At 43.0% G+C, this 230,686-nt stretch carries 204 protein-coding genes, 15 tRNA genes, 2 rRNA genes, 2 pseudogenes, 2 riboswitches and 5 other annotated features (2 of these 230 only partly in view); of the genes and pseudogenes, 177 read left to right on the forward strand and 46 right to left on the reverse strand.

The annotated features are described in order from the left end of the window. From GFC28_RS15830 to GFC28_RS15905, 16 genes are all read left to right on the forward strand, one after another. A 23S ribosomal RNA gene (locus GFC28_RS15830) occupies positions 1 to 2,200 on the forward strand (it extends 729 nt beyond the left edge of the window). Between the two features lie 380 nt (positions 2,201 to 2,580). Further along, a 5S ribosomal RNA gene (gene rrf / locus GFC28_RS15835) occupies positions 2,581 to 2,697 on the forward strand. 162 nt (positions 2,698 to 2,859) lie between these two features. After that, positions 2,860 to 2,934: transfer RNA gene (locus GFC28_RS15840), tRNA-Asn, on the forward strand. A 4-nt stretch (positions 2,935 to 2,938) separates the two neighbouring features. Beyond that, positions 2,939 to 3,029 (forward strand) — tRNA-Ser (locus GFC28_RS15845). Positions 3,030 to 3,043: 14 nt separating this feature from the next. Next, positions 3,044 to 3,115 (forward strand) — tRNA-Glu (locus GFC28_RS15850). Between the two features lie 6 nt (positions 3,116 to 3,121). Then, a tRNA-Val gene (locus tag GFC28_RS15855) sits at positions 3,122 to 3,197 on the forward strand. A gap of 37 nt (positions 3,198 to 3,234) precedes the next feature. Then, positions 3,235 to 3,311, forward strand: a tRNA-Met gene (locus GFC28_RS15860). Between the two features lie 12 nt (positions 3,312 to 3,323). Next, a tRNA-Asp gene (locus tag GFC28_RS15865) sits at positions 3,324 to 3,399 on the forward strand. A 12-nt stretch (positions 3,400 to 3,411) separates the two neighbouring features. Beyond that, positions 3,412 to 3,487: transfer RNA gene (locus tag GFC28_RS15870), tRNA-Phe, on the forward strand. 167 nt (positions 3,488 to 3,654) lie between these two features. Beyond that, positions 3,655 to 3,727, forward strand: a tRNA-Thr gene (locus tag GFC28_RS15875). A 19-nt stretch (positions 3,728 to 3,746) separates the two neighbouring features. Further along, positions 3,747 to 3,822: transfer RNA gene (locus GFC28_RS15880), tRNA-His, on the forward strand. A gap of 205 nt (positions 3,823 to 4,027) precedes the next feature. Further along, positions 4,028 to 4,098, forward strand: a tRNA-Gly gene (locus GFC28_RS15885). A 7-nt stretch (positions 4,099 to 4,105) separates the two neighbouring features. Next, positions 4,106 to 4,179: transfer RNA gene (locus GFC28_RS15890), tRNA-Ile, on the forward strand. Positions 4,180 to 4,446: 267 nt separating this feature from the next. Further along, positions 4,447 to 4,521 (forward strand) — tRNA-Asn (locus GFC28_RS15895). Between the two features lie 2 nt (positions 4,522 to 4,523). Next, positions 4,524 to 4,616: transfer RNA gene (locus GFC28_RS15900), tRNA-Ser, on the forward strand. Between the two features lie 13 nt (positions 4,617 to 4,629). Further along, positions 4,630 to 4,701 (forward strand) — tRNA-Glu (locus tag GFC28_RS15905). 288 nt (positions 4,702 to 4,989) lie between these two features. Here the strand turns inward: GFC28_RS15905 and GFC28_RS15910 are convergent. Beyond that, positions 4,990 to 5,964, reverse strand: coding sequence for a cation diffusion facilitator family transporter (locus GFC28_RS15910; protein WP_082063802.1), 975 nt, complete (start codon positions 5,962 to 5,964; stop codon positions 4,990 to 4,992). A 703-nt stretch (positions 5,965 to 6,667) separates the two neighbouring features. On the opposite strand from GFC28_RS15910, the gene glgB reads away from it, so the two are divergent. From glgB to GFC28_RS15935, 5 genes are read left to right on the forward strand one after another with little or no spacing between them, the layout of a single operon-like run. After that, a complete protein-coding gene (gene glgB, locus GFC28_RS15915) occupies positions 6,668 to 8,611 on the forward strand; it encodes a 1,4-alpha-glucan branching enzyme (protein WP_044745829.1) in 1,944 nt (647 codons plus the stop codon). Further along, a complete protein-coding gene (locus tag GFC28_RS15920) occupies positions 8,562 to 9,725 on the forward strand; it encodes a glucose-1-phosphate adenylyltransferase (RefSeq protein WP_044745830.1) in 1,164 nt (387 codons plus the stop codon). Before glgB ends, GFC28_RS15920 begins: the two co-directional genes overlap by 50 nt. A gap of 6 nt (positions 9,726 to 9,731) precedes the next feature. Next, entirely contained in the window at positions 9,732 to 10,760 is a 1,029-nt protein-coding gene (locus GFC28_RS15925) for a GlgC family sugar phosphate nucleotidyltransferase (RefSeq protein WP_044745831.1), read from the forward strand. Further along, positions 10,757 to 12,211, forward strand: coding sequence for a glycogen synthase GlgA (gene glgA, locus GFC28_RS15930; protein ID WP_044745832.1), 1,455 nt, complete (start codon positions 10,757 to 10,759; stop codon positions 12,209 to 12,211). The genes GFC28_RS15925 and glgA overlap by 4 nt, the downstream gene beginning before the upstream one ends. After that, positions 12,201 to 14,600, forward strand: a complete 2,400-nt coding sequence (locus GFC28_RS15935) for a glycogen/starch/alpha-glucan phosphorylase (protein ID WP_044745833.1) — start codon at positions 12,201 to 12,203, stop codon at positions 14,598 to 14,600. The genes glgA and GFC28_RS15935 overlap by 11 nt, the downstream gene beginning before the upstream one ends. A gap of 210 nt (positions 14,601 to 14,810) precedes the next feature. Here the strand turns inward: GFC28_RS15935 and GFC28_RS15945 are convergent, their stop codons facing one another. The 3 genes from GFC28_RS15945 to GFC28_RS15955 all read right to left on the reverse strand — a co-directional run bounded on the left by GFC28_RS15945 (position 14,811) and on the right by GFC28_RS15955 (position 17,732). Beyond that, a complete protein-coding gene (locus GFC28_RS15945) occupies positions 14,811 to 15,605 on the reverse strand; it encodes a TIGR00266 family protein (RefSeq protein ID WP_044745835.1) in 795 nt (264 codons plus the stop codon). Positions 15,606 to 15,943: 338 nt separating this feature from the next. Beyond that, a complete protein-coding gene (locus GFC28_RS15950) occupies positions 15,944 to 16,711 on the reverse strand; it encodes a yteA family sporulation protein (protein WP_044745836.1) in 768 nt (255 codons plus the stop codon). A gap of 82 nt (positions 16,712 to 16,793) precedes the next feature. After that, on the reverse strand, positions 16,794 to 17,732 hold the full coding sequence (locus tag GFC28_RS15955; protein WP_044745837.1) for a 1,4-dihydroxy-2-naphthoate polyprenyltransferase: 939 nt from the start codon (positions 17,730 to 17,732) through the stop codon (positions 16,794 to 16,796). Between the two features lie 201 nt (positions 17,733 to 17,933). Between GFC28_RS15955 and GFC28_RS15960 the strand changes: the two genes are divergently transcribed. The 5 genes from GFC28_RS15960 to GFC28_RS15980 all read left to right on the forward strand — a co-directional run bounded on the left by GFC28_RS15960 (position 17,934) and on the right by GFC28_RS15980 (position 24,439). Then, a complete protein-coding gene (locus GFC28_RS15960) occupies positions 17,934 to 19,319 on the forward strand; it encodes an isochorismate synthase (protein WP_044745973.1) in 1,386 nt (461 codons plus the stop codon). Then, complete coding sequence (gene menD, locus GFC28_RS15965) at positions 19,309 to 21,066, forward strand: 2-succinyl-5-enolpyruvyl-6-hydroxy-3-cyclohexene-1-carboxylic-acid synthase (protein ID WP_044745838.1); 1,758 nt, start codon at positions 19,309 to 19,311, stop codon at positions 21,064 to 21,066. Before GFC28_RS15960 ends, menD begins: the two co-directional genes overlap by 11 nt. Further along, a complete protein-coding gene (menH, locus tag GFC28_RS15970) occupies positions 21,063 to 21,887 on the forward strand; it encodes a 2-succinyl-6-hydroxy-2,4-cyclohexadiene-1-carboxylate synthase (protein ID WP_044745839.1) in 825 nt (274 codons plus the stop codon). Before menD ends, menH begins: the two co-directional genes overlap by 4 nt. Continuing rightward, positions 21,877 to 22,695, forward strand: coding sequence for a 1,4-dihydroxy-2-naphthoyl-CoA synthase (gene menB / locus GFC28_RS15975; RefSeq protein WP_044745840.1), 819 nt, complete (start codon positions 21,877 to 21,879; stop codon positions 22,693 to 22,695). Before menH ends, menB begins: the two co-directional genes overlap by 11 nt. A gap of 271 nt (positions 22,696 to 22,966) precedes the next feature. After that, complete coding sequence (locus GFC28_RS15980) at positions 22,967 to 24,439, forward strand: o-succinylbenzoate--CoA ligase (RefSeq protein ID WP_044745841.1); 1,473 nt, start codon at positions 22,967 to 22,969, stop codon at positions 24,437 to 24,439. A gap of 208 nt (positions 24,440 to 24,647) precedes the next feature. On the opposite strand, the gene GFC28_RS19025 is transcribed toward GFC28_RS15980, so the two are convergent. Then, positions 24,648 to 24,809 (reverse strand): DUF1540 domain-containing protein, encoded by a 162-nt coding sequence (locus tag GFC28_RS19025; RefSeq protein WP_080862021.1) that lies wholly within the window; start codon positions 24,807 to 24,809, stop codon positions 24,648 to 24,650. A gap of 163 nt (positions 24,810 to 24,972) precedes the next feature. On the opposite strand from GFC28_RS19025, the gene GFC28_RS15985 reads away from it, so the two are divergent. The 4 genes from GFC28_RS15985 to GFC28_RS16000 all read left to right on the forward strand — a co-directional run bounded on the left by GFC28_RS15985 (position 24,973) and on the right by GFC28_RS16000 (position 30,013). Further along, a complete protein-coding gene (locus GFC28_RS15985; protein WP_044745842.1) occupies positions 24,973 to 25,272 on the forward strand; it encodes a DUF2325 domain-containing protein in 300 nt (99 codons plus the stop codon). A 19-nt stretch (positions 25,273 to 25,291) separates the two neighbouring features. Then, positions 25,292 to 25,816 (forward strand): hypothetical protein, encoded by a 525-nt coding sequence (locus tag GFC28_RS15990; protein WP_044745843.1) that lies wholly within the window; start codon positions 25,292 to 25,294, stop codon positions 25,814 to 25,816. Between the two features lie 63 nt (positions 25,817 to 25,879). After that, positions 25,880 to 27,961 carry a hypothetical protein gene (locus GFC28_RS15995; protein WP_044745844.1) on the forward strand — a complete coding sequence of 694 codons (2,082 nt, stop codon included), beginning with the start codon at positions 25,880 to 25,882 and terminating at the stop codon, positions 27,959 to 27,961. Between the two features lie 96 nt (positions 27,962 to 28,057). Then, positions 28,058 to 30,013 (forward strand): beta-propeller fold lactonase family protein, encoded by a 1,956-nt coding sequence (locus tag GFC28_RS16000; RefSeq protein WP_044745845.1) that lies wholly within the window; start codon positions 28,058 to 28,060, stop codon positions 30,011 to 30,013. A gap of 70 nt (positions 30,014 to 30,083) precedes the next feature. Here the strand turns inward: GFC28_RS16000 and GFC28_RS16005 are convergent, their stop codons facing one another. The 4 genes from GFC28_RS16005 to yidD all read right to left on the reverse strand — a co-directional run bounded on the left by GFC28_RS16005 (position 30,084) and on the right by yidD (position 34,033). Beyond that, a complete protein-coding gene (locus tag GFC28_RS16005) occupies positions 30,084 to 31,124 on the reverse strand; it encodes a cytochrome d ubiquinol oxidase subunit II (protein ID WP_044745846.1) in 1,041 nt (346 codons plus the stop codon). Between the two features lie 13 nt (positions 31,125 to 31,137). Then, complete coding sequence (locus GFC28_RS16010; protein WP_044745847.1) at positions 31,138 to 32,490, reverse strand: cytochrome ubiquinol oxidase subunit I; 1,353 nt, start codon at positions 32,488 to 32,490, stop codon at positions 31,138 to 31,140. A gap of 129 nt (positions 32,491 to 32,619) precedes the next feature. Next, positions 32,620 to 33,600 (reverse strand): metal ABC transporter solute-binding protein, Zn/Mn family, encoded by a 981-nt coding sequence (locus GFC28_RS16015; RefSeq protein ID WP_044745848.1) that lies wholly within the window; start codon positions 33,598 to 33,600, stop codon positions 32,620 to 32,622. Positions 33,601 to 33,799: 199 nt separating this feature from the next. Continuing rightward, positions 33,800 to 34,033 carry a membrane protein insertion efficiency factor YidD gene (yidD, locus tag GFC28_RS16020; protein WP_044745849.1) on the reverse strand — a complete coding sequence of 78 codons (234 nt, stop codon included), beginning with the start codon at positions 34,031 to 34,033 and terminating at the stop codon, positions 33,800 to 33,802. Between the two features lie 150 nt (positions 34,034 to 34,183). Here yidD and GFC28_RS16025 point away from each other — a divergent pair, with 150 nt between their 5' ends. Continuing rightward, the gene (locus GFC28_RS16025) at positions 34,184 to 34,657 is read left to right on the forward strand and encodes an S-ribosylhomocysteine lyase (RefSeq protein WP_027409561.1); all 474 of its coding nucleotides are present in this window, start codon (positions 34,184 to 34,186) and stop codon (positions 34,655 to 34,657) included. 15 nt (positions 34,658 to 34,672) lie between these two features. On the opposite strand, the gene ytzI is transcribed toward GFC28_RS16025, so the two are convergent. Continuing rightward, positions 34,673 to 34,843, reverse strand: a complete 171-nt coding sequence (gene ytzI, locus GFC28_RS19030; RefSeq protein ID WP_080862028.1) for a YtzI protein — start codon at positions 34,841 to 34,843, stop codon at positions 34,673 to 34,675. Positions 34,844 to 35,411: 568 nt separating this feature from the next. Here ytzI and GFC28_RS16030 point away from each other — a divergent pair. The 5 genes from GFC28_RS16030 (at position 35,412) to ytkD (ending at position 38,662) form a co-directional block, all read left to right on the forward strand. Further along, positions 35,412 to 35,849, forward strand: a complete 438-nt coding sequence (locus GFC28_RS16030) for a Dps family protein (protein ID WP_044745850.1) — start codon at positions 35,412 to 35,414, stop codon at positions 35,847 to 35,849. A 412-nt stretch (positions 35,850 to 36,261) separates the two neighbouring features. Continuing rightward, complete coding sequence (locus GFC28_RS16035; RefSeq protein WP_044745851.1) at positions 36,262 to 36,681, forward strand: phage holin family protein; 420 nt, start codon at positions 36,262 to 36,264, stop codon at positions 36,679 to 36,681. Between the two features lie 62 nt (positions 36,682 to 36,743). Then, positions 36,744 to 37,064, forward strand: a complete 321-nt coding sequence (locus GFC28_RS16040) for a hypothetical protein (protein WP_044745852.1) — start codon at positions 36,744 to 36,746, stop codon at positions 37,062 to 37,064. A 258-nt stretch (positions 37,065 to 37,322) separates the two neighbouring features. After that, entirely contained in the window at positions 37,323 to 37,688 is a 366-nt protein-coding gene (locus GFC28_RS16045) for a Na-translocating system protein MpsC family protein (protein ID WP_044745853.1), read from the forward strand. A 512-nt stretch (positions 37,689 to 38,200) separates the two neighbouring features. Then, positions 38,201 to 38,662, forward strand: coding sequence for an RNA deprotection pyrophosphohydrolase (ytkD, locus tag GFC28_RS16050; protein ID WP_044745854.1), 462 nt, complete (start codon positions 38,201 to 38,203; stop codon positions 38,660 to 38,662). 10 nt (positions 38,663 to 38,672) lie between these two features. On the opposite strand, the gene GFC28_RS16055 is transcribed toward ytkD, so the two are convergent. The 3 genes from GFC28_RS16055 to GFC28_RS16065 are packed head-to-tail and all read right to left on the reverse strand — an operon-like array spanning position 38,673 to position 41,262. After that, the gene (locus GFC28_RS16055; protein WP_044745855.1) at positions 38,673 to 39,482 is read right to left on the reverse strand and encodes an ABC transporter permease; all 810 of its coding nucleotides are present in this window, start codon (positions 39,480 to 39,482) and stop codon (positions 38,673 to 38,675) included. Further along, on the reverse strand, positions 39,466 to 40,239 hold the full coding sequence (locus tag GFC28_RS16060) for an ABC transporter ATP-binding protein (protein ID WP_044745856.1): 774 nt from the start codon (positions 40,237 to 40,239) through the stop codon (positions 39,466 to 39,468). Before GFC28_RS16060 ends, GFC28_RS16055 begins: the two co-directional genes overlap by 17 nt. Positions 40,240 to 40,257: 18 nt before the next feature. Further along, positions 40,258 to 41,262 carry an ABC transporter substrate-binding protein gene (locus tag GFC28_RS16065; RefSeq protein ID WP_044745857.1) on the reverse strand — a complete coding sequence of 335 codons (1,005 nt, stop codon included), beginning with the start codon at positions 41,260 to 41,262 and terminating at the stop codon, positions 40,258 to 40,260. 94 nt (positions 41,263 to 41,356) lie between these two features. Between GFC28_RS16065 and GFC28_RS16070 the strand changes: the two genes are divergently transcribed. From GFC28_RS16070 to GFC28_RS16090, 4 genes are all read left to right on the forward strand, one after another. Beyond that, on the forward strand, positions 41,357 to 42,145 hold the full coding sequence (locus tag GFC28_RS16070) for an alpha/beta hydrolase family protein (protein ID WP_044745858.1): 789 nt from the start codon (positions 41,357 to 41,359) through the stop codon (positions 42,143 to 42,145). A gap of 41 nt (positions 42,146 to 42,186) precedes the next feature. Beyond that, entirely contained in the window at positions 42,187 to 42,429 is a 243-nt protein-coding gene (locus tag GFC28_RS16075; RefSeq protein ID WP_044745859.1) for a DUF2584 domain-containing protein, read from the forward strand. Positions 42,430 to 42,935: 506 nt separating this feature from the next. Then, positions 42,936 to 44,432, forward strand: coding sequence for an NADH dehydrogenase subunit 5 (locus tag GFC28_RS16085; RefSeq protein WP_052661019.1), 1,497 nt, complete (start codon positions 42,936 to 42,938; stop codon positions 44,430 to 44,432). Next, positions 44,425 to 47,040 carry a DUF2309 domain-containing protein gene (locus GFC28_RS16090; protein ID WP_044745861.1) on the forward strand — a complete coding sequence of 872 codons (2,616 nt, stop codon included), beginning with the start codon at positions 44,425 to 44,427 and terminating at the stop codon, positions 47,038 to 47,040. The genes GFC28_RS16085 and GFC28_RS16090 overlap by 8 nt, the downstream gene beginning before the upstream one ends. A gap of 211 nt (positions 47,041 to 47,251) precedes the next feature. Here GFC28_RS16090 and pckA read toward each other — a convergent pair whose 3' ends face one another. After that, on the reverse strand, positions 47,252 to 48,838 hold the full coding sequence (gene pckA, locus GFC28_RS16095) for a phosphoenolpyruvate carboxykinase (ATP) (protein WP_044745862.1): 1,587 nt from the start codon (positions 48,836 to 48,838) through the stop codon (positions 47,252 to 47,254). Positions 48,839 to 49,058: 220 nt separating this feature from the next. Continuing rightward, positions 49,059 to 49,174: riboswitch (SAM riboswitch) on the forward strand. 162 nt (positions 49,175 to 49,336) lie between these two features. Here pckA and metK point away from each other — a divergent pair. Further along, positions 49,337 to 50,545: a methionine adenosyltransferase gene (metK, locus tag GFC28_RS16100; protein ID WP_044745863.1), complete on the forward strand. Its 1,209-nt coding sequence runs from the start codon at positions 49,337 to 49,339 to the stop codon at positions 50,543 to 50,545. 185 nt (positions 50,546 to 50,730) lie between these two features. Continuing rightward, the gene (gene asnB, locus GFC28_RS16105; RefSeq protein ID WP_044745864.1) at positions 50,731 to 52,629 is read left to right on the forward strand and encodes an asparagine synthase (glutamine-hydrolyzing); all 1,899 of its coding nucleotides are present in this window, start codon (positions 50,731 to 50,733) and stop codon (positions 52,627 to 52,629) included. Here the strand turns inward: asnB and GFC28_RS16110 are convergent. Both GFC28_RS16110 and GFC28_RS16115 read right to left on the reverse strand, forming a co-directional pair. After that, a complete protein-coding gene (locus GFC28_RS16110) occupies positions 52,626 to 53,477 on the reverse strand; it encodes a C39 family peptidase (RefSeq protein ID WP_044745865.1) in 852 nt (283 codons plus the stop codon). The genes asnB and GFC28_RS16110 overlap by 4 nt on opposite strands. 127 nt (positions 53,478 to 53,604) lie before the next feature. Next, entirely contained in the window at positions 53,605 to 54,138 is a 534-nt protein-coding gene (locus tag GFC28_RS16115; RefSeq protein WP_044745866.1) for a gamma carbonic anhydrase, read from the reverse strand. Between the two features lie 91 nt (positions 54,139 to 54,229). Between GFC28_RS16115 and GFC28_RS16120 the strand changes: the two genes are divergently transcribed. Then, the gene (locus tag GFC28_RS16120; protein ID WP_044745867.1) at positions 54,230 to 55,027 is read left to right on the forward strand and encodes an alpha/beta hydrolase; all 798 of its coding nucleotides are present in this window, start codon (positions 54,230 to 54,232) and stop codon (positions 55,025 to 55,027) included. Between the two features lie 25 nt (positions 55,028 to 55,052). Then, positions 55,053 to 56,120, forward strand: coding sequence for a tetraprenyl-beta-curcumene synthase family protein (locus tag GFC28_RS16125; RefSeq protein ID WP_044745975.1), 1,068 nt, complete (start codon positions 55,053 to 55,055; stop codon positions 56,118 to 56,120). Positions 56,121 to 56,390: 270 nt separating this feature from the next. Here the strand turns inward: GFC28_RS16125 and GFC28_RS16130 are convergent, their stop codons facing one another. Together GFC28_RS16130 and GFC28_RS16135 are read right to left on the reverse strand one after the other, a co-directional pair. Then, positions 56,391 to 56,963 (reverse strand): tRNA 5-(aminomethyl)-2-thiouridylate-methyltransferase MnmM, encoded by a 573-nt coding sequence (locus GFC28_RS16130; protein ID WP_044745868.1) that lies wholly within the window; start codon positions 56,961 to 56,963, stop codon positions 56,391 to 56,393. After that, positions 56,960 to 57,913, reverse strand: coding sequence for a tRNA modification radical SAM protein MnmL/YtqA (locus GFC28_RS16135; protein ID WP_044745869.1), 954 nt, complete (start codon positions 57,911 to 57,913; stop codon positions 56,960 to 56,962). The genes GFC28_RS16130 and GFC28_RS16135 overlap by 4 nt, the downstream gene beginning before the upstream one ends. A 154-nt stretch (positions 57,914 to 58,067) precedes the next feature. Here GFC28_RS16135 and GFC28_RS16140 point away from each other — a divergent pair, with 154 nt between their 5' ends. The 6 genes from GFC28_RS16140 to GFC28_RS16165 all read left to right on the forward strand — a co-directional run bounded on the left by GFC28_RS16140 (position 58,068) and on the right by GFC28_RS16165 (position 63,972). Further along, complete coding sequence (locus GFC28_RS16140) at positions 58,068 to 58,331, forward strand: YtzC family protein (RefSeq protein ID WP_044745870.1); 264 nt, start codon at positions 58,068 to 58,070, stop codon at positions 58,329 to 58,331. A 20-nt stretch (positions 58,332 to 58,351) separates the two neighbouring features. Further along, a complete protein-coding gene (locus tag GFC28_RS16145) occupies positions 58,352 to 58,507 on the forward strand; it encodes a hypothetical protein (protein ID WP_044745871.1) in 156 nt (51 codons plus the stop codon). A gap of 377 nt (positions 58,508 to 58,884) precedes the next feature. Continuing rightward, on the forward strand, positions 58,885 to 60,078 hold the full coding sequence (locus GFC28_RS16150) for an MDR family MFS transporter (RefSeq protein ID WP_044745872.1): 1,194 nt from the start codon (positions 58,885 to 58,887) through the stop codon (positions 60,076 to 60,078). Between the two features lie 122 nt (positions 60,079 to 60,200). Further along, entirely contained in the window at positions 60,201 to 60,776 is a 576-nt protein-coding gene (locus GFC28_RS16155) for a DUF2087 domain-containing protein (RefSeq protein WP_044745873.1), read from the forward strand. 100 nt (positions 60,777 to 60,876) lie between these two features. After that, positions 60,877 to 61,106, forward strand: a binding site (T-box leader). 75 nt (positions 61,107 to 61,181) lie between these two features. Next, positions 61,182 to 63,599 carry a leucine--tRNA ligase gene (gene leuS, locus GFC28_RS16160; protein ID WP_044745874.1) on the forward strand — a complete coding sequence of 806 codons (2,418 nt, stop codon included), beginning with the start codon at positions 61,182 to 61,184 and terminating at the stop codon, positions 63,597 to 63,599. A gap of 67 nt (positions 63,600 to 63,666) precedes the next feature. Further along, complete coding sequence (locus GFC28_RS16165) at positions 63,667 to 63,972, forward strand: rhodanese-like domain-containing protein (protein ID WP_044745875.1); 306 nt, start codon at positions 63,667 to 63,669, stop codon at positions 63,970 to 63,972. A gap of 82 nt (positions 63,973 to 64,054) precedes the next feature. On the opposite strand, the gene GFC28_RS20025 is transcribed toward GFC28_RS16165, so the two are convergent. After that, positions 64,055 to 64,183, reverse strand: a complete 129-nt coding sequence (locus tag GFC28_RS20025) for a hypothetical protein (RefSeq protein ID WP_255363034.1) — start codon at positions 64,181 to 64,183, stop codon at positions 64,055 to 64,057. Positions 64,184 to 64,203: 20 nt separating this feature from the next. Next, positions 64,204 to 65,478, reverse strand: coding sequence for a helix-turn-helix domain-containing protein (locus GFC28_RS16170; RefSeq protein ID WP_044745876.1), 1,275 nt, complete (start codon positions 65,476 to 65,478; stop codon positions 64,204 to 64,206). Between the two features lie 685 nt (positions 65,479 to 66,163). On the opposite strand from GFC28_RS16170, the gene GFC28_RS16175 reads away from it, so the two are divergent. Both GFC28_RS16175 and GFC28_RS16180 read left to right on the forward strand, forming a co-directional pair. Beyond that, positions 66,164 to 66,676, forward strand: a complete 513-nt coding sequence (locus tag GFC28_RS16175; protein WP_044745877.1) for a hypothetical protein — start codon at positions 66,164 to 66,166, stop codon at positions 66,674 to 66,676. Continuing rightward, positions 66,664 to 66,843, forward strand: a complete 180-nt coding sequence (locus GFC28_RS16180; RefSeq protein WP_044745878.1) for a sporulation protein Cse60 — start codon at positions 66,664 to 66,666, stop codon at positions 66,841 to 66,843. The genes GFC28_RS16175 and GFC28_RS16180 overlap by 13 nt, the downstream gene beginning before the upstream one ends. Positions 66,844 to 66,852: 9 nt before the next feature. Here GFC28_RS16180 and GFC28_RS16185 read toward each other — a convergent pair whose 3' ends face one another. Continuing rightward, positions 66,853 to 68,121, reverse strand: coding sequence for a BaiN/RdsA family NAD(P)/FAD-dependent oxidoreductase (locus GFC28_RS16185; protein WP_044745879.1), 1,269 nt, complete (start codon positions 68,119 to 68,121; stop codon positions 66,853 to 66,855). Between the two features lie 117 nt (positions 68,122 to 68,238). Between GFC28_RS16185 and GFC28_RS16190 the strand changes: the two genes are divergently transcribed. Further along, a complete protein-coding gene (locus tag GFC28_RS16190) occupies positions 68,239 to 69,861 on the forward strand; it encodes a putative polysaccharide biosynthesis protein (protein WP_044745880.1) in 1,623 nt (540 codons plus the stop codon). Positions 69,862 to 69,884: 23 nt separating this feature from the next. Here GFC28_RS16190 and GFC28_RS19890 read toward each other — a convergent pair whose 3' ends face one another. After that, the gene (locus GFC28_RS19890; protein WP_082063806.1) at positions 69,885 to 70,190 is read right to left on the reverse strand and encodes a hypothetical protein; all 306 of its coding nucleotides are present in this window, start codon (positions 70,188 to 70,190) and stop codon (positions 69,885 to 69,887) included. Positions 70,191 to 70,306: 116 nt separating this feature from the next. On the opposite strand from GFC28_RS19890, the gene GFC28_RS16200 reads away from it, so the two are divergent. Next, a complete protein-coding gene (locus GFC28_RS16200) occupies positions 70,307 to 71,053 on the forward strand; it encodes a pseudouridine synthase (protein WP_044745977.1) in 747 nt (248 codons plus the stop codon). Positions 71,054 to 71,169: 116 nt separating this feature from the next. Here GFC28_RS16200 and GFC28_RS19035 read toward each other — a convergent pair whose 3' ends face one another. Continuing rightward, positions 71,170 to 71,391 carry a DeoR family transcriptional regulator gene (locus tag GFC28_RS19035; protein ID WP_080862041.1) on the reverse strand — a complete coding sequence of 74 codons (222 nt, stop codon included), beginning with the start codon at positions 71,389 to 71,391 and terminating at the stop codon, positions 71,170 to 71,172. A 427-nt stretch (positions 71,392 to 71,818) separates the two neighbouring features. Between GFC28_RS19035 and pepV the strand changes: the two genes are divergently transcribed. The 8 genes from pepV (at position 71,819) to GFC28_RS16240 (ending at position 80,383) form a co-directional block, all read left to right on the forward strand. After that, positions 71,819 to 73,231: a dipeptidase PepV gene (pepV, locus tag GFC28_RS16205; protein ID WP_044745881.1), complete on the forward strand. Its 1,413-nt coding sequence runs from the start codon at positions 71,819 to 71,821 to the stop codon at positions 73,229 to 73,231. Between the two features lie 89 nt (positions 73,232 to 73,320). Further along, positions 73,321 to 74,505 carry an MFS transporter gene (locus GFC28_RS16210; protein WP_044745882.1) on the forward strand — a complete coding sequence of 395 codons (1,185 nt, stop codon included), beginning with the start codon at positions 73,321 to 73,323 and terminating at the stop codon, positions 74,503 to 74,505. A 78-nt stretch (positions 74,506 to 74,583) separates the two neighbouring features. Continuing rightward, a complete protein-coding gene (gene thpR / locus GFC28_RS16215) occupies positions 74,584 to 75,141 on the forward strand; it encodes an RNA 2',3'-cyclic phosphodiesterase (protein WP_044745883.1) in 558 nt (185 codons plus the stop codon). Positions 75,142 to 75,156: 15 nt separating this feature from the next. Beyond that, the gene (locus tag GFC28_RS16220) at positions 75,157 to 75,558 is read left to right on the forward strand and encodes a CidA/LrgA family protein (RefSeq protein WP_044745884.1); all 402 of its coding nucleotides are present in this window, start codon (positions 75,157 to 75,159) and stop codon (positions 75,556 to 75,558) included. Further along, a complete protein-coding gene (locus GFC28_RS16225; protein WP_044745885.1) occupies positions 75,558 to 76,238 on the forward strand; it encodes an LrgB family protein in 681 nt (226 codons plus the stop codon). The genes GFC28_RS16220 and GFC28_RS16225 overlap by 1 nt, the downstream gene beginning before the upstream one ends. A 41-nt stretch (positions 76,239 to 76,279) precedes the next feature. Beyond that, positions 76,280 to 77,218, forward strand: coding sequence for a nuclease-related domain-containing protein (locus GFC28_RS16230; RefSeq protein WP_044745886.1), 939 nt, complete (start codon positions 76,280 to 76,282; stop codon positions 77,216 to 77,218). 117 nt (positions 77,219 to 77,335) lie between these two features. After that, a complete protein-coding gene (gene pulA / locus GFC28_RS16235; RefSeq protein ID WP_044745887.1) occupies positions 77,336 to 79,519 on the forward strand; it encodes a type I pullulanase in 2,184 nt (727 codons plus the stop codon). Between the two features lie 84 nt (positions 79,520 to 79,603). Continuing rightward, positions 79,604 to 80,383: a phosphotransferase family protein gene (locus GFC28_RS16240; RefSeq protein ID WP_044745888.1), complete on the forward strand. Its 780-nt coding sequence runs from the start codon at positions 79,604 to 79,606 to the stop codon at positions 80,381 to 80,383. Here GFC28_RS16240 and GFC28_RS16245 read toward each other — a convergent pair. Further along, positions 80,376 to 80,645: a YtzH-like family protein gene (locus GFC28_RS16245; RefSeq protein ID WP_044745889.1), complete on the reverse strand. Its 270-nt coding sequence runs from the start codon at positions 80,643 to 80,645 to the stop codon at positions 80,376 to 80,378. The two genes, GFC28_RS16240 and GFC28_RS16245, sit on opposite strands and share 8 nt — an antisense overlap. Before the next feature lie 225 nt (positions 80,646 to 80,870). Here GFC28_RS16245 and trmB point away from each other — a divergent pair, with 225 nt between their 5' ends. From trmB to GFC28_RS19405, 3 genes are all read left to right on the forward strand, one after another. Beyond that, positions 80,871 to 81,515: a tRNA (guanosine(46)-N7)-methyltransferase TrmB gene (gene trmB, locus GFC28_RS16250; protein WP_044745890.1), complete on the forward strand. Its 645-nt coding sequence runs from the start codon at positions 80,871 to 80,873 to the stop codon at positions 81,513 to 81,515. Positions 81,516 to 81,609: 94 nt separating this feature from the next. Continuing rightward, the gene (locus tag GFC28_RS16255; protein WP_044745891.1) at positions 81,610 to 82,473 is read left to right on the forward strand and encodes a YtnP family quorum-quenching lactonase; all 864 of its coding nucleotides are present in this window, start codon (positions 81,610 to 81,612) and stop codon (positions 82,471 to 82,473) included. Between the two features lie 12 nt (positions 82,474 to 82,485). Next, a complete protein-coding gene (locus GFC28_RS19405; protein WP_156487549.1) occupies positions 82,486 to 82,626 on the forward strand; it encodes a hypothetical protein in 141 nt (46 codons plus the stop codon). 54 nt (positions 82,627 to 82,680) lie between these two features. On the opposite strand, the gene GFC28_RS16260 is transcribed toward GFC28_RS19405, so the two are convergent. Further along, positions 82,681 to 82,980 (reverse strand): PepSY domain-containing protein, encoded by a 300-nt coding sequence (locus GFC28_RS16260; RefSeq protein WP_044745892.1) that lies wholly within the window; start codon positions 82,978 to 82,980, stop codon positions 82,681 to 82,683. 129 nt (positions 82,981 to 83,109) lie between these two features. Here GFC28_RS16260 and GFC28_RS16265 point away from each other — a divergent pair, with 129 nt between their 5' ends. The 8 genes from GFC28_RS16265 (at position 83,110) to murC (ending at position 91,937) form a co-directional block, all read left to right on the forward strand. Beyond that, positions 83,110 to 84,183: a M42 family metallopeptidase gene (locus GFC28_RS16265; RefSeq protein WP_044745893.1), complete on the forward strand. Its 1,074-nt coding sequence runs from the start codon at positions 83,110 to 83,112 to the stop codon at positions 84,181 to 84,183. Between the two features lie 48 nt (positions 84,184 to 84,231). Next, positions 84,232 to 84,771 (forward strand): DUF84 family protein, encoded by a 540-nt coding sequence (locus GFC28_RS16270; protein WP_044745894.1) that lies wholly within the window; start codon positions 84,232 to 84,234, stop codon positions 84,769 to 84,771. Continuing rightward, complete coding sequence (locus GFC28_RS16275) at positions 84,768 to 85,082, forward strand: thioredoxin family protein (RefSeq protein ID WP_044745895.1); 315 nt, start codon at positions 84,768 to 84,770, stop codon at positions 85,080 to 85,082. The genes GFC28_RS16270 and GFC28_RS16275 overlap by 4 nt, the downstream gene beginning before the upstream one ends. A gap of 17 nt (positions 85,083 to 85,099) precedes the next feature. Further along, the gene (locus tag GFC28_RS16280) at positions 85,100 to 85,897 is read left to right on the forward strand and encodes a DUF1444 domain-containing protein (protein ID WP_044745978.1); all 798 of its coding nucleotides are present in this window, start codon (positions 85,100 to 85,102) and stop codon (positions 85,895 to 85,897) included. 23 nt (positions 85,898 to 85,920) lie between these two features. Further along, entirely contained in the window at positions 85,921 to 86,526 is a 606-nt protein-coding gene (gene ytpR / locus GFC28_RS16285) for a YtpR family tRNA-binding protein (protein ID WP_044745896.1), read from the forward strand. A gap of 297 nt (positions 86,527 to 86,823) precedes the next feature. Next, the gene (locus tag GFC28_RS16290; protein ID WP_044745897.1) at positions 86,824 to 89,064 is read left to right on the forward strand and encodes a DNA translocase FtsK; all 2,241 of its coding nucleotides are present in this window, start codon (positions 86,824 to 86,826) and stop codon (positions 89,062 to 89,064) included. Positions 89,065 to 89,229: 165 nt separating this feature from the next. Beyond that, on the forward strand, positions 89,230 to 90,327 hold the full coding sequence (locus tag GFC28_RS16295; protein ID WP_044745898.1) for a nicotinate phosphoribosyltransferase: 1,098 nt from the start codon (positions 89,230 to 89,232) through the stop codon (positions 90,325 to 90,327). Positions 90,328 to 90,635: 308 nt separating this feature from the next. Further along, complete coding sequence (gene murC / locus GFC28_RS16300; protein WP_044745899.1) at positions 90,636 to 91,937, forward strand: UDP-N-acetylmuramate--L-alanine ligase; 1,302 nt, start codon at positions 90,636 to 90,638, stop codon at positions 91,935 to 91,937. 86 nt (positions 91,938 to 92,023) lie between these two features. Here murC and GFC28_RS16305 read toward each other — a convergent pair whose 3' ends face one another. Then, the gene (locus GFC28_RS16305) at positions 92,024 to 93,139 is read right to left on the reverse strand and encodes an aminopeptidase (protein WP_044745900.1); all 1,116 of its coding nucleotides are present in this window, start codon (positions 93,137 to 93,139) and stop codon (positions 92,024 to 92,026) included. Positions 93,140 to 93,836: 697 nt separating this feature from the next. Here GFC28_RS16305 and GFC28_RS16310 point away from each other — a divergent pair. Genes GFC28_RS16310 through ytxJ form a run of 3 tightly spaced genes read left to right on the forward strand, consistent with a single transcriptional unit; the run spans position 93,837 to position 94,977 of the window. After that, a complete protein-coding gene (locus tag GFC28_RS16310) occupies positions 93,837 to 94,235 on the forward strand; it encodes a DUF948 domain-containing protein (protein WP_044745901.1) in 399 nt (132 codons plus the stop codon). Between the two features lie 15 nt (positions 94,236 to 94,250). After that, on the forward strand, positions 94,251 to 94,643 hold the full coding sequence (locus tag GFC28_RS16315; protein WP_044745902.1) for a YtxH domain-containing protein: 393 nt from the start codon (positions 94,251 to 94,253) through the stop codon (positions 94,641 to 94,643). A 4-nt stretch (positions 94,644 to 94,647) separates the two neighbouring features. Further along, entirely contained in the window at positions 94,648 to 94,977 is a 330-nt protein-coding gene (gene ytxJ / locus GFC28_RS16320; protein ID WP_044745903.1) for a bacillithiol system redox-active protein YtxJ, read from the forward strand. 22 nt (positions 94,978 to 94,999) lie between these two features. Here ytxJ and GFC28_RS16325 read toward each other — a convergent pair whose 3' ends face one another. After that, positions 95,000 to 97,168, reverse strand: a complete 2,169-nt coding sequence (locus GFC28_RS16325; protein WP_044745904.1) for a cell division protein FtsA — start codon at positions 97,166 to 97,168, stop codon at positions 95,000 to 95,002. Positions 97,169 to 97,336: 168 nt separating this feature from the next. On the opposite strand from GFC28_RS16325, the gene GFC28_RS16330 reads away from it, so the two are divergent. Together GFC28_RS16330 and ccpA are read left to right on the forward strand one after the other, a co-directional pair. After that, positions 97,337 to 98,419 (forward strand): bifunctional 3-deoxy-7-phosphoheptulonate synthase/chorismate mutase, encoded by a 1,083-nt coding sequence (locus tag GFC28_RS16330; RefSeq protein WP_044745905.1) that lies wholly within the window; start codon positions 97,337 to 97,339, stop codon positions 98,417 to 98,419. A 211-nt stretch (positions 98,420 to 98,630) separates the two neighbouring features. Next, positions 98,631 to 99,626, forward strand: a complete 996-nt coding sequence (gene ccpA / locus GFC28_RS16335) for a catabolite control protein A (protein WP_044745906.1) — start codon at positions 98,631 to 98,633, stop codon at positions 99,624 to 99,626. Positions 99,627 to 99,740: 114 nt separating this feature from the next. Here the strand turns inward: ccpA and GFC28_RS16340 are convergent, their stop codons facing one another. The 3 genes from GFC28_RS16340 to GFC28_RS16350 are packed head-to-tail and all read right to left on the reverse strand — an operon-like array spanning position 99,741 to position 102,218. Beyond that, positions 99,741 to 100,919, reverse strand: a complete 1,179-nt coding sequence (locus GFC28_RS16340) for an acetoin utilization protein AcuC (RefSeq protein WP_044745907.1) — start codon at positions 100,917 to 100,919, stop codon at positions 99,741 to 99,743. Continuing rightward, the gene (locus GFC28_RS16345; RefSeq protein ID WP_044745908.1) at positions 100,916 to 101,560 is read right to left on the reverse strand and encodes an acetoin utilization AcuB family protein; all 645 of its coding nucleotides are present in this window, start codon (positions 101,558 to 101,560) and stop codon (positions 100,916 to 100,918) included. The genes GFC28_RS16340 and GFC28_RS16345 overlap by 4 nt, the downstream gene beginning before the upstream one ends. A 25-nt stretch (positions 101,561 to 101,585) precedes the next feature. Further along, complete coding sequence (locus GFC28_RS16350; RefSeq protein ID WP_044745909.1) at positions 101,586 to 102,218, reverse strand: GNAT family N-acetyltransferase; 633 nt, start codon at positions 102,216 to 102,218, stop codon at positions 101,586 to 101,588. A gap of 182 nt (positions 102,219 to 102,400) precedes the next feature. Between GFC28_RS16350 and acsA the strand changes: the two genes are divergently transcribed. Further along, positions 102,401 to 104,116, forward strand: a complete 1,716-nt coding sequence (gene acsA / locus GFC28_RS16355) for an acetate--CoA ligase (protein ID WP_044745910.1) — start codon at positions 102,401 to 102,403, stop codon at positions 104,114 to 104,116. Between the two features lie 69 nt (positions 104,117 to 104,185). Here acsA and GFC28_RS16360 read toward each other — a convergent pair whose 3' ends face one another. Continuing rightward, entirely contained in the window at positions 104,186 to 106,951 is a 2,766-nt protein-coding gene (locus GFC28_RS16360; protein ID WP_044745911.1) for a transglycosylase domain-containing protein, read from the reverse strand. 490 nt (positions 106,952 to 107,441) lie between these two features. Beyond that, positions 107,442 to 107,669 (forward strand) — a binding site (T-box leader). Positions 107,670 to 107,713: 44 nt separating this feature from the next. Between GFC28_RS16360 and tyrS the strand changes: the two genes are divergently transcribed. Beyond that, positions 107,714 to 108,982 (forward strand): tyrosine--tRNA ligase, encoded by a 1,269-nt coding sequence (gene tyrS, locus GFC28_RS16365; protein WP_044745912.1) that lies wholly within the window; start codon positions 107,714 to 107,716, stop codon positions 108,980 to 108,982. A gap of 42 nt (positions 108,983 to 109,024) precedes the next feature. On the opposite strand, the gene rpsD is transcribed toward tyrS, so the two are convergent. Further along, complete coding sequence (gene rpsD / locus GFC28_RS16370) at positions 109,025 to 109,627, reverse strand: 30S ribosomal protein S4 (protein WP_044745913.1); 603 nt, start codon at positions 109,625 to 109,627, stop codon at positions 109,025 to 109,027. A gap of 356 nt (positions 109,628 to 109,983) precedes the next feature. Between rpsD and GFC28_RS16375 the strand changes: the two genes are divergently transcribed. Further along, the gene (locus GFC28_RS16375) at positions 109,984 to 111,846 is read left to right on the forward strand and encodes a sensor domain-containing diguanylate cyclase (protein ID WP_044745914.1); all 1,863 of its coding nucleotides are present in this window, start codon (positions 109,984 to 109,986) and stop codon (positions 111,844 to 111,846) included. A gap of 48 nt (positions 111,847 to 111,894) precedes the next feature. On the opposite strand, the gene GFC28_RS16380 is transcribed toward GFC28_RS16375, so the two are convergent. Both GFC28_RS16380 and hisJ read right to left on the reverse strand, forming a co-directional pair. Continuing rightward, on the reverse strand, positions 111,895 to 112,377 hold the full coding sequence (locus tag GFC28_RS16380) for a GAF domain-containing protein (RefSeq protein ID WP_044745915.1): 483 nt from the start codon (positions 112,375 to 112,377) through the stop codon (positions 111,895 to 111,897). 695 nt (positions 112,378 to 113,072) lie between these two features. Continuing rightward, entirely contained in the window at positions 113,073 to 113,876 is an 804-nt protein-coding gene (gene hisJ, locus GFC28_RS16390) for a histidinol-phosphatase HisJ (protein ID WP_044745917.1), read from the reverse strand. A 194-nt stretch (positions 113,877 to 114,070) separates the two neighbouring features. Here hisJ and ezrA point away from each other — a divergent pair, with 194 nt between their 5' ends. From ezrA to mbcS, 5 genes are all read left to right on the forward strand, one after another. Continuing rightward, on the forward strand, positions 114,071 to 115,780 hold the full coding sequence (gene ezrA / locus GFC28_RS16395; protein ID WP_044745918.1) for a septation ring formation regulator EzrA: 1,710 nt from the start codon (positions 114,071 to 114,073) through the stop codon (positions 115,778 to 115,780). Positions 115,781 to 116,134: 354 nt separating this feature from the next. Next, entirely contained in the window at positions 116,135 to 117,277 is a 1,143-nt protein-coding gene (locus tag GFC28_RS16400) for a cysteine desulfurase family protein (RefSeq protein WP_044745979.1), read from the forward strand. 5 nt (positions 117,278 to 117,282) lie between these two features. Then, a complete protein-coding gene (gene thiI, locus GFC28_RS16405) occupies positions 117,283 to 118,488 on the forward strand; it encodes a tRNA uracil 4-sulfurtransferase ThiI (protein WP_044745919.1) in 1,206 nt (401 codons plus the stop codon). A gap of 166 nt (positions 118,489 to 118,654) precedes the next feature. After that, positions 118,655 to 118,867 carry an alpha/beta-type small acid-soluble spore protein gene (locus GFC28_RS16410; RefSeq protein WP_044745920.1) on the forward strand — a complete coding sequence of 71 codons (213 nt, stop codon included), beginning with the start codon at positions 118,655 to 118,657 and terminating at the stop codon, positions 118,865 to 118,867. 122 nt (positions 118,868 to 118,989) lie between these two features. Continuing rightward, positions 118,990 to 120,582 (forward strand): acyl-CoA synthetase MbcS, encoded by a 1,593-nt coding sequence (mbcS, locus tag GFC28_RS16415; RefSeq protein ID WP_044745921.1) that lies wholly within the window; start codon positions 118,990 to 118,992, stop codon positions 120,580 to 120,582. A 156-nt stretch (positions 120,583 to 120,738) separates the two neighbouring features. Here the strand turns inward: mbcS and GFC28_RS16420 are convergent, their stop codons facing one another. Continuing rightward, positions 120,739 to 121,542 carry an NAD kinase gene (locus GFC28_RS16420; protein ID WP_044745922.1) on the reverse strand — a complete coding sequence of 268 codons (804 nt, stop codon included), beginning with the start codon at positions 121,540 to 121,542 and terminating at the stop codon, positions 120,739 to 120,741. A gap of 122 nt (positions 121,543 to 121,664) precedes the next feature. On the opposite strand from GFC28_RS16420, the gene sppA reads away from it, so the two are divergent. The 8 genes from sppA (at position 121,665) to GFC28_RS16460 (ending at position 128,811) form a co-directional block, all read left to right on the forward strand. Continuing rightward, a complete protein-coding gene (gene sppA / locus GFC28_RS16425; protein WP_044745923.1) occupies positions 121,665 to 122,675 on the forward strand; it encodes a signal peptide peptidase SppA in 1,011 nt (336 codons plus the stop codon). 53 nt (positions 122,676 to 122,728) lie between these two features. Further along, positions 122,729 to 123,157, forward strand: coding sequence for an RDD family protein (locus tag GFC28_RS16430; RefSeq protein ID WP_369818773.1), 429 nt, complete (start codon positions 122,729 to 122,731; stop codon positions 123,155 to 123,157). Between the two features lie 57 nt (positions 123,158 to 123,214). Then, positions 123,215 to 123,901 carry a DUF2953 domain-containing protein gene (locus tag GFC28_RS16435; RefSeq protein WP_231734579.1) on the forward strand — a complete coding sequence of 229 codons (687 nt, stop codon included), beginning with the start codon at positions 123,215 to 123,217 and terminating at the stop codon, positions 123,899 to 123,901. A gap of 16 nt (positions 123,902 to 123,917) precedes the next feature. Beyond that, positions 123,918 to 124,382, forward strand: coding sequence for a GerW family sporulation protein (gene ytfJ / locus GFC28_RS16440; RefSeq protein WP_044745925.1), 465 nt, complete (start codon positions 123,918 to 123,920; stop codon positions 124,380 to 124,382). A gap of 77 nt (positions 124,383 to 124,459) precedes the next feature. Beyond that, the gene (tpx, locus tag GFC28_RS16445; RefSeq protein ID WP_044745926.1) at positions 124,460 to 124,960 is read left to right on the forward strand and encodes a thiol peroxidase; all 501 of its coding nucleotides are present in this window, start codon (positions 124,460 to 124,462) and stop codon (positions 124,958 to 124,960) included. 109 nt (positions 124,961 to 125,069) lie between these two features. After that, positions 125,070 to 126,062, forward strand: coding sequence for a class I SAM-dependent methyltransferase (locus GFC28_RS16450; RefSeq protein ID WP_044745927.1), 993 nt, complete (start codon positions 125,070 to 125,072; stop codon positions 126,060 to 126,062). Between the two features lie 526 nt (positions 126,063 to 126,588). Then, positions 126,589 to 127,788 carry an acetate kinase gene (locus tag GFC28_RS16455; protein ID WP_044745928.1) on the forward strand — a complete coding sequence of 400 codons (1,200 nt, stop codon included), beginning with the start codon at positions 126,589 to 126,591 and terminating at the stop codon, positions 127,786 to 127,788. A gap of 510 nt (positions 127,789 to 128,298) precedes the next feature. Next, positions 128,299 to 128,811 (forward strand): MogA/MoaB family molybdenum cofactor biosynthesis protein, encoded by a 513-nt coding sequence (locus tag GFC28_RS16460; RefSeq protein WP_044745929.1) that lies wholly within the window; start codon positions 128,299 to 128,301, stop codon positions 128,809 to 128,811. A 221-nt stretch (positions 128,812 to 129,032) separates the two neighbouring features. Here GFC28_RS16460 and GFC28_RS16465 read toward each other — a convergent pair whose 3' ends face one another. Further along, positions 129,033 to 130,691, reverse strand: coding sequence for an acetate--CoA ligase (locus GFC28_RS16465; protein ID WP_044745930.1), 1,659 nt, complete (start codon positions 130,689 to 130,691; stop codon positions 129,033 to 129,035). A 137-nt stretch (positions 130,692 to 130,828) separates the two neighbouring features. After that, a complete protein-coding gene (locus GFC28_RS16470; protein ID WP_044745931.1) occupies positions 130,829 to 131,143 on the reverse strand; it encodes a hypothetical protein in 315 nt (104 codons plus the stop codon). A gap of 198 nt (positions 131,144 to 131,341) precedes the next feature. Between GFC28_RS16470 and GFC28_RS16475 the strand changes: the two genes are divergently transcribed. Both GFC28_RS16475 and argH read left to right on the forward strand, forming a co-directional pair. Beyond that, entirely contained in the window at positions 131,342 to 132,550 is a 1,209-nt protein-coding gene (locus tag GFC28_RS16475) for an argininosuccinate synthase (RefSeq protein WP_044745932.1), read from the forward strand. Continuing rightward, on the forward strand, positions 132,547 to 133,929 hold the full coding sequence (argH, locus tag GFC28_RS16480; protein WP_044745933.1) for an argininosuccinate lyase: 1,383 nt from the start codon (positions 132,547 to 132,549) through the stop codon (positions 133,927 to 133,929). The genes GFC28_RS16475 and argH overlap by 4 nt, the downstream gene beginning before the upstream one ends. A gap of 301 nt (positions 133,930 to 134,230) precedes the next feature. Here the strand turns inward: argH and GFC28_RS16485 are convergent, their stop codons facing one another. Further along, positions 134,231 to 134,689 (reverse strand): universal stress protein, encoded by a 459-nt coding sequence (locus tag GFC28_RS16485; protein ID WP_044745934.1) that lies wholly within the window; start codon positions 134,687 to 134,689, stop codon positions 134,231 to 134,233. 113 nt (positions 134,690 to 134,802) lie between these two features. Between GFC28_RS16485 and GFC28_RS19565 the strand changes: the two genes are divergently transcribed. The 3 genes from GFC28_RS19565 (at position 134,803) to ald (ending at position 137,297) form a co-directional block, all read left to right on the forward strand. Continuing rightward, complete coding sequence (locus GFC28_RS19565; RefSeq protein WP_172798662.1) at positions 134,803 to 134,955, forward strand: hypothetical protein; 153 nt, start codon at positions 134,803 to 134,805, stop codon at positions 134,953 to 134,955. Positions 134,956 to 135,295: 340 nt separating this feature from the next. Next, a complete protein-coding gene (locus GFC28_RS16490) occupies positions 135,296 to 136,054 on the forward strand; it encodes an SDR family oxidoreductase (protein WP_044745935.1) in 759 nt (252 codons plus the stop codon). A 121-nt stretch (positions 136,055 to 136,175) separates the two neighbouring features. After that, positions 136,176 to 137,297, forward strand: a complete 1,122-nt coding sequence (gene ald, locus GFC28_RS16495; protein WP_044745981.1) for an alanine dehydrogenase — start codon at positions 136,176 to 136,178, stop codon at positions 137,295 to 137,297. Positions 137,298 to 137,335: 38 nt separating this feature from the next. On the opposite strand, the gene GFC28_RS16500 is transcribed toward ald, so the two are convergent. Beyond that, a complete protein-coding gene (locus tag GFC28_RS16500) occupies positions 137,336 to 138,430 on the reverse strand; it encodes a M24 family metallopeptidase (RefSeq protein WP_044745936.1) in 1,095 nt (364 codons plus the stop codon). A gap of 488 nt (positions 138,431 to 138,918) precedes the next feature. Between GFC28_RS16500 and GFC28_RS16505 the strand changes: the two genes are divergently transcribed. Both GFC28_RS16505 and GFC28_RS16510 read left to right on the forward strand, forming a co-directional pair. Next, on the forward strand, positions 138,919 to 139,599 hold the full coding sequence (locus tag GFC28_RS16505; RefSeq protein ID WP_044745937.1) for a metal-dependent hydrolase: 681 nt from the start codon (positions 138,919 to 138,921) through the stop codon (positions 139,597 to 139,599). Positions 139,600 to 139,722: 123 nt separating this feature from the next. Further along, positions 139,723 to 141,039 carry a CBS domain-containing protein gene (locus GFC28_RS16510; RefSeq protein WP_044745938.1) on the forward strand — a complete coding sequence of 439 codons (1,317 nt, stop codon included), beginning with the start codon at positions 139,723 to 139,725 and terminating at the stop codon, positions 141,037 to 141,039. A 17-nt stretch (positions 141,040 to 141,056) separates the two neighbouring features. On the opposite strand, the gene GFC28_RS16515 is transcribed toward GFC28_RS16510, so the two are convergent. Continuing rightward, entirely contained in the window at positions 141,057 to 141,371 is a 315-nt protein-coding gene (locus tag GFC28_RS16515; RefSeq protein WP_044745939.1) for a YtpI family protein, read from the reverse strand. Between the two features lie 89 nt (positions 141,372 to 141,460). On the opposite strand from GFC28_RS16515, the gene GFC28_RS16520 reads away from it, so the two are divergent. Further along, the gene (locus tag GFC28_RS16520) at positions 141,461 to 142,408 is read left to right on the forward strand and encodes a DHH family phosphoesterase (protein ID WP_044745940.1); all 948 of its coding nucleotides are present in this window, start codon (positions 141,461 to 141,463) and stop codon (positions 142,406 to 142,408) included. Positions 142,409 to 142,877: 469 nt separating this feature from the next. On the opposite strand, the gene ytrI is transcribed toward GFC28_RS16520, so the two are convergent. After that, a complete protein-coding gene (gene ytrI, locus GFC28_RS16525) occupies positions 142,878 to 143,384 on the reverse strand; it encodes a sporulation membrane protein YtrI (RefSeq protein ID WP_044745941.1) in 507 nt (168 codons plus the stop codon). Then, positions 143,381 to 143,722 (reverse strand): sporulation membrane protein YtrH, encoded by a 342-nt coding sequence (locus GFC28_RS16530; RefSeq protein ID WP_044745942.1) that lies wholly within the window; start codon positions 143,720 to 143,722, stop codon positions 143,381 to 143,383. The genes ytrI and GFC28_RS16530 overlap by 4 nt, the downstream gene beginning before the upstream one ends. Before the next feature lie 108 nt (positions 143,723 to 143,830). Here GFC28_RS16530 and dnaE point away from each other — a divergent pair, with 108 nt between their 5' ends. The 8 genes and pseudogenes from dnaE (at position 143,831) to GFC28_RS16570 (ending at position 153,680) form a co-directional block, all read left to right on the forward strand. Further along, entirely contained in the window at positions 143,831 to 147,172 is a 3,342-nt protein-coding gene (dnaE, locus tag GFC28_RS16535; protein WP_044745943.1) for a DNA polymerase III subunit alpha, read from the forward strand. Between the two features lie 158 nt (positions 147,173 to 147,330). Beyond that, a pseudogene (locus GFC28_RS19895) lies at positions 147,331 to 147,735 on the forward strand (malic enzyme-like NAD(P)-binding protein); the annotation flags it as partial. Positions 147,736 to 147,758: 23 nt separating this feature from the next. Then, positions 147,759 to 148,394: a FadR/GntR family transcriptional regulator gene (locus GFC28_RS16545; RefSeq protein WP_044745945.1), complete on the forward strand. Its 636-nt coding sequence runs from the start codon at positions 147,759 to 147,761 to the stop codon at positions 148,392 to 148,394. Next, positions 148,387 to 149,259 carry an acetyl-CoA carboxylase, carboxyltransferase subunit beta gene (gene accD, locus GFC28_RS16550; RefSeq protein WP_044745946.1) on the forward strand — a complete coding sequence of 291 codons (873 nt, stop codon included), beginning with the start codon at positions 148,387 to 148,389 and terminating at the stop codon, positions 149,257 to 149,259. The genes GFC28_RS16545 and accD overlap by 8 nt, the downstream gene beginning before the upstream one ends. Next, positions 149,244 to 150,221, forward strand: a complete 978-nt coding sequence (gene accA / locus GFC28_RS16555; protein WP_044745947.1) for an acetyl-CoA carboxylase carboxyl transferase subunit alpha — start codon at positions 149,244 to 149,246, stop codon at positions 150,219 to 150,221. Before accD ends, accA begins: the two co-directional genes overlap by 16 nt. A gap of 232 nt (positions 150,222 to 150,453) precedes the next feature. Beyond that, the gene (pfkA, locus tag GFC28_RS16560; RefSeq protein WP_044745982.1) at positions 150,454 to 151,413 is read left to right on the forward strand and encodes a 6-phosphofructokinase; all 960 of its coding nucleotides are present in this window, start codon (positions 150,454 to 150,456) and stop codon (positions 151,411 to 151,413) included. A gap of 49 nt (positions 151,414 to 151,462) precedes the next feature. Further along, positions 151,463 to 153,223 carry a pyruvate kinase gene (pyk, locus tag GFC28_RS16565; RefSeq protein WP_044745948.1) on the forward strand — a complete coding sequence of 587 codons (1,761 nt, stop codon included), beginning with the start codon at positions 151,463 to 151,465 and terminating at the stop codon, positions 153,221 to 153,223. Between the two features lie 67 nt (positions 153,224 to 153,290). Further along, positions 153,291 to 153,680, forward strand: coding sequence for an FxsA family protein (locus GFC28_RS16570; protein ID WP_044745949.1), 390 nt, complete (start codon positions 153,291 to 153,293; stop codon positions 153,678 to 153,680). A 124-nt stretch (positions 153,681 to 153,804) separates the two neighbouring features. Here the strand turns inward: GFC28_RS16570 and ytvI are convergent, their stop codons facing one another. After that, entirely contained in the window at positions 153,805 to 154,923 is a 1,119-nt protein-coding gene (gene ytvI, locus GFC28_RS16575) for a sporulation integral membrane protein YtvI (protein WP_044745950.1), read from the reverse strand. Positions 154,924 to 155,203: 280 nt separating this feature from the next. Here ytvI and GFC28_RS16580 point away from each other — a divergent pair, with 280 nt between their 5' ends. The 26 genes from GFC28_RS16580 (at position 155,204) to GFC28_RS16705 (ending at position 181,306) form a co-directional block, all read left to right on the forward strand. Next, complete coding sequence (locus GFC28_RS16580) at positions 155,204 to 155,659, forward strand: DUF441 domain-containing protein (RefSeq protein ID WP_044745983.1); 456 nt, start codon at positions 155,204 to 155,206, stop codon at positions 155,657 to 155,659. A 297-nt stretch (positions 155,660 to 155,956) separates the two neighbouring features. Continuing rightward, positions 155,957 to 157,075 (forward strand): citrate synthase, encoded by a 1,119-nt coding sequence (citZ, locus tag GFC28_RS16585; protein ID WP_044745951.1) that lies wholly within the window; start codon positions 155,957 to 155,959, stop codon positions 157,073 to 157,075. A gap of 75 nt (positions 157,076 to 157,150) precedes the next feature. Further along, positions 157,151 to 158,425: an NADP-dependent isocitrate dehydrogenase gene (gene icd / locus GFC28_RS16590; RefSeq protein ID WP_044745952.1), complete on the forward strand. Its 1,275-nt coding sequence runs from the start codon at positions 157,151 to 157,153 to the stop codon at positions 158,423 to 158,425. Between the two features lie 20 nt (positions 158,426 to 158,445). Next, positions 158,446 to 159,384, forward strand: coding sequence for a malate dehydrogenase (mdh, locus tag GFC28_RS16595; RefSeq protein WP_044745953.1), 939 nt, complete (start codon positions 158,446 to 158,448; stop codon positions 159,382 to 159,384). A gap of 87 nt (positions 159,385 to 159,471) precedes the next feature. Then, positions 159,472 to 159,942, forward strand: a complete 471-nt coding sequence (locus GFC28_RS16600; protein WP_044745954.1) for a MaoC/PaaZ C-terminal domain-containing protein — start codon at positions 159,472 to 159,474, stop codon at positions 159,940 to 159,942. A gap of 248 nt (positions 159,943 to 160,190) precedes the next feature. Further along, complete coding sequence (locus GFC28_RS16605) at positions 160,191 to 160,904, forward strand: response regulator transcription factor (RefSeq protein ID WP_044745984.1); 714 nt, start codon at positions 160,191 to 160,193, stop codon at positions 160,902 to 160,904. Next, entirely contained in the window at positions 160,897 to 162,651 is a 1,755-nt protein-coding gene (pnpS, locus tag GFC28_RS16610) for a two-component system histidine kinase PnpS (RefSeq protein WP_044745955.1), read from the forward strand. Before GFC28_RS16605 ends, pnpS begins: the two co-directional genes overlap by 8 nt. Positions 162,652 to 163,315: 664 nt before the next feature. Then, on the forward strand, positions 163,316 to 165,949 hold the full coding sequence (polA, locus tag GFC28_RS16615; RefSeq protein WP_044745956.1) for a DNA polymerase I: 2,634 nt from the start codon (positions 163,316 to 163,318) through the stop codon (positions 165,947 to 165,949). Positions 165,950 to 165,964: 15 nt separating this feature from the next. Continuing rightward, positions 165,965 to 166,789, forward strand: coding sequence for a DNA-formamidopyrimidine glycosylase (mutM, locus tag GFC28_RS16620; protein WP_044745957.1), 825 nt, complete (start codon positions 165,965 to 165,967; stop codon positions 166,787 to 166,789). 14 nt (positions 166,790 to 166,803) lie between these two features. After that, positions 166,804 to 167,403, forward strand: coding sequence for a dephospho-CoA kinase (coaE, locus tag GFC28_RS16625; RefSeq protein WP_044745958.1), 600 nt, complete (start codon positions 166,804 to 166,806; stop codon positions 167,401 to 167,403). A gap of 121 nt (positions 167,404 to 167,524) precedes the next feature. Continuing rightward, entirely contained in the window at positions 167,525 to 168,553 is a 1,029-nt protein-coding gene (locus GFC28_RS16630; protein WP_044745959.1) for a glyceraldehyde-3-phosphate dehydrogenase, read from the forward strand. 513 nt (positions 168,554 to 169,066) lie between these two features. Further along, entirely contained in the window at positions 169,067 to 169,441 is a 375-nt protein-coding gene (gene speD, locus GFC28_RS16635; protein WP_044745960.1) for an adenosylmethionine decarboxylase, read from the forward strand. Positions 169,442 to 169,554: 113 nt separating this feature from the next. Next, complete coding sequence (locus GFC28_RS16640; protein WP_044745961.1) at positions 169,555 to 169,953, forward strand: hypothetical protein; 399 nt, start codon at positions 169,555 to 169,557, stop codon at positions 169,951 to 169,953. A gap of 36 nt (positions 169,954 to 169,989) precedes the next feature. Continuing rightward, complete coding sequence (nrdR, locus tag GFC28_RS16645; protein ID WP_044745962.1) at positions 169,990 to 170,451, forward strand: transcriptional regulator NrdR; 462 nt, start codon at positions 169,990 to 169,992, stop codon at positions 170,449 to 170,451. Positions 170,452 to 170,510: 59 nt separating this feature from the next. Continuing rightward, positions 170,511 to 171,899, forward strand: a complete 1,389-nt coding sequence (locus tag GFC28_RS16650; RefSeq protein ID WP_044745963.1) for a replication initiation and membrane attachment family protein — start codon at positions 170,511 to 170,513, stop codon at positions 171,897 to 171,899. A gap of 31 nt (positions 171,900 to 171,930) precedes the next feature. Next, positions 171,931 to 172,857 (forward strand): primosomal protein DnaI, encoded by a 927-nt coding sequence (gene dnaI / locus GFC28_RS16655; protein ID WP_221212038.1) that lies wholly within the window; start codon positions 171,931 to 171,933, stop codon positions 172,855 to 172,857. 94 nt (positions 172,858 to 172,951) lie between these two features. Next, positions 172,952 to 173,830 (forward strand): putative sporulation protein YtxC, encoded by an 879-nt coding sequence (gene ytxC, locus GFC28_RS16660; RefSeq protein WP_044745965.1) that lies wholly within the window; start codon positions 172,952 to 172,954, stop codon positions 173,828 to 173,830. A gap of 517 nt (positions 173,831 to 174,347) precedes the next feature. After that, complete coding sequence (gene thrS, locus GFC28_RS16665) at positions 174,348 to 176,279, forward strand: threonine--tRNA ligase (protein WP_044745966.1); 1,932 nt, start codon at positions 174,348 to 174,350, stop codon at positions 176,277 to 176,279. Between the two features lie 123 nt (positions 176,280 to 176,402). Further along, positions 176,403 to 176,534: a sequence feature (ribosomal protein L20 leader region), on the forward strand. Positions 176,535 to 176,674: 140 nt separating this feature from the next. After that, on the forward strand, positions 176,675 to 177,220 hold the full coding sequence (infC, locus tag GFC28_RS16670) for a translation initiation factor IF-3 (protein ID WP_080862150.1): 546 nt from the start codon (positions 176,675 to 176,677) through the stop codon (positions 177,218 to 177,220). Positions 177,221 to 177,242: 22 nt separating this feature from the next. Further along, positions 177,243 to 177,443, forward strand: coding sequence for a 50S ribosomal protein L35 (rpmI, locus tag GFC28_RS16675; protein WP_044745967.1), 201 nt, complete (start codon positions 177,243 to 177,245; stop codon positions 177,441 to 177,443). A 38-nt stretch (positions 177,444 to 177,481) separates the two neighbouring features. Then, positions 177,482 to 177,841 carry a 50S ribosomal protein L20 gene (rplT, locus tag GFC28_RS16680; RefSeq protein ID WP_044745968.1) on the forward strand — a complete coding sequence of 120 codons (360 nt, stop codon included), beginning with the start codon at positions 177,482 to 177,484 and terminating at the stop codon, positions 177,839 to 177,841. A gap of 121 nt (positions 177,842 to 177,962) precedes the next feature. Further along, the gene (locus tag GFC28_RS20135; RefSeq protein WP_312856943.1) at positions 177,963 to 178,382 is read left to right on the forward strand and encodes a DUF1294 domain-containing protein; all 420 of its coding nucleotides are present in this window, start codon (positions 177,963 to 177,965) and stop codon (positions 178,380 to 178,382) included. Between the two features lie 14 nt (positions 178,383 to 178,396). Then, positions 178,397 to 178,882, forward strand: coding sequence for a dUTP diphosphatase (locus tag GFC28_RS16690; RefSeq protein ID WP_044745970.1), 486 nt, complete (start codon positions 178,397 to 178,399; stop codon positions 178,880 to 178,882). A gap of 68 nt (positions 178,883 to 178,950) precedes the next feature. Continuing rightward, positions 178,951 to 180,036 carry a M42 family metallopeptidase gene (locus tag GFC28_RS16695; RefSeq protein ID WP_044745971.1) on the forward strand — a complete coding sequence of 362 codons (1,086 nt, stop codon included), beginning with the start codon at positions 178,951 to 178,953 and terminating at the stop codon, positions 180,034 to 180,036. A 131-nt stretch (positions 180,037 to 180,167) separates the two neighbouring features. After that, positions 180,168 to 180,944, forward strand: coding sequence for a class I SAM-dependent methyltransferase (locus tag GFC28_RS16700; protein ID WP_172798664.1), 777 nt, complete (start codon positions 180,168 to 180,170; stop codon positions 180,942 to 180,944). Between the two features lie 26 nt (positions 180,945 to 180,970). Beyond that, complete coding sequence (locus GFC28_RS16705; RefSeq protein ID WP_052661021.1) at positions 180,971 to 181,306, forward strand: hypothetical protein; 336 nt, start codon at positions 180,971 to 180,973, stop codon at positions 181,304 to 181,306. A gap of 687 nt (positions 181,307 to 181,993) precedes the next feature. Here GFC28_RS16705 and sspI read toward each other — a convergent pair. Further along, positions 181,994 to 182,203 (reverse strand): small acid-soluble spore protein SspI, encoded by a 210-nt coding sequence (gene sspI, locus GFC28_RS16710; RefSeq protein WP_044742995.1) that lies wholly within the window; start codon positions 182,201 to 182,203, stop codon positions 181,994 to 181,996. Positions 182,204 to 182,299: 96 nt separating this feature from the next. Between sspI and GFC28_RS16715 the strand changes: the two genes are divergently transcribed. From GFC28_RS16715 to GFC28_RS16750, 8 genes are all read left to right on the forward strand, one after another. Next, positions 182,300 to 183,055 carry a TrmH family RNA methyltransferase gene (locus tag GFC28_RS16715; RefSeq protein WP_044742994.1) on the forward strand — a complete coding sequence of 252 codons (756 nt, stop codon included), beginning with the start codon at positions 182,300 to 182,302 and terminating at the stop codon, positions 183,053 to 183,055. Between the two features lie 47 nt (positions 183,056 to 183,102). After that, positions 183,103 to 183,423, forward strand: a complete 321-nt coding sequence (locus GFC28_RS16720; protein WP_044742993.1) for a hypothetical protein — start codon at positions 183,103 to 183,105, stop codon at positions 183,421 to 183,423. A gap of 84 nt (positions 183,424 to 183,507) precedes the next feature. Next, positions 183,508 to 183,742, forward strand: a binding site (T-box leader). Positions 183,743 to 183,785: 43 nt separating this feature from the next. Beyond that, positions 183,786 to 184,820 carry a phenylalanine--tRNA ligase subunit alpha gene (gene pheS, locus GFC28_RS16725; protein WP_044742992.1) on the forward strand — a complete coding sequence of 345 codons (1,035 nt, stop codon included), beginning with the start codon at positions 183,786 to 183,788 and terminating at the stop codon, positions 184,818 to 184,820. 15 nt (positions 184,821 to 184,835) lie between these two features. Next, positions 184,836 to 187,250, forward strand: coding sequence for a phenylalanine--tRNA ligase subunit beta (gene pheT, locus GFC28_RS16730; RefSeq protein ID WP_044742991.1), 2,415 nt, complete (start codon positions 184,836 to 184,838; stop codon positions 187,248 to 187,250). Positions 187,251 to 187,857: 607 nt separating this feature from the next. Continuing rightward, entirely contained in the window at positions 187,858 to 188,772 is a 915-nt protein-coding gene (locus tag GFC28_RS16735; RefSeq protein ID WP_044742990.1) for an ABC transporter ATP-binding protein, read from the forward strand. Then, positions 188,765 to 189,712, forward strand: a complete 948-nt coding sequence (locus GFC28_RS16740; RefSeq protein WP_052660954.1) for an ABC transporter permease — start codon at positions 188,765 to 188,767, stop codon at positions 189,710 to 189,712. The genes GFC28_RS16735 and GFC28_RS16740 overlap by 8 nt, the downstream gene beginning before the upstream one ends. Before the next feature lie 491 nt (positions 189,713 to 190,203). Next, entirely contained in the window at positions 190,204 to 190,656 is a 453-nt protein-coding gene (locus GFC28_RS16745; RefSeq protein ID WP_044742989.1) for a MarR family winged helix-turn-helix transcriptional regulator, read from the forward strand. Next, positions 190,653 to 193,778: an MMPL family transporter gene (locus GFC28_RS16750; protein ID WP_044742988.1), complete on the forward strand. Its 3,126-nt coding sequence runs from the start codon at positions 190,653 to 190,655 to the stop codon at positions 193,776 to 193,778. Before GFC28_RS16745 ends, GFC28_RS16750 begins: the two co-directional genes overlap by 4 nt. Before the next feature lie 224 nt (positions 193,779 to 194,002). On the opposite strand, the gene rnhC is transcribed toward GFC28_RS16750, so the two are convergent. After that, positions 194,003 to 194,926, reverse strand: coding sequence for a ribonuclease HIII (gene rnhC / locus GFC28_RS16755; RefSeq protein ID WP_044742987.1), 924 nt, complete (start codon positions 194,924 to 194,926; stop codon positions 194,003 to 194,005). Positions 194,927 to 195,400: 474 nt separating this feature from the next. Between rnhC and zapA the strand changes: the two genes are divergently transcribed. From zapA to GFC28_RS16860, 20 genes and pseudogenes are all read left to right on the forward strand, one after another. Further along, entirely contained in the window at positions 195,401 to 195,667 is a 267-nt protein-coding gene (gene zapA / locus GFC28_RS16760) for a cell division protein ZapA (RefSeq protein WP_044742986.1), read from the forward strand. A 4-nt stretch (positions 195,668 to 195,671) separates the two neighbouring features. Continuing rightward, positions 195,672 to 196,211, forward strand: a complete 540-nt coding sequence (locus GFC28_RS16765; RefSeq protein WP_044742985.1) for a CvpA family protein — start codon at positions 195,672 to 195,674, stop codon at positions 196,209 to 196,211. Positions 196,212 to 196,305: 94 nt separating this feature from the next. Then, positions 196,306 to 198,042, forward strand: coding sequence for a DNA polymerase/3'-5' exonuclease PolX (polX, locus tag GFC28_RS16770; RefSeq protein WP_044742984.1), 1,737 nt, complete (start codon positions 196,306 to 196,308; stop codon positions 198,040 to 198,042). Between the two features lie 5 nt (positions 198,043 to 198,047). Continuing rightward, complete coding sequence (locus tag GFC28_RS16775) at positions 198,048 to 200,402, forward strand: endonuclease MutS2 (protein ID WP_156487551.1); 2,355 nt, start codon at positions 198,048 to 198,050, stop codon at positions 200,400 to 200,402. Between the two features lie 15 nt (positions 200,403 to 200,417). Then, positions 200,418 to 200,825 (forward strand): DUF350 domain-containing protein, encoded by a 408-nt coding sequence (locus tag GFC28_RS16780; RefSeq protein WP_044742983.1) that lies wholly within the window; start codon positions 200,418 to 200,420, stop codon positions 200,823 to 200,825. A gap of 357 nt (positions 200,826 to 201,182) precedes the next feature. Beyond that, the gene (locus GFC28_RS16785; protein ID WP_044742982.1) at positions 201,183 to 202,871 is read left to right on the forward strand and encodes an AMP-binding protein; all 1,689 of its coding nucleotides are present in this window, start codon (positions 201,183 to 201,185) and stop codon (positions 202,869 to 202,871) included. Between the two features lie 87 nt (positions 202,872 to 202,958). Beyond that, on the forward strand, positions 202,959 to 203,543 hold the full coding sequence (locus GFC28_RS16790; RefSeq protein WP_044742981.1) for a fatty acid metabolism transcriptional regulator FadR: 585 nt from the start codon (positions 202,959 to 202,961) through the stop codon (positions 203,541 to 203,543). A 24-nt stretch (positions 203,544 to 203,567) separates the two neighbouring features. Continuing rightward, positions 203,568 to 204,341 (forward strand): enoyl-CoA hydratase, encoded by a 774-nt coding sequence (locus GFC28_RS16795; RefSeq protein ID WP_044742980.1) that lies wholly within the window; start codon positions 203,568 to 203,570, stop codon positions 204,339 to 204,341. 79 nt (positions 204,342 to 204,420) lie between these two features. Beyond that, a complete protein-coding gene (locus GFC28_RS16800) occupies positions 204,421 to 205,194 on the forward strand; it encodes an electron transfer flavoprotein subunit beta/FixA family protein (protein ID WP_044742979.1) in 774 nt (257 codons plus the stop codon). Between the two features lie 305 nt (positions 205,195 to 205,499). Continuing rightward, positions 205,500 to 206,477: an electron transfer flavoprotein subunit alpha/FixB family protein gene (locus tag GFC28_RS16805; RefSeq protein WP_044742978.1), complete on the forward strand. Its 978-nt coding sequence runs from the start codon at positions 205,500 to 205,502 to the stop codon at positions 206,475 to 206,477. A 222-nt stretch (positions 206,478 to 206,699) separates the two neighbouring features. After that, a complete protein-coding gene (trxA, locus tag GFC28_RS16810) occupies positions 206,700 to 207,014 on the forward strand; it encodes a thioredoxin (RefSeq protein WP_044742977.1) in 315 nt (104 codons plus the stop codon). A 118-nt stretch (positions 207,015 to 207,132) separates the two neighbouring features. Beyond that, positions 207,133 to 207,870 (forward strand): annotated as a pseudogene (locus GFC28_RS16815) (LLM class flavin-dependent oxidoreductase); the annotation flags it as partial. A 248-nt stretch (positions 207,871 to 208,118) separates the two neighbouring features. Further along, the gene (locus GFC28_RS16820) at positions 208,119 to 209,063 is read left to right on the forward strand and encodes an NAD-dependent epimerase/dehydratase family protein (RefSeq protein WP_044742976.1); all 945 of its coding nucleotides are present in this window, start codon (positions 208,119 to 208,121) and stop codon (positions 209,061 to 209,063) included. Between the two features lie 204 nt (positions 209,064 to 209,267). After that, a complete protein-coding gene (locus tag GFC28_RS16825; RefSeq protein ID WP_044742975.1) occupies positions 209,268 to 210,764 on the forward strand; it encodes an alkaline phosphatase family protein in 1,497 nt (498 codons plus the stop codon). Next, positions 210,724 to 211,485: a glycosyltransferase family 2 protein gene (locus GFC28_RS16830; protein WP_044742974.1), complete on the forward strand. Its 762-nt coding sequence runs from the start codon at positions 210,724 to 210,726 to the stop codon at positions 211,483 to 211,485. Before GFC28_RS16825 ends, GFC28_RS16830 begins: the two co-directional genes overlap by 41 nt. 439 nt (positions 211,486 to 211,924) lie before the next feature. Continuing rightward, complete coding sequence (locus GFC28_RS16835) at positions 211,925 to 212,686, forward strand: hypothetical protein (protein WP_044742973.1); 762 nt, start codon at positions 211,925 to 211,927, stop codon at positions 212,684 to 212,686. Positions 212,687 to 212,709: 23 nt separating this feature from the next. Further along, positions 212,710 to 213,633 (forward strand): FTR1 family iron permease, encoded by a 924-nt coding sequence (locus GFC28_RS16840; protein WP_044742972.1) that lies wholly within the window; start codon positions 212,710 to 212,712, stop codon positions 213,631 to 213,633. A 52-nt stretch (positions 213,634 to 213,685) separates the two neighbouring features. Then, positions 213,686 to 215,131, forward strand: coding sequence for a nucleoporin-interacting protein (locus tag GFC28_RS16845; protein ID WP_082063623.1), 1,446 nt, complete (start codon positions 213,686 to 213,688; stop codon positions 215,129 to 215,131). A 17-nt stretch (positions 215,132 to 215,148) separates the two neighbouring features. Continuing rightward, positions 215,149 to 216,921 (forward strand): excinuclease ABC subunit UvrC, encoded by a 1,773-nt coding sequence (gene uvrC, locus GFC28_RS16850; protein ID WP_044742971.1) that lies wholly within the window; start codon positions 215,149 to 215,151, stop codon positions 216,919 to 216,921. 68 nt (positions 216,922 to 216,989) lie between these two features. Next, a riboswitch (Lysine riboswitch) is annotated at positions 216,990 to 217,168 on the forward strand. Between the two features lie 133 nt (positions 217,169 to 217,301). Continuing rightward, positions 217,302 to 218,522: an aspartate kinase gene (locus GFC28_RS16860; RefSeq protein WP_044742969.1), complete on the forward strand. Its 1,221-nt coding sequence runs from the start codon at positions 217,302 to 217,304 to the stop codon at positions 218,520 to 218,522. A 405-nt stretch (positions 218,523 to 218,927) separates the two neighbouring features. Here GFC28_RS16860 and GFC28_RS16865 read toward each other — a convergent pair whose 3' ends face one another. After that, positions 218,928 to 219,383 (reverse strand): YslB family protein, encoded by a 456-nt coding sequence (locus tag GFC28_RS16865; RefSeq protein WP_044742968.1) that lies wholly within the window; start codon positions 219,381 to 219,383, stop codon positions 218,928 to 218,930. 274 nt (positions 219,384 to 219,657) lie between these two features. Here GFC28_RS16865 and GFC28_RS16870 point away from each other — a divergent pair, with 274 nt between their 5' ends. From GFC28_RS16870 to ilvB, 13 genes are all read left to right on the forward strand, one after another. Next, a complete protein-coding gene (locus GFC28_RS16870) occupies positions 219,658 to 220,266 on the forward strand; it encodes a succinate dehydrogenase cytochrome b558 subunit (protein ID WP_044742967.1) in 609 nt (202 codons plus the stop codon). Between the two features lie 35 nt (positions 220,267 to 220,301). After that, positions 220,302 to 222,062, forward strand: coding sequence for a succinate dehydrogenase flavoprotein subunit (gene sdhA, locus GFC28_RS16875; RefSeq protein WP_044742966.1), 1,761 nt, complete (start codon positions 220,302 to 220,304; stop codon positions 222,060 to 222,062). Continuing rightward, a complete protein-coding gene (sdhB, locus tag GFC28_RS16880; RefSeq protein ID WP_044742965.1) occupies positions 222,059 to 222,820 on the forward strand; it encodes a succinate dehydrogenase iron-sulfur subunit in 762 nt (253 codons plus the stop codon). The genes sdhA and sdhB overlap by 4 nt, the downstream gene beginning before the upstream one ends. A gap of 426 nt (positions 222,821 to 223,246) precedes the next feature. Further along, complete coding sequence (gene gerE, locus GFC28_RS16885; RefSeq protein ID WP_044742964.1) at positions 223,247 to 223,471, forward strand: spore germination transcription factor GerE; 225 nt, start codon at positions 223,247 to 223,249, stop codon at positions 223,469 to 223,471. Between the two features lie 168 nt (positions 223,472 to 223,639). Next, on the forward strand, positions 223,640 to 224,083 hold the full coding sequence (locus GFC28_RS16890) for a MarR family winged helix-turn-helix transcriptional regulator (RefSeq protein ID WP_044742963.1): 444 nt from the start codon (positions 223,640 to 223,642) through the stop codon (positions 224,081 to 224,083). A 10-nt stretch (positions 224,084 to 224,093) separates the two neighbouring features. Further along, positions 224,094 to 224,888, forward strand: coding sequence for a glutamate racemase (gene racE, locus GFC28_RS16895; protein ID WP_044742962.1), 795 nt, complete (start codon positions 224,094 to 224,096; stop codon positions 224,886 to 224,888). A gap of 99 nt (positions 224,889 to 224,987) precedes the next feature. Next, a complete protein-coding gene (locus GFC28_RS16900; protein ID WP_044742961.1) occupies positions 224,988 to 226,064 on the forward strand; it encodes a GerMN domain-containing protein in 1,077 nt (358 codons plus the stop codon). 84 nt (positions 226,065 to 226,148) lie between these two features. Next, positions 226,149 to 226,913, forward strand: a complete 765-nt coding sequence (gene rph / locus GFC28_RS16905) for a ribonuclease PH (RefSeq protein WP_044742960.1) — start codon at positions 226,149 to 226,151, stop codon at positions 226,911 to 226,913. Then, positions 226,913 to 227,515, forward strand: coding sequence for an XTP/dITP diphosphatase (locus tag GFC28_RS16910; RefSeq protein WP_044742998.1), 603 nt, complete (start codon positions 226,913 to 226,915; stop codon positions 227,513 to 227,515). Before rph ends, GFC28_RS16910 begins: the two co-directional genes overlap by 1 nt. Positions 227,516 to 227,519: 4 nt before the next feature. Next, the gene (locus tag GFC28_RS16915; RefSeq protein WP_044742959.1) at positions 227,520 to 228,029 is read left to right on the forward strand and encodes a metallophosphoesterase family protein; all 510 of its coding nucleotides are present in this window, start codon (positions 227,520 to 227,522) and stop codon (positions 228,027 to 228,029) included. Positions 228,030 to 228,256: 227 nt separating this feature from the next. After that, positions 228,257 to 228,330, forward strand: a tRNA-Arg gene (locus tag GFC28_RS16920). Between the two features lie 525 nt (positions 228,331 to 228,855). Next, entirely contained in the window at positions 228,856 to 229,755 is a 900-nt protein-coding gene (gene ilvE, locus GFC28_RS16925) for a branched-chain-amino-acid transaminase (RefSeq protein ID WP_044742958.1), read from the forward strand. Between the two features lie 29 nt (positions 229,756 to 229,784). After that, positions 229,785 to 230,050: a binding site (T-box leader), on the forward strand. A 78-nt stretch (positions 230,051 to 230,128) separates the two neighbouring features. Next, positions 230,129 to 230,686: the beginning of an acetolactate synthase large subunit gene (ilvB, locus tag GFC28_RS16930; RefSeq protein WP_044742957.1), read on the forward strand. It continues 1,176 nt past the right edge of the window; 558 of the gene's 1,734 nt are visible here — the first part of the coding sequence; its start codon is at positions 230,129 to 230,131; its stop codon lies off the right edge, out of view.

The following is a 230,686-nucleotide window of genomic DNA, read 5'->3' on the forward strand; positions in this document are numbered from 1 at the left end:
GATCTACCCATGTCCAGGGTGAAGGTAGGGTAACACCTACTGGAGGCCCGAACCCACGCACGTTGAAAAGTGCGGGGATGAGGTGTGGGTAGGGGTGAAATGCCAATCGAACTTGGAGATAGCTGGTTCTCCCCGAAATAGCTTTAGGGCTAGCCTCAAGGGAAGAGTCTTGGAGGTAGAGCACTGATTGGGCTAGGGGCCCTCATCGGGTTACCGAACTCAGTCAAACTCCGAATGCCAATGACTTATCCTTGGGAGTCAGACTACGAGTGATAAGATCCGTGGTCAAAAGGGAAACAGCCCAGATCACCAGCTAAGGTCCCAAAGTATACGTTAAGTGGAAAAGGATGTGGAGTTGCTTAGACAACCAGGATGTTGGCTTAGAAGCAGCCACCATTTAAAGAGTGCGTAATAGCTCACTGGTCGAGTGACTCTGCGCCGAAAATGTACCGGGGCTAAACGTATCACCGAAGCTGTGGGATGACTTGCGTCATCGGTAGGGGAGCGTTCTAAGGGCGTCGAAGCCAGACCGGAAGGACGGGTGGAGCGCTTAGAAGTGAGAATGCCGGTATGAGTAGCGAAAACAGAGGTGAGAATCCTCTGCACCGAAAGCCTAAGGTTTCCTGAGGAAGGCTCGTCCGCTCAGGGTTAGTCGGGACCTAAGCCGAGGCCGAAAGGCGTAGGCGATGGACAACAGGTAGAGATTCCTGTACCACCTCCTCACCGTTTGAGCAATGGGGGGACGCAGGAAGGTAGGGTGAGCAGGCTGCTGGAATAGCCTGTCCAAGCGGTTAGGCTGCCAGATAGGCAAATCCGTCTGGCGTCCAGGCTAAGCCGTGATGGCGAGGGAATCCAAGTACCGAAGTCCCTGATCCTCCACTGCCAAGAAAAGCCTCTAGCGAGGTGAGAGGTGCCCGTACCGCAAACCGACACAGGTAGGCGAGGAGAGAATCCTAAGGTGCGCGGGAGAACTCTCGTTAAGGAACTCGGCAAAATGACCCCGTAACTTCGGGAGAAGGGGTGCTCTCTTGGGTGTTGAGCCCGAGAGAGCCGCAGTGAAAAGGCCCAAGCGACTGTTTAACAAAAACACAGGTCTCTGCGAAGCCGAAAGGCGAAGTATAGGGGCTGACACCTGCCCGGTGCTGGAAGGTTAAGGGGAGCGCTTAGCTCAAAGCGAAGGTGCGAACCGAAGCCCCAGTAAACGGCGGCCGTAACTATAACGGTCCTAAGGTAGCGAAATTCCTTGTCGGGTAAGTTCCGACCCGCACGAAAGGTGTAACGACTTGGGCACTGTCTCAACGAGAGACCCGGTGAAATTATAGTACCTGTGAAGATGCAGGTTACCCGCGACAGGACGGAAAGACCCCGTGGAGCTTTACTGCAGCCTGATATTGAATTTTGGTACGTCATGTACAGGATAGGTGGGAGACAGAGAAGCCAGGACGCCAGTCTTGGCGGAGTCGCCCTTGGGATACCACCCTTGTCGTACTGAAGTTCTAACCCGCACCCCTGATCGGGGTGGGAGACCGTGTCAGGTGGGCAGTTTGACTGGGGCGGTCGCCTCCCAAAGAGTAACGGAGGCGCCCAAAGGTTCCCTCAGAATGGTTGGAAATCATTCGTAGAGTGTAAAGGCAGAAGGGAGCTTGACTGCGAGACCTACAAGTCGAGCAGGGACGAAAGTCGGGCTTAGTGATCCGGTGGTTCCGCATGGAAGGGCCATCGCTCAACGGATAAAAGCTACCCCGGGGATAACAGGCTTATCTCCCCCAAGAGTCCACATCGACGGGGAGGTTTGGCACCTCGATGTCGGCTCATCGCATCCTGGGGCTGTAGTCGGTCCCAAGGGTTGGGCTGTTCGCCCATTAAAGCGGTACGCGAGCTGGGTTCAGAACGTCGTGAGACAGTTCGGTCCCTATCCGTCGCGGGCGCAGGAAATTTGAGAGGAGCTGTCCTTAGTACGAGAGGACCGGGATGGACGCACCGCTGGTGTACCAGTTGTCCTGCCAAGGGCACCGCTGGGTAGCTATGTGCGGAAGGGATAAGCGCTGAAAGCATCTAAGCGTGAAGCCCCCCTCAAGATGAGATTTCCCATTGCATAAGCAAGTAAGATCCCTCGAAGATGACGAGGTAGATAGGTCCGAGGTGGAAGCGTGGCGACACGTGCAGCTGACGGATACTAATCGATCGAGGACTTAACCAATACGAAAAGGGGAGCAAGCTCGCTTGCATCCATAGGGCGTTCAAGCTTCTGACGGACAAGTCAGGAGACTTGGACAGAAGAAGCGGAAACGACCGTAGGATGCAGCTTGCGGAACTAGACAATACGAAAAGTGGAAGCGAGCGCTTAGCGCCGGAAGGAAAATGTTCTTCCGACGAGACATGCTTGCATGTCGATGGAGGAAGGTGATTTTCCACGAGGCGCTGCGAGCTGGAACTAGACAATACGAAAAGTGGAGCAAGACATCAAGAAAAGCATCGCCTATCCTTTCTGATCTGTTATCTAGTTTTGAAGGAACCAAAAAGTTCTTGACATGGGCGAAATGCTCGTTATAATAATACTTGTCTGTTTGAAATAACAAGCCTAGTGGCGATGGCGGAGAGGTCACACCCGTTCTCATCCCGAACACGGAAGTTAAGCTCTCCAGCGCCGATGGTAGTTGGGGCTAACGCCCCTGCAAGAGTAGGACGTTGCTAGGCTTTATATTAAACATATTCCGCAATCGCTCAGCGACGAGCATTTCCTCTCTGAGCAAACAGCGAGTTGCCTCGACGCATTGTGCTTCTTCGAATGTCTTGAAGAGGAAGAGGCAGTAGAAAAATACAAATAATGATTCGTTAGTTTTTGTGTTTATCTACTATTCCGCAATAGCTCAGCGGTAGAGCAACCGGCTGTTAACCGGTAGGTCGTAGGTTCGAATCCTACTTGCGGAGCCATTTTGGAGAGCTGTCCGAGTGGTCGAAGGAGCACGATTGGAAATCGTGTAGACGTTAACAGCGTCTCAAGGGTTCGAATCCCTTGCTCTCCGCCACTATTTCATGTAATGGCCCGTTGGTCAAGTGGTTAAGACACCGCCCTTTCACGGCGGTAACACGGGTTCGAATCCCGTACGGGTCACTTTTGGGAGGATTAGCTCAGCTGGGAGAGCACTTGCCTTACAAGCAAGGGGTCGGCGGTTCGATCCCGTCATCCTCCACCATACATACTATTGATTGAAAAAAATATAATTTTGTCATCGCGGGGTGGAGCAGCCTGGTAGCTCGTCGGGCTCATAACCCGAAGGTCGCAGGTTCAAATCCTGCCCCCGCAACCAAATAAAACGGTTGGTCCCGTAGTGTAGTGGTTAACATGCCTGCCTGTCACGCAGGAGATCGCGGGTTCGAGTCCCGTCGGGACCGCCATAGAATATGTATGGCTCGGTAGCTCAGTCGGTAGAGCAAAGGACTGAAAATCCTTGTGTCGGCGGTTCGATTCCGTCCCGAGCCACCATTTATTTTATCCAATGCATCTATGAATGCCGGCTTAGCTCAATTGGTAGAGACGAGCGAAGCATCGGTGAAATGACTGCGAGTTGCCTCGACGCATTGGACATCTTGAAATGTCTTGAAGAGGAAGAGGCACAGAACATGTGTTTTATGGTTAGTTCTATAGATAAAGCCGGCTTAGCTCAATTGGTAGAGCAACTGACTTGTAATCAGTAGGTTGCGGGTTCAAGTCCTGCAGCCGGCATCGATTTATTAAAGTAATGGCGGCTATGGCGAAGTGGTTAACGCACCAGATTGTGGCTCTGGCATTCGTGGGTTCGATTCCCACTAGTCGCCCCATACATATTATCCCAAGACATTTGTGATAAAAGATTTGATAATCGCGCGGATGTAGTTTAATGGTAAAACCTCAGCCACGAGCGATACATCATTGAATAGGCGACGAGTTGCCTCGACGCACAAAGCATCTTAGAATGAACTGGTAGAGGAAGAGGCATGGTATATCGGGACACTAGAAATTTGTAATAAAAAATTTGATAATTATGCGGGTGTAGTTTAGTGGTAAAACCTCAGCCTTCCAAGCTGATGTCGTGGGTTCGATTCCCATCACCCGCTTGTATACGGGCCTATAGCTCAGCTGGTTAGAGCGCACGCCTGATAAGCGTGAGGTCGGTGGTTCAAGTCCACTTAGGCCCATCTTTCTTTTTGTAAAGCGTTTTCTTTGCATAAAGTTTGGTGACATGTGTTGCCCATCTATAGGTGTTCTGTGAATTTCTTCTATAACATTGGTCAGTTAGCTTTTGTTTTCATCTACTATTCCGCAATCGCTCAGCGACGAGCATTTCCTCTCTGAGCAAACAGCGAGTTGCCTCGACGCATTGTACTTCTTCGAATGTCTTGAAGAGGAAGAGGCAGTAGAAAAATACGAATAATGATTCGTTAGTTTTTGTGTTTATCCACTATTCCGCAATAGCTCAGCGGTAGAGCAACCGGCTGTTAACCGGTAGGTCGTAGGTTCGAATCCTACTTGCGGAGCCATTGGAGAAGTACCCAAGTGGCTGAAGGGGACGGTTTGCTAAACCGTTAGGTCGCGTTTTTGCGGCGCGCGGGTTCAAATCCCGCCTTCTCCGCCACTGCTGAATGCAAGGCCCGTTGGTCAAGTGGTTAAGACACCGCCCTTTCACGGCGGTAACACGGGTTCGAATCCCGTACGGGTCATAAGTAAAAACCCTATGCACGAGAGCATAGGGTTTTTACTTTACTATAAAGTTAACATGATAAACTACATCATACGCCTCAAAAATATTCGTCCTTCCAATTATTTTAGAGAAAAAATTTATAAAAAAACTTGATCTATATAATATTGTGCATTTCTGTTTTTGATTATTCCGAATTTTTAACTTGACAAAATGTCAAATGTAAATGAATAATAAATACAAAGAAAGGCCGACCATAAAAACAGATAGGTCGGCATAATTTTTCTACTCATGTTCATATTCCCTAAACTCAAAATGATTGGTTAGGGCTACTCGGCTTTTTTGATGCTTTGTTTTTTTGCCGAAGGAATTTTTCTCCGTACTCTCCATGATCATGAAAGTAAGCATGTTCAATTTGAATCGTGGAATGTTTAATTCCATATTTCCTTTCCAGCATTTCATTAATGGCTAAAATAACACAGAATGGCTGAATGTGTTCATTGATAAATACGTGAGCAGTTAAGGAATAATGGTCGGAAGAAATCGCCCAAATGTGCATGTCATGTACATCTTCTACCCCTTTAATACCGCTAATGTCAGAGCGTATTTGTTCAAGATCAAACTGCGATGGAACAGAATCCATAAGAATAAAGTACGATTCGCGGATGATTTTTGCTCCTCCTGTAAAAATAATTCCTCCTATAATCATACTAATCAATGGATCTATTAAGGCAAATTCCGTGAAATAGATGATAATAGCTGAAGCGATAACTCCGATTGAACTCAAAAGATCGCCGATAAAATGCCATAAAGCGCTTTTCACATTTAAATTTTCCTCTTCTTTTGTGCTTCTGCTAAGGACGATTGTTAAGATAAGATTAACGATCAGCCCAATTGTAGCAATTGTAAGCATCAGCTGAAAATGAACAGGCTCAGGATGAATGAACCGTCGAATTCCTTCGATAAAGATGCCAATAGCAATCATTGCAAGTGTCAATCCGTTTAAAAAGGAAGCAATAATCTCAAATCGCAAATATCCAAACGTAAATGTTTTATTAGGCTGCCGCGATGCGAGATACAGAGCAACCATACTCAAAATGAGCGCCAGCACATCTGAGGCCATATGTGCTGAATCAGAAAGAAGTGCAAGCGAATTAGATAAAACTCCGCCAATGACTTCAACAAGGGCAAAAAACAGCGTGAGGGAAAGGGTAATCCATAATGTTCGTTTTGATTTGTTTTGTTCTTTGACATGAGGCAGGTGATGATAGTCAGAGTAACTCATAGCACACCTCTTTTTTATAATAATTATCATTAGATATTTATTATAAATTATATGCCGTAAACAAGCAATTTGCAAATCATAGCTTTGTACCATTTTTGAAAGCTTCTTATCTTAATCTTTCATAATATAGCCGCTTGTTCTCCGAGAGTGGCAAATGCCTTATTGTGTCCATCCTATAAGAGAGAGGGCATATAGCTGGAAATTGCGCGAGATAAGGGAATGTTTATCAGTCAATCATAATAAATATAGCTTGAAGATTGAGCAAAGCGACTCTAGAAAAGAATATGACGGATGTGTGCACAGAGGTTTGTAGCCTATCTTTCATCACATAAACGCGTGGCAAAGCAACAAATTGTTCGTGAATCTAATGGTTTAGCCTGAAAAATAATATTGTTTGTGCATCCAATGATCGAAAAAGGAAAAGCAGAGGCCAAAGAGAAATTCTTCATCCTCTTTTTGTATGAAATTTCCTGGTGATAATTGTCACAAAATATAAACACATTTTATCAAGGAATTTATAAATCAATGTCGAATCTAATTAAATATGGATAAGCCAATAAATGAAGCAGTGTATGGCGTTGGACAATGGAAAAAAGAAGATGTTGGCTCAGAAGAAAAAAACAAACTGCTTCATATTCCATTTAACATGGAGCAATAGGATCGTAATGAAATATTGGCAAAATAAAAAAATTATAGTGAAAGGATGAGATGCTCGTTGATAGCAACAAATCCGACAGATTTTGAGGTTCATTTGTTTCATGAAGGAAGCTTATATAAAAGCTATAAAATGCTTGGCGCTCATATCGTAAGAAATGAAGGGGTGATTGGAACAAGATTTAGTGTATGGGCTCCTCATGCGCGTGCTGTGCGACTTGTAGGGAGCTTTAACAACTGGAACGGGAAAGATCACCCGCTTACCAAAATAAACGATCAAGGCGTATGGACCATATTTATCCCTGAAAATTTAGAGGGACACTTATATAAATATGAAATTTTTACGGAAAATGAGCAAGTACTCCTTAAAGCTGATCCATATGCATTTTATTCCGAACTTCGTCCTCGTACGGCCTCTATTGTATATTCATTAGATGGATATCATTGGAATGATAAAGCGTGGCAGCGAAAGAAACGCCGCAAACCAGCTTACGATCAACCGTTATTCATTTATGAAGTTCATTTAGGTTCGTGGAAAAAGAAGGAAGATGGAAGCTTTTACTCCTATCAAGAGCTAGCAGAAGAACTAATCCCTTATGTAGTGCAAAATGGGTTTACTCACATTGAACTGCTTCCCTTAATTGAGCATCCGCTCGATCGCTCATGGGGATATCAAGGAACAGGATATTATTCCGCTACAAGCCGCTATGGAACTCCACATGATTTCATGTTTTTTATTGATCAGTGCCATCAAGCTGGAATAGGAGTGATTTTAGACTGGGTCCCTGGTCATTTTTGTAAAGATGCACATGGCCTATACATGTTTGATGGAGCCCCGACATATGAATATGTCAATATACAGGATCGTGAGAATCCGGTGTGGGGGACAGCCAATTTTGATCTAGGGAAGCCTGAGGTTCGAAGCTTTCTCATCTCGAATGCATTATTTTGGATGGAATATTTCCATATTGACGGCTTTCGCGTTGATGCAGTAGCTAATATGCTTTATTGGCCCAACAGTCATGTCCTTCATAAAAACCCCTACGCCGTGGAATTTTTGCAGAAACTAAATGAAGCTGTCTTTTCCTATGATCCTTCATTGTTAATGATTGCTGAAGATTCTACAGATTGGCCGAAGGTGACTGCGCCGACTTATGAAGGAGGCTTAGGGTTTAATTATAAATGGAATATGGGCTGGATGAACGACATTCTGACCTATATGGAGGCGGCTCCCGAACATCGTAAATATCTGCATAATAAAGTTACTTTTTCCTTGGTATACGCATACTCAGAAAATTTTATTTTGCCCTTTTCCCATGATGAGGTAGTGCACGGAAAAAAATCATTATTAAATAAAATGCCTGGCGAATATGAGCAGAAATTTGCGCAACTGCGATTATTATATGGGTATTTAGTTACTCATCCTGGAAAAAAATTATTGTTTATGGGAGGGGAATTCGGCCAATTTGATGAATGGAAAGATTTGGAACAACTTGATTGGATGTTATTTGATTTTGAGATGCATAGAAAAATGAGTGTGTATGTGAAAGACTTAATAAAGTTTTACAAACGTCATAAGCCTCTTTATGAACTGGATCATTCGCCAGAAGGGTTCGAATGGATTGATGTGCATAACGCTGAACAGAGCATCTTTTCGTTTGTTCGAAAAAGCAACAAAGAGAATGATATATTAGTTGTCGTTTGTAACTTTACTGGAACGGCATACCATGATTACAAGGTAGGCGTTCCGCTGCTCGCCACGTATAAGGAAGCTTTTAACAGCGACGCTTCCCTATATGGAGGATGTGGTTATATTAATAAAAAACCGATGACTGCTCTCGAAGAGCCGTTTCATGGAAAGCCATACCACATCGAAATGACTATCCCACCTTTTGGAATTTCTGTGTTGCGCCCAATGAAAAAACGAGGGGAGAGAAGTATAGATGGTGAAGAAAAGATGCGTCGCCATGTTGTTGGCCGGCGGACAAGGTAGTCGATTAAATTCATTGACCAAACAGCTAGCCAAACCAGCCGTTCCGTTTGGAGGAAAATATCGAATCATTGATTTTACGCTAAGCAACTGCTCCAATTCCGGTATTGATACGGTAGGAATATTGACTCAATATCAGCCGCTTCTTCTACACTCATATATTGGTATTGGCAGCGCTTGGGATTTAGATCGAAGAAATGGAGGAGTGACCGTTTTACCCCCGTATTCTGAATCATCTGGGGTAAAATGGTATGAAGGAACAGCGCACGCCATTTATCAAAACATGAACTATATTGAGCAGTATGATCCGGAATATGTATTGATTCTTTCAGGTGACCACATTTATAAGATGAATTACGCCAAAATGCTGGATTATCATATCGCCAAAAATGCGGATGTGACGATTTCTGTTATTGAAGTGCCTTGGGCCGAAGCGAGTCGATTTGGTATCATGAACACAGACAAAGAAATGCGGATTGTAGAGTTTGAAGAAAAACCGTCTGCCCCAAAAAACAACCTCGCTTCTATGGGAATTTATATTTTTAATTGGAGTGTTTTAAAGGAATACTTGCAAATCGACAATGAAAATCCGAGTTCAAGTCATGACTTTGGTAAAGATGTGATTCCGCTATTATTGAAAGAAAAGAAACAGCTTATGGCTTATCCATTTAAAGGATATTGGAAGGATGTCGGAACAGTGAAAAGCCTGTGGGAGGCAAATATGGATTTATTAGATCCAGAATGTGAATTAAATTTGTTTGATCAATCATGGAAGATCTATTCCGTTAATCCAAATCAACCTCCTCAGTATATCTCTCCAGATGCAATAGTGATTAACTCGCTGGTGAATGAAGGATGCATTATTGAGGGAACCATTGACCATTCCGTTGTTTTTCAGGGAGTTTATGTTCAAAAGGGAGCGATTGTGAGAGACTGTGTCATTATGCCGGATGTAGTGATTGGTGAAAATGCCTATATTGAAAGAGCTATTGTACCGTCAGAGCTCGAGATCCCGCCGGGAATGGTCATTCGCCCGTCTGCATTTGATGATGAGATTTTTCTTGTTACACAAGAATGGTTGCAGGCACAGAGCGCAGAAATCGTTGAGAAAGGATGAACAGCGATGAATAAAACGATGTTAGGGGTAATAGATGACACAAGGTATATGGAGTCGCTATATGAGCTGACGCTGCATCGTTCCATTGCAGCAATTCCATTTGCAGGAAGATACCGCTTAATAGATTTTGTCCTATCAAACATGGTGAACTCAGGTATGCAAAGCATCGCTATTTTCCCAAAGTATCACTATCGATCATTGATGGATCATTTAGGTTCAGGGAAAAATTGGGATTTGAGTCGAAAACGAGATGGGCTCTTTTTCTTTCCTTCCTCAGATTTAAATATTCCGGCTCATCATTTAGGGGCTTTTCAACATTTTGAACAGCATATTGACTACTTTTTACGCAGCAAACAAAAGTATGCGCTCATTTGCAATAGCTATACCGTTTGCAATATTGACTATGAGGCTGTGTTAAAGCGTCATATCGATAATCAGTGCGATATTACAGAAATACGTCATCAAGGCCGTTCGCTTGGAATGTTCGTGTTAGAAACCTCTCTCCTTCTGGATTTAATTGCGAACCGAATTCATACAGGCTACAATAGCATCATCGATGTTGTCCACGATCATCTTCATCAATTGAAAATATGTGATTATGAGCATTATGGATATGTGGCTGTCATTGACTCTATCGAAAGCTATTTTCGTCATAGCTTAGAGCTGCTTAATCCAACCATTTGGAATCAGCTATTTGTTAAATCGCGTCCTATTTATACAAAAGTGAAGGATGCGCCGCCTACTAAATATACAGAAAATGCTGTTGTCAAAAATTCAATAGTGGCTAATGGATGCATGATCGAAGGACATGTTGAAAACAGCATTATTTTTCGAGCAGTAAAAATAGAAAAGGGGACGGTTGTTAAAAACAGTATTATTATGCAAAAAAGCCATATAGGTGAACAATGCGAGCTGAATTCTGTTATTGTGGATAAAGATGTGAAGGTTGAAAATGGCGTTAAGATCGTAGGTTCGGAGCAGCATCCATTTGTTGTTCGTAAAGGAACTGTACAAGGAGAGTTGATGAATCAGTGAAAATTTTGTTTGTTGTGTCAGAATGCGTACCCTTTGTGAAGTCGGGCGGTTTGGCAGATGTAGCTGGCGCGTTGCCGAAAGAACTCAAACGATTAGGCACAGATATCCGTGTGATGCTTCCTAAATATGGAATGATTTCGGAAGAATTTAAAAAGCAAATGAAAAAGGTCGCGGAGCTGGTTGTTCGAGTCGGCTGGCGCCGTCAATATTGCGGAGTTGAAATGCTGGAATACGAAGGAGTTGTCTATTATTTTATCGACAACGAATACTATTTTAAACGTGATAGTTTATATGGCCATTATGACGACGGAGAACGATTTTCCTATTTCTGTCGAGCTGTTTTAGATGCACTTCCTGCTATTTCCTTCCAGCCGCAAATTATTCATTGCCATGATTGGCATACAGGGATGATTCCATTTTTATTGCGGGAAGAGTATAAAAACAATTCGTTTTATGGAAATATCCGCACGGTATTTACGATTCATAATTTACAGTTTCAAGGGGTTTTCCCTCGCAGCATTTTAGAGGATTTGCTTAATTTGAGCAGTGAGCGCTATTTTACGATTGATTATTTAGAGTTTTATGGGAACGTCAGCTTTATGAAAGCAGCTCTTGTGTCTGCAGATATGATTACGACTGTTAGTCCCACCTACAAAGAAGAAATTCAAACGGAATATTACGGAGAAAAGCTCGATGGGCTTCTGCGAGCTCGCCGACGTGATCTTTTCGGCATATTAAACGGAATTGATGATGAAATATACAATCCAAAAAAAGACCAGCACATTGCGATTCCATATGATCAGTTCACGATTGCGCGCAAAGAAATTAATAAGCAAGCGCTCAGGCAAAAATTCGGTTTGCGCAGCGAAGAAGATACGCCGATTATCGCCATGGTGACCCGTCTAACGAAGCAAAAAGGACTTGATTTAGTGAAATGTGTATTTCATGAAATCATTGCAGAAAATGTCCAGTTTATTGTTCTGGGAACGGGAGATCGGGAGTTCGAACATTTCTTTCATGAAATGGCGATGACATATCCTCATCAAGTAAAAGTATATATTGGATTTAACGAAGAGCTGGCTCATCAAATCTATGCAGGCACCGATTTATTTTTAATGCCATCCCAGTTTGAGCCGTGCGGCTTGGCGCAATTAATTGCATTGCGATATGGCGCGATTCCAATTGTGCGAGAAACAGGCGGATTAAACGATACTGTCCAATCGTTTAATGAGTTTACGGGTGAAGGCAATGGATTTAGTTTTAAAAATTTTAATGCGCATGATATGCTGTATACCATTCGTCGAGCGCTTGAATTTTATAAGCAAAAAGAAATATGGGAAAAGCTTGTGAAAGAAGCGATGAGCCGAGATTACAGCTGGGCGCAGTCGGCGTTTAAGTATAATCAGCTTTATGACGAATTAATGGCTGGGAGTGGAAGTCATGTTCTCTAACAAAGAAGAGTTTAAAATGGTTTTTTTAAGAAGACTTGAGATGATGTATGGAAAGCGGTTTGAGGAATCGACCGTGCGCGATCAATATCATACGTTAGGGAATATGGTTCGCGAATATATAAGCCAGGATTGGATTCGGACAAATGAGCGGAGTCGCGCGAAAAGCAGCAAGCAGGTGTATTATCTATCCATTGAATTTCTGCTTGGCCGTCTTTTGGGAAGTAACTTATTAAATCTTGGAATCCGTGATGTAGTCGAAGAAGGATTAAAAGAGCTGGGCATTGATTTAGAAGAAATTGAGGAAAGCGAGGCGGATGCGGGACTAGGAAATGGCGGTCTTGGCCGCCTTGCCGCTTGTTTTTTGGATTCTCTTGCTTCGTTAAATTTGCCCGGACATGGCTGTGGAATACGATATAAGCATGGGCTGTTTGATCAAAAAATTGTCGATGGCTATCAAGTGGAGCTTCCAGAGCAATGGTTGAGACATGGGAATGTTTGGGAGGTGAGAAAGGAAGATTTAGCAATTGAAGTGAACTTCTGGGGAAGAGTAGAGGTATCAAATGAAGGAGGAAGGCTGGTATTCCGTCATACAGATAGCGAAAAAGTAACAGCTGTTCCCTACGATATGCCTGTGATTGGCTATGGAACCAAAACGGTTAATACTCTTCGCCTTTGGAGCGCCGAACCTTCTAAAACCTTTCCTAAACATAAAAGTATCATGCAGTATAAGCGGGAAACGGAAGCTATTTCAGAATTTCTATATCCAGATGATACGCACGATGAGGGGAAAATTTTACGCCTTAAACAGCAATATTTTCTTGTAGCGGCGAGTGTCGGAAGCATTGTTCGCGCTCATCGTCGTCAGTACGGGAATTTATCTAACTTGCATAAGCATGTAGCCATTCATGTGAATGATACGCATCCAGTTTTAGCGATTCCAGAGTTAATGAGGGTGTTGTTGGACGAAGAAGGAATGAGCTGGGAAGATGCATGGGAGATTACGACGAACACAGTGTCTTATACGAATCACACAACATTATCAGAAGCGTTAGAGAAATGGCCCATTCATATTTTTCAGCCATTGCTTCCACGCATTTACATGATTGTCGAAGAAATTAATGAGCGCTTTTGTCGTGGTTTATGGAATAAGTATCCAGGTGAATGGAAACGAATTGAGGATATGGCGATTATTGCTCATGGACTTGTTAAAATGGCCCACTTAGCAGTGGTCGGAAGTTATCGTGTAAACGGAGTGGCAAAGCTTCATTCGGAAATCTTAAAAAAACGTGAAATGAAGCAATTTTATGAAGTATTTCCGCAAAAATTTAATAATAAAACCAATGGCATTACGCATCGCCGCTGGTTGCTAAAAGCAAATCCGCAGCTTGCTTCGTTAATTACGGAAGCGATTGGAGCACGGTGGATTCAGCGGCCAGAAACGCTGCTCGATTTAACGTCCTATGCATCAGACCGCTCTTTTCAACGAGCATTGGCTAAAGTAAAGCAGCAGCGAAAGGCGATTTTAGCTAAACGCATTTACGAGCAAACTGGCATCGCCGTTGACGAGTCTTCGATTTTTGATGTGCAGGTTAAACGACTTCATGCTTATAAACGCCAGCTTTTGAACGTTTTGCACATTATGTACCTTTACAATCGATTGAAAGAGGATTCGAGCTTTTCGATTTATCCTCGTACCTTTATTTTCGGGGCAAAGGCTTCGCCAGGCTATTATTATGCGAAGCGAATTATTAAGCTGATTAATTCTCTTGCGGAAAAAGTAAATCATGATCCCCAAACAAATGAACAGCTGAAAGTGATTTTTTTAGAGAACTATCGCGTATCTTTAGCAGAGGATATTTTTCCGGCAGCCGATATTAGCGAGCAGATTTCCACAGCTAGCAAGGAAGCTTCGGGAACAGGGAATATGAAATTTATGATGAACGGTGCCATTACCATTGGCACGATGGATGGAGCCAATATTGAAATTTTTGAGGAAGTAGGCAAGGAGAATATTTTCATCTTCGGATTAACGGCTGAGGAAGTTTTGAATTATTATCAGAATGGTGGTTATCGTTCTCATGAATATTATCACCATGATCGAAGAATCAAGCAAGTCGTTGATCAGTTAGTCAATGGATTTTTTCCAGACGCGCACGATCATTTTGAACCGATTTACGATTCGCTTTTAATGCAAAATGATGAATATTTTGTGCTGCGCGATTTTGCTGATTATGCCGAAACGCAAGAAAAAATCTCCGAAGTGTACCAGGATAGGGAAAAATGGATGGAAATGAGCGTGATCAATATTGCTCATTCGGGCCATTTCTCAAGCGACCGAACCATTCAAGAATATGCAAATGAAATATGGGACATTCATCCTCTTATCTAATGAACAAGAAGAACACAGGGCCATCTGTGCTCTCTAGGTTGTCGACAACGTCCATCTTGATTGTGTCTACAATCATTTGACGCATCATCCGTTCAACTACATCAGTCGGGATTGAAAATAAACGCTTGGTAAACAAGGAATAGAGCCAATGACGCAGGATGAAGTATAGAGGGTACAGAACCATCTGTGCCCTCTTTTATACATAAGAGATTAATCGTCTCCATTGAGCAAATCTCCAATGCCTCCAAGAATGCTTCCCTCGCCTACAGATCGGCCACCTGAGCTTGGAGCGGAAGCGATAATGCGATCAGCGAGACGGCTGAACGGCAGCGATTGCACCCAAACGGTTCCCGGACCGCTTAACGTAGCAAAAAATAACCCCTCTCCGCTGAAAAAGGCTGTTTTGATTTTGCCGACATACTCGATATCGTAGTTCACTTCTTTTGTCATAGCGACTAAGCAGCCAGTATCGATTCGCAGTTTTTCCCCAGGCTGAAGCTCACGCTTGTAAATGGTTCCCCCAGCATGCAAAAAGGCAAGTCCATCTCCTTCCAGCTTTTGCATGATAAACCCTTCACCGCCAAAGAAGCCGGTACCGAGCTTTCGCTGAAAGTCGATGCCGACGGAGACTCCTTTAGCAGCGCAAAGGAACGAATCCTTTTGACAAATGATTTTACCGCCTAGCTCGCTTAAATCAACAGGGATAATCTTTCCGGGATAAGGAGCGGCAAAGGCGACGCGTCTTTTATCTGTTCCGTTATTCGTAAAGACGGTCATGAACAAACTTTCTCCGGTCAAGAGACGTTTTCCGGCACCAACAAGCTTGCTAAGAAATCCTTTGCCGGTGCTTGCTCCATCACCAAAAATCGTTTCCATTTCAATTCCATCTTCCATCATCATCATGCCGCCTGCCTCAGCAATAACACTTTCTTGTGGATCTAATTCGATTTCTACGAACTGCATGTCATCTCCATGCAGGGTGTAGTCAATGTCGTGTGCATTCATTTTTTTCACCTCTAAATGACTTTTTATGATGAATCTATTCTTTATACGGAAGGAAATCCCTTTTAGTTTCACTAACAAACCAATGTTTTTTCCATCAATATAACTTAAAAATCGAACCAATCCTTGACGAAATGTTGCTAGTCGGAGGCGAGCGGGCGGCTTGCCTTCGTTAGGGGGAGGCGTTGCAAAATCCCACATGTTAAGGTGTTTTTTATATCGGTTAGGATGTTTGAAAATGCTACTTTTCTGTTTTGCTTTAGGATGATGGAGAGCTGAGTGTGCGAATAAAAAGGCCAGTGCTGCTTATAACAGGATGCAGATCCATGGCCTTTTTCATCTTAAGATCTTTTTGGTTTAGTTTCGTCTAGCGTATAAGGCTCCTTTTCATATGCTGGTAAATCGCCGATATTTGACATGATCTGTTCTTCATCTAATACACGTTCAAAGCTTTGATGTTTCTGCGTAGGGTAAACGGCCATCTGCTGACCATATAAATCAACAGCAGCAAAGTTTTCGAAATCCTCGACATATCCTACGTTTTCTGTTGCTTCTGCGTATGCTTCGTTATAATGGTCCACATCCTGCCAAAGATCGGATGGTGTATCGGATGTTCCGTATTGTGCTACATCTTGCCAGGCATCTTCGGCATCATACGCTACAACATCGCGATGATCAAAATCAAATTTTCCAAATGGGGGCATCAGCACGCCTTCTTCAAGAGGACGCTGGTGTGAAACGGATTGATCTGCACTATGCTCCTTGCAAAATGTAGTCGTTGGCAATGCCTCCAGACGTTCATATGGAATCGGCTTTCCGCATGTTTCACAAATGCCATAGGTTCCGTCATCGATAGCCGCCAACGCATGATGAATGTCAGCTAATTCTCTTTCAGCATGCTCATTAAGTGCCAAATCTTTTTCTCGCTCATACAATTCTGTTGCCTCATCAGCTGGATGATTGTCGTAGCTTGCTAACTCGCCGACTGAATCGTGGGCATGGCTTCTTTCCAAGCCGAAATGATCATTATGATGAAGGCGATTCTCTAGCTCTTGTTTTGCCTTTAGAAGCTGTGCCTGTAAGGCAGATATTTGTTGATTGGTTAACATTAGGAAATACCCCTTCCTCAAAATTCGCTTTTATGATGTAGTATGAACGAAAAATAAAAAAAAACACGGTTATGCAACCGTGTTATAGCCAGTGACCGATGAGCAGCCCAATCGCCAACAAAAAGCCAAACTGTGTATTGGCTTGTGCCGTCGCTTTCATCGCAGGCATCATTTCAATCGGTTTGGTTTTTCCAATGAATCCTTTTGTAGCTGCCACAGCTTTCGGCACGCTTAGGAAAACAAGCAGCGTCCAAGGAGAAACGACATGTAAAGCTATTAATCCAATCATCCAAGCGAAGGAGACGATAAACATCCCTCCTAATAGACGGATCGCGTTGGTTCTGCCGATTAAAATTGCAAGGGTTTTCCGTCCGTGCTGCTGATCCCCGTCAAGGTCGCGAATATTGTTAGCAAGCAAAATGGCCCCAACTAAAATGGCAATTGGAATAGAAACAACAATTGGAACGAATGTAATGGTTCCTGTTTGAATGAAAAAGGAAATTAAAATGATGATAAGTCCCATAAAAAATCCTGCCGCAAGCTCTCCGAATGGAGTATAAGCAATCGGAATCGGTCCGCCTGTGTAAAAATATCCTGCTGCTACACAAATTGTGCCGACGACAGCAATCCACCAGCTGCTGTTCATACAAATATATACACCAATTAGAATAGAGATTGCGATGAAGGAAAACGCTAACAACAATACGGTTTTAGGTGCAATTCCTTCCCGAACAATGGCTCCGCCAATACCAACAGACTCGGAGGAATCTAAGCCGCGCTTGTAATCATAATACTCATTAAACATATTGGTCGCTGCTTGAATTAATAATGAAGCAATAAGCATAGCCAAAAATAATGTAAGATGAACAGCTGTTTCCCGAAAAGCTAAAGCGGTTCCAATCGAAACAGGCACGAAAGCAGCCGTCAAAGTATGGGGACGTGTCAGGTTCCACCATACACGCCAGCTTCGATTGTATTTCAACGAAGGTGTTGGTTGATGTTTAGGTAATGGTGATTGCATAAATCATACCCCTCATATTAGGATAAAATCAAAGCATAGCTCAAAAAATATTCAAAATAAGTGTAGGTAAACCCTTCACAGGTGTCAACCCCTTAGGAATAGATAAATTATTTCCTGTTATATATAATGGGAAGTGATAATAACTTTTCAGGAATCTAGTTTCATCAAAAAGTTTAGTAATAACAAGAAAGCGGGATGGCAGTGGCGACTTTATATCAGCATCAAATTCGAAAAAAACTAGAGATGATAACAAAATCCGCGTGTCAGCCGTTTGTAAGCTGGAGCGGAATCGTACCGTCTATTGCCCCAGTTTATTTGTTTAAGCTGGGAGAAACGAGCTCGTTTTCTGAGCGTTTTTATTGGTCTGATCGTTCAAACGAGGTTGTTTACGCTGGGATAGGCTGTACATATGTCATCGCTGAGGAGGGAGATGGCCCGCGTTTTTCCATCGTTGAAGAAAAATGGCACGATTTTTTAAATATGACAGAAGTGCATGGTGAGGAAGAGAAAGCAACCCCTGTTTTATTTGGAGGCTTTTCATTTGATCCTTTAAAAAGGAAAACAGATAAATGGACGCATTTTTCAAATGCAAAATTTATTGTTCCGACGGTTCTATTATCTCTAAAAAAAGACTGTGCAATGATTACGATTACGGTTCCTTCAAAAAATAACCAGAGCATGCTTGAAGAAATTGATCGCCTGCTTGGATTGTTATATACCAAATCATTCCATCCAACTCCCTCTCTTCCGCGTTGTGTGACATACGAAGAGATCCGAACGGATGAATGGATCCATGCTGTGCGGCAAATCATTGACGGAATACAACAAGGAAGTTTTGATAAAGTGGTGTTAGCGCGAGAGGTACGCCTTCAATTTGATGGACAGCTCACGCCAAGCGCCGTGCTGGAGCACTTGTGTGAGCAGCAGCCGTTTAGCTATCTGTTTGCATTTGAACAAGCCGGCAGCTGTTTTATCGGTGCTTCCCCTGAACAGCTTGTAAAAAAAGAAGAACATACATTTTATTCAACGTGTTTAGCTGGCTCGATTCGTCGCGGACGTACAAGCAGTGAGGATGAATCCCTTGGCCAAGTGCTTTTACAGGATGAAAAAAATTTACACGAACATCTGTTCGTTGTCGAAATGATTAGACAAGCGATGCAGGATGTGTGTGAGGATGTCAAAATTTCCCCGGAACCACAGCTGCTAAAAATGAGAGATATTCAACACTTATATACTCCTGTGATCGGTAAAAGCGACAGCCGTGTTTCCTTGCTTTCGGTTGTGGAACGGCTTCATCCGACCCCTGCCCTTGGAGGAGCTCCAAAAGAGAAGGCGCTTGAAATGATTCGAGAAGCTGAGCCGCTAGACCGAGGATGGTATGCTGCTCCCATTGGTTGGATGAATGCAATGGGAGATGGAGAGTTTGCCGTTGCCATTCGCTCCGGTTTGCTGCAAGGAAATGAAGCTTTCCTTTTTGCGGGATGCGGTGTTGTGGGCGATTCAGAGCCGTTTAGCGAATATGAAGAAACAAACGTGAAATTGAAACCAATGTTATCCGCATTAGGAGTGAAGCAAGATGAGCGATGATTTAACACTGTATGTCTCTGCGTTTGTAGATGAGCTGGCCAAGACCGGGATAGAAGATGTGGTCGTAAGTCCGGGATCGCGCTCTACCCCTTTTGCCATGGTGATGGCAGAGCATCCAAAAATGCGCGTACATATGAATATTGATGAGCGCTCTGCCGCTTTTTTTGCATTGGGGATGGCAAAAGCCAAACGAAAACCTGTCGCTCTTCTTTGTACATCGGGAACGGCTGCGGCAAACTATGTACCTGCTGTAGTAGAGGCCTATTATTCAAGGGTTCCTCTCGTCGTTCTTACAGCTGATCGTCCTCATGAACTCCGCGATGTCGGAGCGCCGCAGGCAATCGATCAAATTCATTTGTATGGAAAGCATGCCAAATGGTTTGTCGATATGGCGCTTCCAGAAAGCTCAAATGAAATGCTGCGCTATGCTCGAATGATGGCCGCGAGAGCGGCAGCCGTGGCGATGAGTGCGCCGCGAGGTCCTGTCCACTTAAATTTTCCGCTCCGTGAACCGCTTGTGCCAGCTGTTACAGATCAAACATGGGAGCAAATTAACGAAAAGGAAGCATCTTATATTCAAATTGCTATCGGTAAAAAAACACTAGATGATGCGCAGTTTCATCAATTATATAAGCAGCTTTCATGTATTGAAAAAGGCCTTATTGTTTGCGGAAATATGGATGAGCCGGAATTTGCGGAAGCGGTCAATGAACTTGCCGAAGCGCTACAATACCCGATTTTGGCTGATCCACTTTCTCAGTTGCGCAGTGGAACTCATACGAAAGACTATATTATTGAAAGCTATGATGCTATTTTTAAAGACGCAGCAATAGCGGAAGCGCTGCTTCCAGACGTTGTTATTCGATTTGGTGCCATGCCGATTTCAAAACCGCTTTTACTTATGCTAAAGCGGCATCCGTCCATTACCCAAATTGTGGTGGACGGGGAAGGCGGATGGCGTGAGCCAACTTTTACTGCTTCGCAAATGATTTATTGTGACGAAATTGAATTTTGCCGACGCTTAGCGGAACTTGGGTCCGCTGATCGCCGTGTGCCAAACGAATGGATGCAACTATGGCAGGACATCAATAAGCTGGCTAAAGAAGAGCTTTTGGAAGCAGGAAAAGAAGAAGAAATGTTTGAAGGAAAAGTATTTATCGAGCTGACGGAGCTTTTACCAGAGAAGTCTACGCTATTTGTCGGCAACAGCATGCCGGTTCGCGATGCCGACACGTTTTTTATGACGAACGATAAGCAAATCCGCTTAATGGCGAATCGTGGCGCCAATGGCATTGATGGGGTTGTTTCAAGCGCTTTAGGAGCTAGCCTTGAAGCCGATCCGCTTGTGCTTGTGATTGGCGATCTTTCCTTTTATCATGATTTAAATGGCTTGCTAGCAGCGAAGCTTTATCAGCTGCATGCGACCATTATTGTTATTAATAATAATGGAGGCGGCATTTTTTCATTTTTGCCGCAAGCAAGGCAAGAAAAGCATTTTGAAGCATTGTTTGGCACTCCGACCGATTTGCGGTTTGAGCATATTATCCGCATGTATGATGGCTATTATCAAAAGGTGGATACATGGGACGAGTTCCGTTATTACGTAAAGCATTCTATCCAATCTCAAGGGCTGCATGTCATCGAGCTGTGTACATCGAGGAAAGAAAATGTAACCAAACATCAATGGCTTTGGAAAAATGTCACAGAGAGAATAACAGAGTTTCTTCAAAAAAGGGGAAGATTATGAAAAAACGGATTCGCGGTGTTTCCTATCATGTAGAAGTTTATGGGGAAGGTCCGCCGCTTTTATTGCTACACGGCTTTACAGGGAGTACAGAAACATGGTATCCGCTTATTCCGTATTGGAAAAATTGGCAGCTCGTTATGGTTGATATTATAGGACATGGTTTAACAGAGTGTCCGGATGAACTCGACCGCTATCATATCGAAAGCGTAGCGGCTGATTTGCATGAATTGTTGCAGCAGCTGGAAATTCATCGTGCTCACGTTCTTGGCTATTCGATGGGGGGAAGGCTCGCGCTTACTTTTGCCATTCGTTATCCGCACCGAGCAGAAACATTGTTGCTAGAAAGCAGCTCGCCTGGACTAAAGACCGAAGAGGAACGCCAATTGCGCATTCAGAACGATGAGGCGCTGGCGATGGAAATTGAGCAATATGGAGTGCAAGCATTTATTGACAAATGGGAGCAACAGCCGCTTTTTGCTACGCAAAGACAGCTGCCTGAGACGGCCAGAAGGCGAATTCGTACAGAACGATTAAGGCATCAAGCCAAAGGGCTAGCGAATAGCTTGCGCGGCATGGGAACAGGAAGACAGCCCTCTTGGTGGGAACACTTGTCGCAAATAAAAGCCCCAACACTGCTTCTTTGCGGGGAACTTGATCAGAAATTTTGCCAAATAGCGTCAAAGATGGTTGAACTGCTGCCCAATTCGTACATGTCGAAAATTTCCGATGCGGGACATGCAATTCATGTGGAACAACCAGAAATTTTTGTTAAAATAATAAATGAGTTTATTGAAAGAGGAGGATGCGTGAATGGCGATTGAATGGGTAGCTGAGCGCAAGTACGAAGATATTCTATACGAAACGTACAATGGCATTGCTAAAATCACGATCAACCGTCCAGAAGTACATAATGCCTTTCGTCCAAAGACGGTTCAAGAGTTAATTGATGCGTTTTCATACGCTCGTGATGATGCCAATATCGGCGTCATTATTTTAACGGGTGCAGGCGGAAAAGCGTTTTGCTCTGGCGGGGACCAAAAAGTGAGAGGCCATGGTGGCTATGTAGGCGAGGATCAAATCCCACGCTTGAACGTATTGGATTTACAGCGTCTGATTCGCGTGATCCCTAAACCGGTCATCGCAATGGTAGCCGGTTATGCGATCGGCGGTGGACATGTATTGCATGTTGTTTGCGATTTAACGATTGCAGCAGATAACGCTATTTTTGGACAAACAGGTCCGAAGGTAGGAAGCTTTGACGGAGGCTATGGAGCCGGTTATTTAGCTCGTATCGTTGGCCACAAAAAGGCTCGTGAAATTTGGTACTTATGCCGCCAATATAACGCTCAAGAAGCATTAGAAATGGGACTTGTCAACAAAGTGGTTCCGTTGGAGCAACTAGAGGAAGAGACGGTAAAATGGGCGGAAGAAATTTTAGAAAAAAGCCCAACAGCGATTCGTTTCCTAAAAGCGGCATTCAATGCTGACTCTGATGGCTTAGCAGGCATTCAGCAGCTTGCTGGCGATGCTACATTACTTTACTATACGACAGAAGAGGCAAAAGAAGGAAGAGATGCGTTCAAAGAAAAACGCAAACCGGATTTCAAACAGTTCCCGCGTTTTCCATAATGCAAAAACGTAGCAGCTTGAATGTGATGGATCAAGCTGTAGAACGGTAGACAAAGTCCATTTAGACTTTGTCTACCGTTATTTTAAGGGTCTTTTCATTTAGACTGTCTTGAAAACGCTGGATGGACAGGGAACGCAGCAAACGAAGATGAGCGAATCAAACCGAGATGCTCATGCTCATGAGCGGATGAGTGATGCGATTAACTTAGGATGAAAACGTTCGTTAACAGTCTGAAGCTGCTTCTTTGTATCAAGCAAAGGAGGGGACTTTATGTATACATCAACACCAAACTGGCTTATGCAGCGTGCGTTTTTGACTCCAGAACGCATTGCTGTTTACGAGGGAAGTGGGCAAAAAACATTTGCTGAGCTTCATACAGCAGCGGTAAGAACGGCGGGAAGGCTAGCTTATCTTGGCGTCCAACGCGGTGATATTGTCGCTATATTGATGAAAAATAGCACGGCGATGGTGGAAATCATTCATGGACTTCATTATATTGGAGCCGTTGTATTGTTGCAAAATATAAGATTAACAGCCTCAGAATTGAATTGGCAAATTGAAGATAGCGGAGCGAAATGGTGGATTGTCGATGAACAATGGCGCGATGATGCCAACAGCAGCTCAGTTCCTGTTGTAACGGCAACAGAGCTTGCTTCATTGCCAGAGCAAGAGGTGCCGCTTCAGCAAGAATATGATTTTGACGAAGTAGCGACGATTATGTATACATCGGGCACAACAGGAAAGCCAAAGGGAGTATTACAAACTTATGGAAATCATTGGTGGAGCGCGATTGGCTCAGCTTTAAATTTAGGCTTATTGGAAAGGGATTGTTGGCTTGCCGCTGTTCCGTTCTTTCATATAAGTGGGTTGTCGATCTTGATGAGAAGTGTGATTTATGGAATGAGCGTTTATGTGATGCAGCACTTTGATGCGAAAAAAGCCAATGAGGTCATTCTAGGAGAAAAAGCCACGATTATGTCTGTTGTCAGCACCATGCTACAGCAAATGATTTCCGAATTGGGAAGCTTGACATATCCCCATACATTCCGGTGTATGCTGCTTGGGGGAGGACCCGCGCCAAAGCCGCTGCTGGAAGCGTGCCGCGATAAAGGAATTCCTGTGTATCAAACGTATGGAATGACAGAAACGGCATCACAAATTGTTACATTAGCGCCAGAGTATAGTTTTTCTAAGCTAGGGTCAGCAGGAAAACCGCTTTTTCCCGCTCAGCTTCGCGTCGAAACGGATGGGCGAACAGCTAGGCCGTATGAACCTGGAGAAATTGTTGTGAAGGGGCCAAATGTAGCGAAAGGATATTTGCATCGGCCAGAAGCAACTAAAAAAGCGTTACGGAATGGCTGGTTTTATACAGGGGATATGGGCTATATAGATGAAGAAGGGTTTCTTTATGTTCTTGATCGCCGATCCGATTTGATTATTTCTGGCGGTGAAAATATTTATCCGGCAGAGATTGAAGCGATACTGCTTTCGCATGAAGCGGTCGAAGAAGCGGGAGTGACGGGAGTGGAAGATGAGCGCTGGGGACAGGTGCCTTATGCTTTTGTGAAACTGAGAAATGGCGTATCGGTTACACCGCCACAGCTTTTAGAATTTTGTCGGGAGCGCTTGGCAAAGTACAAGGTGCCAAAACGTATATATATAGTAGATGAGCTGCCGCGCAATGCGGCCAAAAAGCTGTTGCGGCGCCAATTAATTCATTTAATTCCAAAACATGAACAATAAAAAAAGAGGGAATCCGTCTATATAAACGGATGAACCTCTTTTTATTTTTATGGCTTAACTATTCATATAAAGGAATTGATACAAATTGAAACGATAGACAACTGCTAACCTATTTCGTTTTCTTCTGCACAGCCTGTGTCCCGCTTTTTCTATGACATAACAGGGACAATTCCAAATCATAGTAAAATGCGGATAAAGATAAGCTCTTTTATAGCTCGTCGTTTGGTACGAACGTTTTACAGTCCGTCTCGCCAGAGTTAGAAGCTTCTGTTCCGGTGTGACTGACTACATAAATGGCTTCTGCACTGCAGCGATTTCCTTCTGCCCAGTAATGACAGTTTTTCACTTCACAAAGCACATCTTTTGCCATCGTGATTCCCTCCATAAGGTTAGTAAATTTAATACATTTTTATTTTTGACTGATTAAAAAAAAGATATAACGGAAATAATAAGAAATTTTATATCTATTGACATAGAGAATCATTCTCAATTAGAATGAAAATAAAGTTGAAAGCAATGGAGGGAAAGAAAATATGTCATCGTTGCTTGTAGTAGGTGCTGATCATCTCGGAAATATTACCGATAAATTGATAAATTCAGGATTTAAGGAAATTATTCATTTGGATGGCCGCAAAGTGAATATGGTTAAGCGGGATATTCCTGAACATATCGATCTTGTTCTGGTGATGACCGACTATGTTAATCATAATTTAGCCAAAGTAATTAAGCAAAAAGCGAAAAACCAAGAAAAACCGATTTATTTTGTAAAGCGTTCATGGAGTTCTATTCATCTTGTGCTGCAAAAAGCGAAAGTAACGAAACAAGCGAATTGAGAGGTGGAGGGATACATAAATGAGTGCCGTCAAGCTATGTATGCCTCAAAATTGGCGTCAGCTAGTAGGTGAAGCGATGAAAAAAATCATTACAGAATATTATCAGGCTCCTTCTTCGTCGCGATCCGCTTCACTTGTATTAAAGCTTGTAGAAAAACATTGGCGCCACGTAGATCAAGAAGTGTTTCATTCCAATATCCATTATTATACAGTACTAGCGAAAACGACGGACTATTTACTTCGTTTTTTAGATCCGACGATTGACTGGTTTCTTTTATTTGAGAGAATTGAATATGGGGCGAAACATGTCGATGTTGATATTGCATACAAACAAGATGAAATATGCATCATCCGCAAATTTATCCTCCAAGAGGATGAAGCGTTTTATTCTTATTATATGAATAGGATAGCAGCGGCATTTGAGAGCGAAAGAAGAGAGAGCTCTAAAACAGTAGCAGTAGAATTTTGTTCGCTTCTTACTGGACAACGCCAAATACAGGCTGTCGTTGCGCAAAATCGTTTAAAACAGTTGAAAACAAAATAAATTAAGATAAAATAAACATAGATGATAATGAAAATCGTTTTAAAGTTGCTGGGGGATGTAGCTATGGGAAAAAAACCGTGTAAGGTTATGACGACAACGGCCGTGATTTCATCACTCTTGCTGGCTTCAGCGTGTTCACCAACCAATGAAGCGAGCGAGAAAAAACAGAAAGGTGAGACATCAGCCAATATTTCTGTGCCGGTGACCGATTATTCTTTTGATACAGCCGGCAACATGTTTGCGTATTCAGAATTTGAGCTGTCAGGGGAGCCTTTGGCCGAGGGGCTTGGACTTGATTTGGATGTATTGGATGCGCGCAAAATGGATAAACCGACAAAATTTGATTATATTGCAGGGATTGAATCGTACGAATACTCAGAAGAAGCAATGTACGAGGTCACGGAGAAGTCGGGACTTGGGCTGCATTTGATTTATGGCCCAATGACAGAGCAGCAGGCGCAAAAAGCGCAGAAGTCAAACGATGAGGTGTTGGCAGAGCGATTTTACCAATTGGCTGACAGTGTAGGGTATGCGCATGAAGAAATTTTCCGCAATATGTTTCCGACAATGATTGAATATGCAGGCGGTGATCCGCATTATGCCCAAAAAGTCGATACAGACGTGTATGCGGAAAATAATGACAAAACCTATGTTCCGGTTTATCAAGTCGATTTTCAATCGCTTCGTTGGGATCGGAGCAAAATGGAGAAACGATTAACTCCTTCTGCCTATGGCGGCACATTTTTAAAACAGGCATTATGGGCTGGAGATTTTTTAGGTGGCTTACATACCGTTGATAAAGATGAAGAGATTGAAGCGAAAACCAAAAATGACGATCAAGATCCTAACATTGCGCTTGGAGTAAGCTCCGCAGATGGCATGCAAGGCATGATTTTAACTGAAGAAATTTGGAACAAGCTTAATTTTGTCCGCGACCATTTATTTTACAGTGCGAAACAGCAAGGGCTAACAAAAGCAGCAGGAAGCCAATATAATCCTCAAAGCGGCTGGGTATATTTGCCTCATGAAATTGAAGTGATAGAAGATGGGAATGAATTGGCGCCAAAGGTAAAACAGCTCATTGTGAAGGATAAAAGAAGCTTGTTGCAAGATCAATGGCTGATGCTTTGGCCTGCATCAGAATTCTATGGTGTGACAGATCAGCGGCCGGATAATAAAAATCAAAATCCTGCTTTTCTAGCTGTATTTGACGGATCGCCATATCCAAGTGCGCCGAAAGAAAATCTCGATCAAAATCCAACGAATGATGTTGTTTCGAATGATCCATATTCAGTGAATCGCGATGTGGTATTGCAGGTGTTTAAAAATATTGATGCCATGCACTTTAATCAAGAAGTAGGCGCTTTTGTTGAAGAGAATGACGGAAGTGCACAAGGAAAACGAGTAGATACGTTCCAGGCAGGCTATACGATGGAAGCGCTGCGCATTTTTGAGCGCGCGATTGATGGATTGCCTGTAGGTTACGCAAGCGGAGAAGATGCCCAAGGTCTGGGCACTCCTGAAGGAAAACGTGCACTTGAACTGATCAAAAAACAAGCTGATTTTATCATGAATGAATTAATAAGGGAAGATGGCCTTGTAGCAAATGGCTGGATCATTGGTCAAGGTCCTGAAACAGACGAACCTACTCTTCTTGCCCAACTCGGTGCGATTCGCGGTCTCACAGCGGCATTTTTAGCGACGAAAGACGAGCAATACCGGGAGGCAGCACGTAAAATTTATGAAGCGATGGACAAGCATTTTTGGGATCAAAAACTCCGTGTTTATAAGACGGGAAAAAATGAAATGAAATATACTCCATTTGTAGCTGGAGCGTTATCAGGTGTGCTGCGCATTGCCCTTAACAATCTCAATAACACGGACTCTGATCAGCCTGTCAAAGTACTGGAAAGAGAGACCATCATTTCGCGCTATGTTGATTTTTATGATCGGATTATTGATGGTCCAAGCATCAAGGAAGGAATGCAGGCCAGTGAATTTTGGGATACCGGAGATGTGTATATAAAAGGCGACAAATCAGGCAATACAGATGGGGACAATGTGCCACAAGTGCAAGCAGGACACGGAAAATATGGAATTGCGCCAATTTTATTGAATGTGGAAGTAAAACCAAAAAAAGAATAAATAATGGATAAAAGCGGCAAGCATTGAGATTTGCCGCTTTTTCATATAAAATGATAATGGTTTTCATTTTCGTGAATCAAAATGGGGGAAACGCTGATGAAAAGAGGGGTCTTACTTATTTTTTTTCTGATTCTAACGAGTTGTCAGGCAAGTCCAGTGTTTCATTCAGACCAAAAAACCATTCGCCACTATGCCGTCCACAGCGACAATATGGCCATTAACAAAAAAGGAACTATGCTGTATATCGCCAATATTGATGTTCCTTCTGTCACGCTAATCGATGCAAAGACGAAGCAGAAAAAAGCAGAGATTGCTGTCGGAAAGGAGCCTAGACAGCTTGCATTAAGTCCGGACGAACAATTTTTATACGTGTCCTGTATGCATGATGACCGAGTAGATATTATTTCGCTTAAAGAGAAAAAAGTGATGGGTCATTTAAAAACAGGAATTGAACCATTTGGAGTTGTGACAAGCCAGGACGGAAGAACGCTTTACGTAGCTAATTATCGTTCAGGAACGGTATCAGTATTTGATTTGGAAAAGCAAAAAGAAACGAAAGAAATTCCAGTTGGTGATCGACCGCGTACGCTGGCGCTAACGGCTGATGGCCGAAAGTTGTATGTACCTCATTATCTAGATGGAAAAATAAGTGTGATTGATACGAAAAAAAATCAAGTCATCAAAGAAATTACGTTAGCGCCATCACCGGATCAGGAGGATCGGAAAAAGAGCCAAGGTATTCCGAACACGCTTGAGCAGTTTGTCATTGCACCAGATGGAAAAAAAGCCTACATTCCTCATTTACTGACGAATATTGATACGCCGATTCAGTTTGAAGAAACGGTTTTTCCGGCCATTTCTGTCATTGATCTTGCATCCGATCGAGAATTGGTGGATGAGAGAAAGGAATTATTCGCGGAAATCAATGTCCAAGATGTGAAAAATGAAACGATCATTGTTTCGAATCCATATGATATTGCGTTTCAGCCAGATGGAAGCAAAATGTACGCAGTGATGTCAGGAAGCGAAGATTTAGTCGTATTTGATTTAAAACGCGGCGGAAACGCAACCCAAATTTTGCGGCGCATTGAAGGGAATAATCCGAGAGGGATTGTAATTTCACCGGATGGAAAGCAATTATTTGTCCACAATGCAATGAGCCATGATCTTGCCGTCATTCATACAGGAGGCAAAGCGCCTTATGCGAAAGCAAAATCAGTAAAAGGAACGATACGCTTAATTGCCAAAGATTCTTTATCACCGCTTGTCCGTGAAGGAAAGACGATTTTTTATAGTGCGAACAGCGACGAATTTGCGACCGATATTACGGGAAATAACTGGATGAGCTGTGCTTCCTGCCACAGTGATGGGGAAATAAACGGGCTGACACTTTTGACGCCCAAAGGGCCGCGCAACGTGCCAAGCAATGTGCTAACGACCAAGACGGGATTGTTTATGTGGGATGGCTCTCGCGATGATTTTAGCGATTACATTCATACGGTACAAAATGAAATGGGCGGGATGATGGCCCTTGATCCAGGAAAGCCGCTGCCATCGGATGTGCAGCATATGTATGATGCGATTCTGGCGTATTTAGATGATCCTTATTCGTTTCCTGTACCGAAAAGCCCGTATCGAAATAAAGATGGAAGCTTGATAGCAAAAGCGCAAGAAGGCGAAAAGCTGTTTAATGGTAAAGGAAACTGTCTCAGCTGTCATGGAGGAGAGTATTTTACAGATAGTACAAAAGCAGTGGATGATCAAGGAGTATTGACGATAGCGAATACCGCTTATTTACATGATATTGGCACAGCGAATCCACAGGATAAAGCTTCAAATGGAGACGCGAGAGCCCATTTTGCCAACCCTCGCACACCAAAGCAATGGGATACGCCGACATTGCGGGGAGTTTGGGCAACGGCCCCTTATTTGCATGATGGCAGCGCCAAAACGATCGAAGAGGCCATTCAGCGCCATCAGACAAAAGAGGTGCCAAGCTTAACAAAAGGAGAAATAGCCGCTATTGCGGAATATGTGCGTTCACTTGAATAAAGTCACCGAGAAGCCGTTTTGGCCATGGCCAAAACGGCTTTTTTATGACGATCTCAATAACTGCCAAACGTTATGATGGATCATTTTTTTGAAGATAGCGTTTATCTTTCATAAATAATCGCCAAAAATAGATGAATCCCGGAAAGAGAATAACAAACCCGATGATGTATGACATAAACAGCGCGCGAAAAGTATTCGGATGAGTGAAACCTGACTGAATCGTGACATCCGGATAGATCATATATGGCAAGTGGGCCTTTCCATAAGCGTAGCTCGCTAAAAAGTATTGAATGACAATGGCGACGACCGCTAATCGAGGTTTTCCCCGTATGGACTGATGCTTGGCAGACGGCAAGAATAGAGCGGCCCCCGCTACAAAAAACATGGCCACGGAACCGATGAGCCATGGCAAATAGTCCATCATTCGCTCATACAGCCAAGGTGCTTCATCCTGCATCGTCAGCATAATAAAAAGCGCCATTAATAAGGAAATAGGTCCGAGAATGAGAGCATCTCTGCGATAGGTTTGATATGCCTCCAGCTCATTCGCTTCATTGGAGTAGTCGGCAAGCAGCAAGGAAGAAAGAAACAATGTGCTGGAGATGGCGAAGCCAATGAACGCATATTCATGCGGGCTTGTAAACAGCTTATCCATTCTTAGTTTTGCGACCCCGTCAACCGTTTCAATAAATTCGCCATGTGTGATTGGCAAGACGCTAATCAGTAGAGCTGGGATGATCATGCCGCTGATTCCTGAAATGTAGGTCAACACTTTTTCATATTCCTTAGCGATATGGGCAAATACTAAAAAAGCGCTGCGAATCGCGAGAAGCAGTAAAATAATGCTCCCGGGAATTAATAAAACAGTTCCCAACAAAAAGGTCGCTCCAGGAAAAAAGCTGACAAGCGCGACAACGATTGCCACAATAAACACATTGGTCACTTCCCATGTAGGGGAAAGATAGCGATTGGCAATATTGGTTGCGGCTGTTTTTTCCCGATTCATATAAATCATCGACCAAAAACCAGCTCCAAAATCCATGGTTGCCATGACCGCATAGATAAAAATAAATCCCCATAGCACAGTGATGGCAATGAGTTCATTTGTCATGTTCCTCGCCTCCTTATTGCGTAAAATGATTTGAATGTCCGGTTTCCTGTGAATCTAGTTCGTTGATGACAGGATGACGCCGAAAATAGTATTTTAATACGAGAACGACGGCGATGCTTAATACAATATAGATGGCTGCGAACAAGATAAACAGCAGTGCCAAATTCTCCGATTGTGTCACAGCGTCCTCTGTTTTCATCATCCTGTATATCACCCACGGCTGTCTGCCTGTACAGGCAAAGATCCAGCCAAATTCAATAGCCAGCATGGAAAGAGGTCCGGAAGCGATAATGGCCCACATCAGCGGACGAGGAAACGCAGGGCGTTTCATCACTTTGTTCCAAACCAATCCGATCAAGGAGAGCAGGATAAGGAATGAGCCGATGCCTACCATCGCATTGAATAGCGTATGGATAAATAATGGCGGCCACCATTCTTTAGGAAAATCGTTTAATCCTTGTACAACGGTATCAAAGCTATTGCCGGCAAGAAAGCTGAGGAGCCATGGAATTTCGATTGCCCATTTCACCGATTGCGTGTCAGGATCTGTAAAACCGCCAATGGCAAGAGGAGCGTGCGATTGCGTTTCGAACAATCCTTCAGCTGCTGCCAGCTTTTCCGGCTGATATTCATGCAAAAGCTGTGCGGCTTCATGGCCATTCAGCGCGGTTAAAATAGAAAAAATCCCGCCAACAACAAGCGAAAGCATCAGTGCTTTACGATAAAATTCAAGAACGCGTTTATTTTTTTCCCGCAACATTTTGTAAGCAGAAATTGAAGCAAGGACAAATGCTCCTGTCATAAAGGCTGAAACTGTTACATGTCCAGCGGTGACAAAAAAGCTGGGATTAAAAAATGCAGCCCAAGGATCTACGTCAACGACTTGGCCATTTTCGATGCGAAAACCGTCGGGAGTGCCTTCAAAAGCATGAACATTTGTAATTAAAATAGCGGAAGCGCTTGCGCCAAGGGCAACAAGAGTAACGCTCAAAATTCTCATGGCCGGCGAAATACGATCAGCGGCATATACGTAGATAGACATGAATAATGCCTCAACAAAAAAAGCATAGATTTCAATTTGGAAAGGCAGCGCCATCACTTTGCCGATCACTTCCATAAATCCAGGCCATAGCAATGAAAGCTGGACGCCAGCAATGGTTCCAGAAGGAATGGCAACTCCCAGCAGTACTGCTATCCCTTTTGTCCATCTTTTAGCCATAACTGCATAGTCGCGATTTTTCGTTTTTTGATAGAGCAGTTCGGCGCATAAAATCATTAGCGGAATTCCCACACCGAGAGACGCAAAAATAATATGAAACGCCATAGTAGTGCCAAATAGAGAGCGGGCAATGACCAAATCATCCATAAAAAAGACCGTCCTTCCATTCATGATTAGCTGCTGTTATTATCCACATATTTCTAAAAAATATGCAGAGAAGAAATCATAGGAAAAAACGAAACCACACTGTCAAGTCGACAGTGTGGTTTCGTTTCTTTATTGCAACGCTTGTTTTAATACGTTGATATTTTGATGCATGATTGTGAAGTAGTCTTTATTTTCTTTTATATCTTCGCTTGTAAGTGTTTCTAAATTATGAAGGCGAAGAACGTCAGCGCCGATTTCGTTTTTGACAACTTCAGCCACCTTTGGTGTGACATTTTGTTCAAAGATGACATAATGAATTTGTTTCTTTTTCGCGAGTTGAATCATTTGAGCCAGCTCTTTTTGTGAAGGTTCATTAGTCGGTGAAAGACCCGCGATGCTTAATTGCTCAATGCCATATCTTTTTTCCCAATAGCCGTAGGCTGCATGAGAAACAAGAAGTTCTTTTTTAGGAGCGTCTTTTACTACAGCTTGCAATTGTTGATCTATATCAAGCAACTGCTGTTTTAAAGCGGCAAAATTGTTTTCAAATGTTTCCTTCGCATCTGGCTTTAGCTCAATCAAAGCATTTTTTATGTTTTCGGCAATCGGAATGCATAAAATAGGATCTAACCAAACGTGGGGATCTTTATCACCATGATGATGACCGTCGTCATCGTGCCCTTCCGCTTCTTCATGCCCTTCGTGTTCTTCCCCTTCTTCATCGTGATGGACAGAATCAAGCAATTGAATTCCTTTAGAAGCTTCCACGAGCTTTACATGCTCGTTTTTTAGTGCTTGTTTCGTTTGATCGACGAATCCTTCCATTCCTTGGCCGATATAAATAAATGCATCAGCATCTGCTAAATTTTTCATCGTTTGCGTTGTCGGTTCAAATGTATGTGCCTCAACGCCAGGAGGATAAATGCTTTCTGCTTTTATGTAGCGTCCACCAATTTTTTGCGCAAAATCTTGCAACGGATAAACAGTCGTATAAATAGTAAGTGTGTTTTTTGGCTTGTTTGTATCGGTTGCTTCTTCACGTTTATTGCAGCCAAACAGCATGATTGATCCAACAAGAAGAATGATGGCTAACAGTGTTTTTCGTCTCATGAATGCTCTCCTTTCTCATTTTTACCAAGCAGAGATGAATGGTCTCATTCATTATATCGTAATCATTACGATTTGAATAGTATTTTTTTCTTTTTATTCACCCATGCAGTTAGTTGGTTAATCATTACGTGTAGCTATAAGAAAGACGGACTTGCTGCCATTACATGAAAATGCACGATAATAAGCCGCAAGCCCATGCTTATTTGGCATCTTCCCATTTTTCTGGGACTGGATCGAAGCCTCCAGGATGAAAGGGATGACACTTGACAATGCGTTTGATCGTCAGCCAGCCTCCTTTGATTGCGCCAAAGCGCTTAACTGCTTCAAGACCGTAATGGGAGCATGTCGGATAAAAACGGCATGTCGGCGGCTTTAACGGAGAAATCACCATTTGATAAAAACGAATGAGAGCGATCAATAAGCGTTTCAACATTTGCATCACACCCAGTGAATAAAATATACTATCATCAATGTATCATAAATCGCACAAGTCATCATCTTTGAATAATCCGGATAAAGTAGATGAAAAAAATCGGATTTATGTGTATGATAGTATTTAGAAAATAACGATAGGAGTGATACAATGCCTTCAGTAGAAAGCTTTGAACTCGACCATTGCGCTGTGAAAGCGCCGTATGTGAGACATTGCGGCGTGCATAAAGTGGGAAGCGATGGCGTTGTGAATAAATTTGACATTCGTTTTTGCCAGCCAAATAAGCAAGCGATGAAGCCCGATGCTATTCATACGCTTGAGCATTTGCTTGCATTCAATATTCGCAAGCATGCGGAAAAATACGATCATTTTGATATCATTGATATCTCACCAATGGGATGTCAAACGGGCTACTATTTAGTTGTCAGCGGTTCTCCTACTGTGGAGGAAATTATCGATCTGCTTGAAGATACAATGAAGGATGCGGTAAATGCGACAGAAGTCCCAGCTGCAACGGAACAGCAATGCGGGCAGGCGAAGCTTCATGATTTAGAGGGAGCTAAGCGTCTAATGCGTTTTTGGCTGGAACAAGATAAGGAAGAACTGAAGAAAGTATTTGGATAATCGTAAGGCGGCCATTTAAACATGGCCGCCTTCGTTTTTTTCTTTCTGCTTGTGTTCTGGTAAATGCGGATTGTTATCAATAGGATCGACGGTATGCTTGTATTGATAGGCTTTTGATGTGGTGGCGACAGCCAGAATAAGAACGACTAAAATAATGATGATGGAAATGATAAGGATTGTAAACATTGGCTCCCCACTTTCTATGTTTGATTCCTCTCTTTATTTTAACATACTCCACCGAGAAGTCTCCCATCTCTTAACGGAATGTAGATGGGAGCGGTTCATCATAAGCGCTGAGAAAGGGAACGAATAAGATTGTATCCATTTAAATGGAAATAGTGACATAAGATAAAGAGGCAAAAAACGAACTGCTTTGAAGCGTGATGCCTGGGGTTGAAAGCGACGGTGTTCCCATGCACCAGCATGCCGCAAAAACAATCGACCCATTTACTTTCTGATCGGATTTATACATATGTTCGTTTCTATCTTATATGGCACAAGTAAAAGGAGTGAAGCAATGGTAGTTAAGTAGGTGGATGATCGAACAAAACCAATGGGAGTAAGTTTGAGCATATTCTTCTTGAGCAACGAATGCTTTGCGGGTAAATAGATTAAAATAATGGATCGTCCACCTTGTATTTATAATTGAAAAGAGAGAAGAATTTTTCCGTTTTTTGCAAGATGGGCATGAAATCGGTTATAATTAGAAATGTAAGTTTATTTTGTAAAAAATATGGTGAAGGAGAGGATCGAGATGAAAAATCTAACGGACATTGTCAATAAACAGATTGCCAATTGGAGTGTATTATACATCAAACTCCATAATTATCATTGGTTTGTCAAAGGACAGCAATTTTTTACATTGCATACAAAATTCGAAGAATTATACAATGAAGCAGCCCTCCATATTGACGAGTTAGCAGAGCGGCTGCTTGCGCTAGGAGGAGCGCCTGTCGCTACAATGAAAGAGTGTCTCGAAAGTGCGTCTGTTAAAGAAGCAAAAGGCAATGAAACAGCTGAAGAGATGGTTGGCGCGCTTGTCAGCGACTTTGAGACGATGATTCAAGAGCTAAAAGATGGAATGCAGCTAGCTGATGAGGTAGGGGATGAAACAACGGGAGATATGCTTTTAGGAATCCACCAAAGCCTTGAAAAGCACGTGTGGATGTTAAAATCGTTTCTTGGCAAATAAGCAAAAAAGATCGCTTCCATATCGGGAGCGATCTTTTTTGCTGTTTGGGCAGTTGTTTACACTCTTTTTTTCTATTTTCATAAAATAGAGTAACTACGTGTTGATCATCGATGGTTTTATCACTTTACCACATAACGAGGCTTTTCAGCCATTTTCGTATTTTGGATCAATCGATTGTGGCATCAGAAAAGCTATCTGCCTGTCCATGATCCCTCCATTAGGCGTGTTGATGATTATGTTCTATGCCTGTTCCTTTTTAACAGGGGGTAGTACGGAAAAGATCCCCCCTTTGTCTCCTTGATTCAGGAAATAAGGAAGAAAGACTTCTTTTCGGTCTAGCTCTTCCGCATTTCTTGCATGAAATCATAGATCATCAACAGATGTGATATTGTTGAATCAACACTTTTGACCTATGAAACATGAAAGGCGGGAAACCGTGGTCAAACATTCATTTTTTTTCGGAATTTCGCTCATTGGTTCATTTGTTTCATCTGTATTTGGAGGATTGGACATATTAGTGGTGATTTTAGTTTGCTTCGTCGTGATTGACTATATAACTGGTATTGTTGCAGGGGCTCTTGAAGGAAAGCTGTCAAGCGAGATCGGTTTTCGGGGGATTGTGCGGAAATTATTGATTTTTGTATTAGTAGCAGTGGCACATCTAATCGATCTTGCCTTAGGACAGAACAATCATTTTATTCGTGATGCAACGACCTTCTTTTATATGGCGAATGAAGTCATTTCAATTGTTGAAAATGTAGGAAGGACAGGATTACCTATTCCGGGCTTTCTGATAAAAGCAATTGAATTATTAAAAGATCGGGCTAAATAAGCATAATTTTTATTTGTTCATCCACACTACGAATAGGACAGATTGTAAAGGAGTTGAAGGGTGTGAAAGAGCAAAATAAAAAAACGTATTATGTGTCGATTGCTCACGGTGAAATCTCTCAAGTAAAGACAGCGTCTCCATGGGATTTTCAAATCGAGGCAACGGACGAAGAAATTATTCAATTAAGGGAATATTTTGACCAAAACTATTCCTCTGATTGGCAGGCGTTTTGGAGAGCGCATGTTCCATATATACAGTATCATTATGATCGCGAAAACGATGCATACGATGATACGATGAAAAAAATTTATCAGCTTATTTATAAATTAGGAAATGAAGAAGCAAGGCAGCATATTCGCTCAATGGGATGGGTTCAAGAATAAGGATGGGCTGCTGCGCTTCATGTCATACCTTTGTTTTTCTTGACAGTCCAAATCGATTCGCTATAATAAAAAATAAATTGAGACAAGGACTTGATAACTAAATGACATGGACAGCTTTCGCGCTTTTGTGAAGGAGACGAGCAAAAGGAAGAAGCGAACGAATGGATTAAGTGATGTGATGTGAACCGAGATGGATCGGTATGTTTCACTTTTTATAGTGGAGCATGCCGTTTTTGTTTCGAAGGGGGAGAAATACGAATGAAATCTAAAGGAGAGATGGAAGATCAAATTAGCCGGGCTCTGACGCAATGGGAGAAAGAGTATTTGGGGAGGGGCCCCATATCCGTTAAAACGGATATTATCCGCAATATGATTATTGTGCAAATGCGCGGACTTTTAACACCTGCTGAACAAAAATTGGCAGAGACAAAAGAAGGGCTGTTAGCCGTTAAAAGAATTCGCTCAGATTTAATTGAATCAGGCAGCGAGCAGCTAAGAGAGATCATCGTAACGATGACAGGAAAACAAGTAATGAGTGTTCATACAGATATAAGCACCCGTACAGGAGAACGGATTATTGTGTTTTCGCTAGCCGACAACTTTGAAGAAGAATTTCAAAAATAACGGGGTGCAGTTCACCTAGTTCTGTTCATTTTCTTTATCGTTTTTTGTATTTCTTATGAAGAAGGCTGCCTAATCAGTCGATTTTTCGGCTGCAGGCTGCCTCTCTTTATTTTTGCGAGAAGTTAGTACGGCGAATGTTTGAGGTTTCTATAATATAAATGCCACTTGAAGCTGGACATGCCAAGTGGCTTCTTGGTATAAGCAAGTAAACAGGTGTTGATGCTCCATTGTTTTTAATAAAAAACCACAGAATGATTGGATGACACACAAGCTTTTCCGCTTTTCTCCTCGAAACAAACGCATTTGCCCGTAAATTCAAAAAAGCATGCTGAAACATTCCAGTCGGCAAACAAACGGTGTGCGACTACGGCAGAAAAGCGAGGAATGAAGCGATGCCAATCGGCTTTTATTGGCTGGCCGACACATTATATAGCGCTTAAGCTTAACTAGCACTGCGAGTAAAGTGCGAAGTATAATAGGAATAAAGATCATGACAATGGAGTTTGATAAGGATGTTTGTTTTTTGGGACTATTATGGAAATCAAGTGCAGTTATCATTTGCTGACCATCCGTTTTCCAAAACGCCAGATCATGTTTGGGTCGTCTGCCGTTACCACCAGCAGTGGTTGCTGACCCATCATCGTGAACGTGGTTTAGAGTTTCCTGGAGGAAAGAGGGAAGGAAAGGAAACACCTGAACAAGCAGCGATTCGCGAAGTGAGAGAAGAGACCGGGGGAGTCATCGAACAGCTGGAATATATCGGGCAGTACAAAATTGGAAATGAGATGATTAAAAATATTTATTTTGCTGAAATTGAAGCGCTCCAGCCACAGTCCACCTATTTGGAAACAGATGGCCCAGTTCTGTTAAAGGAACTGCCTGAGCATGTAAGAACGGATGAACGCTTCAGTTTTATTATGAAAGACGATGTGCTTATGTATACGCTTGAAGAAATAAAGAGACGTTCTCTGTAATTGAACGTCTCTATCGGTTTTTGATCAGCGATTTTTCGATTAAAGCCACTATTTGGTACATCAAAGTGGCTAAAACAGCAATAATAAGCAGACTTAGCAGAACGAGGGTGAAATTAAATACTTGGAATCCATAAATAATCATGTACCCAAGCCCTTGCTTGGAAACAAGGAACTCACCGACGATCACTCCAACCCAAGATAAGCCGACATTCACTTTTAAAGTGGAGATAATGGCTGGGAATGAAGCGGGCAGAACGGCTTCTTTAAAGCATTGAAAACGGCTGGCTCCGAAAGTTTTGAGCACCTTGATATAATTCGCGTCCACTTCGCGAAACGAGGTATAGACGACGATGGTGGTAATGATCACAGAGATAACGGTTCCCATCGCGATAATCGAAGAAAAATTAGGTCCAAATGCGACGATTAAAATCGGACCGAGCGCTACTTTGGGCATGGCGTTTAAAATGACTAAATACGGATCAGCGATTTTAGAAAAGCGCGGAAACCACCAAAGCAATGCGGCTAAGCATGTGCCAAGAAGCGTACCAAGAATAAATCCAAGCACGGTTTCAAATAAGGTAACACCAATGTGTGAAAAAAGCGATCCATCTTCTATCTTTTCCATCAACAATGACCAGATTTTTGACGGGGAGCTGAACAAAAGCGGATCAATCCATTGATAGCGGCTAGCAGCCTCCCAAAGCATGAAAAAACCAACGAAAATGATGAGCTGATAAAAACGAACCCACCGTTTCTCTTTTCGAAGCGATGCAAGATACTGATCATGCAAGGATGGCTTGTGATTAGTAAGTGGTTTCAAGTGAATCCAGCTCCTTCCAAAGAAATTGGAACAGCTCGGAAAAGGACGGATGCTGCCGGGCGGCAAATGGCGGCAACTGCCGAAGCTCGCTAGGTACGAGGAACGTTCGTACAAGGCGTCCGGGTTTAGCTGCGAATAAGAAAATTCGATCGCTCATGGCAATGGCTTCACCAATATCATGAGTGACAAGCAAGGCGGTTTTGCTGTATTCTTTCAAGGTTTGCCAAACGAGTTCCTCTAATCTGAGTTTGGTTTGATAATCTAAAGCGGAAAATGGCTCATCAAGCAGCAAAATTTTCGGATCCGTTGCCAACGTCCGGGCGAGAGCCGCTCGCTGGCGCATGCCTCCTGATAATTGATTCGGGTAATGCTTTTCCGTTCCCTTTAGATCCATGCGTTCAAGCAATGAAAGAGCGCTGGCTCGCATTTCTGGGGTATCAATCTCCATAATCTTTAAACCGAGAAATAGATTTTCTTCGATTGTTTTCCAAGGGAATAGATAGTCCTGCTGCAGCATATAGCCGACAGCTGGATGAATGGCCTGCATTTTTTTCCCTTCCAGCGTGACGGTTCCTTCTGTCGGCTGAATAAGAGAGGCAATGATAGAAAGCAAGGTGGTTTTTCCGCAGCCGCTAGGACCAATAAAAGAAACGAATTCTCCTTGATCGATGGACAAGGATATATGCTCTAAGGCTGTAGTAGCTGTTTTTTCGGTAAAATACGTGTGGCTGATGTCATGAACAACTAAAAAACTCATCTTGTTCACCTGCCGTTCTTATTTTTCGATTGTTTTTTTCGCAAAGGAGTTGTCGACAAGCGCGGAATAGTCTGAGTGTGGCGGCAATTCCCCTGCTTCTTTCATAATGGCTTGCAGGTTGTTCCATTCTTCTTCGTCAAGAACGGGGTCAGTTGCATAACTGCCTTGTTTTTTGTAGCGGTCGACGACTTTTTCGATAATGGAAAGATCTGTATCTTTAAAGTATGGTTGGATGGCTTTTGCAATTTCCGCAGCGGTATGGGTTTCGACCCATTGCTGCGCTTGATAAAGAGCGCGAGTAAACTTTTGGATCGTTGCTTGATTCTTTTTGATAAAGCTTCGTTTGGCCATGAAGGAGGTATATGGAACATGCCCGGATTCTGTTCCAAAGGAAGCGACAATGTATCCTTTTCCTTCCTGTTCAAAAATACTGGCAGTTGGCTCAAATAATTGAACATAGTCTCCTGTACCGCTGGCAAATGCACTAGGAATATTGGCAAAATCAATATTTTGAATGAGCTTTAAGTCTTGTTTCGGATCAATTCCGTGTTTTTTGAGGACAAATTCCCCGACCATTTGCGGCATGCCGCCTTTTCTTTGACCGAGAAAGGTGCTTCCGTTTAGTGAATCCCAAGAGAAATGATCGATTTTTTTGCGAGCAACGAGAAACGTCCCATCTGTTTGAGTTAATTGGGCAAAATTAATAACAGGATCTTTCGTTGCTTGGCTATAGACATAGATCGATGTTTCGGAACCGACTAAGGCAATATCCGAGCCGCCGGAGAGCAGGGATGTCATCGTTTTGTCTCCGCCCCATGCGGTTGATAATTCGACATCAAGCCCTTCCTTCTTAAAAAATCCTTTAGAAATGGCAACATATTGAGGAGCGTAAAAAATGGAACGGGTGACTTCTGCCACGCGAACTTTTTGTACAGAAGGCTGATCCTGCTTTTCGCAGGCTGCCGAGATGACGAAGCCAATGGTGAAAAATGAAATCAGCGCGGTGCGCAGCCATTTTTTCATTGTGATAAACCTCCTTAGCAATAGATGTTAAATATGTACCTTATCGTATGCTGTCGGAAAAAATGTGTGAATGCCTATGGAAAGGAAGAAAGACATGGATGGACAGATCATAGAGAAACAGCGATTTCCATCACCTAATCCGCATATCGATGTATTCTTAATTACCTATTTATCGCAAGGATTGCAGGTAAAAGGATTTTTAGCGATACCGAAAGCTAAAGGGACTTATGATGGCTTCCTTTATCTTCGCGGCGGAATGAAAAATGTTGGGAAGGTGCGTCTTTCCCGAATTACGCAATTTGCAGCTGAGGGATTTGTCGTCATGGCTCCTTTTTATCGCGGCAATCAGGGTGGGGAAGGAAATGAAGATTTTGTTGGAGAAGATCGCTACGATGCGTTAAGTGCTTTTCGGGTGTTACAAAACCTCCCGCAGGTAGATAGCAGACGCATTCATGTGTTCGGTTTTTCTCGCGGAGGAGCTATGGCGCTCCATACAGCTATCTTAGAAAATCAAGTTTGTTCAGTTGTTGTTTGGGGAGGAGTTTCCGATGTGATGTTGACGTATTGGGAACGGCTTGACTTGCGAAAAATGATGAAGCGGGTCATTGGCGGAACGCCGACAAAATATCCGGAGCGCTATCGTTGGCGAACACCGCTTTATAGCATTGATCGCATCAAAGCGCCTGTGCTGATTATTCATGGCGAAAAAGATCACAACGTCTCGATAGAACATGCTTATCGGCTTGAAAAGCGGCTAAAAGAACTAGAAAAGCCTGTGACGACTTGGTATTTCCCTGACTTCACACATTATTTTCCGCCAAAGGACAATCGGGAAACGGTTCATCGTTTAGCGGAATGGATGAAACAGCAGGGGCGGTCATGATACTATAAATAAAGAACGAAGAGGAAAGGATGTAGATATAAATGGGGATGCCATTAGAATTGCAAACATTGATTGTGACAAAGGGAAAAGAACAGCGAATTGAAGATAATTTGTTTGTGCTTGAAAAGGAAGGATACCGCCTTTATCCAATCGATATCCCCCTTGAAGTAAAGCGGACGTTGCAAAGCGAAGCAAGCGGACAAGCAGTAGTTAAAAAGCTAGAACTGGCGAATAACCGAACGATTATCACATATGAACTCATCTCGCTTCATTCGATCAACTAGCATTTTCTAGATGGATCTGGAGCCCTCTGCCTCCCAATGAAATCGCGAATGGATCAAAAACGATTTTGCCTCGGAGCAAAATCGTTTTTGTTGATAAGCGCTTGGCTTGCATCTTTTCGTTGTATTTATTACGATCATGAGTCATATAAAAAATAAAGGATGCAAAGTTGACAAAATTGTTGTATAATAATAATAACTTTTTTATAGTAAATATCATAATATTTGTATATTCTTCCATGCAGGGAGTTCTTCAAAAAGCAGGGTGGCGTTCACCTCGGCTTGTTGGAGGAAACCCAACCATGGAAAAGCAGGGACGGGAGATCTTCTACGATCTGGAAATCGCATAGATGGAATGAAGATAAACCGGCTATGATTCATTGATAGACAGAAGGGCAGCCTTTTGCGAAAAAAGGCGCCTCTGTCCAATGGCATAGCCGGTTTTTTCTTTTCTTTCCAATGTCATCAATAAGCACCATGCACGGAGGAGAAGGAGAGGGGGAAACGGATTGTTATTTATATGGAGTTGGTTTATTTCAGTAGGAATCGTATTTGTCAGCGGTGCCCTATGTCTATATTCGCGTATTCCGGAGCGTTACGTATACATCCATACCCGTTTATTGCTGCTGCCGGCGGCCGCGGCGCTTATCGGATGGATCGGAGCGGGATCAGGGACGGAAGTTGGAGCATGGAGATTCGATGGAATTAGTTGGCTTATGGCCTTCTATATTTCTTTACTCAGTTGGATCATTCAAACGTTTTCGCTGCGCTATTTGCATGGCGATCGCGCATACCGGCATTATTTTTGGCTGTTAACATGGACTGCTGGAGCGGCATCGGTCATATGGAGCAGCAATGATTTGCGCGTAATGGCCATTTGTTGGGGACTGCCATTCGTTGGTCTTGCCGCGTTGACATGGTTAAAAAGGGAATGGGCGCCGTCACGCGCGGCTGCGATGCAAATGGGAATCATGTTTTTGGCAAGTTGGCTGGCAGTGGCGGTGTTGGCTGTATGGATATGGACTGTGACGGGGAAATGGAGCATGTCGGCCGCTTTATTAGCGGATCAATTGGCAGAGATAAGCTTTTGGGGAAGAATAGCAATGAACGGATTATTGCTATTGGCTGCGCTGATTCCGGCGGGACAATGGCCGTTTCATCGCTGGTTGCTTGAATCTGCAGTGACTCCGACTCCTGTATCAGCGGTGATGCATGCAGGACTCGTTAATGCTGGCGGCCTGCTGTTGGCGCGCTTTTCCCCACTATTTAACATGCCAGCGGCGCATGAGGCGCTATTTATCATCGCCTTTCTATCTATTTTGCTCGGTACAGGTATTAGCTTTGTCCACGTCGATTATAAGAGGCAGTTAGTCGCTTCAACGATGGCGCAAATGGGAGTGATGTTCGTTCAATGTGCTTTAGGCGCTTACGGGGCAGCTGTGGTTCATCTGATTTTACATGGATTGTTCAAAGCGACATTGTTCTTGCAATCAGGATCTGTTGTACCGCGTCCTGAACGCATTGTGCGTGTGAAAGGAGGCGGATCCTGGTGGGGAGGTGCTTTAATAGGATTAGCAGTGGGGATGGCGTTTTGGATTGCTTCTCCTTCAGAGCCGACTCGGCTTTTCAGCGCATTGCTTCTTGGAGCATCGATGATGATAGCCTGGGGACGTCTTGCCGATTTTCGTGAAGGGCGCTGGCTTGGGTTGGTGACGGTGGTCATGCTAGCATTAGCTTCTGAAGAAGTAAGACATTTCTTGACGGAGTTTGTGCAAGCTGCGTTACCATCTGGAAGCGCACCGCCGTCTGCGCTCGAATGGCTGGCATTTGTATTGTTTGCTTCTGCTGCTATCGTTGCTTTCTGGATTGTTCGGCATCGTTCATCTCTATTGTTTGTCCGATTCTATATGTGGCTTGTTCATTTTGGAGAGCCGCGTCTATCAACTGTTGAACCACACCCGCACTATTTGAGCATTTATGTGAAGGAGGGAGCTCGTGATGAGTAAACAGGCCATTTCGCTTGAACGTCCCCGCAAGCAGGCAACACGAAAAGCGGTGTCTGGCATAGAGCGCCCAATCGCTAAGATAGTCGAGAAGGCAAGCGAAGTCATTGCTCCGCTTTGGCCTATCTCTACTTTCATTGCCCGTCATCCGTGGATGGAACTTGAACATTTACCATTTTCAGAAGTGGCCGAACGATTTCAACGCATGCCTGGCATCCATCTATATCCGACGATGGCATCCTTTCGTGCAGCGCTTGAAAAAGGCGAAATTGATCTCTCATTTTTGGAGAGAAAGCTGCATCGCTGGCTTGATGGACAGAATCTTTCAGTGCCTCGCCATGAAGCAGAACGATTATGCCGCGCCTTTCTTTGGAATGATGAGGTACCAGCGGAATGGTTGGCTTCCTCTGAATGGAATCAGTTGCCGACAGCTACTTCTTGGCGGAACGCGGTTATTCAGCCGTTAAGTGTGCATAATAGCAAGCAAAAACAACGTCTTGATCAGCAAATGATAAAATGGTGCAAATTGTTTTTAGATGAAGGACAGGCGGCGTGGGAGCTGCCATTTCGAGAGCTTGGATTGTTTGGCGCCTGGCGCCAGCTGGTCGGGCATGATCCGGCGTTGACGAAAGATGAACGACAACGGCTTTTTGACTGGCCGAATGCTCCAGAGCTGGCGTTGCAGCGCGTCTTGTCTGAATTGAACGTAGATGAAGAGACAGCGGTCAACTATCTTGAAGCCCACCTTCTGGCTTTGCCGGGATGGGCTGGCATGTTGCTCTGGCGTTCTAAACAAGCGGGTCAAGATACCGCCTTACTCGTCGATTATTTGGCCATTCGTCTTTCGCTAGAATGGGCATTGATGGCTCCGGATTTGCCATTGGATCCTAGCATGGACGATGATGTTGCTGATGATTGGCGTCAGCTATTGGCTGCGTGGCTACATTGGGGAGGTATGACAGCAGCTAAATGGCAGCAACTGAAAGCGGAGGAACAATGCGCCCGCCTAGCGTTTGCCGACCGCTTTTGGCGCTTGGAGCGATACCGCCTTTGGCTTGAGGCATGGGAAGAAACGTATGAAGAACAGTTAAAGACAACGATTCGATCTTCTTGTTCTGCAGATGAGCAGAAACCTGCTGCTCAGTTTCTTTTTTGCATTGACGTTCGTTCAGAAGTGTTTCGCCGTCATCTTGAAGAAGCTGGACCATTTGAAACGTATGGATGTGCTGGATTTTTTGGCATTCCGATCAAGACGCGCGAACTGGATAGCCATCATACTCATCCATCATGTCCGGCCATCGTCCAACCGCAGCAGGAGATTTGCGAAGTGGCTGCTGTACCGGAAAGCGTGACGGATTATCGACGCCGTCGCAATATGTTCCGGTTTGCCGGACAAATATTTAAGAAAGTGAAGCAAAATTTGCTAGCGAGTTTATTATTGCCCGAAATGAGCGGATCTTGGCTTGGATTGCATACTCTTATGCGCAGCGCCGCTCCTAAGAAGGCAGGTCATTTGTTCCGAAAGCTAGAAGAGACGATGGAGAAAAAGCCGTCAACAGCGCTGGTGCTCGAGCGGCAAGAGAGATCAGAAACATCAGATCTGCCCATCGGATTTTCAAAGGAGGAGAAGATTCAATACGTTCAGCAGCTGCTTCACAGTATAGGACTGACTTCATCGTTTGCGCCATTGGTGATCGTATGTGGCCATGAAAGCGCAACAGTGAATAATCCGTATGCTTCTTCGCTCGATTGCGGCGCATGTGGCGGAGCAGCGGGAGCATTTAATGCCCGAGTGTTTGCCGCTCTTGGCAATTTGCCAGAAGTACGCGAGGGACTTGCGCAACGCGGTATCGTCATTCCAGATGAAACCGTATTTGTGGCTGCAGAGCATGTGACAACGATCGATGAACTTCGCTGGATTGACATTCCGGTGTTATCAGAATCAGCACAGCAGGCGTTCCACTTAGTAGAAAGCGTGCTTCCTAAAGTAAGCCGGAAAACAAATGAGGAGCGGTGCGCAAAATTGCCATGCATTGGAAAAAGACCGAATGATGCGGTAGCGGAGGTACAGCGTCGGGCTGTTGACTGGAGTGAAATTCGCCCGGAATGGGGGCTTGCGGGAAATGCCGCGTTTGTAATTGGCAGCCGTAGCCGAACAAAGCATTGCCATCTCGATGGAAGAGTATTTTTACACAGCTACGATTGGCGACAAGATCCTACTGGTGAGCTTCTCTCGGGCATTATCAGCGGACCGGCTACAGTAGGACAATGGATTAATTTGCAATATTACGCATCGACCGTTGCCCCTCACTATTACGGAAGCGGCAGCAAAACGACGCAGACGGTCACTTCCGGGATTGGAGTGATGCAAGGCAACGCCAGCGATTTGCTTACTGGGCTGCCTTGGCAGTCCGTAGCCGCTTCGGATCAGGAGTTATTTCATTCGCCGCTTCGATTGCTTGTTGTCATTGAAGCGCCGCGTTACTATATTGAGCGTTTGCTCACCGAGCACTTGCCTTTTTCTCAAAAAGTGAAAAACGGCTGGCTCCGTCTCGCATCGATTGATCCCGATAGCGGGGAATGGGTGTCGTGGGGACGCTCCCTATTTTAAAAGATATGGAAAAGCCGCTTGGTCCAAGTTATTGGTAAGCGGCTTTCCATATCATCAGGACCAAAATGGGTGAAGAGGAATTTTAACACATGTACCGAGAGTCTTCTCCCTCTTAACGAAGTGGAGGTGGGAGAGGTTTATGCTAGTTTTAGGGTTGCTACATGTACAAAAAAAAGGGGGGATCTACACGACGGAAGATACCCCCTAAATATTAAGCAATTGGTCCGCCAAGCTTTTCAATGCTTGGATCGACATTCGTAAATTTTTTGAAGTTTTCGCGGAATTTTGCGGCAAGATCTTTTGCTTTTTGCTCGTATGCTTCTTGATCAGCCCACGTATTTTTTGGAAGCAATACTTCATCAGGCACTCCAGGAACATGCGCCGGAATTTGCAAACCAAAAATTGGATCTTGTACCGTTTCGACGTTGTTCAGCTCGCCTTCAAGGGCTGCTTGCACCATTGCTCGCGTATATTGCAGTTTCATGCGGCTGCCGACTCCGTATTCCCCACCGGTCCAGCCTGTATTCACTAAAAACACTTGTACTTGATGCTCGTCGATTTTTTTGCCGAGCATTTCTGCATAACGTGTTGCTGGAAGCGGTAGGAACGGAGCTCCAAAGCAAGTCGAGAACGTTGCTTGCGGTGACGTAATGCCGCGTTCTGTGCCAGCCAATTTGCTTGTATAGCCGCTCAAGAAATGATACATCGCTTGTTCTTTTGTAAGCTTGCTGATTGGCGGTAAAACGCCGAATGCGTCAGCTGTCAAGAACACGATAGTTGCCGGATGGCCAGCGACGCTTGGATCAACAATATTGTCGATCGATTGAATCGGATACGCTGCGCGCGTATTTTCGGTCAACGTTGCGTTGTCGTAGTCAGGAATGCGTGTGTTTTCATCTAGAACGACGTTTTCCAGTACAGCGCCAAAGCGGATCGCATCAAAGATTTGCGGCTCTTTTTCACGTGAAAGATTGATGCATTTTGCATAGCAGCCGCCCTCAATGTTAAACACTCCGCTATTGGACCAGCCATGTTCATCGTCTCCAATTAAACGGCGCTTCGGATCGGCAGAAAGCGTCGTTTTTCCGGTTCCTGATAATCCGAAAAATAGTGCGACATCTCCTTCTGGACCGACGTTTGCCGAGCAGTGCATTGGTAAAATGTTTTGCTCTGGAAGAAGGAAATTCATCACAGAGAAAATGGATTTTTTAATTTCTCCCGCATATTCAGTACCGCCAATGAGCACGATGCGGCGTTCAAACGAAATGATAATAAACGTTTCTGATTTTGTTCCATCAACAGCTGGATCCGCTTTGAAGTTTGGTGCGGAAATGACTGTGAACTGTGCATCGTGTGTTTCCAGCTCTTCCTGTGTCGGACGGATAAAAAGCTGATGTGCGAATAAATTGTGCCAAGCAAATTCATTGATAACCTGAATAGGCAGGCGATAGGCCGGATCAGCTCCAGCGAAGCCTTTGAATACGAATATCTCATCTTTTTGCATTAAATAGTCGATGACTTTATGATATAATTGATCAAAGACTTCTTCGGAAATCGGTTGATTAACTGTGCCCCAATCGATTTTTTCTTTTGTGAAGGCTTCCGCTACAATATATTTATCTTTTGGTGAACGTCCCGTATATTTTCCAGTTGTAGTGGCAACCGCGCCAGTCGCTGTCAACATTCCTTCTTTGCGCTCAAGAACTTTTTCTACTAGTTGAGAAACAGACAAATTTTGCTGTATGTTTTGCCGTTGGAGCAGTATATTCAACTTATTGGTAACATCAACAATGCTCATCTACAAAACCTACCTTTTTGTAAAGTTATAAACCTGAAATTAGTATAACACATTTAAATAATTAGTCCATACTATTTAACGTAATTTTTCACGTTTATTTTTTGTCTATTTTGTTGCAAATACATATGGAGAAAATTACCCTGTGCAACATGAAAAAATTTTGCCGAATCATGTTGACTTTTTTTTGTTGATTAAGCTATGATAACATATTGAACGGTTACTCTTATCCCGAGTTGGTGGAGGGACAGGCCCAATGAAACCCAGCAACCGTCACAACAATTATACATGTGAAATGGTGCTAACCTGTGGCAAGGCATAGCCCTTGAACGATAAGAGTGAAAGGCGCGATATGAAAGCAAATCACCTTTCCTCGATATCGAAGGAAAGGTTTTTTCGTTTATATAAGCGGGGGAATGAGTGCCGTATCAATTTTTCAGTGATCAGAGGCGCAAAAGGCGGCGTCTCTTAAACATGAACATAAGAGGAGGAAAACAACGAATGTCAGCCAAACGCCGTTTATTCACTTCTGAATCTGTTACAGAAGGCCATCCTGATAAAATTTGCGACCAAATTTCCGACGCGATTTTAGATGCGATTTTAGCAAAAGATCCAAATGCCCGCGTAGCATGCGAAACAAGCGTAACAACGGGTCTTGTATTAGTGAGCGGAGAAATTACGACATCCACCTATGTGGATATTCCGAAAATCGTTCGCGATACGGTTCGCGAAATTGGTTATACTCGTGCGAAATTTGGCTTTGATGCTGATACATGCGCAGTATTGACATCGATCGACGAGCAATCACCTGATATTGCCATGGGTGTTGACCAGGCATTAGAGGCGCGTGAAGGTCAGATGACTGACGAAGAAATCGAAGCGATTGGCGCGGGCGACCAAGGATTGATGTTTGGATTTGCTTGCAATGAAACAAAAGAGCTTATGCCTCTGCCGATTTCGCTGGCGCACAAATTAGCTCGCCGTCTCTCAGAAGTGCGCAAAGAAGATATTTTGCCGTATTTGCGTCCAGATGGCAAAACGCAAGTAACAGTGGAATACGATGAAAATGGCAAGCCGGTACGCATCGACACGATTGTTGTTTCGACACAGCATCATCCAGAAATTACGCAGGAGCAAATCGTGCGCAATATTAAAGAACATGTGATTCAACCAGTTGTTCCAGCGGAATTAATCGACGAAAATACAAAATACTTTATCAATCCAACAGGTCGTTTTGTGATCGGCGGTCCACAGGGAGACGCTGGATTAACAGGCCGTAAAATCATTGTTGACACATATGGAGGCTATGCTCGCCACGGCGGTGGTGCGTTTTCAGGAAAAGATCCGACAAAGGTTGACCGTTCGGCAGCCTATGCTGCGCGTTATGTGGCTAAAAATATTGTCGCTGCTGGCCTTGCTGAAAAATGCGAAGTGCAGCTAGCCTATGCAATCGGCGTGGCAAAACCAGTGTCCATCGCCATTGATACATTTGGCACAGGAAAGGTATCTGAAGACATTTTAATTGAAGTGGTGCGCAATAACTTTGATCTTCGTCCTGCTGGCATTATTAAAATGCTTGATTTGCGCCGTCCGATTTACAAACAAACGGCGGCCTATGGTCACTTTGGCCGCGCGGATGTGGATCTTCCATGGGAGCGCACAGACAAAGCGGAAGCGTTAAAAGAGCAGGCTCTTGCATTGGCGAAGTGATAAGGCATCAAAAGAGAGTTACATGAATATGTAGCTCTCTTTCTCTTTTCTGTTTGATTTGCAACGAATGTTGATAAGGTTCGACTAATTTATTGTAATCAATGGTTAAAATAAATGTAACGTTCCAAATGTCCAAATCTGTGGTATAATTTTCGAGTTGAATATAAAGAAGTAGGTGAAACGGCATGTGCGGTTTTATAGGTTGTGTCCATGATCATCCAAAAACACTTGATGAACAATGGAAAAAAACGTTTGAAGAAATGAATGACATGATTACTCATCGCGGTCCTGACGATGATGGATATTTTTTTGATGAACATGTTCATTTCGGCTTTAGACGTCTCAGCATTATCGATTTAGAAGCTGGTCATCAGCCGTTATCGTATGAAAACGAAAAATATTGGATTATTTTTAATGGTGAAATTTACAACTATATTGAACTGCGTGATGAATTATTGCAAAAAGGATATCCATTTGCGACCCACTCCGATACAGAAGTCATTATTGCTTTATATAGCCATGAAAAAGAAAAAGCGGTCGAAAAGCTGCGCGGCATGTTTGCCTTTGTCATTTGGGACAAGGAAGAAAAATCGGTTTTTGCCGCTCGGGATCCTTTTGGAATCAAGCCATTCTTCTATATGGAAGAGGAAGACCGCACCTTTTTTGCATCGGAGAAAAAAAGCATTTTGCATGCGATAGAAAATGATTTACTTGACTATGAAGCATTGCAGCACTACTTAACATTTCAATATGTCCCTGAACCGATGACGATGTCTGCTGGAATCCGCAAGCTGGAGCCTGGCCACTATATCCAAAAGAAAATTGGTGAACCATTGACGATCCATCGCTACTGGAAAGCGAACTTTCAGCCCGTTGTTCAATCTGAAGATGAGCTTGTAAAAGAAATTCGCGAAGTATTATTTGATTCGGTGAAGGTGCATATGCGCAGCGATGTGCCTGTCGGATCATTTTTATCAGGAGGAATTGATTCATCGCTTATTGCTTCGATTGCCAAGCAATTTCATCCTGACATTAAGACGTTTTCTGTTGGCTTTGAGCGTGAAGGATTCAGCGAGATTGACGTAGCGAAGGAAACGGCGGAAAAACTGGGAGTCGAAAATATTAGCTATGTCATCTCTCCTCAAGAATATATGGATGAACTCCCAAAAATTATGTGGCATATGGACGATCCGCTTGCTGATCCGGCGGCTGTTCCGCTTTATTTCGTTGCTCGCGAGGCAAGAAAGCACGTAACCGTTGTCCTTTCAGGAGAAGGGGCTGACGAGTTATTTGGCGGCTACAATATTTACCGTGAGCCGCAATCGCTGGAGGTTTTTGAACGAATGCCTCAGGCGGCGAAGTCAGCATTGCGAATGATTGCCCGCATTCTTCCTGATGGAGTAAAAGGGAAAAGCTTTATTGAACGCGGTTTAACACCGATGGAGGAACGATATATCGGCAATGCGAAAATGTACAGTGAAGCAGAAAAGCAAAGCTTGCTGAAAAGTTATCGTAGTGGACTGGAGTATACGAATATTACGGCTTCTCTTTATCAGGAAACGCCGGATTATCCGCCTGTCAATCGGATGCAGTATGTCGATATCCATACATGGCTTCGCGGAGACATTTTATTAAAAGCGGATAAAATGACAATGGCGCATTCGCTGGAGCTGCGTGTTCCATTTTTAGATAAAGCGGTGTTTGCGGTAGCAGCCAAAATCGCTCCTGAATGGAAAACGGCGCAGCAGACAACGAAGTATATTTTGCGAAAAGCAGCAGAAGGTATTGTTCCTGACCACGTTTTACACCGTAAAAAACTTGGGTTCCCAGTTCCGATTCGCCATTGGTTGAAAAATGAAATGCATGATTGGGCGAAAAATTTAATTAAAGAAAGCGATACGGATTATTTATTCCATAAAAATCAGCTGTATCGTCTTCTTGATGAGCACTGTGCAGGAAAAGCAGACAATAGCCGAAAGCTTTGGACTGTGTTTGCCTTTTTAATTTGGCATCAGGTTTATGTTGAAAAAAAGTATGATTTTTCCTATTTATATAAAAAAGACAAACAACCATTATCAATCTAATCCGATTGATAAGTGATTGCTTGTCTTCCCATTTGCACCCAAGCATCTAAAAACTCGGCTTTGGGTGCTTTTTGATTTTTTGTCTTTTTCAGCGGGTCGTTAAAATAAATATAGTCCTTATCATATCCAGTAATCACAACAGAATGCTCGTAGTAGGTGATTTGAATAGGGCCGCTTGGAGTATCCCACTCGCGGAAGGCGGAGGCTGGGAGCTTTTTGAATGTGCTGTTTGTAATGATCCAAATGGGCGAGCCTTGAGAAAGATATTTTTGCAGCTCGCTAAAATCGCTGCCGGTTAAATTGACAATTCGATGCGGCAAATATTTCTTGGCAAGCTGTTCAATTGGTTCGTGATATACCCCCAGTCCCGGAGTAGTTAGAGAATACATATCGCCGACAAATCCATCATGCGGATTTCCAAAGTATACTTTGCCATTTCGCCGTTGAAACGGAGTCGGGTCCTTTTTTACTTGCTTTGCCAAGGTGATCTTGTCGACTTTCACTCCAGCGTCTTGCAGAAGCATGGCGAGACTAGTGACTTCACAGCCGCGCGGCAGCTCAGGAAGCTGAGAGATCAGCGGGGCATCGAGCAAAACGAAAGGTTTGATGTCCTCTTCAATAAACGTGGAAACGACCCGGCGCAAGCTCGCTTCCTCTTTCATGAAATCCAGTTGTTTCCAACGATTAATCGCCGCTTTAAATTCATGCTGACGAAGCATCACCAATGCTAGCATGGCCAGGCAAAAGGCGACAACAATCATTTTCCAGCCCGTTCTTAGCAAATAAATCGTAATGGCTCCAAGTAAAAGAACGATGAGCGCAAGCAATAAAATAAGACTAGACGACATGCTGTTTTCTCCCTTGTTTTCAAAATTCATACCCTATCATATCATATTCTCAGTGAAAAAAAGGAGAATTTTTAAGCGAAGCGAAAAGATGATGATCGGGTCTTTTGAAAATAGTGAATCATCCCTATCAGTCAGAAGATTCTTTCGCGCGAAGCTGCAGCGATTTGTAGTATTGGCCTTTTTCCACATATTCGCGGCGGATGCGGCTCATTTCTTTTTCATCCTCTTCTGTCAGCTCGCGAATCACTTTAGCAGGACGCCCAAACGCCAACGTTCGCGGCGGAATTTTTTTGCCTTGCGGGACAAGGCTGCCTGCACCGATAAATGCCCCTTCACCAATTTCGGCTCCATCCAAAATAATAGAGCCCATGCCAATTAACGCATTTTTACGAATGATCGCGCTATGCAAAATGACTTGATGTCCGACGGTGACGTCATCTTCAATAATGAGCGGATTATTTGGACTTTGATGCAAAATCGAGTTATCTTGAATATTGACGCGATTGCCGATTTTTGTCGGAGCGACATCGCCTCGGATGACCGTATTAAACCAGATGCTTGTTTCTTCACCGATGATCACATCGCCGGTAATCGTTACATAATCGGCGATAAACGCTGATTCTGCAATTTGTGGATGCTTATCTTTATACGGATAAATCATGGACTTCTTCCTTTCTTCTGATGAAGGTATGTATTTACTATAAGTGTACAAACTTTTTTTATATTCGTAAATGCGAAAGGGGGATTTTGGCATGTGGAAATGGGAAGCAGAGCAGGCAAAAGCGGTGGTGGTTATCGTTCACGGTGCGGCTGAGCATCATGGCCGCTATAAATGGCTGATCGAGATGTTCCGTTTACATGGCTTTCACGTAGTGATGGGTGACCTCCCAGGACAGGGAACCACGACGAGAAGGAAAAGAGGGCATATTGGATCATTTGATGAGTATATCAATGAAGTCGCAGACTGGATTAAGGCGGCCCAAGCTTTTCAGTTGCCGATTTTTTTGCTTGGGCATAGCATGGGGGGACTTGTGGTCATCCGTGCTTTGCAGGAGAAACGCTTGCCTGTCAAAGGCGCGATTTTATCTTCACCTTGCTTAGGGTTAGTCACTTATCCGTCTAAAGGCTTGGATCTATTATCGAAGGTATTAAACCATATCGCTCCTTCCATGCTGTTTGACTCAGGACTGTCAGTAGAAGCAGCGACAAGAAATGAAGAAGTACGCGAGATGGATAAAAATGATTCCCTCTATGTCACGAAGGTATCTGTTCGCTGGTATCGTGAATTAGTGAAAGCGATGCAAATAGCCTCTCGCAAAATTCATAAAATTTCCGATATTCCATTGTTGCTCATGCAGGGCGGAAACGATAAAATTGTGGATAAAGTAGTTGTAAAAGAATGGTTTGACAAATTGCCAGTATCAGAAAAGGTGTATAAGGAATGGAATTTACTATACCATGAAATTTTTAATGAACCGGAGCGTGAAGCGGTCTTTTTATACGCAAAGGCATTTTTAGAAACGCAGCTGCAGCTGCAAAAAACATTGTAAACGGCATGAGGTTGGGGTGAGCTTGTTGAGTATTCCGAAGCATCCAGTTTCTTTAATGAGGAGAGTTTATCGCGATGTATTTCCTGTCGTACACCGCGAATTAGCATATTGGAAGCGAAAAGCCGAGGCAATTCCTGATCCGGAGCTGCGAAGGCAAGCGCTGGCCAGTATTGAAACGAAAACCTTTCATTGTGAGGGAGGTTCTATTTTAGCGTTATTGGCTGAAGAGGATATAGCGCCCTGTATCCGTTTTATTGTAGCTTACCAAACCATTAGCGATTATCTTGATAATTTATGTGACCGCAGCACATCGCTTGACCCGCTTGATTTTCAAACATTGCATGCTTCGATGCCAGATGCGCTGCGGACTGACGCGATTCCTTTCAATTATTATCGCCATCGCAATGAACAAAATGATGGCGGCTACCTTTGGGAACTTGTTCATACCTGCCAAAATGTGCTGAAACAAGTGAAGCATTATCACATTATTGCTCCATTTTTGCAGGAGCTGGCAGGCTATTATTGCAATTTGCAAGTACATAAGCATGTGAAGCAAGAAGAACGGGTACCGCGCCTTGAACGGTGGTTTGAAGAGCATAAACATCATCTTCCACCGATGGAGTGGTATGAATTTTCCGCTTGTTCCGGTTCGACTCTTGGAATTTTTTGCCTAGTTGCCTACGCATTTACCGATTCGTTTAACGATGAGATGGCTTTGCGCGTTCGTAACGGTTATTTTCCTTATATTCAGGGACTGCACATTTTGCTTGATTATTTTATTGATCAAGAAGAGGACCGTAACGGCGGAGATCTGAATTTTTGCTTTTATTATCCGAATGACGCGGCTTTATTTGAACGGCTTTGTCATTTTATCGAGGAGGCGGATCGCCATGTGGAGGAGCTGCCGCATGGAGCTTTTCATCGGCTGATCCATCGCGGGTTACTAGGGCTGTATTTATCAGATGGAAAGGTGAATGAACAGCGTGAAGTACAAAGATTGGCCAAGCGTTTGATCCGTTGCGGCGGAGCTATTTCTCACTTTTTTTACTGGAATGGGCGCATGTATCGAGCATGGCAGAAATGGGCAAAGTAAAGGGCTGTCCATAGCTTGGACAGCCCTTTTTATGGTAGACGAAGTCCATTTTGAGTTGGTCTCCTATTTATTTTGAACTTCATCCATTCCGCATCCAACTTTGAACAGACAAAGAATGAAGCCGAGCTAGATGTGTGGATCAATCAATAAAACGAATCGGTGTTGCTGGATTCCGCGCTTTTTTTCGCAGTCGCCCAGCCTTAAAGAACGCTTTGCGGGCAACTGGATGGGGCGGTTGCCGTTCTTGGATGATCAACGCTTGTGGGGCTTTTATCTTTTTTCAATGGCTACAATAAATGGCGGGCTGTTGATTTGATTGATAAACTCATATCGCAATACATGGGCCTGCTTTTGATCTAATGTTTGCACATACTTAAGCAGTGCATCCCGTTCAATCGCTCCTTCGGGATGCCCATGATAAATAACCAAAACGATGATGCCTTCCGGTGCCATGATTTGTAATAGCTGTTCGAGCGCTCGAATGGTGGAATGCGGCTTTGTTACGATTTGTTTATCGCCGCCAGGCAAGTAGCCGAGATTGAAAATGGCGGCGGTGATCTGCCCGTGATGGCGCTGCGGAATCTTTTCAATTAATTGGTCATGGCTCGCTTGAAACAATGTTACTTGCTCCATTACCCCATGCTCTTGTAGGCGTTCCATTGTGTTTTGAATGGCTTGTGCTTGAATATCGAAGCCAAACACATGACCCTCTTTTCCGACACGTTCTGCCAAATATAGAGTATCGTGGCCGTTTCCGACCGTTGCATCGACGGCGATGTCTCCCTTTTTAACCGCTAAGTCAATCAGCGAACGGGCAAACGGGAGAATGCGTGCAAGCTTCATATCGTTGTCCCTTCCTTTGTGCAGTATTTCCCTTGATAACTATTGCGTTTTGTCAGTTCGGCGTCAATAGCATTTAAAACCCCCCATTTATGAACGCTCCACATCGGCCCGATCATTAAATCAATGGGACCGTCTCCGGTAATGCGATGGACGATCATTTCAGGAGGCAAAATTTCGAGCTGGTCGCAAACAAGCTGGATATATTCATCAAAAGATAAAAACTTCAGCAATCCTTTTTCATATTGCTTCACCATTGGCGTTCCTTTTAGCAAATGCAGCAAGTGAATCTTAATTCCTTGGACATCTAACTCAGCCACTGTTTTAGCTGTTTCCATCATCATATCATAATTCTCGAGCGGCAATCCGTTGATAATATGAGTACAAACGCGAATCCCATGCTTGCGAAGCTTCTTGACTCCTTCTACATAGCAAGAAAAATCGTGAGCCCGGTTAATAAGCAGCGCTGTTCGTTCATGGACGGTTTGCAGGCCAAGCTCGACCCATAAATACGTTCGTTCATTTAATTCTGCCAAATATTCGACGACATCATCTGGCAAACAATCGGGGCGGGTGGCAATCGATAGACCGACGACCCCGTCTAGGCCTAGCACGGTTTCATATTTTTGGCGCAGCACTTCAACAGGAGCATGTGTATTGGTGAAAGCTTGGAAGTAGGCTAAATATTTCCCTTCCTTCCATTTAGCATGCATTTTTTCTTTAATATGATGGAATTGAGTCACTAAATCATCCGAACGATTTCCCGCGAAATCGCCAGAACCGGCTGCACTGCAAAAGGTACATCCGCCATAAGCCACTGTGCCATCGCGATTAGGGCAATCAAAGCCTCCATCAAGTGAAACTTTGAACACTTTATGACCAAATGTTTGTCGCAGGTGATAGTTCCATGTATGATAGCGTTTATGGTCTGTCGTATATGGAAATGGGTTCATGAGCATCCCCCTTTTGTTTGCATCATGTCATTTCAGCATTGTAGCATGATTTTTATGAAAAATCGACCGTTGCCAATCATTAACGTCATAATGGAAACAAGAATCGCGCACATTAAAAGTGGAAAATGATTATTTTTCAGTTGGAGGGGACAGAATGGCAACGCGGCAATCAGTTGAACAATTTTTACAGCATTGCGAGGATGTCGTTCGCTATGCGAAGGATCAATATCATCAAGCGCAAAAGCAGGAGCATTATAACGATACGGAATACACGAATGCCCAGCAAATGCTTGAAAATACAGTAAACGATTTAGCTCATTTGGCTTTAAGCTGTAATGCCCAGCAGCGTGAACAGCTGCATCGTATGCGATTGCAATTGGAGCAGCTGCAAAATGACATGATTTTGCTGGATCACTAAATAAAGGAGGAACCGGTAACATGAAAAAACGCTCCAAGCAAAACAATCCTGAGCAAACCACGAGACATAACGATCTCGAATTAGGAAAAGAGTTTGACCCCGTCAAACAGTCTAAAAAAGCGTATGAGCAAACGGGCGGACAGCCGCAAAAATCGAAACAGCATATCGAATCATAAGAGTTCGAGGAGCTTCCTATTTTTATGTATAGGCAAGCTCTTTTTTTGTGGAAAGGAAGCGGTGTAAAAGCTTGAACAGAAAGGAGAAAAAATCGAGCTCCATTTTTTTAGGCATTGCCTGCACCGATGAGATGAGCGATAGAACTTGGGTGCTTCTATATTTTGTTCCCTATGTAAGCAGCCGATCGTCCGCTTTCGGCGTTTTGGCGTGGCTGAGGTAAGCACCGCTTGCCTCCTGACCATGAGTTTTGGGCCCACGAGTTTATTTCTATATCGCCGCCATGTGTATCAAAGCCGCTATTGCTTTTTGATTGCGTTGATTTTGAAAAACGAATACAATGAATTTGGAAATGGAAATCATTTTAGGAGGAACTTGTATGCCCCGTGAGCTTTGGATGCTGCTGATTGGGATGGTTTTTTACGTAACAGGGGCTTCTTTTTTATGGCCCTTAAATGCGATTTATGTTCATGAAGAGCTGCATAAATCTTTGGCGGTAGCTGGGGTTGTGCTCATGCTGAATTCTGCTGCGACGATCGTTGGCAATCTGCTCGGTGGGATTTTATTTGATAAATGGGGCGGCTTTCGGTCATTAATGCTAGGAGCGGTGACGACTTTAGCGGCTATTGTTTTTCTCATCTTTTTCCATGGATGGCCTGCTTATCCTATCTTACTTGCCGTGATCGGATTGGGATCTGGCATTGTTTTTCCGGTTGTGAATGCTTATGCAGGCGCAATTTGGCCAGAAGGAGGAAGAAGGGCGTTCAATGCAGTCTACGTGGCGATCAACATTGGGGTAGCCGCTGGCTCATCCTTCGGTGGCTGGATTGCTTCTTATTCGTTTGAGTGGATTTTCATCACAAATACTCTTATGTACCTTTTGTTTTTGGTTGTTGTTCTTTTTGGATTAAAGCCTGTTCAATGGAAGAGTGGGCAAAAACCATCCATTAAAAATGCTGCTTCTGTCTCTATACATTCACGAACGGCGTGGCGCGCGTTTTTGATTTTATGCACCGGTTATTTTTTATGCTGGCTAAGCTATGTTCAATGGTCTACGACTGTTGCGGCTTACACCCAACAGCTTGGCCTTTCATTAAGGCAATATAGCCTGCTTTGGACCATAAACGGAGTGCTGATTGTGCTGGCGCAACCGCTGCTTGGAAAACTGTTAAGCCGTTGGTCCAATCAACTGAAGCCGCAAATGATCGTTGGCTTTTTTATTTTTGCCCTTTCCTTTTTGATTTTATGGCAGGCGAGTGCATTTTGGCACTTTGTTGCCGCGATGGTTGTGTTGACAATCGCTGAAATCATGGTTTGGCCCGCGATTCCAACCGTGGCCAGCCAGCTGGCATCACAGGAAAAGGAAGGATTTTATCAAGGAATTGTGAACAGCACGGCAACGGCAGGACGAATGATCGGTCCAGTTCTTGGCGGTTTGGTTGTGGATCATGCTGGAATGAAGCCACTGCTTGCGATCCTATTTGTTTTTGTTCTTATTGCCATTTTGACGACAGCGATTTATGACCGCAAGCTTAAGCAAGAAAGTCCAATCGAAACAAAAGCTGCTGTCTAAAACATCCGGAGTTCTTCCGAATGTTTTTTATTTTTTATTGACAATGCGCCATTAATTCGATATATATCTAATTAGATTTATATCGAATTTTAAGGGTGACAGATGAAAAGGAGGCGTAACCGATGCAATTAAGCCGGTTAGTGAGCTTTTTTAAAACGATGGGTGACCCGACGCGCTTGCGCATGATAAAGCTGCTTGCTGAGGGGCCATTGCATGGACAGGCAATCGCAGGAAAACTTGGCTTGACTCCCCCGACCATTACCCATCATCTGCATAAACTAAGAGAAGTGAATGTCGTTTATCAACGGCGCGACGGCAATACCATTTATTTTTATTTAAATAAGCCAGTGATTGATCATTACGCAGCAGCGTTAACGGATTTAACGGAGCAAGCGGAGAAGGAAAAAGATAGAAAAGAAGCGGCAGAACGGCAAAAGGTTATTGACCATTTCTTCACGTGCGAAGGACGGCTGAAGCATCTTCCAGCTCAACGTAAAAAGAAACTGATCGTACTGGAGCACATGCTAAAAGGCCTGAAAAAAGGAGAGAAATATGAAGAAAAGCAGTTAAATGAGTATATTAAAAAATTTCATGATGACTATGCGACGATTCGCCGCGAATTTATTATTCACAACTATATGTATCGCGAAAATGGCATTTATGAGCTAAATCCGGAAGAAATGTGGGCAAAGGAATAACAGGAAAAAGAGGAGTAGAGGATGGGCCTCATTTATTTTTTTCCTTTACTTGCAACAAACTGATAAATTTCTTAAAATAATGATTATAATAAAATATTGTCAAATAACAGTGAAAAGGATTAGTAGTGAGCAATACGGAATGCAGAGAGTTGACGGATGGTGCAAGTCAACCGAAGTTTGTTCATGAACTCGCCTTTGAGTTGCGAATATGAACGGCTGTTTTGCCTAATAATGTTCGCCGTGAATCTGCGTTAAGGAATCGAGTGAGCGCACGTTTTTTGTGCGCTAAACAGGGTGGTACCGCGGGAAGTTCAATCTCTCGTCCCTTGTGAAGGGCGAGGGGTTTTTTATTTTCTTTTTTGTTAACACTGTGGAAATAGAAGCAGAAAGATGGGAGGACGTGACATGAGCTTTAATCATCTTGATATTGAGAAAAAATGGCAAAAATATTGGGAAGAAAACAAAACATTTAAGACGAGCGAAGAGGAAGGAAAGAAAAAATTTTATGCGCTTGATATGTTTCCTTACCCTTCGGGAGCCGGCCTTCATGTCGGGCATCCAGAAGGATACACAGCGACTGACATTTTAGCGCGAATGAAGCGCATGCAAGGATATAACGTGCTTCATCCAATGGGGTGGGATGCGTTTGGCTTGCCAGCTGAGCAATATGCGTTAGATACTGGAAACGATCCGGCCAAGTTTACGGAACAAAATATTAATAACTTCCGCCGGCAAATTAAATCGCTAGGATTTTCTTATGATTGGGATCGCGAAGTCAATACAACTGATCCAAATTACTACAAATGGACACAATGGATTTTTTTAAAGCTTTATGAAAAAGGCTTAGCTTACATTGATGAAGTGCCTGTCAATTGGTGCCCGGCGCTTGGAACGGTTTTGGCGAATGAAGAGGTTATTGATGGAAAAAGCGAACGTGGTGGGCATCCGGTAATCCGCAAGCCGATGAAGCAATGGATGCTTCGCATTACAGCTTATGCAGATCGCTTGCTTGAGGATTTGGAGGAACTGGATTGGCCAGAAAGCATTAAAGAAATGCAGCGCAACTGGATTGGCCGTTCAGAAGGAGCCAATGTCCATTTTGCCGTCGACGGACATGACGAGACATTTACCGTATTTACCACGCGTCCGGATACATTGTTTGGCGCAACGTATGCGGTGCTTGCTCCTGAGCATCCGCTCGTAGCCCAAATTACGACACCTGAGCAAAAAGAAGCAGTAGAAGCCTATTTGCAGCAAATTCAAAGCAAAAGCGATCTTGAGCGAACGGATTTAGCGAAAGAAAAAACAGGTGTATTTACAGGCGCTTATGCGGTCAATCCAGTAAATGGAGAAAAATTGCCAATCTGGATTGCTGATTATGTGTTAATGAGCTACGGCACAGGCGCGATTATGGCGGTGCCAGCACATGATGAACGCGACTATGAATTTGCGAAAAAATTCAACTTACCGATTAAGGAAGTCGTCGCGGGCGGCGATGTGACAAAAGAAGCGTATACAGGCGATGGTGAGCATATGAACTCCGGCTTTTTAAACGGTTTAAATAAAGAAGAAGCCATTAAGAAAATGATTGAATGGCTTGAAGAAAACGGAAAAGGCGAGAAGAAAGTATCCTATCGCCTTCGCGACTGGCTTTTTAGTCGCCAGCGTTATTGGGGCGAACCCATTCCGATCATCCATTGGGAAGATGGTACGATGACGCCAGTGCCAGAGGAAGAGCTTCCGCTGATGCTTCCGAAAACAACTGAAATTAAACCGTCAGGAACAGGCGAATCGCCGCTGGCGAATATCGAGGATTGGGTCAATGTCGTTGATCCGCAAACAGGCAAAAAAGGTCGCCGAGAAACGAATACAATGCCGCAATGGGCGGGAAGCTGCTGGTATTACCTGCGCTATATTGATCCGCACAACAGCGAGCAGCTGGCTGATCCTGAAAAATTGCAAAAATGGCTGCCGGTCGACATTTATATCGGCGGAGCTGAGCATGCGGTGCTGCACTTACTATATGCGCGCTTTTGGCATAAATTTTTATATGATATCGGCGTGGTGCCGACAAAAGAGCCATTCCAAAAGCTCTTTAACCAAGGAATGATTCTTGGCGAAAATAACGAAAAAATGAGTAAATCAAAAGGAAATGTCGTCAATCCAGACGATATTATCGAAAGCCACGGGGCCGATACATTGCGTTTATATGAAATGTTTATGGGGCCGCTCGAAGCATCGATCGCTTGGTCGACAAAAGGCTTGGATGGTGCCCGCCGTTTCTTGGATCGTGTATGGCGATTATTTGTTGAGGAAAATGGCGAGCTCAATCCGAAAATCGTCGATCAGGCAGAAGAGGATACGCTTGAGCGAGTATACCATCAGACGGTGAAGAAAGTCACTGAGGACTACGAAGCCATTCGTTTCAATACAGCGATTTCCCAATTAATGGTCTTTATTAACGAAGCGTATAAAGCTCCTGTTCTACCAAAGGCGTATATGGAAGGGTTTGTGAAATTGTTATCTCCGGTTTGTCCGCATATTGCCGAAGAACTATGGGAAAAGCTTGGCCATACAAATACGATTGCATATGAAGCGTGGCCTGTATATGATGAAACCAAATTAGTCGAAGATGAGATAGAAATCGTCGTACAGGTGAACGGCAAAGTGCGCGCGAAGCTCCGTGTTCCAGCGGATGCTTCAAAAGAACAAATGGAGCAAATAGCCTTAGAGGACGCAAAAGTGAAAGAACAGCTCGACGGAAAAACGATACGTAAGGTGATTGCCGTTCCAGGTAAGCTAGTCAATATTGTGGCCAATTAATCAAAAGCAAGTCCCTCACTCTTTCAGGCTGTGAGGGACTTGCTTTAAAAAGAAAGGAGAAAAAGAAATGGAAGAAATGAAAGAAATAACAGCAGAGGAACTTAAACAAAGGCTGGAAAAAGGGGAAAAATTAAATTTAATCGATGTGCGTGAAGACGAAGAAGTAGCGTATGGCATGATTCCGGGAGCGAAACATATCAAAATGGGCGAGATTCCACATCGTCTAGAAGAATTCAATAAGGAAGAGGAATACATTTTTATTTGCCGCTCTGGGGTGCGCAGCGAAAATGTTTGCCGCTACCTTCAGGAGCTGGGCTACAGCGTTTGCAATATGGTCGGCGGCATGCTGGCATGGGAGGGAGAAGTAGAATAAAATGCCGCAACCAAAAAAGAGGCTGATGTCATCAACTGACATCAGCCTAAAAAATGTCGCTGAAAGTTTTAAAAGGTTTAGATCAATAGTTAGGATAAACGATGTTTGGTTGCACTGGAGTGCCTTTGGATTGACCGTCATTTGATACAGTCAATCCTACTCCCAATACGGTTACAAGGGCAAGAATTGAAGCGAAAATCTTTCTTTTCATATGATTTCCTCCTTTAACTTTTAAATAATATATTGTTTTCTTTTTTTATTAGCTAATTGATAGTAATGACTGCTTTTTTTATAGAAAAACTGCTTGGCGTACATATCCGCCAATTTTTCATAGCAGTCGGTCAAATACATCCAGTCATAGTTTTTTTCGAAAAAAGGAATAACAGTTTGTTCAAGATATATTTTTAGTTCTTCCTCTTTTCCTGATATTTCTAGATGCAAGCAATAAAATTTGTGCAACAAATGTTCAGCAATAGGAGATTGTTCTAACCTTTCGAGTGCATCGGCAATCCATTTTGTTGCTGAAGCGATATCATTAATTAGAACATATTCTTTAGCTAAGTAGTAAGTAGTCGTTAAGTAATCAAGCTCATCTTTCTCATAGTTCAAACTTTTTAAATAATAATCAATCGCTTTAGATGAATCCCCTTTTGTTGTATATAAATAGCCAAGATTGTGCAATGCTTTTCCGATAATATCAGGTAATTTTAGCTTTCTTGAAATATTTAAAATATTATCAAAGTAATATTTTGCTTGATGAAATTGCTGGATAATTACATAGCTGATACCAATCATCATTTGGCAGTCAATACTTCTTAAATAATATGAAGAAGAATCGAATAATTCCAGTGCCTGATGTCCATATATTAATGTTAATGAAGGGCGATATAAATGACAGTAAGTCAACGCTAAATAATAGATTAGTTCAGGCTCAGTATAGCGCATTTTATCGCTAATGCTTTTGGCCATTTCGAATTTTTGGATTCCTTCTTCATATTGCTGATTCATGCATAAATAAATGCCGTAAAAGCAATAGAAATAAAGCAACTGCCCGTTTGTCAGCTTTCCTTTAATCTTGGTGAAATAATCGATCAATTCTAAGGCGGAGGATAGCTGGTTTTTATAAAGATGGTAACGCAATAACGTGAGCTTGTAATGAATAACGAGATTGATATTTTCGATAAATTCGATTTTTTCAGACAAAGAATGGGCATATTGATCTGCTTGGCTTGTGTCGCGATCGATAATCGCCTGGTACCACGCCAAAATATCCTCGTTTAATTGCTTTTGCTCAGAAACGATGTTGTCGTAGCTGAGACCTAATCTCGACAATAACAGCACAATAATTTCTTCATTGGCAGTGATTTTGTTGTTTTCAATTTTGCTTAAATACGGAACGGAACATATCCCTTTGGATAGTTCTTCTTGTGTCATGCCTTTTTGTTGACGATTAATCGCGATAATCATCCCGATGTCTATATCTATATTATCTCCCAAAATGTACATAAATCAATGCCTACCCCCCTTTTTTTATATTGAGAAAATAAAGCCCTCTTCTTTTAATAGCTAGGTCTTTTCGACAGCATTTTCTCAACATGGTCATATAACGTACATTTCATGTTTATGTCCTAAAAAATAAGATGATAGTCATAGATGTTGCCGCTTTTAGTCGAAAAAGAACAGATCTTCTAGATTATAAAAATAGGTCCTTTCAATGGTGTTTATACATGGAGTGGATTAGCTATATTGAGAAAATGTTAGGTTGTTAAGCAATTTCAAAAAATGAAAAAACTCCTTCGCTTAGTCACCATTATATTCCTAATCATATTAATATTCAAATCAAACTAAAAAATGCAGTCCGCTATTTTTTCATTTGGTCTTGAATCGGAAAAATAGCAGTTAAATAGCAGTTTCATGGATTGTTAATAATCGTGGAAAATAAATTCGTCTATTCGATTTACGGATGTTCGTGGTTTGTTCGATATTAAAAAAAGATGAAAAATGAGTGAAAAAAACTTGTTAAGAAAATATTTTATCAATATTTTAATTCAGTAGTGAAAAAAAGCAAAATATTGTCGTTTGATTCTTCCGAAGCAAAAAGAGGAAAATCGATATCTTTAAGGAAATAAACAATACATTTGCAGTGATCGCGTGTAAGAAGCAAGTTGATTCAATAGAAAGGAGAATGAAAATGGGCCTAGAACGTAGCTTGCCACTATTTCTGCATATTTCGCTTCATCGAATGTGCGATCATTATTTGCCGAAGCTGCTGGCGGCTATTCAATGCTTGGACGAAAACGAAATATGGTGTTGCGAAACGGAAGAAAGCCATTCGATTGGCGGAATCATTTTGCATATTTGTGAGCATATTCACAGAAACGCGTTGCAACTTTCGAAGCCAACGGTCCAATTTTCTAATGGAATAGAAGAATATTTTCCAAATGGTCACTGGACTTCCGGGGAATTATGCGAATATGTGCAAGAAATATTCAATGAATGGCGAGCGGAGGTGGAAAAACGGCTGGAATGGGATCAGGGAGTCGATATGCATCGGATGTACCATGTAGTGGAACACACCTCCTATCATCTTGGCCAGATCATTGACCGCACAAAGCGGTTGAAACGGATTTCCTTTCAATTTTGCCAGAAAGGGCTAAATGAAAAAGGACTAAGGGAGATGATCGAAGCAAAATGTACAAAGTAAAATTATTTGATGAAGAGCATGAAAAAGATTTAGAAATATCCGTCAATCAATTTTTATCAGGATTAAAAGAAGGGCAGCTTATCGACATTAAATATGATGTGGCTCTAATGGAGTCAGAGGGAGAGCAGATTTACTGCTTTTCAGCGATGGTCATTTATCGGGCCTAGCGAAAATGGCTAAGCCCGATGTAGTAAAGCCTGTTTTGCCGCGTTCATTCCCGCAAGCCGTCCGGTGACAAGGGCGGCTGTAATGTTATATCCACCCGTGTAGCCGTGAATATCTAAAATTTCGCCGCAAAAATAAAGTCCCTCCATTAGCTTGGATGCCATTTCTTTTGGATGGATCTCCTTTACCGATACACCTCCGCCCGTCACAAACGCTTTTTCGATTGGCAAAGTGCCGTGGACATGGAACATAAAATGCTTGCAGCTTGAGATGAAGGCGCGAATCTTTTCATGAGCGAGCGTGCTTGCCGATGCTTGCGGATCTATATGGTTTTTTTCTAATAAAAATAATAAATAGCGTTCGGGAAGGAGTCCTTTTAAGAGATTTTTGATCGCTTTTTTTGGCTCATTTTTGATGGTAGCAACCACGCGCTGAAACAGCATTTCTTCGTTTTCGTCAGGAAGCGCATCGATACTCATCGTTACCGCATTTGCTTTTTTTCGCTCTTTCACGACAAATTGGCTGCAGCGGAGCGCAGCCGGACCGGAGATACCAAAATGGGTAAAAATCATATCCATTCGATGGGTCACAACCGTTTTTCCTTTTTGATTCAGAACGCTCAATGCGATATCGCGCAGGGAGAGTCCTTGCAATATGCGCTCTTGAATAAATGATTCATTGGAGATGATCGGCACCTCTGTCGGAAATAGTTCTGTTACGGTATGCCCGGCTTTTTTCGCCCATGCATAGCCGTCTCCTGTCGATCCCGTATGAGGAACGGATTTTCCGCCAACGGCGACGACGACGCTGTTGGCGGCAATAAATTCTCCATTTTTTAACGTAACGCCGACCGCTTTTCCATTTTCATATTCCACATCAGCAACTGGTGTATTCAGGCGAATATGTACGTTAAGATTGTCCAGTTCATTGATTAGCGCTTGGACAACAGATTGTGCATGATCTGATACAGGAAACATTCGGCCATGGTCTTCTTCTTTCAGCAAAACGCCAAGCCGCTCAAAAAATTGAATAATGTCTTCATTGTTAAAGATCGAAAACGCGCTATACAGAAAACGTCCATTTCCTGGAATATGCTTGATGATTTCCTCAACAGGTAGCCGATTGGTCACATTGCAGCGTCCGCCTCCAGAAATCGCAAGCTTGCGCCCCAGCTTGTCCCCTTTATCTATAAGAAGGACGTTCGCTTTTTGCTCACCGGCCGCAATCGCTGCCATTAATCCCGATGGTCCGCCTCCGATCACAATGACATCATACTTCACTTGCTTCACCAACCTTTCTTTTTCTATTATAGTCGAGAGATGAAAATTTCTCGACTTGCCCGCAAATGTGATAAAATACAGTAGTTGTGAAAAGATGCACTCTAGGGAAGGGATGTTATGTCAGCTTCAAAATTGCTGCGTGGAACATTTATTTTGACAGCGGGTGTGATGCTGTCGCGCATTCTTGGTTTAGTGTATGTCATTCCGTTTTATCCGCTTGTCGGAGAACGGGGTGGAGCGCTTTATTCGTATGGATATGTGCCCTACCAAATTTTTATCAGCCTTGCTACAGCAGGAGTGCCGCTTGCGGTTTCGAAATTTGTTTCAAAATACAATGCGCTAGGGGAATACGGCACGGGCTATCGGCTGTTTCGCTCTGGGCTATTGCTAATGACGATCACCGGCATTGCCGCCTGTGCGACTCTTTATACGATCGCACCTTGGATCGCTCCATTTGTGATTGATAAACAAGTAGAGGGAAATTCCGTTGCTGATGTTGTTACCGTCATTCGCGCTGTCAGCTTCGCTTTAATGATCGTGCCAGTGATGAGTTTAATCCGCGGATTTTTCCAAGGGCACGAGTCAATGGGACCGACCGCTGCCTCACAGGTAGTAGAACAGCTGATCCGCATTATTTTTCTGTTGGCCAGCTGTTACATCGTGCTGCGTGTTTTGCATGGGTCGCTTGTCACAGCGATTAGCTTGGCAACATTTGCGGCATTTATTGGCGCTCTAGGCGGACTTGCCATATTAATTTGGTATTGGTGGAAACGTAAAGAGCATTTGGCCGAATTGCTCACACAAGACCGGGGGCAGCTTCATCCTTCTTTAAAAGATATGTATAAAGAATTAATTATGTATGCCGCTCCGTTTGTGTTTGTTGGGCTCGCGACACCGCTCTATCAGCTGATTGACCAATTTACCTTTAACCGAGCGATGGCCAGCATCGGGCTTGCGAAAATTTCCGAAGAAGCGTATTCCATTTTTAATGTATGGGCGCAAAAGCTTGTCATTATTCCTGTGACGCTGGCGACATCATTTGGTTTGACGTTGATTCCAACGATTACGAAAGCTTATATCTCCGGTGACCGGAAATCGTTTCGCAAATATTTAAATCAGACGTTTCAAGTGGTGATGTTTTTAACGGTTCCGGCGGTCGTCGGGATGGCCATTTTGGCAGAGCCGATGTATGCGGCGTTTTACAACTACGATCCGCTCGGCGAGCAAGTGCTTCGCTGGTATGCGCCGGCGGCGATTTTATTCGCGATGTTTTCTGTTACCGCTGCCGTATTGCAGGGTATCAACCAGCAGCGCTTTACAGTCATAAGTTTGACGCTTGGATTATTAGTCAAGCTTTCACTAAATACTTTCTTCATTACAAAGTTCGCTACCATTGGAGCGATTTTAGCTACTACGTTTGGATATTTTCTTTCGGTCGTGTTTAATTTATTTATTATCCAAAAATACACAAAATACCGTTACAATTTTGTTATTCGGCGCACAATTTTAGTCATGATTTTGACAGCGATTATGTCGATCGGAGCGGTTGTTATGCTTCATTTATGTCAATGGCTGTTCCATTATAACGGCGGAAAAGTCGAATCAGTGGTCATTGTGATCATTTGTGCGGCGGTTGGTGCTGGGATCTATTTCTGGCTAAGCGAGCGGCTCGGGCTTATTTCCTCTTTATTTGGCAATCGTTTTGCCTTTTTACAACGGAAAAAGAAGGCGGTTTCGTGACCCGCCTTCTTTTGTCTCCGTTTTTAAAATTGACCTGTAGGAGGAATGCCAAGACGACGCTCGACGCGTTGAAGACGGCGATTAAGTCGGTTAATTTGCTCGCCCTGTCGCTCAATGGTTCGTTCCATTCGATTTAAGCGTTGTTCCAGCGTTCCCGAAGGTCCAGGATGACCGCCTGGAAAGCCGCCTGGAAAACCGCCTGGAAAACCGCTTGGAGCTGGGCTAGTAGGGAATCGGTTGTCGTATCCGGTGTCCGCCTCCGCTGGATAGTCTGGAAATCCTCCTGTATATGGCTGTTGCTGGTAGTAATATTGATAGTAATTGCTCATAGGCAAATTCCCCTTTCTTTATTATTCTTAAGTATTGTATGTAAGGATGGGAGGATGCGGAATAGGCAAATGTCTAAATTCATACTTTTGATAAAATTAGGAAAGGAGCGTTTATGTTGAGTTTACGGATTGATAAAATGTTAGCGAATATGGGATATGGAACGCGCAAAGAAGTAAAAAAACTGCTGAAGTCCGGCGTAGTAAAAATGGATGGTGTCATCGTGAAAGATCCGAAAACACAGGTGAATCCAGAGACGCAAATCGTTACGGTTTGGGGGGAAGAGGTAGAGTATAAAGAATTTGTTTATTTGATGATGAATAAGCCGCCTGGAGTAATTTCAGCAACGGAAGACGACATGGAAGAAACGGTGGTCGATTTGCTTGAAGAAGAAGATCAAATCTTTGCGCCATTTCCAGTAGGACGGCTCGATAAAGATACAGAAGGGTTGCTTTTATTAACAAATGACGGACAGCTTGCTCATCAGCTGTTGTCTCCGAAAAAGCATGTGCCAAAAACCTATTTTGCGGTTATTGACGGTGAAGTCAATGAGGAGGATATTGCCGCATTTCGTCGCGGTGTTATTTTGGATGATGGGTATGAAACCAAGCCGGCTGAATTGGTGATTTTAAAAGCTGGGACTCGTTCGGATGTCGAAGTGACCATTACGGAGGGAAAATTTCATCAAGTGAAACGCATGTTTCAAGCAGTCGGCAAGCGCGTTGTTTATCTGAAACGCATTCAAATGGGGCCGCTTGCGCTTGATCCGTCGCTGGCGCTTGGGGAGTATCGAGAATTAACAGAAGAGGAAATAGAGATGCTGAAAAATGTTTCAGCACATGAAATAAAAAAAGGGAACCTTTAAATCTTGAATAAGGTTCCTTTTCTATATTCATGATCTTTCATTCATGGTTACGGCATGTTGAGGCTAATGACCGTTTTGTTTTTTTATAACCTCTCACCTTTTTTCTAATGACCGACTTAAGAGGACATCCTCACCTTCTTATTGGTTGTCGTCCATTTGCCCTTGCTTGGGCTGCGAACTAGGTCATTATATGCTAACACGTTCAAATCACGCTGAATTGTCCTTGGAGTGATGCCGAATTCATCAACGAGCTCTTGCGTTGTTACAGTTCCTCTCTCGCTGATAAACATGTAAACAGACTTAATCCGCGTTAGCATCCGATGAGTAGAAGGTTTCAAAAGACCACTCCCTATCCTTACATAATTCGCATGGCACAACATCATCGCTGCTTCTAAGATGAGAGATTATATCTAGTTGTTTTTCTTTTACTACTATTTTACACGAAATAGACCAAAACATGCTACACATTTATTGTGATTTACAAAATATTTCAACATTTTTCATTTGTTTGTAACAAATATGTTTGTTTTTACTTGATTGTGTTATGATTGAAAAAAACATGGTTTTATGAACCAAAATAAGCTTTTTCTGCTACATACAATGAGGAAATAGAACTTAGAGCGCTGATGAAAAAGAAGTCGCTCCATTTTTTCTGCTGTCGGGGCAAGCTACTATATACAAGATATAATGTGACACAAATGTTTATTATTCCTTGTTTTTACTTATTTTTGTTAGCAAAAGAGACCATGAAATGAGGTGGCAGATATGCAAATCAATTGGCTGGAAGAAGTGCTTAAAAGAAAAGATGAACTGATTCGTGATACACAAGAATTTTTAAGAATACCGAGCGTGTTGGATGAAAAAAGCGCGACTGCCTCGCAGCCTTTTGGAAAGGAGGTCGATGAAGCGCTGCAATTTTTGCTTAAAAAGGGACAAAAGGAAGGATTTCTTGTTAAGAATGTGAACGGATTTGCCGGTCATTTAGAAATGGGAGAGGGGGATGAATTAATCGGCATTTTATGCCATGTTGATGTAGTTCCGCCTGGCGACGGTTGGACAAGTGATCCGTTTGCTGCGGACATTCGCGACGGAAAAATATATGCGCGCGGGGCGATTGATGATAAAGGGCCGACGATGGCAGCATTTTACGCGATGAAGATTGTGAAGGAGCTTGGCTTGCCGCTTCATAAGCGCGTGCGCATGATTATTGGGACAGATGAGGAGAGCGAATGGCGCTGCGTAGATCATTATTTTCAGCACGAAGAAATGCCGACAATGGGATTTGCGCCGGATGCAGACTTTCCGATTATTTACGCTGAAAAAGGAATTGTTGATTTGAATTTGGAGCAAATCACAGCGGCCGACAATGAGAATGGAAGCATTCGGCTTGAATCGTTAGAAGCAGGAAGACGTTATAATATGGTTCCTGATTTGGCTGTAGCGGAATTGCGCGCGGAAACAAAGCTGCTTCTTGAGATGGAACAGCGTTTTCAGCAATTTCTAACAGACTTTCATGTAAAGGGAAAAGCGATCAATCATGAGCACGGAATAACGTTGCAGGTGGAAGGAGTTTCAGCCCATGCGATGGAACCGGATCAAGGAAAGAATGCGGGAGTGTTGCTTGCTGCTTTTTTAGCGAATATGCCGCTTGATGCTCAAGCAAAAGCATTTGTCCAATTTCTTGATCGTTACTTTCGTGATGATTCTCGCGGGAAAAAGCTCGGGATTGCTTATTCTGACGATATGACCGGCGATCTTACGGTGAATGTCGGCATTCTTTCCTACCATGAGGGCAAGGGAGGTAGGATCGGAATCAATTTGCGCTATCCGGTAACGAACGATTTGGAACAAACAAAGCAAGTGATTGAGCAAACAGCAAAACCATACGGGTTTTCTCTTACCCATTTTAGCGACTCCAAACCGCATTATGTCGATCGCCGTCATATGCTTGTTCAAACGCTGCAGCGTGTATATGAAGAGCAAACTGGAGAACGTGCGGCGCTTCTTTCGATTGGCGGTGGAACGTATGCCCGTTCTCTAGAAGCGGGAGTAGCGTTTGGACCGCTTTTTCCGGGAAGACCGGATGTCGCTCATCAAAAGGATGAGTACATGATCATTGACGATTTGCTGAAGGCAACAGCGATTTATGCTCAGGCCATTTATGAACTTGCGAAATGAAAAGCTTTTCAAAACGCATTACAATAGAAAGAAACCATAACCGCTCCGTGCTGGGCGGTGTTTTTTCTGAATGAAAGGACGTGGGGAGTATGGAGGTCTCGGCAAGGCGCGAGATATTGCCATTGAAAATCGTATTTTTACTTGTTTATTTTTGTACATTTTTTGGTTTTGGGGCATTCTTTCCTTTGTTATCTGTTTATTTAAAAAATGAAATGAAGCTTTCAGGAACGGAAATCGGGATGATTATGTCGATAAGTCCGATTGTGACCATTTTTATTCAACCGCTTTGGGGAATGATTTGCGATTATACGAAAAAGCCAGTGACCGTGCTCACGACAGCGTTTGTGCTTACAGCTTTATTTAGCGTTATGTACTCTTCGGTGCATCAATATACGTGGATTGTGGTTATGGCTGTTCTGTTAGCTTTTACCCAAAGCGCGATTGTACCGATTTCTGATAGCATTACATTAAATTATGTGCAAAAAACATCAGGAAATTATGGATCGATACGTTTATGGGGATCCATCGGCTTTGCTTTTGCAGGGCTTGTCGGCGGCTGGCTTTCGGAAACGTTCTCCCTTGTTGCTATTTTTTATATACTCGCTTTTATGTTGTTATTGTCAGCTGGTCTTGCTTGGAAGCTGCCGCGTGAAGGTCATTCCATGAATACAGCCGTTGTACGCGGAATGGCGCAATTGTTTAAGATTCCAAAGTTTGTTTTGTTTTTAGCGGCGGCCTTTCTCGTATTCGGTCCGATTTATGCAAACAACTTTTATTTCGGGGTGTTTGTGGAAGAAATGGGAGGGACGCTGACAGGAGTCGGTTTTGCCTTTTTATTGGCTGCTGGAAGTGAAGCCCCGTTTATGAAAATGACAGACAAACTGACCCGCCGGTATGGCATGATCACGATTTTAGCCTTTGCTGCGACTGTTTCAGCGTTGCGTTGGTTCTTTTATTTCTTTGAGCCGCCGCTTTGGCTCATTTATGTGACCACCGTTGCTCAAGGCTTTTCTGTCGGTTTGTTTATTCCAGTAGCTTTGCAATACGTACGGGAAACGGCACCGGAGAGCGTTCGAGTGACGGCTGTTTCGCTATATTCAGCAGTCAGCAATGGACTGGGCAGCTGGTTTTGTACAGTGATCGGCGGCTACATTTTAGACAAGAGCCATGCCAGTGATATTTATTGGTTTTTTAGCCTATTAACAGTGGCTGGTTTAGCCATTTTAGCCATCATCGCATTATGGGACAGAAAAAGGATGAAGGATATCTCTTAAGGGATGTCCTTTTTTTATCCAATAGAATTTGATAAAATCTAGAAAATCAAATGTTATTGTAGATGGGAGTAAAAGCTGATGATCAAGACGCATTATTTTATCGCCGTTACATTAGAAGAAAAGATAAAGGAGCAGCTGGCAAAATGGAGTGAAAGCGTGAAATCGCATTTCCCGTTTCGCACATGGGTGCATCAGCAGGATTACCATATAACTTTGGCATTTTTAGGAGAGACGCCCACGGAAAAGGGGGAAGCGGTCTGCGAAAAATTACACGAAATCGGGCAACAGCATGAACGCTTTTCGTTAACGCTTGCGGAAATTGGAATTTTCGGTCAGCCTCGGGCACCGCGCATTCTGTGGCAGACGGTGGAACAAGAACAGGCTCTTATTGCTCTGCGAAATGATGTATATGGGGCATGTGAACATATTGGTTTTACGCTAGATGCACGCCCATTTGCTCCGCATATTACGATTGCCCGCAAATGGCAGGGGGAGGAAGAGTTTTCATTAGAGAAGTTAAAAAGCTTTGAGCGTGTTCAAGGCTGTTTTACCGTGAAAGAAGTGATTTTGTATCGAACGCATCTTGACCGAGTGCCCAAATATGAAGCCATTGCTTTATTTCCGCTCAGCCATTAGAAAGGGAGGAACAGCATGAAACGAGCCTTGATTATAGCAGTACAAGTGGCTGGTTTATATGGGCTGTATGGGATCGGCGTGTGGCTGCAGCATTGGTTTCATTTGCCGATTCCAGGCAGCATCATCGGGATGCTGTTGTTGTTTTTCCTGTTGATGTCAGGCGTCGTCAAAGAGCGCTGGCTTGGTGACGGAGCCCAGTTTCTGTTGTCGTATTTACCGCTTTTATTTGTTCCGTCCACTGTTGGAATTATTGATTACCTCTCCCTTTTTCAGGGAAGAGGCTTGCTGTCGATCGCGGTTGTGATGATCAGCACGGTAATGGTCATGACAGCAAGCGGTGCGATCGGGCAATGGCGAGCGAAAAAAGCTGAAAAAGAAACAGAAATTCATCAGGAGACAAAGGGGATGCATGGATAATGGAAAGAGCTGTCGGCTTTATTTTATTAACCCTTGTTGTTTATGAAGTCATGAAAAAATTATATGTTCGCTTTTATACACCGCTTCTTTTGCCGATTGTGACGACTACAGGGACCCTCGTTGCGGCTTTGTTGTGGTTTCATCTTCCATATCAAACCTATATGGAAGGAGGACAATGGATTGGGCGATTGCTTGGTCCTGCTGTAGTTGCTCTTGCCTTTCCCCTTTACCATCATCGTCAGACGCTGAAACGTCAATTTTGGCCTATTTTTCAGGCGGTTTGTGCAGGCGCCATGATCGCGATTGTAAGCGGAGCGTGTTTTTCGGTTTTGTTTCATCTGAATAAAAAGGTGTTGTTCTCTTTGCTTCCCAAATCCGTCACTTCGCCAATCGCCATGGATATTGCAAAGGAAATTGGCGGCATTCCGGCTTTAGCCGCTGTTTATGTGATGATTGCCGGGATTTTCGGAGCGGTATTTGGACCGCCGTTATTGCGGGCTTTGCAAATTACGCATCCATTTGGTGTTGGAATTGCGCTTGGCTCCGCTTCTCATGGTGTTGGAACGGCTAAAGCGTTGGAAATCGGAAAGGAAGCAGCCGCGATCAGCTCGATTGCGATGACATTAAGTGCTATTTTAGCTGCTTTCCTTTGTCCATTATTTGTTTCTGTTTTATTATAGAAAGATAGAAAAAGAAACTGATGAGTTCGGGGGTTGCTTGTGTGGGACAATTAATCAAGCTTCAAGATTATATTTCAAGATATGAAAACGATGTATACCGCTATGCGAGTGAATTCATCCGTCTCAAGAAAAAGCAATGGGAGAATGTGAAGGAACAATGGGAAAGTGGAGAAGCAAGCCAAAATGTCTCAGACAATGATTCGTGGGAATGGCTCGAGGAGAAGCGCTCAATTTTCCAAACAGTCAAAGGATGGTTCCAGGGTTCGGAATGGAAGCAGGAAGAGGAAGTAAAAACAAGCCCTTCTTCTGAGGACGATTTTATTTCCTCAGTCTTTATCACAGAGCCTAAAACTATTGATGATCTAAAATTGCTATTTCTCGATACATTATTCCAATTGCAAATGAAATGGGCAAGCTCAACGTTGAAATACGAATCAGTGATTGAGAAAAAATTTTATTATGAAGAGCCGCTTAAATATTTTCTACAACGCTTTCCTGATACGTATTTATGTTTATATAAGCCCGTAGTTTTAGTGAAAAACGCTCCTGTCGAATTAGATGTGATTTTATTGAGCCCGACTGCCACATGGTGTATTACGTTGGCGGAAGGAGAAATCATGGTTGGCTCGGCGGAACGATTTTGGAAAGAAATTGCCGGAGAAAATGAAAAAAAGCTGTTGAATCCGCTTCTTTCTCTGCGGAGAATGGAAAAAATTATTTCGGATTTATATAAGCGTTATCAAATCGAATTGCCCATTAAAAAGGTGGTTTTAAACCGCTCCGGTTATATTGACTACCGTTACGCACCGAGCGATGTGCAGTTCATTGATAAACGACGCTATGAACAGTGGTTTGCTTCATTGCGAGGATTGACCACTCCTCTTAAGCACGTTCAGTTGAAAGCGGCCGCTCATTTATTGCAGCACTGCTATAGCCATTATTACGAGCGAGAGTGGGAAAAAGAAGACGAGCAGCTTTAAGGGAATGTTGGAGTTTTCAGCGGCGAAAGGAAAAAATAGAGCGTGTACGAGGTCTTTTCCTCCTTGATCCTCAAAACAAATGAAAAAATGGGTTTATTCATATCGGGAGGTGCCAATTTGTTAACTGTTCATCGAACGTTTGAAGCGTATTTAGATGCGATGACGGTGATTACGATTTTAGTCCCGAAGTCGTATCATTCTGGAATGGTCGGAAATTTTATTATCGAAAAGCCAAATGGGGAACGATGTCAGCTTCAAGTGGCAAAGCGAGAAGATTTATGGACGAGTATTAAGTATGAATGTGTGATCGACTTTGCTGTCGAGATCGGGCAGAGGTATCTTATTTATGATGATCACGGTGCTTTTACCGATTTGCAAATCGGAGCAGTCATTCGCACCGCAGAATTTGATGAACAGTTTTATTACGAAGGGAATGACCTTGGTATCACCTATACTCCAGAAGCAACCACTTTTAAGCTTTGGGCTCCTACGGCGACAGAGGTGAAGGTGAAATTGCTTGATGAGGCGGAGGGAAAGCAGGAGCAAATTCCGTTGCAGCGCATGGAAAAGGGAGTATGGATGACTACAGTTTCCGGAGACCTTGAAGGAAGATATTATACGTTTTTAGTATGTGTGAACCTTGTTTGGCGGGAGGCTGTTGATCCATACGCAATAGCTGTTTCAGTCAATGGAGAGTACGGGGTTGTCGTCGATTTGGCGAAAACAAATGTGCCGAAGCCAACGCTGCCGCCGCTATCGTCCCCGACGGATGCGATTATTTATGAAGTGCATATTCGCGATTTTACCATTCATGGCGATAGCGGGGTGGCTCACAAAGGGTTATATTTAGGTCTTACTGAGCTCGGAACAAGCGGGCCAAATAATACAACTACAGGCCTTTCCTATTTAGCGCAGCTAGGAGTAACGCATGTAGAGCTGCTTCCATTTAACGATTTTGCTGGAGTAGATGAAAAAGACCCGCTGAAGGAATACAACTGGGGCTATAACCCGCTGCATTATAACGCTCCTGAAGGGAGCTATGCCACTAATCCGTTTGATCCATATGCGCGGATTCAGGAGCTGAAACAAGCGATCCGTGCGTTGCAGGCACAGGGAATTCGCGTGATTATGGATGCTGTTTATAATCATGTCTATATTCGCGAGCAGTCATCATTTGAAAAAATTGTCCCTGGTTATTATTTTCGACATGATCTATATGGAATGCCGTCCAATGGAACAGGAGTGGGGAATGACATAGCATCGGAACGGCGGATGGTGCGAAAATTTATTGTTGACTCTGTGCGTTTTTGGCTGACTGAGTATGGGGTGGACGGATTTCGTTTTGACTTAATGGGAGTGTTAGATATAGAGACGATGAGAGAAGTGGAGGCCGTCGTCCATGCGCTCGATCCGTCCGCACTTTTGCTTGGCGAGGGATGGGATTTGCCGACCCCTCTTCCTGCCGAGCAAAAAGCTACGATGAACAACGCTGACAAGCTGCCTTGTATTGCGTATTTTAATGACAGATTTCGCGATCATGTCAAAGGAAGTACCTTTGCTATTCATGAAAAGGGGTTTGCATTAGGAAATATGGCTTTCCGTGAGCAAGCGATGCGAGCGATCCAAGGCAATGTGCGAATTAAAAAAGAAGCAGGGATGTTTCTGAACCCGACGCAAGCGGTCAATTATGTTGAATCACATGATAATCACACGTTCTGGGATAAAATGAGCGTGTCCAATGCGGATGAAAGTGAAGAGATTCGGCAGAAACGGCAAAAGCTGGCCACCGCTTTTGTTATTCTCTCGCAAGGCATTCCGTTTTTGCATAGCGGCCAAGAATTTTATCGGACGAAGCAAGGGATAGAAAACAGCTATAATGCTCCGGATGCCATTAACCAGCTTGATTGGAGGCAAAAAAGCCTGTATGAGAAGGATGTGCGGTATGTTGCAGGATTGATTCAACTGCGCAAGCTTCATCGGGCTTTCCGCTTTTCAACGTCTGCCGAAATCGAAAAACATCTTCGATTGGTTGAAGCGACTCCGCCATCTGTCATTGCTTATCATCTTCAATCCGTGCAAGAATATGGGCCATGGAGCGATATTTTGGTCATTCATCATAATCAAGAAGCAACAGAGCGCTTACCCCTTCCGGATGAGGAGGAATGGCATGTCGTGTGCGATCACACCGCGAGCGGAACGACTCCTTTATACATCGTGAAACAAGAGATTGAGGTCCAGGGAATCAGTACGTTTGTTCTTACGAAAATGACTGACTTGACGAAAAAAGCAAATCACATATAAAATCTAGTAAGACAGCTATTGTCTGAAAATAAAACATCAGGTGATTGCTGTCTCTTATTTTTTATGAGTTGAAGGTGAACTTCGTTGGAACAGTTACTGGGAAAGGAGTGGGATATCACTCCGGCTGGTGGGGCTACTGGAGATGCATATGTTGCTGAACATAATGGAAAAAAATTATTTTTGAAGCGTAATTCTTCTCCCTTTCTTGCTGTTTTGTCCGCAGAAGGAATCGTTCCGAAGCTTGTCTGGACAAAGCGAATGGAAAACGGAGATGTAATTACAGCCCAGCAATGGCTAGACGGGAGAGAGCTTAAACCGCATGATATGGGAAGCGAGCAAGTCGCGAATTTATTGCGGAAAATTCATCGCTCTCAAGATTTGCTGGAAATGTTAAAACGATTAGGAAAAAAACCGCTGTCGCCGCAAATGATGATGGAACAGCTGCGATCCATGTTAACCGGATGGAGCGACGAACCTCTTATCAAGCAAGCGTTTGCGTGGCTCGAGGAGAAGCTTCCTTCGATTCGATGTAATGAATGGGCGGTTTGCCATTGCGATATGAACCATAATAATTGGCTGCTTGCTGATGATGGCCAGCTTTATTTAATCGATTGGGACGAGGCGATGATCGCCGATCCAGCCATCGATATTGGAATGCTTTTATATTGGTATATTCCGGAGGAAAAATGGGAAGAATGGCTTCATTTTTATGGAGTGGAGCTGACCGATGATTTAGGTGTGCGCATGAAATGGTATGCAGTTGTACAGACGTTGCAGACGCTTAGTTGGCAAAAAGAAAAATGCGCAGAAAAAGAAATGCAGCAATCCCTGCATTTCCTTCAAACGATATTAATTTCTAAGTAAGCTGGTCCACCCATTCCGATAACTGCTGTTGATACGAAGAAATGTGAGAATCAAGATTGGGGCTGTTCTTTCCTGCTTGTCCATAATGGTAAATGGAAGGCAAAACATTTTTTACATGTGACCTGACTTGTTTATTTCCCATTAAGGATTTGACAAGCCTTTCAATTTGTTCGCATTCTGCTATCGTACCGCAGCAATCGGTTTGGTGATTGGATAAAATATCTTTTAATACGGTCATTTGATCGTTATGGTTTAAAGGCATACGCACTCATCCTTTTTTTCTTACTATGTGCGGACCATTTCGGTTTTATACAATTCTCAAGCAGTCGTTGCCGCGACTGTTTTTCTTTATGATTTCAGAATTTAGAAAAAGCAAGGCGCCATCTAGCTTCAAGCGCCATCGGCGGACTCTTTCTTTTTGATCTTGCACACCGGTCGGTATTCATGATATTGTTGACAACGATGATAAAAAAACAGAGGTGTTGGCATGCGTTTACGTAACAAACCTTGGGCGAAGGAGAAAATTTCTGCTTATCCGCAATATGTCGTTCCAAACCCAGAGCAATACAAAGGAAAATGGCACGAATTATTTGGAAATCATCATCCCATCCATATTGAAATTGGAACGGGAAAAGGTCAGTTTATTACAGGAATGGCTAAGGAGAACCCAGAGATTAATTACATTGGGATTGAGCTGTATGAAAGTGTGATTGTATCTGCTCTCGATAAATTAATCGAAAACGATCTGCCAAATTTGCGTCTGTTGAATGTCAATGCCAAAGATTTGGCTAGTTTTTTTGAAAATGGCGAGGTAGAACGAATTTATTTAAACTTTTCTGATCCTTGGCCGAAAAAACGCCATGAAAAAAGAAGGTTAACTCATCATTCCTTTCTTGAATTATATGAACAAATCTTAGTATCTGAAGGGGAAATCCATTTCAAGACAGACAACCAAGGGTTGTTCGAGTATTCCCTTGTGAGCTTCTCACAATATGGCTTGCTCCTGACATATGTCAGTTTGGACCTTCATCATAGCGATTTTTCCGGAAATATGATGACAGAATACGAAGAAAAGTTTGCGGCCAAGGGCAATCGAATTTATCGCTGTGAAGTAAAGTATCGGGCAAAATAATGATAAGGCTGTCTTTCGAAAGATCGAGGCAGCCTTATTTTTTATTTTCGAAAAATTCACCGAAATGTTACACTATAAATGGAGGTGATGGGAAATGGAAAGATTAAAGGTGGGAAATGTGCAAATTACATGGTTAAACGGAGGGGTGACTCATTTAGATGGAGGAGCGATGTTTGGGGTTGTTCCGAAGCCGCTCTGGTCAAAAAAGTATCCATGCAATGACAACAATCAAATTGAATTGCGGACCGATCCGCTTCTTTTGCAAGTGGCTAACAAAAATATTTTAATCGACTCTGGCGTCGGCAATGGAAAGCTTACGGATAAGCAGAAGCGCAACTTTGGCGTGACGGAAGAGTCAAGCATTGAGAAGTCGCTTCATGAATTGGGATTGACCCCAAATGATGTCGATTTTGTTTTGATGACACATATGCATTTTGATCATGCTTGCGGGCTAACGAAACGGCAAGGAAATCAGTTTGCTTCCGTTTTTCCAAACGCTCAAATTGTGACATCACAAGTGGAATGGAACGAAATGAGGGAGCCCAATATTCGTTCACGCAATACATATTGGAAAGAAAATTGGGAAGCGATCGCTGAACAAGTGGTCACGTTTGCCGAGGAAATAGAAATTGTTCCAGAAATTAAAATGATCCATACAGGAGGCCATAGTGACGGCCATTCGATCATTCACATCGAATCTGAAGGAGAACAGCTCGTTCACTTAGCGGATTTAATGCCGACACATGCTCATCAAAACGTACTATGGGTGTTAGCGTACGATGACTATCCGATGACATCCATTGCTCAAAAGCAAAAATGGATTCCATATGCGGTGGATCAACAAGCGTGGCTGAGTTTTTATCATGACGCTTACTATCGAGCCATCAAATGGAATGAAGCAGGTGAAATGGTCGCGAGCGTTGCGCGAGAACGTGAAAAAGAGAAGGCATCTCGCTAGGAGAGATTCGCTGTGGTAGACAAAGTTCATGTTTCCTTTGTCTACCACTATTTTAACTGTCATCAATGGATGGCAACTTTTCCGTATCAGAATGGCTTGAAGATGCTTGACAGACAAGGAACGAAGCCGAGCGAGGCCAGCGACACAGCATAAAAGCATTTGTTAACAGTCTGAGACATCTCGAAAGGAGATGTCCTTCATTTCTTTTCATGAAAGTCTGTATGTGTCAATAATGGTTCCTGTGTAGGCGTCGATGAAAACCTCATACTGTTCATTCTCACGGCAAATGCCGCCTTTATATACTTTATAAACAAGCCCGTTTTTTTCGTATGTCTCTGGTTCGCTCTGAATCCACGAACCACTAATGGGAGCAGAGCGTTGAAAAGCGTCTTTCGCCAACGAGAGAGCCTTTTCTGAGGAAATGAATGTGCGTGCGCGCATGGCTTGGACAGCATAAGCAGCTGCGAATCCGGCAGCGGCGCCTGCGAAAAATGTTTTCCATCTCATTTTTTCCCCTCCTCAATCATGGTCTTTTATTTAGTATACCTGATTTTTCAAAAAAATGTGGGAAAAGTGGAAAGTATATGAGTTGTTCGCTAAAATAAAAAGGACATAAGAAAAAGGGGTTAGGAACATATGAATGTAGAAACGCTTCAGCTGTTCAAAACATTAACAGAACTGCCGGGAGCACCGGGGAATGAGCGTTTTGTTCGGCAATTTATGAAAAAGGAACTACAGAAATACGCAGATGAAGTCGTACAAGATCGGCTTGGCGGTATTTTTGGTGTCAAACGCGGCGATGTAAACGGGCCTATTGTCATGGTTGCTGGTCATATGGACGAAGTGGGATTTATGGTAACGGCTATTACTGCTAATGGAATGATCCGTTTTCAGCCGTTGGGCGGATGGTGGAACCAAGTACTGCTGGCACAACGGGTACAAATTATCACAGAGCATGGGCCAGTGATTGGCGTTATTGGATCTGTTCCGCCGCATTTGCTTGGAGAGGAACAGCGAAATAAACCAATGGATATCAAAAATATGCTTATTGATATCGGGGCGGATGATCGGAAGGATGCGGAACGCATGGGGATACGGCCGGGCCAGCAAATTGTGCCGATTTGTCCATTTACCCCAATGGAAAATCCGAAGAAAATTTTGGCGAAGGCTTGGGATAATCGATACGGCTGCGGGCTGGCCATTGAGCTGTTAAAAGAATTAAACAATGAGGAATTGCCTAACGTTTTGTACTCTGGGGCAACCGTGCAAGAAGAGGTAGGAATGCGCGGTGCACAAACAGCAGCCCAAATGATTCAGCCGCATATCTTTTTCGCATTGGATGCCAGCCCGGCCAATGACATGACAGGAGATCGAAAGGAATTTGGGCATCTCGGAAAAGGGGCGCTTGTCCGCATCTATGATCGTTCGATGATTATGAGTCCGAGAATGCGCGAATTTGTTCTCGATACAGCTGAAACGCATCGCATTCCGTATCAGTTTTTTATTTCTCCGGGAGCTACAGATGCTGGGAGAGTACATATTGCCAACAGCGGCATTCCTTCAGCTGTTATTGGCATTTGTTCTCGTTATATTCATTCCCATGCTTCCATTATTCATGTCGATGATTATGCAGCAGCTAAACAGCTATTAATAGAGTTAGTGAAACAATGTGATCAGTCGACAGTGGAGTCCATTCGTCAAGCAAACTGAGGGGGGAGTCTTCATGAGGCTTCTCTTTTTCCGTGAAAGGGGGATGACATGATGAGAATTGCCGTCGGTACAACGAATCAAGCAAAGGTAGCCGCTGTCGAAGCTATTTTTTTCAATGAGCGCCATGTAATTGTACCAACAAAGGTTGATTCTGCTGTAGCTGCCCAACCTTTTTCTGATGAAGAAACAAGAGCAGGGGCGATCAATCGGGCGAAGCATGCGCTTGAGAAAGAGAAGGCAGATATCGCCATTGGTCTTGAAGGAGGCGTTGTTGAGGCGGATAGCCAATTGTGGGTGTGCAACTGGGGGGCTTTAGTTGATCGGAATGGCATGGTTGTTTCCGCTGGGGGAGCACGCATTCCTTTGCCGCTGGAGGTGGCAGAAGGAGTATGGAGCGGCCGTGAGCTTGGTGAGGTGATGGAAGCCTATACTGGTCAGCAAAATATCCGCCAAAAAGAAGGGGCCATCGGTATTTTTACACATGGCTACGTGAATCGGACCGAAATGTTTAGCCATATTGTTAAATTGTTGAGAGGACAGTATGAGTTTTGGACGAAAAATGGAGTAATAAAGGAGGAGAAATCATGAATACGGTTAAAACAGCTAAAGAATACCAAGCAATCAAACAGGAAAAGAAGGCTATTTTCGTTTTTTCAGCAGAATGGTGCCCTGATTGCCGATTTATCGAACCGTTTTTGCCGGAAATTGAACAACAGTTTTCTGACTACGAATTTTATTATATTGATCGTGACCAGCTTTTAGATGTGTGTACCGATGAAAATATTTTTGGCATTCCAAGCTTTGTCGCTTACGATCGTGGAAAGGAACTTGGACGGTTTGTCAGCAAGGATAGAAAGACAAAAGAGGAAATTGAGCAATTCATTCAAGGATTGCAGTGAAGGAGCCCTAAATGCAAATGGATAGTAAAAAAATGGCGAAAGAAATTGAAAAACGGCTAGCGCGTGAAGATTGGACATTTCAGTTTGACAGCAAAAAGGATACGCTTCGCATTGAAGACTCGCAAACCAAGAAAGGTGTCACCGTTTCGTTGCCAGGCATTATTGCGAAATGGCAGGAAAAGCAGGAGGAAGCGCTTCAGGAGGTTGTCTATTATATTGAACAAGCGCTCCATACAATGCATGAAGCCCATACGCTGTCGGGGAAAGAAAAGGACATTTATCCGGTAATCCGTTCTACCTCGTTTCCTACAGAAACAAAAGACGGGATTCCGCTGATTTACGAGGAGCATACAGCTGAAACACGGATCTACTACGCGCTCGATTTAGGAAACACGTATCGTCTGATTGACAAAACGCTGATTGAGCAGGAAAATTGGGATGTCCATCAAATCAAGGAGATTGCCCGCTTTAACATCCGGTCTTTAGAGACTCCTGTCAAAGAAGATGAAGTGGCAGGAAATCGTTTTTATTTTGTGAACACAAACGATGGCTATGATGCGAGCCGAATTTTAAACGATCGTTTTTTAGAAGAAATGGCCCAAAAAATCACCGGAACGATGGTGCTGGCTGTGCCTCATCAGGACGTTTTGGTGGTTGCCGACATCCAAAACGAAACAGGATATGATGTGCTTGCCCAGCTGACAATGAGCTTTTTTGCAAGCGGCCATGTGCCGGTAACCGCTCTATCATTTTTATATGAAAATGGCGAATTGGAACCAGTTTTTATATTAGGAAAAAATAAGGGAAAACAGTAGTCGGAAAGAAAGGAAGAGGTGCAATGAACGTATTTTATAATCGAGAAGGCATTGGCGATGTGTTGCTTATTTCTTTAAGGACGATGAACCCAGAAAGCCGCGCATTTGAAAAAAAGGGCGATATTGTTCGCATTTTTGACGAAACGACGAACGAAACAGTAGGATACAATATTTTTAACGTTTCTCACCATTACTCTTTTGAAGAAAATGCAGCGGTGGAGGTAGACGAGCAGTTAATTGAGGCCATCAATGAGCTTTTAGAGAAAAATGGCTTTACGGAATTCATTGAAGCTGATTTTTCACCCAAATTTGTTGTCGGATATGTGAAAGAAAAACAAAAACATCCTAATGCGGATAAATTAAGCGTATGCCAAGTGGATGTTGGCTCAGAAGTGCTACAAATTGTTTGCGGAGCACCGAATGTGGATGCTGGGCAAAAGGTGGTAGTAGCTAAAATTGGCGCGGTTATGCCGAGCGGCCTTGTCATTAAAGAAGCTGAATTGCGCGGTGTCCCTTCTTACGGAATGATTTGTTCCGCCCGCGAGCTTGAATTGCCAAACGCTCCGCAAGAAAAAGGGATTTTAGTTTTGTCTGATGATTATCAAGTTGGACAAGCTTTTACAAAATAATGTTATTTAACATTTATCTGAAAGAAGTTTTCCACTTCAAAGTTTTGCGAAGCTGAACGACAATGGGAGATGAATTTCGGTTGGCGATCGCCAACGGATAGGATCCTCTATCGTTCAAACGGACCCCCTTCGGAACGAAGGAAAGCAAACACGCACAAGTCGCTTGAAGTTCCCACCTTTAAGCGAAGCATCGGTGGAGGGCAGTTTATTTCAGTCACTAGGCATCCTTCTAGTGACTTTTTTTTTATAATTGGTAAAATAGAGAGTTGAAAAGAGAATAGAAAGAGTGAATTCTAGATGAAATGGTTAAAACGGCTTGTTCGTTATTTGTTGCAGGAAGAGGATAGGCAGCCGCCGATTGAGCGGAAAGAACAGCCCATCGAGAAAACAGCTGCTGAACTCGATGTGAAAGTGACTTATCAGTATCCAACTGGAAAGTTTCGGTTTCCGTTGATTCCTGATGAAGCGTCAACGCGTCGTAAAAGAAGCAGCAAAACGTATGATGAAGCAGAAGAAAGACAAGAAAGAAGGGAAAAGCCGAGAAGGGAACCTGAAAGTCCTGCGATGGAAAAGCGTCCTTTCCGACCTTCAGAAGTACCTTCGCCGATTTACGGTTATAAAGGACGGCCGCAGCCAATGCAGCCGGAAAAGCGGGATAGTGAGACGGAACTCCCTGAGGAGAAGCAGGATTCGCTTTTGAGCCATCATCTGGACCTCCCTATTACATACATCATGGATCTACCTGATGAAAAAGAGCATGGAAGCGAGAAAGAAGAGGAGCCGATCGGACATCAGCCGTCGCTTGGGGAATCATTAGCTTTAAGCGATGAAGAGGAGGCGCAGCCCTCTGCTATTGAAGAAGTGGCGGATAGTGAGGAGGAACAGCTTCTTGATGTTCGCCCATCAGAGGAGCAAGACGGGAGACCGTCAGAAGAGGAGAAGAAAGCGAAGACAGAGGAGCAAAATGCGGAAGCGTCTTTATCGAACGAACCACAAGAAACACAAGCGCCGACACAGCGCCCGTCTTCTCGCATTCCGTATAATGTCATGATGCTCAAGCAAGATCGGGAAAAATGGGAGGCGCGAAAAAAAGAGAAAAAACAAGGGGAACCCGCTTACCGTTTTCCACAGCTTGAATTGCTGCAGCCCCCGTTGGAGCAAAAAGAGAATGATAAAGAATGGATGGATCATCAATGTGCCCAGCTTAATGAGACGTTTGCCAATTTCAATGTGGGAGCCAAAGTGGTTCATGTAGCTCAAGGGCCGACCGTAACAAGATTTGAAGTGCAGCCGGCACCGGGGGTGAAGGTGAACAAAATTACAAGCTTATCCGATGATATTAAACTAAGTCTAGCAGCAAAAGATATTCGCATCGAAGCGCCGATTCCTGGAAAAAGCACGATTGGGATTGAAGTGCCGAACGCTCAAAGCCGTCCAGTATTGATCCGTGAAATTTTGCAAAGTGAAGCTTTTAGAGCAAGTTCTTCGCCACTGACGGTTGCGCTCGGCCTGGATTTATCGGGGATGCCAATGGTGACAGACTTAAAGAAAATGCCGCATGGGTTAATTGCCGGGGCAACGGGTTCAGGAAAAAGCGTCTGCATCAATGCCATGCTTGTCAGTTTGCTTTATAAAGCGGCGCCTCATGAAGTAAAATTATTATTAATTGATCCAAAAATGGTGGAGCTCGCTCCATATAATGACATCCCGCATCTTGTCAGTCCGGTGGTGACCGATGTCAAAGCAGCGACAGGGGCATTAAAGTGGGCAGTTGAAGAAATGGAGCGGCGGTACAGCTTGTTTGCTCACACTGGAGTAAGGGATATTCAAAAATATAACGAGCTGGTGAGAAGAGAGCAGACACCAGAGCATCATCTTCCGTATATCGTCATTATCATTGATGAGCTAGCGGATTTAATGATGGTTGCCCCAACAGATGTCGAGGAAGCCATTTGCCGGATTGCCCAAAAAGCGAGAGCATGCGGAATCCATTTAATCGTGGCGACACAGCGCCCATCTGTTGATGTCATTACAGGCTTAATTAAAGCAAACATTCCGACAAGAATCGCCTTTTCTGTTTCTTCTCAAGTCGATTCCCGGACCATCATTGATACAAACGGGGCCGAAAAGCTGCTTGGACGTGGCGATATGCTGTTTTTAGAGAATGGAACATCGAAAACGGTGCGCATACAAGGAAATTTTGTGTCCGATGAGGAGATCGAGCGAGTGGTGTCCCATGTGAAGCAGCAAATGTCCCCAGCTTATTTATTCGAACAGGATGACTTTTTAAAACAGGCGTCTTTATCAAACGAAGAGGATGAACTGTTTTATGAAGCATGTGAATTTGTTGTGCAGCAAGGAGGAGCGTCCACCTCAAGCTTGCAGCGCCGTTTCCGCATCGGTTATAACCGCGCGGCGCGACTGATGGAGATGATGGAGGAGCAGGGAATCATTTCGGAGGCGCGAGGCAGTAAGCCGCGTGATGTATTGATTACGGAAGAAGAGTTGGCTCATTTGCAAGAAGGTCATATGATATGATTGACTATATAACAGATAGATTTTCTGACAGCGTCCATGCGAAGCAGTAAGGAAAGGGGGATTCTCCCTTTTCCTTATGGAGTGTCAGTTTTTCTATTGGTGTTCGTATCATGGTGTGATAATCCATATCGGCTATATAAATTAGAGCAGGCGAGGGAGCAGAATATGAAGGAAATTGAATTAAAATTACAGGGAAAAATTAAGAGATTAACCAACCAGACATTCAAGTTTGATGAGCGTATTCGCGATGGCTGGTTTTCCGCTGTCTATTTTTTGAAAACGAGGGAAATCGTGCGCGAATTTTGCCCAGATAACATCGTCACCATGCAATTTTTCCAAAAAGAGCATGCGGTGCTGTGCGGCACGGATGAAGTGATTGCACTCGTTAAAACTTTTGCCGATGAGCCGGAAAAATTAGAAATTTACTCGCTAAAAGACGGAGACAAAATAAGTCCGTTTGAAACGGTGCTCACCATTACGGGGCCTTATCAAAATTTTGGCTATCTGGAAGGGATTATTGACGGTATTTTGGCGCGCCGCACATCGGTAGCGACAAACGTATATAACGTTGTAAAAGCGGCTGCGCTTTCTGGAGTGCAAAAACCGATTATTTTTATGGGGGATCGTGATGACCATTATACGCAACAAGCTGGCGATGGTTATGCCGCTTTTATCGGCGGTTCTACGGCCCAAGCGACTCATGCGATGAATGAATGGTGGGGCAAGCAAGGGATGGGAACGATGCCTCATGCGCTGATTCAATTGTTTGATGGGGATGTCGTAGCGGCCGCGAAGGCGTATTATGCGAAGTATCCAGAGGACGATTTAGTTGTTCTTGTCGATTATAATAATGACTGTATTACAGATGCGCTTCGTGTAGCTAGGGAATTTGGCGATAAATTAAAAGGAGTGCGTGTCGATACATCACGTACGATGATCGATCAATATTTTATCCGTCATCCGGAAGTGCTGGGGACGTTCGATCCGCGCGGGGTGAATCCTCCGCTTGTTTTTGCGCTGCGGGAAGCATTGGACCGCGAAGGATTTGAACATGTTAAAATTGTGGTAAGCGGCGGATTTAATGAACAGCGCATTATCGAATTTGAACAACAGGGGGTTCCTGTTGATATGTATGGAGTAGGGAGCAGCCTGTTAAAAATTCATATTGGCTTTACAGGAGATAACGTACTGTTAAACGGCAAGCATCAAGCTAAGGCAGGGCGGCGATATCGCCCTAATCCTCGTTTAGAAAAAGTAGAGTAAAGGCAATACAATATAGGAAAGCGGGGAAAACTGATAGAGAGAGGACTACTATCAGTTTTCCTTTTTCATCATAGTCTTTGACGAAAAACAGTGATATAATGATGAAATGTGAGAATACATATAGCAGGCAAATGACAAATCTATAGGAGCATCATATACTGTGTTACAGAGGAAAGTGTCGCTTGATTCTGCAAAGGAGATGAGCAGAATCAAACAGCGATCATGCTCGAACCAGACCAATCGGTTCCGTATTGAGCCGATTTTTATGGCGTAAAGGTTCAGACAGACGATTGTTGGAGGTCTTCGATATGACTGTTTACCATTTCGTGGGCATTAAAGGAACAGGAATGAGCGCGTTAGCACAAATTCTTCATGATATGAAGTATATTGTTCAAGGATCAGATGTTGAAAAGCGTTTTTTTACACAAAGAGCGCTAGAAGAGCGGGGAATTCCCATTTTTCCGTTTAGCAGGGAGAACATTCGCCCTGGCTGTACAGTGATTGCTGGAAATGCATTTGCGGATACGCATGAAGAAATTCAAGCGGCACATGAATTAGGGGTTCCTGTTATTCGTTATCATCGATTTTTGGGCGATTTTTTGCAAAAATTCACAAGTGTTGCCGTGACAGGAGCACATGGGAAAACATCGACGACAGGGCTGTTGGCTCATGTGATGCAAGGAGCGAAACCGACCTCGTATTTAATTGGAGATGGAACTGGAAAAGGAGTAGAAGGAAGCCAATATTTTGTGTTTGAAGCTTGCGAATATCGGCGTCACTTTTTATCGTATTTCCCTGATTATGCGATTATGACGAACATTGACTTTGATCATCCAGATTATTTTGCAAATATTGATGATGTATTTGCCGCTTTTCAGGAGATGGCGATGCAAGTGAAAAAGGGGATTATTGCATGCGGGGATGACGAGTATTTGCAAAAAATTCAAGCGAAGGTCCCGGTTTTGTTTTATGGCTTTGGCGATGACAACGATTTTCAGGCGCGCAATATCGTGAAAACGACAGAAGGAACTTCGTTTGATGTATTTGTTCGCAATACGTTTTTTGCTTCATTTGAAATCCCGCGTTTTGGCGATCATAATGTGCTCAATGCGTTGGCGGTCATTGCCCTTTGCCATTATGAAGAAATTGATGTGCGCATTATTCAAGAACGTTTAAAAACGTTCCAAGGAGTGAAGCGGCGGTTTAGTGAAAAAGAGATCGGCGATCAAATTTTGATTGACGACTATGCTCATCATCCGCGAGAAATTGTGGCAACGCTTGATGCGGCAAGACAAAAATATCCGAATCGCGAAATTGTTGCGATCTTTCAGCCACACACCTATACAAGAACGCAAACCTTTTTGCAAGAGTTTGCTGAGAGCCTTCAGCAAGCGGATCAGGTGTATTTGTGCGATATTTTTGGCTCTGCCCGTGAGCATCAGGGACAGCTGTCGATTTATGATTTGCAAGCGAAAATTCCACATGCTCGCCTAATTACAGAAGACGATACATCGGTATTAAAGCAGCATGCGCATGCGGTGCTGGTCTTTATGGGAGCCGGAGATATTCAAAAGTTTCAAGAGGCATATGAGCAAACCGTTCATTCATAGCACCGAGAGCTCATTCTTGGTGCTTTTCTTCTGATGAAGAAGAGGGGAGCCGATTCATTCAATGAATCGGCTCTTTGTATTACACCTTATTTGAGATTTTCCGGATTTAGCGCTTCAAGCTCCGGTATGACGAAGCGCCCGTCTTTGCGGATTAACACTCCATCAAAATAAATTTCACCGCCGCCGTATTCCGGACGTTGAATCATCACCATGTCCCAGTGAATGGCGGAATGATTGCCGTTGTATGCATCATCATAGCACTGTCCCGGAGTGAAATGAAAGCTTCCGTCAATTTTTTCGTCAAATAAAATATCCTGCATCGGGTGCTGGATGTATGGATTGACGCCGATGGCAAACTCACCGATATAGCGTGCGCCTTCATCTGTATCGAAAATTTGATTAATTCGTTCTGTATCGTTAGCCGTTGCTTCCGTGATTTGGCCATCTTTAAACGTTAGCTTGACGTTTTCAAATGTAAAGCCATGGTAAGGAGACGGCGTATTGAACGAAATAGTGCCATTGACAGAATCACGAACAGGAGCCGTGTATACTTCACCATCTGGAATGTTCATCTGTCCAGAGCATTTAATGGCTGGAATATCCTTAATAGAGAAGGACAAGTTAGTTCCTGGTCCTGTAATGCGCACTTGATCGGTTTTGTTCATTAAATCGACGAGTGCATCCATTGCTCGATCCATTTTGCTATAGTCAAGATTGCACACATTAAAATAAAAATCTTCAAATGCTTCGGTGCTCATTTTTGCCAACTGAGCCATCGATGGGCTTGGATAACGGAGCACCACCCATTTTGTTTTGGGAACACGAATATCGCGATGCACTTTTTGCATGACGGTTTTGCCATGAAGCCGCATTTTATCATCAGGAATATCAGTAAATTCGTTAATATTGTCACCGGCCCGAAGCCCGATATAAGCGTCCATTTGCGCCATGATGCTTGCTTCAAAGTCGGCCATCATTTGAAATTGCTCCTCTTGTGCACCGAGTAAAAGGGCTCGATCAATTTGCTGATCCTTTAACAATACAAACGGATATCCTCCAGCAGCATAGGCTTCCCGGACGAGAGCGATGACAAATTCGCGCTGAAGCCCGAAGTTTTCAATTAATACTTTTTCTCCCTTTTGCAGGCGAACCGAGTATTGAATTAGAGTTTTGGCTAATTGCTCAATGCGTGGATCTTTCATTTACGCTTCCTCCCATTGAATCGATTGATTTTGGCATTGGTGATCATGACGTTGCTTGAGAAATGCAGAATTGCCAAGGATAAACCTGAGCGTCTTCTATCTTATGGCCAGCATAGCACGGAACCTGCCGCTTGCCGCAATCAGACAAACATAGGGGAACATGGGCGTCCCGTTTGTCTTTTTTGATTCATCAACAAGCTTTACCTACTATGTATATAAAATGATTGTATCCTATTTTGCCCAATTTGTTGAATAGAATAACTGTCACTTGATATGTTACCAGTTGTATGATAGAGTGAGGGCTGTTTTAGGTGGGCGAAGCTGCTGTACAGAACCATAAATGGATCAAACGTCTTGACTCCAACCTTCGTCACGCGAATGCGTGCGGAAAGGCAAATCACAAAACTTTTTCGATTGTGGATGTTTCCTGATCCTATTTGTTTCATCTTTAATGGAGCAGTCTAGGGATTTGTGCTATTTTTCGACAGTTGTTTGTTCGAATGCAGAGCCGCGTTACCGATGTGTCGAGAAATGTCCATTCGTTTCTTTGGAGCGTATGCTTGCAGGAGCCTTGGCGCTTGTCTTTGTCGACTGTTTGTTCAAATTTCAAATTATATAGAATGTTAGAGAAGGAATTTGTCGATAAGAGGTCGAATAGTTCCTTATGTAAGAAAGGTTGCATTGAGGAGGAAAAAATGTGAAAATCATTTTATATTTAAGCGTAGCACTCATTGCGATTGCCTTTTTCATTTTGGTTGTGTACTTAGTTAAAACATTGAAAAGAGTGCAAGATACATTGCAAAGCTTGACGAAAACAATCGAAGGAATGGAAAAGCAAGTGAATGAAATCGGGACGGAAACCTCTCAACTATTGCATAAAACGAATGCGGTAGCTGATGATGTACAGAAAAAAATGGAGATCTTAAATGGATTATTTGACAACGTCAAGCAGGTAGGAGCGACGATTCAAACGTTTAACAATTCTTTAGCTAAACAGCTGTCGAGCAATGAGCAAAAAGTCATTCAAGCGGTACAATGGGGAAATGCTTTTTTAGAAATATGGGGAAAATGGAAAAGAAGAAAAAAAACAAACTAAAAAGGAGGATGCAAGATGGGAAAAAATAACGGGAGCTTTTTGTTAGGTGCGATTGTTGGCGGGGTGGTTGGGGCTGCGACGGCCCTATTTTTCACAAGCGATAAGGGGAAAAAGTGGGTAGCAGAAATAAATGTGACAGGGAATTTGGAGCCAATGAAAACAAAGGCTACAGAATGGCTGGAAATTGCGAAAGAGAAAACAAAAAAGGTAGCTAAGCGAGTACCAGCAGCCAAAGACACGGAAAGCAACATGAATGAGCAGGAAAATGAAGGAATTGAACTGGAGACAGAAGCGATCCGGATTCCAGTGGACAACAATAAAGAAGCAATTGACAGATTATTGAAAGAAACAGAACAGGCATTGAGTGATGCGGAACAGAAAAAACAGCATCCGAATGAAGCGGAGTGAAAATGTGGGAAAACAAAAGCTTGAAACAGTAGAACAATTTGAACCAATCGTTCAAGAAGTCAAACATTTTTTGTTATTGAAACATAGCCTCACGTGCCCGATAAGCCGAGCGGCTTTCGAGGAGTACGAGAAGTTTGTAGAGGATCATCCGGAAGTGGCCACGTATTATTTATATGTGCAAGAAGCACGGCCGCTTTCCAATTACATTGCTGAGACATTCAGCGTAAAGCATGAATCGCCTCAAGCGTTGCTGTTTACAAACGGCTCTGTTAAATGGCACACCTCGCATTGGAGCATTACGTACGATGAACTGAAGCGGCAAATTATAGGCTGATCCCTTATCACTTGGGATCAGCCTATGATTTTTTGTTTATATGGATGGGCTCCCAAGTCATTTCTAATTCATCCCCCGGAGCCAAAGGTTCATAAAATGTCACTCGCTCCCCGTTTTTTAGCAACGTGAAAGTCGCTGAAGCAGACGAAGGGATATCGATTGGAACATAGTTAAAAATATCTTGAAAAATAAATGGCTCCATTTTCCTTTCGACTAGCTCCAGAGTCGATCCGTTTTCAACTTGATCCTCTTCATGAAGCAGCTGTCCGTTACGATAAACTTGCACCAAAGGTTTGGAAAGAGTAATCCACTCTCCATTAAAACGGACAGGGACGGAGTAGGTTAAACGGATTTGCTGAACGTCAGCCAGCTCGCGAAGCGTTGGTGCCGCTTGGTCTGTAAGTTCAATGATGTCGCCATCCTCAAAGCTTGATGATAACCGCGCTTCCAGCTGATTTTTATAAATAGTCCCAGCCCATGCTTTGATTTCAATAGGAGAATGATTGAGATAGACGATAAATGGTTTGAGCTTTGTCAGCCATTGAGAGAGGCTGAGATCATGCAGCAATTCCTCAATGGTTTCTGGCATTTTCAGGGTAATGATGTCGCGATCATGGACATATGTATCTAAAGAAACAGCCTGTCCGTTTTGATAGACCGCTGCTTTGATTTCATACGTGTCTCCGTTTATGGTGACGGTTTTGCGCGGCAGCTCATCGATTAATTCTCTTAATGAAATGGACACAGCTTCCCCGTCTTTCCCTTTTTCGACGAAAATATCGTCTCCATCATGAATGGAGGTGTCTAAAGCAGCTGGAATGCCGTTTTTCGTAATGAGCGGAGGTTGCCCATGTGTGCCTGGAATGGTGATCATTTGTCCGTTGACAGTGACAACAAGAGCCATTCCTGGTTTTCCGTATAGCTTATGAATGGAAATGCCGCTGGCCAGCAAACAGTCGCCAATGGTCAGCTGCTTCATGTCAAATAAGCGAACAAGCTGTCCGTTGACAGAGACGCTAACATACTTCACCGGATTTTGCTGGGATGCAATGGCAATGCCGATGGGGGTGACAAGCTCTGGCCCATGCAGATGGATGTCTGGACTGATTGTTAATTTTGGAATGGCTTCTACTCCTCGGATCGCCACGCGATGATCCGGCAATTCAAGCATTTTAGCCAGTCGTTTTGGCAATTGAGGAGTCAAGCTGCCGCCGCCAACCAACATAACGGCTTTTGGAGGCTTTCCGTTATTCAAAAGCAAGATTTCATCACTGATGGCTTGGGCAAGCCGATCAATCGCCTCGGAAATGGAGGCAACGATTTCTTCACAGTTCACTTCTGTTTCAAAACCTAAAATATCGGTGATGGTGACGGTCGTGTTTTTGGAAAGCTCGCGTTTTGTTTGTTCAGCCAATGGAAAATCTAATAAATATTGGTCTGAAATCGCTTCCGTAATCTCATCTCCGGCAACCGGAACCATTCCATAAGCCACTACGGTGCCGAGATCAGTGATAGCGATATCAGAAGTTCCGGCGCCAATATCGACGAGCGCGACGTTTAAACGGCGCATCGTAGGCGGTATCAGCACATTAATAGCTGCGATTGGCTCAAGGGTCAGCGCCTCCATTTCAAGGTTGGCGCGTTGTAAAGCCGCTAGAAGAGAATCGACCACAATTTTGGGCAAAAATGTGGCGATCACTTCAACGGCTGCTTCTGTCCCTTGCTGATCAATTAAACTGCCGATTTCTTGTCCGTCAATTTTGTAGTTCACTACAGAATAGCCTACACAATAGTAATGATGGCTTTGTTCTTGCTGCTGTGCCGCCAATTTTGCTTGTGCCTGCTGCACAGCGCTTAATTCTAAATGCGTCACATCTTCTTTGGTGATCATCGTCTTTCCGGATACCCACAACGTCGCTTCAGCCCGTTCGGTTTTTAAGGCTCTTCCAGCGGCAGCAACAGAAACGCGTCGCAACGGTCCATATTTTTTTTCCAATGCCTCTTTAATTTCTATAATGGTTTTCGAGACTGCCGGGATGTCATGAATTTGTCCGTCAAGCATGGCCCGTTCATCATGTTCTTTTGCTATCACATCGAATACTTGATAAGCACCGTTTATTTCTTGTAAAATAACCCCAATAACAGAGCGCGTTCCAATATCTAATGCAAAAATGGCTGTCTCATTGTTCACGGACAATTCACCTTCTTTTAAAATTTGTCATATGCTGCTTTATTACTTAAATGCGTTTAATTGCTAAAGTTTTTTAGTGACAATTGTATCCATTTAGATTATAATGTCTAATTAATAGAAATGTATCATATTTTTTTACTTTTATAAACCACGAAAGGATGAGAAAGCATGAGCAACGACAGATTAGACGAGTTAAGGGCAAGGGTCGACGAAGTGAACTTGCAAATCTTAAAATTGATTAATGAACGAGGCCGTCTTGTCCAAGAAATTGGGAAAATTAAAGAAACACAGGGCACTTATCGCTATGATCCAGTTCGTGAGCGAAAGATGCTCGATTTGATTCTTGAATATAACGACGGACCGTTTGAAACGGCGACGTTGAAACATATTTTTAAAGAAATTTTTAAAGCAGGCTTAGAGCTGCAAGAAGACGATCATCGCAAAGCGCTGCTTGTTTCACGGAAGAAAAAGCCAGAAAATACGATTGTCAACATCAAAGGTGAAAAAATTGGTGACGGCAATCAATATTTTGTGATGGGGCCTTGCGCAGTAGAAAGCTACGAACAGGTGGCTGAAGTAGCTAAGGCGGTAAAACAGCACGGATTAAAATTATTGCGCGGGGGAGCGTACAAGCCAAGAACATCTCCATATGACTTCCAAGGACTTGGAGTGGAAGGGCTGAAAATTTTGAAAAGAATTGCTGACGAATACGATTTAGCAGTCATTAGTGAAATCGTGACTCCTGCCGATATTGAAACAGCCCTTGATTACATCGACGTCATTCAAATCGGTGCGCGCAATATGCAAAACTTTGAGCTGTTAAAGGCGGCCGGCCAAGTAAATAAACCGGTATTGCTAAAGCGCGGACTGGCTGCAACGATCGAAGAGTTTATCAACGCTGCAGAATACATTATGTCGCAAGGAAATGATCAAATTATTCTTTGCGAGCGTGGAATCCGCACATATGAACGGGCAACGCGGAATACGCTTGACATTTCTGCTGTGCCAATCTTAAAGAAAGAAACTCATTTGCCGGTATTTGTCGATGTGACTCACTCGACTGGAAGACGCGATCTATTGCTTCCTTGCGCCAAGGCGGCATTGGCAATCGGTGCCGACGGAGTGATGGCCGAGGTGCATCCTGATCCAGCCGTTGCTTTATCAGATTCAGCTCAGCAAATGGATATTGCTCAATTTAACGAATTTATGGAAGAATTAAAATCGTTTCAGCGGCAAATGGTGAAGGCGTAAATCATGAGATCCTTCCCTTTCATCGGGGCGAATACGCGCTGGTGAAAGGGATTTTTTATTTTGGTCTTAGCTGAATAAAATACGAAAACATTTACAAATTATTTGTCAAGACGTTGCCATTGTTCCATAATGTATCGTATGATATTGCTAATATAATAAGTAGACAAGATGACGATTGTCATAAAATAGAGGTATAAGAGGAGTGGGATAAATGAATGTAACCATTTATGATGTTGCTCGAGAAGCAAATGTGTCGATGGCAACGGTATCACGAGTAGTTAATGGGAATCCAAATGTTAAGCCGTCGACAAGAAAAAAGGTATTGGAGGCCATTGAACGACTCGGCTATCGGCCAAACGCTGTTGCACGCGGGCTCGCCAGCAAAAAAACGACAACGGTCGGCGTGATTATCCCTGATATTTCGAGCATCTTTTTTGCCGAATTAGCACGAGGAATCGAAGATATTGCTACGATGTATAAATATAATATCATTTTGAGCAACTCCGATCAAAATAAAGAGAAAGAGCTGCATTTGCTCAATACGATGCTGGCAAAGCAAGTAGATGGAATCGTGTTCATGGGGGGCAATATGACGGATGAACATGTAAGCGAATTTCAGAAATCATCCGTTCCGATTGTGCTGGCGGCGACCATTGAGCAAAATCATGCGATTCCATCAGTAAACATTGACTACGAGCAAGCCGCATTTGAAGCTGTGACCTATCTTCTTGATAAAGGAAATACACGCATAGCGTATGTGACCGGACCGGCTGATGATCCAATTAATCAGAAAAAGCTGTCAGGTTATCGGCGTGCGCTTGAGGAGAGAGGAATTGCATATGATGAGGGGCTGATTATTGAAGGAGACTATTCATACGATTCGGGTATCGAAGCGTATGAAAAAATGATGGAATTGCATGATAGACCAACAGCCGTATTTGCTGGTACAGATGAGATGGCGCTTGGAGTGATTCATAGCGCGCAGGACCATGGTATTCATGTGCCAAACCAATTGGAGGTAGTTGGGTTTGATAATACCCGGCTTGCGACAATGGTGCGCCCGCGCTTAACTACGGTTGTCCAGCCAATGTATGATATCGGCGCAGTGGCTATGCGGCTGCTCACAAAATATATGAATAAAGAGCATGTCGAAAACCATATTGTTGTGCTGCCGCATCGCATTGAATATCGAGAATCAACAAAATAAACAAAGATTTTGGTGGTAGACAAAGTGAATTTTCACTTTGTCTACCATTATTTTTCTGCTTCAGAATATCTTGAAAACGGTTGGCAGACAAGGAATGTCGCCAAATATGAAATTTCATAGGCTTTGCTTCATGTTGGGACGTTGGTTGCGAATGGGATAAAGCGCTTTCTCGACAGTCAGAGCGTTTTTTTCAGTAATTTCTCCCTTGCGTGGAATGGGCGGATACAATCCTTCTGGATCGTCCCATGCTTCAGGAAGCGGAACAGGAGAGTACGGCTGCCATTTTTCAAGCCATGCTTGCGGGAGATTTCCTGAAATGTTTGATTGTTCAGTCATTTCAAGCCAAATGAATGACCATGCTCTTGGTACGACGCGCCAAATATCGTAGCCGCCTCCACCGACGGCAATCCAGCGGCCGTCACAATATTGATGAGCGATTTCATGAGCCAGCCTTGGGATCTCACGATAAGTTTTCGTTGTGACAGATAGATGAGTAAGCGGATCGTAGTAGTGGGCATCGGCCCCATTTTGTGTCAAAATGACATCTGGCTTAAAAAAATCAGCGATTTCTCGCAATGCTTGCGTGTAAGCATCAAGCCATGATTCATCCTCGGTAAACGCATCGACGGGAATATTAAATGAGAACCCATATCCCTTTCCGTGCCCCCGCTCTGTAATGTTTCCTGTTCCAGGGAACAAATATCTTCCCGTTTCATGAATGGAAAACGTACAGACATTCGGATCGTCGTAAAAGGCCCATTGTACTCCGTCGCCATGATGGGCATCCGTATCCACATAAAGAACGCGAAGCCCATAGCGTTCTTGAATATATTTAATCGCTACCGCACTATCATTATAAATGCAAAATCCCGATGCTTTACCGCGAAACCCATGGTGGAGTCCTCCGCCTAGGCTTAAGGCGTGGACAGCTTTTCCTGATAATACATAATCCACAGCTGTTAACGTCGCTCCTACTAGCAAAGCACTTGCTTCATGCATATTAGGAAAAATAGGGGTATCCTCTGTCCCCAGTCCGTAATTCAGGGCGATCTCATCTGTTAATTTTCCTTGTCCAGCCGCTTTAACGGCTTCAATGTAAGCACGGTCATGAATCAATTCCAGTTCCTCATCTGTGGCGATGCGAGGTGAAATAATTTGTTCGTCTTCTAAAGCATCGATAGCTTGGAGCAAATCATAAGTGAGTTTAACGCGCAATTGATTAAATGGATGGTCATCGTTGAATTTGTAAGTTTGAAATGCATCTGAGTATACGAACACACAATCCTTCTTCATGATGAAACCCCCGGTAGGTTTGGCCATAGAACCGTGTAGCCTGCGTTTTTTAAATCAGCAATAATTCCGGTAGGATTCATGGTTTGAATGCGGAATACAAGAATTTTGTAGCGTTCATCGCTATCTGGATAGACAAGGACGCTGGAAATATTCATATTTCTTTTCGCAAAGACCGCTGCTACTTCGCTTAGTATTCCGCTATAATTAGGTACCTTGACTTCGATCTGTGATCCAGGCTGATGCGCTCCTGTCAGTTGTACAAGCGTGTACAGCAAATCCGTTTCAGTCACCATTCCTACTAATTTTCCATCTGTTTCAATCGGTAAACAGCTAATTCGGTGCTCATAAAATAACGCCGCAATTTCTTCTACAAAATCAAGAGGGTGGCCTGTAATCACATCTGTTTTCATCAGCGTGCTAATCGGTTTTTCAAAGTCTTCTAAATGTTCATGGGCATGGAAAATAGAAGGGCTTGCATCACGAATATCACGGTCTGTCACAATGCCCAAGATGCGCTGTTCTTCATCGACGATCGGAATATGGCGAATGCGCTTCTGCTTGACTAGGTTGATCGCATCTGTGATCGTACTGTTTGGATGAAGTGTGAAGATGTTTGTTTTCATAATTTGTTCAACAATCATACCTTCTCCCCCTTTGTTTGCTGATTTAATACATAAAACGGTTCATAAACCGAAGGCGATCGAACTTTTGAATGGATTCCTGATCGACTCGTTTTCCAATGCGGGCCATAAGGCAGTTAGCCGGATGCGAGCAGATTTCAGGATCATCAGTCGCATACCAGACAAGTCCTCCAGCATTCATCATTTTCTCCATGATTTTACGATATTCCCACACATTCAGTCCGGTTCTTTTTAAATCCCAATGCCAATAATATTCTGTCGTGATGATAATATAATCTTCCATTGCATCATCCATCATCGAAACAATAAGCAAGTTTTTGCCCACTTGATAGCCGCGGAATTCAGGAATGACCTCGATGGCCCCCAGTTCGATCAAATTGCTCATGTTACCCTCAGACCAGCGCTCAAGCGGATCAGGATAAAGAAATGTGACGTAGCCGATAATGGTGTGATGATGGCGGGCGATGATAATCCTTCCTTCAGGAAGGCAAGCAATCTCGATCAGTGCTTTATGCTGTTGCTCTGGCTGTCGGAATGCGGTTAAGTCATGGTGAAATTCATAGGCTGCTAGCTTTTCGGGCGGCACCGGCCCTTCGATGATCAGCGTGCCTCTTGGAGTTTTTAGTTCTTTGGCATTATATGTTTTTTTATGTTCCATTCAGTCACCACCTGGTTATCTTTTCTCACAGTTCCATTATACATGAAAAAAAGAAAGATAAAGCGTTTTCAAAAAAACTTCAAAAAACTTTGTTTTTAAAGTTAATTTTTTAAAAATTGAGAATTTATATGAGTTATACTATAATGGAAATGTAATCATTTACATAAGGGGGAAATAGGGGAATGAAAGTGGAAACGCTATCAGTCATACAAGGGGAGCACAATTTAGCCAATTATGAGGAAACCTATCGAAATTTTGATTGGTCAGAGGCTGAAAAAAATTTTTCATGGTCGGAAACAGGCCGTGTAAATATGGCTTATGAGGCGATTGACCGCCACGTAGAGACATTCCGGAAAAATAAAGTCGCACTTTATTATCGAGATGCTTCGCGCGAGGAAAAATATACGTTCAAAGAAATGAAAGAATGGTCGAATAAGGCAGCCAATGTATTCAAACAAGTCGCTGAAGTAGAAAAAGGAGATCGCGTCTTCGTTTTTATGCCGCGTTCGCCAGAGTTGTATTTTGCTGTTCTTGGAGCAATCAAAACAGGAGCGATTGTTGGGCCGTTATTTGAAGCGTTTATGGAAGGGGCTGTTCGCGATCGCCTGGAAGACAGCGAAGCGAAGGTCATTGTCACCACTCCGGAATTGCTGCCGCGCGTTCCTGTCAATGAGCTTCCGGCCTTAAAATATGTTCTGTTAGTGGGAGATCAAATTAAAGAGGAAGGTCCATATATCGACTTCAAAAAGCGCATGAATGAAGCAAGCAAGCATTTTGACGTTGAATGGGTGGATCGGCAGGATGGATTGATTTTGCACTATACATCTGGCTCTACCGGAAAACCGAAGGGCGTCTTGCATGTTCACAATGCGATGATCCAGCATTATCAAACAGCGAAATGGGTGCTTGATTTACAAGAGGATGATGTATATTGGTGCACGGCGGATCCGGGATGGGTAACAGGAACCTCTTACGGAATTTTCGGCCCGTGGCTCTGCGGTGCTTCCAACGTGATTATCGGCGGACGCTTCAGCCCGGAAATATGGTATCAAACAATCGAGGATTACGGCGTGACGGTTTGGTACAGCGCTCCGACGGCTTTTCGAATGCTGATGGGAGCAGGAGATGAAATTATTAAAAAATTTGATTTGAGCTCACTTCGTCATATCTTAAGCGTAGGAGAACCGCTTAATCCGGAAGTAGTTCGCTGGGGATTAAAGGTATTTCATCGCCGCATTCATGATACGTGGTGGATGACAGAAACGGGTGCACAGCTCATTTGCAATTATCCGTGTATGGAAATCAAGCCTGGATCAATGGGTAAGCCGATTCCTGGAGTAACAGCGGCGATCATTGATGATCAAGGGAACGAATTGCCTCCTTATCGCATGGGGAACCTGGCAATCCGCAAAGGTTGGCCGTCCATGATGAAGGAAATTTGGAACAATCCGCAAAAATATGAATCCTATTTTATCGGGGATTGGTATGTGTCAGGCGATTCGGCATATATGGATGAGGACGGTTATTTCTGGTTCCAAGGACGGATTGATGATGTGATTATGACATCAGGAGAGCGCGTAGGGCCGTTTGAGGTAGAAAGTAAGCTTGTTGAACATCCGGCTGTTGCTGAAGCAGGCGTCATTGGAAAGCCTGATCCAGTGCGAGGAGAAATTATTAAAGCTTTTATTTCGTTGCGCGATGGCTATGAGCCGTCTGAGGAATTGATTGAAGATATTCGTCTTTTTGTCAAGAAAGGATTAGCGGCTCATGCGGCTCCGCGGGAAATTGAGTTTCGTGATAAATTGCCGAAAACACGAAGCGGCAAAATCATGCGCCGCGTGTTAAAAGCATGGGAATTGAACTTGCCGACAGGAGATTTGTCGACGATGGAAGATTAATGATGATAGCAAAAACGGCTGACGCGAATATTCGGTCAGCCGTTTTTCGTTATTACGTATAAAATGTATCTATGGTGCATCCTCTGAGGCAGGAGCCGAGGAGGATGGTTTGGTTGTTGTTGGTGTTTCTGCCGGCTTCATCTGTTTGACAGCCATATTGGAAGGAGAGGATTCCTTTCCAGCAATATCAACGGCCGTGACATAATAAACACCAGAGCCTAATCCATCGTTAAAGGATAGCGGCTGGCCGGCTCTAATAGCTGCGACCATTTGGAACGGAGCACCTTCATGAACCGCTCGGTATATTCGATACCCGATGACATCAGGTTCACGGAGGGCAGACCATATCAATGTTTGATTGGACCAGCGTGCTGTAGGGGAATCCGGCCGTTTGCCATTCTCTTTTAATTCTCCAGCTGCTGTATAAGAATCTGGAAACAGCTTTGCAGCATCTGCTTCCTTAATACCGAGCTTGTCGAGCATCTGCTTGCTTAATATAATTCCATCTTTTGTGAATTCTTGTGGCGTTGTAGCAAGTGCTACATAACGCTTTCCATTGATTTCAACAAAGCGTCCGTTTGTTAAGGAGCGATCCTCTTCTCTTGGTGTAAACTTGGTGTTATATAAATCATAGCGTACTAATCCAGCTTTTTGGCAGCTGTCTGATGGAACAAGTCCGGATACCGAGCAATAGGCACGGCGGACAATTCCACCTGGCATATTGAACCGTTGCTTTGGAGCAATCAAGCTTGGCTTGACATCGTAAGCTGCATTCATTAGCTGTGCCCAGAGCAACAAGTTTCGTTTACTGTAAGAAAGCCCTTTATATGTTTGTTCCAATGGAGCAGGTGTGTCATAGCCCATCCAAACGCCAAACGTGACGTTAGGGTTAGTAGCGACAAACCACGCATCCTTATTGTCTTGTCCCGTCCCTGTTTTTCCCGCCCAGTCAGCTTGAAATTTTAAAAATGACGGAAGGGATGCCGCTGTACCTTGGCGAATAACATCGCGCATCATATCGATCATTAAATAGGAAGTTTGCGGCGAGAAGACGGGAACAGGAGTGCTATGATGTTGATAGACGATTTCCCCGTTTTTAGCGACGATTTTTTCAATTAAATAAGCATCGACAAACGCTCCAGAGTTGCCGAAGGTCGCATATGCATTCACGTTCTCTTCGACCGTTACCCCTTTTGTTAAAGCTCCGAGAGCTAACGAGAGGTTGGAGGCATCCGATTGGGTCAGGCTGGTAAATCCCATTTTTTCTAAATAGGCGATCGGCCGTTGATGAATTGTTCTCATGTAGGTTCTGACAGCCGGAATATTGTAGGAATACTGCAAAGATTGTCGCACGGATACAAGCCCGTGCGTACGGCGATCGGCGTTTTTCGGACGATATGGGCCGCTCGGTGTCGAAACGTACAGCTCTACATCGGGAATGACAGAACCAGGCTGAACAACCCCCATTTCCATAGCTGGCGCATAAACTAAAAGCGGTTTCATTGTTGAGCCATTTGAACGATAGGCTTGCGTCGCATGATTTAATTGCTGGCGGTGGTAGTCTCGACCGCCGACAAAACTGATGATTCTTCCTGTTTTATTTTCAATGAGCATGGCTCCAACTTCCACCGGTTCGGTCTTCTGAACGGTTTGCCCCGCTTGATTGGTTTCTGTTCTGATCACGTCATGACCGAAATACGGATACTTGGCGACGATCGATTGCATGCGATCGTAAATATCTTTATCAACGGTCGTATAAATATCGTATCCATTTTGCCGCAGTTGCTTTTCTGCTTTCGCTATATATTCCTGATAAAGGGGAGCATTGTTTTGTAAATCTTTTTTCTCATAACCATCTTTTTGCGCTAAAACAGCTGCTAAAATATCTTTTGATCGCTGTTCGATCTCCATTGTAAGCCATGGATATTTTTCAAATGGCGATGGCTGCGGCGGTGCAAAATGTTGTGCAATCTTATATTTCAAAGCCTCTTCGTATTGGCTTTGAGAAATATAGCCTAATCTTTTCATTCGCTTTAATACAAATTTCATTCGTTCCAGAGCTGGAGAAAGATCCTTTTTTACTTGCCCATCGCTCGTAAACGGAGTGTAACCGAATGGGCTTTGTGGAAGACCTGCCAAAAAAGCGGCCTGCGCCAAGTTTAAATCTTTTGCGTCAATGCCAAAAATCCCTTTTGCCGCTGCTTGAATGCCGGCAACATTGCGACCGGATGAATTTCTCCCGAATGGAACCACATTTAAATACGCTTCTAAAATCTCTTCTTTTTTGAAAAAGTGTTCAAGTCGGAGGGCAAGCAAAATTTCTTTGGCTTTGCGTTCAAAAGATACCTCGTTTGTCAAAATTTGATTTTTGACAAGCTGTTGTGTCAGCGTGCTGCCGCCTGTGCGCATGGAGGAATTCGTTGCTTCTTGAAACAAAGCGCGCGCAATTGCTTTTGGAACTACGCCGCGATGCGTATAAAAGTATTCATCCTCTGTAGCGATAATCGCTTGAATAACATAGGGGGACACCTCTTTTAACGACACTTCCTCTCTCTCTAAATCGGAACGGAAGCTGCCTAAGTATACCTGATTAGCAAAATAAATATGGGTCGTTTCTTCATAGTTGTAAATATCCTTTTTCATTTCTTTATACGATGGAACCGGCATATTTTTTACTAAAGAGGCAAAGTAACCAGCACCGACTCCGAAAGCAAAGCAGGCAGCGCAAATAAGCAAAATAATGAACACAAGAAAAACATTCCACACAATTTCATACGTGATATATAGGTTTCGCAACGCTTTTTGCAGGGAAAACGGTTGTCTTGGCTGTTCCATGTTTGCCTCCATAAAAATCAAGTATGTCTTAAAAAATATGTGAATGTTCCAGTATAAGTTGAGCATGTCGCAATATGGACGCTTCAACATTTATCCTTGTGTGAGCAGGTGATGACCGGCTTGCCTTTCGACCGTGAGTTTTTGGTTTCGTGCAGCACAAGGACAACGGGTGAGCCGATTTGACCTTACGCCACAAGCATGCTAATGAATCCATCTTTCCCGGTTCATGAAGTTCATCCTTCACGAATAGATGGAGCGAATCGTTCCCTGTAAAGGCTTTTACACAATCATGCAGCAAAAGGCGTTCGGTTTTTTTGAGAAAAAGCCAAATCCATTCGGTTGGAAAGCTAACGGCAAATGTAAGAGAATAAAAATTAGTTTTATTATATCATATAAAATGTCAAATATTATGACTTTTTGTCCTTTTTTGCGATCATATTTGACAATTCAAATGGATTGTGGTAAAAACATGTATATCCTAAAATGAATGATTTAAGCGATGACAGGAATGAGTAGTGTTTATCTCCCTGTTTCAGAGAGCTGGTGGTTGGTGTGAACCAGTGCAAAGGTAGACGCGAATTACCTCCTGGAGCTTCTTTTGCGAACGGCTCTGCGAATGCTCAGTAGCAAAAGACGGTGAGAGGCCGTTATCCAAACAAGCGAGGGAGCAGAATGCTCTCTAAGTAGGGTGGTACCGCGATCAACACTCGTCCCTTCAATATGGAGGGACGAGTTTTTAATTTTTATGGAGAGGTGAAGCGCATGAATTTACTTCATGAATTAGAGTGGCGTGGGCTTATCAATCAAGTCACAGATCACGAAGGACTAGAAAAATTATTATCTGAAGAGAAAATCAGCTTATATTGCGGATTTGATCCGACAGCTGATAGCCTGCATATCGGCCATTTATTACCGATTTTGACTTTAAGAAGATTTCAGCAGGCAGGACATTTTCCTATTGCGCTCGTTGGTGGAGCAACCGGCCTCATTGGTGATCCAAGCGGAAGGAAAAGCGAGCGCTCATTGAACGAAAAAGAGATTGTACAGCAATGGAGCGAAAAAATCAAAGAACAGCTATCTCGCTTTTTAGATTTTGATACGGCGGAAAATCCAGCGAAAATTGCGAACAACTATGACTGGACTCGTTCTTTGGATGTTATTTCGTTTTTGCGGGATGTCGGAAAAAACTTTGGCTTAAACTACATGCTTGCGAAGGAATCTGTTCAATCGAGAATTGAAACGGGCATTTCCTTTACAGAATTCAGCTATATGATTTTGCAATCCTTTGATTTCCTAAAGCTATATCAAAATGAAAATTGCAGGCTGCAAATTGGCGGAAGCGACCAATGGGGGAATATTACAGCAGGATTAGAATTAATCCGCAAGACGGAAGAAGAAGCGAAGGCATTTGGCTTGACGCTTCCTTTAGTCACGAAGGCGGATGGAACAAAGTTTGGTAAAACGGAAAGCGGCGCTGTCTGGCTTGATAAAGAAAAGACGTCTCCATATGAGTTTTACCAGTTCTGGATTAACACAGATGATCGGGATGTGATCAAATACTTGAAATATTTCACATTCTTAACAAAAGAGGAAATTGAACAGCTAGAGAAGGAATTACAGGAAGCGCCAGAAAAACGCACAGCGCAAAAAGCATTGGCGGAGGAAGTGACAAAGCTTGTACATGGAGAAGAGGCGCTGCGGCAAGCCATTAAAATTTCCGAGGCCTTATTTAGCGGCAGCATTTCTGAGTTGACAGCAGATGAGATTAGACAAGGATTCCATGATGTTCCATCATTCGAGTATACAGGAGAAGCAGAGGAAGTGTCTCTTCTTGAACTTCTTGTCACGAGCGGAATTGTTTCATCGAAACGACAGGCGCGTGAGGATTTAACAAATGGCGCGATTTATGTGAATGGCGAAAGGGTCCAGGATGTGAATAAAGTCTTGACAAAAGAGGACCGTGTGGAAGGACAGTTTACCGTAATCCGACGCGGTAAGAAAAAGTACCATTTGATCCAATATAAATCATAGTAAACAAAATCCCTCTGGAATACTCCAGAGGGATTTTTCACATTAACGAGAGTAGAACTCAACGATCAATGCCTCGTTAATTTCAGCTGGCAGCTCAGAGCGTTCAGGGAAACGAGTGTATGTTCCTTCTAATTTTTCAGCATCTAATGTTAAGTAATCAGGAACGAAGTTGTTAACCTCTAACGCTTCTTTAATGATTTGAAGGTTGCGAGATTTTTCGCGAACAGAAATAGTTTGTCCTGGTTTCACGCGATACGATGGAATATCTACACGGCCTCCATTTACTAGAATGTGGCCATGGTTCACTAATTGGCGAGCTTGACGACGTGTACGCGCAAGGCCTAAACGGTAAACAAGGTTGTCAAGGCGAGATTCAAGAAGAATCATGAAGTTTTCACCGTGTTTACCAGCCATTTTTCCAGCTTCGTCAAATGTTTTGCGGAATTGGCGTTCATTTACACCGTACATATGACGGAGCTTTTGTTTTTCTTGCAATTGCAAGCCGTACTCAGATAGTTTTTTACGTTGACCTGGACCATGTTGGCCTGGTGGGTAAGGACGCTTTTGCAATTCTTTACCTGTACCGCTTAATGAGATGCCAAGACGGCGAGAAATTTTCCATGTTGGACCTGTATAACGAGCCATAATGCTCCTCCTTTTGCTTTTATTTTAGGTAAAATAAAAGCAGACGTGAATCAACAATTAAGGCCATTTTGTTTTCATGTATCCTCGCTCTAGCAGCTAAGAGTTACACGATACACCTCTTGACGAAGAGGAACAAAATGAACCAATAAAGGTGACCACATAGGCTGCTATATTTTACACAAACGATATTATATGATTTTTATAAAATAAAGTCAACCTCAACATTTTATTTCTTTATAGTCCGTTCGTATGGTATAATAAAAGATGTAATTTTTTGAAAAAAACTTTCACTCTTTTCAATAAATGGCGGTGTTTTTGTTACAGAGACAAGACTATAGATGCAGGTGAATGGAATGATGAAAATAGAGGAGAAAGAGGCGTATACAGCTTTTAAAGAAAAGTTTTTTGATTGGATGCTGTCGTATGAGGAGTACGACCATTTTTCAAAAGTTATGATGCACTTGCTTCTATTGCTGAAGCAGGAGTTTATGCTAGAGGAAGCCACGCTGTTTTTATTTGATCCTTTTAAAAAAGTCTTTTATCCCGAAGTTACGACAAAAGAAGGAGAACCTTTTTACGACTTTTTACCTAATATCAAATTTCACGAAGATAGCTCGATGAAAAAAGTCCATGTTTATGAGCGCGATAAACAATATACAGCTGCACAAATTGTTCTTTGGCATTCTGAAGAGTTTTTAGGGGTTTTGCAGCTTATCTATATAAAGCGGCAATGGAGCCTTTCGTTTCTCGAACAAATTGAAGCGGACTTTTCTCGGTTGTTTAGCAAAATGAAGAAATTTTCGCGAGGATTGGGAGAGGAAAGAAGATATGAGCTCCTTCACCATTTCACAACTAAAATTCATGCATCAATGAAAATTGAAGATGTTTTGGAAGAAATTATCGAAACATTGCAAGAAGTCTATCCTTCGTTTACATACTATTTGTTTTTGTCCCACGATCATCAATATCATGACCGCTTGCCAATCAAAACAATTATGTTTGAAGATGCCGATGAAAACATGGGAGCCATGCAGGCATTTTTAACCGGAAAGGTTCAAATTGAGGATTCTATTGCTCTTCAGCGATCTATTTTGTATGCACCGATCAAAGGTGCGCAAGGTGTTTATGGAGTTATTGAAATTATTGCACCACATATTATGGAGTTCCCGAAAAGTGAAATTAATTTCATTTCATTGTTGGCAAATACTGCGGGAAGCGCGCTTGAGAACGCGAAGTTGTACGAGCAGTCACGCAGGCTTGTTGCCGATTTGCAGTTGATTAACGAAACGATGCATTGTTTGAATGCTAATTTGCGCTTACAGGACGCTTTGGAATTTATGGTCAAACAGATTAAGCTTTCATTTGGTGCCGAAGAAGTCGGTTTCTTTTTGTTTGATTCTGATAAAAAAAAGCTACAGCCTGGAAGTACACCCTTTTTCCGCACGCGTCAAGGGAAAAAGTATGTTGAATTTGTTTCAAAACGAATTCGGACAGAACGGGACATGGTGTTTTTAGGAGAGGCTAAAATAGACGCATCGTCATCCGCCCCTGTTTTTCGTTCGCTAATGGCTGTTCCAATGGTGCAAAACAGAGTATTAAAAGGAGTCGTCATCGTTTTGCATCGTCAGCCTTATTATTTTACATTTGAAATGTTTAAGCTGCTTCAATCATTGATTCATCATTCCACGTTGGCTTTCGCCAATGCTATGCTGCGGGAGGAATTGGAAAGCCTCGTAGTGACCGATTATTTGACCAAATTGTATTCCCGTCATTATCTAGATGAACAGCTCCAAAAATCGATGGAAAGAGATGCGTTCGGTACGTTTATTTTAGTGGATATCGATAATTTTAAAGAAATCAATGACACATACGGACATCAAACGGGAGATGCTGTCATCATCCAAGTAGCAGATATTATTAAGCAAAACATTCGCGAAAGCGATATTGGCGCTCGCTGGGGAGGAGAAGAGCTGGCTATTTATTTGCCAAAAGTCGGTCTTACAAAAGGCATTTCTGTTGCCAATCGCCTTGCGATTAAGGTGAGAGAGGAAACCCATCCTTCCGTCACTGTTTCCTGTGGTGTTTCTTATTGGAAAAAAAATCGTCATGAAGAAGCGACCGAATTGTTTAAACGGGCTGATGAAGCCCTTTATATGGCCAAACGGTCAGGAAAAAATTGCGTGTTTGTTAAAGATTATCATCATCAGTATAAGGCATAAAAGGAATCCTAATTGATACATGGATTCCTTTTATGTGCTTGGTGGGGATCATGACAAAGAATCGGCTAACGTCTCTACAAATTTCTCTAAAAAGTGCTGATCGATTTCGTCAAAACGATTTTTGATTGGACTGTCGATATCGAGAACGCCGATTAATTTTCCATTCTTTATGATAGGAATGACGATCTCCGATTGAGAGGCGGCATCGCAGGCGATATGTCCTGGAAATTGATGAACGTCAGGAACGCGCTCTGTTTGCTGATTTTTTGCTGCTGTTCCGCACACTCCCTTGCCAAATGGAATACGTACGCATGCTGGAAGCCCTTGAAATGGACCTAATACTAGCTCTTCTTCTTCTGCTAGATAAAAGCCGACCCAATTCACTTCATCTAAAAATTGATACAACAAAGCTGAAGCGTTGGCTAGATTAGCAATGACATTGCTTTCTCCTTCCATTAGCGAGCGCAGCTGCTTAATCACTAAATGGTAATTTTCTTCTTTAGTTCCGTTATAAGTGATGGCATGAAACAATAAGATCGCTCCCTTCGTTGTTGTAATATTTAGGGGGATATAGCCGTCATTTGATGCATTAACATGGATCCCCCAATGAGCAGATGATGCTCTTGTTTTGCTGCGGTGATCACGGCAAGCCATTGACTGTTTTTTTACCTGAAAAGCGTTTATACGCATGATTGCCCTACTAGCAGGCGACAAAAAAGAGAAGGGAGGGCCAACCTTGTTTAATGGATGACGTTTCTTCCTATGTTCGATAGTATGAATAAAAAATCATACTGATGTCGGATTGATTACAATCAATTTTTCTGCTGAAATATGAAATCAGTTTTTATAGTATCCATGCATCTTGAGGATTTAATGGTAGTCTTAGAAAAAAAGACGGTCGAAGCTAGGCTCACTGACTTTCTAAACACGCGACAAAAGTTCATGCCACCCGTCTTCAGACCTATACGAAATGGTTTCGCTGCCGGCCATCTAGTGGCTAAAAAACAATCCGAACCCGTGATGCTAGTTATGACATGCAACGATGATCGATAACGCTTGATCCCTCAACATATGCTCTTATGTGAGCAGTCGATGATCGGGTGAACGAAGCAAGTTACCAACTTGTCTCCCGACCGTGCGTTTTTGCAGGCACCGATTGTTTAATCTTTAAGTTGCATGAATAGAAATTGGATATGCGCTTATTTTATGACGATAGAAAAAGAATTTCAAATAAAAAGCGCTTGAGCCATCATCATGTCTCTTCCTTGATGAAGATCGCCGGCACAATGAGCATCCGAACCGTAAATCAGTGGAATGTTTCGCTTGATGGCTTCAGCAACAACCCAATGAGGCGGATAAGGTTCTTGACAGAGCGGCTTTTTCACTCCTGCTCCATTGTAGTCTATTTCATAACGTCGGCGTTGAATTTCGTCAAGAACAGACAGGATGTGCTCCTTCAGTGAAACGGAACAAGGAAATTGTTTTTGAAACTTTTGAATTAATGTCATATGGCCAATTCGTCTTGGTTTATACGGGCCAAGATCAGCAGCAATAGATTGCAACAGTACTTGGTAATAGGCTTCGTATACGCGGTCAATCGAGCCGAAAGCTTGAATGATCTTAGAAAACATATCAGCGCTATAATCAATGCAAACATATTGATCATCAAGCGGGAGAAAGTGTACAGATAAAATGCTATCATCCAGTTCAGGACCGATTGTTTCAAGGAAACGGGCTGTTTCTTCTTCATAACCAGCAATAAAATCAACTTCAAGTCCCACCCGAATCGTAATGTCGCTTTTATAGCGATACTTTAAATTTTGCAATGTGACCAAATAGCTTTCGAGCTGTGATAATGGCATTGCACTGTCTTGAGCGGGAACAGGATCGACAAACGTTGCTGGTAATGGAGCATGCTCGGTAAATGAAATATCTTTATATCCGAGTTGGATCGCTCGTTCGATATATTGCTCAAATGAATCGCGGCTGCCATGCGGACAAAACGGCGTATGAATGTGCCCATCGCGCAAAATAGACTCCCCCTGTTCGCTTTTATAGTGAAAAAAATGAAGATTTCTGTAAAAAAAATTAAAAATTTTGGTCAAAAAGTGTCGTTAACATGGTATCATAAAAACATTAAAAAAACATTATTTCAATGCTTTTGCCTTCTCGATAAACCACTCTTTATTTTGAATCGACTAACTCGGGTGCAAGGGGGCTCTTTATGGAAATTGTAATTGTGATTTTACTCCTCAGTAGCGGGGGGATGATATATAACTATATTTACAAAAAGAAAATCTATCGTGAGATTGATCGATTGGAAGCATGGAAAATCGCCATTATGAATCGTCCTGTCACGGATGAGCTTTCGAAAGTAAAGCAGCTGAATATGACAGGGGAGACAGAGCAGCTATTTGAAAAATGGCGTCAGCAATGGGATGACATTGCAGCCGTTCAGCTTCCTGCAGTGGAAGAAAGGCTGTTTGATGCGGAAGAATTTCTTGAAAAATATCGCTATACGAAAGCGAAAGGTGTGCTGCGCGAGATTGAACAAACGCTCCGAAAAGTAGAAGAGGATATCCAGATCATCCTCTCCGAACTGAACGATCTTATTGGCAGCGAAGAACAGAATCGAGCAGAGATCGAGCAGCTTAAAGCGGCTTATCGAGAAACGAAAAAAACGCTGCTTGCTTATCGTCATACATTTGGAGCGGCTGAGGAAAAGCTAACGGAAAAAATGGAAAGCGCCCATGCTGAATTTCAAAAATTTGAGGAGCTGACCAGCTCAGGAAATTATTTAGCGGCGAGAGAAGTAGTAATTGGCTTAAAAAACGAGCTGAGTGAGTTGGCGCAAATGCTTCAGGATATTCCTGTGCTGTTAAATGAATGCGAGACAGCGATTCCGGCACAGCTGACTGAACTTCTAGATGGGTATAGAGAAATGAAGGAAACGGGCTATATTCTTGAACATCTTCAAATTGAGCAGGAAGCCGCTGAGAAGCAAGAAAAATTAAAGCAATATATCAGCTATATTCACGATCTTCGCATTGAAGAAGCGAAGCAAGGAATTGAAGAAATAAAAGAAGAAATTGATACTCTTTACGATCTGCTCGAAAAAGAAGTGTTTGCACATCAATATGTGCAAACAGAAATCCCTCATATTGAAGAGCAACTGCATCATTTAAGCGAAGAATCAAAACAGACGGAAGCAGAAACGTTATTTGTTCAGCAAAGCTACCATTTGTCTGCTCAAGATCTTGAAAAGCATCGCAGCATTGAAAAACAAATTCAGCACCTTGTCAAACGCTTTGCGTTAATTCAAGATCGAATGGCGGGAGAACAAACCGCGCATTCCGTCATTAAAGAGGAGTTAGAGCAGCTTTTTGCCCAAATCCAAACAATGAAAGAAGAGCATGAACAGTTCCGGGAAATGCTTCAAGCTTTGCGCAAGGATGAGCTGGCTGCACGCGAACAGCTTGAGTCGATGAGAAAAAAGCTATCGGAAGCGGTTCGTTTGGTAAGAAAAAGCCGGTTGCCGGGACTTCCAGAAGCTTATAAATTGCAGCTCGATGAAGCAAAGGCGCTTTTGACGAAGGTGGCTTTGCGTCTGAACGACAAGCCCCTGAATATGGAGGCTGTCAATCAAACGCTTGCAGAAGCGTCAATTTTAGTAGAACGCGTATGTGAACGCACATTTGTCATGCTCGAGCAGGCGGATCTGGTGGAAAAAGTCATTCAATATGGAAACCGTTACCGCCGTCGGCATCCATCCGTAAAAGAGGGCTTAGAAGAAGCTGAAATGCTATTTCGAAATTATGATTATGAGCAAGCGCTTGAACAAGCGGTAGCGACGGTTGAAAAAATCGAACCCGGCGCATTGGAACGTGTCCGCCAGCTTCTTACAGAAAAAGAAGAGCTGAAGCAAAAAATATGACAAGAGAAATCGATAAATGATATGGTAGACAAAGTTTATATTGGCTTTGTCTACCACTGTTTTCATTCCATTTTGTCTTTAGGTTATTTTAAAAACGTTGGACAGATAAGGAACGCCCGTCGGGCGAAGAGGCGAATCAAAACAAGTCGTTTATGAGAGCGGACAAGCAAGGCGAGTAATGCGGGATGAAAACGTTTGTCAGCAGGGGGCCGATAAATATCTTTACCTGAGATATTTATCGGTTTTTTCGTGAATAATGTAATTGCAGTTCAACGATTTTATTTTTATTATTAAAGACGGATTATTTTTAGGAACATGCATCGGCATCATGATTTTAAAGGAGGAATGGCCGCCGTGATTTATTTGGACAATAGCGCTACAACAAAGCCATTTCCTGAAGCAATCGATTCATTTATGACGGTTGCTACAAAATACTTTGGCAACCCTTCTTCACTTCATGAGCTTGGAATGAAAGCGGAAAGGCTGCTTGAGCAATCAAGGGAACAGACGGCTTTTTTGTTAGGAGTTAAACCGAATGAAATCATTTTTACGTCTGGAGGAACAGAAGCCAATAATTTTGCTATTAAAGGTGCTGCGATCCAGTATCGCCAGCGTGGGAACCATATTATTACAACAATGATTGAACATCCATCAGTGACTGAGCCATGCAGACAGCTTGAACAAATGGGATTTGAAGTAACATATTTACCGGTGAATGAAAAAGGGATCATAGACATAGACGAGCTGGCTCGCGCGATTCGCGAGGAGACGATTCTCGTTTCCGTCATGCATGTTAATAATGAAGTGGGAGCGATCCAGCCGATTGAGCAAATTGGTCAGCTGCTTAAGCAACATCCGAAAATCATTTTTCATGTTGATCATGTACAAGGAGTGACAAAAGTTCCTCTTGATTTAAAAAAGGCGCATATCGATCTATGTACGATGTCCGCCCATAAATTTCATGGTTTACGTGGAGCAGGAATTTTATACCTTCGCAACGGCATTCGTCTATCTCCTCTTTTAGCAGGGGGAGGTCAAGAACTACAAATGCGGTCAGGCACTGAAAATGTCGCAGCGATTGTGGCGATGACAAAAGCGCTACGTTTGTCATTTGCTGCCTTTGAACAAAAAGCCGCTTATTTGTTCGCTCTAAAAGAACGCTGGATACAAGAATTAGCAAAAATAGCAGATATTCAGCTGAATACGCCTGCTGATCATTCCGCTCCTCATATTATTAATTTTTCACTTAATGGCTTGAAGTCTGAGGTTTTTGTGCACGAATTGGAAAAACAACATATTTTTGTTTCTACAACATCGGCTTGTTCCTCAAAAAAGCGCACACCGAGCAAAACGTTGATGGCCATGGGAGTGGATCAACAAAAAGCCGAAAGCGCTGTAAGAATTAGCCTATCATATGAAAATAAGCTGGAAGAAATTCCTGTGGCGATTCACGCCATTCAACAAGCCATTCAAAAATTAAAAGAAGTGACGAGGTAGAGAACATGAAATATGATCGTATTTTAATCCGCTACGGAGAAATGTCGACAAAAGGGAAAAACCGCAATCGTTTCGTTGTCCGTTTGAAGCAAAATATTGCGAAAAAATTAGCCTCATTTTCAAACATAAAAATTGAATACATGAGAGACCGGATGTACATTTTATTGAATGGTGAACCGCATGAAAAGGTTATGGAACAGTTAAAAACGGTATTTGGAATTCAATCCTTCAGTTTAGCCATCAAATGCGAAAATGATATCCAGCAGATTCGAGAAGCAGCATTAACAGCTGTTCAACAAAATGAATATGAAGGAAAAACGTTTAAGGTAAGTGCTAGACGAGTGGATAAACAGTTTCCCATCGGAAGCAACGAGCTTAACTATGAAATTGGCAGCCACATTTTGCGAAATACGCAAAATTTGACGGTGAACGTTCATCAGCCAGACATTCATGTTCGTGTAGAAGTACGAAAGGATGGAACGTATGTAACATGTCATGATGTTCCGGGAGCGGGCGGTCTTCCAGTGGGGACGAGCGGAAAAGCCATGCTCATGTTATCAGGAGGAATTGACAGTCCAGTTGCCGGGTACTTAGCGATGAAGAGGGGGCTAGAAATTGAAGCCGTTCATTTTTTCAGCCCGCCGTTTACAAGTGAACGAGCTAAGCAAAAAGTGATTGATTTAGTTAAAAAGCTCACGAAGTTTGGCGGCAAAATCAAGCTGCATATCGTTCCGTTTACAGATATCCAGCAGACCATCCATCGCCAAGTACCAGACGGTTATTCGCTTATTTCATCAAGAAGAATGATGCTAAAAATCACCGATTTATTGCGAAAAAAACATAATGGCTTAGCGATTGTGACGGGGGAAAGCCTTGGTCAAGTAGCAAGCCAAACGCTTGAAAGCATGTTTGTCATCAATGATATGACAACAACGCCTGTGCTTCGACCGCTCGTTTCGATGGATAAAACGGAAATTATTGAATTAGCGAGAAAAATTGATACACATGATATTTCTATTTTGCCGTATGAGGATTGCTGCACCATTTTTACTCCAAGCTCACCAAAAACAAGACCGAAGCGAGAAAAAGTGGCTTACTATGAAAGCTTTATCGATTTAGAGCCACTTATTGAAACGGCGGTCGCCAACACAGAAACATTGGTCATTGATGAGGCATTTACGTCAGCTGATGAGTTTGAGAACTTATTTTAACATACTCCTCCAAGAAGCCTTCCATCTCTAAACCAAGCGTAGGTGGGGGAGGTTCATATATAACATGTGCATATCATAGGATTTGTATATAAAAATTACCAAAAATCTAAACGCATGATTCGCTGTGTTTTCACACACTCTATAGATACAAGGGAGGTGAAAACACATGGCACGCAATAACAACTCTAATCAATTGTTAGTGGCTGGAGCTCAACAAGCTCTTGATCAAATGAAATATGAAATCGCTCAAGAATTTGGCGTAAATCTTGGTGCTGACACAACTTCTCGTGCTAACGGTTCTGTTGGTGGAGAAATTACAAAACGTCTTGTTGCTATGGCGCAACAACAATTAAGTGGAGCACACCCTACTCAATTTTAATTAAATATTATGGCTATGAAGGCGGGAATTTTTCCCGCCTTTATTATTTCAAAAAATTATTCAAAAAATTCTAATTGTTTTGTATAATTTACTTTGAGAAAAGAAGTGGGGGGATGAGGAGAATGAACCGTGAAGATTTAATTGCGCCTAAGCAATATAATTTAACTTCTGAAATTGAGGCACACGCCAAGCGAGCTCCTGAGAGAATCGCGTTAAAATGGGAGAATGAAGAAGGGCATAAAAAGGAAATTACGTATGAGGAGCTTCTCAAAAGAACGAATCAAATTGGAAACGCTTTACTTTCTGCGGGTCTTCATCAAGGAGATAAGGTTTTGATTATGGTACCGCGCTTAATTGAAGCGTATGAAGCTTATTTAGCAGCATTAAAAATTGGGGCCGTCGTTATTCCAAGTTCAGAAATGCTGCGCACAAAAGATTTGCAGTATCGTATGTCACATGGAGAGGTTAAGGCTGTGATCGTTTATGAACCATATGTCCAACAGTTTGGGCCCATTCAACATATGGACGGCATTTTGAAATTTGTCATTGGCGATCGCGAAGAGGAAGGCTGGATTCATTTGATGAAATTAAGCGAATCGCAAAGCGGTGAATTATTCGCAGCCAATACGTCTCGTGACGATATGGCATTTTTATCGTATACGTCGGGGACAACAGGAAATCCAAAAGGGGTTGTCCATACGCACGGCTGGGCTTATGCCCATTTACGTACGGCAGCAAAGAACTGGCTATGTATTGAAGAGAATGATGTTGTTTGGGCGACGGCAGGACCTGGATGGCAAAAATGGATTTGGAGCCCGTTTTTATCGGTGCTCGGTTCAGGAGCAACGGGATTTGTCTATTACGGACGATTTGAGCCAGAAAAGTATTTGCAGCTTTTAAGCAAATATGAAGTCAATGTTCTTTGCTGTACACCAACGGAATATCGCTTAATGGCAAAAGTGCCGACAATCGGCCAGTATCAGTTGCCGCACTTGCATAGTGCCGTATCTGCTGGAGAACCGTTAAATCGGGAAGTGATTGATACATTTGCCAAGCATTTTAACATACAAGTACGCGACGGATATGGACAAACAGAGAATACGCTGCTTGTTGGTGTGATGAAGGGAATGGAAATAAAGCCAGGTTCCATGGGAAAACCGACACCGGGGAATCGTGTCGAGATTGTTAATGAAAATGGGGAGCCTTGTCAAGTTGGAGAAGTAGGAGATATTGCGGTTCATATTGAAACACCGGCTCTGTTTAAGCATTATTATAAAGATCCTGAACGGACAGCCATGCAGTTTCGCGGCGATTATTACATTACGGGAGATAAAGCGAAAAAGGATGAGGACGGTTACTTTTGGTTTGAAGGTCGCGGTGACGATATTATTATCAGCTCGGGCTATACGATTGGACCTTTTGAAGTGGAAGACGCGCTTGTTAAGCATCCAGCTGTCAAAGAGTGCGCTGTTGTTGCCAGCCCAGACGAGATACGCGGACATGTCGTGAAGGCGTTTATTGTGCTGCGTGAAGGCGTGGATGCGAGCGATCCGTCGCTTATTCCAGCTTTGCAGGAGCATGTTAAGCAACTAACCGCACCATATAAGTATCCTCGCAAAATTGAGTTTATTGAAGAATTGCCGAAAACGACATCCGGAAAAATTCGCCGTGTTGAACTGCGGGAGCGGGAAATGAAGCTAGCACAGCAAAAATAGCGAAGCAGCGCGACACCAACAGATCGATCTTTTGAAGAAAGATAAAGCATTTTCAATAACAAGGCTGATCTCAAAAATGAGATCAGCCTTTTCAGACTGCTGAAAAACGATTTTGTCAACGACAAAAACGTTTTTTACAGCAGGGTGATTTTATGCTTAAAGAAATGTTCGTTTCACTTTTTCCCAGAATGAATTATCTTTTAAACGAACCGTTTTCACGATGCGGCTGCTTAAAGAAATTTCAATCTTTTCAATATGTTGAATGCTTAACGCTTCATTATCCATGCCAATGATAGGATAATGGTTTCCATCTGGAGAGATTTTTAATGTTAATTTTCGTTGACCGCTTAAAATAAAAGAAGAACCTAGCGTGCGGTAGCGATTATTATTCAATGAAGCAAGTTCGCTGACTTGAATGCACGGCAGAAGAGGATCAACGACCGCTCCATTGACGGACTTATTGTAAGCAGTACTTCCTGTCGGAGTCGCGACAATGATTCCATCGCCCCGAAACGTTTCAAAATGCAAATCGTCAATAAATACATCCATCACAAATGTTTTAATAATTCCGGAACGGATAGAGCATTCATTTAAGCAAAAAAAGGATGCTGTATCATCAATGGTTACTTGAATAATAGGATATTTACGCACCTCAATTTGCTCATGCGTCATCGCTTCCACCATATGGTCTGTATCGTCGATATGAAAATCGCAATAAAACCCACGTGATGGCAGAGTAGAAATGCCGGCATATAAACAGTCATCCCGAAATCCGCTTTGTCGTACCGCTTGAAGAAACGAGCCGTCATCCCCAATACTGACAATGATATTTGCTTTTCGATGGTCATCCACTACAACGAAATGATTTTGTTCTGCAATTTTGATCAGAGGTTCAACTTGCTTCTTCAGTTGTTCATCGTGTTTATAGAAAAAGTACAAGTGATTTCGCCTTTGTTCCATCATCCATCCTCCAGTTTGCCATATTTTAGTTCATCGATAATTATGGTAAAATAAATAAATCGTACATATAGTTTACCACTTATTTCTTTATGAAAAAAATGATTTGTAAAGGGGGAATGAAGATGAACCGCAAGCGATGGATCGCTTTGGCGATCGCTGTTGTTCTATTTGTTATTTCATCGCTAGTCAGCGTAATTACATCATTTATGACTAAGGATGTAGGGAAATGGTCAGAAGAATGGCTGGCTTTAAGCAATCAAAACTTTGAGGAAGAAGTGCTGGAGGAAGGAAATACGGCGAAGAAAATTGTGGTACTGGAAGTAAATGGGGTTATTGAAGAAGGAGATACAGCAAGCTCTTTATTTTCTTCAGCAGGCTACGATCATCGCAGTTTTTTGCAAATGATTGAGCAGGCTAAAGAGGATGAGACAGTGAAAGCCATTGTGCTGCGTGTCAACTCACCAGGCGGCGGAGTAGTAGAAAGCGCAGAAATTCATGACCAGCTTCTGAAATTAAGGAAAGAAACGAAAAAACCGGTTTATGTATCGATGGGAGCGATGGCTGCTTCAGGAGGATACTATATCTCTACGGCAGCGGATAAAATTTTCGCAAGTCCTGAAACCATGACAGGTTCGCTCGGGGTTATTATGCAAAATGTGAATTATGAAGAGTTGGCCAAAAAATATGGAGTGGAGTTTGTAACGATCAAAAGCGGACCTTACAAAGATATTATGAGCCCGTCTCGGAAAATGACAGAAGAAGAACAGAAAATTTTACAGTCGCTTATTAACAATTCTTATGACGGATTTGTCAAAGTCATCTCCGAAGGCAGACATCTTTCGGAAGATGAGGTGCGTAAAATTGCAGATGGCCGCATTTACGATGGTCGCCAAGCTAAACAGTTAAAGCTGATTGATGAATTTGGGTACTTAGATGACACAATTGCAGCCATGAAAAGGGATTACCATTTACAAGGAGCACAAGTTATAAAATATACAAATAATGCTGGCCTCGCATCGCTATTTCACATGCTGGCACCGGCCTTCACATCCAATCATGTTGAAGAGCTTGAACTTGTCCAATTGTTTTCAAAACCGAAATCGCCGCGCCTGATGTATTTATATGTGGAGTAGGAGGAGGGAAAGTGATGGTAGAAGAAAATGCCCACCTTGAAGAAGAAGCGGTCATGGCAACTGTTCCGATCATCCGCTATGCTGGATTTTGGATGCGTTTTTGGGCTTATTTATTTGATTTGCTTATTATAGGAAGCATTAATCGTTTGATTGTGTACCCTTTTTTTCAATGGCTTCATCTTTCATCAGAGGAAACAAGTATGTTTTCTCCGATCGCTGTAGCTACAGCTGTGACGTTTTATGCTTATTTTGTGCTCATGACGAAATATTTTCAACAAACATTGGGAAAGATGGTTTTCGGCTTGAAAGTGGTGAATTTAAACGATCGGCCTTTAACATGGCTAACGGTCTTATTTCGTGAAGTTGTCGGCAAGTTTATTTCTAAGTTTATTTTATTTATCGGCTTTCTTTTTGTGGCGTTCTCTAAGAAAAAACAAGGTTTGCATGATCAAATTGCTGATACGACCGTTATTCATGAGTAACCTGCGCAAGCAGGTTTATTTTTTTGCAATATGGTGACAATGATAGGATGAAAGGGAGTGCGAATCGTGATAGCTATCATCATCATCTCTATCATTATCCTTTTTTTGCTGATTCTTCTGTTTATGAAGCTGTCCATAACGATTCTGTTTCAACATGCGCAAGATAATGATGAATGCCGGATTATATTCAAAACATTTTTTGGACTTATTCGCTATACCATTCTTATTCCTTTAATTAAAGTGGATGAGTCATCCCCGGGAATCGTTTTTTTGCATAAAGAGAAGCTGAACCATCGTTCCGAAAGCCCGGCAAAAAGAAAAAAATATGATCCGCGCGAAATTATTCATAGTTTTAAAGAAACAAGAGATTTTGCCCGGCACGTCATCCATTTGCATGTCATTATTCGAAAATTTATGGCCCGTGTGTCGGTGACGAAGCTGGAATGGAGTACAAACATCGGGACAGGTGATGCCGCGCAAACGGGAATCGCTGTCGGAATCGGCTGGACGTTGAAATATGGAGTTGTTGCACTTGTTAGCAAATTTATGAAATTAAAAACAAAGCCGCTTCTCTCCATTACTCCTTCATTCCAAAAAGCTGTTTCAGAGACAAAAATCACATGTATGATTCATTTTCGAATCGGGTATGCTATGTTAGCAGGAATACGAATTTTGAAATATTGGCGCGGTAATCGTTTAAAACTAAAATCATTCGTCAGCCGTCAGGCAAATGAAAGCTACTAGTAGGAGGAGTTTGTATATGAGCAACCATCCAATCCAAGGATTAATGACAACAGCAATGGAAAACTTAAAGCAAATGATTGATGTGAATACGATCATTGGCGATCCTGTAGAAACGCCAGACGGAAGCGTTATTTTGACCGTTTCAAAAGTAGGATTTGGATTTGCCGCTGGCGGAAGCGAATTTATGCTTGAAGGGAAGCAAAACGGCACAAATACAGCTGTTTCGTCTGCTAACGGAAAGCCAAACGAAGAGCATCCGTTTGGAGGAGGAAGTGGCGGTGGAGTCTCCATTACTCCGATCGCGTTTTTAGTTGTTAACTCTTCTGGGGTGAAGCTGCTTCATCTTGATGAAAATACACATTTGTATGAAAAAATTCTCGATTTCGCTCCACAGGTTATTGAAAAAATTCAGCATATGCTGCGAAGAAATAAGGAAGAAGAGGAAAGACATGAAGTACGGAAAAACGATTTAGGGATTTAATTGAAATAAAAATTGTTGAAAAATTTTCTCATTCCCGGTATGATTACGCTATACATACTTTTACGGGAGGAATTTTTATGGCCAACATCACATTTAAAGGAAATCCGGTTACGCTTATCGGGAATGAAGTGAAAGTGGGCGACAAAGCTCCAGATTTTAAAGTTTTGGCAAATGATTTATCTGAAGTGACGCTCTCGGATACGAAAGGCTCTGTTCGCCTCATCAGCGTTATTCCATCCATTGATACAGGTGTATGCGATGCGCAAACGCGCCGTTTTAATGAAGAAGCGGCAAAGTTAGATAACGTCAAAGTGTTGACGATCAGCGTTGACTTACCATTTGCTCAAAAGCGCTGGTGCGGAGCCAACGGCATTGAGAATGTTCAAGTGCTCTCCGATCATCGCGATACTTCGTTTGGCCAAGCGTACGGTGTGTTAATTAAAGAATTGCGCTTGCTTGCTCGGGCCGTATTCGTGGTTGACAGCAGCGACACGGTCACATACGTCGAGTATGTTTCAGAAGCAACCAACCATCCGAACTATGAAGCGGCTATTGAAGCAGCTAAAGCAGCGAAATAATGAAGAGAAGAAAAGACCTCGATTGGCTTTCGGGGTCTTTTTCATTGCAAAGAAAAGCGATCGCTCATACAATAAAAAATTGGATACCCATAAAAGAGGGGGAACAATGATGCATTCACCAATTGAACGCTTGTTTTCGCTGTTCGATCAGACAGCGGTTATTTTGCAGGAAGAGCTGCGGTGTACATACTTAGAAGCTGTAGCAGAAACAGGAGAAAATTTTTTTTATGGCGATGTTCTGCAAGAAGAAGTTAGCGAACTGAATAGGAAACGATTGAAAAACGAATATCGGCAAATTCAGCTCGAACGCTTCACAAATGAAGAAATTCGCAAAGCCTTTCAGCTCGCTGTATTAAAAGGAATGAAGGAACATACGCAGCCCCATCATCAAATGACTCCAGACGCTGTTAGCTTATTCCTCAGCTATTTAGTCGGCAAATTTATGAACCGCTACTTTGCGTTTACGATTTTCGATCCTGCGGTTGGAACCGCGAATTTGCTGACAGCCGTGCTGAACCATCTGCCAGAAAAACAAGTAAAAAGTTATGGGGTCGACATTGACGATTTACTGATGAAGGTGGCTTATATCAACGCAAATTTGCAAAAGCATTCGATTCACTTTTTTAATCAAGACAGCCTGCAGCCGCTGTTTGTTGAACCGGTGGATGTGGTTGTGTGCGACTTGCCTGTTGGCTATTATCCAAATGATGATAATGCCTCACGCTTTATATTGAAAGCAGAAAAGGGGCATTCGTATGCCCACCATTTATTTATTGAGCAAAGCGTTTCTTATACGAAAGAAGGAGGCTATTTATTTTTCTTAATTCCCAATTCGTTGTTTACTAGCGATCAAGCGGACAAGCTCCATTCGTTTGTGAAAGAATATACGGTAGTACAAGGATTGTTGCAGCTTCCGCTTTCGATGTTCAAAAATGAGCAGGCGGCCAAAAGCATTTTTATTTTGCAAAAGAAAGGCAGCAGCGTAAAGCCTCCTAAAAAAGCCTTGCTTGCTGAGCTTCCTAGCTTTTCAAATAAGCAGGCGATGCAGGGAATGATGCATAAAATCGACGAATGGTTCACAACAGAAAAGCAGGGGCTATAAAAATTCGATCATCCATACACATGATGCTAGTTGAGCATGATGTGTTCCAGCTTGATGGAAGGTGGGGCGGCTGAATAAGTCCACTTCACAGAACCATAAATGAGTCTGAAAACAGTCCTGTTCCATCTTCGTCACACAACAGCCGCGTGATGAAAGGAAAGGCCAGCCGTTGTGAATGGATATTTGCCAAATATGAAGCTTATGACAAACGCTCGGAAGCGCGATCCGGGCGTTTTTTTATGGTTGATCCATCATAGAATGGATGCTGCTTCCACCGTCCAGAGAGAAATGGCTTAAATAGCATGGAGATGGTTCGGACGGCACCTACCAAGCATATCATCCCGTGCTTCAATTTAAAATTTTAGGAATATAAAAACATATTTTCTGCAAACGATTACAATCATGAGAAATGCTTGAAACTATAGTTGAACGAATCGTAAAATGGAGAAGAATTCATCTGTATTCATTCTTTATTATCAAGTAACAAAGGACTATTTTCTGAATATAAGGGAGTTGTTTATCAGAGATGTCGAAAATTATGGCGATTAACGCAGGCAGCTCATCATTGAAATTTCAATTGTTTGATATGCCTAGCGAAACCGTATTAACGAAAGGATTAGTCGAGCGAATCGGCTTTGAAGATGCCGTGTTTACCATTACAGTAAACGGAGAAAAGGTACAGGAGGTCACACCAATTCCTGATCATGCCGTTGCTGTTAAAATGCTGCTTGATAAACTCATTCGTTTCGAGATCATTCACTCATTTGAAGAAATCGATGGAATAGGACACCGCATTGTTCATGGCGGCGAAAAGTTCAGCGATTCTGTTTTAATCACGGATGAAGTGCTAAAGGAAATCGAAGAATTATCCGAGCTTGCGCCTTTGCATAACCCAGCGAATATTATTGGTGTGAAAGCATTTAAAGAAATACTTCCAAACGTCCCAGCAGTAGCGGTGTTCGATACGGCATTTCATCAGACGATGCCAGAGCAGTCGTTTTTATACAGCCTGCCATATGAATATTATACGAAATTTGGAATTCGGAAATATGGCTTCCACGGGACGTCTCACAAGTATGTGACGCAGCGGGCAGCTGAACTGCTGGGCCGTCCAATTGAGCAACTGCGTTTAATCTCCTGCCATCTTGGAAACGGAGCGAGCATCGCAGCGGTAGAAGGTGGAAAATCGATTGATACATCGATGGGCTTTACACCGTTGGCAGGGGTAGCGATGGGAACTCGTTCTGGAAATATTGATCCAGCGCTTATTCCTTATATCATGGAGAAAACAGGAAAGACTGCTGAAGAAGTGATCGATGTTTTAAATAAAAGAAGCGGCATGCTTGGAATTTCCGGTTTTTCAAGCGATTTGCGCGATATTGAAAAGGCTGCAGCGGAAGGAAACGAACGGGCTGAGCTTGCTCTTGAAGTGTTTGCCAATCGCATTCACAAGTATATTGGTTCCTATGCGGCTCGCATGTGCGGTGTGGACGCCATTATTTTTACAGCGGGAATTGGCGAAAACAGTGATGTCGTGCGGGCAAAAGTATTGCGCGGCCTTGAATTTATGGGCGTTTACTGGGATCCGTCGCTCAATAAAGTACGCGGTAAAGAAGCGTTTATCAGCTATCCTCACTCTCCAGTAAAAGTACTAGTCATTCCAACGAATGAAGAGGTTATGATCGCTCGCGATGTTGTTCGCTTAGCGGATATTGCCTATGTATAAGAAAAAAAGCCAGACATTTGACGTCTGGCTTTTTTTCAATATAGACATTAATTGAGAAACAGCTGATTTACAATCGTAGCTGTTTTCATTACCCGCAATCCTTCCTTTATGGCTAATATGGCTATTATGAATGAAAAGGAAAGGTTTGTCGTTCACTTTTTGCTGCTTTGGAACCGTGCCATCCTAAAAATCGTTTCTCCCACTATAACATAGCCCTTAGGAAAAAGGATTTTGCATGATATGATGGAGAATATAAAGGAATGGTTGGCTAGTACCAAAGGATAGCAAAGATTTTTTATGGATGATTCCATTTTGTGGATAATAGTTTAGGGGACTGATGAACGGAAGTGAATGAGCTGGATTGATTGCAAGTGTCATGAATCTCTTAGACTGAGCATGCGATATGGTTTCGTGTTCCATCTTATCACACTTAGAAAAAACCACTCGTTTTTTCAACCGCATGAGCTATAAGCCGAATGCTAGAAGCGATAAAAAAGAAAGGAGTTTGTTATGGCTGTATTTGAGCATAAACAGGAAGCACCGAAAGTGGTAAAATGCAAAATTATTACGATCAGTGATACAAGAACTATGGAGACAGATAAGAGCGGAAAAGCGATGTTTGAGCTGCTTCAAGGAGCTGGACATGAGATCGTGGATTATGAAATCGTCAAAGACACAAAAGAAGAGATTCGCCAAGCGGTCTTAGCCGGGTGCCGGCATCCGGAGATCGACGTCGTTTTGACAAACGGCGGAACAGGAATCGCCAAGCGCGATGTGACGATTGAGACGATGAAAGAAATTCTTGATAAAGAAATCGTTGGTTTTGGCGAATTGTTTCGGATGCTCAGCTACACCGAAGATATCGGGTCTGCCGCTATGCTGTCACGCGCCATCGCCGGAGTGGCAAATGATACAGCCATTTTTGCGACGCCGGGCTCGACGGGAGCTGTTCGTCTGGCGATGACGAAATTAATATTGCCGGAATTGCCGCATGTTGTCAGGGAAATAAGAAAGGATGCATGAGAAAAAACGTGCTTATTCACTGAAGCGGACGCTCAGACTGTCGATAAATGCTTTGATCCTGCTTCTTTTGCCTCACTTGTTTATCTTAGGTAGTTCGATTTTGCTATCACCGCGATGGGCTGTCCAGAAAATCAACATCTATGAAAGTGGAAAATTATAAAAAGATAAAAGGGGCGTCTATAAGCCGATTCCCCAGCTTATAGACGCCCCTTTTTATCTGATTAAGCGTTTTTTTGTTTTTCTATTTCTTGGTTGCGAAGGATGAAGCGTTGGATTTTTCCGCTTGATGTTTTAGGAAGTTCTGCTACAAACTCCACTTCGCGCGGGTATTCATGTTTAGATAAGCGATTTTTAACAAATAAAGATAATTCTTCGGCCAATTCTTTGGTAGGTTCATATGCATTTGCCAATACAACGAAGGCTTTTACAATCTCTCCTTTAAGCGGGTCGGGCTTTCCAACAACAGCTGCTTCTACCACAGCTGGATGCTCGATCAGTGAGCTTTCGACCTCGAAAGGCCCGATGCGGTATCCGGCACTGGAAATGATATCATCTGCTCTCCCTTGGAACCAAAAGTATCCATTTTCATCCTTCAGCGCCAAATCTCCAGTCAGGAACCAATCACCGATCATTCTTTGCGCCGTTTTTTCAGGATCTTTCCAGTAACCGTGGAAAACATTTGGAATCGAATGGGTATGGAACGCAATTTGTCCGACTTCACCCGTTGGTACTTCTTGTCCTTGATCGTCAAGCAAGGCCACTTCAAATCCCGGCAGCGCCCAGCCCATCGATCCCGGCAATATGTCCATATCGAGAGAGTTGAAGTTGCCAATGAGCATCAATGTTTCAGACAATCCGTAGTGATCATGAACGGTGACCCCTAAATTTTTTTGGAAGAAGCGGATGACTTCAGGATTGAGCGGCTCACCGGCAGAACTCATCGCACGGACACGAATATCATACTTTGTGATTAGTTCTTCTCCAGCCGCTACCATCGCTCGATAAGCGGTCGGTGCAAATGCGAAATTGGTAACACCGTATTTTTCCATTAATTCGTAATATGTTTCTGCCTTGAACGGCCCTTCATATAGGACGATTGGCACGCCGAAGCACATTGGTGCAAAGGTGCAAAAGATTAGACCATAGGCCCAGCCAGGGTCAGCTCCTCCTAGAAAAATATCGTCATCCCGTAAATCGACAGCATAGCGCATATACGGATAGATATTGATTAAAAGGTTGTGTGTCCACATCGCTCCTTTTGGCATTCCAGTAGAGCCGGAAGTATATTGAATCGCTAATAAATCGTTGACCGTCATTTTTTCCGTTACATGATCGCTAGATTCTTTTGAAAGCGTTTCCCAAAAATCCCAATCATGAGGTTCAGTAGGGCCATCTATGACAAAGATGTGCTCAAGTGTAGGCGCCTTATCTTTTGTCGGCAGCTTTGCCCGCTGTTCTCGATTCGTTAGGATCGCCTTTGCCTCACAATTATTAATCCGATATTCGACCGCTTGCGGACCGAAGGCAGTAAATAACGGCACATAAACGGCGCCAACTTTCCAAGCAGCGAGAATGTAGACGACTAATGCAGGGTTTTTTGGCAAAAGCGCGCAAACCCGATCCCCTTTTTTAATCCCGATTTTGCGAAAGACATTGGCCATTTGATTGGACCAGTTGCGAAGCTCTTCATATGTAATGATTCGCTTTTCTCCCGAATGGTTTTCATAAAATAATGCAATGCGTTGCGGATCGCCTGCGTAGCGGTCGCAAACTTCATGGGCGACGTTAAAGTATTCCTTCGGATTCCAATCATAATGCTTAAATACATCATCCCAAGAAAAAGATTCGATTAGCGAAGTGTATGATGCCGTCTTTTCCATATAAATCCCCCTCTGTTGCTTCAATTAGTGAAAGTTAATATACAAATAATAATATGAAAAAAATAAATATTCAATATATTTTACAAAAATAAAAAAATGGAGAGGGATGAATGTTTCTGTCTCTCCGATTCGTTCTTTTATTGATGCACCTGCTTTGATACCGTTTGGTTCATTCGATACCAAATCCATAAGTCATTAATGACAGAAGCAAGCTCGGCAATTTCAAAGTTAAGCTGGCATGAACGGGTAAAATTATTTTCATCGCTTAATTGCTCCTGCTTATGATTGATGATTTGTTCGAGTTCAGCGATCCGATCAGGGATCGTTCCGCGGATTTTTTCCCATTCCAATAAGATTTCGTGCTGCTCTTTTTCGCTATATTCTTCCCACTCTTTATCAAGTGAAGGCAACGAAATACCGAGCCGCTGATCATGGATAAAGTAAGCGTTCATCTCTCTCCCTCGCTTTCTTCCTTTTATTTTACAAAAAAGCATAAGCGGGCAACAAGAGAGAAAAGAATAGTATTTTTATACTTTTTGTTGAATAACTATTGAAAAAAATCATAAAAGCTGATAAATTGGTAATGTGGATTTTTGAATATTTATTTAGTTTTAAGTATATTTATGTATATCAAGGGAAGGGGAATCATAATGGCTAATCCAAAAATTGTGTTAGCTTATTCCGGCGGTTTAGATACATCGGTTGCTATTAAGTGGTTACAAGAGCGAGGCTATGATGTTGTCGCGTGCTGCTTAGATGTAGGCGAAGGAAAAGATCTCGATTTTGTGCAAAGCAAAGCCTTAACGGTTGGCGCTATCCAATCATATGTTATCGACGCGAAGGAGGAATTTGCCAACGAGTACGCGCTCGTAGCGTTGCAGGCTCATACGCTTTATGAAGGAAAATATCCGCTTGTCTCTGCTCTGTCGCGTCCATTAATCGCAAAAAAGCTAGTTGAAATTGCCGAGTTGGAAGGTGCGGTAGCGGTTGCTCACGGCTGCACAGGAAAAGGAAATGACCAAGTTCGTTTTGAAGTGTCGATTAAGGCGCTGAACCCGAACTTGGAAGTGGTGGCTCCTGTTCGGGAATGGAGCTGGTCACGCGAAGAAGAGATTGAATATGCGAAAAAGCACGGTATTCCGATTCCAATTGATTTAGATAGCCCGTTTTCTATTGACCAAAACTTATGGGGAAGAAGCAATGAATGCGGTATTCTCGAAGATCCTTGGGCCGCTCCGCCAGAGGAAGCTTATGAGTTAACAGCGGCGTTAGAGGATACGCCAGATGTTCCAGAGATCATCGAGATCGGCTTTGAGCAAGGAGTTCCAAAAACGCTAAACGGAAAGCATTATTCGCTTGCTCAATTGATCTTGGAGCTTAATGCGTTGGCTGGTAAGCATGGAGTTGGACGGATTGATCATGTTGAAAACCGCCTTGTCGGCATCAAGTCACGTGAAGTCTATGAATGCCCTGGCGCGATGACGCTTATTCAGGCGCATAAAGAATTAGAGGATTTAACCCTTGTGAAGGAGGTCGCTCATTTTAAACCGTTAATTGAACAGAAATTAGCGGAAATCATCTATAACGGCTTGTGGTTTTCACCGCTGAAAGATGCGCTTGTTGCATTTTTAAATGAAACGCAGAAAAATGTCACAGGAATTGTGCGCGTCAAATTGTTTAAAGGTCATGCCATCATTGAAGGGCGAAAATCGGAGTTTTCGCTATATGATGAAAAGCTGGCGACATACACAGCGGAAGATGAATTTGATCATCAAGCAGCTGTCGGCTTTATCTCCCTATTTGGCTTGCCAACGAAAGTACACAGCATCGTGAACAGCAAAAAGAAGGTGAATGTGTGAAAAAGCTTTGGGGCGGACGATTTACAAAAACAGCAGAAGAGTGGGTCGACGAGTTCGGTGCGTCGATCCCTTTTGATCAACAGCTCGTTGAAGAAGATATTGAAGGAAGCATTGCACATGTGACGATGCTTGGGAAATGCGGCATTTTGCCCAATGATGATGTCGAGATCATCAAGGCTGGTTTGCTTGCGCTTTTAGAAAAAGCAAAACAGGATCAGTTAGAGTTTTCTGTTGCATATGAGGATATTCATTTGAATATCGAGAAGATGCTAATAGATGAAATCGGTCATGTGGGCGGAAAATTGCATACTGGACGAAGCCGCAACGACCAAGTGGCAACGGATATGCATCTTTATTTGCGTAAACGTGTTACAGAAATCATGGATCTGATGAAAGAACTGCAAAAGGTGCTTGTTGAAAAAGCGGAGCAGCATATTGAAACATTAATTCCAGGATACACACATTTACAGCGAGCGCAACCAGTTTCATTTGCTCATCACTTGCTTGCTTATTTTTGGATGCTTGAGCGCGACTATGAGCGTTTTGCTGAATCGTTAAAACGCATTAATAAGTCGCCTCTTGGAGCGGGAGCATTGGCCGGAACGACTTTTCCCATTGATCGCGAGTATGCCGCTGAATTGCTGGGGTTTGATGGAATATATGAAAATAGCATCGATGCGGTGAGCGATCGAGATTTTATTATTGAATTTTTAAGCAACAGTTCGATGTTGATGATGCATCTATCGCGTTTTTGTGAGGAATTGATTCTTTGGTCGAGCCAAGAGTTTCGATTCGTCGAGATGGATGATGCATTTGCTACAGGAAGCAGCATTATGCCGCAGAAGAAAAATCCCGATATGGCAGAGCTCATACGCGGAAAAGTGGGGCGGGTATATGGCAACTTATTTGGGTTGCTAACGGTCATGAAAGGGACACCGCTTGCTTATAATAAAGATATGCAAGAGGATAAAGAAGGAATGTTTGATACGGTCAAAACCGTTATGGGCTCATTAAAAATTTTTGCCGGTATGATTGAAACGATGAAGGTGAATGTGGCGGTTATGGAAGCAGCGACGAAGCAAGATTTTTCAAACGCGACAGAGCTTGCTGACTATTTGGCGGCAAAAGGAGTGCCTTTCCGCGAAGCGCATGAAATGGTAGGAAAGCTTGTTTTAACATGCATTCAAAAAGGAATATTTTTAGCTGACTTGCCACTTGAAGAGTATCAAAAAGCTTCACCTTTATTTGAATCTGATATTTACGAGGCGCTGAATCCGTACACGGCGGTGAATCGGCGCAACAGCGCTGGAGGGACGGGGTTTGCCGAAGTGCGCAAAGCGGTGGCCAACGCGAAAAAACGGTTGAGTGAAAAAAAGTGATACGAATAAACAAGACCGATCCGCCTTTTGCGGATCGGTCTTGGAGTGTTGATAAATGGGATAACAAATCAAAAGGAAATGATGGACAAAGTTGATTTTGCCTATCATCTTTGATTCGATCAGCTTGCGTCATGTCAAAGTGTGACCGGCTGTCGAAATCGACTCATCATCTGTTTACTTAAGGAGCAATGTTGGAGAAGCCGGTCGCAGCTATACAAATACAGATGGATTTTTCAGCAAAAGCCCCGTCGCTTCCTCTTTATGTCGATTTTTCAACCCGAATCTCTCACTACAGACTATTTTATACTTCCCCAAGCTCTTTTTCTGTTCTGACTACTAACACGTCACACTTGGCATAGCGAGTAATATGCTCGGAAACACTTCCAATCAATAAACGCTCGACAGCATTTAATCCTGTGGCACCGCAGATGATTAAGTCTGCTTTGTGCTTTGGAGCGATGTCTTTGGCGATTTTTACTTTTGGAGAACCGAATTCAATGTCGACAACGACATGTTCAATTCCAGCTTCTAGAGCTTGCTGCTTATAGTTTTCTAGCAGTTCCTTTGCATATTGCTCAGAACGCTCCACTACTGATTGGCTGTGTGCTTCAACGGCAGCAAATGCGCGAATATCAATAATGTGGGTTAAAATCAAGGATGCTTCGTTGCGTTTGGCGATTTGGATCGCTTTTTTAAACGCCCATTCAGCTTCCTGCGAGCCATCTACAGCGACAACAATCGTTTTATACGTCATTGTCATGTTTCCCCACTCCCCTTTTGGATAGAAATGTTAGTTCTAATTGAAGTATATCATATAGAAAACTAGGAAAACTAGAGCTGTCATAACAATTTTATGAAAAAGGAGTGACAGGCATGGAGGAGAAAAAGAAGAACAATGAATGGAATTTATACGATGATGAAGAGGTAGCGCAAGAAATTAGCGAACAAATCATGTCTGCTTATCATAGTGATGGCATTGAACAAGAGCAACCGCATTATCAACCACAAAGAGAGATAGGAGAATGATAAAAGCCATCATGGCGTATATACGCCATGATGGCTTCAGATTGTTGGCAAACGCTTTTATCCTGCGTCACCGGCCTCGTTTGTCCCACTCATGAATTTCTTTTGTTCCATTCGCGTCTTCGCTTGGCTCCGTTCCTTGTCTACCAAGCACTTTTGAGCCAGTTTGGTAGAAAAAATCACAATCACTGAATGCAATAATGGTAGACAAAATTAATTTTGATTTGGTCTATCGCCTGATGCTGGGTGTGTTTCATGGTATGATAAGTATAATGGATGTTTTTTCTTTTGGGATTGTAGTAAAGTAAAATTAGATACTTGTTTATGGGGAGGAGTTTTTCGAGTGCGACATGCCCTCATAACAGCTGGTGCAAAAGGATTGGGACGAAAGGTGACGGAGGTGCTGCTTGAAAAAGGCTACTCGGTAACCGTAAACTACCGAAGCGATGAAGCTGCCGTCCATTCACTTCAACAAAAATATGCTCATGTTTCTGAACGGCTGCAATTCGTGAAGGGGGATGTTACAAAAAAAGAAGATTTACATCATTTGGTTGCTCAAGCGCTAGCGAAATTCGGCCGTATCGATTTTTTAATTAATAATGCCGGGCCTTATATTTTCGAACGAAAAAAGCTAGCAGATTATAGTGAAGCAGAATGGTATGAGATGATCGAAGGAAATTTGAGCGCCGTTTTTCATTTGTTTAAAAAAACGATTCCAATTATGAGAAACCAAGGATTTGGCCGCATTATTACGTACGGCTTTCAAGGAGCAGCCAATGCACCAGGCTGGCTTCACCGTTCTGCATTTAGTGCCGCGAAAGTTGGACTTGTTTCCTTAACCAAAACGATTGCGGTAGAGGAAGCGGAATATGGAATTACAGCCAATATGATTTGTCCTGGGAACATATTAGGGGATATGAAAGAGGCGACCATTGCGGAATCAAGAAAGCAAAGAGATGAGATGACGCCGATAGGGCGTTCAGGAACGGGAGAAGATATAGCCCGGATGATTGCATTTTTATGTGAAGAAGATTCGGATATGATTACAGGCTCCATTATTGAAGTGACAGGAGGAATGGATGTCATTCATCGGTATCGTTAATGTGAATAATTTTCCAGCGTTCATTCCATTCTATATATAGTACAGATGGAAATACTTTCTTGGTGCGGTTTTTTTAAGAAAAAATTACGACAGCGCTCGTAATGGAGGAGGACGGTTGATGATGAAAATAGGTGTGCCGAAGGAAATTAAAAACAATGAGAATCGTGTGGCGATGACCCCAGCTGGAGTGATGACGCTCGTTCAAGCGGGGCATGAGGTGTATGTAGAAGCAGGCGCTGGAGAAGGATCAGGATTTTTAGATGAGGAATATGAAAAAGCGGGAGCTACGATTGTTAAAACGGCTCAAGATGCTTGGGCGGCAGAAATGGTGATGAAGGTAAAAGAGCCGCTTCCCGAGGAATATCAATATTTTCGAGAAAACTTAATTTTATTTACATATCTCCATTTGGCAGCAGAGCCTGAATTAACGAAAGCTCTTATTGATCACAAAGTAGTCGGGATTGCCTATGAAACCGTACAGCTTGCTAATGGCTCCCTACCGCTGTTGACGCCGATGAGTGAAGTGGCTGGCCGAATGTCGGTGCAAATTGGCGCGCAATTTTTAGAAAAGCCGCATGGTGGAAAGGGAATCTTATTAGGAAGTGTGCCGGGAGTCAAACGAGGAAAGGTGACGATTATTGGGGGAGGCGTGGCTGGAACGAATGCAGCCAAAATGGCAGTGGGACTCGGCGCAGAAGTCACGATTATTGATGTGAATCCGGAGCGCCTGAGACAGCTTGATGATTTATTTGGCGACCATGTTACGACGCTGATGTCAAATATGTATAATATTGCTGCATCGGTTCAAGACTCGGACTTAGTGATTGGAGCGGTACTCATCCCAGGAGCAAAAGCGCCAAAGCTAGTGACCGAAGAGATGATTCGTACCATGTCTCCCGGCTCGGTTGTTGTTGATATTGCCATTGATCAGGGCGGAATTTTTGAAACAACCGATCGTGTCACGACCCATAGTGATCCAACTTATACGAAGCATGGCGTTGTTCATTATGCGGTTGCTAATATGCCAGGGGCTGTTCCACGCACGTCCACCTTTGCCCTGACAAATGTCACCGTACCGTATGCGCTGCAAATTGCCAATAAAGGGTATCGTCAAGCATGTCTTGATCATCCAGCGCTGTTAAAAGGCATGAATACATTGAACGGTTATGTGACATATGAAGCTGTAGCAAGGGCGCATAACCTCTCATTTCAAGATGCCAAACCTTTGTTAGAGTCAATGTGAAAACAAGCGGCGTTCACTTTGGAGAACGCCGCTTGTTTTTATAATAGGATGAATTCTTTTGGATAATTTGTTAAAATCTCTGCGCCGTTTTCAGTAATCAAGATATCATCTTCGATACGCACACCGCCGATGTCCGGAATGTAAATGCCCGGTTCAATTGTAAAGACCATCCCCGGCTCGAGCGGCATCGTATTGGTTGCATTCATCGAAGGATACTCATGAACTTCAATGCCTAATCCGTGCCCGACGCGATGAGTAAAATAAGAACCGTAACCAGCTTGCTCAATCAACTGTCTTGCCGCTTTGTCCACCGCACCAATCTCTGTTCCTGGCTTCGATGCTGCAATAGCAGCGAGCTGGGCGTTTAAGACGGTATGATAAATTTGCTTTTGCTCATCGTTTGGTTGGCCAAACATAACGGTTCGCGTAATATCTGAACAATATCCATCTAAAATAACGCCTAAATCGAATAAGACAAAATCTCCTTTTTGAATAGAGGCTAAGCCTGGGGTGCCATGGGGATCAGCCGTTTTGGCCCCCGTCAATACCATCGTTGCAAACGACATTTGGCGAACGCCCTTTTTCTTCAATTCGTACTCAATGGCGGCAATCACTTCTAATTCTGTTTTGCCTTCAGCAATCGCTTTTACGCCGACTTCCACGCCATAATCAGCGAGAGAAGCTGCTTGCCGTAAAATCGCGATTTCTTGTTCATCTTTAATCATGCGCAGCTGTCGCAATTTTTCCTCTACATTAACGGTTGAGCGCACGGAAAAATAGGTACATAGCTGTTCATATCGTTCAAGAGATAGGTGTGTTTTTTCAATCGCGACATTTTCAACGGTCACAGATCTTTTGTTCATATGCGTATAAATGTGCTCCCAAGGATTTTCAATATCGCTGTAGCCGATAATAGAATAAGCCCAACCGGAGCGTTTAGCTTGAGCCACTTCCATTTGTGGACAGATGAGAACGGGCTCATCATTTGGGAAGATGAGCAGCGCTAAAAGCCGTTCATGCGGTTCACTGTAAAATCCGCTTAAGTAAAAGACATTAGCGGTGGATGTAATAAGGGCGAAGGAAAGCTGTTCTTGCTGCATCCAGTGTGAAAGCGATTGAAGTCGTTGGTTCATTATGTTCACTTCCTTTTATTTCTATATTGATAAACATCAATCCATCTGTCGCTTTCATTGACGAGGTGCCCATCAATGACTCAGCATTTTGAACAAGAGGTTTATCGCAAGCAAATACTTCGTTGATTTTCTTGTTCTAAAAAGCACGAAGAAAGCGTTTACGTTAAAATAGTGGATGATTGATGCTCATGAGCAGACTCTATATTTGAGAGTACCAGTAATTTTGCCGGATGTAAACGATTATGCATGATTCTTAAGCGAGTCTATGACTTTGCCAAAGCAGCTGCCGTCCGTTCTAATAGTATAAGGACCATGAATGAATGGATTTTATCTAGCAATACGTACTAGCGTTTCTGCTTCTTAAGAACACCTGTGGGCCCATCCGTTTGTCTGCTAGGTGTTCATTCGCTACATGAAGAAGGAAATATAAAAGTTTTTGCGAAATATATCAATGAAAGACCTTGTACATAGGAAAGGAGCAGATCAAATTGAAGCTTACGTATCATGGACATTCAGTTGTCAAAATTGAAACGAACGGAAAGACGATTTTCATTGATCCGTTTATTACAGGAAATGGGGCGACGGATCTGAATGCTGACGACGTAAAGGTAGATGTGATTTTGCTGACACATGGGCATAGTGATCATGTAGGCGATACGATTCCGCTTGCGCTTCGCAACAATGCGCTGGTAGTGGCTCCATTTGAATTGGCTACGTATTTAAGCTGGCAAGGTGTCAATGCGCATCCGATGCATATTGGCGGAGCGCACCAATTTGAATTTGGAAAAGTCAAATTAACCCAAGCCTTCCATGGTTCCAGTTATATTGACGAAAACAAGCAAATCATTTATACGGGAATGCCGTGCGGGATTTTATTCTATGCGGAAGGAAAAACGATTTATCACGCGGGAGATACGGCGCTGTTTTCGGATATGAAGCTGATTGGCGAGCGAAATGAAATCGATGTGGCCTTTTTGCCCATTGGCGACAATTTTACAATGGGACCAGAGGATGCGGCGTTGGCAGCGGACTGGCTGCGTGCCAAAACCGTTGTACCGATTCATTACAACACATTCTCGGTCATTGAGCAAAATCCGCACCAGTTTGTTTCGCTGCTCAAAGAGGGCGTGGGAAAAGTATTACAACCAGGAGAAAGTATGGAATTATAGCAAAAAAGGGGCTTTTATCCAAGCTCCTTTTTTGTTTGCGAATCATGTGGCTAGCCCTTCATTGAATCGCGCTTCATTCACCTTTATAATAAAAATAGACTTTGGCACAAAGGGTGAAGACATTTGGCGACAAAACATGAGCAAATTTTGCAATATATTGATAGCTTGCCGGTAGGAGAAAAAATTTCTGTTCGGCAAATCGCGAAAGAAATGGGGGTAAGCGAAGGAACGGCTTACCGGGCGATTAAGGATGCGGAAAATAAAGGATATGTCAGCACGATTGAGCGTGTTGGAACGATTCGAATCGAGAGAAAAAAGAAAGAAAATATTGAGAAGCTCACTTACGCGGAAGTTGTCAATATTGTGGATGGACAAGTGCTAGGAGGACGTGAAGGTCTGTATAAAACGCTCAACCGCTTTGTCATTGGTGCAATGAAACTTGAAGCGATGATGCGTTATACAGGAGCAGGAGATTTATTAATTGTCGGAAACCGGACGAAGGCGCATCAGCTTGCGTTAGAAGCAGGTGCGGCCGTGTTGATTACCGGAGGCTTTGATACAGATGATTATGTCAAAAAGCTGGCGGACGAGCTGCAGCTGCCCATTATATCGACAAGTTATGATACGTTTACAGTTGCGACGATGATCAATCGTGCGATTTACGATCAGCTCATTAAAAAAGAAATCGTTCTTGTTGAAGATATTTTAATTCCTTTCGAAAAAACGATATATTTAGAAACCACGGATATAGTCGAAAAGTGGTATCAGCTCAACCGCGAAACGAAGCACAGCCGTTTTCCTGTTGTTGACCGTCATTTCAAAGTACAAGGAATGGTGACATCAAAAGATGTGTTAGACTGTGAACGGACGCTGCCGATTGAAAAAGTCATGACGAAATATCCGATTACTGTAAACGGGAAAACGTCGGTGGCCTTTGCTTCACATATTATGGTATGGGAAGGCATTGAATTGTTGCCGGTTGTCGATGACCATAATCGTCTTCAGGGAATTATAAGCAGGCAGGACGTATTAAAGGCGCTGCAAATGATTCAGCGACAGCCGCAAGTCGGGGAAACGATCGATGATCTCATTACAAGCCAATTCCAAGAAGCAGAACAGCAATCGAAAACAGAAAATGTCTTTCAATGCACGGTAACGCCGCAAATGACGAACTATTTAGGAACGCTGTCTTATGGCGTGTTTACAACGATTGTGACGGAAGCGGCAACGCGGGTATTGCGGCTATATAAACGCGGAGATTTAGTGATCGAAAATATTACGATTTATTTTATTAAACCGGTGCAAATTGACAGTATTATTGATATTAAAGCAAGGCTGCTAGAAATTGGCCGGAAATTCGGAAAGGTTGATGTTGAAGTATATCATGACGGAGTGGTTGTAGGAAAAGCATTAATGATGTGCCAGTTAATGGACAGGTAGTTTTTATGGACGGGGGATCATGATCCCCCGTTTTTAGCTGTTTGCTGCGCCTCTTCTATCACCAGCGGCAAATAATGCTTATAGGACCGATATCCGGCCCATGCGCTTCCGCCACCCACCAATAAAAAAATGATTCCGACAATATAGGTGACGGTTGAAGAATATAAAAAGAATTGGTTGACGCCGAAGAAAAAGACAAATAGGCCGAGAGCTATGCTTGATTTGGCAGAAAGCCATTGCCGTTCGAGCGGGCGCTGGCTACGAAAATATTTCATTTTATAATAGGCGTAGAAGGAAAGAGAAAAAATGATGAGAATGACTAGTGCAGGCATGAACGCACCCCTCCATCTTTTGTTTCTCTACCATTGTACATGTTTTTCCCTTATAATGAAAGAAAACTATCGTAAAAGAGGGAACGAATATGAGCGAGAAGGCATTGGAAATTTTACAGGTGATTCAGCAATTTGAAACGATCATTATTCACCGCCACGTCCGTCCTGATCCAGATGCATACGGCTCCCAAGGAGGATTGGCGGAAATTCTGAAGGCCTCATTTCCACAAAAAAATGTTTATACAGTAGGAAGAGAAGAAGAATCGCTTAATTTTTTAAGACGGTTGGATCAAATCGATGATCATGTATATAAAAACGCGCTTGTGATTGTATGTGACACGGCGAACCAGGAGCGGATCTGTGATGGGCGCTATCGGTTAGGAAAAAAACTGATTAAAATTGATCATCATCCGAACGAAGATCCGTACGGAGATTTATTGTGGGTCGATACGAACGCCAGCTCGACAAGTGAAATGATTTATGAGTTTTACTTAGCAGGCAAAGAGAAAGGCTTGGTCATGACGAAAGAAGCAGCTCGTTTGATTTACGCTGGGATTGTCGGGGACACGGGACGTTTTCTTTTTTCAAGAACAAGCTCTAAAACATTCCAATATGCAAGCGAACTAGTTGAATACGGCTTTTCATTGACCGATCTATATGATGAGCTATATCGCACAAAAGTGAATATTGCTCATTTAAGCGGATATGTGCTACAAAATTTTCAGCTTTCTCCAAGCGGAGTCGCGTTTGTAAAAATGACAAAAGAACTGCTTGGAAAATATAACGCTTCTCCGTCCGAAGCGTCGCAGCTTGTAAGTCTTCTTGGCAACGTTGATGGAATACAGGCATGGGTCTTTTTTATTGAGGAGGACAAAGAAATTCGTGTTCGCCTCCGTTCAAAAGGAACGATTGTCAATGAAGTAGCAAAAAAATACGGGGGCGGCGGACATCCTTTCGCTGCAGGTGCGTCGATTTATTCTTGGGAGGATGCGGATCGGGTGATTGCTGATTTAGAATTGGCGTGCCAAGCCCATTAATAACTCAACCCGATCTAGAGAAGGTCCGTTTTTTATGTGGTCGGAGATTTTGTCCTCGGCTATAATCCAGCAGTTATCACTTGTTCGTTGTTTGGTGACTTCTTTCTGTTTGTTGAAAGATTTTTTGGTTTCCATTTATATTTATGTTGCTGTTTTGGTAGATCGATGTTGGAAGTACTGCTATTAAGGAAAATGACCAAATGCAACCAAACGTAATTTTTGTTTAAAAAATATGTCAAGCGTGTTGATGATCCAATAAAAATCAATCGACATTGCTTGAGTCCTTACTTTTCTGCCGTAGTCGGCAAGCCACTCGCTTGCCGACTGGACATGCAGAAAAGCGTGTGTCTAGCTCAATCATTCCATATTTTTAGTAAAATAATGGATCATCAACACTAGTGAAAAGATATCATCTTTTTTGAAATCCCCTTCAGCCTATTTTTATATGGTCATTCTCGATGATATCCTGCTAGCGGTGAACGGGCTTTAGCTTTAATTCAATTGATAATGTAGTGAATAAAAACAGCTCCGTTATTTCAAGTCGATACGTTTGCTCATTGATGGTATAGGTTTTGTTTTCAATCGTCTTTTTTAATAAATCCTTGCTTTGATAGACGGTTTCGATATCTTTGGCGACTAGGTGGGATACATCTTCTTTGACGCTTTCTTCAATATGAAATTTCATATAGGAATCGAGTTTATACTCATTTGCGTTGACAAGCTGGATGCGAATTTCTTGGACGGTCAACTTTTTTTTGTTCAGTTTGTTTAGTTTAATATAATCTTCCTGCCAAATTTGAATATCGCTGTTTAAATCAGCAATTTTGTCTTGAAGTTCAGTGATCTGGCGCACCTGCTTTTCTTGCAATACACCAAATAAATGTAAAAATATGAACCAGCTTAGGACCGCACCGATCGCGGCACCGGCAAAAAAACGCTGCCAAGTTTTGTCGCGATAGTATGGAGGAATTCTCATGAAGAAATATGCTCCTGTGTCAGCCATGTAATAATGGTAACACCTGTTTGTGCGCCACCGATCGCGGAAATAATGAGCAGAAACTGCTTGACAATGTCACGTGTTTCTCCTGAAAATAAGCCGCGCTCGACTGTATAAAACGTGTCAAATGTCCCGCCAATTGCGGCTACGACCGCCCAAATTTTTAAATCCATCGCAAAACGATACATGGATGTCAGCGGTGGCTGTCCCATCAGAAATGCCCCGATTCCGCCAATGCCTGCTCCTCCTAAAAGAACTCCAAGAGCAATAAAGTAGCTTTGAATAAACGCCGGTAAAAACGCAAGTTTCGTTCCCATCATCGCCTCATTCCTTTCTTTAAACATATATATGGACGAACAGATATAAGTATGTTTTGCGTTGCCAAAGTTTTGTCGACTATAATGAAGGAAAAGGAGGGAGGAGCATTGTCGTTTGTCCACCTTCATGTACGGAGCGGCTATAGCTTGTTAAAGAGTGCAGTAAAAATTCATGATTTAGTGAAAAGAGCGAGTGAACTGGGTTTTAGGTCGTTAGCTTTAACAGATGAAAACGTACTATACGGGGCGGTGACTTTCTATCAAGAATGCCAAAAATATCAGATTAAACCGATCATCGGTATGATTACACATATTAAAGTGGGAGAGAGGGAAGCGTATCCGCTGGTGCTTTTAGCAAAAAACAATATAGGTTATCGCCATTTAATGAAAATTAGCAGCATCATTCAAACAAGTGAACCTGATGGAATCCCAGAAGAACGGCTTCAGCGTTATAGCAATGAGCTGATCGCCATTTCTCCAGGAAAGGATGGTTATGTTGAGTCATTAGTGAGAAGAAATGAGTTCGAAAAAGCGCTCAAGTGCATGGCCTCCTATAAACAACTATTTGGAGAGGATGCTTTTTATCTGGCGGTTCAACGGCATGGTGTGGAAGAAAAATGGCAGCATGAGCTTGTACAGCTGAGCAAGGAAACGAATACGCCGCTTGTTGCTACCAACGATGTGCGTTACATCGAGAAGGAAGATGCTTTCGTTCACGATTGCTTGCTTGCAATTCAGCAGGGGATGAAACTTCATGATGAAGGAAGGAGAACGCTTGGAAGTGACGAATACTATTTAAAATCAACCGATGAAATGGCAAGCCTGTTTGCTGATTTGCCTGAAGCAGTAAGCAATACGGAAAAAATTGCTTCCCTGTGCCAAGTTGACATTGAATTAGGCAGATTGCGGCTTCCTAAATATCCTGTACCAGCAAACGAAAATGTTCATCAGCATTTGGAGCGTCTTTGTTTGAAAGGATTATATGAACGCATCCCGTCTCCATCATCGGAATATCTTGAGCGCCTTCGTTATGAGCTCAAAACGATTGAGGAGATGAATTTTAGCGACTATTTTTTAATTGTCGCTGATTTTATCAGCTTTGCGCGAGAACAAGGAATCACAATGGGACCGGGACGCGGTTCAGCTGCGGGATCGCTTGTGGCCTTTACTCTGTATATTACCCATGTCGACCCTGTTCAGTATGGTTTATTATTTGAGCGTTTTTTGAATCCTGAACGCGTTTCTCTTCCTGATATTGATATCGATTTTCCGGATGAGCGGCGCGATGAAGTGATTCAGTATGTGGCACGCAAATACGGAACGCAACATGTTGCTCAAATTATTACATTTGGTACATTTGGAGCGCGAGCCGCTATTCGCGATGTCGCTAAGGCCATGGGAGTGCGTCCGGAAGAAATAGAGCAAATCGCAAAGCATATCCCTAACAAAATGGGGATCACACTGCAAGAAGCATATGACCAGGTCCCTTTGTTAAAAAAAGCTGTTCAGACATCGCCAGAGCTGCGAAAAGTCTTTGCTACAGCATTGCGATTGGAAGGGCTTCCAAGGCATTCATCCACTCATGCGGCCGGGGTGGTGATAAGCGAACAGCCACTGTCGGACATCGTACCGTTGCAGCAAGGGCATGGCGACATTTACTTAACTCAATATCCAATGGACGTATTAGAACAGCTTGGTTTGTTGAAAATGGATTTTCTTGGCCTGCGTACTTTAACCTTCATTAGCAATGTGTGCAAGCTGATTTATCAAAAAACAGGGAAATTTGTTGATGTACAAAATATTCCGCTCCACGATGAACGAACGTTTGCCTTGCTAAGCAGAGGAGATACAACAGGAATTTTTCAATTGGAATCAGAAGGGATTAAAAACGTACTGAAGCAGCTAAGACCGTCGCAATTTGAGGATATTGTCGCCGTCAATGCTTTATATCGTCCGGGACCGATAGACTTTATTCCAATATATATCAAAAGAAAGCATGGGCATGAAGCCGCTGTCTTTCTTCATCCGGACCTTGCTCCTATTTTACAGTCAACATACGGGGTCTTGATTTATCAAGAGCAGATTATGCAAATAGCAGCAAAAATGGCTGGCTTTTCATTAGGTCAAGCTGATTTATTGCGGCGAGCGATAGGGAAAAAGAACAAGGAGATTCTTGATCAAGAGCGATCCCGCTTTGTCAAAGGATGTATGGAGAAAGGATATGACAAAACGCTTGCTCATGAACTATACGATTTGATTGTCCGCTTTGCCAATTATGGATTTAACCGAAGCCATGCGGTTGCTTACAGTATGATTTCCTATCAATTGGCCTATTTAAAAGCGCATTATCCGCTATATTTTTATGCGGCTTTATTGACTGTTTCCATTGGAGACGAAGAAAAAGTGAGCTCATGCATACAAGAGATGAGACAACGGAAGATTGTGCTGCTTCCGCCTTCGATTAATCGAAGCTATTATTCATTTTCCATTGAAAACGGATCAATCCGTTATAGTCTTGCAGCGATTAAGCATGTTGGTGCTCAAGCGGTCAACGCGATTATTCAAGAAAGAAAAAAACGTCCGTTTTCCGATTTATTCGATTTTTGTCTTCGCCTATCCAAAAAAACGGTGAATCGGAAAATGATCGAATCTCTCATATTGGCAGGTTGTTTTGATGAATTTGGCATTGAGCGTGCAACATTGCTGGCAAGTGTCGAAGTAGCGATGGAGCATGCTGAACTGATGGGACCATATTATGAGTATGATGAAAGCGATCAATCAAACATAGCCGGACTATCTTTTAAACCAAAATATGTAGAAGCCTCTCCGTTTTCTTTTGACGAAAAGCTTCAATATGAAAAGGATTTGCTTGGTGTGTATGTCTCGCCTCATCCCGTTTTAGCGCATCTTGATCAATTTCAAGCGGCAGGAGCAGTGCCGGTCAGTTCGATCAAAAAAGAGCAAAACGGCTCCTATTTACGGATTGGCGCCTATATTCTTTTGGAGCGCAAGACGAGAACGAAAAAAGGCGAAGAAATGTCGTTTTTGACAGTAAGCGATGAAAGCGGCGAATTGTCCGCTATTGCTTTTCCTGAAGTGTATCATCGCTATCATTCTTCCTTAAAAAAAGGCGAGATTTTGTTGCTGGAAGGAAAAATAGAAGTCCGGCAAGCGGCGATTCATTTCATTATCAAAAAGGTGATTCCGCTCGATGAGCTGGACAAGCCAACGCTTTATTTAAAAATTTGCCCTGATCATATTCACAGCGGAAAAATGGCAAAGCTCAAAACGATTTTGGAGCATCATCACGGTTATGTACCTGTCGTTCTCTATTATGAAAAAGAGCGCAAAACGGTGAAGCTGTCTGACGAATACCAAGTGAACGCTTCTGCTGACTGCCTAGCAGAATTAAAAGCATTGTTAGGAGGCACATATGTTGTGCTAAAATAATGTTTTCTTTACTAATGCTTCATTTTATTATATTGTATAAACATTAGGTGGTCAGACCAGTTATGGTCGTTTCATATTTAAAGGAATGAATGTATGTGTCTTTGCGTAAAGAGGCCTTATATATTCATAAAGCGCATGAAGGAAAGCGAGAAATGATAGCTGGAGCTTGGATAGCGGAAATGATTCGTTCGCTGAATGGCCGGCCAATGATTTTTGCAATGGCCAATCCGGTTCTGGAAATGATGCCGAAAGAAGCACTTCAAGCAGGAGCTGTTGTCGTTGGAACAGGATGATCGGATGATCCGAATCAAGTCGATCATGTTCTGGCGTTTCCAGGCATCTTCCGAGGTGCTTTAGAGGTTCGGCGCGATAAATGAATGAAAAAATGAAAATCGTTGCTGTGGAAGCAGTCGCTTCACTTGTTTCAGAAGATGAATGGCGTACCAGTTGATCCGCGGTTCGCATCGGTTGTTGCAGCTAAGCCAGCGGTGAAGACAGGAGCTGCCCGCATTCGTATGAGTTCTGAAGGAATGGAGAGTAAAACAAGACAAATGCAGCGATGATGTAGGCGAGTGATCATGAAAGGATGACGGAAAAAGTATACGTTGAAATTTTGCAAAGTATTTATCATATTATTGAAGAAGACGGGCTTGTCGCAGGAGATAAAATTCCTTCTGAGCGGGAATTGTCCGAAAGGCTGAAGGCGGGGCGTTCCTCTGTAAGGGAAGCGCTCCGCTCCCTTGAATTTCTTGGGCTTATTGAAACGAGACGCGGAGAAGGAACCTATTTAAAGAAATTTGGTGAGCATCAGTTCATTCAATTGCTAGGCATGTTTATTTTACAAGAAAAAAAAGCCAATGCTGACCTCGTGGAAACAAAGCAGCTGATCGAACAGCTTGGCTTGACGCTAGCATGCGAGCGCAGAACGAAAGAACAGCTGAATGAGCTTAAAGCGATGATTGATCAACATTCCATTGACTATGAAACATTTTTTCAGTGGGTATTTCAAGTAGGAAATAATTATTTGCTTGAACGGATTTGGCGAGTTCTAAGCGATTTTTTCCAGCTTCATCATGATACACGATCGTTTCCGCTTGCTTTTTACCAGCAAATGCACATCGTTTTAGAAAAGCAACAGCTTCTTGATGCTCTCAAATTGTTGACCGAGAATACGGCCACACCATTATACCGATTGCCAAAGGAGGGAACACCCTTTGCTTAAAGAGCTATTTACAAAAAAGAAAAAATATGCTTCTGTTCCTTCAGAGCAAGTAAAACAAGACGTTCCTGAAGGAATTATGACAAAATGTCCAAAATGCAAAAAAATTATGTATACAAAAGAGCTAATGAAAAATTTGCGTGTTTGCATGAGCTGCGGCTACCATCATCCTCTGCCAGCGCGCGAACGCATTGATAGCTTGCTTGATGAAGGAAGCTTTCAGGAATACGATTCAGAAATGATTTCCGAAAATCCCCTCCAGTTCCCTGATTATCTTGAAAAATTGGAGGCAGATCGCCGCAAATCGCAATTAAACGAAGCGGTTGTGACAGGAACGGGAACATTAAATGAACGCCCTCTTGTCATTGCTGTTATGGACTCGGCGTTTCGTATGGGAAGTATGGGATCCGTTGTCGGTGAAAAAATTGCGCGAGCGGTCGAAAAAGCAAGGGAGCTTCAGGTGCCATTTGTCATTTTCACCGCTTCCGGGGGAGCACGTATGCAAGAGGGAGTGCTGAGCCTGATGCAAATGGCGAAAACGAGCGCGGCATTAAAGCGGTTTAGCGATGACGGCGGGCTGATCATTTCGATTATGACCCATCCAACAACGGGAGGAGTATCGGCAAGCTTTGCTTCACTTGGCGATTATAATTTTGCTGAGCCTGGCGCATTAATTGGATTTGCCGGCCGCCGGGTCATTGAGCAAACCGTGCGCGAGGAGCTGCCGGAAGACTTTCAAACAGCGGAATTTTTACTTAAGCATGGACAGCTTGATGCGGTGATCCATCGGCACGAATTAAAGGAGACGTTAGCGAATGTGCTTGATATTCATCAGACAGGAGGCGATGGCGAATGGTGGGCGAATTAGAATTTGAAAAGCCGCTGATTGAATTGCGCAAGAAAATTAGTGAATTAAAAGAGTTCACTCAAACAGCCGATGTAGATTTATCGGCGGAAATTGAAAAGCTCGAGGCGAGACTTGAAAAGCTAGAAAATGAAACATACGCAAATTTAACGCCATGGGATCGCGTACAAATTGCTCGTCATCCGAATCGGCCAACGACGCTTGATTATATTGAACGGCTGTTTACCAATTTTTTAGAATGCCATGGAGATCGCTTGTTTGGCGATGACGAAGCGATCGTTGGAGGAATTGCGAAATATCATGGCCTTCCTGTAACTGTAATTGGTCATCAGCGCGGCAAAGATACGAAGGAAAACATTCGCCGCAATTTTGGGATGCCTCATCCGGAAGGATATCGCAAGGCCTTACGTCTGATGAAACAAGCGGAAAAATTTAATCGTCCGATTATTTGTTTTATTGATACAAAAGGTGCCTATCCAGGAAAAGCCGCAGAAGAACGCGGACAGAGTGAGGCAATTGCAAGAAATTTATTTGAAATGGCAGGATTGACGGTGCCGGTGGTTTGCATTGTGATCGGTGAGGGGGGAAGCGGCGGCGCTTTGGCGCTTGGTGTCGGCAACCATATTCATATGTTGGAGAATTCAACGTACTCAGTCATTTCTCCAGAAGGAGCCGCCGCGATTTTATGGAAGGATGCATCGCTTGCAAAACGGGCTGCTGAAACGATGAAGATTACTGCTGCTGACCTGCAAAAGCTTGGAGTCATCGATGAAATTATTCCTGAAGTTCGCGGTGGCGCTCATCGCAACTTAGATGAGCAAGCCCAATCGATTGATGCGGTGCTGAAGCAATCTTTGCAGGAGCTCCTTCCATTAGACGGCCTGGCTCTTGTCGAACAGCGCTATCGAAAATTTAGACAAATCGGTCAAATTGCTTTTTCAGAAGATTATTTAGAAGTAAAATAAAAATAGAAACGAAGCTGTCTCATCGATTGGGACAGCTTTTTGCCTATCAAAATTGAACGATATCCATCGAGCAGCCTTTCCCTTCGAAACGACGTGTAGGTGAGAGAGGTTCATTTAAGGCCAACCAAGAGTTTTCTATTGTTTTCAGCTACTCTTCATGGTATTTTATACAATGTATGAGGTCGGACATCTTAAGGGGTATGGAAAGATCGATGAACATGAGGTGAGCAAAATGAAGAGAATAGGTGTGTTAACAAGCGGCGGCGATTCACCAGGAATGAATGCGGCGATTCGTGCAGTTGTGCGTAAAGCCATTTATCACGGATTAGAGGTTTTTGGTATTTACCACGGGTACGCAGGACTCATTGAAGGAAAAATTAAGAAACTAGAAATCGGCGATGTAGGGGATATTATTCATCGCGGAGGAACGATGCTTTATACCGCACGCTGCCCGGAATTTAAAACACTTGAGGGACAACTAAAAGGAATTGAACAGTTGCAAAAGCATGGAATCGAAGGGCTGGTTGTTATTGGCGGAGACGGTTCCTATCAAGGGGCAAAAAAGCTTACCGAACACGGATACCCATGTGTAGGGGTGCCGGGAACAATCGATAATGATATACCTGGAACGGATTTTACAATCGGTTTTGATACAGCGTTAAATACCGTGATTGATGCAATCGACAAAATTCGTGATACAGCTACCTCTCATGAACGCACATATGTGATTGAAGTCATGGGACGTCATGCTGGCGATATCGCGCTTTGGGCGGGGCTGGCAGGCGGTGCTGAATCGATTTTAATCCCAGAAGCAGACTATGATATGAATGATATCGTCGCCCGTTTAAAACGAGGACATGAACGCGGGAAAAAACATAGTATTATTATTGTCGCAGAAGGCGTCGGAAGCGGAGTCGAATTCGGCAGCAAAATTCAAGAGGCGACCGGGTTTGAAACGCGTGTAACGGTATTGGGACATGTACAGAGAGGCGGTTCTCCGACCGCATTCGATCGCGTATTAGCAAGCCGTTTAGGAGCGCGCGCAGTCGAGCTGCTGCTTGAAGGACAAGGGGGCCGCTGTGTCGGCATTCAAAATAATCAGCTAGTGGATCACGATATCATCGAAGCATTATCGCACAAGCATACGATTGAGCCAAAAATGTACCAATTGTCAAAAGAACTTTCCATCTAGAAAGCGTGGTATCGTTACCATAAAGATGGATGAAAGGGAGAATGCAAAAATGCGGAAAACGAAAATTGTTTGTACGATAGGTCCCGCAAGCGAAAGTGTTGAAACGCTTATTGAGCTTATTGAAGCAGGAATGAATGTGGCGCGTTTGAATTTTTCGCACGGAGATTATGTAGAGCACGGACAACGAATAAAAAATATTCGTGAAGCAGCCAAGCAGACAAGAAAAACAGTAGCGATTCTTCTTGATACAAAAGGCCCGGAAATCCGTACGCACAATATGAAAAATGGGGCGATTGAATTAAAAGAAAACTCGCAAATTATCATCTCGATGGATGAAGTGCTAGGAACAGAGGAAAAATTCTCTGTCACGTATGAAGGGCTCATGAACGATGTTGATTTGGGCGATAAGATTTTGCTTGATGACGGTTTAATTGCTCTTGAAGTAATCGCTGTTCATAAACAGGAACGAGAAATTGTCGCGAAAGTATTAAACAGCGGCATCCTGAAAAATAAAAAAGGGGTCAATGTTCCAGGAGTTCGCGTCAATTTGCCTGGCATTACCGATAAAGACCGCCAAGATATTTTGTTCGGCATCGAAGAAGGAATTGACTTTATTGCTGCTTCTTTTGTGCGCCGCGCTTCAGATGTGCTTGAGATTCGTGAATTGCTTGAGGCGCAAAATGCGCTGGATATAAAAATCATTGCCAAAATTGAAAATCAAGAGGGCGTCGATAATATTGATGAAATTCTTGAAGTGGCAGACGGATTGATGGTGGCTCGCGGCGATTTAGGAGTTGAGATTCCGGCAGAAGAGGTTCCGCTTGTACAAAAAGAGCTAATCAAGAAATGTAACGCTCTTGGCAAACCAGTCATTACTGCGACACAAATGTTGGACTCCATGCAGCGCAATCCGCGGCCAACGCGAGCGGAAGCAAGCGATGTCGCGAATGCCATTTTAGACGGAACAGACGCGATTATGCTGTCAGGAGAAACAGCGGCAGGGCATTATCCGGTCGAAGCTGTAAAAACGATGCATCGCATTGCCTTGCGCACAGAGCAAGCGTTGCAGTATCGTGATTTGTTAGTACAGCGAACAAAAGAGAGCGGTACGACGATTACGGATGCGATCGGCCAATCGGTTGCTCATACGGCGCTAAATCTGGATGTGGCAGCTATTGTCACGCCGACTGTTAGCGGGCAAACCGCACGGATGATTTCGAAGTATCGACCAAAAGCGCCGATTATGGCTGTTACATCAAGCGAAGCTGTGTCAAGAAAACTTGCGCTTGCTTGGGGAGTATATACACAAGTAGCACCGCACGTTAATTCGACCGATGAAATGCTTGATATTGCTGTGGAAGCTGCCGTAAAATCCGGCATCGCTAAACACGGTGATCTAGTGGTGATTACTGCGGGCGTGCCGATTGGAGAAACGGGTTCAACCAACTTAATGAAAGTGCATGTCATTGGTGACATCATTGCGAAAGGACAAGGCATCGGCCGCAAATCAGCTTTTGGAAAAGCGGTAATTGCTAAAACGGCAGAGGAAGCAAAGGAGAAAATGGTCGAGGGCGGCATCCTAGTCACATATAACACGGATGCTGATATGATTGAAGAGCTTGGAAAAGCGGCCGCCATTATTACTGAAGAAGGCGGTTTAACAAGCCATGCTGCTGTTGTTGGACTAAGTCTTGGCATTCCGGTCATTGTTGGAGTAGCAAATGCTACATCTATCTTAAAAGATGGTCAAGAAATCACAGTGGATCCGGGTTTCGGCGCCATCTATCAAGGACATGCAAGCGTGTTATAAGCTATAATAAAACAGAGAAGTCCAAATCTTCTCTGTTTTTATTTTTTCCAAGGAAGGATGGAGCCAAATGAAAATCTTGGTGGTGCTGTTTATTCTTATTCCAGCTCTTGAGATCTCTTTATTTGTCCTGTTCAGTCACCTAGTTGGAGTCTGGCTGACGATTGCTTGTATCGCGATGACCGGCATCGGTGGAGTGTGGTTAGCGAAGCGTCAAGGGTTGACTTTGCTTCAGGAAGCAAGATGGGAACTAATGCATGGGCGTCTTCCAAACGGGGCATTGTTGGATGGAATATGCGTATTAGCAGGCGGCTTTTTATTATTAGTACCAGGCTTTCTGACTGATGTCATTGGCTCCCTTCTGCTTTTTCCAGCTACAAGAAGGATGGCCAAACCCATCATCGCTCGCTGGCTAAAAACGTTGATTGAAACCAAAACATTTTTTTATGTAAGAAGATAAGAGAGCCCTTCTATGTACGAAAAGAAGGGCTCTTCAAACTGTTGATAAGCGCTTCTAATTGAGAGGAACGGATGCTTAAAATAGAGATAGACAAAGTCAACAAGGACTTTGTCTACCAATGATCTTATGTGCTAGGTTTTCCTTTAATAAACTGCCAAATGTCACGGAATACATTGGCACTATGCAAAGCACGAATAATGACAAGGAGCACCGGGCCCGCAATAAGGCCCAGAAACCCGAGCAATTTAAAGCCAACAAATAAAGCAATTAATGTGGCAAGCGGATCAAGACCAATCGAGGATGATAAAACTTTAGGTTCCATAATTTGCCGTTGAACAAGCACAACGATATACAAAACGCCCAACCCGATGGCGAAGGGAACGTCTCCGCTGACAGCGGAGTATATAATCCATGGAACAAAGACAATTCCTGTTCCTAGATAAGGCAAAATATCAACGATACCGATAATAAGCGAAATGGTAATCGCGTAATCGACCCGTAAAATCAGGAGGCCAATTAGAACAATGACGGTTGTAATCGAAATGAGCGTCGCTTGTGCTTTAATAAAACCAAACAGCGCCTTTTTTAAATTCATAAATACGGTACGTCCGCTCGTTTGCGCTTTAGCCGGCAATAAACGCTGAGCAGCGCCGCTCCAACGATACCAATCTTTACTAATAAAAAATGTAGCGAGCAATGAAAAGATAATGACAGTTGCTGCATTTGGCAGCCAGCCGATCAGCTGTGGAATGTTTTGCAGCACATTTTGCACAAATGCGCCGACGGTTGTTGCCACTTTTGTGCCTACCGCTTGAATGTTGTTCATAATGGTATCTTGCTGGCTTGCATCTAGGCTTTTGAATAAAGTGGCCCAATCTTTATATATTGGGATAATTTGGCTAGCAAAAAAGTCCTCAATATAGAAAACTAACGTTTGGAAATGGGTCGGCACTACCGCTGCTAAATATTGAGTGCCCGATACAATCTCGGCGATCAGCAACGTAACCAATCCTGCCAAGACGGCAAACAATAAAACTAATATGAGAATAACCGCTAAAGATCTCGGCATTTTTGCTTTTTTTTCTAAGTAGTTGACTAATGGGTTAATCATAAATGCAATAAAAAAAGCAATAATAAAGGGATATGTAACGGTTGCCGCATAATAAATAGCAGTGATACCCAGTACAGCAGCCGCAACGACAAAAAGAAAGCGAAGAATGCTATATAAGTGGTTATGGGACAAAATTCCACCTCCGAAATTCTCCTATAAATATTATATAGATATCACTTCATATTCGTATGGACATGAAGCTCATGTTGTTTTTACACAGTCGAGTCACTGAACATCAAACCGCTTCACAGGCTCGTAGATGGAGCTGATAGCGGCGTTGCGTTGTTGCCATTCGTTCGCGTGGTGTAAAGGTAAGTTATGAGACTCTTCTGTATAGTATTATATTACATTTTATATACGCTAATGAAAAGCGAGAGGTTTCAATTTATTCATAGAAAGGAAGAGGATCTTGTTGAATCAATCTGTATTATTTTTACTCATTTTATTATTTATTGGCATGATAGCCAAAAATCATTCACTCATTATTGCGGTCGGTGTGCTGCTTGGGATTAAGCTGATCGGATTGGAAGGAAAGTGGCTGCCAGTTATTCAGGCAAAAGGAATTAATTGGGGAGTGACAGTGATTACAATTGCCGTGCTTGCGCCAATTGCGACAGGGGAAATTGGATTTAAGCAGCTTGGTGCTTCGCTTCAGTCGCTATCTGCTTGGATCGCGCTTTTGTCTGGCGTATTTGTTGCTTTAATAGCTAAAGGAGGAGTGACGCTGTTGTCCACGGATCCGCATATGACCGCCGCTCTTGTGCTTGGCACGATTATTGCCGTCTCTCTTTTCCACGGCGTAGCTGTTGGTCCGCTGATTGGTGCAGGCATTGCGTATATGGTTATGAAGGTGATAGAATATTTATGAAAATCATTTTTTTATGATAATATTATAGAGAATAAGTCGTTTTGATTCACAAAAGTCAGATAATTGTTTATAATATAGACAACAGCCCTTTTCTTTTATATTTATTTTCATCATTTATACATGTTTGTAGATATTCGTGCTGTCATGTAGCAGCTGAATAAGGGCAGTATGAATACAATATAAAATGTAAGCATTTTCTTTATGGACTTTTATTCAATGATTTTGAGCAAGCGCTCGCTCTCGGATGATGTACTGCAATGGGAGAAGGGGAATTTTTAGAGAAAAGGAGAGATGTATATGACAGTAACACGAGGTCTAGAAGGGGTTGTCGCAACGACGTCCAGCATCAGCTCAATTATTGATGACACATTAACATATGTGGGCTACGATATTGACGATTTGGCTGAAAATGCGACGTTTGAGGAGGTTGTTTATCTGCTTTGGCATCGTGAGCTTCCGACAAGGCAGCAACTAGAAGAGTTACGGAAGCAACTGGCAGAAAACGCAACCATTCCATCTGAAATTATTGAGCATTTCAAATTGTATCCAATTGAGAAAGTACATCCAATGGCAGCGCTGCGTACAGCCATTTCTTTGTTAGGTTTATATGATGAAGAAGCTGACATCATGGATCCGGAAGCAAATTATCGCAAAGCGATTCGTTTGCAAGCGAAAATTCCGACAATTGTGACAGCTTTTTCTCGCATTCGTAAAGGGTTAGATCCTGTGGCCCCACGCCCTGATTTAGGCTTTGCTGCGAACTTTTTGTATATGTTGACAGGCAGCGAACCAAATGAAACCGCTGTCGAAGCATTTGATAAAGCGCTTGTATTGCATGCGGATCATGAATTAAATGCATCGACATTTACAGCGCGAGTCTGTGTAGCGACGCTGTCTGACATCTATTCTGGAATTACAGCTGCGATCGGCGCGTTAAAAGGGCCGCTTCATGGCGGTGCAAATGAAGCCGTTATGAAAATGCTTACAGAAATCGGCACCGTTGAGAATGTGGAACCATATGTTCAGAAAAAATTAGCAAACAAAGAAAAAATCATGGGCTTTGGCCATCGCGTTTACCGCAAAGGTGATCCGCGGGCTAAACATCTGAAGAAAATGTCAGAGAAGCTTACAAAGCTTGTTGGACAGCCGCATTGGTATGAAATGTCGGTAAAAATTGAGGAAATCATGAATTCAACAAAACCGTTGCCGCCGAACGTTGACTTTTATTCTGCATCGGTTTACCATTGTTTAGGAATTGATCATGATTTATTCACGCCGATTTTTGCTGTCAGCCGGATGTCAGGTTGGCTCGCACATATTTTAGAACAGTATGAGAACAACCGTCTCATTCGTCCGCGTGCTGAGTATACTGGACCGGCGAAACAAGTTTATGTTCCGATTGAACAAAGAGGCTAACTTTAGGGAAACAGGGCGTGAAGATGGCTATACATGTTCTCGCCCTTCACATTAATACATTGGAGGTTGTTACAAGTGGTTCAAGGTGAAAAAATTACAGTCACAAACGGTGTGTTAAACGTACCAAACAATCCGATTATCCCTTTCATTGAAGGTGATGGGACAGGCCCTGATATTTGGGCGGCAGCCTCCCGCGTGCTAGAAGCTGCGGTTGAAAAAGCCTATAAAGGAGAAAAGAAAATTGCTTGGAAAGAAGTTCTTGCTGGCGAAAAAGCATATAAGCTAACGGGAGAATGGCTGCCTCAAGAAACGTTGGATGTGATTCGCGAATACATAATTGCCATTAAAGGCCCATTAACGACCCCTGTCGGCGGAGGGATTCGTTCATTGAATGTCGCGCTTCGTCAAGAGCTTGATTTGTTTGTTTGCTTGCGCCCAGTCCGTTACTTCAATGGCGTGCCTTCTCCAGTGAAACGTCCTGAAGATACGGATATGGTTATTTTCCGTGAAAATACAGAAGATATTTATGCCGGAATTGAGTATGCCAAAGGCACTGAAGAAGTGAAAAAAGTGATTCACTTTTTGCAAAATGAAATGGGCGTTCGTAAAATTCGCTTCCCGGAAACATCTGGTATCGGTATTAAGCCGATTTCCGAGGAGGGAACTAAACGTCTCGTTCGAGCAGCCATCAACTATGCTATCGAGCACGGCCGCAAGTCTGTTACGCTCGTACATAAAGGAAACATTATGAAATTTACGGAAGGCGCATTTAAAAACTGGGGCTATGAGCTTGCAGAGCAAGAATTTGGAGATAAAGTCTTTACATGGGCGGAATATGATCGCATCGTTGAAGCGGAAGGAAAAGAGGCTGCAAATAAAGCTCAGGCTGAAGCGGAAGCAGCAGGAAAAATTATCGTTAAAGATGCGATTGCTGATATTTTCTTGCAACAAATTTTAACGCGTCCACGTGAGTTTGATGTTGTCGCGACTATGAATTTGAACGGTGACTATATTTCAGATGCCTTGGCAGCTCAAGTAGGAGGTATTGGCATTGCTCCAGGTGCAAATATTAACTATGAAACAGGGCATGCCATCTTTGAAGCGACTCATGGCACGGCTCCAAAATATGCAGGATTAGACAAAGTAAATCCATCCTCTGTTATTTTGTCAGGCGTCATGATGTTTGAGCACCTTGGCTGGAATGAAGCGGCTAAGCTGATTATTGAATCCATGGAGAAAACAATTGCTTCGAAAGTCGTCACCTACGATTTCGCCCGTCTGATGGAAGGAGCAACAGAAGTGAAGTGCTCTGAGTTTGCTGATGCATTGATCCGTAATATGGGAGAATAATAGAGGGGAGACGGTAACAAATGGCGGTTAAACGTAAAAAAATATCTGTGATTGGTGCAGGGTTTACGGGGGCGACAACGGCATTTATTTTAGCGCAAAAAGAACTTGGGGATGTTGTCCTTGTGGATATTCCACAATTGGAAAATCCGACTAAAGGAAAAGCGCTTGATATGCTTGAATCCAGCCCTGTACTAGGCTTTGACGCCAACATTATCGGTACATCTGATTACGCCGATACAGCGGATTCCGATATCGTGGTCATCACAGCAGGTATTGCCCGTAAACCGGGAATGAGCCGGGACGATCTTGTTACAACCAATCAAAAAATCATGAAGGCTGTAACCCAGGAAATCGTTAAATATTCTCCGAATTGTTATATTATTGTGCTGACAAATCCTGTTGATGCGATGACATATACCGTGTACAAAGAGTCTGGCTTTCCGAAAAATCGTGTGATTGGCCAATCAGGTGTGCTTGATACAGCACGTTTCCGCACATTTGTTGCACAGGAATTAAACCTTTCTGTGAAAGATATTACTGGTTTTGTGTTAGGCGGCCATGGGGATGATATGGTTCCGCTTGTGCGTTATTCGTATGCTGGCGGTATTCCGCTTGAAACGCTCATTCCGAAAGAACGGTTAGATGCGATTGTGGAGCGCACGCGCAAAGGCGGCGGTGAAATCGTCAATCTGCTCGGAAACGGCAGTGCGTATTACGCTCCCGCTGCTTCTCTCGCTGAAATGGTTGAAGCGATTCTCAAAGACCAACGCCGTGTGCTTCCGGCTATTGCTTATCTTGAAGGAGAATACGGCTATGCAGGCATTTATTTGGGAGTACCAACTATTTTAGGCGGAAATGGAATCGAGAAAGTGATTGAGTTAGAGCTGACGGATGAAGAGAAACAGGCTCTTGCCAAGTCGGTTGAATCTGTAAAAAATGTGATGAAGGTATTGGAATAATGAAGCGTGCAAGCATTCGGGATTTTTTCTCGAATGTTTGCTTCTACGACAACTTGGAAGCGCTTTCTGAACAAAGGGGTGTAAATCATGCTTAAAAAACGAAAACTAGGGAGAAATATATCAGAAATCACGGTCGGAGAAAAGTTAGTGATTAATTCAAAAATCGAGGATAAAGATTTGTTGCTTTATCTTGGATTAACAGACGATTCGAATCCTTTATATATTCAGCATGACTATGCTTCACAAACACCGCTCAAGAAACCGATTGTCCCAACGGTTATGCTGACGGGAATGATCACATCTGCTATCTCCAAATATTTGCCTGGTCCTGGAAGTCATATCAAGAAGCATTATCTTGATTTTTTGAAACCTGTTTATCATTACGAGAATTTACAATTTTTATTTGAAGTGCAAGATGTCAATGCAGAAGATCATTCGATTATCATTGCTGTTGAGGCGCTTCGCGATGAAACAGAAAAGGTGTTGGAGGGCACGGTGACGGTTTGTCCTCCGTATGCGATCTCCATGTTAGACAGCCGTTTCTTGGAAAACTTTTGATTCCTTTCTGTTTTAGAAAAGAAGCGGTTTTTTGAAAAGAGAATGATATGCTTGTCGTTTGAGCGATTCGTTTCTTGAAATAGAGGAGCGAATCTTTTTTTGTGGTGAAAGGGTGCTTTAGCTTTTATAAAACTGGATTCATAAAAGGCGGTGTCGATAAATTCAATAGGCGTTATAAGCAGGATGGCTCATAAAAAGGATTTATAGTATGGTATAATAATGAAGAGATCTTTTTTATGGAGGAAAATATGGGCAAAAAAGTGTTGGTTGTTGATGATGAGCCATCCATTGTAACGCTTTTGCAGTATAATTTAGAACAAGCAGGATTTGAAGTGATTACTGCAAATGATGGAGAAGAAGGAATGAAAAAAGCAGTTCGCGAGCAACCCGATTTAATGATTCTTGATTTAATGCTTCCGAAAATGGATGGAATCGAGGTTTGCAAGCAGCTGCGCCAACAAAAAATCATGCTTCCCATTTTAATGCTGACGGCAAAGGACGATGAATTCGATAAAGTGTTAGGCTTGGAGCTTGGAGCCGATGATTACATGACAAAGCCTTTTAGTCCGCGCGAGGTATTGGCGCGCATCAAGGCGATTTTACGACGAATTCCATCGCAGCAAGGGCATGAAGAAGCGGAAGATCCTCATAAAATTCGTATTGCTGATTTAGAAATTCTTCCTGAACATTATGAAGCCTATTTTCAAGGGGAGCGTCTTGAGTTAACACCGAAAGAGTTTGAATTACTCGTTTATTTGGCCAAGCATAAAGGGAGGGTACTGACGCGCGATCAGCTGCTTAGCGCTGTATGGAACTATGATTTTGCTGGCGATACCCGCATCGTTGATGTACACATCAGCCATTTGCGTGAAAAAATTGAGCAAAATACAAAAAAACCGGTATATATTAAAACCATTCGCGGTTTAGGATATAAACTTGAGGAGCCGAAAATGGATGTCTAGTCCTCGTTCACGGCTTTTATTTGCTCTTGTTTCTTTGATTGTAACCGTTCTGATTTGTCTTGGTCTTTTGCTTGGTCAACTATTTAAAGATTTTTATTTAGAGACCATGAACAAGCGAATTGAAAAAGAAGCAGAAATGATCGCTCTTTTGCTTGAACGGCAAAATATCGATGTGGTTCGATCGCAAATGGCAGATATGAGCGAAACGTTAGCCTCTCGTATTACCGTGCTTGATAACCAAGAGCGGACGCTGCTAGATACGGGGCGCCTTGCTAATATTAGCGATCGCGCTCATGAACAAATTGTGCGCGATATTTTGCACAGCAAGAAAAGAAATCATCCTTCTATTATTGAAGAAAAACAAGATGTTTACTATTACATCGTGCCGTTTTCAAAAAACGGAAAAAATGGTGGCTATGTTATTTTAAGCTCTCCTGTCAACTCTCTAAAAAAAATTAACCAACAAATTTGGGGAGTATTAATTAGCAGTTTAGGAACTGCGTTAATTGTGATTATTTTTCTAGGTCTTAAAATCGCTGATCATTATATGAAGCCGATTGAGGCAGCGACAACGGTGGCGTTTGAGTTGGCGCGCGGCAACTATAAGGCAAGAGTTTATGAAACGCGTAGTGATGAAACGGGGATGCTCAGCCAGTCCATTAATATTTTGGCGCGCAATTTGCAAGAAATGAACAAAATTCAAGAAATGCAAACGGACCGTTTGCATACGTTGATTGAAAATGTCGGCAGCGGTCTGATTCTGATTGACAGCCGCGGCTACATTAATCTTGTCAATCGATCCTATAAAGAAATTTTCCACATTCGTCCTGTTGATTATTTACATCGTCTGTATACGGAAGCTTTCTCTCATCAAGAAATCATTGAACTCGTCAACGAAATTTTTATGAAGGAAACCAAAGTGCGCAAACAGCTTGTTTTGACAATCGATATTGAGCGAAAGCATTTTGAGGTATACGGGGCGCCCATTATTGGAACAAATGATGAATGGAAAGGAATTGTCCTTGTTTTTCATGATATTACCGAGCTCAAAAAGCTGGAGCAAATGAGAAAAGATTTTGTCGCCAATGTGTCGCATGAGCTGAAAACGCCTATTACATCCATTAAAGGATTTGCGGAAACCCTGTTGGATGGGGCGATGAAAGATGAACGGGCGTTGGAGCATTTTTTATCCATCATTCTGAATGAAAGTGAACGGCTACAAAGCCTTGTTCAGGAATTGTTGGATTTATCCAAAATTGAACAACAAGGATTTCAGCTTCAGCTCGAGAAGGTGAATATGACACAACTTTTGGAAGAGTTAATGGTCATGTTTCGCGGCAAGGCACAGGAGAAGGAAATTGATTTGCGCTTACATGCTGCTAAACAAATTTATTTGACTGGCGACGGCGATCGTCTGAAGCAAATCTTTATTAATTTGATTACAAATGCTCTTACTTACACGCAAAAGTCTGGACGAGTAGAAGCGAGCATTGAGGAACAGAATGATGAAGTGCTTGTCCATATTTCAGATACAGGCATTGGGATTGAAGAGCAGGAAATTCCCCGCATTTTTGAGCGATTTTATCGTGTCGATAAAGCAAGAAGCCGCAACTCAGGAGGAACGGGGTTAGGATTGGCGATCGTTAAGCATTTAGTGGAAGCGCATCACGGATATATGACAGTAAAAAGTAAAGTCGGCCATGGTACAACATTCACAGTGCATTTTCCAAAGAACCATATAGGTTGAATGCGGATTTGACCAGGAAATAAGACAGTATGTCGCCTATACAATCTGGACCGAAGAGGATCAGTCGAACGATATAAAATTTATACCAGCCTTTTGGTCAGGCTAGGCAAGTCAGCGGCTTGCTTCCGATCGTCAGAAAAATGGAAATGCTGCTTTTGAATGGACGGACTATATGTTCAATGTTCAAGTGATATTCTATATGGGAGAACGGACAGGCGCATGGTTGTTTGGGAATGATGCATGCAATTTTACAAAAAGTTAATCGCTTCTTTACTGTGTGTTCATAAATATTTGCTACACTCATACTGAAAACCCCTTCATCCAAGGAGCCAACCCTTGAGAGGCGAGAACGAAAAAATGTTCTCGTCTTTTTTTCATTCTGCCGTTAATCATGATAAAATAAAAAAGAAGGAATGAATCAAACGCTCGTCTTTTTTAGGAGATTTAGCAGGAATTGGCTATATAGATGTAACAAAACAGATGAATATGGACATCGTGTTGTTTTTTGGCGGTCGAACACGCCGCTTCGCAGACTTATAAGCGGATCTGAAAGCCATGGGCTCACAAATGTGTGAAGAGAGCAAGCGGCAGGATTTTTCCGAGCGTCGTTGTGCTAGCGAACAAACTGTTTAATCTGGACGATCGTGGTGAGGAGGGACTCATTTTGCGAAAAAAACTTGTACTCATTGACGGCAATAGCATCGCGTATCGTGCGTTTTTCGCATTGCCGCTTTTACATAATGAAAAAGGCATCCATACGAATGCTGTCTATGGATTTACGATGATGCTGATGAAAATTTTGGAGGAAGAAAAGCCGACACACATGCTTGTCGCTTTTGATGCTGGAAAAACCACTTTTCGCCATGAAACTTTTCAAGATTATAAAGGTGGAAGGCAAAAAACTCCACCGGAGCTATCCGAGCAATTCCCGCTTTTGCGTGAGTTGCTAGATGCCTATCAAATTCGCTCGTACGAGCTTGATAACTACGAGGCAGACGACATTATCGGCACGCTTTGCACAAAAGCAGAGCAAGAAGGATTTGAAATTAAGGTGATTTCAGGCGACCGCGATTTAACACAACTTGCTTCTGAGCATGTAACCGTTGCGATTACTCGCAAAGGAATTACGGATGTGGAACCGTATACGCCGGAAACGATTCAAGAGAAATATGGGCTTACTCCACCGCAAATTGTTGATTTAAAAGGTCTTATGGGAGATGCATCGGACAATATTCCAGGAGTGCCGGGTGTTGGTGAAAAAACAGCGTTAAAATTGCTGAAGGAATTTGGCACTGTTGAGCGGCTTTTAGAATCCATTGAACAGGTCAGCGGGAACAAGCTGAAAGAAAATCTCAAAGAAAATCGCGAACTGGCGCTTCTTAGCAAGCAGTTAGCCGCCATCTTGCGCGATGCTCCGCTTGAAATCACATTAGAAGATACGAAATATACAGGCTACAATCTTGATAAGGTGATCGCTTTATTTAAAGAGCTTGGATTTAATTCCTTGCTAGGGAAGCTGGAACAGAATGAAGACCCGGATGTTCAGACAGAATTAGCAAACATTGATTATGAAACGGTTGAGGAAGTGGACGAGACCATGCTGGCGGACGAAGCGGCACTGATTGTGGAGGTGCTTGAAGCAAACTATCACAAAGCGCCGATTCTTGGTTTTGCATTGGCCAGTGAAAAGAAAACCCTGTTTATTCCGACCGATGTCGCCTTATCATCGCCCATTTTTAAGGCTTGGCTTGAGGATGAGAAAAAGAAGAAAAGCGTATTTGATGCTAAAAGAGCGCTTGTCGCTTTAAAATGGCAAGGCATTGAAATGAGAGGGATCGATTTTGATTTGCTCATTGCTTCGTACCTTTTAAATCCTTCACATTCAACCGACGATGTCGCTTCTGTAGCTAAAACTAAGCAATATACAGAAGTACAGCCGGATGAAGCGGTATATGGAAAAGGTGCGAAACAGGCAATCCCTGATAAAAAAAGCTTAGCTGACCATCTCGTTCGCAAAGCCGTAGCGATTCGAGCCTTAAAACGAGAATTCGTTGCTGATCTCAAAGCAAACGAGCAATATTTGTTATTGACTGAACTCGAATTGCCGTTGACGCTCATTTTAGCAGAAATGGAATTCACCGGGGTCAAAGTGGATGTCCAAAGGCTGCGTAATATGGGAGAAGAGCTTAACGAGCAGTTGAAGATGATCGAGCAAGACATTTACCAATCTGCGGGGCAAGAATTTAATATTAATTCGCCAAAACAACTGGGAGTAGTGTTATTTGAAAAATTGCAGCTGCCGGTTATTAAGAAAACAAAAACAGGCTATTCCACTTCTGCCGATGTATTAGAAAAGCTGGCTCCTTACCATGAAATTGTGGAGAAAATTCTTCATTACCGCCAGCTTGGAAAGCTGTATTCTACTTATGTAGAGGGATTACTAAAAGTAGTGCATCAGGATACAAATAAGGTGCATACCATCTTTAACCAAGCGCTGACCCAAACCGGACGTCTCAGCTCGACAGAACCGAACTTGCAAAATATTCCGATCCGTCTGGAAGAAGGACGAAAAATTCGTCAGGCGTTTATTCCATCAGAACCGGATTGGGTGATTTTTGCGGCTGATTATTCACAAATTGAGCTGCGCGTTCTTGCACATATCGCCAATGATCAAAATTTAATTGAAGCGTTTCGCAATGATCTTGATATTCATACAAAAACAGCCATGGATATTTTTCATGTAAGTGAAGAAAAAGTGACATCACAAATGCGCCGCCAAGCAAAGGCCGTTAATTTTGGCATTGTATACGGTATTAGCGATTACGGTTTATCGCAAAACTTGAATATTTCAAGAAAGGAAGCAGCGCAATTTATTGAACGGTATTTTGCAAGCTTTCCTGGAGTTAAGCAATACATGGAGGATATTGTTCGCTATGCCAAACAAACAGGTTATGTGACTACGCTGTTGCATCGCCGTCGCTATTTGCCGGATATTACGAGCCGGAATTTTAATCTGCGCAGTTTTGCTGAACGAACAGCGATGAATACGCCGATTCAAGGAAGTGCGGCCGATATTATAAAAAAAGCGATGATTGATTTAGCTGAGCGGTTGAAGCAGGAGGAGCTGCAAGCACGAATTTTGCTGCAGGTGCACGATGAGCTAATTTTAGAAGCGCCGAAATCAGAGATTGAGCGGCTGAAGCAGCTTGTTCCGGAAGTGATGGAACAGGCCATTGAACTGCGTGTGCCGCTGAAAGTCGATTACCATTTTGGACCGACTTGGTATGATGCGAAATAGAGAGAGGGATCAGCAATGCCGGAGCTTCCAGAGGTTGAAACAGTCAAGCGGACATTGATTCCATTGACTGTTGGTAAAACGATTCAAGATGTTAAAGTGCTTTGGCCCAATATCATTAAGCGACCTGCCGATATCGGTATGTTTGTCCAAACGTTACAAGGGCAGACGATTCATCAGATTGATCGTCGTGGAAAATTTTTGAAATTTTTATTAGATGAATACGTGCTTGTGTCTCATTTGCGGATGGAGGGCCGCTATTTGTTGCAAACAACAGGTGTGCCGCTTGAGCCGCACACACATGTTGTTTTTGAGTTTACCGATGGAACAGAGCTGAGATATCGCGATATACGAAAGTTTGGGACGATGCATTTGTTCCGAACAGGAGAGGAGGAACGGCATTCTCCGCTGCTCCAATTGGGGCCTGAGCCGTTCTCCCCATCGTTTACACCGGATTTTTTGGCGGGAAAGCTGCAAAAAACAGCTCGAAAGATTAAAAGCGCCCTCTTAGATCAAACCATTGTCGTTGGGCTCGGTAACATTTATGTCGATGAAGTACTGTTTCGCTCTAGCATTCATCCAGAACGAAAGGCTTCTTCATTAACGGACGAAGAGATGAAACGCCTTCATGGAGAGATTGTGGCGACGCTCCGTGAAGCCATTGAAAAAGGGGGAAGCACGGTTCGAACATATGTGAATACACAAGGAGAGAGCGGCACTTTCCAGCTACAGCTGTTTGTTTATGGTCGCAAAGGGGAGCCGTGCAGACGATGCGGCCATGCCATTCAGAAAATGACGATTGGCGGCCGCGGTACCCATTATTGCGAACAATGCCAGCATTGAATGGGGGGAGGAAAGTGGCATTAACAATCGGATTGACAGGAGGAATTGCGAGCGGAAAAAGTACGGTATCGCACATGCTCAAGGAATTTGGCATTCCAGTGGTGGATGCCGATCTTATTGCCAGAGAAGTCGTCCGGGTTGGTGAAGAAGCCTATAAGCAAATTGTCAAGGAATTTGGAAGCGAAATTCTTCAAGAAAATGGAGAAATTAACCGTACGAAACTTGGATCCATCGTATTCCACCATGAGGAAAAAAGAAAACGGTTGAATGCAATTGTTCATCCGGCTGTCAGGAAAAAAATGCTCGAACAAAAAGAAACATTTCTTCGTAACGGTGCTAACGCTGTTGTTTTAGATATTCCGCTCTTAATAGAGAGTCAGCTCTTTCATCTTGTAGATAAAATGATTGTGGTCTATGTAGATGAAGCGATTCAACTGGAGCGGTTAATAAAGAGAAATGGCTTAGCTAAAGAAGACGCCGTAGCGCGCATTCGGGCGCAAATGCCGCTCAGCGACAAAAAAAGCTATGCGGATGCGGTCATTGATAATAATGGAACCATTGAAAGAACACGTGAACAATTGCTTTATATTTTAAAAATGTGGAACGTCCTGTAAAAACAGGACGCCTTTTTTTATTTTTTACATGATTTACTCTATACAAAAAACAAATATATGCTATACTAATTATACGAAAGAAGATAATTAGTATAACATATATTTAAGGGGAGAAAATTCAATGAAAGCAAAAGTAGCGATTAATGGGTTTGGAAGAATCGGAAGAATGGTATTCCGAAACGCTATCGATGCGGAAAACTTTGAAATCGTTGCGATTAATGCGAGCTATCCAGCTGAAACGTTAGCTCATTTAATAAAATATGATTCCAACCATGGAAAGTTTGCGGGAGAAGTAGTGGCGTTAGAAGATGGGCTTCTTGTGAATGGGAAAAAAGTACAATTATTAAATTCCCGTGACCCGAAAGAGCTTCCATGGAAAGAATTAGATATTGATATTGTGATTGAAGCGACCGGAAAGTTCAATTCCAAGGAAAAAGCAAGTCTGCATTTAGAGGCAGGTGCGAAACGTGTCATTTTAACTGCGCCTGGAAAAAATGAGGATATTACGATCGTAATGGGCGTCAATGAAGAGATGCTTGATATTGCCCAGCATTTTATCATTTCCAATGCTTCGTGCACAACAAACTGTTTAGCGCCGGTCGTTAAAGTGCTAGATGAAGCGTTTGGCATTGAAAATGGCTTAATGACAACCGTTCATGCTTATACGAATGACCAAAAAAATATTGACAATCCTCATAAAGATTTACGGCGCGCCCGTTCTTGCGCGCAATCCATTATTCCAACAACAACAGGTGCGGCGAAAGCTCTTGCATTAGTATTGCCTCACTTAAAAGGAAAATTGCACGGAATGGCTCTTCGCGTTCCGACACCAAATGTATCATTAGTCGATCTGGTTGTAGACGTAAAAACAGACGTAACGGTTGAAGCTGTAAATGAAGCATTGATTAACGCAGCTCACGGTCCGCTAAAAGGGATTCTTGATTTTACAACAGAGCCGCTTGTTTCTATTGATTTTAACACCAATCCTCATTCGGCCATTATCGATGGCTTGTCAACGATGGTAATGGAAGGACGCAAGGTAAAAGTATTGGCATGGTATGACAATGAATGGGGCTATTCTTGCCGCGTTGTTGATTTAACGAATTTAGTAGCGAGTAAAATGATGGAAAATTTGCAAGTGAACGCATAAATGTAAAAAGCGCTGACTATCATTCAGCGCTTTTTATTATATCGACGTTTATGCCAAAAAATGTTGACGCCATTGTAAAGTTGAAAATCCTCCTTATTTCAATGAATGGAGAATTTTTAGGACAGATGTCACTTGGACTGCTCAATATTTGCATGGGGTTCAATGATCGGTGAGCCGTCATCCCTTTGGCGTAGCCGAGGAAAGTGACCCAAGCCCTCCTGCTGTGAGTTTTGCCAGATACCGTTCATTCATCATCATGTATAGAGCCCAAGGACAACAAGTGAATCGATTTTATCTGACACGATAAGCATAAAAAATGAAAAAGTGTATTGCAAAAAAAAAATAAACCAAGTATACTATGTTTCGTGAACTTCTTAAACGCACGGTAATGTGACTACTTAAAGGGTTAGGACCTCTTTGGACTAACTTTCCCCCGTGGTAGTTATACATGCCATTTGCAAAAGAATTTCATGCTTATTTTTTTGTAAAATTTGTTAAAGGGGGATGATTTAGATGGACACAATGGGTCGTCACGTTATCTCAGAGTTATGGGGATGCGATTTTGATAAGCTGAATGATATGGAATTTATTGAAAAAACATTTGTTGATGCAGCACTAAAATCAGGTGCGGAAATTCGTGAGGTAGCATTTCACAAATTTGCTCCCCAAGGAGTAAGTGGTGTTGTTATTATTTCTGAATCTCATTTAACGATTCATAGTTTTCCTGAACATGGATATGCAAGCATTGATGTTTATACGTGTGGGCATTTGGACCCAACGATTGCTGCGGATTATATCGCGGAAGCTTTAGGAGCACAAACAAGAGAAACGATTGAGCTTCCTCGTGGAATGGGTCCAATTGAAATAAAAAATGCCAAAGTTCTATAATGAATAAAATGAACGCAAAAGAGGTGTTGCATACACCTCTTTTTTTGTGTTGTACATACATGGGGCACTAATGGTATCATAATGATAAAGAATAAAGCAAGGAGCGGCGATCGATGAGTGTTTGGAGCAAGTTAAAATACGGATTGACCAACCATTGTGAGACAAGAGAAAATCACGAGGATGAGCAATTGCAAAGCCGCTATTACAAAACAACGGCCGCTAGTGCCATCAAAGCCGTTAAAGAATTAATCGCTTCTTCTCATGAGTACGAGCTGCTTTCTATTTCTGAAGAACGAGGAGAGTTTAGCGTAGCGACTCGTCGCGGAAGAAAGGCGTTTATTGTCATTACGGTCATTTCTGTTCGCCCATTTGAAACGGCCATTGATTTTTCTGTTACAACAGACACAAAGCTTTTGCCGTTCGATTTTGGATGGAGCCGCCGCATTGTGATTGATTTATATCAAAAGATCGACCAACGTCTTCCTTATATAGGTTCTGGAATCAATGGGTGAATGAAAAGAAAAGGCTATTAAAATGGAGTGGTTCATATGAAATGTCCATCTTGCCACCATAATGGCACAAGGGTGCTTGATTCGCGACCGGTTGATGAAGGGCGCTCCATTCGGCGCAGAAGGGAATGCGAACAGTGCCATTATCGTTTTACCACATTTGAAAAAGTAGAGGAAATGCCGCTGATTGTCGTCAAAAAGGAAGGAACGCGGGAAGAATTTAGCCGAGAGAAAATATTGCGAGGGCTCATTAAAGCGTGCGAGAAGCGGCCGGTGGCTCTAGAACAGCTGGAGCATATTACCCAAGAGATTGAGAAAGAGCTACGCAATGGCGGAGTGGCTGAAGTGAAAAGTGAAACGATCGGCGAAATGGTGATGGAGCGACTGTCGAGTGTCGATGAAGTAGCGTATGTTCGCTTTGCTTCCGTTTATCGGCAATTTAAAGATTTAAACGTGTTTATTGAAGAACTTAAGGAATTAATTAAAAAAGAACAGCGGTAAAGGGCTTGCTCGATCTACGGAAAAGCCCTTTTTTTAGTCTAATGGGGAAGGGCGATAGCATGGAACATCATTGGAAGGAGCTTATTCCTGTTGATCGTTATATGGTGCGAAGCAATGGGATCTTACATGATTTTGATCGAAAAGTGATCACACTGTTATATCAGCCGTTAATCGGTTCACGCGCGTTCAGTCTATATATGACCTTGTGGGGGGAGCTTGAACAGCATCTGTCGGCGGAAGAAACAACCCATCATAGCTTGATGGCGATTATGCAATGCAGTCTAAAAGAAATTTATGACGAACGTCTAAAACTGGAAGGGATTGGATTGTTGAAAACATATGTCAACGACAAACAAGATCCGAAGCTATTTATTTACGAGCTGCAGCCCCCGCTTACGCCAGAGCAGTTTTTCACGGATAGTGTGTTCAATGTGTTTCTTTACAATCGTGTGGGGCGAAAGAAATTTCAGACCTTGAAGCAATTTTTCTCGGTGCCAGCAATTGATGAAAGTCAATTTACCGCCATTACACGATCATTTAATGATATTTTTTACTCCGTGCATCCGGAACAGATGGTTGCTGTCATGAATGAAGAAACAAAAAAAGACTTGCATCTACCTGATGGTTATGAATATATGAGACGGAGTGCAGACACGTATGTATTAGGAGAAGAAGTATTTGACTTTGATTTATTTTTTGCAGGGCTTTCAAGGCAGATTGTGCCCAAAAGAGCCATTACCGCAAAAGTGCGCGAGGCCATTAAAAAGCTGTCCTTTTTATATGGTATTGATCCATTAGAAATGCAAAAAATTGTACTTAGTGTGATTGATCCTGCTGCACATATTGATATTGAAGCATTAAGAAAAGCGGCACGCGATTGGTATCAGTTTGAACGCGGGGAAGAGCTGCCACAGCTAAGCACGCGCGTTCAGCCGCTTACATACCGCACAATGGAGAATACGGAACCAAAAACGAAGGAAGAGCTGCTGATCAAACAGCTCGAAACGATTTCACCGCGTCAGCTGCTGATCGATATTTCAGGGGGAGCAGAGCCTTCGCTAAGCGACTTGCAGCTTATTGAAGAGATTATGTTTCAGCAAAAGCTTCTTCCTGGTGTTGTCAATGTGTTAATTTATTATGTCATGCTTCGGACAGATATGAAGCTATCAAAGGCATATGTAGAGAAAATTGCGAGCCATTGGGCTCGGAAAAAAATTCGCACCGTTAAGGAAGCGATGGAGCTGGCGAAAAAAGAGACGAAAAAATATCAGAGCTGGGCGACCGGGAAAGAGAAAAAAACGGTACAAAAAACGGTTCGCAAGGAAATGTTGCCTGAGTGGCTCAATATGGATTATAGTCAAAAGGAGTCTGGAACAAGCGAAGAAGTCAACCTTGAACAGAAGCGTCGCGAACTGGAAGAACGTCTGAAAAAATACCGGAATCAGTAAATAAAAACAGGAGGTGAGAGTGGTGAAGCCAATGGACGAGCTCCTTCATCGTCTGCTCCACCGGAAAGATTTCCGGCAGCGATATGAGCAGCTAAAACATGAGATTTTGTCTCACCGAGAAGTACAGGCCTTTTTGCGGGAGCACAGGGATCAGGTAACAAACGTTATTTTGGAACGAGGTTTAATGAAATTATATGAGTTTATCCAACAAAGTAAAAATTGTGAGCGCTGTCCAAGCTTAGGCGAGTGCCGCAATCTTCTCAAGGGATACCACCCGCGTCTTGTGCTCCATGGAAATGCTATTGATATTCAATATGACCGTTGTCCAACGAAGATCAAGCATGATGAGCGGAAACGGCAGGAAGCGTTAATTCAAAGCTTATTTGTACCGCGCGAAATTTTACAGGCTTCGTTATCAGATGTCGATCTTGCCGATGACGGACGAATGAAGGCAATTGAGCGAGCGGAGCATTTTGTAGCAAATTATGAACCGGGAAAAAAGATCAAGGGGCTTTATTTATACGGTTCTTTTGGTGTTGGAAAAACTTATATTCTTGGAGCGATTGCCAACGCGCTGGCACAAAAAAAGGTGTCCTCTCTCATCGTCTACGTACCTGAATTTTTTCGTGAACTCAAGGGATCTTGGCAGGATCAAACGATGAACGAAAAATTGGATTATGTCAAAAAAGTTCCCGTCTTAATGCTGGACGATCTTGGGGCCGAATCCATGTCAAGCTGGGTGCGTGATGATTTGCTAGGTCCGATTTTGCAATACCGGATGCTGGAAAATCTTCCGACTTTTTTTACATCGAATTTTGATTTGCAGCAGTTAGCCCACCACTTAACGTATTCCCAAAGAGGCGAGGAAGAACAAATGAAAGCGGCGCGCCTGATGGAACGCATCCGTTATTTAGCAGATCCTGTGGAGATAAAAGGAAGAAATCGCCGTTTAGACTAAGCGAAGTGAACGGATCGCTTGTTTTTCTGATTCTAAATCAACGCGTCCTCCCATATATATAGAACAAGCATTCACTTACAAAGGGGGGACGACATTGATTGAGATTTACTTCGAACAGACAAGCGACGCAGAAAAATTTTTTGATCTTTTGCAAGAAAAAGTGAACGGGACAACCCGTCCCTATTTGCAATTGAAGTACGATGGAAATTCTTTAGTTACGATTGACATAGACCAATGTGTGGATGAAGCTATTTCATCGTGCGTGGCACCTGCGATTACGCAGTTTATTCTTCGTTTTATTGAAGATCGGCTGCTGCTGTCCATTATTTCTGGAACATTTTATTTTAAAAACGAGGAAGAGCAGTATCAAATTTTGCAATTAACTCATTCGTTCCTTGAGGGGGAACGATATGATTATCGAAGCGGGAAAAAAAGCACCATGTCGCGTGATGCGCTCATTATGAATGCACTTTTACCATTTTTAAAAGATAATCTTTCTTTTTCACTCACCTCGTTTGTTACATTCCGGCTGAAACGATATATGGAACGATTGAATCATTATGTCGAACTGGCCATTGATGAATATAAGCTAGAGCAAGAATATCAAAATTTTGTGCAAATACTGCGCGATTACGTGGCAGAACGGGAAGCCAAGTGGCGGATTGTTCATCTTGTTCATCGCTCTTCGGACTTTCTTTTTTTTGATGAACAGTTTCGCCATGTGACAAAAAAGGAGTTAACCCAGCTGATTGACCGCAATTTGCCTGTCAGTCAGCCGATGTATATCGATTCTTCTGTATTAGCGCCGCTTGTTTCGATTGCTCCTGAATTGGTATATGTCTATACTTCATGTGAAGATGACGGAATGATTCAAACGCTACAAAATGTGTTTCAAGAACGGCTTCGCTTTTGTAAACCGACGGATTTTGCCGATGCCCAGACGGCCATGTCGATAAATGATCGATCGACTTGATTTTTCTCATCAGACATTCTATAATAACGTACATAATGAAACATGTGGAAAAGTCATGATGAGGACATGGGTGTATTTTTACGGTTTCCAGAGAGGGAAGGCTTTGGCTGTAACCTTCCTAACACGGAAAATGCACTTACCGCCTCGGAACTTCAGCAGTGAACGATTGTAGGAGTTATTTTTGCTTTTCTGCCGCTTTCCTCGAACAAGGACGCCAACAGGCAAATTCATTTGCAGTTCATTGTTCGAAGGGAGCCGTGCGGTTCGCTCGCCTGGCTGGTCGAGCATGTCGGCCGCGACAGAAAAGCTGTAGGCAGTCCAAACTCGCTGCGATCAAGTAATTGCTGACGGAACGCACCGTTATGCGATTCGAGCCATCGCTACTCACTTGGGCTTTTGTGGCCGATTGGGTGAGAGAGCGGTGGGAAGAAGGGTGGAACCACGAATTCAACTCGTCCCTTATTGGAGGGGCGAGTTTTTTATTTTTATATGAATATTCAAAAAGGAGTGAAAAGCGATGTCAGAGGTTATCCGTATTACATTTCCTGACGGGGCAGTGAAGGAGTTTCCAAAAGGAACGACAACGGAAGAAATTGCTGCTTCCATCAGCCCTGGATTGAAGAAAAAAGCCATTGCTGGAAAATTAAACGATACATTGCTTGATTTACGTACACCGATTCATCAAGATGGAGCGATTGCAATCATCACACAGGACATGCCAGAAGCGCTCGAAATATTACGTCACAGTACAGCCCATTTAATGGCCCAGGCAATCAAGCGCTTGTACAAAAATGTAAAGCTGGGCGTTGGTCCAGTCATTGAGAATGGCTTCTATTACGATATTGATATGGAAGAATCATTGACACCAGAGGATCTTCCAAAAATTGAAAAAGAAATGCAAAAAATCGTGAAAGAAAACTTGGAGATTGTCCGCAAAGAGGTGGATCGCGAGGAAGCGATTCGCCGTTATGAAGAAATTGGTGACAATTTAAAACTTGAGCTCATCAACGACATTCCTGAAGGAGAAGTTGTTTCCATTTATGAACAAGGCGAATTTTTCGATCTTTGTCGCGGCATCCACGTGCCATCGACAGGAAAAATTAAGGAATTTAAGCTCTTAAGCATTGCGGGCGCGTATTGGCGCGGGGACAGCAAAAATAAAATGCTCCAGCGCATTTACGGCACGGCCTTCTTTAAAAAAGAGGATTTGGAAGCACATCTTCGTTTGCTGCAAGAAGCGAAGGAGCGTGATCACCGCAAGCTTGGGAAGGAGCTTGAGCTCTTTACAACGTCGCAAAAAGTGGGACAAGGCCTGCCGCTTTGGCTGCCGAAAGGTGCGACCATCCGCCGCACGATTGAACGATATATTGTGGATAAAGAGATAGAACTTGGCTATCAGCATGTGTATACACCAGTGCTTGGAAGCGTTGAGCTATATAAAACATCTGGACACTGGGATCATTATCAAGATGGCATGTTCCCGCCAATGGAGATGGATAACGAACAGCTCGTTCTTCGTCCGATGAACTGTCCGCATCATATGATGGTATACAAAAACAAAATCCATAGTTATCGCGAGCTGCCGATTCGCATTGCTGAGCTTGGAACGATGCATCGCTACGAAATGTCAGGGGCTTTGACAGGGCTGCAGCGCGTGCGCGGCATGACATTGAACGATGCCCATATTTTTGTTCGTCCAGATCAAATCAAAGACGAATTTAAACGAGTCGTCAACTTAATTCTTGAAGTATATAAAGATTTTGGCTTAAACGAATACTCATTCCGCTTGTCTTACCGCGACCCGCATGATAAAGAAAAATATTACGATGATGATGCGATGTGGGAAAAAGCGCAAAGCATGCTGCGTGAAGCGATGGACGAGCTTGGGCTTGAATATTATGAAGCGGAGGGAGAAGCGGCGTTTTATGGTCCAAAGCTAGATGTGCAAGTGCGCACGGCGCTTGGAAAGGATGAAACGCTGTCGACCGTTCAGCTTGATTTCTTGCTGCCAGAGCGTTTTGATTTAACATATATCGGCGAGGATGGAAAACCGCACCGACCAGTTGTCATCCATCGTGGCGTCGTGTCCACCATGGAACGCTTTGTCGCTTTCTTAATTGAAGAATATAAAGGAGCGTTCCCTGCATGGCTTGCTCCAGTGCAAGTGGAAGTCATTCCAGTATCGCCAGCCGTTCATGCCGACTACGCGCATCAAGTGAGAGAAGCGCTACAATCGCAAGGATTTCGCGTGGAAGTTGACGAACGCGATGAAAAAATTGGCTATAAAATTCGCGAAGCACAAATGCAAAAAATTCCGTACATGCTTGTTGTTGGAGACAACGAGGTAAAAGAGCAGGCTGTCAATGTCCGCAAATATGGCGAACAAAAAAGCGAAACGATGCCTCTTGCCGCTTTTATCGATGCATTCAAGGCAGAAGTGCGCCGTTGAAAAAAAGTGTTGCTAAAATAGAAAGAGTTAGATATAATAGTATGCGTTGTGTTGAAAAATGCTTATATTGACATGCTGCTTCCAATATGGTAATCTATATAAGTCAAATTGAATACTTGTTTGTGACAAAAGCAGAAGCACCCGGCTTCTCACCTGTCTGACGCGGATCGCTGTTAGCGGGTTGTTACGGTTCGTCTATGAAAAGTCCGATCGTAAAAGCATGGGTGTCGTATGCACTCATGCTTTTTTGTATGCAAGGCTGCGAGTCTTCCAAAGCCCCGTATTCTTCATGAGTATATGGTGGAGAGGAAAGACAACGGCCAAGCAAAAATGAAACGCAGAAACGAGTGTTTCGCTTCGGTTTCCTAGCAAAGGGTGCATTATGCAAACAAGTCATTCGTAAAAAACCTTGGAGGTGGCTAGTTATTAGCAAAGATTTTATCGTTAACGAAAGCATTCGTGCGCGCGAAGTTCGTTTAATTGATCCAAACGGAGAGCAATTAGGCATTAAATCAAAACAAGAGGCGTTGGAAATTGCAGCCAGATTGAACCTTGATTTGGTTATGGTCGCGCCAAACGCTAAACCACCGGTATGCCGAATTATGGATTACGGCAAATTCCGTTTTGAGCAACAAAAGAAAGAAAAGGAAGCGCGTAAAAAGCAAAAAGTCATTAATGTGAAAGAGGTTCGTTTGAGCCCGACAATTGAAGAGCATGATTTTAATACGAAGCTTCGCAATGCGCGCAAATTCCTTGAAAAAGGCGATAAAGTAAAGGCAACCATTCGCTTTAAAGGGCGGGCTATTACCCATAAAGAAATTGGCCAGCGCGTGTTGGACCGTTTTTCTGAGGCCTGCGCTGATATTAGCGTTGTTGAATCTGCTCCGAAAATGGACGGACGCAGCATGTTTTTAGTGCTCGCACCGAAAAACGACAAATAACCGAACGAGGAGGATACACCCTATGCCAAAAATGAAAACTCACAGAGGCTCTGCAAAGCGTTTTAAAAAGACGGGTACTGGTAAATTGAAGCGTTCTCATGCGTTTACTAGCCACTTGTTTGCTAATAAAACTCAAAAGCAAAAACGCAAGCTTCGCAAAGGAACGCTTGTATCTTCTGGAGATTTTAAACGTATTCGTCAAATGCTAGACAACTTAAAATAATTTTTGGAATGAAACATAATCGTAGGAGGGAATAACAGATGCCACGTGTTAAAGGCGGAACAGTAACGCGCAGACGTCGCAAAAAAGTTCTTAAACTTGCAAAAGGCTATTTCGGTTCTAAGCATCGTTTATATAAAGTCGCAAACCAACAAGTAATGAAATCATTAATGTATGCATATCGCGACCGTCGTCAACGGAAACGTGATTTCCGCAAGCTTTGGATTACGCGTATCAACGCGGCAGCTCGCATGAACGGACTTTCTTACAGCCGTTTAATGCATGGCTTAAAGCTTGCTGGTGTAGAAGTAAACCGCAAAATGCTTGCTGAGTTGGCTGTAAACGATGCAGCAGCATTCGCGCAACTGGCTGATATTGCAAAAGCTAACTTAAATAAATAAAGAGACAGATGGAAGTTGTAGACAAAGTCGGTGTTGACTTTGTCTACAACCATTTTAAGCATCATGTATTTCCACATCAGGCCGGATGTAAAACGCTTAACCAAACATGGAACGAAGCCGGATGAAGACGCGAAGCGAACAAAAGAAGCTCATGAGCGGGCGAACGCGGTCATTGGCCCAAGATGCAAGCGTTGAACAACAGTCTGTGATGACCATTCTCCAAACGAGAATGGTCATTTTTTCATCAGCATGGTCATCCGGTCATGACTCAAGAGAGGTGGAGAGGAGCATGGAATGGTATATGGCGATTGTGAATGCCGTTAGCTTTTTAATAATGGGGCTTGATAAACAGAAGGCAAGAAAAGGGAAATGGCGGATTGCTGAGCGGACGATCTGGTTGTTTGCTTTTGCCGGAGGCGCAATCGGAGCAGCCATTGGCATGTATGGCTTTCACCATAAAACGCGACACCGCCTCTTTCGTTATGGATTGCCGCTTTTGGCTATTTTCGATATGCTTATTTATGTTATTCTTTATCAATAGCGGGGGAGAAGAAAATGAACGTACAAATGCTTTATTCATTGCAGCGCCAGCTTGATGAACGAATTGAGACACAGCATGGGCTGCAACATGAAAATCTTGTCGACCGGAAAGTGCTAGCTTTGCTTGTTGAGCTTGGAGAGCTCGCCAATGAAACACGCTGTTTTAAGTTTTGGAGTGTGAAGCCGCCAGCGCCGCAAGACAAGATATTAGAAGAATATGTGGATGGCTTGCACTTTATTCTATCGCTTGGTTTGGAATGCGGATTTGATTTTACAGCTGATGATCGAGTATCAGAGACTCGTTCGTTAGTTGAACAGTTTTTATTCGTTTTTCAAGCTGCCCACCAGTTTTATGAAGCCAAATCTTTGGCAAGCTACCAGCATTTATTTGCTGAATATTTGCGTTTAGGCAACCAACTAGGTTTTTCCCTTGAGCAAATGGAACAAGCCTATAGGAAAAAAAATGAAATTAATCACGAACGGCAAAATCAGAATTATTAACAAATTTTGTACATTGGTACTTCTTTTCGCTATAATGGGGATGAAGTACATATGAAAGGAGTTTGAATATGGCAAAGCTAGATCCGACGTTAACCATGCTAAAGGAATTAACCGATGCCAAAGGTGTGCCCGGCAATGAACGAGAAGTGCGGGAAGTCATGAAAAAATACATAGCTCCTTATGCCGATGAGGTCACAACAGACGGGCTCGGCAGTCTTGTCGCGAAAAAAGCAGGAAAAGAAAACGGTCCGAAAATTATGGTGGCTGGCCACCTTGATGAAGTCGGTTTTATGGTGACGCAAATTGATGAAAAAGGATTTATCCGCTTTCAGACGCTTGGAGGCTGGTGGGGACAAGTGATGCTCGCCCAGCGTGTCACCATCATCACGAAAAAAGGAGAAATCACCGGTGTGATCGGTTCAAAGCCACCGCATATTTTACCGCCGGAGGCGCGCAAAAAACCGGTCGAAATCAAAGATATGTTTATCGATATCGGCGCATCTAGCCGCGATGAAGCGATGGAATGGGGGGTGCGCCCGGGTGATTCGATCGTTCCGTATTTTGAATTTACGGTCATGAATAATGAAAAAATGTTGCTTGCGAAAGCGTGGGACAACCGTATTGGCTGTGCCATTGCCATTGATGTATTAAAGCAGCTGAAAGATGTCGAGCATCCGAACGTCGTTTATGGTGTTGGTACTGTTCAAGAAGAAGTCGGATTGCGCGGCGCGAAAACGTCGGCAAATTTCATTCAACCGGATATTGCGTTTGCTGTCGATGTCGGCATTGCTGGAGATACACCAGGTGTTTCGGAGAAAGAAGCGATGGGCAAACTCGGTGCTGGCCCGCATATCGTGCTATATGATGCGACGCTCGTGTCGCATAGAGGGTTGCGCGAGTTTGTCATTGATGTAGCAGAAGAATTAAATATCCCATACCATTTTGACGCGATGCCGGGCGGAGGAACGGATGCGGGCGCTATCCACCTGACGGCAAGCGGTGTTCCGGCGCTGACGATTGCCATCCCGACACGTTACATCCACTCGCATGCTGCGATGCTTCACCGCGACGATTATGAAAACACGGTGAAACTACTTGTCGAAGTGATTAAGCGCCTTGATGAAGCAAAAGTGAAAGAGATTACGTTTGATTGAGGAATAAACGGACTGTCATACGATGTAAGAAGAATGCTCCATTTCATACGATGGAGCATTTTTTGTTAAAAATGCTTGGAAATAATGGAAAGACGAACTCAATCCAATATGGGCTGTGAGGGGGAAAGTCAATGGCGTCTTTGAATGCATGGGATCCAAGTTTATATGATAAAAAGTTTCGTTTTGTTTCTGATCTCGGAAAAGGAGTCATTGAATGGCTGAATCCACAAGCAGGGGAGAGAATCCTTGATTTAGGTTGTGGCACGGGCGATTTGAGCTATGAAATTTCTAAATCAGGAGCCATTGTTGTCGGAATGGACGCATCTTCTGAAATGATTGCGAAAGCTCGTGAAAAGTATGAAGATATTTGCTTCATTGTAGACAACGGGGAGTCATTTCGAACAAGTGAGCTGTATGATGCAGTGTTTTCCAATGCAGCATTACATTGGATGAAAAATGTGGAGAAGGTGGTTGAATCCATTTTCCTGTCATTAAAGCCCAACGGAAAGTTTGTGGCTGAATTTGGTGGAAAAGGAAATATATCAGCGATTGTTCAAGCGATTCAAATGGTGCTAGCGCAGTACGCCGGAATTTATGAGAAGAGGAACCCGTGGTATTTTCCGAGCATTGGAGAGTATAGTGCGTTGCTTGAAAGGTATGGATTTCGCGTGTTGCACGCAATCCATTTTGACCGTCCAACTCCACTGGCTGATGGCGAACAAGGCCTTATCCACTGGCTTGATAGTTTTGCCGGCGATTTTTTTCTAGGAATCGATGTAGAAGAAAAGCTATTTCTCTATGAAAAAATAAAAGAATCACTAAAGCCTTATCTATGGAAGAGAGGAGAATGGGTGGCGGATTACAAGCGCATACGCATTGTCGCGGTGAAAGAACAGAAAGCCTTATGACCTTTTTAATTTTAAGGGAGGTGCCGATGATAAAAAAAGCGTGGCTATTCATCATGGCCTTTGTTATATTCATTGTTGCTTGTTCTCATCCAAAAGATGCGGAGAATCAACTTTCTGATAAAATACCTGTCACTATCAAAATCGTAGATCAAGACGGCCAATATTCTAAATTCTTGGTCCATGTCGTTTCAGAAGGATATCAAAACAAAAACATTGCTCATATTCCTCAAGTTCAATTGATGATTGTAAATAGTAAATCCCTTAAGTTGCATTTATATTCCGGCGTTACTTATACGTTTGAGGTTTCTCCTACTCACTACCGCACGATTGACGAGTATGTGAACTACTCACCACTTAGCTAAAGCTTGAAGTGGGAGCTTCTCAGTTCCACGACGAAAGCCGCCTTTCGTCTCCCTGAGCGTGACTTCGGGTCGTTCCAACCCTAGATGTCCGACAATTCGGAGTTCTTTTGTACCTTGGATATTTTACGCATGGAAGGATCAGCTTGGTTTTCGCATTTTATTTTCTCCATGCAACCTCCTATATCCAGTTATGAAAGAACGACATAGGTTTATTTTACCACAGGGTCAGACAATTGAACAGGCAAAAGCCTGTCCTTGTCCGAAGTCGATTCATCTCCCACTTTCATCAAGCTTCGCAAGATTTAGAAGTGGGAGACTTCTCGACTGAAGAATGTTAAAAAATAAAAAAGAGGGCGTAAAGGATAGCGAGAAAGAACGGTTACCAACGGGGAAAGCAACATTTACGCCTCATGCAAAAAATGTGTCATTAACCATTGATCTGAAATAGATAAACTGGATTATCAGCATTTGTCCCAAAATAGGCAGAGGATGAACCCGCTCGTCTTTGACTATTACAAAAATGGGAATGTTGTTTTGGAATCGTTCATGCGTTCCCATCTTTTCGTTCACAGATGCAACAACCGACATAAACAAAGACATCGACTTAAAAATCAGTCATAAAGAAAACGCCGTCCCGCTGCATCATTTGATGGAAAGCAGCGGGACGGACATTTTCGAGAGTCTGTTTTATTGTTTTACTGCCTGCTCAAGCGTCACTAGCATATCATTTTTTTGTTCCGGGGATGAGTGATTCCAAATCGCTTCAAACAAAACGCCAAGACCTGGCAAATATTTTTCCTCGCCGCGTTGGATCGCATCCATAATCGTATCTTCAAGCTGTTCTTTTGTATTGTTGGCTACATTGTGCATGACTGCATGCCGTAAATTTAGATCCAAATTCCTCACCTCGCTTTATGTATTACACATTTATTTTTGTCGTCGTTTTCGTTTATTATGTATAGTGACAGGCAAAAAAGAAAAGGAGAATGGAGATTGAAACGGATTGAATCGACAAAAAATCCGCAAGTAAAGCAGTGGAAGAAGCTGCTGACAAGAAAAGAACGAGACAAGACAGGGCTTTTTCTGATTGAAGGGTTCCATTTAGTGGAGGAAGCTTTAACAAGCGGTGTTTCGCTTGTTCAATTGATCGTTGAGGAAAGCAAGACCATTCCTTCAGAATGGAATGTGGCTCATATTCCAATTACAGTTGTTACAGAAGGAGTAATGTGGGAGATCAGCGATACGGAAACCCCGCAAGGAATTGCGGCCGTATGCAGGCAATTAAGCGATGAATCGCTTGATTGGAGCAAAGCGAAGCTGCTTCTTGTGGATGCGGTGCAAGATCCGGGGAATGTGGGGACGATGATTCGCACAGCTGATGCGGCCGGCGTGGATGCTGTGATTCTTGGAGAGGGATGTGTAGATGTGTACAATCCGAAAGTCATTCGCGCTACACAAGGTTCGCTTTTTCATTTGCCGATCATCCGCGGTTCCCTTAGCAAATGGATGCAAACGTTAAAGGAAAAAAATATTCCAATTTACGGGACATCTTTAGAAAATGGCGATGATTATCGAAAAGTACACGCTAGCGGTGCGTTTGCTCTTCTTGTCGGCAATGAAGGAAGCGGCGTCAGCAAGGAATGGCTTGAGCAGACGACGAAAAATTTGTACATTCCTATTCATGGACAAGCTGAATCACTGAACGTGGCAGTGGCCACCGGGATTTTGCTTTACCATTTGCGGGGATAAACGTAAAAGATACACTACTGAATGAATCCTAAAAGAAACGATTCCATATGGAAAAGCATTGTTCCATGCGGTTATTGAACGGCTCGATGTACAAAATGCCCGAAATGGAACAAATGAAGAGGGGCATTGCTCATTTGCAAGGAGAGGTGAAGCGGTTCAAAGAAGACGCCTCTGCGCAAAAAGAAGATGTGGCTATGTTAAAAAAGAGAGAGTTCCAGTTTAACATCATCCACCGAGAAGTCTTCCATTTCTTAACGAGGGGGAGATGGGGAGGTTCGTCAGAGGAACAAGCACGGCAAGTAGAGCGGCTTTCGGCTCACACAATGGAGCAAGAAGCTGATATAGTGGAATGGCGAAGCATGAGATAGTAATCGTATATGTTTGTTCGCTCAGCAGATAGTGGTTGCAACAGATGGATGGATTGCCTATAATATAAAAATAATGAAATAAGAAAAATAACGATGAAAGAGAAGAGTAGCTTGTCCCTCGCCATCCAGGGAGAAAACGCCGGAGACTGGGAGCGTTTTTATGGTAGAAGCAAGTGAATTCACCTCTGGAGTTGACGCTTGGACCATTTTGCTATTGCAAAATGTAAAGGCGTTCCGGCCATGGCCGTTATCGCAATGAAGTGAACAGCGCTTTTTCGCTGTTAACAAGGGTGGTACCGCGATTTCACTCGTCCCTTATGCAGGGGGCGAGTTTTTTATTTTTGCATAGAGGAGGTTTTTTCATGAAAGAACGTTTACAGCAGCTTCAGCAAGAGGCGCTTGAAAAAATTACGCAGGCGAATGACTTAAAAGCGCTCAATGAGGTGCGCGTAGCGTATCTCGGCAAAAAAGGACCGATTACCGAAGTGCTGCGCGGAATGGGAGCATTGTCTCCTGAGGAACGCCCAGTGATGGGGGCGCTTGTCAATGAGGTGCGTGAAGCGATCCAAACAGCAATCGAAGAAAAACAAGCAGAGCTTGAGCAACAGGAGGTCGAGAAAAAATTAGCAGCTGAAGCGATTGATGTAACGCTTCCAGGGCGCCCAGTGCGCCGAGGAAATCATCATCCTTTGACGCGCGTAATTGAAGAAATTGAAGATTTGTTTATCGGCATGGGGTATACGATTGCCGAAGGGCCAGAAGTCGAAAAAGACTATTACAACTTCGAGGCTCTCAATCTTCCGAAAGGTCATCCGGCGCGCGATATGCAAGATTCGTTCTATATTACAGAGGAAATTTTGCTGCGCACGCATACATCTCCGGTACAGGCGCGCACGATGGAGAAGCATCAAGGACGCGGTCCTGTGAAAATCATTTGCCCGGGGAAAGTATACCGACGGGACAACGACGATGCGACGCATTCACATCAGTTTACTCAAATTGAAGGGCTCGTTGTCGATGAGAACATCCGCATGAGCGATTTAAAAGGAACGCTGCGCGAGTTTGCCCGCAAGATGTTTGGCGAAGATCGCGACATTCGTTTTCGTCCAAGCTTTTTCCCGTTTACGGAGCCGTCTGTGGAAGTGGATGTCTCTTGCTTTAATTGTGGCGGCCATGGCTGTAACGTATGTAAAGGTACAGGCTGGATTGAAATTTTAGGGGCTGGAATGGTACATCCAAATGTATTAGAAATGGCCGGTTTTGATTCAAAAAAATATACCGGCTTTGCGTTCGGGATGGGGCCTGAACGCATCGCGATGCTGAAATACGGCATTGACGACATCCGCCATTTCTATCAAAACGATGTTCGTTTCTTGCAACAATTCAACCGGGTGTAAAGGGAGGTTTGATGGATGTTTGTTTCATATAAATGGCTGCAGGAATATGTTGATTTAACAGGAGTAACAGCAAAAGAATTAGCAGACCGCATCACGAAAAGCGGAATCGAAGTGGAAAGTGTTGAAGTGTTAAACAAAGGGGCGAAAGGCGTCGTGATCGGCCATGTCGTGGAGCGTGACCAGCATCCAAACGCCGATAAATTAAGCAAATGCCTCGTCGATGTTGGTGAGGGAGAACCGGTGCAAATCATTTGCGGCGCTCCGAATGTCGCTAAAGGACAAAAGGTAGCAGTCGCAAAGGTTGGCGCGGTATTGCCAGGCAATTTCAAAATTAAACGTGCGAAATTGCGCGGTGAAGAATCAAACGGAATGATTTGCTCATTGCAGGAGCTTGGCATCGAGCCGAAACTTGTGCCAAAAGAGTACGCTGACGGTATTTTTGTGTTTCCTAGCGATGCTCCGGTGGGAGCCGATGCGCTTGAACTGCTCCATTTGGATGATGAAGTGTTGGAGCTTGGTTTGACGCCGAACCGCGCGGATTGTTTAAGCATGATCGGTGTCGCTTATGAAGTGGCCGCGATTTTAGGCCGAAGCGTGAAGCTGCCTGAGAGGGGGGTTCATGAAAATCATGAAGATGTTCACCATTACATTTCTGTGCGCGTCGATGCACAAGAGGATAATCCTCTTTATGCCGGACGAATTGTGAAAAACGTCAAAATTGGCCCATCACCGCTTTGGATGCAAGCGCGCTTGATGGCGGCCGGCATTCGTCCACACAATAACGTTGTTGATATTACAAACTACATTTTGCTTGAGTACGGCCAACCGCTTCATGCTTTTGATTATGACCGCCTTGGCTCCAAAGAGATTGTCGTCCGCCGCGCGAAAGCGGGTGAAACAATGGTAACGCTAGACGATGTCAAACGAACATTAACCGACGATCATCTTGTTATTACGAACGGAAGCGAGCCAGTTGCGTTAGCCGGAGTGATGGGCGGCGCGAATTCCGAAGTGCAAAATAATACGAAGACGGTATTTATTGAATCGGCCTATTTTACAAGTCCGATTATCCGCCAAGCGGTAAAAGACCATGGCTTGCGCAGCGAAGCGAGCACGCGCTTTGAGAAAGGGATCGATCCAGCGCGTACGAAGGAAGCGCTGGACCGTGCGGCAGCGTTAATGGCGGAGTACGCAGGCGGTGAAGTGGTCGGTGGCGTAGTGGAAGCAAATACATGGCAGCTGAAAGAAGTGACGGTCACAATTACGCTTGATCGCATTAATCAAGTGCTTGGCACAGCGATTACGAAAGAAGAAGTGGCCCATATTTTGACGAACTTGCAATTTGCTTTCACGGAAGATAACCAAACGTTTACGGTAACTGTGCCATCACGGCGCCGCGATATCGCCATTGAAGAAGATATCATTGAAGAAGTGGCACGTCTGTACGGCTATGACAACTTGCCGGCCACTCTCCCAGTTGCTGAAGCCACTCCGGGCAAGCTGACCGCATATCAGGCGAAACGCCGCAAAGTGCGCCGTTATTTAGAAGATGCTGGCTTATTCCAAGCGATTACGTACTCGCTCACCAATGAGGCGAAGGCGACGATGTTTGCGCTTGAGGCTGCCGCGCCGATTCGTTTGGCCCTACCGATGAGCGAAGAGCGAAGTGTTCTGCGGCAGAGCCTGGTGCCTCATCTGTTAGAAGCAGCCAGCTATAACCGCGCTCGCCAAGTCGAAAACGTATCGTTATACGAGATCGGCTCTGTCTATTTGCCAAACAGCGAGAGCGAGTTGCCAAACGAAAAAGAACGTCTTGCTGGAGTGATGACAGGGGCGTGGCATGTGCACTTATGGCAAGGAGAGAAAAAAGCGGTTGATTTCTATGTAATCAAGGGGATTTTAGATGGATTGTTTGCGCTGTTAGGACTGGAAAACCATATCGAATATAAACAGACAAAGCGAGAGCACCTTCATCCAGGGCGCACAGCCGAGATTTTATTGAATGGAAAAACAGTGGGGTTTGTCGGTCAGCTTCACCCGATTGTGCAAAAAGATTTTGATTTGAAAGAAACATATGTGTTTGAGCTTGCCTTGTCTGATGTGTTACATGTGGAAGTAGAAGAGATTCGTTATACAGCCATTCCACGTTTCCCATCTATCATACGCGATATCGCGCTCGTTGTCGATGAGCAGACTGTCGCCGGCGAGGTACAAAAAGCGATTATCGCCGCTGGCGGGCAGCTGCTAAAAGATGTAGCGATCTTCGACGTATACAAAGGCGACCGCTTGCCAGAAGGCAAAAAATCGATCGCGTTTTCACTTCGTTACTTCGATCCAGAGCGAACGCTTACGGATGAAGAAGTTACGGCTGTTCACGAACAAGTCATTAAAGCAGTGGAACGACAATTCGGCGCTACGTTGCGCGGATAAAAAGGAAATCCCCATCTTATGCCAAGGCGTAGGATGGGGGTTTTTATCATCATGAACTTTTCCGTACTAAAAATAACTTACCTCCCACTGTTGAAACATAGAATCTGTTTTTGAATATATGTCCCAGCTTGATTATTCGATTTATATCGCTCGCCAATAGATCCAATACCGAAAGCTTATATCATTGATTTTTTCCAATGATTGAAACGTTTTTACTTTTTCCTTATACCGATTTTTCAATCTGAATCAATCGATCTTTATATTTTTTTGATTCCATGTGTCATTTTTTTGATATAATACCAGTTCAGAGAAATTAAACTTATAGGTCCCCCTCTCTTTATTTTATGGAATAATTTTGAAACCTATTGTAGCCTATGTTCGTTATTATAGAGGGAGGGGAATGGATGAACATGATCTCATATCTTATGAGGCTGTCTTGATCGAAGCATGGCTGTTCTATGATTTGAAAAAAGAGAATTCGTTGAAGGTTCATTCATAGGGAACCGTGTAGCGATTTTTTGTTTTTTCTTGGCGCTTGGAGGATGGCTTCATGTAGGACAGCAAGAAAGAAGGGATCAGAAAACGAGGCAAAGGAGAGAAAAAGCTTATGAACCCGCTTTTGCAGTTAAAGAATGTCCGAAAAGATATTGGAAGTAAAACGATTATTCATGATTTGTCACTCGAGGTATTTGCCGGTGAAGTATTTGGCTTTCTTGGGCCGAATGGAGCCGGAAAAACGACAACCATCCGGATGATTGTGGGATTAATGGATATTACGAGCGGCGAAGTGCTGATCAATGGCATCGATGTCGCTAAAAATTTTGAAAAAGCGATTCGGTATGTTGGCGCTATCGTTGAAAATCCAGAAATGTATAAATTTTTGACTGGGTACCAAAACTTGCTGCACTATGCCCGGATGACAAGTGGAGTGACGAAAGACAGAATTGATGAAGTGATCAAACTAGTAGGATTAGAGCATCGCATTCACGACAAGGTCAAAACATATTCACTCGGTATGCGGCAGCGTTTAGGACTCGCCCAAGCACTGCTTCATCGTCCCTCTCTGCTTATTTTAGACGAACCGACAAATGGACTTGATCCTGCGGGTATTCGTGAAATTCGCGATTATTTACGGAAGCTGGCCAGAGAAGAAGGATTGGGAATTGTTGTATCCAGCCACCTTTTATCTGAAATGGAGATGATGTGCGACCGTTTTGCGATCATCCAGCATGGAAAGCTAGTGACGATTGAAGCGGTACAGGAGCTGTCAAAACAAGCGCAAAAGGTATTATGGATCGTAGACCCGATTGAAAAAGCGGCACAGGTGGTTCAAGAACGCTTTCCTCACTACCATGTTCAGCAAAGTGGACAAGGAATAGAAGTGGACATCGATTATCACGACATTCCAAAGCTCAATGCCGCTTTAGTAGCCGAACATGTCCAAGTATACGGAATTCAGGTGCTAGCAAAATCGCTGGAAGAAAGATTTCTTGAAATGACGGGAGGAAACGAAATTGTCTAACTTTTTTTCACTTATTCGCAATGAAAACATGAAAATTTATTATCGGTTTGGCACATGGTTTATGATTGGGTTGCTCGTGCTAGTTGCCGTTGCCGGTGCGATTATCGTCAAAACAAGCTATCGCGAACCGACGGACTGGAGAAAGGAGGTAACAGCAGAGACTGCTAGTTTTAAAGCAAGTTTAGAAGAAGGGAATATTTCAAAAACATATAAAGATTATTTAACACAGCAGCTGAAAATTAACGAATATCGTCTAAAACATGATATTAAACCGATCGCGTCCAATACATTTTGGGGATATCTTGAAAGCTCGGCTGGCATGATTTCTCTTGTTACGTTGTTTACAATCATTGTCGCCGCAGGAAGTGTGGCTAGCGAGTTTTCATGGGGAACGATTAAACTGCTGCTGATCCGGCCGACAAACCGCGCTAAAATTTTGCTTTCGAAATACATGGCTGCTTTGTTGTTTGCGATTGGGTTGCTCGTTCTTTTGTTTGCGGTTTCCGCGATAAGCGGCGCTGCCCTTTTTGGGATCGAGACGATCAAAGATCCGTATTTAGCGTATCAAAACGGCGAGGTCGTAGAAAAGAGCATGATATGGTATGTATTGCAAATGTATGCGCTCAATTGCGCTGACTTAGTGATGATGACCACTTTCGCTTTTATGATTTCGACCGTTTTTCGCAATCAATCGCTTGCGATTGGCTTAGCCACTTTTTCCTTATTTATTGGTCCGCAGATCACATATTTCTTAGCGATGAAATTTGACTGGGCTAAATATTTGTTGTTTGCCAATACCAATTTGTCCCAATATCTTGATGGAATGCCGATGGTCGAAGGAATGACGATGTCGTTTTCGATTATGATGCTGCTTCTTTATTTTCTCGTGTTTAATGCACTTGCATGGTTGATTTTTCAAAAGCGTGACATCGCTGCTTAAAAGAGGAGGACACGAACGATACAAGAAGGATGCCGGATTTTAAAGGCATCCTTTTATGCTGAAAAAGCAGCGATCAGTTTCAAAGTTCATTCGGTGATTGGATCTTTTCGAAAAAATTATTTGAATGGCAACATCATTCACTGAGAAGTCTCTCATTTCTTTAACCAAGTGTCGATGGGAGACATGCATTTATCGGGTGGTTCCGTCCCTGCTTAGCGAACTACCCTATGTTTTGGACATGAGAGCATCGGAAAGTAAGACCATATGATGAAGAATGGCTATCTCTATATTTTGGAAGGCTACATGCTATAAGCCTCGCATAAGAATGCTATTGCGACATAAAATATATGTGCGGTTTTTTGGCGTCTCCGATTTCATCTCATTCTTTCGCTTTTTATTATGGCATGATCAATATTTTCTCATTGACTTTTTCGAGTGTAATAGTTATATTGTTTAATAGTTAAATAGTTTAACTATTGGGTGGTGATTTTTTGCAGTCGAAAAAAGTAAAAGAGCTGGTTGAACGGTATCTTTCCGTTTCATTTGATGTGATGAAAAGGGGGGCGATGCTTGTCAAGTGTGAGCTTGACGAGGACATAACAAACGATCAATATTATTTGCTGCGCTATATGTACAAGCGAGGCATTTGCACCTCGACAGAGCTTGCTTCCGCATTTATTGTCAATAAAAGTGCGATTACTGCGATGACCAATCGTCTTGTAGAAAAAGAAATGGTTCGCAGGATACGTGATGAAAAAGATCGCCGCGTTATTTACTTAACATTAACCGAAAAAGGGATGCAGTGGTTTCAAGAGACAGAAGAAAAAATTCATAAACTTGTCGGATCATTCATAACTAAATTTTCAGAGCAAGAAATTGAAATGTTTCTTCAACTGTATGAAAAACTGGCAGCTGCTTTGCATGAAATGGAGGTAGAAGCGTGAGGGCGATTATTAAAGGGAAATGGTTGGTATTAGGCATATGGGTGCTTGCAGCTGTGCTGTTAGTCATGACAGCCCCGAATATGGCCGACCTTATTCGCGAAAAAGGACAAATTACGGTTCCGAAAGGATATTCCTCGACCTTAGCTTCCGAGATCTTGGAGGAAGTCCAGAAGAAGCAGAAAACGGGTGATGAATTGAGCGTGGCGCTTGTGTTTCACCGCGATGGGAAGTTGACCGATCGGGATTGGAAAGAAGCGGAACAAGCGATTGAACAATTAGAAAAGAATAAGGATAAGCTTGGTATTACACAAATTGTATCGCCTTTTCAAGAAAAGGAGCTAAAAGATCAGCTTGTGTCCAAAGATGGAACCACTATCCTCACATCGCTTAAAATAGAGCAGAACGATCGCAGTGCCAAACAAATGAGCGATGCGTTGTACAAGGCGATTGATAATATTTCGTTAGAGCACTATTATACAAGCGGCTGGATGATCGATGAAGATGTTGTAGTCAGCTCGCAAGAAGGGCTAAAGAAAACAGAAGGGATTACAGTCGTCTTTATTTTAGCGGTTTTATTAATTGTGTTCCGTTCACCAGTGGCGCCGTTTATTCCGCTGCTCGCAGTCGGAATCACATATGTCGTATCGCAATCCATTGTGGCCTTTTTAGTTGACCAAGTGAATTTTCCGCTTTCGACGTTTACTCAAACCTTTTTAGTGGCGGTATTGTTCGGAATTGGAACAGACTACTGCATTTTGCTTTTAAGCCGTTTTAAAGAGGAATTGTCGCGGCATGAAACCAAAACAGAGGCTATTGTGGCCACGTATCGCACTGCTGGAAAGACCGTGTTATTTAGCGGATTTGCCGTTATGATTGGTTTTGCGGCGATCGGGTTGTCAACATTTAAGTTATATCAATCCGCCGCAGCTGTTGCCGTCGGGATTGCTGTGCTTCTCATCGCGCTGATGACACTTGTTCCATTTTTTATGGCGGTGCTTGGTCCAAAGCTATTTTGGCCATTAAAAGGCTCGCTTGAGCATAAACAAAGCAAGCTATGGGAAGTAGCAGGACGCTTTTCCTTTGCCAAACCGCTTGTATCGCTCGCGATTGTAGCGGTGATTACGCTTCCTGTCTTATTAACATATGATGGGAAATTGTCGTTCAACTCTATGGAGGAGATTGGTGACCATTATTCATCGGTTAAAGCATTTAATATTATTGCCGATAGCTTTGGTCCAGGAGAAGCGATGCCGACGCAAATTGTCATGAAAAATGATGAAAATATGAATTCTGATGCATATTTTTATTTAATTGAAAAAATGAGCAGAGAAATTGAGAGGGTCGATGGCGTCGACCACGTTCGCTCTGTCACTCGGCCGACAGGAGAGCCGATTGAGCAGCTGTTTGTGACAGAACAAGCAAAGCAGCTGAAAGATGGAATTGGCCAAGGAGCAGACGGCATCGAACAAATTCGCTCCGGATTAAGTCAAGCAAGTCAACAGTTGTCTGCTTCTGCGCCGCAATTGAAACAGGCGACAGATGGGATTCAAGGGCTTGTATCAGGCACGAATCAATTGAAAACAGGAGTCAGCGATTTGCAGAAAGGATTACAGCAAATTGAGAAAGGCGTTCGCAATGGCTCAGTAGGGGCTGGAGAAATTAAAAATGGCCTTGCATCCGTGCAAGCAAATGCTAAAAAATTGCTTGCAGGAGCAGAACAGCTTCTGCAAGGCTATGAAAGCGCCGGTTTTGGATTATCGTCATTGCTTGGGCAATATGAACAAATACAGTCCGGCATGAGTGTGTTATCACAGCAATTGTCAGCGGTAAATGGTTCGTTGAATCATATTGAGCAAACACATCCGGAGTTACAGCAAGATGCTGAGTATCAACAAACAAAAGCAGGAGTGGCTCAGCTTGCCGAGCAGTCCAAGCAAATGGCTGGAGGATTGGCCCAACTGAATGGCGCATTGCAAAAGACAACCGCCGGTGTGCGCCAAGCCAATCGTTCGTTTCATGATCTGATTGCTGGACAAAAAGCGCTGATTGATGGCATGACCAAATTAATCGTTGGATTGGAACAGCTGCAGCAAGGAATGGATAAAGCTGCGGACGGCCAGCAGCAAATTGTTCAACAATTGCCGCAACTCGCTAATGGATTAAATCAAGTGAATAATGGACAGGAGCAGCTATTGATAGGTTTTTCACAGCTTGATGGGCAAATGAATGAGCTTATCGGGGGATTAGACCAAAGCGTGAACGGGCTCAAACAGGTCGAAAATGGCCTTGGCTCTGCACAAAGCTACCTCTCTGAGTTATCATCTTCGCCAGATGAAGAATTAGCGGGATGGTATATGCCAAAACAAGTGCTTGAAAGCCAAGAATTTGCTCAGGCTAAAGAAGCTTATATGTCGAAGGATGGAAAAGTTGTCACCATAGATGTTGTATTTAAGAAAAATCCTTATTCGACAGAAGCAATCAATCAAGTGAAAGAACTGAAGCAGGCCATTAAGCGAGCGGTTAAAGATACAAAATTAGAAAACGCCAAAGTAGGAATCGGCGGAGTTACAAGCGTTTATTCAGATTTAGACCAAGTTTCGCAAAAAGATTATTCGCGCACGGTCATGTTTATGTTTATCGGAATTGCGCTGATTTTGATCGCTTTATTGCGCTCGTTTATCATGCCGATGTATTTGATTTTATCGCTTGTATTGACATACTACACGTCGATGGCTGTCACAGAATTGATTTTCGTCAATCTGCTAGGTTATGCCGGAATTAACTGGGCAGTGCCGTTTTTCGCTTTTGTGATCTTAATGGCGCTTGGCATTGATTACAGCATTTTCTTAATGGATCGTTTCAACGAGTATAAGGATAAGCCAATACAGGAAGCGATGATTGAGGCAATGAAAAATATGGGAACGGTCATTATTTCTGCCGTTGTCATTTTAGGCGGAACATTTGCAGCTATGTACCCATCCGGCGTGCTTTCATTGCTGCAAATTGCGACCATTGTTTTAACAGGATTAATTCTGTATGCTTTTATCGTCCTGCCGCTATTTATCCCTGTGATGGTCAAAACGTTCGGAAAGGCGAACTGGTGGCCGTACATCAGACAATAAATAGTTTTTTCTTAGCCATAAAAACCGGAGCAAGAGAGATGTTGTGCTCCGGTTTTTGTTTTTGAACAGTTGAAGATCTAGAGGAGACGGACAAAAGCTATATAAGAAGTAAGCAATGCCCAGATGGTCGAAAAAAAGCTATGCGTTCCCGCTTCGATATAATTGGAGGATGAGATTGAAAAACGGCTTCGCTTCTTTACTTATCGCCCTGTTTTCCTGGATGGTTACTTACACTTCATAGCGATTTGCTTCGCTTTTTCCGTATTGGCGAAATGGAGTTTGGCACATGCTTCGAGAGAGGCCTCGCCATGGGTTTGAATGAGGCTGGCGGCCGCTCTGTCAACATGCTCTCCTGCGCCTTTAGGGAGATTCATTCCCATTTGCTCGCTTAATTTGTCCATTTCGTGCAAAAATAGATAACGGGCAATGATCGAAGCGGCCGCTACCGCGATATGGACCGTTTCTGCTTTTGGAATGCAATAGACGTGATCGCGGATGACATGGCGTTCCCCTTCTAGATAGAGAAAATATCGATCACGTTCAATAAACTGATCAATGATAATGGCTTCAGGTGATGCGGGAGCCAGCTTTTGTACAAGCTTTTTGATCGCTTCATTATGAAGCAGCGCCTTTATTTTTGTTTGCGGCATTCCGTTTTGTTGCCACTGGTTATAAGTGTGGTTTGAAAGCACAGCTTGCTCATACTCGATTTTTTCCATCAATAAAGGAGCAAGACGGCAAATCGCCTCATCTGTCAATTGCTTCGAGTCTTTGACGCCCATTTTTGCAAGTGAAGAGATTTGCTCTTTAGCGACATAAGCGGCCACAACGACGATCGGGCCGAAATAATCGCCTGTCCCTACTTCATCAGAACCGACGGCAGACACAATGGACAATCGCGAAGAAGATGTGTTTTGCTCTTTCAATGTCGGCTGCTGTGAAGCAGGAATGCTCCATATTTGTGCTTCTTTCTCTGCTTCTTTCCCTTGGAATAGCACCTTTCCTGATCGGTAGGCAGTAATCGTGCAGCCATTTTTTTTGGCAACAAATAAAGCGCCGGCAGGAAGATGCCCTGTTATATACGAATTATAATACTGTTCCATGCGCTTTATCGTACTTTCTGTCGCTTGTATAACATAATGAGCCACTATCTTCACCTTCTTATCAATGGATTGGGATGTTGAATCATCCTTGTTTTTTCATTCGATTCTTCGCGTTTCGGCTGTAATCACTCCATGTTTCTTACTATTTTGACCGATCATGAAGAAAAATCGATTTCATTTTATGATACTATCATAAAGAATGGAATGCTGTCTTTTAAGCTTTCGCTATGTACATAGCGAAAGCTTGAAGAAAGAACTGTTCATCTATGAACGTCCCCCACCTCTACTTTGTTTAGAGGTGGATGATGTTAAACAGCTGAAGATTGCCTTCGTCACGTATAGCGTGGCAAACATTCAAACAAACGTTCGTTGAAGCGATGTTATAAACCAAGAATGAATTCTTTCTAAATGGAGAGACTTGATACTTGGATAGATAAGTAAGAAAAACATGTTTACTTTAACTATAACAGCATTCATGATATGATAAACAATAGGATTTTGCAGAATGGGGGAAATCATTTGGCGGAGCAACACAAAACGCGAATTACAGTCGATATATACGGACAACAATACTCCATTGTTGGTACGGAAAGCTCTAGCCATATTCGGTTAGTAGCATCGATTGTAGATGATAAAATGCGAGAAATAAGCTCAAAAAATCCGACACTTGATGTCACAAAGCTAGCCGTGTTAACAGCAGTTAACGCTGTTCATGAATATATTAAATTGAAAGAGGAATATGACCGACTTTTACAACAAATGAAGAAACGAGAAAAGGATGAGTGATTCCATGGTGGATGTCGTATTGCTTTTCATCCTTTTAACAGGGTTTATGATCGGATTAAAGCGAGGATTTATTTTGCAGTTTATCCATATGGCAGGTTTTCTGATTGCTTTTATTATTGCCTATATGAATTATGAAAAATTGGTGCCGACGCTGCGATTGTGGATTCCATATCCTTCCTTTGGAGATCCAGAGACGGTAAAGATGCTATTTGAAAGCGCTCACCTTGATGAGGCATATTATCGAGCAATGGCGTTTGCCCTTTTATTTTTTGCGACAAAAATTGTGATGCAAATCATCGGCTCGATGCTTGATTTTGTTGCACAACTGCCTCTTTTAAGAAGCATCAACCGCTGGGCGGGCGGAGCTCTTGGATTTGTCGAGGTGTATTTGCTTGTCTTTTTATTGCTGTATATCGGAGCTCTTATTCCGATTGAAAGCTGGCAGGCTCAATTGCAGAATTCTTTGATGGCAGGTGCGATTGTCAAGCATACTCCTTTTTTATCGGATATGCTGAAGCATATGTGGATTCGCTACATATCGTAGTAACTTCTCTATGAGAGTAGAGAAGTTTTTTGTGTTTTTCCAAGAAAACCTGTATCATTTTTGTAGGGAATGGTACGGACAGGTGGTGTTTCAAATGAAAAATAAAAAAGATGTTATTCATTTACTAGAAACGATTGCTTTATATATGGAAATCAAAGGAGAAAACCCATTTAAAGTTTCTGCCTTTCGCAAAGCCGCTAACGCTTTAGAGACGGATGAGCGCAGCCTAACGGAAATGGATGACTTTACGAAATTGGCTGGCATCGGAAAGGGAACAGCGGCTGTGATTACTGAATTTCTCGAGACGGGAACCTCTAAAACGCTTGAAGAATTGCAGAAGGAAATTCCCGATAGTCTTCTTTCTCTTTTAAAGATTCCAGGACTTGGAGGGAAAAAAATTGCAAAGTTGTACCAAGAGATGGGTGTAACGGATATGGCTACTCTCAAAGCTGCTTGTCTGGCACAGCGTGTTCAAAAGCTTCCTGGATTCGGAAAAAAAACAGAGGATAAAATTCTTGCCGCCATTGAAGAGGTGGGGGCGCGTCCCGAGCGCTTGCCTGTTGCTGCTGTCTTGCCTATTGCGGAAGAGATTGAGGCACAGCTTAGAGAAATGAAAGAAATCATTCGTTTTTCCCGTGCTGGTAGCCTGCGGCGCATGAAAGAAACGGTAAAGGATTTAGATTTTATAATTGCGACGAAACGTCCGGAGAAGGTGCGTGAACAACTGCTGCAACTTGCCCATATTTCGCAAATTATTGCCAAAGGAGATACGAAAGTTTCGTTGCAGCTTCGTTATGAATATGAAATTGCTGTTGATTTTCGCTTAGTGACTGAAGAACAGTTTGCGACAACTCTGCATCATTTTACAGGCTCTAAAGAACACAATGTTCGCATGAGGCAACTGGCGAAAGAACGAGGCGAAAAAATCAGTGAATACGGGGTTGAACAAGTAGAAACAGGGAGAGTCATGACATTTGCAAGCGAGCAAGAGCTTTTTGCTCATTTTCAGCTGCCGTTTATTCCTCCTGAGCTGAGGGAAGATGGAAGCGAGGTTGAAAAATATCAGAAAGATTATCCACTCATTGAGCTATCTGATATTCGCGGCGATTTGCATATGCACTCAACTTGGAGCGATGGCGCTTGCTCCATTGAAGAAATGACAGAAGCGTGCCGAAAAAAAGGCTACCATTACATGGCCATTACCGATCACTCCCAATTTTTGAGGGTAGCCAACGGTTTAACGGTGGAACGTCTGAAGAGACAAAGGGAAGAAATTGAACGTTTAAATGCAAAATATCGCGATTTTACTATTTTAGCAGGCATTGAAATGGATATTTTGCCAGATGGAACGCTTGACTACGATGACGATGTATTGAAAGATTTAGATTTTGTGATTGCTGCCATTCATACGGGATTCTCTCAAGATCAAGAGACGATCATGAAGCGGCTAAAGGCGGCTTTCGAAAATATTCATGTCGATTTAATTGCTCATCCAACGGGACGGCTGATTGGGCGGCGCAGCGGTTATGCGGTTGATATCGATAGGCTGATTGAATTAGCCAAGGAAACGAATACAGCCCTTGAGCTGAACGCCAATCCCCATCGTCTCGATTTAACCTATGCCTACTTAAAAAAAGCGCAGGAAGCAGGAGTAAAAGTGGCTATTAATACAGATGCCCATCACCTGCAGATGCTTGATGATATGAAGGTGGGGGTTGCGGCTGCGCGCAAAGGTTGGATTCGCAAAGAAACGGTGATGAATACATGGCCGCTTGAAAAGCTGCAGGAATTTTTACGCCGCCATGAGTACAATCACGAACGGAAGAGGTGACACCAGTGCAGGCACGAATGTTGAAAGCACTAGAATTCGATAAAGTAAAAGCACAGCTGTTGGAGCATGTTTCTTCCTCATTAGGAAGAGAAAAAGTGGAAAGGCTTGTTCCTTCATCCGATTTTGCTCAAGTCGTTCAGTGGCAGGAAGAGACGGACGAAGCGGTTTTGGCATTGCGGCTGCGCGGACATGCTCCGCTTGGCGGAATTTTTGATATTCGTTCAAGCTTAAAGCGAGCGAAAATTGGCGGAACACTAAGCGCCCATGAACTGTTGGACATTGCTAGCACTATTTATGCGAGCAGACAAATGAAACAATTTATTGAAGCGCTAAACGACGAAAAGGAAGGGATTTTGCATTTGCTGCAATATGCTCAGCAAATGGTGGCCGTCCCAGAGGTGGAGCAGGCGATTAAGCGCTGTATTGATGATCATGGAGAGGTACTAGATCATGCTAGCGACAGGTTGCGCTCGATTCGTCAACAGCTCCGCACGACAGAAGCAAGAGTAAGGGAAAGGCTAGAAAGCATGATTCGGTCATCTTCAGCGCAAAAAATGTTGTCAGATGCGATTATTACCATTCGCAACGACCGCTATGTGATTCCAGTTAAGCAAGAATATCGCCATGCATACGGCGGCATTGTCCATGACCAATCATCTTCGGGAGCGACCTTATTTATTGAACCGCAAGTGGTGGTTGATTTGAACAATCAGCTTCAGGAAGCGCGGGTGAAGGAGAAACAGGAAATTGAGCGAATTTTAATAGAGCTGACAACAAAAGTGGCAGAGCATGCCGATGTGCTTTTGACCAATGTCGATTGCCTAGCGGAGCTTGATTTCATTTTTGCTAAAGCAAAGTATGCAAAAAAAATAAGCGCAGCAAAACCGAAAATGAACCATGAAGGGTATATTCGTTTATTAAAAGCGCGCCATCCGCTCATTGACCCGAATATTGTTGTCCCAAACGATATCGAGCTTGGCAAGGAGTATACAACAATTGTCATTACAGGACCAAATACAGGAGGAAAGACGGTCACATTAAAAACGATCGGTTTATTAACTTTGATGGCGCAGGCCGGTCTTTTTGTCCCTGCTCTTGATGGCTCCGAGCTGGCTGTATTTCGCTCTGTTTACGCTGATATTGGTGATGAGCAATCCATTGAGCAGAGCTTAAGTACCTTTTCTTCTCATATGGTCAACATTGTGGAGATTTTGCGGGAGGTGGACCACGAGAGCCTTGTTTTATTTGATGAGCTTGGAGCAGGAACAGATCCTCAAGAAGGAGCGGCATTGGCGATTGCTATTTTGGATGAGGTGTATGAGCGTGGAGCACGAGTAGTAGCGACCACTCATTACCCGGAATTAAAAGCTTACGGCTATAATCGCAGCGGTGTCATGAATGCGAGCGTGGAATTCGACATTGATACGCTAAGTCCAACGTACAAGCTGTTAATCGGTGTGCCGGGACGAAGCAACGCATTTGAAATATCGAAGCGGCTTGGATTAGCGGAAGCGATTATTGATCGCGCTAAGTCACAGATCAGCGTGGAAAGCAATAAGATTGAGAATATGATTGCCTCGCTTGAGCAAAGCAAAAAGCAGGCAGAGGAAGAATTACAAAAAGCGGAAGCCGTGCGTAGGGAAGCTGAACAGCTTCGCGGCGAATGGGAGAAAAAATGGGAAGACTTAAACGAAAAACGCGATGAATGGATAGATGAAGCGAAACGAAGAGCAGCAGAAATTATTAGAGCTTCACAGCGGGAAGCGGATGAAGTGATTCGGGAATTGCGGCATATGCAAAAGGAAAAGCTGGCACAAATTAAGGATCATGAATTAATTGCAGCAAAAAAACGATTAGAAGAGGCGATGCCGGCAATGGATGGACGCAAAAAGATAGCGATTAAACGGACAACTCGCCAATTCCAGCCAGGAGATGAGGTCAAAGCGATCCATTTAAATCAAAAAGGATATTTACTCGAAAAAGTTTCTGACGATGAATGGCAAGTGCAGCTTGGTATTTTAAAAATGAAGCTGAAGGAAAAAGATCTCGAATATATCGGGAATGCCAAACAAACCGAAACGAAGCCGATAGCAACAGTAAAAGGGAAGGAGTACCATGTTGGTTTAGAGCTTGATCTGCGCGGCGAACGATATGAGGATGCGATTGTTCGCGTTGAAAAATACATTGATGATGCTCTGCTGGCTGGATACCCACGTGTAGCGATTATTCACGGAAAAGGAACAGGTGCGCTGCGCAAAGGAGTACAAGAGTTTTTGAAAAAGCATCGTTCTGTGAAAAGCATTCGCTTCGGAGAAGCTACGGAGGGCGGTACAGGCGTCACCATTGTCGAATTGAAATAGTAAGGGGAGAAAGCCATGAACTCCTTTTGGGAAAATGAAATCGTGAAGATTGCTGCAAATTTTAGTGTGGCTGTTTTATGTATGGTAGTTTTTTTAGCCATATTTGAATTAGTGACAAAATATAAAAATTGGGACGAAATAAAAAATGGGAATGTAGCCGTGGCTATGGCGACAGGCGGAAAAATTTTTGGCATCGCTAACATTTTCCGATATGCCATCAATCATCACGAATCCCTTTTATCGGTGATTGGCTGGGGCGTTTACGGCTTTATTTTGCTGCTAGTGGCTTACTTTATTTATGAATTTTTAACGCCGAAATTTAACATTGATGAAGAAATTTCTAAAGATAATCGGGCAGTTGGACTGATTTCGATGATCATTTCCATTGGCTTATCATTTGTGATTGGGGAAAGCATTCGCTAGAACGGGGAGTTAATCAGATGGAAACATTGGCAAAGGTATTGTTTGTATTATGTGGCGTATTTCTTGTGATCGGTGTTATATATTGGCTCTTTTTTATATGAGAAGCGTCTACATCAAGTAGGCGCTTTATTTTTTCTAATGAACGACTTGTGATGTCAGATACGAAATGGGTTTATCGCCTGCTTATACGGCGATAAAGGCTGATGCAGCACATGATCAGCTAGCACCGCGGGGGCCCTTCATTATGTTGAGATGAAGACGATTCTGTAACACAGGCTATTTTTTTAATGTAATTTTTTAAAAAATGTAATAAAATGAAAATAAATCGTCAGAATTATCAAAAATGGAGGAGATACGATGGAAAAACCTTGGCTTGCCCACTATCCCCCACAAATCCCGCATCATCTGGATTATCCGCAGAAAACGTTGACTGATTATTTGCGAGAAACAGCAGCTCAGTTTGGACAAAAAGAGGCAATTGATTTTTTAGGAAAACGATTAACGTTTCACGATATTTATGAGCAGTCACTGAAACTGGCGCGCTACCTCCTTGAGATTGGCTTGGCAAAAGGAGACAGGGTGGCGATCATGTTGCCTAATTGTCCGCAGGCCGTAATTAGTTATTATGGAGTTTTATTGGCTGGCGGAATTGTCGTTCAAACGAATCCTCTTTATATGGAAAGAGAACTGGAATATCAGCTTAAAGATAGTGAAGCAAGCATCATCATCACATTGGACATTTTATATCCGAAAGTAATGAAGGTGAAGGGAGCGACGCCATTAAAGCATGTGATTGTCACAAGGCTTCAGGAATATTTGCCGCTTTTCAAAAAAATCCTCTATCCATTCGTTCAAAAAAAGCAAAAGCAACCCCTTGTCCGCATTGAAGAGCGAGACCACCAACATCGATGGGAAACGATCATGGCGACGGTCCAAAAGGAAGAAATTCATATGGAGATTGATCCGATGGAGGATGTAGCCTTGCTACAATATACAGGCGGCACCACAGGGTTTCCTAAAGCAGCGATGCTGACCCATCACAACTTAATCGCTAACACACTTATGTGCGTTCACTGGATGTATCGCTGTCCGAAAGGAGAAGAAACCATTTTAGGAGTATTGCCGTTTTTTCACGTGTATGGAATGACAACCATTATGAATTTATCGATTATGCAAGCTTATAAGATGATTTTGCTGCCGAAATTCGATATTAAGACGACATTAAAAACGATTGAAAAGAAAAGACCGACGTTGTTCCCAGGGGCCCCAACGATGTATATTGCCTTACTAAATGACCCCGATTTATCAAAATATGATTTATCATCCATTAAAGCGTGCATTAGCGGATCGGCTTCTCTTCCAGTGGAAGTGCAAGAAAAATTTGAAGCGCTTACAGGTGGGAAAGTGATTGAAGGATATGGTTTAACGGAAGCTTCGCCAGTTACTCATGCCAACTTTTTATGGGATGGGGAGCGCGTGAAAGGAAGCATCGGTGTCCCGTGGCCTGATACAGAAGCAAAAATCATTTCTTTAGAAACGGGCGAGGAAGCGGATATGAACGAGATTGGCGAGCTTGTGGTCCGCGGGCCACAAGTGATGAAAGGCTATTGGAACCAGCCGTTTGAAACAGAGAGCGCACTGCGCGATGGGTGGCTTTATACAGGTGACATTGGCTACATGAATGAACAAGGATATTTCTTCATTGTGGATCGCAAGAAAGATATGATTATTGCGAGTGGATATAATATTTATCCGCGAGAAGTAGAAGAAGTTTTGTATGAGCATCCGAAGGTTCGCGAAGCGGTTGTGGTCGGAGTTCCGCATGAATATCGCGGAGAAACCGTTAAAGCGTTTGTTGTTTTGAAAGAAGGGATGAATTGCACGGAGGAAGAATTGAATGAATTTATGAGAAGCAAGCTAGCATCCTATAAAGTACCGCGCATTTATGAATTTCGCAAAGAACTGCCAAAGACGGCGGTCGGAAAGATTTTACGCCGCGCATTAATTGAAGAAGAAACAAAAAAAGGAGAGGCAAAGCTTGGATAATTTTTTTTCTTGACAAATAGATGAGATAATTTTTAAAATTAAAACATGAATGATTATTCATTCATGTTTGAAGAAGGGGAATGACGATTGAAACGTAACAGTCCAAAATTTATGCAAATTATTGAAGCGGCAGTCATTGTAATTGCCGAAAACGGCTATCACCATGCACAAGTCTCGAAAATCGCTAAGCAAGCAGGTGTAGCCGATGGAACCATCTATCTCTACTTTAAAAATAAAGAAGATATTCTTGTGTCACTTTTTCAAGAAAAAATGGGTTCGTTTATTGAAAAAATTCAAAAAGAAATTGAAGGAATTTCGAGTGCTTCAGAGAAGTTATATATGTTAGTTAAAAAACATTTTGAGCTTCTGTCAGCTGATCATCACTTGGCGATTGTAACCCAGCTTGAATTGCGTCAATCAAGCAAAGAATTGCGCACTCGTATTAATGAAGTGCTGAAAGGTTATTTGCGGGTAGTGGAACAAATCATTAATGAAGGAATAGAGTCTGGCGAGTTTCGCAGTGACTTGGATGTCCGCTTAGCAAGGCAGATGATTTTTGGAACAATTGACGGAACGGTGACAACGTGGGTGATGAATGAACAGAAGTATGACTTGGCCGCTTTGGCCAAACCGGTTCATGAGCTGCTAATAAGAGGCTGTTCAGCCTCTTGATTTTTGTAAAGGGGAGAGGAAAATATGGAGTTTTTGAAGGTCAATACGGAGGAATTGGTTGCAACTGTCACTTTTTCTCGTCCTCCTGCGAACGCATTGTCGTCCGCCGTTTTGAAAGAGCTTTCAAAACTGCTGGATCAGTTGAAGGACGATGAACGCGTTCGTGTGATTTTACTTCACGGAGAAGGTAGATTTTTTTCAGCTGGTGCTGATATTAAAGAATTTACAACCATTGGTGCAAGGGAGCAGGCAACGGAGTTGGCGCGTGCCGGACAGCAGGTAATGGAGAAGCTTGAACAGTTTCCAAAGCCAGTTATTGCCGCTATTCATGGTGCTGCTCTTGGTGGCGGATTGGAGCTGGCGATGGGTTGCCATATTCGCATTGTGGCTGAAAATGCAAAGCTTGGATTGCCAGAGCTCCAGCTTGGTCTTATTCCGGGATTTGCAGGAACACAGCGCTTAACACGCTATGTAGGGATTGGAAAGGCGGCTGAAATGATGTGGACGGCTGAACCGATCACGGGAGTGGAAGCTGTTCAGTGGGGATTAGCGAATAAAGCTGTACCAGAAGAACAGCTGCTGCAGGAAGCGTCGGCATTAGCCAATAAAATCGCACAAAAGAGCCCTGTATCGATAAGCGCGACGCTTGAACTGCTTAATGCGGCAAAATCGCAGCCTTTTCATGAAGCAGTACAGCTTGAAGCGGAGCTGTTCGGCAAGGTATTTGTATCCGAAGATGGAAAAGAAGGTGTGCAAGCGTTCATTGAAAAGCGCCCGCCGCAATTCCAAGGAAAGTGAAAACGCTCTTTATTGCCTTTAATTTACAGAATATTTAAAAGTGAACAAATGTTTGATAAACACACAGGGAGGGCTTTCCATGAATATTTTTGTTTTAATGAAACGCACATTTGATACAGAAGAAAAAATTGTCATTCAAAATGGCCAAGTCAATGAAGATGGAGCAGAATTCATCATCAATCCATATGATGAGTATGCGATTGAGGAAGCGATCCAAGTGCGCGATAAGCTCGGAGGAGAGATTACTGTCGTGACGGTCGGCAATGAAGAAGCTGAAAAAGAATTGCGAACCGCTCTTGCTATGGGATGCGATAAAGCGGTCTTGATCAATACAGAAGACGATGTTGAAGAAAGCGATCAATATACAACCGCGAAAATTATTGCGGAATTTTTAAAAGATAAGCAGCCGGATTTGATTCTCGCGGGCAATGTTGCCATTGACGGAGGATCAGGGCAAGTAGGTCCGCGCGTAGCAGAAATGCTTGGCATTCCTTATGTAACCACCATTACAAAGCTTGAGATCGACGGTGGAAAAGCGACGGTTGTCCGCGATGTAGAAGGCGATGAGGAAGTCATCGAAGCCTCGCTTCCGTTATTAGTGACAGCACAACAAGGGCTTAACGAGCCTCGCTATCCTTCGTTGCCGGGAATCATGAAAGCGAAAAAGAAACCGCTTGATGAATTAGAATTAGATGATCTTGATCTCGAAGAAGAGGATGTAGAGCCAAAAACAAAAACAGTGGAAATTTTCTTGCCGCCGAAAAAAGAAGCGGGGAAAATTCTTCAAGGAGAATTAGAGGAGCAAGTGAAGGAGCTTGTAACGCTTTTGCGCACAGAAGCGAAAGTAATTTAACCGCTTTCCAAAAGAAGTCTCCATCTTCAAGGAACGTGAAGGGCGACAGGCCAGCGAGTAGGTGGGGAGATGAATTTCGATTGGCAATCGCCAACGGATAGGATGCTCTATCGTTCGAACGGACTCCTTCGGAACGAAGGGAAGCGAAAGGGTTCTTGTGTGTGGCTTACCGTTCAGCGAACACGCACAAGCCGCTTGAAGCCCCCTCCTCTAAGCGAAGCGTAGGTGGTGGTGGGTAGATCACTTTGAACAAAACCGAATGGCATAGCAAAACAGCCTATTTTTCACATACGGGGGGATCCAATATGACTCGAAAAGTATTAGCATTAACGGAAATTCGTGACGGATCATTAAGAAATGTATCATTTGAGGCCATTGCGGCAGCTAAAACGATTGCCCAAGGCGGAGAGGTTGTCACTGTATTAGCAGGAGAAAGCGTCCAAGCTTATGCCAATGAACTGATTGCTTACGGCGCCGATCGTGTGGTTGTCGTGGAAAGCGATCAATTAAAAACGTACACACCAGATGGATATGGTCAAGCACTAATGGCAGCGATTGATGCCGAAAAGCCAGAAGGAATTGTATTTGGGCACACTGCTCTTGGAAAGGACTTATCGCCAAAATTAGCAACTAAGCTGAATGCTGGATTAATTTCAGATGTTGTTGCTATTGAAGAAAAAGATGGAGAACTCCTATTTACGCGTCCTATCTACTCCGGAAAAGCCTTTGAAAAGAAGACAGTGACAGATGGCCACATCTTTGTGACGATTCGTCCAAACAATATTTCAGCCCTTTCTCGCGACGATGCTCGCTCTGGCAATGTAGAGAGCCTGTCTGTTGACATTAAAGACTTGCGAACAATTGTGAAAGAGGTTGTGCGCAAAACAGCGAAAGGCGTTGACTTATCAGAAGCGAAGGTCATTGTGGCTGGCGGACGCGGAGTGAAAAGTGCGGAAGGATTTAAGCCGCTTCAAGAATTAGCTGATGTTCTTGGAGGAGCTGTGGGAGCCTCGCGGGGAGCATGCGATGCCGGATATTGCGATTATTCCTTACAAATCGGGCAGACCGGTAAAGTAGTCACTCCAGATTTATATATTGCTTGCGGAATTTCAGGGGCGATTCAGCACTTAGCTGGCATGTCCAATTCAAAAGTGATTGTTGCGATTAACAAAGATCCAGAAGCCAATATCTTTAAGGTAGCCGATTATGGAATCGTAGGGGATTTATTTGAAGTGGTGCCGTTGCTGACAGAGGAATTCAAAAAGCTAAAAGTTCACTCCTAAGTTTTAAGAAAACGGGCAAAGTTCTATCGGCTTTGCTCGTTTTTTTTGTTATAATTATTGGCTGAAAGCAAATATTAGAACTGAAGCAAAAAGTTAGCACCTTCTGTTATAAAGTGATATACTTCTTACAGATGTGTAGCTGAAAAGCGATTGGATGAGAAAAAACGCCGAGTTTCGTCGCGCAACATTCACATTTATTATGAAAGTAGGAGGAATGAAATAATGGCGATTGTCAATGCGACTGATCAAACATTTACAACTGAAACAAGCACAGGGGTTACATTAGTGGACTTCTGGGCTCCATGGTGCGGACCTTGCCGCATGATTGCGCCAGTATTAGAAGAATTAGCTGAAGACTTGGGCGATAAAGTAAAAATTGTTAAAGTAAATGTTGATGAAAATCAAGAAACGGCATCTAAATATGGTGTAATGAGCATCCCGACTTTGTTGGTATTCAAGGATGGCGATGTTGTCGATAAAACAGTTGGTTTCCAACCGAAGGAAGCGCTTGCCCAACTATTAGAAAAGCATCTGTAATAGCAAACATGCTTTACAAAGAGACTCCGCTTGGCTGAGTCTCTTTTTTTTGACTATATAGATGACATGTGACAGGTTAATGTTTGTGTCATACGTGGCGAAAAGGATCATTTGCTGTAAGTTTGAGCTTCCGGCTGTGAAGGTTGACACATACCGTTCCATTCATCATATGTATACAGCACAGGGACCAGATTCGAAGATAGAGGGAGCAAAACGGCTGTTTCCGCCTGTAAATAAACCTCATCCGCCGATTTATTTCGGAGGTTCGTCATCAGCCGGCCAGCGTGTAGCTGCCAAGCATAGTGATGTCTATTTGACATGGGGGGGAGCCGTCGAAACAAGTGGAACAGAAAATTGCGAGTGCGAAAAAATTAGCGGAACAGCACGGAAGAAATATCGAATTTGGCATTCGCCTTCATGTCATTGGGCGTGAAACGGAAAAAGAAGCGTGGGAAGCAGCGGATCGCTTGATTCAATATGTAGATGAAAAAACCATTCAAGAAGCACAGCAGGTATTTTCTCGCTATGATTCGATCGGTCAGCAAAGAATGAAGCAGCTGCATAACGGCCGGAGAGAGTCGTTGGAAATTAGCCCGAATTTATGGGCCGGAATTGGTCTTGTAAGAGGCGGGGCGGGAACAGCTTTAGTAGGGGATCCGCAAACGGTAGCCCGTCGTTTATTAGAATACCATCAATTAGGGATTAAACATTTCATTCTATCAGGTTATCCTCATCTTGAGAAGGCCTATCGCGTAGCGGAATTACTATACCACTCCATCACAGTAAACAAAAACAAGCAGTCGTTCAAGGAGAAGTGATTGGAAACGAATTTTTCCCATCTTTTATTAAAGTTTAAATAGGAAAAGGAGCCTGCTTTTTATCAACAGGCTCTTTTCTGTTTGGATCAAATCAATCTAAGAGATGTGATGGTGATTATTGACATTGATTATTATTCTCTCTATAATCGATTTGCAATGAAGCTTCATTTTTGAATCACAATCTGTTTGGAGATAAGGACGCTTTTGCTGTTAGAAACGGAATATCGTGTCTTTGCTTTCTTGTTGTGGTACGATGAATGGGGAAAAGTGTAGTGGGGTGAAGTCATTGAATGTTTTAGTAACAGGAGGAGCTGGCTTTATTGGCAGTCACCTCGTAAAAAAACTCCTTTCTCTCGGACATCGTGTTGCGGTGATTGATAATTTCCATCCTTATTATTCTCCAGAACGAAAGCGGAGGCAATTTCAGGTTTTGACAAGCGGATACGATGTGCATCTATATGACGTAGATTTGCTTGACGAGAAACGGACTGAATCCATTTTTAAGCAATATCAGCCCGATTGTGTTTATCATTTAGCGGCTTTGCCTGGCGTTCCAAAGTCTTTGCTACAGCCGCTTGATTATGTTGATTATGATATTAAAGCGACGATTAATGTTTTAGCTGCTTCGGGACGCTCAGGGGCCAAGCATGTTTTGTTCGCTTCTTCTTCCTCCGTATACGGCAATCAAAAGAGAGTACCACTCAAGGAAGAGATGGCGACAGGAAACGTTATTTCTCCTTATGCTGCCGCAAAGTACGGCGCAGAATCATTTTGTCATGCTTATGCTCATTTATTTGGCTATCGGCTTACCATTTTTCGTTATTTTACAGTCTATGGTCCTTGGGGACGGCCGGATATGGCGATCAGCCGATTTATTCGTCTGCTTTCTCGCGGGGAAGAAATTGTGGTGTATGGAACGAGGACGGCGCGCGATTATACGTTTATTGATGACATTGTCGACGGGATGGTTTTAGCTTTGCAGCGCAACGGACCAAACGATGTGTTTAATTTAGGTTCGGGACGGCCGATTACAATGGAGCAATTGTTAAAGAAGCTGCGGATTTATTTTCCAAAAATGAGAGTAAACTATGCATCAGAACGAATGGGGGATGTGAAAGAAACATGGGCCGATATTACCAAAGCGCAGCAGGCTTTCGATTATCGACCAACGGTTCCATTTGAAAAAGGATTGGAAAAAACGATTGAGTGGGCGAGAGAATATGAGGCGTAAATACAAGATATATGGGTCATACGAACGATAGGACTTATACTTATGTTTGTGATTACAACAATGGCGCCACATTGGCATGATGCATATGGCGGTCATTACCCATGCTTTTACATTTGTTTTTGCTTATCTGGCTGACGCTATGATATTTTTTTCTGAAGGCGGTGAACCAGATGCATTTGTTAATGGAAGGGGAGGGGGACTCAAATGAAAAAAGCCTCGAAGCTTGAAAAAATTGCAGCCCGTTGTTGGAATTTATTAAATGAAGGAAAGCCATTTACCCCTATTTTTGTCATTGGTACAATGCTGCTTTATCATAGTAGGGATATCGGACAAGGGGAGCATATAAAGCCGCTTTTGCTTGGTTTGCTGCTTGTGCTTCCGCTTTTTGTGATGTATTACCGATATGATTATCCGTTATTTTTGCGGAATTATTTATGGATTCCATACATCGTGTTTTTGCTTGTGTGGCCATTTACCGATGTGAAGCTATTATTGTTAGCTGTCGGGCTCTACTTCTTTTTTACCGTCTTTTTTTGGGGAACGCTCTATTATCATTTGCGAATTGGTACAACCTGGTGGAATTTTACTCGATTTTGGAAGCTTGTATTAAAAAATAGTGATTCGACGAGCGGCAATGCCCAAGAACAGCTTCCGAAATTTTTATTGCTATTGTCCCTTTGGCAATACAGCTATGAGCAGATCAGCATGGATTGGAAAATGATTTCATATGAAGCTCTCGGGCTTTATTACGCTTTTGTTTTTTTATTTTCTTTTATTCTCCATAAATATTTATTTGATTGGAAGCCGAAAGTAATTCCTACCTACACGAATAATGTAGAAGAACCGAAGCGTGCACTCAATGAAAAAGTAATTGTGATCGTCATTGACGGAATGCGGAAAGACCGCTTTGAGCAAGCCGAAGCGCCATTTTTAAAAGCATTGCGCAAGAACGGAACGGAGTTTAAGCAAATGGAGACTGTTTATCCAGCTCGTACGGTCGTTTGTTTTACTTCCATGTTTACGGGCACATATCCATTTGAGCATGGCATTCAATCAAATATGGTATGGAAGCTGGGCATAAAAGTAGAAAGCATTTTTGATTCGCTTAGAAAAGTTGGCAAAAAAGGCCGATTGTTAGGAATTGCCCATCTTGTTGATTCGTTTGGCGACGATGTTGAAACGGTAACCGCGGTGATGAAGAATGATGTTGCGGATCGAAACATTATAGAACGCGCCAAGTTCATCATGAAGGAGCAAGACCCTGATTTATTAATTATTCAGTTGATTGCAACAGATCAAACAGGGCACAGCCGCGGTGTATTTTACGATGAATATGCTCAAAAAATCGCCGAGGCCGATGCTCTGATTCAAGAATATGTCGAATGGCTCGAAAAAGAGGGAAAATTACAAAACGCCACATTCATTATTTGCTCTGACCACGGTCAATCAGACGGAATTGGGGGACATGGTCATCTTGATGAAGGTGAACGATATGTTCCTTTTTTTATGTATGGACCAACTATAGAAAGCGGAAAACAAGTAGAAGAAAAGCATAGTCTTGTGTCGCTTGCCCCAACGATCGCTTATTTATTGGGAGCACCCTATCCGAGCCATAGCCGTGGACCTGTTCTGATTGAAGCGATACGAAAGAAGGGAAATCATGAAAAAGCAGAAAGTAATCGTATTTCTACCGGCGCATAATGAGGAAGCTGCTATTGCTGAGGTGATACAAAAAGTACCACGTCATTTCCATCCGCTTGTAGAAGTGAGCGTATTAGTGATTGATGATGGGTCAACCGATCAAACAGTAGCGGTGGCTAAAGAAGCAGGAGCGGACTATATATACAAAATGGGGCGCAATTGCGGGCTTGGCGCGGCCGTCAGAAAAGGATTGCAAGAATGCCTGCGCCTTGGTGCTGATATTAGCGTAATGATTGATGCGGATAACGAGTATCCAGCGGAGCAAATTCCGGAATTACTGGCTCCTATTTTTAAAGGGGAGGCAGATTATACGATGGGATCGCGTTTTCTTGGTGAAATTCGCGGAATGAAATGGCATCGCCGCATCGGCAATTATTTTTTCACATGTCTGCAATCTTTGCTCCTACGAACATGGATTTATGACGGCCAGTCGGGTATGCGTGCTTTTTCGCGCCAAGCAATGGAGCATGCGCATATTATTCATGACTATAATTATGCCCAAGTATTGACCCTTCATTTAGTTCGCAAAGGGTTTCGGATGAAAGAAGTGCCCATCCGTTATAAAGCAAGGACAACGGGCCGTTCGTTTATTAAGTTTTGGGCCTATATGTCAGCGGTTTTTCCGGCAATATGGAAAGAAATGAAGCGCCCTGTAAAAAAAGTCGACATCGACTTTACAGCCCATCGATTGCCCGATATGCTTAAAAAGCAATGCTCCTAGCGGGACAGAGCGCGGAATGGATAAACGCGCTTTTCTCAGAAAGGGAGGCTTCGCTCTTTTCCGTAAATAAGATAGATTTCTCTCAACCGCAGCTCCGTATGACAAACGCGGCATGGTCGGCTGCCGAAAAGCGGGTGATGGGCTCTGTCGTCTATCTAAAATGCAACTGAAAGATTGAACGAGCTCCATGGTAGGAAGGCAGGTCCACAGGCTTGCCTTTTTGTCACGCATTCGCGTGATGAAGATTGGAACAGCACGGCTTTCAGACCTATTCGTGGGTTGGCCAAGCATTGTTGTTCGGATGCCCGACGGTGGAAAAAGCTCTAAGCTTTATATCGAGGTAAACCTATCAATATCAAGTTGCATGAATGCATACAGTGCATGATTGACAGGAATCGTGATAATCATTATCATTGAATATGTGGGAGGAGATCATTGGATGAAGGCGATGCGCTTATTTTTTTGTTTGTTATTGATATTCATTCTCAATTACATTCCGGACCATGTTTTGGCTTATTCATACGGTGATCCAAATCAAGAAAAAATAGCAGAGGCTTATAAACAAATGGCTGAAAAGCTGAATCAGGAGCCGCCAAACTTTTCTGAAGCCAAAACGATTTTTGAAACGGTGAAGGAAGAAATTGAGATGCATATGGGGGAGGAGCCAGTGGAAACGGTGCTGGCTGATATTAAGAAAAAAGATAAAGAAGCGACTATAAAAGATATGAAGAAAGTTCTTGTTTTAAATATTGCCCGCCGTCTTGAAAATATTGAGGAGAATTTTGACCAGTACGAAACAAGTAAACGATTATTAGCGAAAGCGTTTGCTACATATGAAGCCCTTTCTCCCGCTGTTCAATCGCAAGACGCTGAGCTTGATCAACGGTTGCGGGACGAGTTTAATAAAGCGCTGCAATCATTAGGAAATCCGGGATTGTTTGGCGTCGGTCAAAAACAATCGAATGTTGAGCAATTTAAAAAAAGTGAACAAACGATTTTGAGCTCGCTGCAAAAGCAGTTTGCATTGAAAAGCTTAAAAGTTGGGCATTTTTCAGAGAACGCCACTGAAAAAAAGGAAACGGCATCAAGTCAAAACGAATGGACAGATTTATCGAAGGTAAAAAACTGGCTTCCGCTTCTTGTATTAGTGGCGGCTATTGTTGCGGTTGTCATCTATGCCGTGCGCCGGAAACGAAACTGACCGTTTAGAAAGGAGAGCTGCTGATGGAGGTTCAAGCGCTGTTAATTACGTTTCGTGAAGTATTAGAGGCCCTGCTTATCGTCGGAATTATTACCTCTTATTTAAAGAGAGTGAATCATACGAAATATACGAAATATGTATGGCTGGGGGCCGGCTTGGCGGTGCTGGCAAGTGCTGGAGTGGCTCTTCTTTTTCAGGTCGTTTTTACCGGGTTTGCTGCAATGGGCAGCGAAATGTATTTAAAAGTTTCGATTATGCTTGTTTCGACCATCTTATTGACACAAATGGTGTTTTGGATGGCTGAGCATAGCCGCGACATGAAAAGAAATATGGAAGGAAAGATGGATCGCTTTATTACTACAGGAAATGTCATTGGGATGGTGATCCATTCGTTTTTAGTGGTGCTCCGTGAGGGAGTTGAAACGGTCTTTTTCTTTGCAGCCATCACAGGAGGAAATATCAGTGCCGCTATGCAAGGCTGGGGAGCCATTACTGGTGTGCTGCTTGCTGCACTAGTAAGCTATTTCTTCTTTAAAGGAACGATGCGCATTCCGCTCAAAACCTTTTTTAAAGTCACAGGAGCTTTTATTCTATTGATTGCAGCCGGTCTGCTCGTTCAAGCGATTTCAATGCTGCAAGATTTAAATATTATTGGTAGCGTGATGCCTCATGTATATGATTTAACATGGCTGCTGCCTGAACATCCTATTGATTATGAGCACTATATTCGTGATCACGGGGTGCATCCGCTGCTTTCAGGGAACATCGGCGTCTTTTTAAAAGCGTTATTTGGCTATTCAGCGATGCCTTCTCTTGAAGAAATCGTTGCTTATATTGGTTATTTTGTCGTCATTTCTTTGCTCATTAATAGTCGACACGCAAAAAAGGGGGAACCAACAAGCGCTGATTCGCAAACGCTTGAACCCAAAACGAAGCAAATTATGTAAAAAGTACAGGACATAAAGGTCTTGTACTTTTTCATTTGTGAAGGTGAATGAGATGAAAAAATATTTTCTGGGAAATCATCGATATATGTCATATTTTGGTTTTTTAGCACTGGTTTTGCTGTTTGGAATTGAAATCTACTATGCAAGTCCATATGCTGCATCGTGGGACCAAGTGGATTTTGCCTTTGCTTTAGACCGCTATGATTTATTAGCGATGCAACCTCATTTTCCTGGCTATCCTTATTTTGTTTTGGGAGGAATGCTCGTTCATTCGTTTGTCGCTAATCCGGCAAAAGCTTTATCCGTTTTTAATGTGATGATGCTCGCATCAGCTTCAGTGCCCATTTTTTTGCTGGCAACACAATATAGTTCAAAAGAAAAAGCATGGATTGTTACAGTGCTAGTGCAATCAGCTAGTTATGTCGTATTGATTTGTCTTCAGCCGATGTCGGACGGAGCGGCATTAGCGGTTTTATGGTGGTACCTATGGGCGATTGAGCGGGCCAAAACAAGGCTTTCTTGGCACGCTCAACTATTGTCTTTGTTTGTATTTAGTTTGCTGTTAGGCATCCGGCTTTCATATGCTCCTTTTGCCCTTGCTTTCGCTTTTGTATGGTATGAAGATTGGCGAAAATATCGAAAAATCTCCCGTTTGTTGCTATTTATTTTTTTGGCCGCCATGTTTCAATCCATTTGGATCATAGGGGTTGCTATGACAGAAGGAGGCTTGATGAGCTTTATTAAACTGGCTTTTTCGTTTACGAATGGGCATTTTCAGGAATGGGGAGGAACGGCCGCAACGGATCAGCAGTCGCTTTGGGAGCGAACAAGCTATTTTTTATTTCATAATATGGTTTGGATTGGTCTCTCTAGTCGTACTCTCGTCTTGTTGACAATATATATCGCGTTATTCGTTTGGGCGTTTTACTCTGTCCGACGCTTCTCTTTTCCGCGCTGGCTGCTTATTTGCATTTTTATGTATGGGATTTGGGCTTTGTTTGCTCAAAATATTGAGAAGCCGCGCCATGCTCTTCCCATTGTTCACTTTTTACTTTTTTATGGATGGCTTCGTTTTTTGGACAGAGGGATGCCGGCGTATAAGAAGCTGTTTGCTCTCGCTGTTCTTGTGATCCAGCTTGTTGTTGGCACATGGAACTTGCGTGAGCAAGCCTTACACTTGCCAGCCACCTATCAATTAGCATATGATTTACAACAGAGGAAGGAACGGTTTGTTTTGTACACATGGGAAGAAGCGAGGGTGCTCGAATACCTTCGTGTTACCTTTCCGTATGAACAAGCCTTGCATTTTTCATTTTTTTTACAACATCAAACGAACTATCCACATGCTAAAATTTATATAACGGATCATGTAGTGAAGGGATTCCAGTCACAAGGTGTATCGCTGACCGGACATTTGCGGAAAATCAAAACGTATGATTCAAGTAAGCTGGCGGATCCGGTATACGGCAAAATTACACTTTATGAATGGAAAGACTAAGCATTGGAGTGATTATGATGCATGATCACTTAAAAGAGAAGCTATCGGTTTTGCCAGAGCAGCCCGGCTGCTATTTAATGAAAGATAAAAATGGCACAGTGATTTATGTAGGAAAAGCGAAAGTATTAAAAAACCGTGTTCGTTCTTATTTTACTGGAACGCATGATGGAAAGACGCTGCGCCTTGTGAATGAAATAGCGGATTTTGAATATATTGTGACCTCATCAAATATTGAAGCGCTTATTTTAGAAATGAATTTAATCAAAAAATACGATCCAAAATATAATGTCATGCTCAAAGATGATAAAAGCTATCCATTTATTAAAATTACAGCTGAGGAGCATCCACGTCTCATTATTACAAGAAAAGTAAAAAAAGATCGCGGCAAATATTTTGGACCGTATCCGAACGTGCAGGCTGCAAATGAGACTAAAAAATTGCTCGATCGCATGTATCCGCTTCGCAAGTGCGCGTCCCTGCCGAACCGCGCCTGTCTTTATTATCATATGGGACAATGTCTCGCTCCGTGTATCTATTCGGTTTCGGAACAACAAAATAAAGAAATAGTGGAACAGATTGTCCGTTTTTTAAACGGGGGACACCAAGACATAAAAAAAGAATTGGTTGAAAAAATGAACAAAGCAGCAGAAGCCCTTGAATTTGAACGAGCTAAAGAATACCGTGATCAAATTGCGCATATTGAAGCGATGATGGAAAAACAGAAAATGACGATGAAGGATTTTGTTAACAGAGATGTGTTCGGCTACTCCTATGACAAAGGATGGATGTGCGTCCAAGTCTTTTTTATTCGTCAAGGAAAGCTAATCGAGCGAGATGTTTCGATCTTTCCGCTGCATCAAGATCCCGATGAAGAGCTGCTCACATTTTTAGGACAATTTTATTCCAAGGAGAATCATTTTAAGCCAAAAGAAGTAATCCTGCCGCTTGAGGTTGACGGAAGCTTGGCTGAGCAGTTGCTCCAGGTGCCTGTTATTCAACCGAAAAGAGGAAAGAAAAAAGAGCTGGTCGATCTTGCGAGTAAAAATGCAGCGATCGCTTTAAAAGAGAAGTTTTATCTTATTGAACGCGATGAAGAACGAACGGTTAAAGCGGTTGAAAACTTAGGAGTTGCGTTGAACATTCCAACACCGCATCGAATCGAAGCATTTGATAATTCTAATATCCATGGGGCTGATCCGGTTTCGGCGATGGTGGTGTTTATCGACGGCAAGCCTGAGAAAAAAGAATATCGCAAATATAAAATTAAAACTGTGAAGGGGCCAGATGATTATGAATCAATGCGCGAGGTTGTACGGCGGCGATATAGCCGTGCTTTAAAGGAACGCCTTCCTCTTCCGGATTTGATTTTAATTGATGGAGGAAAGGGACATCTGGCGGCTGTTCGCGATGTGTTAGAAAATGAGTTGGGCTTGGAAATTCCGCTTGCCGGTCTTGTAAAAGACGACAAGCATCGCACATCGGAATTAATCATGGGAGATCCACCACAAATCGTGCCATTGTCGCGAAACAGCCAAGAATTTTATTTGCTGCAGCGCATTCAGGATGAAGTCCATCGTTTTGCTATTACGTTTCATCGCCAGACGCGAGGAAAATCGTTATTTCAGTCCGCGCTTGACCACATTCCGGGAGTTGGAGAAAAGCGAAAAAAAGCGCTTCTTAAGCATTTTGGCTCTTTAAAAAATATAAAAGAAGCGACGATTGAGGAGCTGCAAAAAGCGGCGATTCCTCGCGCAGTTGCTGAAAAAATTTATGAAAAGCTGCGAGAATAGTATTGTCAATTGGAGAAAAAGCTGATACAATCACCTTAATTGCATATTTATACACTTCTAAGCACAGAAGTGAAGATAGAGGCGCGAACTTCAAGAGTAGGCATTTGGAGGAAAATGGGTTCCAAAGAAAAATGCCGAAAGGGGAGGCTCGCCGAAGTGGGGGAAGTCTCATTGCTTTTCCTGCTGGTCCTGCGTTTAAGAAATGTAGGACTGTCAAGATGACCCATCTTGGAGAGCTATCTCACTGTGTGGAGCGAATTCGTTTCTTTTCTTATTTCGTTATGCACAGCAATGAGAAGCCTCTCATTGCTGTTTTTTTATTTGTTTCTATACCGGTATAGATGCTGAAATCAACATTTTAAGAACAAGGGATGAGAAAAATGGGAATGATTGTGCAAAAATTTGGCGGAACGTCTGTAGGATCTATTGAACGTATTCAGCATGTCGCTGATCGAGTAATGAGCGAGGTGCAAAAAGGACATCAAGTGGTCGTTGTCGTTTCAGCGATGGGAAAGACGACGAATCAGCTTGTGGATTTAGCCAAACAGCTAACGTCCCAACCTAGCAAGCGGGAGATGGATATGCTTCTTTCGACAGGGGAGCAAGTGAGTATTGCCCTATTAGCGATGGCTTTGCAAGAAAAGGGGTATGCAGCTGTTTCTTTAACGGGCTGGCAAGCTGGAATCAAGACAGAGACTGTTCATGGTAATGCTCGCATTATAGATATCGACACAACGAGAATTCATCAATATTTGCAAGCAGGACAAATCGTCATTGTGGCTGGTTTTCAAGGAGTGACGGAAAAGGGAGATATCACGACTCTTGGTCGCGGCGGTTCTGACACGACAGCTGTAGCTTTAGCGGCCGCTCTACAAGCGGATAAGTGCGATATTTATACAGATGTGACAGGAGTGTTTACTACCGATCCGCGCTATGTAAAAGCAGCGAAAAAGCTAGAGGAAATTTCCTATGATGAGATGCTAGAGCTGGCCAATCTTGGAGCAGGAGTGCTTCATCCGCGGGCTGTAGAGTTTGCTAAAAATTATCAAGTATTGCTGGAAGTTCGTTCGAGTATGGAGGAAGAGAGCGGAACAACGGTAAAGGAGGATGTTTCAATGGAACAGCATTTAATTGTCAGAGGGATTGCTTTTGAAGATCAAGTAACAAAAGTGACGGTCCAAGGGCTCCCGCACGAGTTGCCTATGTTGCCAACCGTTTTTACAGCGTTAGCGAATCGCGGGATTAATGTCGATATTATTATTCAAAATACAACCAATAGCGGAGCAGCAGCTGTGTCGTTTTCCATTCGCACAGAGGATTTGCCTGAGACTTTGCAAGTGTTGGAATCATTCAAGGGAGCAAAGATAGAATATGAAAGCCAACTGGCCAAAGTATCGATTGTCGGCTCAGGAATGATCTCTAATCCAGGTGTAGCTGCACAAATGTTTCAAGTGTTAGCGGATCAAGGGATTGAAATAAAAATGGTCAGCACGTCCGAAATCAAAATTTCAACCGTCGTGTCTCAAGAAAATATGGTTGCAGCAGTAGAAGCGTTGCATACGGCGTTTCAATTGGATGAAAAAGCCGCCGTGCGTTCATAACCAGACAAGACTGTACTGCTGGAAATCATGGCAAGCGTTTGGGGACCGAAGGTGCATTCAATCGTAATCGTGCTGCGCCGGCTTGCTTCGACTAAAAAAGCAAGCAAATGCTTGCTTTAAGTGGTAGACAAAGTCAAAATCGACTTTGTCTACCATCATTTTATACAATTCTTCTATTCATAGTGGTAGTTCTACATCAGTTTGGCTTGAAGGCGCTTGGCAGACAAGAAACGCCAGCCGAGTGAAGACGCGAAGCGAACCCAAACGTTCATGAGCGACGAATGAGGCCCGTGACGCAGGATGAAGCGTTTGTTAACAGTCTAAGGCAAGCAAATACGTATACTTGCCTTTGTTCCTGTCGTGCATCGATAGGCTAATACAATTGAAAAGGTGCAGAAAATCTGTCTATTCAGCAATTTCGTGTTTACGGTCCCATTTCACAGTAAAAGTCACTTTTTGATCACGCTTTTTTTGCTGCTCATATGCTTCCGAGACGAAGCGTTTTTGCTGTTCAATCTGCTGTGCGAGAAAGCCGGCCTCAAGCTGAAATGAACAGTGAGCATTCATGGCGATCCGAGCGGATACCGCGGGCCCTGTCAGCTCGATTTCTAATTCATCTTGGCGTTCTTTGATGACAGCGAGCGTACCCCATCCTGCTTTTTCAAAAAATAAAATGATGTCATCGAATGTTTCTAAGGGGTAGCAGCGCGCTAAATGCTTTCCCGCCCAATATAAAATGCTGTCGGTTTCTTTGCCAAGCAAATCGGGAAGAAGGACTTCTCGAATTAGATGATATCCAAATAAAGGAATTTCAACGTGCTGTAATGCTTCATAGTGTTCCTGAAATGAATGTGTTTTCACATAATTCCCCTCTTTCTATCAAACATTATAGCCGAACAATGAGAAGAAATCAGTATTTTTCTTTCGATTTTTGCACAAATATTGTTTTAATTTTCAAACGATTGAACATTTTATGAACTCGTTTTCTTGACGCTACTACATTGTGGGAGTACAATGGATGTGACGCGTGATTAATGGAAATGGAAGCATTTACAGTTCTATTAATCATTTAGTTAGTGTGGATGGGGAGTGCATAAATCTTTTATTATCACTATTTAAAAAGGGGGTATACTATATGGCAGGAAATCGAGAATTTTTTTACCGCCGACTCCATTCATTACTAGGGGTTATTCCGGTTGGAATTTTCCTAGTCCAGCATTTAGTAGTGAACCACTTTGCGACTAAAGGTCCAGAATCATTTAACCGGGCAGCATCATTTATGGAACATTTACCGTTCCGCTATTTTTTAGAAATATTTATCATTTTTTTGCCTTTGCTGTTTCATGCTATTTATGGACTTTATATCGCTTTTACCGCTCAAAACAATGTGGGCAGATTTGGATATTTCCGAAATTGGATGTTCATGCTTCAGCGGCTGACAGGAATCATCACGCTCATTTTTGTCACGTGGCACGTATGGCAAACACGTGTACAAGCTGCTTTTGGAGCTGATGTGAACTACGACATGATGGCCAACATTGTTGACAATCCTTTTATGCTTGCTTTTTATATTGTCGGTATTTTGTCAACGGTGTTCCATTTCTCGAATGGGCTATGGTCCTTCTGTGTAAGCTGGGGATTAACAGTTACTCCTCGTTCACAGCAAATTTTTACTTACGTGACGATGATCATCTTTGTAGCGCTTTCAATCGTTGGCATTCGTGCCATTTTAGCATTCGCTTAATCCACGACTAGCAATTTTTTAGGGAGTGAGTAACGATGAAAAAAGGAAAAATCATAGTAGTTGGCGGCGGTTTAGCCGGACTAATGGCCACCATTAAAATCGCAGAAGCGGGTGTGCCAGTGGAATTGTTTTCGCTTGTGCCAGTAAAGCGGTCTCACTCTGTTTGTGCTCAAGGTGGGATTAACGGTGCGGTGAATACAAAGGGTGAAGGAGATTCTCCGTGGGAACATTTCGACGATACGGTATATGGTGGTGACTTTTTGGCAAACCAACCACCAGTCAAAGCAATGTGTGAAGCAGCACCAGGCATTATTTATTTATTAGATCGTATGGGTGTTATGTTTAACCGTACACCTGAGGGATTGCTAGATTTCCGGCGCTTTGGTGGAACGCAGCATCACCGTACTGCATTTGCGGGGGCAACAACGGGTCAGCAGCTGCTTTATGCGCTTGATGAGCAAGTGCGCCGCCATGAAGTCGCTGGCTTGGTTACGAAGTATGAAGGCTGGGAGTTCCTTGGTGCGGTACTAGATGATGAGCAAATTTGCCGTGGGATTGTTGCGCAAAACTTAACGACCATGGAAATCCAATCATTTGCTGCTGATGCTGTGATTATGGCAACGGGTGGCCCAGGCATCATTTTCGGAAAATCCACCAACTCGATTATTAATACAGGTTCAGCTGCATCGATTGTTTACCAGCAAGGTGCCTATTATGCGAATGGAGAATTTATTCAAATCCATCCAACGGCGATCCCGGGTGATGATAAATTACGGCTTATGAGTGAATCGGCGCGCGGTGAAGGCGGTCGAGTCTGGACATATAAAGATGGTAAACCATGGTATTTCTTAGAGGAAAAATATCCAGCATACGGAAATCTAGTTCCGCGTGATATTGCGACTCGTGAAATATTCCATGTTTGTGTTGATTTGAAGCTTGGCATCAACGGCGAAAATATGGTGTACCTCGATCTTTCTCATAAAGATCCTAAGGAACTCGATATTAAATTAGGTGGCATTATTGAGATTTATGAGAAATTCATGGGAGAAGATCCGCGTAAGGTGCCGATGAAAATCTTCCCAGCTGTGCACTACTCCATGGGGGGATTATGGGTTGACTATGATCAAATGACGAATATTAAAGGATTGTTTGCTGCTGGAGAGTGCGACTATTCTATGCATGGCGCCAACCGCTTGGGAGCTAACTCGCTCTTATCGGCGATTTATGGCGGAATGGTTGCAGGTCCGAAGGCCGTTGAATATATTAAGGGATTGGACAAGTCATCTGATGCGCTTCCTTCTTCTTTATATGAGCGTTATGTAAAACAAGAAGAAGAACGTTGGAACAATATTTTATCGATGAATGGAACAGAAAATGCTTATGTGCTTCATAAAGAGCTTGGCGAATGGATGACCGATAATGTGACGATTGTTCGGTATAACGATAAACTTTTAAGAACGGATGAAAAAATTCAAGAGCTGATGGAGCGTTATAAAAATATTAATATTAGCGATACAGCTAAATGGAGTAATCAGGCAGCTTCATTTACTCGCCAGCTTCATAACATGCTTCAATTAGCGCGTGTGATTACACTTGGTGCATACAATCGAAACGAAAGCCGCGGCGCTCATTACAAACCGGAGTTTCCAGAGCGCAATGATGAAGAGTGGCTAAAAACAACAATGGCTCGCTTTACTCCAGATGGTCCAGCGTTCCATTATGAAGATGTGGATACATCACTAATTAAGCCTCGTAAACGTGACTATTCGAAAAAGAAAGAGGATGTGAAATCATGAGCGAGAAAAAAACGATTCGTCTCATTGTAACGCGACAAGATCGTCCGGATTCTGCGCCATACGAAGAGGAATTTGAGATTCCATATCGTCCCAATATGAACGTTATTTCCGCTCTCATGGAAATTCGCCGCAATCCGGTAAATGCTAAGGGAGAAAAAACAACTCCAGTCACATGGGATATGAACTGTTTAGAAGAAGTGTGCGGAGCTTGCTCCATGGTCATTAACGGAAAGCCGCGCCAATCCTGTACAGCTCTTATCGATAAGCTGGAGCAGCCAATCCGTTTAGAACCGATGCGTACATTCCCGGTTGTGCGCGACTTGCAAGTCGATCGCAGCCGGATGTTTGATTCCTTGAAAAAGGTAAAAGCATGGATTCCGATTGATGGAACCTATGATTTAGGTCCGGGCCCGCGCATGCCAGAACGAAAACGTCAATGGGCATATGAGCTTTCTAAATGCATGACTTGCGGCGTGTGCTTGGAAGCTTGCCCGAATGTGAACAGCAAATCAAACTTTATCGGTCCTGCACCGCTTTCACAAGTGCGTTTATTTAACGCTCATCCAACTGGTGCCATGCATAAAGAGGAACGTCTTAAAGCCATTATGGGGGATGGAGGGCTAGCGAACTGCGGTAACTCGCAAAACTGCGTGCAGTCTTGCCCGAAAGGCATTCCGCTCACTACCTCCATTGCAGCGTTAAACCGCGCTACAACTGTTCAAGCGTTTCGCAGCTTTTTCGGAAGCGACGAAGTGTAATAAAAATCCTCTTCATGGAGTTTTCCATGAAGAGGATTTTTTTTGAGAAAAAAGAGAAAAAGAGATTGAAAGAAAAAGCAGATTCTATAAACGGTTTGAAGATACTTGTCAATTGCTTAGGTTACGTCAACATATGGCCAAGTACCGAATAATAGGACACTCACAGGCTCATCTATTTGTTAATAAGCGGTATTGTTCGCTTGCTCAATCATCGAAATCGGCTCAGCACTCGCTCATTTAGAGGGATGTTGACGCATCAAATGATGTCCATACAGGCTGCTGTTTCATCGCATTTTCTATAAATACCTATTTTTCTAGAAGCAATGTGAATTTTTGTCACCGTCACCCGTTATTCCACATACTATATGGTGAATAAATACCCATCCGGTAGTTCAGGTCTGGCTAAAGCAAGGAGGGTTATCTTAATTGAAGGACAAATCATTTCACTCAAAGCCATTGCTTACGAAAAGAGAAAGAGAAGTATTTGAATTATTAGTTCAAGATAAAACAACAAAAGAGATTGCTAGTGAGCTGTTTATTAGCGAAAAAACGGTTCGCAACCATATCTCAAACGCCATGCAAAAGCTTGGGGTAAAGGGGCGTTCCCAAGCGGTGATTGAGTTGCTTAGAATGGGAGAACTTGAACTATAGGTAATACCGGCTACCCTTAGCAACGAGGGAGCCGGTTTATTATTGTTGGCAAATTTTTTATTGATTATACGGAAAAGTGTAGTAAAATGTATATGGCTTGTTTTGCTTGCAATTTGATCAAGAAATATGAACAATATAAATGTGCATAAATCTTATAGGGGAGATTGTATGCCAGTTGAAATGGATGAAAAGGCTATTGCTGAGCTAGAAAAATCGCTCCGTTATATTGCGGCGATTTTAAAACGAAAAGGAAGAGAAGTTTTAGTTCGATATCCAATTACAAGACAGCAATTTATTGCCTTACAGCTGCTTTTCGAAGAAGGAGATATGACCATCGGCGAGCTATCGAATAAAATGGAGCTAGCCTGCAGCACAACAACCGATTTAATTGATCGAATGGAAAAAAACAAGCTAGTAACAAGAGTGAAAGATCAAAAGGATCGCAGAGTGGTGCGCATTCATCTCCTTCATGAAGGCGAACGCATTATTCGAGAAGTCATCAAAAAACGTCAGCATGATTTGGCGTTAGTGCTGAAAAATTTTTCAGCAGAGGAAGTTGCTCTTTTAGAAGAAAGCTTAAAAAAATTGCATCAAGAAATGAAAAAAGAATGAGGCGAATCACTTGGAAAGATCAATAGGAGTTATCGATTCAGGAGTTGGAGGACTAACGGTCGCAAAGGAAATTATGCGGCAGTTGCCAAAAGAACGAATTATTTATCTAGGAGATACAGCAAGGTGTCCATATGGTCCTCGACCGCAAGAGGAAATTCGTCGATTCACTTGGGAAATGACGAATTATTTGCTGCAATATGATATTAAAATGCTTGTCATTGCATGTAACACGGCGACAGCCGTTGTGCTTGAAGAAATTCGCAACGAATTGAATATCCCGGTGTTAGGAGTGGTGCATCCGGGGGCGCGTGCAGCGTTAAAAATGACAAAGAACGAGCAAATCGGTGTGATCGGCACAATAGGAACAGTGAAAAGCCGCGCATATGAAAAGGCGCTGAAGTCCATTAATCACCGTGTTCATGTAGAAAGCTTGGCTTGTCCAAAATTTGTTCCACTTGTTGAAAGCGGGATTTTCGAAGGAGAAGAAGCGAAGCAGATTGTGGCGGAAACGCTTAAGCCTTTGAAATCAAGCGGAATCGATGTATTGATTTTAGGATGCACGCACTATCCGCTGTTAAGTCCGCTTATTCACGAATATATGGGGAAAAAAGTGAAGCTGATTTGTTCGGGCGATGAGACGGCTCGTGAAGTGAGCACGATTTTACATCATAGCGAGCTGTTGCAGACAGGAGAAAAAATAGCCGATCACCTCTTTTTGACAACTGGTCCGAAGGAAATGTTCCAAAAAATTGCATCACGATTGTTTGGACAGCCTGTTGATAATATCCAAACGATTGAATTATAAAAAAATCCTTCAGTGGTAAGCTGAAGGATTTTTTTATTCTATTTTTTTAAGCGGCTCGTATACATAATAGTACAAACCACTGTTAGGAGGGACTATGTGATGTTGAATCGGCGAACGTATAAACTTGCTGCACCGGTTATAGCTTCCATGATTTTGTTAAGCGGATGCGGATTATTTGGAAAGGATCAAGCAGTAAAAGAAATTGATCCACCGCAGGATGTCAGCTACTTGAAAAACGGGGAGTCGCTGCAACAGCCAAAAGAGAAAGCGAACGGAACGGCAAAAGAATCACAGGCAACAGAAACAGTCAAACGCGAGCTTTATTTAATCGATAAAAATGGTTTCGTTGTGCCTCAGACCCTTTCATTACCTAAAACAGATGCCGTTGCGAAACAGGCCCTTGAGTATTTAGTACAAGGAGGACCTGTAGAAGATATGCTGCCGAATGGGTTTCGAGCCGTATTGCCAGCTGACACCCGCGTATTAAGCGTTAATTTGCAAAAAGATGGAACGATTGTAGCTGATTTTTCGCCAGAATTTGCTCATTATAAGGCAGAAGATGAAAAGAAAATTTTGCAAGCTATTACATGGACATTAACGCAATTTGATAATGTTAAAAAGGTGAAAATACGTATTAATGGACACGATCAAACAGTTATGCCGGTGGATGGAACACCGATTCAAGATGGGGTCAGCCGCGAAGATGGCATCAATATCGATACAAGCAATGTTGTCGATATTACGAACACTCGCCCGATCGTCGTCTATTTTGTAGAGCAGCAAGGGGAGCAGACATACTACGTGCCAGTGACACGACGCATCTCCAACGAGCAAAAGGATGATATTGCCGCAGCCGTTAATGAATTGATCAAAGGTCCGAAATATGGCAGCGGACTGGTCAGTGACTTCCAGCCAGATGTTCAGCTTATTGACAAGCCAGTTTATAAAGATGGCAAAGTGACGCTAAATTTTAACGACGCGATTTATGGAAGCAATAAAAAACATGTGATTTCTGAAGCTGTGCTGAACTCTCTTGTTCTATCATTAACAGAACAAAAAGGAATTGAAAGTGTGGCCATCACAGTGAATGGAAAAGCTGATCTTGTTAAAGAAGATGGAAAAGCACTTTCAGAACCAGTAACAAGACCAGAAAATGTGAACACCGGTAGTTTTTAATGTTATAATATGGTATAAAAAGAGGTAGGTCATATACTACCTCTTTACTATTTTATTTTTGGTACTTTTAAGGGGGCTTTTTTCATGAGAGGCGATGGAAGAGAAAGCTGGCAACTTCGACCAGTACATATTGAAACAAACTTTATTAAACATGCGGAGGGCTCTGTGTTAATTGCTGTCGGCGATACAAAGGTGATTTGTACAGCCAGCATCGATGATAAGGTTCCGCCGTTTATGAGAGGCGGCGGAAAAGGATGGATTACAGCGGAATATGCGATGCTGCCGCGAGCAACTGAACAGCGCAATATCCGAGAATCCAGCAAGGGAAAATTATCGGGCAGAACAATGGAAATTCAACGTCTGATCGGCAGAGCGCTTCGTTCGGTTGTCGATTTAGACAAAATGGGGGAAAAAACGATTTGGATTGACTGTGACGTGATCCAGGCCGATGGAGGAACAAGAACAGCCGCAATAACAGGCGCCTTTGTTGCGATGGTGCTCGCTTTTGCGAAATTACTTGAAGAAAATAAAGTGGCTGAATTTCCTGTGCGTGATTTTCTTGCGGCGACATCTGTGGGGATTGATCCGCAGCATGGTATCATTCTTGACTTGAACTATGCGGAGGATTCGCAGGCCAATGTTGATATGAACGTCGTGATGACCGGTTCCGGGCGTTTCGTAGAAATTCAAGGAACGGGAGAGGAAGCGACATTTTCTCGAGCCGAGCTCCAAGAGATGCTAGAAGCAGCGGAATTAGGAATTCGCCAATTAATTGAGATTCAGAAGAACGTGCTAGGAACACTAGCAGAAAAAATTCAATATGATGCAGAGGAACGTGTGAAGAAATGATAAAACAAGTGATTATTGCAACAAAAAACGCTGGAAAAGCAAGAGAATTTGAAGCATTATTCAATGAAAAAGGAATGCAGGTTAAAACGTTATTAGATTTTCCTAATTGTCCAGATGTCGAGGAAACGGGAGATACATTTGCAGAAAACGCGCGATTAAAAGCTGAAGCAATGGCCGCGTACTTTCAGCAAATGGTGATTGCTGACGATTCGGGCCTGTCCATTGATGCTCTCGACGGCAGGCCTGGTGTTTACTCGGCGCGTTATGCCGGCGAAGAAAAAGATGATCAAGCGAATATAGCAAAAGTATTAAAAGAATTAAAAGGAGTTCCATTTGAACAGAGAACAGCGCGTTTTCATTGCACATTGGCGATTGCGATTCCTGGAAGGCCGACGGTGATTGTCGAAGGAACATGTGAAGGCTATATCGCAGAAGAGCCAAAAGGTGAGAACGGATTTGGCTATGATCCGATTTTTTATGTTCCTGAAAAAAATAAAACAATGGCCGAATTGCCAAAGGAAGTAAAAAATAAAATAAGCCACCGCGCTGATGCGCTGGCTAAATTAAATGAAAAATGGGATACCATCATAAGCGGGGAGTAACAAAATGAGAGTGCTCATTGTCAGTGACAGTCATGGAATGACGAAAGAGCTAACAGAGATCAAACAGCGCCACGCTAACCAAGTGGATGCGTTCATTCATTGCGGGGATTCTGAATTGCCGAGCGACTGTGCCGAATTGCAAGAATTTCGTTCGGTTGCTGGCAATTGTGATTTCGACAAAGGCTTTCCAAAAGAAAGAAGCGAAGAAATTCACGGCGTGCGATTTTTTATTACGCATGGTCATCTATATAATGTCAAAATGACGCTGATGAATCTTTATTACCGCGCTCAAGAAGCGAATGCTCAAGTGGTCTGCTTTGGCCATTCGCATATTGCTGGAGCGGAGATGGTCAACAATCTTTTGTTTATTAATCCGGGAAGCCTTCTTTTGCCGAGGATGCGAAAGGAGAAAACATATGCATTGCTTGAAATTAAGAATGGACAAGCTACCGTTCAATTTTATGACGTGAACGGTCAAGAAGTGCCTTCCTTGGCTCAATCATTCATCCTTTGAGCGGGAAACCATTCCCGCTCTTTTTTATATTATTGACTTTATCCACTCCCTTTCGTATAATAAAAAATGGCTTTAAGAGTCGCCAAATCGGCACCTTGTTTGTTGTGTGGATTGGCTTCTCGGGCTGAGTAAGGTGAAAGAAAAGACGAGGCGAACAGAAAACATGCGGGCGCTGCTATGGTAGCCAAGCAGACGCAAATTGTAGACTTATTAATTTCATATACGATGTCCCAGTAGCTCAGTTGGATAGAGCAGCGGCCTTCTAAGCCGTCGGTCGGGAGTTCGAGTCTCTCCTGGGACGCTAAGAAAAAGCCTTTGCATATGCAAGGGCTTTTTCTTAATTTGCCGGCCTATCACGCTTGAATGGTGGCTATGGAATCTTGTAAATAATAAAACGCTCAGCCTCCTCTGTAAGTATAGCTTATGAGTAAGCCTCTGAAACATAAGGAGAAGGTGTCTAGCCTCTCCCACCGTTGTTTTTTAGAAAATCCACATGTATCCCATGATCGAAGATTGTGAAAAATAGGACTTAAGGAATGGCTAGAAAACCTTTTTTGCACTTCAATAAACAAATCGGAATCTCCTCCTCTGGTTCCATAAAAAACCCGCTTTTGCCATGAATTTAAAAAAAATTTTCCTTCTTTCTATTGCTTGGTACAATCATAATGTAAGCGTATTCAAATATTCGAACGAATCTAAATATTCAAAAAATAGTATTGACTCTTCCTTATTTTGCCCTTATTATAATTTTCAAATAAATCAATCGAATCAAAAAAATAAGACGCTTACAAGATGGCGCACTTACCAAGGGAAGAGGGGAAAAACATTGAGTGAACAATGGATTTTTTTAAACGGCGAGTTTGTTACGAAAGAAAATGCAAAGGTTTCCGTATACGACCATGGTTTTCTGTACGGGGATGGCGTGTTTGAGGGAATACGCGTCTATAGCGGAAACGTCTTTCGTCTCCAAGAACATATTGATCGTTTGTATAACTCGGCCAAATCCATTTTATTAACTATTCCTTACACAAAAGAAGAACTAACGGATTTAATTGTTCAATCGGTTCAAAAAAACCAATTTCAAGATGCATATATTCGAGTGGTTGTTTCGCGGGGGGTCGGAGATTTAGGTCTTGATCCGTATAAATGTCAAAATCCGCAAGTCGTCATTATCGTGGAGCCGTTGGCTATCTTTCCAAAACATTTATATGAAACGGGAATCGAAGTGGTGACAGTGGCGACAAGAAGAAATCGCCCAGATGTGCTAAGTCCAAAAGTAAAATCATTGAACTATTTAAATAACGTTCTCGTTCGAATTGAAGCCCATTTAGCCAATGTCAGCGAAGCGTTAATGTTAAACGATCAAGGCTATGTAGCTGAAGGATCGGCGGATAATGTGTTTATTGTGAAAAATGGTGTTTTGTATACACCGCCGGGATATGTAGGCGCTCTTGAAGGAATTACAAGAGAGGCGATTATCGATATGGCTAGAGAGCTTGGCTATGTCGTTAAAGAAGAACCGTTCACTCGCCATGATGTTTATACTGCTGATGAAGTATTTTTAACAGGAACGGCGGCGGAAGTGATTGCCGTTGTAAAAGTGGATGGCCGGACCATCGGTGAAGGGGTTCCGGGAGTTCATACGAAAAGGCTGCTTGAAGCCTTTAGACAAAAGGTAGTAGCTGAAGGTGTCAAAGTATATCACACAAATGTGAATGCAGGTTAATTGTGAATGAACCATGAAAATTAAACGACATGAAAGCGTTGAAGAGGATAAGTAGTCAACGGAAAAAAGCATCTACAGAGAGCCGGGGGAGCTGAAAACCGGTGATGCTGCCGCTTGATGAACTCACCTCTGAGCGCCAGCTTGAACGCTTTGGCTAGTAGAGTTGGACGGGTGGAATCAAAAGCGCTCCACTCGTTATTAAAAAGAGCGTCTGAACATTTCAGATGCTCATGAGGTGGTCAGTTGGCCATGAAAAAGGGTGGTACCGCGGAAAGAAAGCCTTTTCGCCCCTTTGACCTAGAACAAGTAGGTCATGATGGGGTGAAGAGGCTTTTTCATTGCTTTTATAAAAGTTGAGGAGGAAGGATGAAGCATGGCAAACATGAAAGTCGAGGAGAAAAGGAAGCAAAAAATGAAAATAAGCGGAGCATTAATGCTGATAGAGGCATTAAAAGCAGAGAAAGTAGAAGTGATCTTTGGATATCCAGGAGGAGCGGTATTGCCGATTTACGACAAATTGTATGATTCAGGCATTTTCCATGTTTTAACGCGCCACGAACAAGGAGCCATTCATGCAGCAGAAGGCTATGCCCGCATTTCTGGAAAACCAGGGGTTGTCATTGCGACGTCCGGTCCTGGAGCAACAAACATTGTGACAGGCTTAACAGATGCGATGATGGATTCGTTGCCGTTGGTTGTTTTTACTGGCCAAGTAGCGTCAGGAGTCATCGGTTCTGATGCCTTTCAAGAAGCAGATGTTGTTGGAATTACCATGCCGATCACGAAGCACAGCTACCAAGTTCGCCATGTCCAGGAGCTTCCGAAGATTATTAAAGAAGCATTTCATATTGCGACAACAGGGCGGCCAGGACCAGTACTGATTGATATTCCAAAGGATATGACGACCCAAGAAGGAGAATTTGATTATGAA

Source organism: Anoxybacillus sp. B2M1 (genome assembly GCF_001634265.1).
Taxonomy (GTDB): Bacteria; Bacillota; Bacilli; order Bacillales; family Anoxybacillaceae; genus Anoxybacteroides; species Anoxybacteroides rupiense.

Bases quoted from the DNA above. Each gene is read 5' to 3' on its own strand.
- GFC28_RS15910 (WP_082063802.1), bottom strand. From the start codon at position 5,964: ATGAGTTACTCTGACTATCATCACCTGCCTCATGTCAAAGAACAAAAC.
- glgB (WP_044745829.1), top strand. From the start codon at position 6,668: ATGAGATGCTCGTTGATAGCAACAAATCCGACAGATTTTGAGGTTCAT.
- GFC28_RS15920 (WP_044745830.1), top strand. From the start codon at position 8,562: ATGGTGAAGAAAAGATGCGTCGCCATGTTGTTGGCCGGCGGACAAGGT.
- GFC28_RS15925 (WP_044745831.1), top strand. From the start codon at position 9,732: ATGAATAAAACGATGTTAGGGGTAATAGATGACACAAGGTATATGGAG.
- GFC28_RS15935 (WP_044745833.1), top strand. From the start codon at position 12,201: ATGTTCTCTAACAAAGAAGAGTTTAAAATGGTTTTTTTAAGAAGACTT.
- GFC28_RS15945 (WP_044745835.1), bottom strand. From the start codon at position 15,605: ATGAATGCACACGACATTGACTACACCCTGCATGGAGATGACATGCAG.
- GFC28_RS15950 (WP_044745836.1), bottom strand. From the start codon at position 16,711: ATGTTAACCAATCAACAAATATCTGCCTTACAGGCACAGCTTCTAAAG.
- GFC28_RS15955 (WP_044745837.1), bottom strand. From the start codon at position 17,732: ATGCAATCACCATTACCTAAACATCAACCAACACCTTCGTTGAAATAC.
- menD (WP_044745838.1), top strand. From the start codon at position 19,309: ATGAGCGATGATTTAACACTGTATGTCTCTGCGTTTGTAGATGAGCTG.
- menH (WP_044745839.1), top strand. From the start codon at position 21,063: ATGAAAAAACGGATTCGCGGTGTTTCCTATCATGTAGAAGTTTATGGG.
- menB (WP_044745840.1), top strand. From the start codon at position 21,877: ATGGCGATTGAATGGGTAGCTGAGCGCAAGTACGAAGATATTCTATAC.
- GFC28_RS15980 (WP_044745841.1), top strand. From the start codon at position 22,967: ATGTATACATCAACACCAAACTGGCTTATGCAGCGTGCGTTTTTGACT.
- GFC28_RS19025 (WP_080862021.1), bottom strand. From the start codon at position 24,809: ATGGCAAAAGATGTGCTTTGTGAAGTGAAAAACTGTCATTACTGGGCA.
- GFC28_RS15985 (WP_044745842.1), top strand. From the start codon at position 24,973: ATGTCATCGTTGCTTGTAGTAGGTGCTGATCATCTCGGAAATATTACC.
- GFC28_RS15990 (WP_044745843.1), top strand. From the start codon at position 25,292: ATGAGTGCCGTCAAGCTATGTATGCCTCAAAATTGGCGTCAGCTAGTA.
- GFC28_RS15995 (WP_044745844.1), top strand. From the start codon at position 25,880: ATGGGAAAAAAACCGTGTAAGGTTATGACGACAACGGCCGTGATTTCA.
- GFC28_RS16000 (WP_044745845.1), top strand. From the start codon at position 28,058: ATGAAAAGAGGGGTCTTACTTATTTTTTTTCTGATTCTAACGAGTTGT.
- GFC28_RS16005 (WP_044745846.1), bottom strand. From the start codon at position 31,124: ATGACAAATGAACTCATTGCCATCACTGTGCTATGGGGATTTATTTTT.
- GFC28_RS16010 (WP_044745847.1), bottom strand. From the start codon at position 32,490: ATGGATGATTTGGTCATTGCCCGCTCTCTATTTGGCACTACTATGGCG.
- GFC28_RS16015 (WP_044745848.1), bottom strand. From the start codon at position 33,600: ATGAGACGAAAAACACTGTTAGCCATCATTCTTCTTGTTGGATCAATC.
- yidD (WP_044745849.1), bottom strand. From the start codon at position 34,033: ATGTTGAAACGCTTATTGATCGCTCTCATTCGTTTTTATCAAATGGTG.
- GFC28_RS16025 (WP_027409561.1), top strand. From the start codon at position 34,184: ATGCCTTCAGTAGAAAGCTTTGAACTCGACCATTGCGCTGTGAAAGCG.
- ytzI (WP_080862028.1), bottom strand. From the start codon at position 34,843: ATGTTTACAATCCTTATCATTTCCATCATCATTATTTTAGTCGTTCTT.
- GFC28_RS16030 (WP_044745850.1), top strand. From the start codon at position 35,412: ATGAAAAATCTAACGGACATTGTCAATAAACAGATTGCCAATTGGAGT.
- GFC28_RS16035 (WP_044745851.1), top strand. From the start codon at position 36,262: ATGAAACATGAAAGGCGGGAAACCGTGGTCAAACATTCATTTTTTTTC.
- GFC28_RS16045 (WP_044745853.1), top strand. From the start codon at position 37,323: ATGAAATCTAAAGGAGAGATGGAAGATCAAATTAGCCGGGCTCTGACG.
- ytkD (WP_044745854.1), top strand. From the start codon at position 38,201: ATGTTTGTTTTTTGGGACTATTATGGAAATCAAGTGCAGTTATCATTT.
- GFC28_RS16060 (WP_044745856.1), bottom strand. From the start codon at position 40,239: ATGAGTTTTTTAGTTGTTCATGACATCAGCCACACGTATTTTACCGAA.
- GFC28_RS16065 (WP_044745857.1), bottom strand. From the start codon at position 41,262: ATGAAAAAATGGCTGCGCACCGCGCTGATTTCATTTTTCACCATTGGC.
- GFC28_RS16070 (WP_044745858.1), top strand. From the start codon at position 41,357: ATGGATGGACAGATCATAGAGAAACAGCGATTTCCATCACCTAATCCG.
- GFC28_RS16075 (WP_044745859.1), top strand. From the start codon at position 42,187: ATGGGGATGCCATTAGAATTGCAAACATTGATTGTGACAAAGGGAAAA.
- GFC28_RS16090 (WP_044745861.1), top strand. From the start codon at position 44,425: ATGAGTAAACAGGCCATTTCGCTTGAACGTCCCCGCAAGCAGGCAACA.
- pckA (WP_044745862.1), bottom strand. From the start codon at position 48,838: ATGAGCATTGTTGATGTTACCAATAAGTTGAATATACTGCTCCAACGG.
- metK (WP_044745863.1), top strand. From the start codon at position 49,337: ATGTCAGCCAAACGCCGTTTATTCACTTCTGAATCTGTTACAGAAGGC.
- asnB (WP_044745864.1), top strand. From the start codon at position 50,731: ATGTGCGGTTTTATAGGTTGTGTCCATGATCATCCAAAAACACTTGAT.
- GFC28_RS16110 (WP_044745865.1), bottom strand. From the start codon at position 53,477: ATGTCGTCTAGTCTTATTTTATTGCTTGCGCTCATCGTTCTTTTACTT.
- GFC28_RS16115 (WP_044745866.1), bottom strand. From the start codon at position 54,138: ATGATTTATCCGTATAAAGATAAGCATCCACAAATTGCAGAATCAGCG.
- GFC28_RS16120 (WP_044745867.1), top strand. From the start codon at position 54,230: ATGTGGAAATGGGAAGCAGAGCAGGCAAAAGCGGTGGTGGTTATCGTT.
- GFC28_RS16130 (WP_044745868.1), bottom strand. From the start codon at position 56,963: ATGAAGCTTGCACGCATTCTCCCGTTTGCCCGTTCGCTGATTGACTTA.
- GFC28_RS16135 (WP_044745869.1), bottom strand. From the start codon at position 57,913: ATGAACCCATTTCCATATACGACAGACCATAAACGCTATCATACATGG.
- GFC28_RS16140 (WP_044745870.1), top strand. From the start codon at position 58,068: ATGGCAACGCGGCAATCAGTTGAACAATTTTTACAGCATTGCGAGGAT.
- GFC28_RS16145 (WP_044745871.1), top strand. From the start codon at position 58,352: ATGAAAAAACGCTCCAAGCAAAACAATCCTGAGCAAACCACGAGACAT.
- GFC28_RS16150 (WP_044745872.1), top strand. From the start codon at position 58,885: ATGCCCCGTGAGCTTTGGATGCTGCTGATTGGGATGGTTTTTTACGTA.
- GFC28_RS16155 (WP_044745873.1), top strand. From the start codon at position 60,201: ATGCAATTAAGCCGGTTAGTGAGCTTTTTTAAAACGATGGGTGACCCG.
- leuS (WP_044745874.1), top strand. From the start codon at position 61,182: ATGAGCTTTAATCATCTTGATATTGAGAAAAAATGGCAAAAATATTGG.
- GFC28_RS16165 (WP_044745875.1), top strand. From the start codon at position 63,667: ATGGAAGAAATGAAAGAAATAACAGCAGAGGAACTTAAACAAAGGCTG.
- GFC28_RS20025 (WP_255363034.1), bottom strand. From the start codon at position 64,183: ATGAAAAGAAAGATTTTCGCTTCAATTCTTGCCCTTGTAACCGTATTG.
- GFC28_RS16170 (WP_044745876.1), bottom strand. From the start codon at position 65,478: ATGTACATTTTGGGAGATAATATAGATATAGACATCGGGATGATTATC.
- GFC28_RS16175 (WP_044745877.1), top strand. From the start codon at position 66,164: ATGGGCCTAGAACGTAGCTTGCCACTATTTCTGCATATTTCGCTTCAT.
- GFC28_RS16180 (WP_044745878.1), top strand. From the start codon at position 66,664: ATGTACAAAGTAAAATTATTTGATGAAGAGCATGAAAAAGATTTAGAA.
- GFC28_RS16190 (WP_044745880.1), top strand. From the start codon at position 68,239: ATGTCAGCTTCAAAATTGCTGCGTGGAACATTTATTTTGACAGCGGGT.
- GFC28_RS19890 (WP_082063806.1), bottom strand. From the start codon at position 70,190: ATGAGCAATTACTATCAATATTACTACCAGCAACAGCCATATACAGGA.
- pepV (WP_044745881.1), top strand. From the start codon at position 71,819: ATGCAAATCAATTGGCTGGAAGAAGTGCTTAAAAGAAAAGATGAACTG.
- GFC28_RS16210 (WP_044745882.1), top strand. From the start codon at position 73,321: ATGGAGGTCTCGGCAAGGCGCGAGATATTGCCATTGAAAATCGTATTT.
- thpR (WP_044745883.1), top strand. From the start codon at position 74,584: ATGATCAAGACGCATTATTTTATCGCCGTTACATTAGAAGAAAAGATA.
- GFC28_RS16220 (WP_044745884.1), top strand. From the start codon at position 75,157: ATGAAACGAGCCTTGATTATAGCAGTACAAGTGGCTGGTTTATATGGG.
- GFC28_RS16225 (WP_044745885.1), top strand. From the start codon at position 75,558: ATGGAAAGAGCTGTCGGCTTTATTTTATTAACCCTTGTTGTTTATGAA.
- GFC28_RS16245 (WP_044745889.1), bottom strand. From the start codon at position 80,645: ATGCCTTTAAACCATAACGATCAAATGACCGTATTAAAAGATATTTTA.
- trmB (WP_044745890.1), top strand. From the start codon at position 80,871: ATGCGTTTACGTAACAAACCTTGGGCGAAGGAGAAAATTTCTGCTTAT.
- GFC28_RS16255 (WP_044745891.1), top strand. From the start codon at position 81,610: ATGGAAAGATTAAAGGTGGGAAATGTGCAAATTACATGGTTAAACGGA.
- GFC28_RS16260 (WP_044745892.1), bottom strand. From the start codon at position 82,980: ATGAGATGGAAAACATTTTTCGCAGGCGCCGCTGCCGGATTCGCAGCT.
- GFC28_RS16265 (WP_044745893.1), top strand. From the start codon at position 83,110: ATGAATGTAGAAACGCTTCAGCTGTTCAAAACATTAACAGAACTGCCG.
- GFC28_RS16270 (WP_044745894.1), top strand. From the start codon at position 84,232: ATGATGAGAATTGCCGTCGGTACAACGAATCAAGCAAAGGTAGCCGCT.
- GFC28_RS16275 (WP_044745895.1), top strand. From the start codon at position 84,768: ATGAATACGGTTAAAACAGCTAAAGAATACCAAGCAATCAAACAGGAA.
- GFC28_RS16280 (WP_044745978.1), top strand. From the start codon at position 85,100: ATGGATAGTAAAAAAATGGCGAAAGAAATTGAAAAACGGCTAGCGCGT.
- ytpR (WP_044745896.1), top strand. From the start codon at position 85,921: ATGAACGTATTTTATAATCGAGAAGGCATTGGCGATGTGTTGCTTATT.
- GFC28_RS16290 (WP_044745897.1), top strand. From the start codon at position 86,824: ATGAAATGGTTAAAACGGCTTGTTCGTTATTTGTTGCAGGAAGAGGAT.
- GFC28_RS16295 (WP_044745898.1), top strand. From the start codon at position 89,230: ATGAAGGAAATTGAATTAAAATTACAGGGAAAAATTAAGAGATTAACC.
- murC (WP_044745899.1), top strand. From the start codon at position 90,636: ATGACTGTTTACCATTTCGTGGGCATTAAAGGAACAGGAATGAGCGCG.
- GFC28_RS16305 (WP_044745900.1), bottom strand. From the start codon at position 93,139: ATGAAAGATCCACGCATTGAGCAATTAGCCAAAACTCTAATTCAATAC.
- GFC28_RS16315 (WP_044745902.1), top strand. From the start codon at position 94,251: ATGGGAAAAAATAACGGGAGCTTTTTGTTAGGTGCGATTGTTGGCGGG.
- GFC28_RS16330 (WP_044745905.1), top strand. From the start codon at position 97,337: ATGAGCAACGACAGATTAGACGAGTTAAGGGCAAGGGTCGACGAAGTG.
- ccpA (WP_044745906.1), top strand. From the start codon at position 98,631: ATGAATGTAACCATTTATGATGTTGCTCGAGAAGCAAATGTGTCGATG.
- GFC28_RS16340 (WP_044745907.1), bottom strand. From the start codon at position 100,919: ATGAAGAAGGATTGTGTGTTCGTATACTCAGATGCATTTCAAACTTAC.
- GFC28_RS16345 (WP_044745908.1), bottom strand. From the start codon at position 101,560: ATGATTGTTGAACAAATTATGAAAACAAACATCTTCACACTTCATCCA.
- GFC28_RS16350 (WP_044745909.1), bottom strand. From the start codon at position 102,218: ATGGAACATAAAAAAACATATAATGCCAAAGAACTAAAAACTCCAAGA.
- acsA (WP_044745910.1), top strand. From the start codon at position 102,401: ATGAAAGTGGAAACGCTATCAGTCATACAAGGGGAGCACAATTTAGCC.
- GFC28_RS16360 (WP_044745911.1), bottom strand. From the start codon at position 106,951: ATGGAACAGCCAAGACAACCGTTTTCCCTGCAAAAAGCGTTGCGAAAC.
- tyrS (WP_044745912.1), top strand. From the start codon at position 107,714: ATGAATTTACTTCATGAATTAGAGTGGCGTGGGCTTATCAATCAAGTC.
- rpsD (WP_044745913.1), bottom strand. From the start codon at position 109,627: ATGGCTCGTTATACAGGTCCAACATGGAAAATTTCTCGCCGTCTTGGC.
- GFC28_RS16375 (WP_044745914.1), top strand. From the start codon at position 109,984: ATGAAAATAGAGGAGAAAGAGGCGTATACAGCTTTTAAAGAAAAGTTT.
- ezrA (WP_044745918.1), top strand. From the start codon at position 114,071: ATGGAAATTGTAATTGTGATTTTACTCCTCAGTAGCGGGGGGATGATA.
- thiI (WP_044745919.1), top strand. From the start codon at position 117,283: ATGAAATATGATCGTATTTTAATCCGCTACGGAGAAATGTCGACAAAA.
- GFC28_RS16410 (WP_044745920.1), top strand. From the start codon at position 118,655: ATGGCACGCAATAACAACTCTAATCAATTGTTAGTGGCTGGAGCTCAA.
- mbcS (WP_044745921.1), top strand. From the start codon at position 118,990: ATGAACCGTGAAGATTTAATTGCGCCTAAGCAATATAATTTAACTTCT.
- GFC28_RS16420 (WP_044745922.1), bottom strand. From the start codon at position 121,542: ATGGAACAAAGGCGAAATCACTTGTACTTTTTCTATAAACACGATGAA.
- sppA (WP_044745923.1), top strand. From the start codon at position 121,665: ATGAACCGCAAGCGATGGATCGCTTTGGCGATCGCTGTTGTTCTATTT.
- GFC28_RS16430 (WP_369818773.1), top strand. From the start codon at position 122,729: ATGGCAACTGTTCCGATCATCCGCTATGCTGGATTTTGGATGCGTTTT.
- ytfJ (WP_044745925.1), top strand. From the start codon at position 123,918: ATGAGCAACCATCCAATCCAAGGATTAATGACAACAGCAATGGAAAAC.
- tpx (WP_044745926.1), top strand. From the start codon at position 124,460: ATGGCCAACATCACATTTAAAGGAAATCCGGTTACGCTTATCGGGAAT.
- GFC28_RS16450 (WP_044745927.1), top strand. From the start codon at position 125,070: ATGCATTCACCAATTGAACGCTTGTTTTCGCTGTTCGATCAGACAGCG.
- GFC28_RS16455 (WP_044745928.1), top strand. From the start codon at position 126,589: ATGTCGAAAATTATGGCGATTAACGCAGGCAGCTCATCATTGAAATTT.
- GFC28_RS16460 (WP_044745929.1), top strand. From the start codon at position 128,299: ATGGCTGTATTTGAGCATAAACAGGAAGCACCGAAAGTGGTAAAATGC.
- GFC28_RS16465 (WP_044745930.1), bottom strand. From the start codon at position 130,691: ATGGAAAAGACGGCATCATACACTTCGCTAATCGAATCTTTTTCTTGG.
- GFC28_RS16470 (WP_044745931.1), bottom strand. From the start codon at position 131,143: ATGAACGCTTACTTTATCCATGATCAGCGGCTCGGTATTTCGTTGCCT.
- GFC28_RS16475 (WP_044745932.1), top strand. From the start codon at position 131,342: ATGGCTAATCCAAAAATTGTGTTAGCTTATTCCGGCGGTTTAGATACA.
- GFC28_RS16485 (WP_044745934.1), bottom strand. From the start codon at position 134,689: ATGACAATGACGTATAAAACGATTGTTGTCGCTGTAGATGGCTCGCAG.
- GFC28_RS19565 (WP_172798662.1), top strand. From the start codon at position 134,803: ATGGAGGAGAAAAAGAAGAACAATGAATGGAATTTATACGATGATGAA.
- ald (WP_044745981.1), top strand. From the start codon at position 136,176: ATGAAAATAGGTGTGCCGAAGGAAATTAAAAACAATGAGAATCGTGTG.
- GFC28_RS16500 (WP_044745936.1), bottom strand. From the start codon at position 138,430: ATGAACCAACGACTTCAATCGCTTTCACACTGGATGCAGCAAGAACAG.
- GFC28_RS16515 (WP_044745939.1), bottom strand. From the start codon at position 141,371: ATGCCTGCACTAGTCATTCTCATCATTTTTTCTCTTTCCTTCTACGCC.
- GFC28_RS16520 (WP_044745940.1), top strand. From the start codon at position 141,461: ATGAGCGAGAAGGCATTGGAAATTTTACAGGTGATTCAGCAATTTGAA.
- ytrI (WP_044745941.1), bottom strand. From the start codon at position 143,384: ATGAGAATTCCTCCATACTATCGCGACAAAACTTGGCAGCGTTTTTTT.
- GFC28_RS16530 (WP_044745942.1), bottom strand. From the start codon at position 143,722: ATGGGAACGAAACTTGCGTTTTTACCGGCGTTTATTCAAAGCTACTTT.
- GFC28_RS16545 (WP_044745945.1), top strand. From the start codon at position 147,759: ATGACGGAAAAAGTATACGTTGAAATTTTGCAAAGTATTTATCATATT.
- accA (WP_044745947.1), top strand. From the start codon at position 149,244: ATGGTGGGCGAATTAGAATTTGAAAAGCCGCTGATTGAATTGCGCAAG.
- pfkA (WP_044745982.1), top strand. From the start codon at position 150,454: ATGAAGAGAATAGGTGTGTTAACAAGCGGCGGCGATTCACCAGGAATG.
- pyk (WP_044745948.1), top strand. From the start codon at position 151,463: ATGCGGAAAACGAAAATTGTTTGTACGATAGGTCCCGCAAGCGAAAGT.
- GFC28_RS16570 (WP_044745949.1), top strand. From the start codon at position 153,291: ATGAAAATCTTGGTGGTGCTGTTTATTCTTATTCCAGCTCTTGAGATC.
- citZ (WP_044745951.1), top strand. From the start codon at position 155,957: ATGACAGTAACACGAGGTCTAGAAGGGGTTGTCGCAACGACGTCCAGC.
- mdh (WP_044745953.1), top strand. From the start codon at position 158,446: ATGGCGGTTAAACGTAAAAAAATATCTGTGATTGGTGCAGGGTTTACG.
- GFC28_RS16600 (WP_044745954.1), top strand. From the start codon at position 159,472: ATGCTTAAAAAACGAAAACTAGGGAGAAATATATCAGAAATCACGGTC.
- GFC28_RS16605 (WP_044745984.1), top strand. From the start codon at position 160,191: ATGGGCAAAAAAGTGTTGGTTGTTGATGATGAGCCATCCATTGTAACG.
- pnpS (WP_044745955.1), top strand. From the start codon at position 160,897: ATGTCTAGTCCTCGTTCACGGCTTTTATTTGCTCTTGTTTCTTTGATT.
- mutM (WP_044745957.1), top strand. From the start codon at position 165,965: ATGCCGGAGCTTCCAGAGGTTGAAACAGTCAAGCGGACATTGATTCCA.
- GFC28_RS16630 (WP_044745959.1), top strand. From the start codon at position 167,525: ATGAAAGCAAAAGTAGCGATTAATGGGTTTGGAAGAATCGGAAGAATG.
- speD (WP_044745960.1), top strand. From the start codon at position 169,067: ATGGACACAATGGGTCGTCACGTTATCTCAGAGTTATGGGGATGCGAT.
- GFC28_RS16640 (WP_044745961.1), top strand. From the start codon at position 169,555: ATGAGTGTTTGGAGCAAGTTAAAATACGGATTGACCAACCATTGTGAG.
- nrdR (WP_044745962.1), top strand. From the start codon at position 169,990: ATGAAATGTCCATCTTGCCACCATAATGGCACAAGGGTGCTTGATTCG.
- GFC28_RS16650 (WP_044745963.1), top strand. From the start codon at position 170,511: ATGGAACATCATTGGAAGGAGCTTATTCCTGTTGATCGTTATATGGTG.
- dnaI (WP_221212038.1), top strand. From the start codon at position 171,931: ATGGACGAGCTCCTTCATCGTCTGCTCCACCGGAAAGATTTCCGGCAG.
- thrS (WP_044745966.1), top strand. From the start codon at position 174,348: ATGTCAGAGGTTATCCGTATTACATTTCCTGACGGGGCAGTGAAGGAG.
- rpmI (WP_044745967.1), top strand. From the start codon at position 177,243: ATGCCAAAAATGAAAACTCACAGAGGCTCTGCAAAGCGTTTTAAAAAG.
- rplT (WP_044745968.1), top strand. From the start codon at position 177,482: ATGCCACGTGTTAAAGGCGGAACAGTAACGCGCAGACGTCGCAAAAAA.
- GFC28_RS20135 (WP_312856943.1), top strand. From the start codon at position 177,963: ATGAAGACGCGAAGCGAACAAAAGAAGCTCATGAGCGGGCGAACGCGG.
- GFC28_RS16690 (WP_044745970.1), top strand. From the start codon at position 178,397: ATGAACGTACAAATGCTTTATTCATTGCAGCGCCAGCTTGATGAACGA.
- GFC28_RS16695 (WP_044745971.1), top strand. From the start codon at position 178,951: ATGGCAAAGCTAGATCCGACGTTAACCATGCTAAAGGAATTAACCGAT.
- GFC28_RS16700 (WP_172798664.1), top strand. From the start codon at position 180,168: ATGGCGTCTTTGAATGCATGGGATCCAAGTTTATATGATAAAAAGTTT.
- GFC28_RS16705 (WP_052661021.1), top strand. From the start codon at position 180,971: ATGATAAAAAAAGCGTGGCTATTCATCATGGCCTTTGTTATATTCATT.
- GFC28_RS16720 (WP_044742993.1), top strand. From the start codon at position 183,103: ATGGAAAAGCATTGTTCCATGCGGTTATTGAACGGCTCGATGTACAAA.
- pheS (WP_044742992.1), top strand. From the start codon at position 183,786: ATGAAAGAACGTTTACAGCAGCTTCAGCAAGAGGCGCTTGAAAAAATT.
- pheT (WP_044742991.1), top strand. From the start codon at position 184,836: ATGTTTGTTTCATATAAATGGCTGCAGGAATATGTTGATTTAACAGGA.
- GFC28_RS16735 (WP_044742990.1), top strand. From the start codon at position 187,858: ATGAACCCGCTTTTGCAGTTAAAGAATGTCCGAAAAGATATTGGAAGT.
- GFC28_RS16765 (WP_044742985.1), top strand. From the start codon at position 195,672: ATGGTGGATGTCGTATTGCTTTTCATCCTTTTAACAGGGTTTATGATC.
- polX (WP_044742984.1), top strand. From the start codon at position 196,306: ATGAAAAATAAAAAAGATGTTATTCATTTACTAGAAACGATTGCTTTA.
- GFC28_RS16780 (WP_044742983.1), top strand. From the start codon at position 200,418: ATGAACTCCTTTTGGGAAAATGAAATCGTGAAGATTGCTGCAAATTTT.
- GFC28_RS16785 (WP_044742982.1), top strand. From the start codon at position 201,183: ATGGAAAAACCTTGGCTTGCCCACTATCCCCCACAAATCCCGCATCAT.
- GFC28_RS16795 (WP_044742980.1), top strand. From the start codon at position 203,568: ATGGAGTTTTTGAAGGTCAATACGGAGGAATTGGTTGCAACTGTCACT.
- GFC28_RS16800 (WP_044742979.1), top strand. From the start codon at position 204,421: ATGAATATTTTTGTTTTAATGAAACGCACATTTGATACAGAAGAAAAA.
- GFC28_RS16805 (WP_044742978.1), top strand. From the start codon at position 205,500: ATGACTCGAAAAGTATTAGCATTAACGGAAATTCGTGACGGATCATTA.
- trxA (WP_044742977.1), top strand. From the start codon at position 206,700: ATGGCGATTGTCAATGCGACTGATCAAACATTTACAACTGAAACAAGC.
- GFC28_RS16825 (WP_044742975.1), top strand. From the start codon at position 209,268: ATGAAAAAAGCCTCGAAGCTTGAAAAAATTGCAGCCCGTTGTTGGAAT.
- GFC28_RS16830 (WP_044742974.1), top strand. From the start codon at position 210,724: ATGAAAAAGCAGAAAGTAATCGTATTTCTACCGGCGCATAATGAGGAA.
- GFC28_RS16835 (WP_044742973.1), top strand. From the start codon at position 211,925: ATGAAGGCGATGCGCTTATTTTTTTGTTTGTTATTGATATTCATTCTC.
- GFC28_RS16840 (WP_044742972.1), top strand. From the start codon at position 212,710: ATGGAGGTTCAAGCGCTGTTAATTACGTTTCGTGAAGTATTAGAGGCC.
- GFC28_RS16845 (WP_082063623.1), top strand. From the start codon at position 213,686: ATGAAAAAATATTTTCTGGGAAATCATCGATATATGTCATATTTTGGT.
- uvrC (WP_044742971.1), top strand. From the start codon at position 215,149: ATGCATGATCACTTAAAAGAGAAGCTATCGGTTTTGCCAGAGCAGCCC.
- GFC28_RS16860 (WP_044742969.1), top strand. From the start codon at position 217,302: ATGGGAATGATTGTGCAAAAATTTGGCGGAACGTCTGTAGGATCTATT.
- GFC28_RS16870 (WP_044742967.1), top strand. From the start codon at position 219,658: ATGGCAGGAAATCGAGAATTTTTTTACCGCCGACTCCATTCATTACTA.
- sdhA (WP_044742966.1), top strand. From the start codon at position 220,302: ATGAAAAAAGGAAAAATCATAGTAGTTGGCGGCGGTTTAGCCGGACTA.
- sdhB (WP_044742965.1), top strand. From the start codon at position 222,059: ATGAGCGAGAAAAAAACGATTCGTCTCATTGTAACGCGACAAGATCGT.
- GFC28_RS16890 (WP_044742963.1), top strand. From the start codon at position 223,640: ATGCCAGTTGAAATGGATGAAAAGGCTATTGCTGAGCTAGAAAAATCG.
- GFC28_RS16900 (WP_044742961.1), top strand. From the start codon at position 224,988: ATGTTGAATCGGCGAACGTATAAACTTGCTGCACCGGTTATAGCTTCC.
- rph (WP_044742960.1), top strand. From the start codon at position 226,149: ATGAGAGGCGATGGAAGAGAAAGCTGGCAACTTCGACCAGTACATATT.
- GFC28_RS16915 (WP_044742959.1), top strand. From the start codon at position 227,520: ATGAGAGTGCTCATTGTCAGTGACAGTCATGGAATGACGAAAGAGCTA.